This window comes from Sphingomonas sp. Marseille-Q8236 (assembly GCF_965112005.1).
This window is the reverse complement of record NZ_CBCOPO010000003.1, coordinates 113,415-302,563: the sequence shown is the minus strand read 5'-3', so window position 1 is coordinate 302,563 and position 189,149 is coordinate 113,415. Positions and strand designations below refer to the sequence as shown.

Annotated in this window: 177 protein-coding genes, 6 pseudogenes and 1 riboswitch (1 of these 184 only partly in view); of the genes and pseudogenes, 90 read left to right on the top strand and 93 right to left on the bottom strand. The window is 64.2% G+C overall.

Annotation, left to right across the window (positions count from 1 at the left end; genetic code table 11):
- The first annotated feature begins 62 nt into the window (after window positions 1–62).
- Window positions 63–820, top strand: a protein-coding gene (locus ACWPWT_RS20450; protein WP_454278138.1) for an IS5 family transposase whose coding sequence is annotated in 2 segments (ribosomal slippage) — window positions 63–396 and window positions 396–820 — 759 coding nt in all. Because the reading frame shifts where the segments join, the coding sequence is not laid out codon by codon here.
- A gap of 149 nt (window positions 821–969) precedes the next feature.
- Here ACWPWT_RS20450 and ACWPWT_RS20445 read toward each other — a convergent pair.
- The 3 genes from ACWPWT_RS20445 to ACWPWT_RS20435 are packed head-to-tail and all read right to left on the bottom strand — an operon-like array spanning window position 970 to window position 3,850.
- Window positions 970–1,836, bottom strand: a complete 867-nt coding sequence (locus ACWPWT_RS20445; RefSeq protein WP_116462766.1) for a hypothetical protein — start codon at window positions 1,834–1,836, stop codon at window positions 970–972.
- Window positions 1,833–3,260 (bottom strand): relaxase/mobilization nuclease domain-containing protein, encoded by a 1,428-nt coding sequence (locus tag ACWPWT_RS20440; RefSeq protein ID WP_241769347.1) that lies wholly within the window; start codon window positions 3,258–3,260, stop codon window positions 1,833–1,835. The genes ACWPWT_RS20445 and ACWPWT_RS20440 overlap by 4 nt, the downstream gene beginning before the upstream one ends.
- On the bottom strand, window positions 3,257–3,850 hold the full coding sequence (locus tag ACWPWT_RS20435) for a ribbon-helix-helix domain-containing protein (protein ID WP_043061315.1): 594 nt from the start codon (window positions 3,848–3,850) through the stop codon (window positions 3,257–3,259). Before ACWPWT_RS20435 ends, ACWPWT_RS20440 begins: the two co-directional genes overlap by 4 nt.
- Before the next feature lie 341 nt (window positions 3,851–4,191).
- On the opposite strand from ACWPWT_RS20435, the gene ACWPWT_RS20430 reads away from it, so the two are divergent.
- On the top strand, window positions 4,192–4,458 hold the full coding sequence (locus ACWPWT_RS20430) for a hypothetical protein (protein WP_043061316.1): 267 nt from the start codon (window positions 4,192–4,194) through the stop codon (window positions 4,456–4,458).
- 725 nt (window positions 4,459–5,183) lie between these two features.
- Here the strand turns inward: ACWPWT_RS20430 and ACWPWT_RS20425 are convergent.
- The 3 genes from ACWPWT_RS20425 to ACWPWT_RS20415 all read right to left on the bottom strand — a co-directional run bounded on the left by ACWPWT_RS20425 (window position 5,184) and on the right by ACWPWT_RS20415 (window position 9,144).
- Window positions 5,184–5,525, bottom strand: coding sequence for a hypothetical protein (locus ACWPWT_RS20425; RefSeq protein ID WP_043061317.1), 342 nt, complete (start codon window positions 5,523–5,525; stop codon window positions 5,184–5,186).
- Window positions 5,522–6,196: a ParA family protein gene (locus ACWPWT_RS20420; RefSeq protein WP_244885654.1), complete on the bottom strand. Its 675-nt coding sequence runs from the start codon at window positions 6,194–6,196 to the stop codon at window positions 5,522–5,524. The genes ACWPWT_RS20425 and ACWPWT_RS20420 overlap by 4 nt, the downstream gene beginning before the upstream one ends.
- Before the next feature lie 2,555 nt (window positions 6,197–8,751).
- On the bottom strand, window positions 8,752–9,144 hold the full coding sequence (locus tag ACWPWT_RS20415; protein WP_061780325.1) for a DUF3768 domain-containing protein: 393 nt from the start codon (window positions 9,142–9,144) through the stop codon (window positions 8,752–8,754).
- Window positions 9,145–9,409: 265 nt separating this feature from the next.
- Between ACWPWT_RS20415 and ACWPWT_RS20410 the strand changes: the two genes are divergently transcribed.
- Both ACWPWT_RS20410 and ACWPWT_RS20405 read left to right on the top strand, forming a co-directional pair.
- Window positions 9,410–9,736: a hypothetical protein gene (locus ACWPWT_RS20410; RefSeq protein WP_043061319.1), complete on the top strand. Its 327-nt coding sequence runs from the start codon at window positions 9,410–9,412 to the stop codon at window positions 9,734–9,736.
- Between the two features lie 12 nt (window positions 9,737–9,748).
- Window positions 9,749–10,402 carry an SOS response-associated peptidase gene (locus tag ACWPWT_RS20405; RefSeq protein WP_052814254.1) on the top strand — a complete coding sequence of 218 codons (654 nt, stop codon included), beginning with the start codon at window positions 9,749–9,751 and terminating at the stop codon, window positions 10,400–10,402.
- 13 nt (window positions 10,403–10,415) lie between these two features.
- Here the strand turns inward: ACWPWT_RS20405 and ACWPWT_RS20400 are convergent, their stop codons facing one another.
- The 8 genes from ACWPWT_RS20400 to ACWPWT_RS20365 form a co-directional block, all read right to left on the bottom strand.
- Complete coding sequence (locus tag ACWPWT_RS20400; RefSeq protein ID WP_043061320.1) at window positions 10,416–10,607, bottom strand: hypothetical protein; 192 nt, start codon at window positions 10,605–10,607, stop codon at window positions 10,416–10,418.
- 133 nt (window positions 10,608–10,740) lie between these two features.
- Window positions 10,741–10,905, bottom strand: coding sequence for a hypothetical protein (locus ACWPWT_RS20395; RefSeq protein ID WP_165800937.1), 165 nt, complete (start codon window positions 10,903–10,905; stop codon window positions 10,741–10,743).
- A 638-nt stretch (window positions 10,906–11,543) separates the two neighbouring features.
- A complete protein-coding gene (locus ACWPWT_RS20390) occupies window positions 11,544–12,008 on the bottom strand; it encodes a hypothetical protein (RefSeq protein WP_043061321.1) in 465 nt (154 codons plus the stop codon).
- Window positions 12,008–12,940, bottom strand: a complete 933-nt coding sequence (locus tag ACWPWT_RS20385) for a hypothetical protein (protein ID WP_454281079.1) — start codon at window positions 12,938–12,940, stop codon at window positions 12,008–12,010. The genes ACWPWT_RS20390 and ACWPWT_RS20385 overlap by 1 nt, the downstream gene beginning before the upstream one ends.
- A 10-nt stretch (window positions 12,941–12,950) precedes the next feature.
- Window positions 12,951–13,127: a hypothetical protein gene (locus ACWPWT_RS20380; protein WP_156477747.1), complete on the bottom strand. Its 177-nt coding sequence runs from the start codon at window positions 13,125–13,127 to the stop codon at window positions 12,951–12,953.
- 220 nt (window positions 13,128–13,347) lie between these two features.
- Complete coding sequence (locus tag ACWPWT_RS20375; protein ID WP_043061323.1) at window positions 13,348–13,755, bottom strand: single-stranded DNA-binding protein; 408 nt, start codon at window positions 13,753–13,755, stop codon at window positions 13,348–13,350.
- 887 nt (window positions 13,756–14,642) lie between these two features.
- The gene (locus ACWPWT_RS20370) at window positions 14,643–15,140 is read right to left on the bottom strand and encodes a MucR family transcriptional regulator (protein WP_043061324.1); all 498 of its coding nucleotides are present in this window, start codon (window positions 15,138–15,140) and stop codon (window positions 14,643–14,645) included.
- A gap of 237 nt (window positions 15,141–15,377) precedes the next feature.
- Entirely contained in the window at window positions 15,378–16,337 is a 960-nt protein-coding gene (locus ACWPWT_RS20365) for a DUF2493 domain-containing protein (RefSeq protein WP_052814255.1), read from the bottom strand.
- Between the two features lie 618 nt (window positions 16,338–16,955).
- On the opposite strand from ACWPWT_RS20365, the gene ACWPWT_RS20360 reads away from it, so the two are divergent.
- The 7 genes from ACWPWT_RS20360 to ACWPWT_RS20330 all read left to right on the top strand — a co-directional run bounded on the left by ACWPWT_RS20360 (window position 16,956) and on the right by ACWPWT_RS20330 (window position 24,178).
- Window positions 16,956–17,120, top strand: a complete 165-nt coding sequence (locus ACWPWT_RS20360) for a hypothetical protein (RefSeq protein WP_157846251.1) — start codon at window positions 16,956–16,958, stop codon at window positions 17,118–17,120.
- 360 nt (window positions 17,121–17,480) lie between these two features.
- Complete coding sequence (locus ACWPWT_RS20355; protein WP_043061325.1) at window positions 17,481–17,912, top strand: hypothetical protein; 432 nt, start codon at window positions 17,481–17,483, stop codon at window positions 17,910–17,912.
- Between the two features lie 127 nt (window positions 17,913–18,039).
- Window positions 18,040–18,417 carry a hypothetical protein gene (locus ACWPWT_RS20350; RefSeq protein WP_454281078.1) on the top strand — a complete coding sequence of 126 codons (378 nt, stop codon included), beginning with the start codon at window positions 18,040–18,042 and terminating at the stop codon, window positions 18,415–18,417.
- A gap of 157 nt (window positions 18,418–18,574) precedes the next feature.
- The gene (locus ACWPWT_RS20345; RefSeq protein ID WP_037522502.1) at window positions 18,575–19,927 is read left to right on the top strand and encodes a tyrosine-type recombinase/integrase; all 1,353 of its coding nucleotides are present in this window, start codon (window positions 18,575–18,577) and stop codon (window positions 19,925–19,927) included.
- A 110-nt stretch (window positions 19,928–20,037) separates the two neighbouring features.
- Window positions 20,038–21,702, top strand: coding sequence for a hypothetical protein (locus tag ACWPWT_RS20340; protein WP_048939653.1), 1,665 nt, complete (start codon window positions 20,038–20,040; stop codon window positions 21,700–21,702).
- 2 nt (window positions 21,703–21,704) lie between these two features.
- Window positions 21,705–23,813, top strand: a complete 2,109-nt coding sequence (locus tag ACWPWT_RS20335) for a site-specific integrase (protein ID WP_048939652.1) — start codon at window positions 21,705–21,707, stop codon at window positions 23,811–23,813.
- Window positions 23,810–24,178, top strand: coding sequence for a hypothetical protein (locus tag ACWPWT_RS20330; RefSeq protein ID WP_010409068.1), 369 nt, complete (start codon window positions 23,810–23,812; stop codon window positions 24,176–24,178). Before ACWPWT_RS20335 ends, ACWPWT_RS20330 begins: the two co-directional genes overlap by 4 nt.
- Window positions 24,179–24,504: 326 nt before the next feature.
- Here the strand turns inward: ACWPWT_RS20330 and ACWPWT_RS20325 are convergent, their stop codons facing one another.
- Window positions 24,505–24,909 (bottom strand): MerR family transcriptional regulator, encoded by a 405-nt coding sequence (locus ACWPWT_RS20325; RefSeq protein WP_066675305.1) that lies wholly within the window; start codon window positions 24,907–24,909, stop codon window positions 24,505–24,507.
- 64 nt (window positions 24,910–24,973) lie between these two features.
- On the opposite strand from ACWPWT_RS20325, the gene ACWPWT_RS20320 reads away from it, so the two are divergent.
- On the top strand, window positions 24,974–25,630 hold the full coding sequence (locus tag ACWPWT_RS20320; protein ID WP_066675301.1) for a cation transporter: 657 nt from the start codon (window positions 24,974–24,976) through the stop codon (window positions 25,628–25,630).
- Between the two features lie 77 nt (window positions 25,631–25,707).
- On the opposite strand, the gene ACWPWT_RS20315 is transcribed toward ACWPWT_RS20320, so the two are convergent.
- Window positions 25,708–27,546, bottom strand: coding sequence for a TonB-dependent receptor plug domain-containing protein (locus tag ACWPWT_RS20315; RefSeq protein ID WP_231729948.1), 1,839 nt, complete (start codon window positions 27,544–27,546; stop codon window positions 25,708–25,710).
- Between the two features lie 410 nt (window positions 27,547–27,956).
- Here ACWPWT_RS20315 and ACWPWT_RS20310 point away from each other — a divergent pair, with 410 nt between their 5' ends.
- A complete protein-coding gene (locus tag ACWPWT_RS20310) occupies window positions 27,957–28,286 on the top strand; it encodes an SMR family transporter (protein WP_066675293.1) in 330 nt (109 codons plus the stop codon).
- A gap of 275 nt (window positions 28,287–28,561) precedes the next feature.
- On the opposite strand, the gene ACWPWT_RS20305 is transcribed toward ACWPWT_RS20310, so the two are convergent.
- Together ACWPWT_RS20305 and ACWPWT_RS20300 are read right to left on the bottom strand one after the other, a co-directional pair.
- Entirely contained in the window at window positions 28,562–29,158 is a 597-nt protein-coding gene (locus tag ACWPWT_RS20305; protein ID WP_426257268.1) for a hypothetical protein, read from the bottom strand.
- Between the two features lie 50 nt (window positions 29,159–29,208).
- Window positions 29,209–29,853, bottom strand: a complete 645-nt coding sequence (locus ACWPWT_RS20300) for a hypothetical protein (protein ID WP_043061326.1) — start codon at window positions 29,851–29,853, stop codon at window positions 29,209–29,211.
- A gap of 331 nt (window positions 29,854–30,184) precedes the next feature.
- Here ACWPWT_RS20300 and ACWPWT_RS20295 point away from each other — a divergent pair, with 331 nt between their 5' ends.
- The 4 genes from ACWPWT_RS20295 to ACWPWT_RS20280 all read left to right on the top strand — a co-directional run bounded on the left by ACWPWT_RS20295 (window position 30,185) and on the right by ACWPWT_RS20280 (window position 33,753).
- Complete coding sequence (locus tag ACWPWT_RS20295) at window positions 30,185–31,780, top strand: Mu transposase C-terminal domain-containing protein (RefSeq protein WP_454281077.1); 1,596 nt, start codon at window positions 30,185–30,187, stop codon at window positions 31,778–31,780.
- A 2-nt stretch (window positions 31,781–31,782) separates the two neighbouring features.
- Window positions 31,783–32,700 (top strand): TniB family NTP-binding protein, encoded by a 918-nt coding sequence (locus ACWPWT_RS20290; protein ID WP_021245552.1) that lies wholly within the window; start codon window positions 31,783–31,785, stop codon window positions 32,698–32,700.
- The gene (locus ACWPWT_RS20285; RefSeq protein WP_021245551.1) at window positions 32,690–33,076 is read left to right on the top strand and encodes a TniQ family protein; all 387 of its coding nucleotides are present in this window, start codon (window positions 32,690–32,692) and stop codon (window positions 33,074–33,076) included. Before ACWPWT_RS20290 ends, ACWPWT_RS20285 begins: the two co-directional genes overlap by 11 nt.
- An 80-nt stretch (window positions 33,077–33,156) precedes the next feature.
- On the top strand, window positions 33,157–33,753 hold the full coding sequence (locus ACWPWT_RS20280) for a recombinase family protein (protein ID WP_021245550.1): 597 nt from the start codon (window positions 33,157–33,159) through the stop codon (window positions 33,751–33,753).
- Here ACWPWT_RS20280 and ACWPWT_RS20275 read toward each other — a convergent pair.
- From ACWPWT_RS20275 to ACWPWT_RS20225, 11 genes and pseudogenes are all read right to left on the bottom strand, one after another.
- The gene (locus tag ACWPWT_RS20275; protein ID WP_454281076.1) at window positions 33,687–34,382 is read right to left on the bottom strand and encodes a hypothetical protein; all 696 of its coding nucleotides are present in this window, start codon (window positions 34,380–34,382) and stop codon (window positions 33,687–33,689) included. The genes ACWPWT_RS20280 and ACWPWT_RS20275 overlap by 67 nt on opposite strands.
- Before the next feature lie 69 nt (window positions 34,383–34,451).
- On the bottom strand, window positions 34,452–34,892 hold the full coding sequence (locus ACWPWT_RS20270; protein ID WP_043061328.1) for a hypothetical protein: 441 nt from the start codon (window positions 34,890–34,892) through the stop codon (window positions 34,452–34,454).
- Between the two features lie 96 nt (window positions 34,893–34,988).
- Window positions 34,989–35,951 carry a phosphoadenosine phosphosulfate reductase domain-containing protein gene (locus ACWPWT_RS20265; protein ID WP_241769350.1) on the bottom strand — a complete coding sequence of 321 codons (963 nt, stop codon included), beginning with the start codon at window positions 35,949–35,951 and terminating at the stop codon, window positions 34,989–34,991.
- A gap of 2 nt (window positions 35,952–35,953) precedes the next feature.
- Window positions 35,954–36,445 carry a zincin-like metallopeptidase domain-containing protein gene (locus ACWPWT_RS20260; RefSeq protein ID WP_243403482.1) on the bottom strand — a complete coding sequence of 164 codons (492 nt, stop codon included), beginning with the start codon at window positions 36,443–36,445 and terminating at the stop codon, window positions 35,954–35,956.
- A 133-nt stretch (window positions 36,446–36,578) separates the two neighbouring features.
- Entirely contained in the window at window positions 36,579–38,426 is a 1,848-nt protein-coding gene (gene ltrA / locus ACWPWT_RS20255) for a group II intron reverse transcriptase/maturase (protein WP_454281075.1), read from the bottom strand.
- Window positions 38,427–39,042: 616 nt separating this feature from the next.
- Window positions 39,043–39,438: pseudogene (locus tag ACWPWT_RS20250) on the bottom strand (ArdC-like ssDNA-binding domain-containing protein); the annotation flags it as partial.
- Window positions 39,439–39,577: 139 nt separating this feature from the next.
- Window positions 39,578–41,698: a ParB/RepB/Spo0J family partition protein gene (locus ACWPWT_RS20245; protein WP_043061550.1), complete on the bottom strand. Its 2,121-nt coding sequence runs from the start codon at window positions 41,696–41,698 to the stop codon at window positions 39,578–39,580.
- Between the two features lie 412 nt (window positions 41,699–42,110).
- Entirely contained in the window at window positions 42,111–42,593 is a 483-nt protein-coding gene (locus tag ACWPWT_RS20240) for a c-type cytochrome (RefSeq protein ID WP_007406258.1), read from the bottom strand.
- Between the two features lie 14 nt (window positions 42,594–42,607).
- Complete coding sequence (locus ACWPWT_RS20235; protein ID WP_007406293.1) at window positions 42,608–43,843, bottom strand: molybdopterin-dependent oxidoreductase; 1,236 nt, start codon at window positions 43,841–43,843, stop codon at window positions 42,608–42,610.
- 89 nt (window positions 43,844–43,932) lie between these two features.
- Window positions 43,933–45,084: a TDT family transporter gene (locus ACWPWT_RS20230; RefSeq protein WP_007406242.1), complete on the bottom strand. Its 1,152-nt coding sequence runs from the start codon at window positions 45,082–45,084 to the stop codon at window positions 43,933–43,935.
- Window positions 45,081–45,953: a LysR family transcriptional regulator gene (locus ACWPWT_RS20225; RefSeq protein WP_007406272.1), complete on the bottom strand. Its 873-nt coding sequence runs from the start codon at window positions 45,951–45,953 to the stop codon at window positions 45,081–45,083. Before ACWPWT_RS20225 ends, ACWPWT_RS20230 begins: the two co-directional genes overlap by 4 nt.
- Before the next feature lie 146 nt (window positions 45,954–46,099).
- On the opposite strand from ACWPWT_RS20225, the gene ACWPWT_RS20220 reads away from it, so the two are divergent.
- A complete protein-coding gene (locus ACWPWT_RS20220; RefSeq protein ID WP_043061557.1) occupies window positions 46,100–47,167 on the top strand; it encodes a molybdopterin-dependent oxidoreductase in 1,068 nt (355 codons plus the stop codon).
- Complete coding sequence (locus ACWPWT_RS20215) at window positions 47,164–47,676, top strand: MgtC/SapB family protein (RefSeq protein WP_007406274.1); 513 nt, start codon at window positions 47,164–47,166, stop codon at window positions 47,674–47,676. The genes ACWPWT_RS20220 and ACWPWT_RS20215 overlap by 4 nt, the downstream gene beginning before the upstream one ends.
- A gap of 51 nt (window positions 47,677–47,727) precedes the next feature.
- Here the strand turns inward: ACWPWT_RS20215 and ACWPWT_RS20210 are convergent, their stop codons facing one another.
- From ACWPWT_RS20210 to ACWPWT_RS20195, 4 genes are read right to left on the bottom strand one after another with little or no spacing between them, the layout of a single operon-like run.
- Window positions 47,728–48,498, bottom strand: coding sequence for an anti-sigma factor family protein (locus tag ACWPWT_RS20210; protein ID WP_007406229.1), 771 nt, complete (start codon window positions 48,496–48,498; stop codon window positions 47,728–47,730).
- Window positions 48,495–49,004, bottom strand: coding sequence for an RNA polymerase sigma factor (locus ACWPWT_RS20205; RefSeq protein WP_007406239.1), 510 nt, complete (start codon window positions 49,002–49,004; stop codon window positions 48,495–48,497). Before ACWPWT_RS20205 ends, ACWPWT_RS20210 begins: the two co-directional genes overlap by 4 nt.
- A 1-nt stretch (window position 49,005) precedes the next feature.
- Window positions 49,006–50,445 (bottom strand): YncE family protein, encoded by a 1,440-nt coding sequence (locus ACWPWT_RS20200; protein WP_043061556.1) that lies wholly within the window; start codon window positions 50,443–50,445, stop codon window positions 49,006–49,008.
- 1 nt (window position 50,446) lies between these two features.
- Window positions 50,447–50,812: a DUF305 domain-containing protein gene (locus tag ACWPWT_RS20195; protein ID WP_219994278.1), complete on the bottom strand. Its 366-nt coding sequence runs from the start codon at window positions 50,810–50,812 to the stop codon at window positions 50,447–50,449.
- A 163-nt stretch (window positions 50,813–50,975) separates the two neighbouring features.
- Window positions 50,976–51,052: riboswitch (Fluoride riboswitch) on the top strand.
- A gap of 23 nt (window positions 51,053–51,075) precedes the next feature.
- On the opposite strand from ACWPWT_RS20195, the gene ACWPWT_RS20190 reads away from it, so the two are divergent.
- Together ACWPWT_RS20190 and ACWPWT_RS20185 are read left to right on the top strand one after the other, a co-directional pair.
- Entirely contained in the window at window positions 51,076–52,434 is a 1,359-nt protein-coding gene (locus ACWPWT_RS20190) for a voltage-gated chloride channel family protein (RefSeq protein WP_116462976.1), read from the top strand.
- 64 nt (window positions 52,435–52,498) lie between these two features.
- Window positions 52,499–52,843 (top strand): DUF190 domain-containing protein, encoded by a 345-nt coding sequence (locus ACWPWT_RS20185; protein ID WP_246358230.1) that lies wholly within the window; start codon window positions 52,499–52,501, stop codon window positions 52,841–52,843.
- A gap of 356 nt (window positions 52,844–53,199) precedes the next feature.
- Here ACWPWT_RS20185 and ACWPWT_RS20180 read toward each other — a convergent pair whose 3' ends face one another.
- Window positions 53,200–57,417 carry a strawberry notch family protein gene (locus ACWPWT_RS20180; RefSeq protein WP_116462974.1) on the bottom strand — a complete coding sequence of 1,406 codons (4,218 nt, stop codon included), beginning with the start codon at window positions 57,415–57,417 and terminating at the stop codon, window positions 53,200–53,202.
- Window positions 57,418–57,620: 203 nt separating this feature from the next.
- On the opposite strand from ACWPWT_RS20180, the gene ACWPWT_RS20175 reads away from it, so the two are divergent.
- The 5 genes from ACWPWT_RS20175 (at window position 57,621) to ACWPWT_RS20155 (ending at window position 64,820) form a co-directional block, all read left to right on the top strand.
- Window positions 57,621–58,382 carry an ImuA family protein gene (locus ACWPWT_RS20175; protein ID WP_174521628.1) on the top strand — a complete coding sequence of 254 codons (762 nt, stop codon included), beginning with the start codon at window positions 57,621–57,623 and terminating at the stop codon, window positions 58,380–58,382.
- A 214-nt stretch (window positions 58,383–58,596) separates the two neighbouring features.
- The gene (locus ACWPWT_RS20170) at window positions 58,597–60,081 is read left to right on the top strand and encodes a Y-family DNA polymerase (protein WP_082049190.1); all 1,485 of its coding nucleotides are present in this window, start codon (window positions 58,597–58,599) and stop codon (window positions 60,079–60,081) included.
- Window positions 60,078–63,356 (top strand): error-prone DNA polymerase, encoded by a 3,279-nt coding sequence (locus ACWPWT_RS20165; protein ID WP_116462973.1) that lies wholly within the window; start codon window positions 60,078–60,080, stop codon window positions 63,354–63,356. Before ACWPWT_RS20170 ends, ACWPWT_RS20165 begins: the two co-directional genes overlap by 4 nt.
- Window positions 63,357–63,390: 34 nt before the next feature.
- Entirely contained in the window at window positions 63,391–63,648 is a 258-nt protein-coding gene (locus tag ACWPWT_RS20160; protein ID WP_241768967.1) for a hypothetical protein, read from the top strand.
- A 236-nt stretch (window positions 63,649–63,884) separates the two neighbouring features.
- Window positions 63,885–64,820, top strand: a complete 936-nt coding sequence (locus tag ACWPWT_RS20155) for a zinc-dependent alcohol dehydrogenase family protein (RefSeq protein WP_133178099.1) — start codon at window positions 63,885–63,887, stop codon at window positions 64,818–64,820.
- A 121-nt stretch (window positions 64,821–64,941) separates the two neighbouring features.
- On the opposite strand, the gene ACWPWT_RS20150 is transcribed toward ACWPWT_RS20155, so the two are convergent.
- The 14 genes from ACWPWT_RS20150 to ACWPWT_RS20085 all read right to left on the bottom strand — a co-directional run bounded on the left by ACWPWT_RS20150 (window position 64,942) and on the right by ACWPWT_RS20085 (window position 76,256).
- Window positions 64,942–65,862, bottom strand: coding sequence for a DUF7146 domain-containing protein (locus tag ACWPWT_RS20150; RefSeq protein WP_240456351.1), 921 nt, complete (start codon window positions 65,860–65,862; stop codon window positions 64,942–64,944).
- A gap of 138 nt (window positions 65,863–66,000) precedes the next feature.
- Entirely contained in the window at window positions 66,001–66,516 is a 516-nt protein-coding gene (locus tag ACWPWT_RS20145) for a hypothetical protein (RefSeq protein WP_240456352.1), read from the bottom strand.
- A 51-nt stretch (window positions 66,517–66,567) separates the two neighbouring features.
- Window positions 66,568–66,891, bottom strand: a complete 324-nt coding sequence (locus ACWPWT_RS20140) for a single-stranded DNA-binding protein (protein WP_043061535.1) — start codon at window positions 66,889–66,891, stop codon at window positions 66,568–66,570.
- A gap of 49 nt (window positions 66,892–66,940) precedes the next feature.
- Entirely contained in the window at window positions 66,941–67,582 is a 642-nt protein-coding gene (locus tag ACWPWT_RS20135) for a hypothetical protein (RefSeq protein ID WP_240456353.1), read from the bottom strand.
- A gap of 105 nt (window positions 67,583–67,687) precedes the next feature.
- Entirely contained in the window at window positions 67,688–68,935 is a 1,248-nt protein-coding gene (gene repC / locus ACWPWT_RS20130; protein WP_454281074.1) for a plasmid replication protein RepC, read from the bottom strand.
- A 470-nt stretch (window positions 68,936–69,405) separates the two neighbouring features.
- A complete protein-coding gene (locus ACWPWT_RS20125; protein WP_043061531.1) occupies window positions 69,406–70,296 on the bottom strand; it encodes a replication initiator protein A in 891 nt (296 codons plus the stop codon).
- Window positions 70,297–70,626: 330 nt separating this feature from the next.
- Window positions 70,627–71,085: a MarR family winged helix-turn-helix transcriptional regulator gene (locus ACWPWT_RS20120; RefSeq protein ID WP_061781136.1), complete on the bottom strand. Its 459-nt coding sequence runs from the start codon at window positions 71,083–71,085 to the stop codon at window positions 70,627–70,629.
- Window positions 71,055–71,537, bottom strand: a complete 483-nt coding sequence (locus ACWPWT_RS20115) for a hypothetical protein (RefSeq protein WP_082049413.1) — start codon at window positions 71,535–71,537, stop codon at window positions 71,055–71,057. Before ACWPWT_RS20115 ends, ACWPWT_RS20120 begins: the two co-directional genes overlap by 31 nt.
- A gap of 13 nt (window positions 71,538–71,550) precedes the next feature.
- Window positions 71,551–71,898 (bottom strand): hypothetical protein, encoded by a 348-nt coding sequence (locus ACWPWT_RS20110; RefSeq protein WP_043061526.1) that lies wholly within the window; start codon window positions 71,896–71,898, stop codon window positions 71,551–71,553.
- Between the two features lie 27 nt (window positions 71,899–71,925).
- Window positions 71,926–72,219 (bottom strand): RNA polymerase subunit sigma-70, encoded by a 294-nt coding sequence (locus tag ACWPWT_RS20105; protein WP_244885696.1) that lies wholly within the window; start codon window positions 72,217–72,219, stop codon window positions 71,926–71,928.
- Between the two features lie 744 nt (window positions 72,220–72,963).
- Entirely contained in the window at window positions 72,964–73,575 is a 612-nt protein-coding gene (locus tag ACWPWT_RS20100) for a DUF3800 domain-containing protein (RefSeq protein WP_043061525.1), read from the bottom strand.
- Complete coding sequence (locus ACWPWT_RS20095) at window positions 73,576–74,103, bottom strand: helix-turn-helix domain-containing protein (protein WP_043061524.1); 528 nt, start codon at window positions 74,101–74,103, stop codon at window positions 73,576–73,578. It abuts the gene before it with no gap.
- 312 nt (window positions 74,104–74,415) lie between these two features.
- Window positions 74,416–75,477 carry a site-specific integrase gene (locus tag ACWPWT_RS20090; RefSeq protein ID WP_380865807.1) on the bottom strand — a complete coding sequence of 354 codons (1,062 nt, stop codon included), beginning with the start codon at window positions 75,475–75,477 and terminating at the stop codon, window positions 74,416–74,418.
- A complete protein-coding gene (locus ACWPWT_RS20085; protein ID WP_131588980.1) occupies window positions 75,450–76,256 on the bottom strand; it encodes a hypothetical protein in 807 nt (268 codons plus the stop codon). Before ACWPWT_RS20085 ends, ACWPWT_RS20090 begins: the two co-directional genes overlap by 28 nt.
- A 206-nt stretch (window positions 76,257–76,462) precedes the next feature.
- Here ACWPWT_RS20085 and tnpA (ACWPWT_RS20080) point away from each other — a divergent pair, with 206 nt between their 5' ends.
- From tnpA (ACWPWT_RS20080) to ACWPWT_RS20065, 4 genes are read left to right on the top strand one after another with little or no spacing between them, the layout of a single operon-like run.
- The gene (gene tnpA, locus ACWPWT_RS20080) at window positions 76,463–76,819 is read left to right on the top strand and encodes an IS66-like element accessory protein TnpA (RefSeq protein ID WP_454278793.1); all 357 of its coding nucleotides are present in this window, start codon (window positions 76,463–76,465) and stop codon (window positions 76,817–76,819) included.
- Complete coding sequence (tnpB, locus tag ACWPWT_RS20075; RefSeq protein ID WP_304537245.1) at window positions 76,816–77,163, top strand: IS66 family insertion sequence element accessory protein TnpB; 348 nt, start codon at window positions 76,816–76,818, stop codon at window positions 77,161–77,163. The genes tnpA (ACWPWT_RS20080) and tnpB (ACWPWT_RS20075) overlap by 4 nt, the downstream gene beginning before the upstream one ends.
- A gap of 43 nt (window positions 77,164–77,206) precedes the next feature.
- On the top strand, window positions 77,207–78,769 hold the full coding sequence (gene tnpC / locus ACWPWT_RS20070; protein ID WP_454279886.1) for an IS66 family transposase: 1,563 nt from the start codon (window positions 77,207–77,209) through the stop codon (window positions 78,767–78,769).
- Entirely contained in the window at window positions 78,766–79,368 is a 603-nt protein-coding gene (locus tag ACWPWT_RS20065) for a plasmid pRiA4b ORF-3 family protein (protein WP_454278792.1), read from the top strand. The genes tnpC (ACWPWT_RS20070) and ACWPWT_RS20065 overlap by 4 nt, the downstream gene beginning before the upstream one ends.
- A 236-nt stretch (window positions 79,369–79,604) precedes the next feature.
- On the opposite strand, the gene ACWPWT_RS20060 is transcribed toward ACWPWT_RS20065, so the two are convergent.
- The 3 genes from ACWPWT_RS20060 to ACWPWT_RS20050 form a co-directional block, all read right to left on the bottom strand.
- Entirely contained in the window at window positions 79,605–81,596 is a 1,992-nt protein-coding gene (locus tag ACWPWT_RS20060; protein ID WP_131588978.1) for an ATP-binding protein, read from the bottom strand.
- Window positions 81,597–81,836: 240 nt separating this feature from the next.
- Window positions 81,837–82,235, bottom strand: coding sequence for a type II toxin-antitoxin system VapC family toxin (locus ACWPWT_RS20055; RefSeq protein ID WP_043061521.1), 399 nt, complete (start codon window positions 82,233–82,235; stop codon window positions 81,837–81,839).
- Complete coding sequence (locus ACWPWT_RS20050; protein ID WP_043061538.1) at window positions 82,228–82,476, bottom strand: AbrB/MazE/SpoVT family DNA-binding domain-containing protein; 249 nt, start codon at window positions 82,474–82,476, stop codon at window positions 82,228–82,230. The genes ACWPWT_RS20055 and ACWPWT_RS20050 overlap by 8 nt, the downstream gene beginning before the upstream one ends.
- A gap of 250 nt (window positions 82,477–82,726) precedes the next feature.
- Between ACWPWT_RS20050 and ACWPWT_RS20045 the strand changes: the two genes are divergently transcribed.
- The gene (locus tag ACWPWT_RS20045; RefSeq protein ID WP_454281073.1) at window positions 82,727–83,380 is read left to right on the top strand and encodes a recombinase family protein; all 654 of its coding nucleotides are present in this window, start codon (window positions 82,727–82,729) and stop codon (window positions 83,378–83,380) included.
- 369 nt (window positions 83,381–83,749) lie between these two features.
- On the opposite strand, the gene ACWPWT_RS20040 is transcribed toward ACWPWT_RS20045, so the two are convergent.
- Window positions 83,750–87,118, bottom strand: coding sequence for a UvrD-helicase domain-containing protein (locus ACWPWT_RS20040; protein ID WP_454281072.1), 3,369 nt, complete (start codon window positions 87,116–87,118; stop codon window positions 83,750–83,752).
- Entirely contained in the window at window positions 87,118–89,676 is a 2,559-nt protein-coding gene (locus tag ACWPWT_RS20035) for a PD-(D/E)XK nuclease family protein (RefSeq protein ID WP_454281071.1), read from the bottom strand. Before ACWPWT_RS20035 ends, ACWPWT_RS20040 begins: the two co-directional genes overlap by 1 nt.
- A gap of 306 nt (window positions 89,677–89,982) precedes the next feature.
- Between ACWPWT_RS20035 and ACWPWT_RS20030 the strand changes: the two genes are divergently transcribed.
- The 5 genes from ACWPWT_RS20030 to ACWPWT_RS20010 all read left to right on the top strand — a co-directional run bounded on the left by ACWPWT_RS20030 (window position 89,983) and on the right by ACWPWT_RS20010 (window position 96,775).
- A complete protein-coding gene (locus tag ACWPWT_RS20030) occupies window positions 89,983–90,336 on the top strand; it encodes a type II toxin-antitoxin system RelE/ParE family toxin (RefSeq protein WP_116462969.1) in 354 nt (117 codons plus the stop codon).
- Window positions 90,337–90,347: 11 nt separating this feature from the next.
- Window positions 90,348–90,668: a helix-turn-helix domain-containing protein gene (locus tag ACWPWT_RS20025; RefSeq protein WP_063690326.1), complete on the top strand. Its 321-nt coding sequence runs from the start codon at window positions 90,348–90,350 to the stop codon at window positions 90,666–90,668.
- Window positions 90,669–90,741: 73 nt separating this feature from the next.
- A complete protein-coding gene (locus ACWPWT_RS20020) occupies window positions 90,742–91,935 on the top strand; it encodes a DUF6361 family protein (RefSeq protein WP_116462968.1) in 1,194 nt (397 codons plus the stop codon).
- A gap of 74 nt (window positions 91,936–92,009) precedes the next feature.
- The gene (locus ACWPWT_RS20015) at window positions 92,010–93,773 is read left to right on the top strand and encodes a phospholipase D family protein (protein WP_116462967.1); all 1,764 of its coding nucleotides are present in this window, start codon (window positions 92,010–92,012) and stop codon (window positions 93,771–93,773) included.
- Window positions 93,770–96,775: a DEAD/DEAH box helicase gene (locus ACWPWT_RS20010; RefSeq protein ID WP_298280083.1), complete on the top strand. Its 3,006-nt coding sequence runs from the start codon at window positions 93,770–93,772 to the stop codon at window positions 96,773–96,775. The genes ACWPWT_RS20015 and ACWPWT_RS20010 overlap by 4 nt, the downstream gene beginning before the upstream one ends.
- Window positions 96,776–97,145: 370 nt before the next feature.
- Here the strand turns inward: ACWPWT_RS20010 and ACWPWT_RS20005 are convergent, their stop codons facing one another.
- Window positions 97,146–98,261 carry an IS110 family RNA-guided transposase gene (locus ACWPWT_RS20005; protein WP_285139443.1) on the bottom strand — a complete coding sequence of 372 codons (1,116 nt, stop codon included), beginning with the start codon at window positions 98,259–98,261 and terminating at the stop codon, window positions 97,146–97,148.
- Between the two features lie 413 nt (window positions 98,262–98,674).
- Here ACWPWT_RS20005 and ACWPWT_RS20000 point away from each other — a divergent pair, with 413 nt between their 5' ends.
- A complete protein-coding gene (locus tag ACWPWT_RS20000; protein ID WP_298279766.1) occupies window positions 98,675–100,042 on the top strand; it encodes a S41 family peptidase in 1,368 nt (455 codons plus the stop codon).
- Between the two features lie 115 nt (window positions 100,043–100,157).
- On the opposite strand, the gene ACWPWT_RS19995 is transcribed toward ACWPWT_RS20000, so the two are convergent.
- Both ACWPWT_RS19995 and ACWPWT_RS19990 read right to left on the bottom strand, forming a co-directional pair.
- Window positions 100,158–100,931, bottom strand: a complete 774-nt coding sequence (locus ACWPWT_RS19995; RefSeq protein ID WP_273691606.1) for an SDR family NAD(P)-dependent oxidoreductase — start codon at window positions 100,929–100,931, stop codon at window positions 100,158–100,160.
- An 11-nt stretch (window positions 100,932–100,942) separates the two neighbouring features.
- Entirely contained in the window at window positions 100,943–101,812 is an 870-nt protein-coding gene (locus ACWPWT_RS19990; protein ID WP_273691604.1) for an NmrA family NAD(P)-binding protein, read from the bottom strand.
- Window positions 101,813–101,913: 101 nt separating this feature from the next.
- Between ACWPWT_RS19990 and ACWPWT_RS19985 the strand changes: the two genes are divergently transcribed.
- The 3 genes from ACWPWT_RS19985 to ACWPWT_RS19975 all read left to right on the top strand — a co-directional run bounded on the left by ACWPWT_RS19985 (window position 101,914) and on the right by ACWPWT_RS19975 (window position 103,718).
- Window positions 101,914–102,855, top strand: a complete 942-nt coding sequence (locus ACWPWT_RS19985) for a LysR family transcriptional regulator (RefSeq protein ID WP_298279774.1) — start codon at window positions 101,914–101,916, stop codon at window positions 102,853–102,855.
- Window positions 102,852–103,250: a VOC family protein gene (locus ACWPWT_RS19980; protein ID WP_273691602.1), complete on the top strand. Its 399-nt coding sequence runs from the start codon at window positions 102,852–102,854 to the stop codon at window positions 103,248–103,250. The genes ACWPWT_RS19985 and ACWPWT_RS19980 overlap by 4 nt, the downstream gene beginning before the upstream one ends.
- Before the next feature lie 126 nt (window positions 103,251–103,376).
- On the top strand, window positions 103,377–103,718 hold the full coding sequence (locus tag ACWPWT_RS19975) for a hypothetical protein (RefSeq protein ID WP_273691600.1): 342 nt from the start codon (window positions 103,377–103,379) through the stop codon (window positions 103,716–103,718).
- 720 nt (window positions 103,719–104,438) lie between these two features.
- Here the strand turns inward: ACWPWT_RS19975 and ACWPWT_RS19970 are convergent.
- Both ACWPWT_RS19970 and ACWPWT_RS19965 read right to left on the bottom strand, forming a co-directional pair.
- Entirely contained in the window at window positions 104,439–104,657 is a 219-nt protein-coding gene (locus ACWPWT_RS19970) for a hypothetical protein (RefSeq protein WP_116732697.1), read from the bottom strand.
- A gap of 256 nt (window positions 104,658–104,913) precedes the next feature.
- On the bottom strand, window positions 104,914–105,582 hold the full coding sequence (locus ACWPWT_RS19965; RefSeq protein WP_066693440.1) for a TetR/AcrR family transcriptional regulator: 669 nt from the start codon (window positions 105,580–105,582) through the stop codon (window positions 104,914–104,916).
- 67 nt (window positions 105,583–105,649) lie between these two features.
- On the opposite strand from ACWPWT_RS19965, the gene ACWPWT_RS19960 reads away from it, so the two are divergent.
- The 6 genes and pseudogenes from ACWPWT_RS19960 to ACWPWT_RS19935 all read left to right on the top strand — a co-directional run.
- A complete protein-coding gene (locus tag ACWPWT_RS19960) occupies window positions 105,650–106,738 on the top strand; it encodes a catalase family protein (RefSeq protein ID WP_298279778.1) in 1,089 nt (362 codons plus the stop codon).
- 22 nt (window positions 106,739–106,760) lie between these two features.
- The gene (locus ACWPWT_RS19955; RefSeq protein WP_114688831.1) at window positions 106,761–107,456 is read left to right on the top strand and encodes a hypothetical protein; all 696 of its coding nucleotides are present in this window, start codon (window positions 106,761–106,763) and stop codon (window positions 107,454–107,456) included.
- A complete protein-coding gene (locus ACWPWT_RS19950) occupies window positions 107,456–108,829 on the top strand; it encodes a Dyp-type peroxidase (protein WP_273691596.1) in 1,374 nt (457 codons plus the stop codon). Before ACWPWT_RS19955 ends, ACWPWT_RS19950 begins: the two co-directional genes overlap by 1 nt.
- Before the next feature lies 1 nt (window position 108,830).
- Entirely contained in the window at window positions 108,831–109,280 is a 450-nt protein-coding gene (locus ACWPWT_RS19945; protein ID WP_069319930.1) for an acyl-CoA thioesterase, read from the top strand.
- Window positions 109,277–110,440, top strand: a complete 1,164-nt coding sequence (locus ACWPWT_RS19940) for a patatin-like phospholipase family protein (RefSeq protein ID WP_454281070.1) — start codon at window positions 109,277–109,279, stop codon at window positions 110,438–110,440. The genes ACWPWT_RS19945 and ACWPWT_RS19940 overlap by 4 nt, the downstream gene beginning before the upstream one ends.
- Window positions 110,441–110,661: 221 nt before the next feature.
- Window positions 110,662–111,587 (top strand): annotated as a pseudogene (locus ACWPWT_RS19935) (IS3 family transposase); the annotation flags it as partial.
- Window positions 111,588–111,612: 25 nt separating this feature from the next.
- On the opposite strand, the gene tnpC (ACWPWT_RS19930) reads toward ACWPWT_RS19935, so the two are convergent.
- The 3 genes from tnpC (ACWPWT_RS19930) to tnpA (ACWPWT_RS19920) form a co-directional block, all read right to left on the bottom strand.
- Window positions 111,613–113,046, bottom strand: a complete 1,434-nt coding sequence (gene tnpC, locus ACWPWT_RS19930) for an IS66 family transposase (RefSeq protein ID WP_137788476.1) — start codon at window positions 113,044–113,046, stop codon at window positions 111,613–111,615.
- 111 nt (window positions 113,047–113,157) lie between these two features.
- The gene (gene tnpB / locus ACWPWT_RS19925; protein WP_137788475.1) at window positions 113,158–113,505 is read right to left on the bottom strand and encodes an IS66 family insertion sequence element accessory protein TnpB; all 348 of its coding nucleotides are present in this window, start codon (window positions 113,503–113,505) and stop codon (window positions 113,158–113,160) included.
- Window positions 113,502–113,879, bottom strand: a complete 378-nt coding sequence (gene tnpA / locus ACWPWT_RS19920; protein WP_171007704.1) for an IS66-like element accessory protein TnpA — start codon at window positions 113,877–113,879, stop codon at window positions 113,502–113,504. The genes tnpB (ACWPWT_RS19925) and tnpA (ACWPWT_RS19920) overlap by 4 nt, the downstream gene beginning before the upstream one ends.
- 87 nt (window positions 113,880–113,966) lie before the next feature.
- Here tnpA (ACWPWT_RS19920) and ACWPWT_RS19915 point away from each other — a divergent pair.
- The 12 genes and pseudogenes from ACWPWT_RS19915 to ACWPWT_RS19860 all read left to right on the top strand — a co-directional run.
- Window positions 113,967–114,218: pseudogene (locus tag ACWPWT_RS19915) on the top strand (integrase core domain-containing protein); the annotation flags it as partial.
- Between the two features lie 35 nt (window positions 114,219–114,253).
- Window positions 114,254–114,421, top strand: a pseudogene (locus ACWPWT_RS19910) (IS481 family transposase); the annotation flags it as partial.
- 179 nt (window positions 114,422–114,600) lie between these two features.
- A complete protein-coding gene (locus ACWPWT_RS19905; protein WP_419790021.1) occupies window positions 114,601–114,687 on the top strand; it encodes a FitA-like ribbon-helix-helix domain-containing protein in 87 nt (28 codons plus the stop codon).
- 173 nt (window positions 114,688–114,860) lie between these two features.
- Window positions 114,861–115,265: a PIN domain-containing protein gene (locus ACWPWT_RS19900; RefSeq protein WP_454281069.1), complete on the top strand. Its 405-nt coding sequence runs from the start codon at window positions 114,861–114,863 to the stop codon at window positions 115,263–115,265.
- Between the two features lie 334 nt (window positions 115,266–115,599).
- Window positions 115,600–117,324, top strand: a complete 1,725-nt coding sequence (gene poxB / locus ACWPWT_RS19895) for a ubiquinone-dependent pyruvate dehydrogenase (RefSeq protein ID WP_039248848.1) — start codon at window positions 115,600–115,602, stop codon at window positions 117,322–117,324.
- Window positions 117,325–117,335: 11 nt separating this feature from the next.
- Window positions 117,336–118,079 (top strand): (Fe-S)-binding protein, encoded by a 744-nt coding sequence (locus tag ACWPWT_RS19890; RefSeq protein ID WP_039248845.1) that lies wholly within the window; start codon window positions 117,336–117,338, stop codon window positions 118,077–118,079.
- Entirely contained in the window at window positions 118,007–119,659 is a 1,653-nt protein-coding gene (locus ACWPWT_RS19885) for a lactate utilization protein B (RefSeq protein ID WP_454281068.1), read from the top strand. The genes ACWPWT_RS19890 and ACWPWT_RS19885 overlap by 73 nt, the downstream gene beginning before the upstream one ends.
- On the top strand, window positions 119,656–120,243 hold the full coding sequence (locus ACWPWT_RS19880) for a LutC/YkgG family protein (RefSeq protein WP_039248839.1): 588 nt from the start codon (window positions 119,656–119,658) through the stop codon (window positions 120,241–120,243). The genes ACWPWT_RS19885 and ACWPWT_RS19880 overlap by 4 nt, the downstream gene beginning before the upstream one ends.
- Before the next feature lie 53 nt (window positions 120,244–120,296).
- Window positions 120,297–120,863 (top strand): FUSC family protein, encoded by a 567-nt coding sequence (locus tag ACWPWT_RS19875; protein WP_241889932.1) that lies wholly within the window; start codon window positions 120,297–120,299, stop codon window positions 120,861–120,863.
- A gap of 79 nt (window positions 120,864–120,942) precedes the next feature.
- Window positions 120,943–122,266, top strand: a pseudogene (locus ACWPWT_RS19870) (Na+/H+ antiporter); the annotation flags it as partial.
- Between the two features lie 6 nt (window positions 122,267–122,272).
- Window positions 122,273–122,563, top strand: a complete 291-nt coding sequence (locus ACWPWT_RS19865) for an ABC transporter permease (protein ID WP_285139028.1) — start codon at window positions 122,273–122,275, stop codon at window positions 122,561–122,563.
- Between the two features lie 325 nt (window positions 122,564–122,888).
- A complete protein-coding gene (locus ACWPWT_RS19860; protein WP_241889933.1) occupies window positions 122,889–123,587 on the top strand; it encodes a protein-L-isoaspartate(D-aspartate) O-methyltransferase in 699 nt (232 codons plus the stop codon).
- Here the strand turns inward: ACWPWT_RS19860 and ACWPWT_RS19855 are convergent.
- Window positions 123,548–124,900 (bottom strand): sensor histidine kinase, encoded by a 1,353-nt coding sequence (locus tag ACWPWT_RS19855; RefSeq protein ID WP_454281067.1) that lies wholly within the window; start codon window positions 124,898–124,900, stop codon window positions 123,548–123,550. The genes ACWPWT_RS19860 and ACWPWT_RS19855 overlap by 40 nt on opposite strands.
- Window positions 124,901–124,949: 49 nt before the next feature.
- Entirely contained in the window at window positions 124,950–125,624 is a 675-nt protein-coding gene (locus tag ACWPWT_RS19850) for a winged helix-turn-helix domain-containing protein (RefSeq protein WP_285139018.1), read from the bottom strand.
- 124 nt (window positions 125,625–125,748) lie between these two features.
- Here ACWPWT_RS19850 and ACWPWT_RS19845 point away from each other — a divergent pair, with 124 nt between their 5' ends.
- From ACWPWT_RS19845 to ACWPWT_RS19785, 13 genes are all read left to right on the top strand, one after another.
- Window positions 125,749–126,063: a PepSY domain-containing protein gene (locus ACWPWT_RS19845; protein ID WP_285139017.1), complete on the top strand. Its 315-nt coding sequence runs from the start codon at window positions 125,749–125,751 to the stop codon at window positions 126,061–126,063.
- 98 nt (window positions 126,064–126,161) lie between these two features.
- Window positions 126,162–127,469, top strand: coding sequence for a TolC family protein (locus ACWPWT_RS19840; protein WP_285139016.1), 1,308 nt, complete (start codon window positions 126,162–126,164; stop codon window positions 127,467–127,469).
- Window positions 127,466–128,509: an efflux RND transporter periplasmic adaptor subunit gene (locus ACWPWT_RS19835; protein ID WP_315463123.1), complete on the top strand. Its 1,044-nt coding sequence runs from the start codon at window positions 127,466–127,468 to the stop codon at window positions 128,507–128,509. The genes ACWPWT_RS19840 and ACWPWT_RS19835 overlap by 4 nt, the downstream gene beginning before the upstream one ends.
- On the top strand, window positions 128,509–131,583 hold the full coding sequence (locus ACWPWT_RS19830) for an efflux RND transporter permease subunit (protein ID WP_315463122.1): 3,075 nt from the start codon (window positions 128,509–128,511) through the stop codon (window positions 131,581–131,583). The genes ACWPWT_RS19835 and ACWPWT_RS19830 overlap by 1 nt, the downstream gene beginning before the upstream one ends.
- A complete protein-coding gene (locus ACWPWT_RS19825) occupies window positions 131,580–132,587 on the top strand; it encodes a YncE family protein (RefSeq protein WP_285139014.1) in 1,008 nt (335 codons plus the stop codon). The genes ACWPWT_RS19830 and ACWPWT_RS19825 overlap by 4 nt, the downstream gene beginning before the upstream one ends.
- 140 nt (window positions 132,588–132,727) lie before the next feature.
- Window positions 132,728–133,270, top strand: a complete 543-nt coding sequence (locus tag ACWPWT_RS19820) for a phosphatase PAP2 family protein (RefSeq protein ID WP_285139013.1) — start codon at window positions 132,728–132,730, stop codon at window positions 133,268–133,270.
- Between the two features lie 22 nt (window positions 133,271–133,292).
- Complete coding sequence (locus ACWPWT_RS19815; RefSeq protein ID WP_315463119.1) at window positions 133,293–134,024, top strand: DedA family protein; 732 nt, start codon at window positions 133,293–133,295, stop codon at window positions 134,022–134,024.
- Between the two features lie 115 nt (window positions 134,025–134,139).
- Window positions 134,140–135,117: an efflux RND transporter periplasmic adaptor subunit gene (locus tag ACWPWT_RS19810; protein ID WP_285139011.1), complete on the top strand. Its 978-nt coding sequence runs from the start codon at window positions 134,140–134,142 to the stop codon at window positions 135,115–135,117.
- Window positions 135,117–138,239 carry an efflux RND transporter permease subunit gene (locus tag ACWPWT_RS19805; protein ID WP_315463118.1) on the top strand — a complete coding sequence of 1,041 codons (3,123 nt, stop codon included), beginning with the start codon at window positions 135,117–135,119 and terminating at the stop codon, window positions 138,237–138,239. The genes ACWPWT_RS19810 and ACWPWT_RS19805 overlap by 1 nt, the downstream gene beginning before the upstream one ends.
- Window positions 138,236–139,612, top strand: coding sequence for an efflux transporter outer membrane subunit (locus ACWPWT_RS19800; protein ID WP_285139009.1), 1,377 nt, complete (start codon window positions 138,236–138,238; stop codon window positions 139,610–139,612). The genes ACWPWT_RS19805 and ACWPWT_RS19800 overlap by 4 nt, the downstream gene beginning before the upstream one ends.
- A gap of 7 nt (window positions 139,613–139,619) precedes the next feature.
- A complete protein-coding gene (locus ACWPWT_RS19795) occupies window positions 139,620–140,297 on the top strand; it encodes a response regulator transcription factor (protein ID WP_241889972.1) in 678 nt (225 codons plus the stop codon).
- A 2-nt stretch (window positions 140,298–140,299) separates the two neighbouring features.
- Window positions 140,300–141,631, top strand: coding sequence for a sensor histidine kinase (locus ACWPWT_RS19790; protein ID WP_285139024.1), 1,332 nt, complete (start codon window positions 140,300–140,302; stop codon window positions 141,629–141,631).
- Between the two features lie 223 nt (window positions 141,632–141,854).
- Entirely contained in the window at window positions 141,855–142,700 is an 846-nt protein-coding gene (locus ACWPWT_RS19785; RefSeq protein WP_454281066.1) for a transposase, read from the top strand.
- Here the strand turns inward: ACWPWT_RS19785 and ACWPWT_RS19780 are convergent.
- Window positions 142,690–143,456 (bottom strand): IS5 family transposase gene (locus ACWPWT_RS19780; RefSeq protein WP_454281065.1). Its coding sequence is split into 2 segments (ribosomal slippage): window positions 142,690–143,144 and window positions 143,144–143,456, totalling 768 coding nucleotides; the frame shifts between segments, so codons are not numbered across the junction. The genes ACWPWT_RS19785 and ACWPWT_RS19780 overlap by 11 nt on opposite strands.
- A 20-nt stretch (window positions 143,457–143,476) precedes the next feature.
- On the bottom strand, window positions 143,477–144,304 hold the full coding sequence (locus tag ACWPWT_RS19775; RefSeq protein WP_409786845.1) for an alpha/beta fold hydrolase: 828 nt from the start codon (window positions 144,302–144,304) through the stop codon (window positions 143,477–143,479).
- 44 nt (window positions 144,305–144,348) lie between these two features.
- Here ACWPWT_RS19775 and ACWPWT_RS19770 point away from each other — a divergent pair, with 44 nt between their 5' ends.
- Complete coding sequence (locus ACWPWT_RS19770) at window positions 144,349–144,930, top strand: transposase (protein WP_454281064.1); 582 nt, start codon at window positions 144,349–144,351, stop codon at window positions 144,928–144,930.
- Window positions 144,931–144,953: 23 nt separating this feature from the next.
- Here ACWPWT_RS19770 and ACWPWT_RS19765 read toward each other — a convergent pair whose 3' ends face one another.
- The 8 genes and pseudogenes from ACWPWT_RS19765 to ACWPWT_RS19730 form a co-directional block, all read right to left on the bottom strand.
- Entirely contained in the window at window positions 144,954–145,598 is a 645-nt protein-coding gene (locus tag ACWPWT_RS19765) for a recombinase family protein (RefSeq protein WP_454281083.1), read from the bottom strand.
- Window positions 145,599–145,762: 164 nt separating this feature from the next.
- Entirely contained in the window at window positions 145,763–146,461 is a 699-nt protein-coding gene (locus tag ACWPWT_RS19760) for an AMP-binding enzyme (RefSeq protein WP_454281063.1), read from the bottom strand.
- 11 nt (window positions 146,462–146,472) lie between these two features.
- On the bottom strand, window positions 146,473–147,432 hold the full coding sequence (locus ACWPWT_RS19755; RefSeq protein ID WP_174195149.1) for an IS481 family transposase: 960 nt from the start codon (window positions 147,430–147,432) through the stop codon (window positions 146,473–146,475).
- Between the two features lie 55 nt (window positions 147,433–147,487).
- A pseudogene (locus ACWPWT_RS19750) lies at window positions 147,488–147,640 on the bottom strand (glutathione S-transferase N-terminal domain-containing protein); the annotation flags it as partial.
- Between the two features lie 105 nt (window positions 147,641–147,745).
- Entirely contained in the window at window positions 147,746–149,458 is a 1,713-nt protein-coding gene (locus ACWPWT_RS19745; RefSeq protein ID WP_454281062.1) for an acyl-CoA dehydrogenase, read from the bottom strand.
- A 30-nt stretch (window positions 149,459–149,488) separates the two neighbouring features.
- Window positions 149,489–151,051, bottom strand: a complete 1,563-nt coding sequence (locus ACWPWT_RS19740; RefSeq protein ID WP_454281061.1) for a long-chain-fatty-acid--CoA ligase — start codon at window positions 151,049–151,051, stop codon at window positions 149,489–149,491.
- A 39-nt stretch (window positions 151,052–151,090) separates the two neighbouring features.
- A complete protein-coding gene (locus ACWPWT_RS19735; RefSeq protein WP_454281060.1) occupies window positions 151,091–153,391 on the bottom strand; it encodes a membrane-bound PQQ-dependent dehydrogenase, glucose/quinate/shikimate family in 2,301 nt (766 codons plus the stop codon).
- Window positions 153,392–153,460: 69 nt separating this feature from the next.
- A complete protein-coding gene (locus ACWPWT_RS19730; protein WP_454281059.1) occupies window positions 153,461–154,075 on the bottom strand; it encodes a TetR/AcrR family transcriptional regulator in 615 nt (204 codons plus the stop codon).
- A gap of 71 nt (window positions 154,076–154,146) precedes the next feature.
- On the opposite strand from ACWPWT_RS19730, the gene ACWPWT_RS19725 reads away from it, so the two are divergent.
- The 11 genes from ACWPWT_RS19725 (at window position 154,147) to arsH (ending at window position 163,349) form a co-directional block, all read left to right on the top strand.
- Window positions 154,147–154,563 (top strand): acyl-CoA thioesterase, encoded by a 417-nt coding sequence (locus ACWPWT_RS19725; protein ID WP_184116749.1) that lies wholly within the window; start codon window positions 154,147–154,149, stop codon window positions 154,561–154,563.
- 29 nt (window positions 154,564–154,592) lie between these two features.
- On the top strand, window positions 154,593–156,059 hold the full coding sequence (locus ACWPWT_RS19720; RefSeq protein ID WP_454281058.1) for a TolC family protein: 1,467 nt from the start codon (window positions 154,593–154,595) through the stop codon (window positions 156,057–156,059).
- Window positions 156,056–157,060: an efflux RND transporter periplasmic adaptor subunit gene (locus tag ACWPWT_RS19715; RefSeq protein ID WP_241889952.1), complete on the top strand. Its 1,005-nt coding sequence runs from the start codon at window positions 156,056–156,058 to the stop codon at window positions 157,058–157,060. The genes ACWPWT_RS19720 and ACWPWT_RS19715 overlap by 4 nt, the downstream gene beginning before the upstream one ends.
- Window positions 157,057–158,190: an ABC transporter permease gene (locus tag ACWPWT_RS19710; protein WP_277880587.1), complete on the top strand. Its 1,134-nt coding sequence runs from the start codon at window positions 157,057–157,059 to the stop codon at window positions 158,188–158,190. Before ACWPWT_RS19715 ends, ACWPWT_RS19710 begins: the two co-directional genes overlap by 4 nt.
- The gene (locus ACWPWT_RS19705; protein WP_241889954.1) at window positions 158,187–159,314 is read left to right on the top strand and encodes an ABC transporter permease; all 1,128 of its coding nucleotides are present in this window, start codon (window positions 158,187–158,189) and stop codon (window positions 159,312–159,314) included. The genes ACWPWT_RS19710 and ACWPWT_RS19705 overlap by 4 nt, the downstream gene beginning before the upstream one ends.
- Window positions 159,315–159,484: 170 nt before the next feature.
- Window positions 159,485–160,060: a recombinase family protein gene (locus tag ACWPWT_RS19700; protein WP_114688966.1), complete on the top strand. Its 576-nt coding sequence runs from the start codon at window positions 159,485–159,487 to the stop codon at window positions 160,058–160,060.
- 60 nt (window positions 160,061–160,120) lie between these two features.
- Window positions 160,121–160,453 carry an ArsR/SmtB family transcription factor gene (locus ACWPWT_RS19695; protein ID WP_114688967.1) on the top strand — a complete coding sequence of 111 codons (333 nt, stop codon included), beginning with the start codon at window positions 160,121–160,123 and terminating at the stop codon, window positions 160,451–160,453.
- An 11-nt stretch (window positions 160,454–160,464) separates the two neighbouring features.
- Window positions 160,465–160,893 (top strand): arsenate reductase (glutaredoxin), encoded by a 429-nt coding sequence (arsC, locus tag ACWPWT_RS19690; RefSeq protein ID WP_114688968.1) that lies wholly within the window; start codon window positions 160,465–160,467, stop codon window positions 160,891–160,893.
- Window positions 160,893–162,179, top strand: coding sequence for an arsenic transporter (locus tag ACWPWT_RS19685; protein WP_114688969.1), 1,287 nt, complete (start codon window positions 160,893–160,895; stop codon window positions 162,177–162,179). Before arsC ends, ACWPWT_RS19685 begins: the two co-directional genes overlap by 1 nt.
- Window positions 162,180–162,213: 34 nt before the next feature.
- Window positions 162,214–162,609 (top strand): arsenic resistance N-acetyltransferase ArsN2, encoded by a 396-nt coding sequence (arsN2, locus tag ACWPWT_RS19680; RefSeq protein ID WP_454281082.1) that lies wholly within the window; start codon window positions 162,214–162,216, stop codon window positions 162,607–162,609.
- Window positions 162,609–163,349, top strand: a complete 741-nt coding sequence (arsH, locus tag ACWPWT_RS19675) for an arsenical resistance protein ArsH (protein WP_114688970.1) — start codon at window positions 162,609–162,611, stop codon at window positions 163,347–163,349. The genes arsN2 and arsH overlap by 1 nt, the downstream gene beginning before the upstream one ends.
- A gap of 3 nt (window positions 163,350–163,352) precedes the next feature.
- Here the strand turns inward: arsH and ACWPWT_RS19670 are convergent, their stop codons facing one another.
- Window positions 163,353–163,760, bottom strand: a complete 408-nt coding sequence (locus ACWPWT_RS19670) for a MerR family DNA-binding protein (protein ID WP_114688971.1) — start codon at window positions 163,758–163,760, stop codon at window positions 163,353–163,355.
- A 63-nt stretch (window positions 163,761–163,823) separates the two neighbouring features.
- Here ACWPWT_RS19670 and ACWPWT_RS19665 point away from each other — a divergent pair, with 63 nt between their 5' ends.
- Entirely contained in the window at window positions 163,824–164,591 is a 768-nt protein-coding gene (locus ACWPWT_RS19665) for a MauE/DoxX family redox-associated membrane protein (protein ID WP_114688972.1), read from the top strand.
- A 57-nt stretch (window positions 164,592–164,648) separates the two neighbouring features.
- Here the strand turns inward: ACWPWT_RS19665 and ACWPWT_RS19660 are convergent, their stop codons facing one another.
- The 5 genes from ACWPWT_RS19660 to ACWPWT_RS19640 all read right to left on the bottom strand — a co-directional run bounded on the left by ACWPWT_RS19660 (window position 164,649) and on the right by ACWPWT_RS19640 (window position 172,065).
- On the bottom strand, window positions 164,649–164,975 hold the full coding sequence (locus ACWPWT_RS19660) for a copper-binding protein (RefSeq protein ID WP_114688973.1): 327 nt from the start codon (window positions 164,973–164,975) through the stop codon (window positions 164,649–164,651).
- Window positions 164,972–168,112: an efflux RND transporter permease subunit gene (locus ACWPWT_RS19655; RefSeq protein ID WP_454281057.1), complete on the bottom strand. Its 3,141-nt coding sequence runs from the start codon at window positions 168,110–168,112 to the stop codon at window positions 164,972–164,974. The genes ACWPWT_RS19660 and ACWPWT_RS19655 overlap by 4 nt, the downstream gene beginning before the upstream one ends.
- Window positions 168,109–169,578 (bottom strand): efflux RND transporter periplasmic adaptor subunit, encoded by a 1,470-nt coding sequence (locus tag ACWPWT_RS19650; protein ID WP_114688975.1) that lies wholly within the window; start codon window positions 169,576–169,578, stop codon window positions 168,109–168,111. The genes ACWPWT_RS19655 and ACWPWT_RS19650 overlap by 4 nt, the downstream gene beginning before the upstream one ends.
- The gene (locus ACWPWT_RS19645; RefSeq protein WP_454281081.1) at window positions 169,575–170,789 is read right to left on the bottom strand and encodes a TolC family protein; all 1,215 of its coding nucleotides are present in this window, start codon (window positions 170,787–170,789) and stop codon (window positions 169,575–169,577) included. Before ACWPWT_RS19645 ends, ACWPWT_RS19650 begins: the two co-directional genes overlap by 4 nt.
- 835 nt (window positions 170,790–171,624) lie before the next feature.
- Window positions 171,625–172,065, bottom strand: a complete 441-nt coding sequence (locus ACWPWT_RS19640) for a DUF411 domain-containing protein (RefSeq protein WP_114688978.1) — start codon at window positions 172,063–172,065, stop codon at window positions 171,625–171,627.
- Between the two features lie 274 nt (window positions 172,066–172,339).
- On the opposite strand from ACWPWT_RS19640, the gene ACWPWT_RS19635 reads away from it, so the two are divergent.
- Entirely contained in the window at window positions 172,340–172,714 is a 375-nt protein-coding gene (locus ACWPWT_RS19635) for a DUF305 domain-containing protein (protein ID WP_454281056.1), read from the top strand.
- Window positions 172,715–172,816: 102 nt separating this feature from the next.
- Here ACWPWT_RS19635 and ACWPWT_RS19630 read toward each other — a convergent pair whose 3' ends face one another.
- The 10 genes from ACWPWT_RS19630 to ACWPWT_RS19585 form a co-directional block, all read right to left on the bottom strand.
- Entirely contained in the window at window positions 172,817–174,202 is a 1,386-nt protein-coding gene (locus tag ACWPWT_RS19630) for a calcium-binding protein (protein WP_454281055.1), read from the bottom strand.
- Between the two features lie 440 nt (window positions 174,203–174,642).
- Window positions 174,643–175,233 (bottom strand): DUF305 domain-containing protein, encoded by a 591-nt coding sequence (locus tag ACWPWT_RS19625; protein ID WP_220149845.1) that lies wholly within the window; start codon window positions 175,231–175,233, stop codon window positions 174,643–174,645.
- Window positions 175,233–175,964 (bottom strand): PepSY domain-containing protein, encoded by a 732-nt coding sequence (locus ACWPWT_RS19620; RefSeq protein WP_454281080.1) that lies wholly within the window; start codon window positions 175,962–175,964, stop codon window positions 175,233–175,235. Before ACWPWT_RS19620 ends, ACWPWT_RS19625 begins: the two co-directional genes overlap by 1 nt.
- Window positions 175,965–176,010: 46 nt before the next feature.
- Complete coding sequence (locus ACWPWT_RS19615; protein WP_239017979.1) at window positions 176,011–176,577, bottom strand: c-type cytochrome; 567 nt, start codon at window positions 176,575–176,577, stop codon at window positions 176,011–176,013.
- 86 nt (window positions 176,578–176,663) lie between these two features.
- The gene (locus ACWPWT_RS19610) at window positions 176,664–177,920 is read right to left on the bottom strand and encodes a copper resistance protein B (protein WP_114688983.1); all 1,257 of its coding nucleotides are present in this window, start codon (window positions 177,918–177,920) and stop codon (window positions 176,664–176,666) included.
- Window positions 177,917–179,980, bottom strand: coding sequence for a copper resistance system multicopper oxidase (locus ACWPWT_RS19605; protein ID WP_114688984.1), 2,064 nt, complete (start codon window positions 179,978–179,980; stop codon window positions 177,917–177,919). Before ACWPWT_RS19605 ends, ACWPWT_RS19610 begins: the two co-directional genes overlap by 4 nt.
- 141 nt (window positions 179,981–180,121) lie before the next feature.
- Entirely contained in the window at window positions 180,122–180,445 is a 324-nt protein-coding gene (locus ACWPWT_RS19600) for a sulfite exporter TauE/SafE family protein (RefSeq protein ID WP_147276298.1), read from the bottom strand.
- A gap of 75 nt (window positions 180,446–180,520) precedes the next feature.
- The gene (locus ACWPWT_RS19595) at window positions 180,521–181,108 is read right to left on the bottom strand and encodes an RNA polymerase sigma factor (protein WP_454281054.1); all 588 of its coding nucleotides are present in this window, start codon (window positions 181,106–181,108) and stop codon (window positions 180,521–180,523) included.
- 14 nt (window positions 181,109–181,122) lie between these two features.
- A complete protein-coding gene (locus ACWPWT_RS19590) occupies window positions 181,123–181,563 on the bottom strand; it encodes a periplasmic heavy metal sensor (protein WP_454281053.1) in 441 nt (146 codons plus the stop codon).
- Window positions 181,560–181,829, bottom strand: coding sequence for a hypothetical protein (locus tag ACWPWT_RS19585; protein ID WP_114689003.1), 270 nt, complete (start codon window positions 181,827–181,829; stop codon window positions 181,560–181,562). The genes ACWPWT_RS19590 and ACWPWT_RS19585 overlap by 4 nt, the downstream gene beginning before the upstream one ends.
- Before the next feature lie 126 nt (window positions 181,830–181,955).
- Here ACWPWT_RS19585 and copC point away from each other — a divergent pair, with 126 nt between their 5' ends.
- Genes copC through ACWPWT_RS19570 form a run of 3 tightly spaced genes read left to right on the top strand, consistent with a single transcriptional unit; the run spans window position 181,956 to window position 183,577 of the window.
- Window positions 181,956–182,324, top strand: coding sequence for a copper homeostasis periplasmic binding protein CopC (gene copC / locus ACWPWT_RS19580; RefSeq protein ID WP_454281052.1), 369 nt, complete (start codon window positions 181,956–181,958; stop codon window positions 182,322–182,324).
- 4 nt (window positions 182,325–182,328) lie between these two features.
- Entirely contained in the window at window positions 182,329–183,255 is a 927-nt protein-coding gene (gene copD / locus ACWPWT_RS19575; protein WP_454281051.1) for a copper homeostasis membrane protein CopD, read from the top strand.
- 52 nt (window positions 183,256–183,307) lie between these two features.
- Window positions 183,308–183,577 (top strand): flagellar biosynthetic protein FliQ, encoded by a 270-nt coding sequence (locus tag ACWPWT_RS19570; protein ID WP_114688990.1) that lies wholly within the window; start codon window positions 183,308–183,310, stop codon window positions 183,575–183,577.
- 469 nt (window positions 183,578–184,046) lie between these two features.
- Here the strand turns inward: ACWPWT_RS19570 and ACWPWT_RS19565 are convergent, their stop codons facing one another.
- Window positions 184,047–184,169 (bottom strand): hypothetical protein, encoded by a 123-nt coding sequence (locus ACWPWT_RS19565; RefSeq protein WP_454281050.1) that lies wholly within the window; start codon window positions 184,167–184,169, stop codon window positions 184,047–184,049.
- Between the two features lie 51 nt (window positions 184,170–184,220).
- On the opposite strand from ACWPWT_RS19565, the gene istA reads away from it, so the two are divergent.
- Entirely contained in the window at window positions 184,221–185,732 is a 1,512-nt protein-coding gene (gene istA / locus ACWPWT_RS19560) for an IS21 family transposase (RefSeq protein WP_078462179.1), read from the top strand.
- Window positions 185,719–186,447: an IS21-like element helper ATPase IstB gene (gene istB / locus ACWPWT_RS19555; RefSeq protein WP_062127353.1), complete on the top strand. Its 729-nt coding sequence runs from the start codon at window positions 185,719–185,721 to the stop codon at window positions 186,445–186,447. Before istA ends, istB begins: the two co-directional genes overlap by 14 nt.
- A gap of 259 nt (window positions 186,448–186,706) precedes the next feature.
- On the opposite strand, the gene cyoD is transcribed toward istB, so the two are convergent.
- The 3 genes in view from cyoD to cyoB are tightly spaced (each overlapping or abutting the next) and all read right to left on the bottom strand, a layout consistent with a single transcriptional unit that may run on beyond the window.
- Complete coding sequence (gene cyoD, locus ACWPWT_RS19550; RefSeq protein ID WP_454281049.1) at window positions 186,707–187,087, bottom strand: cytochrome o ubiquinol oxidase subunit IV; 381 nt, start codon at window positions 187,085–187,087, stop codon at window positions 186,707–186,709.
- Window positions 187,084–187,737, bottom strand: a complete 654-nt coding sequence (locus tag ACWPWT_RS19545) for a cytochrome (ubi)quinol oxidase subunit III (protein ID WP_454281048.1) — start codon at window positions 187,735–187,737, stop codon at window positions 187,084–187,086. The genes cyoD and ACWPWT_RS19545 overlap by 4 nt, the downstream gene beginning before the upstream one ends.
- Window positions 187,734–189,149 carry the 3' portion of a cytochrome o ubiquinol oxidase subunit I gene (cyoB, locus tag ACWPWT_RS19540; protein WP_454281047.1) on the bottom strand. The gene runs 591 nt beyond the window's last position, so the window shows 1,416 of its 2,007 coding nt (coding positions 592–2,007); its start codon lies beyond the right edge, outside the window; the stop codon is at window positions 187,734–187,736. Before cyoB ends, ACWPWT_RS19545 begins: the two co-directional genes overlap by 4 nt.

The window sequence follows — 189,149 nt, the reverse complement described above, 5'->3', positions numbered from 1 at the left end:
TAGGGTCAGGACCCATTGATGTGAGCGTCGCGATCTGATTCAGGCTCCGCAAGGAGACCGAGATGAGTGACCTGTTTTGGCTGACGGACGAGCAGATGGAGCGGCTGCGGCCCTTCTTTCCCAAGAGCCATGGCAAGCCGAGGGTGGACGACCGGCGGGTGCTGAGCGGCATCGTATTCGTCAATCGCAACGGGCTTCGCTGGCGAGATGCGCCTAGCGAGTATGGCCCCCACAAGACGCTGTACAATCGGTGGAAGCGTTGGGGCGAGGCCGGCGTGTTCACGCGAATGATGGAAGGTCTGGCTGCAGCTGGCGCCGAGCCGCAGACGGTCATGATCGACGCAACCTATCTGAAGGCGCACCGCACGGCATCAAGCCTGCGGGTAAAAAAGGGGATCTTGGCCGCCTGATCGGCCGCACCAAAGGCGGTATGAATACCAAGCTACATGCCGTCGCCGATGCAAACGGGCGCCCCTTAAGCTTTTTCATGACCGCGGGCCAGGTCAGCGACTACACCGGCGCGGCAGCGCTGCTGGATGACATGCCGAAGGCGCAGTGGCTGCTCGGCGACCGCGGCTACGACGCCGACTGGTTCAGGGACGCCCTCCAGGCCAAAGGCATCCAGCCCTGCATCCCGGGCCGGCGATCACGCAACGAGCCGGTCAAATACGACAAGCGCCGCTACCGGCGCCGCAGCCGCATCGAGATCATGTTCGGCCGCCTCAAAGACTGGCGTCGGGTCGCTACCCGCTACGATCGCTGCCCCACTGCCTTCTTTGCCGCCGTCACCCTCGCTGCCACCGTCATCTTCTGGCTGTGATCAACGAGTCCTGACCCTAGCGCGGGTTCTTAAACGAATGCCCCGCTTGGGGAGTACCCCGTTTCAGTTCCGCTTCTTCATGTGACGCGCTCATTGACATGTGGCGCACGGCTTCAGCGTCTCTTCCTCAGATTGTACGTGATTCAAAGCTATCGATCACGGAGTATTTCTTCCCTCGCGCCGACGTTCTTCGGATCAGATGCCAACTCAGGTCTGTCGCCGACACTCAGGCGATCTGAAATCGTCTGATGCAACGCAGCCAATCCGCTTGCTAGGCTCTGCTCAGGCAGCGCAACACCCTCCCGCCTTGCCGCCGCCATGATGTCCATCGCACCAGCGAGCTCCGGCTCAGCGTAGAGCATTGCGCCCTCCCCCGCTTGCCACACCTCGACCAGCGCCTCGGACCGCGCGCGCTGCGCCTCGGCCGATCGGTCCGCCGCTATTGTCGAGCGCGGCAATGGCGGCATCACAGCACCTCGACGCTCCAGTTCGTCGCGGGTGATCGCAGCCAACTTGTATCGCAGACGGCGGCCTGCGCGATCGTCTGTCGGTGACGGGCGGTACTGGCTAATCAGAAGAGCGGTCAGCGCCGCAGTATCGACCGTCCGCGCCTTCTCCCGCCAATCCACGATGGCGCGGCGGGTTGAAGTGCGGTCTGCGGGTTGGCTGATGACGAAGAGCTCGAGCAGCGGATCGTCGAGGACATCGGCCGGCAATGGAGCGGCGTTGCCAGCGGCCGCGGCATGCGCCCAGCCCGCGACCTGCGCAACACGGGCGAACCCCTCCCCCATCTCGCCCCGGGTCTCGGAGACTTCGGACGCGAGATGCTCGAGATTAGGCTGGAGGTCCGTCGCGATGGCCTGCGCAGCATCGATGGTCTCGAGCCTTGCAAGGATGTCGGCCTGATTTGCTTCGAGGCGCTTGCTGCGTTCGCCGATCTCTTCGACCTGGTCCTGCATCAGTGTCAGCGCGTCAAGAATGGCGGCTAGGGCGGCAGTCTGACTGACATCGCTCATCGCGTCGGCCCTCCCCTACCAGGGCTTCGATCCCGCTCCCGCTCGCGGGCCATCCGCGCGCGTTCTCGCTCCTGAACCTGACGCATTACCTCGTCGATATCGGTCGGTGCGGTTGCCGGATCGTGGCGGGTGATTGGTGTCCGAGTTTCCTCCTTCTGCCGCTCGGGGTCGACGGGTTCGGGCGAGCGGACCGCATCCGTCTGATCGCGAAGACGACGTGCCTCGATCCGGTCCCTCATCGCGCTGGACCGGGCGATCGCGGCGGCGATCGGGTCCGCTGGCGCATCGCTTGCCTCCGCTTCGAGTCCACCAAGTCGGGTGTCCAACGCCCGCAGCACGCGGAGCGTATGGGCGGCCTGGATGGAGTTCGGTTCGGGGTCGGGCAGAACCTCGACGAACCGTTGCAGGCTTTTCGCGACCGTCTGGTTGACGACCGACGGGGTGGCACTGAGCTCGGCGATCGACTGCAGATAGGCGTCCCTGACGACGGCCTGTTGCTCGGTAAGGATAGCCCGAACCGGATCGGCTGTGGTCGCGTTCGCGAAGCGTTGTGCGCGCGCGAGGCGGTTCGTGTCGAGCCGCGGTACCTGGCCGTTTGCTCGCACTTTCCTGGCAGCGATCGGCTCATGCTTGGGGTCTACCCCCCTCGCCTTCGCCGGCGTCGCATTCGCCTCTATGCCGCGGTCGCGCAGCTTCTGGGCGAAGCGCTGGCGGTAGCGGAAGAGGTCGTCACGGGTGGGGTGAAAACGTCGACCATCATGGTCGCGCCGTGCGAAGGTCAGGTGAACGTGCGGATGATCCCGGTCAATGTGGAGCGACGCGACCCAGGACCGGTTCGCGAATTCCTCCCGCGCGAAATCCAGCGCGGCCGCCTTGAGGCGTTCGGGATCGGTACCCGATGGCATCGAAAGGATCATCGATAGCGACGTCGCGCCCTTGCGGCGGGCATCGTCGCCCATCTCCCATTCCTGCCAATCCTGCGCGAGCTCCTGCATGGCGCGTCCGTCACGGAGCACCTCCTCGTCGCTCGTATACAGCGCCAATTGCTTGTCGGTGCCGTGACCAAGGCGACTGATGTAGGCGAAATTGGCGAGCACGTGCCCGCTGCCATGCTGACGTCCCGTGATGCGAACGAGGACCTCGGGGACCCGGCGTGCGGTTCGGTCCATCGTCGCGATAGCGCGACGACTGACGGCGCCTTGGGCGCCCGCACCGAATGCCTGCTTCGTCGCATAAGGTTGGCGACCGCCACCCGGTCGGCTCGTGGCCTTCGGGAACATGGAGGCGACCGCGAGCCTCAGCATTGTTCCGCCCTGCTTTGCTGGTGGAGGCGACCCGCCCCCGCTGCCGAGCCTCTGCTTCTTCGCTGGCGCGAAGATCCCCGCCATCGTGTCGAGCGTGCCCGGCGACAGGTTGAGGCTCACGCGCGCGGTGCTCCGAACGCGCCGGTCCAATACGCGACTTCGCCCCCGACATAGGCGGACAGGCTGCGCCGAGTGGCGTGCAGAACGATCTTCAGGTCGGCGCACGTCTCCAGAAAGGGTTCCGCAATCCGCGCGATGTCGAGGCTGCTCTCGGGCTGGTTGGCGGCATTCATGGCATGGACCGCCTGGTTGATGTTGCGGCCGATCAGAAGGATCTGCTTGCGGACTTTTCCGACCTCCTCCTTCATGGCCGGGCATAGCCGGAGCTGCGCGGCCTTGTCCCAGAGCTGCCAGCGCAGGGCGCGTTTGATCCACTCGTTGCGGGACAGGCCGAGCGGCGCGCCAACAATATCGATCGCCTCGATCTCGCGCCGGTTGAGGCGGACCGTCACCCGGACCTGCTCGTCTGAATGACCCTCGTGATCGAGCCTACCTGCCGCCCCCGCGATGGGCAGGTCATCATGTTCCGACGCAAGCACCGTGCGCGTGAGGATCTGCGCGATCCAGGCGCTCCGGGTCTGGCCATGGGCGGCCGCGACGCGGTCGATCTCCGCGATCAGATCGTCCTTGAGCCGAAGACTGATCACCACTTTCAAAGCCCCGTGCAGCGGTGCCATCGAGCCAATGTATTACATTGGTGCCAGATGGCATATCCTGCCATCCCTCATAATTGATCCACCCTCGTACAAAAACCAATTAGATGGAGTGAAATCACTCCAGACGCGGAGTGGGCTGTATTGCCGAGGTTATTGCAAGCACATGGACGCCTGATATGTTCGACAGTCGAACGGCCTTGGCAGTCGTCATTGATGCCGGTCCGGTATCGACACCGTCGATCTGGACAAGATCAATACCCTGATACCTAGTAATCTTGGAGAGGGTCGGCCATGTTTGTGCTGTCCACGAATTGCAGCACAAGAGAGAACGCCACATGCCTCGTGCGAAATCCAACACCGGTGATCTGGCGGCCATCGCGGCGAGACGCGAGGCGCTGCTTGCCGAACTGGCGCGCGTCGACGAGCAGGCGAAGCAAGCGACGGAAGCGGCCCGTGACGCCGGTCGTCCTGTCCTTCTGGCCGCGCTCGAGCGGGTCAAGATCGCTGCCATCGAGAAGTCCGACGCCCGCACGATCGCAGCGGCGCTCGCCTCCCATGGCGGCAAGGCAGTGGCTGAACGACTGGCCGCGCTCTCGGGCTGATCGGTCGGCCGGGGCGAGCGTATTCTGGAGGATCGCATGTCCGACCAACGGCGTGTCAGCGGCAGCCGTTCGCGGATCCGATCGCGCGAAGGGAACAGGGCATCAGAGCGGCGTTCCCGCGACCCCCTCCCCCTCTCCGCTTGCCGGCGACCAGTCCCCGGAGCTCGGATAGCTGTCGTGAACGGTCGCTCGACGGATCGTCGGTAGCACACCCGTCGTAGCGGATGCCGTTCCCGCGATCGCACCAGTCCGTCGCAGCGAGGACGGCACCGGCTCCCGGCAACCAAGGCTCCTCGGCCGCTAGCCTCGCGCCTTTCACCAGCCCCATCGCGGTCGCAACGGGTACGATGGCGGGACATGGGCGATCGTGCGGAGTCGCTGACGTTGCCTAGATCATGACGACCAGGCGATCCGATCGAGGCTATCGGCAGATAGCGAGCTCCGTTGCCGCTGGTCCGCTTCCCAACGGCCGCTGACCCGCGTTTGGCGTGCACGCGCAAGCCCCAACGCGACGCTACCTGACACAGGAACGGTCACCCTGCGGCCGATCAATCACACCGATTCGTCGCTCGGCATGAGGAGCGACGGGGATGGTCCCTGGCGGTCAGCCCCCCTCCCCTTCCGGCCGGTGTATGACGCCGGCTGTGCTGGCGGAGTGCCATCGACGGGGCGGTCGCGATCATGGCCGGGAGACTTACCCCCTCCCCTCCCCGGTCAGCTTGTCGTCACTTCCCGGCTTTTGCCTTCCGCGCCTCTTCGGTCAGGGCCAAGTCAAGGAGAAGCGTCATTGCCTCACCCTTTGAAACGCGGTTGCGCCAGACGAAGTCCTCGAAGCGAGCACGATCCTCGGGACGGCACCGGACGTGCACCGCGTCGGTAAAGGTCGGCTGCCGGACCTTGGGCGCCGGCCGCTGCGCCGGTGCGGGAGCCGGCTTTTCGGAGCGAAAGCCCAGCCCCTCCCCTGCTGATTTGGCTGCGGCCAGCTGTTCAGCGGTGGGGACCGGAATGTCATCATCAGCGGCGAAGCTGGTGATCGATCGACGCGATGCCGCAGGCTTCTCGCTCATGCGCCCAGTCCTTCCTTGAGCAGCGTCACTACGTCGAACGCGAAGGCGTTAGCGTTCGCCTTCGCGCTGTCGAGTGAACCGACATCCGCCGCAGTCATGTCGTCCAGCGTACCGCCCATACTGAACAGGCCGCGGAATGCACCGCGCTCGGCGATAGCGGTCGAGATCATCGGGACGTCTGCATCTTCCAGATTGCCGACGACGGCTTTCAGGTCACGCGGCCACAGCCTCGTCGAAGCAGGCGTCCGCGTCAGAACCGCGGCAAAGGGCAAGGGGCGCTGGCGCGCGGTACCGGCATTGCGAATCGCCTTGAACGCGCGCGCAGCTTCCATGGCGTCGAGTTCGGAGCCCTGGATCGGGACAAGGGCGAGATGCGACATCATCAGTGCGTTGGTCGCCCGCGCGCTGGCCTTCCCTTCCAGGTCGACGATGACATAGTCGGCGCGTTTACGCGCCGCGTCGATCGTACTGATGATCTCGTCCTCATCGATCTCGGGTACCACCTCGATATTGTCAGGCTTCCCGTCCTTCGCCGCCCAGCGTGACAGCGGGAAATTCGGGTCGGCGTCGATCATCACGACGCTCGACCCTTTCGAAGCGAGAACCGTCGCGAGAATGAGCGAGGTAGTGGTCTTCCCCACCCCGCCCTTCGGGGACAGCATCGATATCACCGGCAACAGATGTCTCCTCAGGTTGATCGGCGGATGTGCACATGTGACGCACCAACCACGCCGCGAACGTGTGACCAAAGTTGCACAAGCCCCCATTGGTGACAAGTGCGCGATGGTCGCTTGCGCACTTTATTGACATGTAAGCCGTGTGAACATGGGCACCGCGTGAGCATTGCGGGCGTTGGATGGCTGGCAATGGGTCAGGCACCGGACGCGGCTTGCACTCGCGTCCGACAAGCGACCACAGTGCCGCGTTCCCGACAGCATCGCCCCGTGCGCCAGGGGACCGCCTTCGCTCGGCGATCGGACGGCACGTTCAAGCGCCACGTGTGAGCATGCTCACATTGAGTACATGCTCACGAGGAAACTCGCAGAGGCACTCGCCCTCCCCTGCCCTCACGCCTGCTTAGGACGACCAGCGTCTATTCCACGCAACCGCGTTCAGCCAGCGATGGGAGTTGACCGAGTTTCGCCGACCGAGCAATCAGCGCAACCAAACCGCCGAGGCGTTGTCCGATCGCCTTTCGCGACCGGCGACGTCAGCGATCCCAGTGCAGCCTTGGTGTGGTCGTAAGCTCACCGCGGCGACATGTTCACACCGCACTCATGTACACATGGCTCTGATGTTCACCCTGGTCACACGTTCACATAGCTAGGACGTTCACCTTGGCGACATGCTCACCGCGTGAATATGTTCACCTCGATACCCGTGGAACGGCCTCGCCACATCATTGGCCATCCTGTCACCGCCCGCACCCGAACCTCGCGGCGCTGCCGCGGGGAGGGGGGGCAGGTCGTCGGCGCTCTGCTGGTGAGTGCAGCTACCTGGGACGAATAGGCTCCTGTACTGGCGAGAGGCGCAACCGCGCTTCAGCCGCGACGATCCTCCTTGAACCTGTCGACAATGCGCCCATGTTCACGCTGTGAACGTTTGCGCGCGCCGTTGTGCGTATCACCGCCCCGCGAGAAGACCCTGCGGCAGAGAGCAAGCTGGACCGAATTCCTACCGGCTCGCGGCTACTTGGTCGCGAGGTTTATACGTTCACCGCGCTGACATGTTCACGCCGTGCACACGTCCCAACCTTCAAAATGCTCACACCGTGAACGTTAGCCATGTGCTCACTCGGTGCACATTGTACACTTTGCGCACATGGTCGTCGGAGGCATGGTGCACCGGCTTGCCTCGGTGGCGGCCACGTCGCCGGCCGGAATGGTCGCTGCGCCCAGGCAATAACCAACGGTCGCCCTGACCATCTAGCCGCACACCAGCCAGACATACGACGCCGATCGCAGAATGGCGTCGCCCACCAGCAGCGTTGCGTCGGCCGGAAACGACGGCCGATAGCTTTGGCCGCGCCGGATCCAGAGGCCATCCAAGCTCGGCAGGGTTGACAAGGGGAGGTCGCCCAAATGCGATGCCGCGTCATGCGCGCCGACTTTGCGAGCCAAAGATGCGCCGAAAGAAGCTGACGAACGCTCGGCAGGTGCCGCCGCACAATTTCGACCTCGATGTCGCGCGGCCGCTTTGCCACTACACCTCTGCTCCGTGCAGCCGGCGGCCAGGAAGCCGGCGGCGTGCCCCGCGGGGCACGCCGTCGCTTCGGAACCGGGTGTTGGAAACCAAGAGTGAGCTTGGCGCGAACGCCTTTAGCCGGGCGGCCTGGACATACGCGTCCGCCACCCGGTCAATCGAACCGGCTCTCACTCTTCGGGGTTTCCACGCCCCGGCCCGCGTCTCCGCAGGCGCCTCATCCTTACCGAACGGCTGCACCGCGGCGCAACCCGCCATTGTCCCGCTATTCTGTGGTATCTCTTGAAGAAGCCTTCTCCCTTGGGCCAGCGCCCGCCGCGATCGCCTAGAGACCGACGACAGGGAGAGAAAATCGCGAGGATCCCCCCTCAAGGTCTGACGGCTCACTCCTCCCAGAGCGGCTTGGGATTGCGGCGACGCTTGGCCTTTGATGGCCGGGGGAGGGGGGATGCCGCATCGAGCTCCCGATTGATTGCCGCCAGGTCCGAACGCCACGCCTGGATACGAGCCGATTGGTCATGCATGGAAAGCCTCCGTCTGTTCGAGTGAAGACGAGGTGCCGCTGGACGGTCGGTTGGGGCCGGGGTCCAGGACTGCGCCAGCAGCCGCGCGAGCGGGGCGTGGGGGAGCCGATTGTCTCGGCCCTGGAGCGCCAGCGGAACGGGCCGGGAGAATTGGGGGAACCGCGCATCCTTGACGCCGACCCCGGCCGGCCGTCACACTGGGGAGACGTCGACGACAGCCTCTTCTTTTCTTCCCGTTGGACGCGGCGATCCGCGAGCAAGCGACATGCCCCAACGAGGTAACGAGCCCAAGACGGCCCCGATATGACGCGGCCGTGCAGGTGCAGCTTCGCCGGGTTGACCGAGCGCGGTCACGGCATCGCTGCGTGGGTCACCATGATCGATGGCGACAGCTCCCCTGACCATCGCGATCCTCGGCCTGGCGCCTCTCGCCGGATCGGACGCACTGGGCGCGCTGCCAGCACCGGACCCCGGCGGCAGGACCGCCGGAGCCCGACCGATCAGCGCTCGTCGGCGCGCATGATCGTCAGGACGCGTACCGTCACGGATGGGTCTGAGGGGTCTTCCGAGCCGGCGGACAGGTCGGCGTTGTAATAGTCGATCTTCCACATGCAGGCTGCGCCTTCAAAGTCGAACGTGCCGAGGTCGTGTTCGCCATAAGGGTCGTTCGCGCGCGTGAAGGCGTCATAGCCCCGGATCGCTCGGAGGAGTTCGGCGCGCTTGCGGAAGTTGCGGAAGATGCCAACGTCGCCGATCAGTTCGGCGATCCCGCTGGTCATCATGACCCGGTCGGTGCCGGGCTGGGTGATGTGATCGCGCAGCCGGTCGTTGAGGCGCGCGATCGCGCTGGCGGCATCGGCGGTACTTGCAGGCCGGGGGGTGGCATCGGACATGACGGTCTCCTTGACGCTCGAGCCCCGGTGATCGGGGCCTTTCGACACGCGGCAGGACCGCCGGGGCATAGCCGCCCGGCGCACCCGAAGGGTCGAAACGGCAGTGGAGAAGCCCGCGCCAGCGGGCTTGCGCCGGGCTGCGCCTCGGCGAGGACGTGCGCGCCAGGAAAGTCCCGGATGATCGCCGGAAGAGAGTAGGGGGCCGCCCTGCCAAGCCGCCCCACCATGCTGGACGAAAGCGGAGCCGACCCGCTATCCTTCATCGATGGAGACCGGCGCCGACATCATCGCCCTGTGGCCCCGCTGGCTGGAAAACGTCGGCGAGATGCGTCGGATGAACGCGCTCGTTCGCGTACGCTGCGCGGTCTGCGGGACGATACTGCGCGTCGACCTCGACGACATCGTTGCCCGCCATGGCGTGGGCTATTCGCTGGTCGACAAGCTGGAGCGCTGCCGAATGGTCGGCTGTGCGGGCTCGACCTTCTATCTCGCATCGCGGACCTACGGGCAGGCCTGGACGGCGCTGCTGCGCGATCCGGCGTTGCTCGGGAGCTTCGCGACGTTGCCACCGGTCCGTACCGCGCTCGGTTGACGGCCCACAGCGATGTGCACCAACTACCGCCGCACCAAGGGCTTCGATCAAGTCTGCGAGGAGTTCTACGAGACGCGCATCCCCGTACGCTTTCCCGAGCGTCATCAGGCACCCAATCTGGAGCCGCAGCCCGAGGTTCGTCCCACCAATCGCGCGGTCGTCTTGCGCGCGCAGGAGGACGGGGTTGCGCTGACCTGGATGCGCTGGGGATTGATCCCCTTCTTCCATAAGGGGCCGGTCAGCGGCTGGAAGGCTGCGACGTTCAATGCCCGTGCCGAGGGCGTGAAGACGGCGCCGTCGTTTCGCGATGCCTTCAAGCGACGCCGCTGCCTCATCGCTGCCGAAGGGTGGGTCGAGTGGAAGGGGGAGGGCAAGCCGAAACCCAAATTCTACGTCGCTCCGCGGGACGGCGCACCGATCTGCTTCGCCGGCCTGTGGGATCGGGCGAGGACGCAGGACGCGGGCGAGATCGAGAGCTTCACGATGGTGACGCAGCCGCCGGGCGCGCTGAGTGATCTCCATGACCGCGCGCCGGTTGTGTTGCGGCAGGAGGATTGGGCGCGTTGGCTCGATCTGGAGGCGCCGGTCGATGACCTGCTGACGACCGAGCCCGCCGATCTCTATAGCATCCGGCCGTTTCACGAGGTCACCGGCGGCCTGCTCTGAGGCCGTCAGGTGGTCAGCCGTCGGCCTCGTCGATCAGCTTCTGCACGCGGGCGATGGGGGTATCGTCGATCGGTCGGATCGTCTCGTCGCATCCCGGACAATCGATCGTCCGCGCGAGGCGAAGCGTCTTGAACGCGATGTTGAGTGTCCGACCGCACGCCGGGCATTCGGTTTGCGCGGCGATGTCATCGAGCTCGTGCGCCATCGCGCGACGATAGCCGGGATCAGCGGATCTGGTGAGCCGGTGAACCGCTCCACCGGGCCCGGGCGGGTTCGATGCCCGCCCGGGCCCTTGGTCGAGACGGGGAGGGGAGGGGGGCCTTTCAGCCCCCGGGATGTCAGGCAAAAGGGTCGTATTCGTTGACGATGATGTGCGAGCTGTCGTGATCTTCGGCGGTGATGACGGCGTATTGGGTGCCGATGGCGATGACCATGGTGGCGACCATGAGGCTGCGGGCGAGGCTGAGGGCGGATTTGCGGGCGATCCAGATGTCGTTGAACATGTCCGAGGCTCCTGTGAAGCCGACGGGGTTCATCCCCGCTCGACAGGCGCCCGACAGGACGGGGAGGGGCCGCGATCACTTTTCGCCGGCACGGCAAAAAGCCGTAGCGAAGCGCCCGGACCCTTCACGGGTTGATCGTACAAGGACCCGCACCGGCCCAAGGATTGCGCCTCCAAGAGCGGGGTGAACCTCGTCGGCCGGGAGCGTCGTGGCTGAAGCACTGGGCCGCCCTCGACGTTCACCACGTCGGCGATCCGGTCGCTCCCTTTCCTCGCGCGCCCACTCCGCGTGCCGCGATGGCAAGACCAGTGCTATGCGCCAGCGATCCTATTGCGCTCGACAGGCACAGCGCGCCGGTTGCCTGCGATCGGCCCCGTTGTGCGCCACTGCCTTCGTCAGCTGATCGTCACCCGGATGGGCCGAGACCCGTCAGGGGCTCGGTGGAGCGTCAAGCGGAATAGAGCGGCGGTCCCGGCGACAGCCGGGAGACGTCGACGATGTGTTCTGCTACGGGGACTGGAACAGCAGCGTCATACCTGCGGTGCGTTGCCGGTCGAGGTCGGATACTGATCCTTCGCACCGGGCAAGGGGAGGGGGTACCGCCGGCATGGGTGCCCCACCCGCCTGCAAAGCATCGATCAGTCGAAGCCCTCGCGCGGCGGCTGCGCGCTCGGCGGGACGTAGGTGGCATTCTTGACCGTCTCCTCCTGACGCAAAACCCAGTCGAGCGGACCGGTAGGCCAGAAGCGGGCCGGCGCGATGACGCGGCCATCGAACTCAAGCGGCGTCGCGTAGCGGGTGGCGACAGCGGCGAGCACGTTCAGGATGATGAGCGTCAGCAGCAGCCAGAGCAGGCTGCAGAGTGCTGTCCGGCCCATGCCGGTTGCGCCTCCGAACCAACCCAGGCCGCTCGTCATCGTGACCGCGAGGCCCTGCGCGGCGAGAAGGCCGACAATCCCCGCCGGCACCATCAGCTTGAGACGCAGGATCGCCGACCAGAATAGTCCGGCGATGAGGTGGGGCAGCAGCAACACGCCGATGCCGATGGCGATGAGCCGCGCATCGTCGGGAAGCGCTGCAAGGAAGGCAGGATCGAAACGCATCAGCGCAGCAGCCAGGACAAGCCCTGTGCCACGGCAGCGCGGGCACGTTCGCGCTTGCCGACAGGCGGGGGCGGTGCGGGAGCGGGATCTGCGTCAGGAAGGACGGAGGTCAGCGCCTGCTCTGAATAGTTCAGCACCAGCATGTTTCGGATACGCGCGGCGGGGAGGTAGATGGCGCCGCCAACCGGCTTTGCCTCCTCCACCACCAGTCCGGCAGCGACCGACGCGCCCGCATCGTCGCGCCGCATCATCGAGCCCCAGCTGCGCGGCAAGCTGAGATGACCCTTCTCCTTGGGTTTGCCGCCGATCATGTAGATGAAGCGATTGGGCTCCGACAGGGTCAGCGCCTTGATCTCGCCGTCGTCCGACAGACGGATATCGGCGATCCCTCCCGCGTAGCCGAGGCCGCGACCGTCTTCGACCGCGTCGGTGAGGACATAGGCGAGCTGGAAATAGCCATGGTTCGTCGGATCGATGATGTGCTGGAATGCCCAGCCCTGGGTGTGGCTGTCGAGCCCGTCGAGCACCAGCGCCAATCCCCTGTGCCGGATCATGACGGCGACGAGATAGGACAGAAAGATGAGGATGAAGGCAAACTCGATCAGGCCGAGCGGCTCGCCCGGGCCGAGGTCGCGGGCATTGGGACCTGAGGTCGGGCGGATCATCAAACCGGCGACGACGCGATAAGGCGAGACCAGCCCAGGTCGTTCGGGCCCGCTGAGAATTGCGACGATCCCGTCGCATACGATCGCACCGAACAGATGCGCCGCGAGGCTGATGCCACCCGCCAGCGCGAGGCTGTTGAGCGCGGTAAGCGGTTGATCGGGCCGTCGTACGCCGTGGCGTCGGCCCAGATTGTCCCAGAAGATAAGCCCGGTGATGCCCGGGAGCAGCCACAGCAGTGCGGTAAGAAGGGAAAAGGTGAGGCTCAATGCGAGACGTTCAGCGTCGCGTGGTCTCGTTATTGGTTACCGCCTGGGGCGCGTCGACTGCGGTGCCTTCGCGACGGGTGCGTTCGGTCTGCGCCTGCGACAGGCGCCGAGCGAGCTGGAAATAGCCACCCGCGGCGGCGGCTGCGCGACCGATCGCGCGCTGCTGCCTGACGTTCGTGACGAGCATTGCATCATCTCCCGGCCGAGGGGTCTTGGCCGCTTGTGGTCAACATAACGCTCGAAACGGTAAAAAGGTAGAGTGCGGGATCACGTCATCGGCGCGAGCACGGTCCTTCGACCTGCCACTTGGGCATCGTGTCTCAACCGACAAAGGTTAGGAAGGGATGCCTGGCGCGAGGCAGCACGAAAGAGCCCGGGAGCCGAAGCTCCCGGGCCGCCCGCCCCGATCAGAAGGGGATGTCGTCGTCCTCATTGTCCTGCGCGGCGCCCTGCTGCTGCTGGCGGGACTTGCCGTAGGAGAGGAAGGTGACCTCGTCGGCGATAATTTCGACGCCGAACCGCTCGATGTCCTGTTGGTCGGTCCAGCGGGTGTAGTGGATCCGACCGCGCACCATCACCTTCTGGCCCTTCTCGACATATTCGGCGACGGTCTTGGCGACACCGTTGAAGCAGGTGATCCGGTGCCATTCGGTATCCTCGAGTCGGCGGCCGTTTTCCTTGAGGACCTTGCCCTCACTGTCGCGCTTCGGCCGCGAGGTCGCGAGGCTGAAGCTGGTGATCTTGGTGCCGCCCTGGGTGGTGCGGGTCTCGGGGGCGGCGCCGACGTTGCCGGCGAGGATGACGAGGTTCTGCATGTCGAGGTTCCTTTGTCCTGCTCGAGGGTTCGTTCCCTCGGCTGAACACCGTCAAAGACGGCCAGGCCGGTGGCTCCACCGGAGCGCGCAGACGCGAAGGGAAACCCCATGGCGAGGAGTGGTGCGGGCAGCCGCGAAGCGGCAACTCGGTCCGAAGCCATGCGGGTTGGAGCCGATGGACGGCCGGCTTAGGTCGTTCAGTGAGGAGAGGGGATGGACCCTCTTCAGGCAGTCGAGCGGAACCACGATATTCGTGAAACCGCATCCGGCCTGCGACCTCGCTGCCACCCCCGCCCCGGATTCGGGCGGCACCTTCGATCGTCGTTCCCCCACTGACCTGCGCTGCAATCGCATCGAGGGCTGGAGCGATCGAACGGTTGCGGGCCGAACCGGAGCAGCACCATCATCCTTCATACCAATGCATGTCGAGGCACGTTGCCGACAGGGGACGTCAGGGGCGAGCAGGGGGGCGCGGCTGCGACACCGACCCTCCCAACGCCACAGGCATACGCGCCTTGGCCGAACCGCGCCCGAAGTCGAGAATGTTCCCTATACAACGACGCTCCGCGCAGCCTGGGGCGATCGAGCAACGAACGCGGACGTCTGATACCTCCTCTCGACAGGGGGTGGGAAGCCTGGTGCCGACCCCACGCGACGCCGGCTTCTCCGACGTCGGCGGCAGCCCGGTCTCTCCTATGAGCCCCGCCGATCAGTTGCGAGCAGACCTCAATACCCGGACCCGGGTTCGCCGAGCGGTCGGGCAGGCGACCTCCGCTCGACGATCCCCTGATCCGATGAACGGCTCGATCGCGCGGCCGAACCGGTCGGCGCGTGTCGAGGGGCGACAACCAACCGGCCGATGGCGCGCTCGCGCCCGCCGTCCGCAATCAGGCCGGCGTGACGGCGCCCTTCGCGCGGCGGGGCTTGCGCGCCGGCACGGCCGACGCCGCGGTCGTCTCGGCCGGTGTCTTGGGCTTGCGACCGAGGCCGATCTTCTTCGCCATGGCACGCCGCGCCTCGCTGTAGGCGGGCGCGACCATCGGATAGTCGGGCTTCAGCTTGTAGCGTGCGCGATACTCATCCGGGGTCAGGCCGTGCGTGGAGAGGTGCCGGCGCAAGGTCCGATAGGGCTTTCCGTCGATCATCGAGATGATGCGATCGGGTGAGGCCAGGGATTTGCGCACGGTGACGGCAGGAGCGTGATCGACCGCAGTGACTTCGACGGCGTCCTCTGAGGCTTCGCCGCTGACCAATTGCGTGATCGACGCGTAAATCGCTGTCAGAAAGGCGGGCACGGCCTCCGGATCGGCGCGCGTGTTCGGGTTCGATAGCCAGGCTGCGGTCACTTCGGTGGCGAGTTCGATCGTGTTCACAGTCTCGGTCATCCTGTCCCTTTCCGTCGTCCACCACAGGGTGGATGCGACGATCACGCAGCGCGCTCGGAAGAGATAATAGCATTGGTGCAGCGACGTGCCACTGATAACCGCTGATAACCGCTGTTGCGTGCGATGCGATGTCGATCGCGGAAAAGCGAAACGCCAAGGCTGCCGGACACCGCCAGGAAATGGGGACCAGCCCCCTCATAGCGAGGACCGCCGGCGCACCGGCGGTCCCGTCGTCGATCAGGCGCGACTGACCTCGCGCTTCTGATCGAGCGCGGCCGGGGGCGTCCCGAGCGGTCCCCGGCGGTCGACGACGCGGACGCCCGCTTTCTTGGCATCGATGACGAGGCGCTCGGTCACGCCATTGCCCTGAAAGGCGATGAGATAGCGCGGGCGGAGCGACAGCATCTGCTCGTTGCGACGAAAACCGGCGCGATCGCCGAGCTTGCGGTCGAGACCGAATCGAACCTGCTGGACGCCGTGCTGCTCGGCCCAGGACGCCGCGATGCGCTCGATCCCCTTCATGTCGCCGCCATGGACGAGGTACATGTCCCCGACCCGCTCGCGGACGGCGTTGAGCGTGCGCAGGAGATTGTCGCCGAACGTCTTCATGTCCCCGTCGCAGGTGAACGTCAGCCGGCCGCCGGCGAAGACGACGGGGGTTCCGACCGCGGTGTTGGCATCGCGGACGCGCTCACGCCGCGCGCGCAAGAACGCCTGACCATCGACGATTGCCGAGGTAACCCCCAGTGAGATGCGATTGCCGGTGGCGGGCACCCAGGATCGACCGGTCTCGCGCATGTAATGCGCCGCGGCAGTGTCGCGCATCTGCTCGTAGCAGCCGGCCGCCTCCTCGATCTTCTTCGCGAGCTCGACCTTCTCCTCAAGGTTCGTGCTGTTGATCTCGGAGCCGTCCTGCTCGGCGATCAGCAGTCTGATCTCGTCGGTAAGACGATCGATGGTGGCGTGCTTCTTCGCGGCCGCGCGGTGGAACAGGTTCACCAGGCCCCAGCCCAATTCCTCGATGTCGCGCTCCAGGGACGTGTTGAAGAGGGTCGCGAAGAGGTCGCTCCAGATCGCTGTCGTGGTCTGATCGAGGGCCTCGCTCGGGGGCGGTGCCATCCCGGGCAGTTCGTCGGAGCGCGGCTCGAGGTGGCCCAGTTCGAGAGCGGCGAGCGCCGCGGCGAGGGAAGTAGTCATGGCGACAGCCTTTCATTGCAGAGGCCGGCGGCCTTTTCCGCCGGATGCGCACCTCCTGGGACGCCGCAGCAGAGCCCGACGCACCGCCGCTTCGCGGCGGGGAACCCGCGAAAGTCGGGGTGGCGCGGGCAGCCGCGGTACGCGGCAACACGGCCCGGCTTTCGCGGGTTGCGGGGGGATCGCGGGGGCCTATGTGCCGCATCCCTCCGGCGAAAAGGGCGCACGCGGAAGGTCCGCGAAAGGATGCTCGTCACGATCCCCTTCGACGTCATCGCCACGACTGGCCAGCGATGCCGCGCCATGTCGCGTCCGGTAGGAGCATCTCCCCGGCATCGTCGCGACCTAGCGAGGTGACTGGCCGCCTGGGCCCTCTTGCTCCTGCTGCGTCAGCGAGAGTGGCTGCGGATAGAACTACACATCACTGCGGGGTCCGCCCCGCCAGATCCTCGGTCGGCGTGCTCCCGACCCGACAGCGAGTGGCGACGGTGGGAGATCCCTTCGACCGTAAGGGCGAGCCGCGACAAAAGAGCAGACGCATGCCGGCGCGCGCGGCACAGCCCCGCTAGTGCGCCGACGATCAGCCCTGTTGCCCGCGCCGTTCGTGCTTACGCGGACCTCGTGATCTCTCCCAAATCGGGCCGCTACGCGACCGCGCGCAACCCCGATCCGGGCGGCACCAAGGGCGGTCCGTTCGAACGCTGGGACGCGGAGGCGAATGAGCGAAAAGACTTGGGCGCGTCGATCGAGCCGTCACTGCAAGTCGGCTCGCAGGTACGGCGGTGAACCACGGGGCCGATGGCGGGCACAAGGCTTACCTGAACGTCGCAGGGGCGCAACGATGCTGCCTCACTGCGGATCGTGCGATAGATGCACGGCGACCGACGTCCCGAGGCTGGAGTAGCGGCTGCTGGCATTACCGGACGATCTCCCTTAGCCTGATGTAACTTGTGGAGACGCAGGTCGGGGCGTGGAAACCTCGTGAGTGAGGGTCTGCTGACCATGCAGGGCGGCGCGTGAGCGTCGACCTCGCCGTGCGTCTGCCTGCCAGGCACGCGATATTTCCCCGACCCTGTATTTGGGCCGAATTGGCGCGCTTCACGGACACGCCGATCTCGCGCTCAACGCTGGGACGCGGAGAGTGTGTTGGACGACACCAACGGTCACGAGGCCGGACAGGACGATACAGCGCTGCGGCGCGCCAGGGTGCAGCACCTGCTTCAAGAAGCACAGTCGCTTCTGCTCGAAGCCGGAGCGAGATCCGCAAGCGTCTATCTTGAGCGCGCGATGGCGTGCATCGATGTCGACGTAGCGGATGACCCCACGCAGATCGCCGTTGCCGCAGCGATCATGCCGGGTGAATCCGCGCTGCGCCGTGCGATGGGCGGTGCCTTGACGATTGTCGGCACCCTATTGGCACGCAACGATATCGTCGCACTCGACGAATTCGGCCGGTTGCTCGCGCTGTTCGGCGATGTGTCAGCGGTAGAGGACCCGGCAATGGGGTCCATCATCGATGGCTGGAGCGCGACGATCCGCCATGCCGCAGGCGAGGTCGAGCGCCCGATGAATGCGTAACGGTCAGCGCAGGGCGCGGCGCAAGCGACCTGGCTGATGGGAGTGCTCACCCTTGGCCGACGGCATAAGTGAGACACGATGCGTCCCCGATCGCCCCAGTTGCTCTCCTAGGGACAGGACAACCGCCTTGAGGCGAGCGCTCGCGGAGCGCGTCGGCGGCACGATTGAAGTCCTCAAGCCAATTGCCGATCGGGACACGCTCGTCGACGGGGAGGGCGGCCTGCGCTTCTTGAAAGGCGATGAGGTCCGTCGGTGCTTCGCCAATGATCCGGTCGATCTCGTCGGGCGGCAGCAAGCCGCGCTCACGAATGAACTCGGTGATGCTGCCGGGGCGCGGCGTTGCTCCACGACGACCGAGCACGGGACGCCGCCAGAGCCCGTCGACATTGCGCAGCCGGGGCTTCGCCCGCGCTTCCATGAGAACGATGATCCGCAGTTCCGGGATGGCGAGTTCCATCACCTCGTCGGCCTTGATGCTGCCGCAGAAGAATTATGTCGCCATTGAGACGATCCATTCCCTTTGACGGGATAAGGATATTGTCCCATTATCGATCGGGTCGGGGCAATAAAATGGAAACGCCCAGTGTCATGTCGAGGGTTCAGTGCATCTTTTCCCGTTCGATCCTTGGCTCGGCGTCGAGCCTATACTTCTTGATGGGACGATGATCCGGCCTGCGCTTGATGACTCCATAAAGCAGGACGCAATCAAATACTTACCCGAAACAAATCTCCCTTCTCTCCTTCATTCCGACGGAAGCCCCGTTGTAGAAGTCAATTCGTTCATCACGTTCCTGCGATCCGATGGCGTGTCCCTTGCCAGCGCAGGCCACTATGCTCGAGATCTTCAGGTCTTTGCCCGTTACCTGCGGGATGCGCGTTCAAAGTCGTTACTCGACGCATCGAGTGCCGACGTAGGGAAATATCGCAGCCTTCGGCTCGAAGGGCCGGGCGAGCTCCGACTATCGGGATCGTCTTGGAAGCGCACCTCTGCGGCGCTAACGCGGTTCTATCAATGGGCCGCCAGCGAGGACGCAGGACTGATATCAGTTGCGCCGAAAACCAGATTCCGCCGTGATGGCGCGGTTGCCGAAGATACGATCCGCATGATCCCGCTCGAGGATTACGTTCTGTTCCGAGACCAAGGCCTGCTCGGTGGGGGTTACGCGAACGGCATCACTCACCGGCGGAATCCGATGCGCGATGCCGCGTTCGCCGAGCTGCTTGTGACGACAGGGGTTAGGCTCGAAGAAGGCGCAAGCCTTCTGATCGGTGAGCTTCCGACGACGAACGCCCGCGTCTTTCACGGCTGTCGCAGCACCATGATCGACCTGCCCGCCAGAATCACCAAAGGGCGCAAACCTCGATCAGTGCCGTTCCCGAGGCGGGTAGCCAGTAACTTCATCGACGCTTATATTCGCGAGGAGCGGAGCCAGTTGGTCGATCGCTGGCGACGCGCGGGTGGGGTCCGGACCATGCGGCAGCCGCTCATCGGCACGCTTGCAGGCGGGCAACGCGTTTTGATCAAGGGCGAGCGGCGCCCTCGATCACTGGCGACTCTGCGCATCGACGAACGACGCAACCTCCTATTGCTGCCCGGATCGGGCGCACCATTGGAAAGTGCGCAGCCGGCAGCATTGTGGCTGGCGCAGGACGGCCAAGCCCTCACCCCCGCGGCATGGCAGTCGATATTCCGGCGTACCAGCAAGAAGTTGTCGGAGGACATGGGCTGGGACCTACACGTATCGCCCCATACCCTCCGGCATACCTTTGCCGTCTACTGGCTTACACACCTCGTCAAAGCGGAAGTGATGAGGCTCGACGATCGATCTGTCCCGGATCGAACCGAGGAAATCTACATGAAGGTTGTCAGCGACCCCTTGCGCCGGGTCCAGCGATGGCTGGGTCACGCCAGCGTCCTGACCACTGAAAAATATCTCACCTACCTCGATGAAGCCTTCGAAATCGTAGATCAGGCGGCCGAGGCGCTGGACTCTCGTCTGATGGGCTTCTTCTAGCAGTGGGTCGCCCTCGCCTCTCGTTCCGCGATTTACCTCCGCAGCAGGATGAGGAGCCGCGAGCCGACGCGATCGTAGCCTATCATCATCGTGACGGTGTCGGGCGCGAAATGACCTGGTTGCTGCACGAGGTGGGGAACGAAGGCCTGGGTCGCGATCTTGCCTTGTACCTTGGGCCGATGATGAACGAGCTGTTCGCCGGCCTGGCCGTCCCGAGTGTCGAACAGTATCGACAGAGCTGGATCCCGCTCGGGAAACATCTGTCCTCCAGCGGGCGCCTCAACGGGGGGCTTCGCGTGATCACGGCCGCTGACATCGATGCCTGCGACGTTCGGGGTCAATACTCCCGGTTCCGTTGCCTTGTTCACGGCCTTCGCGCGATAGACGAACGAAACCCTGATCTGCTTCGTCCGGATCTGAAGGCGCGGATCAACTTCACGAGCCGGCACAACGGAACGGCATTACGGCCCCGCGAACCGTTGACACCGTTCGTCGCTCGCGTCCTGAAAGACGCCGCTGATCGCAGCGTGGTAGCTACACGCGAAAGGATCTTGTCGGGCCGCGAGCAGATCGAAGCTTTGCGAAACAAGCCGGAGAGGAGCCGCTTTGAGAATGTGTTCCTGAGGGTCGCCGACGGCACGCGCCCCGCTCGAAGCGAGTTCGACATGTTCAAATATCGCAAGGTTGCCATCGCCGCGGCCAGCGATCTTCTCGTTCTGACCCTGCCTGATGCGATCTGCTTCATCATCGCCATCGCGCTCCGGGTCGAAATGCCGATAGAATGCCTGCGGACCCTGCGGCGCGACTGCCTGAAGAACCCCGCGAGAGGGTACGTCTCCATTGAATACACAAAGGGACGAGGCGGCCCCCGCGCGAAGATCAAGCGCGAACGCGTGCGTGATGGTGGAATTAATACGCCCGGCGGACTCGTTCGCCTTGCCCTCGAACTATCCCGACCCGCCGCCGAGCGAATGGCCGATCGAGGGGACCCGAATGCGGATTACCTGTGGGTGGGCTTCGTTGCAGCCGGACTGCCGAGCTGGCGTCGGTTCAGCCTTTCTACCCACAACTTCTATGCCGCGATCAGGAGCCTTGGGCTCGTCGACGAAGCGGGCAAGCCGATAACCAAGATCGTTCCCGCCCGGCTAAGGAAGACGGTGAAGCGGGACAATTACTTGCGCCACACAGGCCACCTTCGGCGCTTCGCGAGCGATCACTCGAAGCCAGTTGCCGCTCGGCATTATGCCGCGGTGGACGGGCTTCGAGAAGAGCATGCACGCTCGGTAGCGGTCGCTGAAGGTCAACTGTTCGACATGGCGATGATGCCGTTGGTCCTGCCACCGAAGGAGGAAGTCAGCGCGCTCGCATCCGGCCTCTCGATCGGAAACCAAAAGCTCGACGCAGGCGCGGTCGCGTCGTTGGTCTCAGGCGATGCCGATACGTTCCTTGGCATGTGTTCCGGCTTTTGGTCGAGCCCTCTTGGGCGGAACGACAACGGCTCCTGCGCCACCGCGTTCACCGGCTGCCTCCATTGCTCGAATGCAGTGTTCACCGCACGAAAACTGCCTGCATTGCTGACCTATCTGACATGGCTAGCTGAACGGCGCGCCGTCATGACGGAAGCGGAGTGGCACGAGCGCTACAGCGCCGACCATAATCGAATTATGGTACAGATACTCCCCGTGTTCGACGCTGGCGATATCGAACAGGCTCGGTCCACGGCGGAAAATGCCGCTGTGGCGCCAGCGCTGCCGCCACATCTTCAGCGGGGCTGAACATGCGTCGGGTTCTGGAACGTGCCGAAGCATCTTGGCGGATTGACCGTTCGGCATTGGTGATTCCGCCCCAGATGGTCGTGAGTGGCCGTGAGCAGCAGAATATCTCTCTGGTCGGGGACGATAAGTGGCTGCTCGAATGTGCCATCGCGCGGCCGACAAAGGCCCATGAAGCCTGTATCTGCTTCGGTCGGATCGCCGATGCTGATGAGCGGGAGCTCATACGAGAATACCTGTTCCTGTCTTTAAACTACGACTCCCGAGACAATGTGCGCGGCCGCCTCGGCGTCCTGAAACCTGGTTCGCTGATGCAGGTCGGCAATATAATCCGGCATTTTCTACAAGAAGTGCGGGAAGCCGGACTTCGACTCCACGAGATCGATCAGCCTTGGCTGGATCAGTGGCTGTCCGCGAAGCGGCACCTCGCACCGGCAACTCTTGTCTACAAGATCCTCTGCGTACGGCGACTTGCGCTCTATACGCCCTCCCTGTCGTTCCGGGGAATCGAGATAGCTCCTTGGGGTAACCGTTCAGCGACTAGGATCGCGGGATACCGGGGTGGCCGAGAAAATGTCACACCGCGAATACCGGAAGCCATTAGCGCGCCGGCGTTGCGGTGGGCCATGTTCTACGTCCATCATGGGATCGACGATCTTATCGCCCGACATCGTATAGCTGGCATCAACATCGCCGCGCGTCGGCAGAGAGTGTCACCGAAACTAAGCGACCAGCGCCTGCGCGCTTATTTGGATGCGCTTGAAGCATCGGGCTCTGGAGTACCGGCGACCCAAGATGGTCGACCCGCGTGGCCAGAAATCTGCAAGGCCAGCGGCCTCGGCGTGGCAGTGCTGAAGGCACGCTCAGCTATGCTCGAGAAGGCAATCTCGCAACTCGGAACCGAGCGCCCAGGCGCAAGCAGTGGTTGGGCCAGCATGCCAGGAACAAACATTGCGTGGCGGTCGCATCTTCCCAGCTTCAGCAGCCGTTATACCTTCATACCGGCGATAGCCGCGTGCTATCTCGTAATCGGCCTATTATCAGGAATGCGCGGCGAGGAAGCGGCCGCGCTCAAGCGTGGTTGCCTCAGACTCATGCGCGACGAACATGGGAAGGTTAAGGGCTACGAACTCGTCGGAAGAATCTTCAAAACCCGTAAAAACGTCGACGGCGCTGAACATCGCTGGACCGTGATAGAGCCTGTTGCCAGGGCCGTATTGGCAGCAATACGGTTGCAGGACTATCTACACAACAGCGCCGATCGAACGGAAGCGCCGCGAGATGATGAGCCCCTGTTCAAACCGGCCTTGATTCGGGGGGTGGGCAATGTCCAGCTTACGGCGCATCAATCGACCGTATACCTGAATTACTTTGCCAAAGAGTGTCGCCGGCTCGCCGAAGAAATGGCAGCGGCGGCGCCCGCCGAAGCCGACCGCATACTGGCACTTTATCATATCCCGGACGAGGGTGATGAACCCTGGCGGTGGCGCACGCGTCAGCTCCGCCGCACCCTTGCATGGTACATCGCCAGTCAGCCCTTCGGCGTGATCGCGGGCATGATACAATATGGGCACGCGAGCGCCATGATGTTCGAAGGCTATGCGGGCACTTCCCAATCCGGCTTCCGTTCGGAGATCGAAGAGGAACGTCGCCTCGCTCAGCTCAGCGATATCGTCGAGATGTACGAGGACTGGAAGGCAGGGATCAATCCAGGCGGCCCCATGCGATCGAAACTCGTCGCCGAATTTACAAGCATCAGAAACAAGATCGGAGATCTGCCCGGCACGGTCGTTGATGATCGGCGCCGCGCAAAAATGCTCTCGAACACCGCCGTCACGCTTCATCCGGGTTATATCAACGACTGCTTCTTCTATGCCGACCACGCCCTCTGCTTGAAGGTGAAAGGAGCTGAGGCGCAGCCGGCATTTACGAGGTGCCAGCCTGCTCGTTGTCCGAACAGCGTGGTGGCGAGGCGGCATGTGCTGGCTCTGCAATCATGCATCGCAGATGCCGAGACCATGAAAAATGGCAAGAACATCAGCCCGATCCAGAAACACGCCATTGAGGCACAGATCGATATTTACAGGCAGTTGCTGGAACAGGTCGAACGATGACGACGAAAGCGAACCCTCCCCGGAAATCGCAAGCCACCGTCGCGCTGCTTGACGCCTATAACCGCTTGCGCGACGGCAAAGGCACCGCGACGAATGGCAAGCTGAGCATAACCAATGTTGCGCGCGAGGCGGGGGTCAGTCGAGCGACGGCCTATCGATGCTCCAAACTTCTCGCTTTGTTCGATGAAGCTCCGAAGCCGCCGAAGGCTAAACCACAAAGCACGAGCGGCAAGGCCGAGCTGCGAAACGTGATCAACCAGTTGCTCAATCGTATCATCATGCTGGAGGCTGCGTTGGAAGCCAAAGACGCGGAACTCCGGCAATTGCGCTCAATGCTGCCAAAACCACGGCCGGCCGACTCATGATGCGAGCAAGTCCTGAGGACATTACAATCGACGCCACGTTGCACGCTCAATTCGCTCTACGCTACATGGCGACGCGAGACCGCCACGGGCGGGCTACGCATTGAAGGCAGGTTCAGTGTAAAACCCTCCCCGCTTGCGCAGCACTGATCCTCCCCTGCACAACGCTTGATGGATTTTGGTTGGGCCCATCACTCGACGAAGAATTCCCTCAATCAACGGCCCGCCTGCGACCAGCAGCTTGAATGGGTATCTCGCATGTAAATGACCGCGATTGGCCGTAAGGAGAACGGCAGGTATGGACCGCGGAAGGCAAACAACTGCCATTCTTAGGCTGGCGATGCAGGCCCCAATGCTTCGATAATACGGCAATCCGCAACGATGCCGCCATCGCAGGAATCAATTACCGCCTTCAGCTCTTTGCGAAGCGCCGCAAGGTCCGAGAGCTTGCGGTCAACTTCAAGTAGGTGCTCTTTGGCGATCCGGTCGATACCGGCGCAATCGCAGCTGCGGTCGCCCGAGATGCTTAACAGCGCACGGACCTGATCGAGCGAAAACCCGAGGTCGCGGGCCCGGCGGATGAAGGACAGTCGGCCAAGTTCCGCCTGCCCATAGTCCCGGTAGTTGCTCGTTGTCCGCGCCGGCTTAGGCAGCAGGCCGATTTTCTCATAATAGCGGATCGTCTCGATCTTCGTGGCCGTAGCCTTGCCCATATCGCCGATCGTGAATGCCATACCCTTGACCCTGTAGTTGCTACAGGCCCTATATAGCCTGTCATCACCGAAACAGGAGATGCATATGGCCGGCGGATGCTGCGGCGGATCACAGGACAATACCGAAAAGCTGAACGATGCGGCATGGCGGCGCGTGTTATGGATCGCGCTTGTGATCAACGCGGTCATGTTTGGCGTGGAGATTGTCGCCGGTGTCACTGCCGGGTCTGCATCGCTCAAGGCCGATGCGCTCGACTTCCTGGGCGACGCTGCCAACTACGCGATCAGCCTCGGCGTCGCGGGCATGGCGCTGGCGTGGCGAGCGCGGGCGGCTATGGCCAAGGGCGTATCGATTCTGTTGTTCGGGATTTGGGTGCTGGGCAACACGATCTGGATGGCGACGCAGGGCATAGTTCCAGCTGCTGAGACCATGGGGATCGTGGGCGTGATCGCAATGGTCGCGAACCTTGCCTGCGCCGCGATGCTCTGGCGTCACCGCGCGGGTGACGCCAACCGGCGCTCGGTCTGGATCTGCTCGCGCAACGATGCGATCGGCAATATCGCCGTGGTCGCCGCAGCGCTGGGCGTGTTCGGCACCGGCACGGGCTGGCCGGACATCGCTGTCGCAGCAATCATGGCCGCGCTCGCGCTGTCCGGCGGATGGCAGATCATCCACCAGGCGCGCGGTGAACTGAGGAGCAGGCCTATTCTCCGCCGAAGCGAATCCGCACCCCTCCGTTGAGGACAAACCCGTCGGTCGGTGCCCAGGCATCGACCGTCCATGCCCCCGCCGGTGCGCGACGCGGCAGGAGCAGCCGGTCATATTTCGTCTGCCGCACATTGAGCAGGTTTTCGGCATTGAGGAACAGGCTGACCTTGCCCAATATCACTTCGCCCATAGCGCCGAGCTGGACATAGGACCTGCTTTGCGTCCGGTAGGGATTGTCGTCCGGTATAGTATGCCTCGATCCCGAAACGGCCACGCCCTTCCTTCTCCCACATTCCGACAAGGCCCGCGCTGTCTCGGGGCGTCAGTGGTACGATCCGCCGACCAGAGCCATCGAGATCGGGTTCATTCGCGGCGACATGCACGTAGCTGCCGGTCAGAGACAGAGCCTGCCAGCGATAACGTAGCAGCACTTCGGCGCCGCGCGTCCGCGTGACGCCATCGGCATTGATGAGCGTGACATGATCCGCGTCCACCGTCTGCAACTGTTGGGCATGGTCAATGCTCGAGGCAAACAGGTTGAAGTTCGCTTCGAACGGTCCGCTGGCGTAGCCGAAGTCGATCGACCCGCTGTTGGCAAACTCCGCTTTGAGCTTTCCATAAGGCAGAAGGCGCGCAAGGCCATTGGCCTCTGTCTCCTCGACAAACGGTGTCGGCGCGTAGAAGCCGCGTCCCAGCGACGCACGGATCGTCCAGGGCCCAGGGCGATAGAGCGCGGAAAGGCGCGGGCTGACATGTGAGCCATAGTCGCTATGCGCATCCCAGCGCAGGCTCCCCGCCAGGGTCAGCCGGTCGGCCAGTTCCTGCTCACCCTGCACGAAAAGCGCGGGCACGGTATAACTGTAATCGAAGGCTGAGAACGCTTTGGACCGATAGTCGTCCAACTGGATCGCAGCGCCTGCCAGCCATGTCGTCTCGCCTGCCTTGCCGCCGAGCGAGGCCTCAGCGAATGCCGTGCGGTGGCGGTCATTCTCCACTGTCTTGCCGAAGACATGGCGATGCGATTGGGTAACGCCGGACGCGCGCAAACGCAGCGTGCCGATGCCTTCCAGCGGTGTTTCGGCCGTGAGGCCGAGGTCGTAGCGCCGGCTGTGCAGCGTCTGCGCGAACGGCGATCCGTCCGGCGCATTGGCTTCCGGCATCGTTCCGCCGTCGCGCTGCTCCGCCATCGCGCCGAAAGTGACCAAGGCTTTGGTCCCATCGGCAGTGTTGACAAACAGACGGGGCCGGACTGTGAAGCGCTCATAGCCGGGCATGTCGGCCCAGCCGTCATCGTTCAGATCCTGTCGGCTTTGACGGTCATAGCCAGCGGTGACCGAGGCACTGAACACGCTGCTGAGCGGCGCGGCGACATACCCCGTCACATCCTGTCCGTCACGACTGGTAGCATTGAGCAGGAGTTCGCCTTGCGACTCGCTGGCCGGACGACGCGACACCAAATTGATGACGCCGCCCAGTGCTGAGGGACCGTAGAGCGCCGATGCCGCGCCCTTGATGATCTCCACCTGGCCAAGATCGGTGGGCGGGATTTGCAGCAGACCAATGGAGGGTGTCTGCCCACCATAGAGGGGCAATCCGTCGGCCAGGATCTGCGTGTAGCGGCCCTTGAGGCCTTGGATGCGGACATTGGCCGCGCCTAGCGCGGGCGATGTGGTCTGAACCCGCACGCCCGGCGTCTCGCTGACGAGCATGGCGATGTTGCCGGGGCGCATGAGGAGCTTTTCTTCAATCTCCTCGCGATTGATGACATCGACACGGATCGGTTCGTCCTGAACCCTGCGCCCCGTCCGTGTCGCCTGGACCACAATCTCGGTCTCAGCCTCCTCTGTGTGGTCGGCCTGGACCTGTGCTTGCGCATAGGCTGTACCGGCCATCATGGTTGCAATAACCAGCGCGCTGCTCCCGACACAGACCCTGCCGGCACGAACCATCAAACTCACATTGCCCCCGTTCCTGCCCGACATCTGACGCCGGGTACGGAAGGCTCCATAAGACCTGTAGCGACTACAGGGTCAAGAACGGTTTTCAGGATCTGCTATTGGCCGTTGAAACGTCCGGGACGGTGCGCATTGCGTCGGGAGCGCGCGTAGGCCCGGACATTCTCCTGACGGTAACACCGGCAGCCTTGTGTAAGCCGCGCAGCCGATGATGACCTTCAGAAGGCAGCGTGACAGGCCAAGCAGGAACAGTTATCAGGGGGCGCCGCGAATAGAGTAGCAGGGTGGTGTCTCCTGCGCCCGCATATCGTGGGTTCTTCCCTGCCGCGGCGTAAACCTGACCATGTCGGGAAGACGCCTTGTTATGACAGGGCCGTGCTTTCCGATGGAAAAACGGAGCGCACATGAATTACGTCCTACTCGCGGTGGCGATTGTGTCTGAAGTGATCGGCACAACTTTCATGAAGCAGAGCGAAGGTTTCACCAAACTAGCGCCCAGCCTTCTCACTGCCCTCTCGTACATCGTGGCTTTCTACTGCCTGTCGCTGACATTGAAGACCATTCCCACCGGGATAGCTTACGCAATTTGGTCGGGCTGCGGCATCGTATTGATCGCAGCCGTTGCCTGGATCATTCAGGGGCAAAAGCTGGACTTACCGGCAATGGCGGGAATGGGTTTGATCGTGACTGGTGTCATCGTGATGAACGTGTTCTCGCAGACTGCTGCTCACTGATCGGTCGGGGTCGGCAGCTTCCGGGGATTGCGGTGCATCGGCTGAGCGACCGGAATGGGCGCGTAACAGACATTTCCCAATCTGTCGGCGCAACGATCAAGGCCGCATCAGCAAGTCCCGACGGGCAATGGCAAGTCAGTTTCTTCCGCTCAGCAAAGTCATTCCGGATGCCGCCGCGACGAGTCGCACCGCCTTCGGCGGTTGCGCTCGGGACAGTTGCAAAGTGCAGTAGCGCTTTGCAACTGTCCCGAGCGCTTCAATGGCCTCGGATCGTCTCAAACGGCGGATAATTTTGTAGCCCATAAATAAAGGGTTGCGGTGAGACGAGACACCATCTGCAAACATAACAGGATGCAGCTCGACTTCGGTGGCAATGGCAAACCGGCGGCAGCGATCCGTCGCTCGCATGCCGAACGATCCCATCCCCATTCGCGCAGTGGATAGCGATAGGCATAGCGCGGATCCTCGCACTCCACGGCGTGTGCGTAGCGCTGCGTGTCCCGCGGCGACGCGTCGTATCCGATCATCTTGATCACGCGTTCGCCAGCGTCCCAACATCGCCGTGCAGGCTCCCAGTCCGCAGTCCAAGCATCCTGGGCGCTTGCCTTCCACTTCTGTGAACAGGATCCCCGATTGAAGACCACCGACGGGAGCGTTGCGTTGGTCAGCATGTTCTCGGCGATCGTTGCATAGGGCGGCCAATGCTTGAAGTTGCGCGGCTGATAGCGAACGATCTCCGATGCGATGCCACGCTCGGCCATCCAGGCACGAAAGAGCGGAATGAAGGCATAGGTGCCGCGCTTCTCCGAGCCCGGATCGGCGAACAGGACCATGTCGATCGGCTCCTCTCGCCCGGCGAGTTCGATGATCATCGCGGTCGAGTCGACACCGGCACCCCATGCCACGACGACAGGTGGCCGGGTCATGGGAACTTTGCTCCAGCTGCCGTGAAGGTGACGTCGTTCGCCTCGAGCGCCGCGTCGACCTGATGATCGGCGGTCTGGAAGTCGTATTCGGCTTCGAGCCGGCGATAAAGCCAGCGCGCAAGGTCACGAAGCGCCTCCGTGACATCGTCCTCAGCAGTCGGGGTCCCATCTTGTCCGTTCGGGCCGTCACGTTCGACGCTGATCGTCATCGAATATTCGTGACAGTAGCGACCCGTCTGCCGGATGGTGCCTTGCAACTGATACAGGTTGCGGCGCTGGATGGCGGCGAGCGCGTCGACGATGCGGTGAAGTTCAGGGTCGACAGGCGCATAGGAGCGAATGGCGGCGCTCGACCCGCGCGCGTACCGATACTCGCCTTCGAAACTCGCGCCGTCGCCCTGACTGGCGAAGCCGGAAAAAAGGATGCGCGGCGCCGCCCGGGTTCCTCCTCCGTAGAGCCGGACCGGGCGGGTCGCGATCTCGACGCCGACGATGGCGCACACGTTCTCGAAGTCTTCGAAGACGCTCTCATGCCAATCGTCGGGAACCAGGTGATGGCGCGCCCAGGCACGCGCGGTGTCGCGGGCTGGCGGCTCAAGTTCCGCCGGTCGGAAGACCCGGGTGATGACCAGTTCAGGCATATCGTTCTCCTGACGCCGGATGCGACCGGCGATTGCATCGGCAAGAGGGTCAGGCGGCAGCCTCCAACGATGGCGGAAGCGCCCCGATCGACAGCGTGAGACGGCGCGCAAACGCGGGGGCTGTCAGTTTTCGAAGCCAATGTCAGCGAAAGCCGAATGAACGCTTGCTAAGCGGGGCCGGCGTTTGTCACACTCGGCGTCGCTGGTGATCGGAGTCGATGTCAGCAGCTTGCACTTCCCTCGAAGTGGAGGTCGGCAGTTGGCGGAAGCAGCTTCGGACCTGAGCCTCGTTCCCGGGCCGTCATGGCAGGAGGCAGAGCGACGTGCGGCGGTGCTTCGGCCACTGGCGGCGCTGCCGGCCTGTCCCCGCGAGCAGGCCCGCGCAGCCGCAGTCGTCTTGGGCGTGTCCGAGCGTCAGGTTTACCGCTTGCTCCGAAAATGCCGCGAGGGCGGCGGTACGGTAACCACGCTGGTCAGCAGCGGATCGGATGGCGGGCGCGGCAAGAGGCGGATCGAGGAGCGCCGCGAGGCCCTGATCCGCGATGCCGTAGCCGAACTGTACCTGACGCCGCAGCGGCTGTCGGCCGAGAAGATCGTGGTCGAGGTTCGCCGGCGCGCCCGCGACCAGCATGTGCGCCCGCCATCGGCGAGTACCGTCCGGCGCAGGATCGCGGCTTTGTCGCAGGAAGAGCGGCGTAGACGCGGTGACGTGGCTGTTCCGGAAGCGGTGCTGGGATCGACCGTGACCGCCCAGGCGCCGCTCGACGTGGTGCAGATAGACCATACGCCAGTGGACCTCATCCTGGTCGATCCGATCGAGCGCCGCCCGATCGGCCGCCCCTGGGTGACGGTCGCAATCGACGTGTTCAGCCGCTGCATCGCCGGCCTCCTCGTGACGCTGGAAGCACCGTCCGCTACCAGCGTCGGGCTGTGCCTGGCGCATGTCGCGTCGGACAAGCGGTCGTGGCTGACAGCTATCGGGGTCGATGCGGACTGGCCGGTGATGGGACGCCCCCGGCAGATCGGCGTGGACAATGCCGCCGAGTTCCACTCCGAAGCTCTGGAACGCGGCTGCGCCCAGCACGACATCACGATCGACTGGCGACCATTCGGGCGACCGCAGGTCGGTGGTGTCGTGGAACGGGTGATCGGCACGCTGATGGAGTTGGTGCATGGCCTGCCCGGCACGACCTTCTCCAACGTCATGCAGCGTGGACGCTACGACAGCGACAAGGCCGCGTGCCTGACGCTCGCCGAGCTGGAACGATGGTTGGCCGTCGCAATCGCCAAGCTCTACCATCTGCGTCCCCATGCCGGGTTGGACGGCGAAGCCCCATTACAACGCTATCAGGAAGGCGTGCGCGCCCTTGCCACCGAAGGACTGGCACCGCCGTCGCCGCGTGATCCGCGCGCGTTCCTGATCGACTTTCTGCCTGTGGTCCGGCGGACCTTGCGGCGCGACGGGGTAGTGATCGACCACATCCACTATTTTTCGGATGCGCTGAAGCCCTGGATTGAACGGGACGGACCACCCCGGCGCATACTCATCCGCCGCGATCCCCGCGACCTCAGCCGCATCTATGTCCACGACCCCGACGACGGTGGCTATCTCGAAGTCGGCTACCGTGAACTTTCCCGGCCACCCGTCTCGCTATGGGAACACCGTCTCGCCCGATCCCGCCTGCGTCGCCAACGGCAAAGTGAGATAGACGAAGGCATACTGTTCGCCGGGATCGAGGAGATGCGTGAGATCGAGGTCCAAGCGCGAACCGCGACGCGCACGACCCGGCGCAATCAGGCCCGCCGGCTTGGGCTGCGTGTCATCACCGATCCCGCCCCACGGTTGAGCGAACCTGCTTCGCCTTGGCCTGTGCGAGCGGTCGATGGCACGGCATCATCCGAGCCTTTCGATGTAGAGGAGTGGTGAGCATGATGGGCGAGCCGGATCATCTCTCGCCCGCTGCCCGCCCTATCGCCGACCTGCCATCGTCGGAGCGCCTGGCGCATATGCACGGCCAATGGTGGATCGCTCATCCCCACGCGGAAGCGGCCCTGGCGCGGCTCGACGACGCCTTCCGATTTGGGCCAGGCCGCGTCCGGCCGCCCAACCTGCTGATCGTGGGGCCGACTAATAACGGCAAGAGCATGATCGCCGAGAAGTTTCGGCGCCTGCATCCGCCGTCACCAAGTTCGTGCGGCCAGCGCGAAGTCGTGCCGGTCGTGGTGATGCAGATGCCGACCGAACCAAGCGTCCGACGCTTCTACGGTGCGATCCTGACGGCGCTCAACGCGCCAGTGTCGTTCAACCTCCCCGGCGAACGTCTCGAACGCTATGCACTCGACCTTCTGCGCGCGGTCGAGGTGCGGGTGCTGATCGTGGACGAGCTGCACAACCTGCTCGCCGGCACGCACCGTCGCCGCGCCGAATTCCTGAACATGCTCCGCTTTCTCGGCAACACGCTCCGCATCCCGATCGTCGGCCTGGGCACCAAACAGGCTCAGATCGCGGTGCGCAGCGATGACCAGCTTGAGAACCGCTTCGAGCCGATCCCGCTACCGGCATGGCAGGACGACGGTGTGTTCGCGCGCCTCCTCGCCAGTTTCGAGCGCGCGTTGCCTTTGCGCGAACGATCGGCGTTGGCGGACGCTCCTGAAATACGCAGTATGGTGCTGCGCCGATCGACCGGCCTGATCGGCGAGGTCGCGGCCTTGCTCACTGCCGCGACGGTTCATGCGCTGCTGCATGGACGCGAACGGATCGACCGCGTGATGCTTGAAGGGTGCGACTTTCGTGGGCCGGACGAACGGCGCGCCCTGTTCGAAGCGTCCTTCCCCCGTGTTCGATGAAGTCGAGCTGATGGGCGACCTACCGCGCCCGCGCTGGCCGCTGCATCCGCAACCGCGTCCGTTGGAGAGGCTGGACACTTACGTCCGCAGACTGGCCGACACCTACGGCATGGGTGTAGCGACCTTCTGTCGATATGGCCTTGGCTGCAATGTCGGCGATCTTGACCGCTGCGCGGACGATCCGCCCCAAGCCTTGCTGGAACGCCTGTCGAGCGGCACCGGTCAGTCGATCCGCCGGCTCCGCAACATGACCGACGCCCGTTGCCATGCTCGAACCAAGGTGGCGGCGCGCTGGGTAATCCGCTGCGATCCAGAAATCGTCCACAAAATGCGGTTCAGATTTTCTGGACACGGCGGGTTTGTGGACAGTATTTAGAGACGGTCGGCGCCCGATTTTGCGAGCGCCGGCCCGCTTGTCCACAAACCGAGCGGATTAGGGACAGGGGTTACACCACGATGCCGGACGTGCTGGGCTATGCCCGCGTCTCCACCAGCGACCAGGACCTGGAGGTGCAGCGTCGCCGGTTGCGCGACGAAGCGGGCGCGATCCGCGTGTTCGACGATGTGATCTCGGGCAAGAGCTTCGATCGGCCCGGCCTAAACGAGCTGATTGGCTTCTGCCGACCCGGCGATATCATCTGCGTCGTCCGGCTCGATCGCCTCGGCCGATCGCTCAAGGAGCTGCTGGAAACCGTCGACATGTTCAAGGCGCGCGGGCTCGCATTCCGTTCGCTGGAGGAACGGCTCGATACATCCTCGGCTGCAGGCGAGCTGGTGTTCCATGTGTTCGGTGCCATCGCGCATTTCGAGCGCCGGCTGATCGTCGAGCGCACCCGCGACGGCATCGCCGCGGCGCGCGCGCGGGGAAAAGTGCCTGGACGCCCTACGCTCGACGCCGACAAGCTGGCGTCGGCGCTCAAGCTGATCGAGGCCGGCGTGCGTCCGGCGCAGGCGGCGAAGCAGCTTGGGCTTGGCCGATCCACTCTCTACCGCGAACTCGCTGCACTCAAAACCGAGGCACCCACCACGCCCGCACTCAACGCCGCAGAATGAGCCGTAACGTCGTGGCTGTCATCGTCTCTGACATATAGCTGACATCGACTTTGAAAACCGACAGGGGCGTCGAGCAATTCGGCGATGGGTGCGCGAAAAACCCTGCTCGACGGCTCGCCGCCACGGCAGCGATGGAAGGTGATCTCGCTGTCGGGCAGGAAGCTGCGCGGAACGACGCGGATGCCGATGTCGGGATGACGCAACTCGGTGACACCGTCGTCGTCATCGTCGCCGTCGATCGTCTGGACCCGGGCCTCGCCGGCGCCGAGCCCGATTTCGGCAGCAAGCTGTGCCACGGCGCGACGCGCTTGCGCATGGAAGGCGCGTTTGGCGGCGGGATCCCCGCCCACATGGTGTCCCGCGATCTCGAGAAGCGCTGGCGACGCCTCGATCGACGCCCGATCGATGACGCATCGCAGGCGTAGCGCTTCATCAGGACCCGCCATCGGCCGGATCACGCTGGCCAGGTTGCGGCTGAGAAGCAGGATTGCGGCGTCCTGCGCGATCGGCTTGCCGGCGCGGCGACAGTCGTCAGCGGCGGTGATGAGGGCGTGCAGCGCTGCGGGGAAGGTTTCCAGGCCCGAAGGATGAAGGGCTTGATGATGACGATAGGTCGTGTCGTAGAACATGGTTCAGCCTCCTGAGCGCGGATGCGCTCGCAAAGGCCGAAGGCGTCCTCTCCTCTTGTGCCGGCGGGTTCAACGCAGCCGGATGGGCGGCACGACGAAGTTCGCACCCTCGAAATACGCCAGCGCGGCCTCGAACGTGGCGAGGCGCTGAAGATGGTCTTCACCGATGACGACATAATCGTCCTCGTCGCATGGAAAGCGTGTTGGCTCGCCGCTCCCGGTGAAGACGAGGCGCTCAGCACCCCATTGTCCGGGGCAGGCGCCTGACCACCGGACGAAGGGCAGCGTCTCCCGAACGCAGAATGCCTCGAGCGCCTCGAACGCGCCGCGGGCGACTTCATGGGCCTTGAGGGTGAGGGACTTGCCGTCGACGAGCTCGGCGAGATGGAAGGGCGCGCCGTCCCAATCGGTCGAAAGGCCCTCGTGCCGAACGATGGACTCGAGTTCGGGCAGGGTGCTGCGATCGAGGACACCGCCGATCGTGATGGAGGCAGAAACGCGGTCAGTCATGGGACATCCTTTCTTGTGGGAGAGATGGGCGTCATGCCGTCCGGCCTGGGAAAGGGGGCGGTCGACCGGCGCAGAGTTCGATACGAGGCATTCATGCTATGGTGGGCCGGCCGGGTCGCCGAAGGCACCGGCGGGCAACCGCCAGGGATTCATCACGATCGGAAGGCGCCAGTGCTCGTCCTCGGCCTGGGAAAGCTCGTCGGGATGAACGAGCGCGGCAGAATAGGGGGAGCCACGATCCGCACGTGTTTCGACGTCAGCCGCGCGGTGGATGGTCTTGCCGCTGGCCGCCTCGCGCACCTTCACGCGCTGGAACGCGCGAGGGAAGACGTGACGCACGGTCGCCCATTGATCGGGCGAGCCGAAGATGCACGTTCGACACGACAGACGTCCCCAGCCAAGCGTGTACGCAGGGTGCGGACGGATCGACGAATCCGCAATTGCCTCCCAGACCCGTGCCTCGGTCCAGCCGTGGACGGGGCGCCAATGATCGACTGTGCGTCGCCTGCTCGACGTGCGATGCGGTTCAAAAGCCAGGTAATGCGCGCGGCAGGGGCTTTCGGCGGCGCGCTCGCCCGTCACGACCAGCGTGGCTCCATCGAGGAACCGGTCCTGGTTCCGGATGGCGGCCGCCAGGACATCGATCTTCAGCGATGGGCTGCACCAGCGAACACGAAGGTCAGCGCTGGTCTGCGGGAACAGACCGCGCGTGCCGATCGGGCCATTGCCCCCGGCGCGGCCGATACCGTCCGGGGTCTCGAACACGACCGGTGCGGTGGGTGCGCCCGACCGCTCGAGTTCGCGTGCAAAGCCACCCTCACGCCACGAGAAATAGACGCGAAGCCCAAGATGCTCGGCGATCGCGCGGACATATCCGGCGGTGCAGGGCCAATCCATAAAGCTCGCGCCGCCACCATCGACGTCATGATGATGGAGCTCGATCGCGTCCGCCGGCACGCCGAGGTGAAGGAGATGGAGAAGGGCGGCAAGGCTGTCCTTGCCACCGCTGAACGCCACGACAATGCGCCGGTAGGCGCGGAGGTCCGGACTGTCGGGCACGATCACGCCGCTTCACGATAAGGCTCGTCGGCATGGTCGAGGCGTCCGAGCCCGGTTGCACGTAGCAGAAATCCTGCTGCGGCTTCGGCCTTCGCCGCCGCGGTCATGATCGCCCGGGGCTCGCGTCGCAGCACGCGCAGCCATGCATCGACATAGCTGGCGTGATCGTCGAGGTGGGCGGTCGGAAGCTCGAGATCGGCGCCCAGCAGCGCCGATGTCATCTCGGCGCACAGTTCCTCAAAGGCGTAGGCGTCGTCGCCGAACTTCTTGCCGAAGGCACGGTCGAGGCGACTGGGATGACCGGTCCAGTGCCCGGCTTCATGGGCCAAGGTCGATGCCCAATAAGCCCGGGTGGAGAATTGCTCGGGCGGCGGCATGGTGATGCTGTCGGCCGTCGGATCGTAGAATGCGCGGTCGCCGCGGATGTGAACCGTGGCTGGCAGGCGTTCGACGAAGGTCTGGGCGCGGGATGGCAAGGCATCGGCCGGCGGCACGATAGAAAGCGGCGTGGGGTGAAACCGCTCGGGAAGGCGTAGGGTAGGCCGGGTGGCGTCTCGTAGAGAACGTCCCTCGGCCCCCCTCCGAACCGGACTTGCACCTTTCAGCGCATCCGGCTCTCCACCTACGTCAGAGTTGCAGTTGTCGCCTATCAGGCAGCCTGCCGGCGTGGAGGTCCACATGGCAGGGCCTGCACAGCACGATGCGCTTTCGCGACCGTGCCGAGATCATTTTCCGACCCAAGGGCGCGACCTTCATATCGGCCATTTTGCGGACGTGATGCACCTCGCAAGCCTTGTCCTCGGCACCGCACAGCTCGCACCGATTGGCGTTGAGACGTTCGACAAACTCGGTACGGTTGAGGCCCCACATTGCTATGGCAGGGACGATATCAACCGTCCCATAACGGATTTCTCCGACCCTCAACTCCATCGGCTTCCACAATTTGACCGTCTTGGTCGCTCCCTTGACGTCGTAGCTGACCTGATAATCGGTTCCACACCGGAGCCGGTTAAAGACCTGCATCACCGAACACTTATGCTTGTTGGCGAGCGTCCGCCCCAAACTGCCTCGCCACATATGGCTCAGCTTATTGAGCTTCTTCTTCACATCCCATGCTAGTGCGTAGTAATTAGCAAATCCTCGTAGCTCCGCATTATAGGCCATGACAATTTCTACGTCACTGCAATGAAGGAGCCGGGGGCGGTGCTGGCTGACAAAAGCCGACCAGTTGCCATACTCCTTCGTGGCGCAAAACTGCGCGACCTTATCCCAAGGTACACTCAATTGCATGATATCAGAAGGCATACGCGGCCTGAATACACGGCCATCCCTCACAACCTTCCCGGTTCGACGCTGGGTATGTGTATGAACGTCGTAGCCGAGAAACCTCACCCCGTCCGACGCTTTCGCTATCCGACTTTTCTCCTCCGAAGCTTCGAGATGCAGGTTTTCGGACAGGAATGCCCTAACCGTCGCCATGACCTCACGCGCCTCGTCCTTTGAACCGATGACCCCAATTAGAAAATCATCGGCGTAGCGGACGAAACGCAGCCTGCGGAAATTGGAGTCGAACGGATCACGTGCAGGAAGTGACGCTCGCCTCTCCCCGATCTGCTCAATCTCGCGTAGCGCTTGATCGACAGCGGGATCATCGGCCTTGCCTTCAGAGCGCAGCCGACGAACTTTCTTCCAACGGTACTGCATGTTCGCGTTCAACCGCCAGTATTCCGCTGGGACGGACCGTTGATCGCCCTTGTCGAACCGCTGCCTGTAGCCATCCATAAACTCATCAAGTTCATGGAGGTAGACATTGGCCAGCAAAGGCGAGACAATGCCGCCCTGAGGCGTTCCACTGAATGTCTCACGCACCTGCCAGTCTTCGAGATAGCCGGCTTTCAGCATACCACGAACGAGACCGATGAATTTTTCATCATCGATCCGCTTTGCGAGCAGCTTGAGCAGTACCTCATGGTCGATGTTGTCGAAGAACCCGACTACATCGACCTCGACCAGCCACTTGATGCCGGTCCAGACGCCGCGAACGGCGTCCAGTGCGGTGTGACAGGAGCGCCCCGGTCTGAATCCATGACTATGTTCGGAGAACACAGGCTCATAAATTCGTTCAAGGATGCTTCTGACCACCTCCTGCACCAGGCGGTCGTTGACCGTTGGGATACCAAGAGGACGCAATTTGCCGTTGGCCTTGGGAATATAGACCCGGCGCACGGGTAACGGGCGGTAGGTTCCGCTGAACACCTGCGACATCAACCGGTGAAGTCTCTCAGGCGAAAAGCCGTCGAAAGTCTCACCGTCGACGCCGGGCGTCAACGAACCCTGATTACGGGCGATCCGTTCATATGCTTGCTCCCAAAGGAGGTCGCACTTCATGAGGTTGAACAGCCCGTTGACCCGCTTCCCCGCGATAGACAACTTTGGCAACTGCTCCATCCGCTTCAGGACGGTATGTGACAGCATCAGCTAGTCCCTTCCTTCGTTGGTGGAGCGACGTAAGCTGCCGGACTTCCCCCGGCCGGTTGGGCTTTCGGACGAGTCACCTCGACCCTTATACCGCCGGTCGTGCGCGCCCGAAGGTGCGCCTGTCCCGGGAGTTACCCCGGGCGTTTGAGTACTACTCCGGCTCCGTGGCCATACAGGGCGAGTGAAGGCTCGCCTGCTACAGGCCATCCTGTGATGACGTGTGTAAGAAGTTCCGACTTGGTTAGGCCCCCATTTCATCCCTTTGTCCCCATAAAGGGCTGCGCCGAGTAGGCTGGATGCATCGGTCCTCGACGGAAAGACCAACGCCTTTGAGCACTCGGAACCACGCCTCAACCATTGCTGCGTGGCTGGCACCAGATATACCGCTCGGGATTTGGGTTCAGGCAGTGTAGCTTTGACCATACAAGTCTTGCCTTGACCGTCCGCCGCTACAATGGTTTCGCGACTTCTGGCCTTTTCCAGCCATGCTGTGTTTCCCTGCCCCTTTCGAGGATCAAGCCCTTGCGGGCCAGAGTAAGACTGGTAGGCATAGGACATTTCCAGCTATCCTAATCTCACTTGAGATACTCCATTACTCACGCTTTCACAGCGCACCTTCGATCTGATCGGCGTTGAAGACAGCATAGCTGCGAAGGACACGTCGCAACTCGTCCGTCGTGACACCCGTCACGCTCGAGGCCACCGCTTTGCTGTAGGACTTGTAGAAGATCGCGATTTCGGATCGCTCGCCCTGCCGAACCTTACCGCCGAGAGCATCGGCCTGTTTGAAGGTCATCCACGTGCGCGAATGGTATCCGGCACCTTCCGCGACAAGCCACAGCCAGAAGCAATTGATCCCGCGGTAAGGCTCGCCGGTGACCCGGAGAGGACGACCGCCAAGGCCTGGGCGCCAGGGCTTCACCCAAGGTCTCACGCCAGCGTCCAGGCGATCGATGATGGCCGCCGTGATGATCTCGGCGGGGGAGGGGGCATCGGTGGTCTTGGCCACGGGTGGGCTCCTTGGCTTGGAAAAGGGGCGCTCGAGCGTCGGCGGGGGTTCGCATCCGGCACGACGCAGAGGCACGAAAAGGAGGGCGGTACTCCCGAGAGAGCACCGCCCTGAGGCTCCTCGAACATGCTGTCAGGCGTCAGGCGGCCTGGGGATAATCGTCGTCGACCGGTTCCTGTGTCGGCGCGTCACCAAGCGGGTTCGCACCGCTGTCCAGCTCGCTTCCATCCAGATCGTCACCGTCCAGCTCGTCACCGTCCGATCCGACGGCGTCACCGTCGTCAACGAAGGTCGAGCGCGCGGGTACGCGTTCCGGCCGTTCGACGTTGTCGAAGCGCATCGCCTCCGGAAGCCAGACCGTCGCCTTCTCGCGGATCTCCGCCTCGACGATCCCCTGTCCGTTGCAGAGTGCCGCGCAGGTGGCCGCCAATTCGCCCTTCTTGGCATCCTTGTAGCGCCCGCGCAGGATCGGGCCGCCGATCTCCTCCAGCGCGTCGAGCATGACGTCCTTCTTCACCCGGCCGAAGTAATTCTCGGCCGTGGGACGCCACAAGCACGCGACCTGGATATCGAGCAGACGGCCAAGATGATCGTGGAAACCGTTCGCGCGTGCGCCATCGGCAACGTTGAGCGTCGCCTCGAGGGTCTGCGCCACGGCAAACGCCACCCACGCGCCACGAGCATCGTCCGGCAGCGTTCGAAAAGCATCGAACCTCTCCGACATCGTGGTGTGCCCGACCCAGGTCGTGTCGAGATGCTGACGCTGATCCTCGATCGTCTGTGAGGCCATCGATGCTTCGTCACGAAAGGCGAAGATCGGAAATTGCGCGGGATCGGCACGCAGGGTCGAGTGATCGCGCACATAGCTGGTCGTGAAGACGAGGCTCTGGGCCATGAGGAAGATGGTCAGATCGAGCGCGATCATCGGATCGCTCGCGACGTGCGCAACGAGGATCTGGCGACGCTGGGTGGCTAGCTCCTCGATCAGCGTGGCGCTGAGCCGCGGGGACGGGTCCGCCACGGCGTCGTCACCGCTGCCGGTTTCGCCTGGTCCAGCGCCATTGCCGCTCGCAGCGCCACCCGCCCGGGGGTCAGCCAGCGGCTTTTCGCTGAACAGACGCGTGTGAACGCGGGCCTCGCCGTCACCGCCGATATAGACGAAGGTGCCCAAATTCGCTTTCACGCCCGGATCGATCGTCTTGCGGGCGGTGTCGATCTCCGCGATTTCGCGCTCGATCGTCTCAACGCGGTCGTTCGCCGCGTTCGCCTCGGGAGTGCCCTCGGCCAGATCGGTTTCCAGCGCCTCGATCAGCGCATCGTTCTCGAGGCCCAGCGCCTCGATCCGGGCTTGCTCTTCGTCGGTGAGGGGCCGAGCAACCGGGTGGAATTCGTGGAGCTGCCGCTCGACATCATAGGGGACGTGGGTGGCAGCGATCGGGGTCACGAACGCCAGACCCTGCGCGGCTGCGAGTTCCGCCGCGGCTGCCTCGAGCTTCTTGGTCGCCAAGTCCTCGAGGAGGTCGACGTCGGTCCAGTTCTCGTCGTCGGTGTCGAGCGCGAATAGATCGCCGTCGATACGGCCGCCCGCGGCGACATAGGCTTCCCGCCCAACGAAGCGCGCCTTGGCATCGTTTGGCCGCACGGTACCGTTGAGGATCGCGCGGCGAATGTTGTCGGGCTGCTTGCCGTAATAGGAATGCTTCATCTGCTCGAAGACCCGCGCCTGGCGATCGACGTCGGCGGTCACGGCGTACGCCTGCGCCACGCCGAGATCGATTTCGTCCGATCCAAGGGCCTCGAAGATGGCCGGCGCGAGGTCGGCGAGCCGCATGCGCTGCTCGACGAAACGAACGGTGACGGCCTGCTGGATCGCGACCTGTTCGACGGTCATGCCAAGCTGATCGATGAGATGCTTGAACGCGAGACAGTCGTCAGCCGGGTTCATCGGTACGCGCTGCCGGTTTTCCGCCAAGCTGGCGCCGACCGAAGCGGCATCATCAACCGACAGGACGAGCACGGGAACCTCGTGATCAGCCGCAAGTGCGCCGCGCCCGATGAGCAGCTGAATGGCGCGCAGCCGTCGACCGCCGGCCTTGACGGTGAAGGTGCCGGCCTTCTTGAGCGGCGTCACCACCAGATTTTGGAGGAGGCCGTTGGCAGCGATGCTGGCGGCGAGCTCCTCCAGGCCGACCTCCCGGCCACGCTTGCGCACATTGTCGTTCGAGAGCGAAAGGTTTTTGACCTTCACGGACTTGATCATCGGTCGTCTCCATCCGGAGTTGGCGCGCCGTCGACGACGTCGCGCGAGCCTGAACCTCAGGCCCACCAAGCCGAAGGCTCCCTCTCCTCCACTTCGATGGAACAGGACGACCGAGATGACGCACACAGTAGATGCGACGTGACGGCATCCCGCTCGTGCGTTCGAGACCTGCCCGGGAAGGTTCCTGTCAGAAATCAGTCAGCCAGCGGACGGCAACGTGCCCCGAGAACGATCGCGCGTCTTGGATGGGACCGCAGATCGTGGTCGTCGCCGATGCGCTGCCCTTAGCCATTCGCGCGATCCAAGGAGGGGGCGTCACATATAGTGGACCCGAATATACGCTAACGCCACGTCAGCGCGCCGTTTAGCGTCCCAATTGGGATGGTATTTCGGGATTATGGAAGTAGATCGGTTAGCCGGTTCCACCTGAGACATCAGGAGCCACTTTGGGGTCCGGGTCCTGCGCCTTGCCGGTCGCGGGTGCCACCTTCTGGCTCGGCATAGCGGTGAGATAAGCAACGATCGCATCGACGTCCTTCTCGGCCACTGGCGCCTTATACACCTCACGCATCTTGGTGACGGTCGCCTTCCACTGATCCGCCGATAGCGCAGGCTGGGTCAGCGCCATGCTGGCTGAGTGGCACGAGGTGCAATTGGCATTGATGACGTCGGCGTGCGGACCGTCGGGGTAGGTCGCGTCGTCGGCCGGCAGGTCGACGCTGGTCGAGGCAAGCGAGAAGCCGCGCGCTGACACGCTGGCGGCCGGCGCCGGCTCAGACATCTCGGAGATCGGAACGGGCGCCTTGCGGCTGCTCGGCGCGCCGATCGAGACGAGGATGATGCCGGTCAGGCCGATCAGGCCAGCAGCCATCATGCCGGGAGACGGAGTCTTCATGATTTGCTCGCTCCTCAGGCCGCGATGATGGTGGTGGTTTCAATGTTGCCGCGCATGAACCCGCCGGGATTCCAGATCGGCTTCATCGGCTGAGCGACACCGTTGGTGTTCCAGCAGCGCACCATGATGGGGTTAGGCCCGCGTCTCAGCGGCACCCGCCCGTCCCAGCGCCGGAAGCTGTACCTGCCCTCGTCCGCTCCGAGCGTCGTCCTGTACCAGGTGCGGCCACCGTCCGACGACACATCGACCTTGGCGACGCCGCAATCGCCGCCCATTGCGATGCCGCCGACCGGGATCGACGCTTCATAGGCGATCGCCTGACCATCGGGCAGGCTGGTCATCCAGCTACGCGGGATCATGCGATTGATCGGTACGGTCGGGAAGTCCTTGGCACCGGGCGCGACATTCGCGCCGGGTGTCGCGGGGATCTTGTAGGCCTTGGCCATCCAATACTGGTCGTCAGGGCCGGGCAGTACCTCGATCGCGTTCAGCATCTTGACCCAATAGGTCGAGTACCAGCCCGGCACGATCAGCCGGCAGGGAAAGCCGTTGAGGAGCGGCAGTTGCTCGCCGTTCATGCCGAAGGCGATCATGACCTCGCCGTCGCGGGCATGGTCGATGTCGAGTGCCTTCTCGAAGTCAGGAGCGCCCGCCACGACCGGCTGATCGAGAGCGCCGAAGCGCACCTGCACCGCGCCTGCCTTGACCCCGGCGAGGTCGAGCACGTCGCGCAGGCGAACGCCGAGCCACTTGGCGTTGCCCATCGCGCCATTGCCCCATTGCGCGCCGGCGACGCGCGGCTGGAACAGCCCGCGGCTGTTGCCCGAGCACTGGTTCACCGCCGCCATCTCGACCCGTGGAAGGCGCAGCAGCTGAGCGAGGCTGATCGACAGCGGCCGATTGACGTGGCCGAAGACGTTGAGGCGGAAACTTTCGACGTCGATCGAGGTCGGTATGTCGGCCCAGTGCCAGCGGACGAAGAACTGGTCGTTGGGCGTGAACACCGACTTGTCGAAGACCTCCATCGGCGTCTCCAGCAAGGGTGGATGGACGCGCTGGAGGATCATGCTGCCCTTGCCGGGAAAGGCGCTGGTCATCGGCCGCTCGGCATTGCCGCCGGGCAGCTTCAGGTCGACGAGCTGCTGCGCCAGTGCCGGCGCGGCGGCAAGGCCGGCGGTGCCGAGCGCGGCATGGCTGAGGAAGCGGCGACGGCTGGTCTCACTCGCCAGCCCGGCGTCGAAATTGTCCATGACAAGGCTCTCCTGTGGCCAGTCACGCTGGCGGATCGAAGGGGCATTCTGCAAGTGATCGGACCGACTGATCCGATCATCATGGCGGATCAGTTCGGGGTGGCGATGCAGGGCGAGACGAACAGGTTGCCCCGCCATGCACCGGCTAGCGTCTTGGCACCGACCAGCAGCCACATCGCCGCGAGCGCAACCGTCAGCACCGTGCCGACGATACCGAAAAACATAAGGTTCAGCGTCGTGCCGAGGCGGAAGGTGGCGACGGTGTAGACGCCGAGCGGGAAGGTGTAGCCCCACCAGCCGAGGTTGAACGGCACGCCCGCGCGCCAGTAGCGGATGGTGATAAGCGTCGCGAGCGCCAGCCACCACAGGCCGAAACCCCAAAGGCAGAGCCCGGCGACAACGCCGATCCCCTGCGCGACGGTGCCGACGCCGGCTAGCCCGTGCGCGGTGAGGATCGCCGGCGCATCCGCGCCGAGCACCAGCATGCCCAGAGCACCCGTGCCGATCGGCCCCAGCGCCAGCCAGGAAGATGCCGCCATGCTTTCATGCGGCAACTTGTGGAGTGCCATGCGCAGGATGAGGATGGCGAGGATGCCAAACGCGACCGGCACCGAATAGGCCCACAGCACATAGGAGGTCGCGAGCGTCACTATCTGCGCGTGGGGATCGGTTAGATGCGGCGCGAGCAGCCCGCCGCTGGCGCCCGCCACTTCGGCAGCGACGACCGGCAGCAGCCATACGGCGGTCATGCCGTCCAGGCTGTGCTCGTGGCGGGTAAACATCAGGTAGGGGATCAGCACGCCGCAGGCGAGCGACATGGCGACGTCGATCCACCACAGGATATGCGCGACCGGCACGATGCCATTTCCGAACCGCGCGATGCCGAAGGCGAGACAGCCGTTGATGATCGTCGCCAGCCCCATCGGAATGGTCCCGATGAACATCGACACGGTGTTGTGCCCGAAGATGCGCCGCGCCTCGTGCCCGAACATCACCCAGCGCGCGCCATAGAGGCCGGCGAACAGCGCGAAGAGCGCGATATTGAAGAACCACAACACCTCGCCGACAGGTTTAAGCGAAGGCCCGATGCCGGGCACCTGCGGCAGCGCGAGGGCAAGGATGCCCGTGCCCATCGTCGCGGCGAACCAGTTGGGCGTGAACTGGCGGATCATCTCGCGGGGGTGATCGAGCCGGCTGAGCGGCTTGAGGCCGCTGAGAACGGAGTGCGTGTCGGCAGTCATGCGACCTGCTCCTTGATGAGATCCGTCAGCGCGTCGGCCGCGCGGGTGCGATAGCGTTCCTTGTGGCGCAGCGCGTGAAAGGCGCGGTCGGGCAGCCCGAGCGGCAGCTCGACGAGATCGCCAGCCTTGAGCGCGCGCGCGACGACCAATCGCGACAAGACGGCAACGCCGGCACCGGCCTCAACGGCGGTGCGCACCGCCTCGTTGGACGGCAGCGTCATCGCTATCGTCAGCTGGGCCGGATCAAACCCGCGCGTTCGCAGCACGTCCTCGAAAGTCGAGCGCGTACCCGATCCCTGCTCACGGACGATCCAGCGTGTAGTGCGCAGCCAGGCCTCGTCGATGCGTTCGGCTTCCTCGCGGCCGACCAGCACCATTGGGTCATGCCCGACATTCCAGTGGGCAAGCGCCGGTTCGTCCACCTCGCCCTCGACAAAGCCGAGTTCCGCCGCGCCGCTCAACACCTGCGCTGCCGCGCCTTCGGTGTTGTCGATCGCCAGCTCGACCGCGATCTGTGGGTGGCGTTCGTGGAAGGCGGCGAGCTTTGCCGGCAACCAATAGCTCGCGATCGTCTGGCTGGCGACGATCCGCAACGAACCACGCGCGAGCCCGGCATAGTCCGCGAGCATCGTCTCGGCATGCGCTGCCCGCCCCAGCACCGCGCGCGCTTCCTCCAGAAAGCCGCGGCCTGCCTCGGTAAGCTGGATGCCACGCCCGACGCGGTGGAACAGCGGAACGCCGTAGCGCGCTTCGAGGGCCGCAACCGCCCCGGAGGCAGCAGACTGCGTGACGTTCAGCGCCTCCGCTGCCTTGGTGACGTGTTCGCGCTCCGCGACACCGACGAATATTCTGAGCTGCTCCAAAGTCATGCATCATATATCGCGTACTTAGATCGATACGACCAACCGTTTGATATGGTCATTCCAATCTGGATATCGGAATGGTCGGCAGCCTTTCGTCTGCGATGGTCTCGAAGACTTGAAGCGTTACGCGTGCCCGCGACGTTTGATCGTCCATGACCGATATGATCGAGCGCAGTTCTGATCCCTACAATGCCAAGCCGACGCCCGGTGCGTTGATCGAGCGGTTTCTGACGCCGCAGGCGCTGTTCTACGTGCGCAGCCACGGGCCGGTGCCGGATCTGCCCGCCAATCATCGGATCGAGGTGAGCGGGAGGGGCATGGCGAGCCGCTTCTTCTCGGTGCAGGAACTGAAGAGCACGTTTGCCACGCGCACGGTAACGGCGGTTCTCCAGTGCGCCGGCAACCGGCGTACCGATCTCCAGCAGGTCGCCAACACCTCCGGCGATCCGTGGGACGTAGGCGCGATCGGCAATGCGGAGTGGACCGGCGTACGCTTGGCCGATGTGCTCGATGCGGTCGGCGCGCCGGATGCGTCCGAGCTGTTCGTGGCGTTCACCGGCGCGGACGAGGTGGACGTGGAGGGTGAAGAAGCCTTGTTCGGGGTATCGATCGCCATGAGCAAGGCGCGGGAGCCCGACGTACTCCTCGCCTGGGCGATGAATGGCGAGCCGCTGACGCCCGAACATGGCGCCCCGCTCCGCATGGTGGTGCCTGGCTATGCCGGGGTCCGCAGCGCCAAATGGCTGACACGGATCGAGGTGCGTGAAACGCCCTCCGAGGCACCGATCCAGGCGCACGACTACAAGCTCTTCCCCGCCGCTGTGACGAGCGACACCGTCGACTGGAGCCAGGGTCTGACGATCAATGCCATGCCGCTCAACGCCGCGATCTGCTCGCCCGGTGCGGGCGAGAGTTTGGCCGCCGGAGAGGTGCGGATTGAGGGATATGCCATTGCCTATGACCGCCGTATTTCTCGGATCGAAGTGTCGGTGAACGGCGGTCGCGACTGGCAACAGGCGACCTTCGCCGATGATCCGGAGACGCGCTGGGGCTGGCGGCGCTGGATCCTTGACGCCACACTTGCCAAGGGACGCCAGCACCTTGTCGCCCGTGCCTTCGACGAGACCGGGCAGGGACAGCCCGAGCGGCCGGATACGATGTGGAATTTCGCCGGCTATCTGTGCACCGCCTGGCATCACGTTCACGTGCTGGTCGAATGATCGAAGCATCAGCGGCACCGGACGTCGCTTTCTGGATCGATGCGATTGGCCGGCTGGTGGTGGCGACCGCGGCCGGGATGGTGCTCGGCTGGGAACGCTCGCGTGAGAACCGGCAGATCATGGGCCTGCGGACGCTGGGTCTGGTCGGTCTGGCGAGTTGCATCGCCGTTCAGGCGATCGTGCATAGTGGCTTGCCGAACGTGAACGCCGATGCCGCAGGACGGGCGATGCAGGGCATTCTGTCCGGCGTCGGCTTCATCGGTGCCGGTGCGGTGCTGCGGGTCGGCCAGGGTCAGGAAGTGCATGGATTGGCGACCGCCGCGTGCATCTGGGTGACAGCCACGATCGGCGCGGCAGCAGGGTTGGCGGTGTGGCCGCTCATCATCGGCGGGGTGAGCCTTGCAATGCTCGTCCTGTTCGTCGGCGCGCCGCTGGAACGCCGCATCCGCGAGCGAGCCCGTCTGACGCCGGCCGAGACCGACAGGAAGGATGTCGAGCGCAAGCCGTGATCGCGCTGGACCGCCCGGTGCCCGTCGGCGCCGGGAGGCGGCAAGGCGCTATCAGGACACAAGCGCGGCATCTGCCTGACGCCGGACTTCATCGGCGATCGGATGCAGTTCGGCCGCGGGTCGCTCGCCCACCACACTATAGCCGATCCCGTCGACCGCCCATGTGACCCGGCCCATGGTCCCGCTGGACGTGCTGGTCATGCTCGCGGTCTTGTCGATCTGCATGGGCCTCGTCAGCACTGCAAGTTTCGACGCTTGCGGTCCGTCGTAGAGGAGCAGTGCCGCAGGGCCGTGGGGCGTCGCGACCAGTCGCCCCCCGCCATAGCGATAGCCGGCCGTGCTGAGGTCCGGGATCGTGACGCGCTCACCCAATCGAGCGGAGGTCCATCGGATCAGCATGGCGCGCTGGTCGGGGCCGATCTCCGCCGGTCGTATCCGGTCGGCGGCATAGACACGGAAATTATCACTCGCCTCGTTGGCCAGCGCCGCGATGCCCGCGCGGGGTTCGCCGCTCCACCGCGCGCTCGACCAGCCACCGCCAAACCCCAACGCCAGCAGAAGTGACGCGGCGATGGCGAGCTGCCAACGCGGTTGCCGTTGCCGTCCCCTGATCGCTGCCACGCGCATCGTCGCCGGGATCGGTTCATCCGCGACGGGGGCGAACAGGGATGCAAGGGCTCGCGCCTGCTCCGCCTGCTCTCGCACACGGGCATGCACGTCCGGCTGGCCTTCAAGATAGGCGTCGACCAGGCGCTGCCGCTCGGGCGACAGCCTGCCATCGATCCATGCGGCCAGATCGTCCTCGCCGATCGGGCTGGTCATTGCACGCTCCTCAATCGCGGCCGTTCACCCTCCCGGAGGAGGGTCGCCAGACGGTCGCGCCCCCGCGATATGCGCGACATTACCGTGCCCAGCGGCACGCCGACTACGGCAGCGACCTCCGCATAGGGCAGGCCCTCGACCGAGACCAGGAGCAGCACCGTTCGCTGTTCTTCAGGCAACGCATCAAGCGCGCGCAGCAGGTCGCGGTGGTGCAGGCCTGTGTCCTGATCGGCCGGGCGGCCGAGCGCGGCGTCGTCCACGAGGTGGAGCGGAACCGCCGTACCTCGCCGGCTATGCTGCCGCTGATGATCGACCAACAAATTGTGCAGGATCGCATAGACCCACGGGCGGACCTCCGCACCCCGTCGCTGTCGCCAGCGCCCGACCGCGCGCTCCAGGCAATCCTGCACCACGTCATCCGCCATCACCCGGTCGCGCAACCACGACCGGGCATAGCGGCGCAGCCCGGGGATCAGCGGTTCGATCGCGGCGGCAAGCGGGTCCATCTCAGTCGCGCTGCACCTGCACGATGCGCCCCGGCGCGCCGTTCACCACCTCCGCAACCGCCAGAAAGCGCCGGGGTGTCGCGGTCCTGCCCTGAACGATCTGGCGGATCGGACCCGATGCGTTGACGATCGCCGCACCTGCCGGGTTGCTCATGAAGTTCGCAAGCGGCTCTACAGCGCCGCTGCCGTCCGCATTGGCGGTCAGTACGAGCATGTAAGGCTTCTTGGGCTGCAAACCGGTAACGGCACTCTGCACGACCTGAATGATGCCCTGGTCGAAGAGGGTGATGCTGCTTGCCGTACCTTTGCCGCCAATCGGCCCCATGGTCAGATGCAGCGCCTTGCCCGCTGTGCCGAGCGGCTGGAGATTGTCGGTGCCGGGGCCTGTCGGAACTGCGTTCGACACATAGGCGATCGCCTGCGGTGCCTGTCCGACCGGCACGGTAGCGACGACCGTGTTGCCGGCAGTGTCGATCGCGGCCAGCTCATCGGAATTCTCTAGCCCGACATAAACGCGCCGGCCGTCGCCCGATGGCCAAACACCGTGCGGCATCTTGCCGACCGGAATTGTTGCCACCGGCGTGAAGTCGGACGTGCGGAACACCTTGACCACATTCTCTCCGCCGACCGTCACATACGCGAACTGCCCCTTGGCCGTGCGGGCGAAATTGACATGGTTCGTGATAGGCCCGGTATCCAGCACCTTCAGGATCGCGAAGGGTGGCCGAGCATCGAATGCGACCGTCTTGCCGATGTCCTTCAGCGTAAACCACACTTGCTTGCCGTCCGGCGTCGCGGCGATGTTGGGGCAGAAGGGGCTTGGCTGCGCCACCTGTCCGACCTGCGCGTGGGTCGCGACATCGAACACAGCCAATACCGGATTGAACGAAGAGCAGACATAGCCGTACCGGCCATCGGGAGAGAAGATCGTCATGCCCGGACCACCGGGCGTCTTGATGCGCCCCGTCTCCTTGTACGTCGTGGGGTCGAGCACGGCGATATAATCCTCGCCGCGGACCGTGACCCACACCTCCTTGCCGTCCGGCGTGAAGAACGCCTCGTGCGGACTGCGCCCGACATAGGTCGTGTGCTTGACGGTGTTGGTGGCGGTGTCGATCCACGACACGGCGTTCGATCCGATCGACACGACCGCCAAGGTCTTCCCGTCCGGCGAGAAGCCCAGGCCGTGAACCAGCACCTGTCCCTTGTAGAGCGGGGAGAAGTTCATCGGCTGGGGATCGCCGAGTTTGATGACGCCGAGCAGCCGGTTGTCGGCCGGGTCGGTCACCGACACCGTGTTGGAGAATTGTTCAGACGCATAGACGCGGTCGCGGTGGCTGACGGGCATGTCCTTAGCGTTCCACGGCGCCTGCTGGGCCATGGCGAGGCCCGGTGCGGCGCTCATCAGCAAGGCGGCCGAGCGCAGGATGGTCCGGATCATGTCAGTGCTCCATAGGGCTATGGTGGTCGCCGCCCTGCGTCGGGGCTGGCGTCGAAGGCGGTAGCGGCTGGCCGATCGCCAGCTTCATGGCGGCGATCTCCTGCTGCTGATCGATGATGATTTCCTGCGCGATGCGCTTGAGCTGCTCGTTATGGCCGTAGCGCAGCTCCGCCACCGCCATATCGATGGCACCCTGATGATGCGGAAGCATCATCGCCACGAAGTCGCGGTCGACGTCACCGGACGGCTTGACCATCATGCCCGCCATCATCCGGTCCATCGCGACAGACATCATGGTAGCGTAGCCATCGGCGGGGGCGGCCGCGACTGCGCCGGTAAGTAGGGCCGAAGCCGTCAGACCCAGCATCCAATCTCGTCTACGCATAAGCCTCCAGCGCATCGGTCTCGAAAGCGTAGACGATGCTCGTCGGGGTTTATTCCGTGGCCAAAGCCATTTTATCGGTCCTCACCAAAACGATAGTCTCATGCTTCTGCGGTTGGTTGACCGGGTCGCGGTCGGACAGCATATGCGCAGGCACGGCGATGGATTTCCGCCGGGCCATTCGGTCGAACCGCCCTCGCAAGGGCCGATGATTCCTACCAGGCGCCGCAAGGCAGCAAGGAGGAATCGTGCGCGCGACATTTCGCAATCTCTATGACCAGTTCAACATGGCAGCGTTCATTCGCGATCGCCGCACCCATGCCACGTCGGTACTGCGGTGGGCTTTGATCCTGGTCCCGATGGCCGCAGCGGTGGGAACGCTCTGCGCGGCCTTCCTGCGGAGCCTCGACGCCGTAACCCGGCTTCGCTTCGCCTTTCCCTGGCTGCTCTACCTGCTGCCGATCGGCGGGTTCGTGGTCGGACTGCTCTACCATCTGACAGGGCGCTTGGTCGAAGGCGGCAACAACCTCATCGTCGAGCAAATCCACGAACCGGGGGGCGGCGTGCCGCTGCGCATGGCTCCGCTCATCTTCTTCGGCACGGTCGTGACACATCTGTTCGGGGGATCGGCGGGACGTGAAGGCACCGCCGTGCAGTTGGGCGGCAGTCTTGCCAGCGGGTTTGGACGCGCGCTCAGATTGGATGCGGAAGCGACACGCACCCTCCTTATGACCGGGATCGCGGCTGGGTTCGGCGCGGTCTTCGGGACGCCGATTGCGGGCGCGGTCTTTGCACTGGAGGTGCTGGCGATCGGTCGGGTCGAGTATCGCGCGCTGGTGCCATGCCTGGTCGCGGCGCTGGTCGGTGACTGGACCTGTCTTGCCTGGGGCATTCATCACGGCGTCTACCATGTCGATGCGCTGGTGCCGGTCGACGCGCTGCTCGTCGCCAAGGCCGGTGTCGCCGGCATTGCCTTCGGTCTGACCGGGCTGACCTTTGCCGAGGCCAATCACGCGCTGGGCGGATGGTTGAAGCGCGTGATCCCCTATGGCCCACTACGACCCGTTATCGGCGGGCTGGCCGTGATTGCGCTGGTCTGGCTGCTCGGAACCCGCGACTATCTTGGCCTGGGTACGCTCGCCGCGACACCGGACAGCCTGACCATCGCCAGCTTCTTTGGTCCCGATACGCACTCGTGGAGCTGGGCGCTGAAGCTGCTCTTTACCGTCGTGACCCTGAGCGCGGGCTTCAAGGGGGGCGAGGTCACGCCGCTGTTCTTTATCGGCGCGGCGCTCGGCAATGCGCTCGCGCCGATGTTCGGAGTACCGTCGGGGCTATTCGCAGCGATCGGCTTCGTCGCGCTGTTCGCGGGCGCGGCCAACACACCGCTGGCTTGCACGTTCATGGGGATCGAGTTGTTCGGCGCGGCCTATACGGTGCCGATCGCAGTCGCGTGCTTCGTCGCCTACCTCTGCTCAGGCCACAACGGCATCTACCTGTCGCAGCGCGTCGCTGTGCCAAAGGTACCTGCCGCACACCTCACACCCGACGCGACCCTGCGCGATGCCCGCACGCACCGCGCTTCTCGCCGGCGCACGCGCGCCTGATCCTGTTTCCTGTCGAAAGCCCGTCATGCCCAATCGTTTCACCGTCCATCACCGCGAAGTCGGGATGCTGCGCATCTATCTGAAACCGTCCGACAAGATCGGCCCGCGTCGCTTCTGGGGGGCAAAGCCGCTCTATCGCGAGCTGATTCGCACCGCGAAGGCGGACGGCATCATCAACGCCGTCGCGCAAAATACCCATTACGGCTTCAGCAATCACGAACCGATCCGGGAGAACGGCTCGGAAATTGCCGATCCGCATCTGACGATCTGTGTCGAACTGGTCGGCGATCGCGATCAGCTCGACCTCTTCTGTCGCCGGTATGGAGATCTGATCGGCGACAAGGTGATCGTCTACAAACGACTGGAGCATTGGACTATCACGCGCAAAACTGAGCTAACCAGAGCCTGATCGGCGTTCCCGTAAAGGAAGGTTGATCGAGAATGACGGTGTACCCCGTGCAGTTTGATCAGTGCTACTGCGGTAGGCTTTCCCAAATTCTGTTCCCGGTTGCCTTTTCCCGGAATGGCGCCGGACCAACGGGGAAACGGGACGCTTGAGCCTGTCGGAACGCACCTGATTCCCGGTGCCAAATAGCAGTTTTAAGACAACTGTTCGCGCCCCTCGCGATCTCGACACGACAATCCATGCCGGATGGCCAATATGCGCGACAGTCAACCCGGCCGGGTTTTCCGATAGGCGAAGCGCCGTTTCGTGCTCGTTCTATGTTATGCCCCCAATGAGTGACGCCGGGGCCGTGCGGGTGATCAAACGGCGATCCGCTCGATCACGGCACTGGCCGCCCGGACAGGAATGAACAGGCGGGTCTTGTGCTGAATGATCTCGGTGAAACACCCGGCCGCCTTCAACTCCCCGAGGCGCGAATATGGCCAGTCGAGCAGTTCGAGCCGATGCTCACCTGCCACCAGGCTGCGCTTCAGCCTGTAGCTGCCAAGCGTCGCCATCTCGCCGGTGCCCAGCACGTGTTTGGCGGTATCCTCCCCTGAGACAACGATCGCTGCCTCGATCCCGAAAGCGGCGGCAAGTTTCGGGACGACCGGCGCAGGCACCAGACGTCCGAGGAACGACTGGCCATCGTCGGTGGTGATACGCCAGACCTGGACATGGTCGTCCGGAAGGCGGTCCCAAACAGGCAGGAGCAGGCCGGCCACCAGATAGATGGTGCTGGTGCGGGTTTTGCCGCGCAGATCGTCGACCTCGGCTGACCAAAGCGTCGAGAACTCTTCCTCGCTTGCTTCCTCCCACATGGTCTCGAGCAGCAGGTCCTGGCGCATCCGCTCGGTTCGGGTCGGCCGGATGAGTTCGAAGCGGCGGACAATTTCGCCGTCATCATCGGTGAGGGAAAAGGTGGTGCAGCGGATGGCCGCCTTGCCGGACTTCCGATTGACCATCGGCCGCGCATCGTCGCCGAGGCGGCGCAATGCCTGTTCCAGGGAGATAGGCTTGTAGCGTTCCTCTGTTTCGAGGCGCAGGATCTCGGTTTCGGCTCCGCTGACCGGATCGCGCCTGATCACCGTTCGATCGAGAATGGTAATTCGCTCGGCGTTGATGGTCTCGACGCCGACGTCGAGCGTCCCAGCCTCCCGAGCCGCTTCAACCCGGGCTTCGATCAGGCCGAGATATTCGTCGAAGATGGCGTTCTGAAGAGCGACGCGCAGTGCCAAGATGCGATTGAGCCAGCGCTGGATGGGGGGTAGATCCTCCCTCAATCCGCCACCTTCACCTTCGAGTTCGAGCCCGGTCAACTGCTGGAACGTGGCGAAGGTGATCGAGCGAAGCTTGCCCTCGGCGAGCAAGCGAAACCATGTCTCGAGCGCCTCTCGTGCATAGTCGCTCTCGAGGTTATCGCGCGGATCGAAAAGTCCTTGCCCCCCCGTTTGGCGTTGGCCGCGGGTCAGTGCACCAAGGCTGTCGAGCCGTCGCGCGATCGTCGAAATGAACCGGCGTTCGCCTCGACAATCGGTGGACACCGGTCGGAAAAGCGGTGCCGCTGCCTGGTGGGTCCGGTGGGTTCGACCGAGGCCCTGGATCGCCGCATCGGCACGCCAGCCCGGCTCGAGGAGATAATGGATACGCCGGGACTGGTTCTCGGCTGAAAGGCTCGCGTGGTACGAGCGACCGGTGCCGCCTGCATCCGAGAATATCAGAATCTTCTTCGCACCACGCATGAAGGCGTCCGTTTCGGCGAGATTGGTGCGCGCTGAACGGTTCTCAATTCGCTGCCGACCACCGACGTCAACGATGATGCGCCGACTACGGCCGGTGACCTCGGCGACGGCGTCGGGGCCGAAATGACCGATGATATGGTCGAGGGCGGACTCGACGATCGGCAGCGCACCGACCTGCTCGACCAGGGTGTCGCGCATCTCGAGCGCCTCCTGGCTCAACACCGGATGACCCGCTTCGTCGCACATCGGCTCCGACCGGGTCTTGCCGGTGTCATCGACGAAGGTCTTCATCTGACGAACGGGGAAGGCCGCGATTAGATAGTCCATCAGAAACTCGCGGGGTGAGAGTTCGATGTCGAGATTGCCGCGTTCCTGTGAGCCGAGCCCGGCCAGTGCGCGATTGAGCATCGCTTCCGATGTCGAGACAAGTTGGACCACCACACTGTCACCGCGCGCCAGATCGGTGCGCATGGCGGGAATGAGGGCGGGGAGCTTCATGCCGATCAGAAGCTGGCCGAAGAAGCGCTGCTTCGTGGATTCGAAGATCGACAGCGCGGCCGCCTTTGCACCCCCGTTATACGTGTCCTTCGAAAAGCTGTCGGTGACCCGCGTTGCGTCCAGTGCGGCACGAAGATTGGCGTGGATGATCGCCCAGGCATCGGCATAGGCGTCGTATACGGCGATCTGATCGTCGGTGAGCTGATGCTCGAGGATGTCGTACTCCACGCCCGCGAAGCTCAGCGCGCGTGCCGTGTACAGCCCCTGCATCTTGAGGTCGCGCGCGATCAGCTCGAGGGCCGCCATACCGCCGCGCCGCAAGCTTTCAACGAAGGCGCGGCGATCCGCGAAGGCGGTACCTTGACCCCACAGGCCGAGGCGGGTCGCATAGGCAAGATTGTTCACATCGGAGGCACCGGTGGCCGAGACGTAGAGGACTCGCGCGCGTGGAAGGAGGTTCTGCAGCCGCACGCCTGCGATGCCTTGATCCGATCCGTCCTTCGTGCCGAACCGGCCTTCGCCTCCAGCTACACCGGCCATCTCGTGTGCTTCGTCGAAGACGAGCATACCTTCGAAGCTATCACCCGCCCAGTCGAGGATCTGCTGGAGGCGACTGCCCTTATCGCCGCGGCTCGATCGCAGCGTCGCATAGGTGAGAAAGAGGACGCCCTCTCCGGCGCCGATGGCCGTACCGAGCTTCCATTGGTTGAGATGCTGGATGTCGAGTGCGAGTCCTCCCACCGCGGTCCAGTCCCGTCGCGCGTCCTCAAGGAGCGTTTCGGTCTTCGAGATCCAGACGTGCCGGCGATGACCGCGGAGCCAATGATCGAGGATGATAGACGCGACTTGCCGACCCTTTCCCGCCCCGGTTCCATCGGCGAGGAAGAAGCCCGTCCGATACGGGCGACCTTCATCGTCCGGAATCAGGGTCAGGCCTTCCTCGCCGGGATGAAATCGGCCGGGAAGGTCGCGCTGAAAGGCGTCACCAGCGTAGATCAGCGTCTCGAGCTGCGCGTCCGACAGGACCTGGCTTTCGAGAATGGCGACGGGAAGGTTCGGCGCATAATGCGGTTGCGGTGCGGTGATCGACCCCATTGCGATCGATTCCACCAAGGCGGTTGGATGCTGCGCGGCGTCCTCAATCACAATGCGGCTTGGTCGATAGGGAAGGTAGACGCCAGCGGCTTCGCCTACCGGTGCCGGATCGTCGAGCACCGCATAGGAGATGTCCCGCATCACGGCAGAGGGCGTAGGGCGGGCAAGTGGCGTCGCCAGCCGGGGACGAGCCGCAAGAGCACCGAGCAACGACGACGGCCTGGGAACCGGCGATGAAGGCGCCGCGACCCGTGTAGGCGCTGGGAAGGCCACGATATGTCCGAGGGCATCGCTGAGGGTGGAGCAACGGATCAGCTCTGCTTCTCCTGAGCGCCCCTTCTCGAGGACCATGATCTTCACAGCCTGACCCGTACCGTGCTTCGCATAGGCATTGGGGGGCAGCGCAAGATGCAACGTCAGTGCGCAGCCCTCCGTCGCCCTTTTCCAGGCTCGACTTGACGTATCGACCCGTTCGGGGAGAACGGCCGCACACCGTCCGCCAACAGAAAGCCGGGACAATGTCGAGCGGAGATGTCGGAAGGCCGCGAGCGGATCGGCATGGCGCCCCAGGCTCCGCGAAAACGGCGGATTGATCAGGGCCGCAGTGGGCCGGATGACCGGGTCGAGAAAGTCGTGGATCAGCTCGGCGTCATGCGTGGTGACGGTCGTGTCGGGAAAAGCGGCGCACAACATCGCAGCGCGGGTCGCGTCGAGTTCGTTGAGGACAAGGCGTGCGCCGGCCCGGTGAGCGAAGGTTGCCAGAAGCCCGGTACCGGCGGAGGGCTCGAGGACGAGATCGTCGGACCCGATGCGCGCGGCAAGGGCCGCCAGAAAGGCCAGCGGCGCGGGCGTTGAGAATTGCTGGAGCTCGATCTGCTCTTCGCTGCGCACACTATGGGTCGGCAGGTTGGACACCAGCCCGTTGAGCTCCGCGAGGCAGGCCGCAGGCCCTGCGGGCAAGTCCGCGGTCGCGAGGTAAAGGACCTGGGCCAGTTCCAGCACGTCATAGGCGTCGCGCAGTGACCAGCGACCGTCGGCTGAGGACGTGCCGTGCGCCTGTTCCATAAGCCACAGCAACGACTCCCGCTTTACCGGGTCTTTCCTGGCGATGATCACGGCGAGCGCCCTGGCGGCCGTGATCGATGGCGCGGCAAACTCCAGCTCGGAAGCATCGAGGAGGCGGGCTGCGGGTAGGTGGCGCATCGAGGTTACTCCGTTCTTCCGTCCGGTGTTCATCACCGGATCGACACGCCGGAGGCGGCCTCCCCTCTTGTCGGCCTGGCGAGAATCGACCGGCGAGCTCGGGTTTGATCGCACACGACCCGTCCCATGCCGCCGCACGGAATCGTCTTGACGCGAATGCCAACTTTACGGAACATAAAGGGAACACACTGAGTCTAGCTGATATGTCCGCCGCCCTTCATCCTGCCGTCCCCGGCATTGACCATTTGCGCAGGATCGCTTCGCCGGCGACCGACTTCAGGGTCATGCCGTTTGGCATCGCGGCGCTCGACGCACGGCTGGGGGGAGGGGGCTTACGGGCGGGGGCGTTGCACGAAGCTACGCCGCGCAGCCCCTCGCTCGCCGATGATGCGGCCGCAACGCTCTTCCTCGCCGGCATCGCCGCGCGGGAAGCGATCGCCACAGGCGGTCTGGTGTTATGGGTGAGCTGCCGCACTGATCTCTACGCGCCGGCGCTGGAGCAAGCGGGGCTGCCGGCCGCAAGCGTGATCTATGCCCAGCCAAGGGACGATACCGCGCTCCTGGCGGTGGTCGAGGACGCGGTGCGTGACGGCACGCCGTGTGCGATCGTCGCCGAGGCGAGCAAGGTTTCAATGGTCGCGACGCGACGCTTGCAGCTCGTCGCGGGTGATGCCGACATACCCATTCTTCTCCTTCGCCGCGCGCGCCGTCTCGGCCAGGAAGTCTTCAACGAGCCGTCCGCAGCCTGGACGCGCTGGCGCATCGGGTCCGTTTCGTCCCAGCGCCTCGCGGTCGCGGGGGTGGGTCGTCCGCGTTGTTCGCTGGAGTGCAGCCGCCAACGTGGTGGCGAGAGCTTCACCATGATCGTGGAGGGCAGCGATGAGACGGGTCGTCTCGCTGTTCCTGCCGACCTTAGCCATCGATCGGCTGAGGCGGCTGGAACGGTCCGCTCTGCAGCAGCCTGAACGGTCTGTCCTCGAGGTGCCGATCGACGACGATCCGGGGGACTGTTCGGTGCCCCGGGGCGGCGGATGGCGTCCGGGCGCCCGGTGGGCGCGGCAAGGGCTGCCGACGCGGGCTGTTGTTGAGGCACAGATCGCAGCGCTTCCAACGCATGCGCGTCCCCCCGTACGCGAACTCGGTCGCCGGTCGGAGGCGGCCAGCCATCCGTTTAAGGCCATGGTGCAGGCTGCTCCGACATCGCCCCATCCCCTCCCATTGCTGGGGCACGCGCCGCTGGCGTTGGTAGGCAAGGTCGGGCGGCGAGAAGACATCGTCGCCGCGTGCGATGGGGCGCGCGCCCTGGGCGTGTATCCGGGCATGGCGGCGACCCACGCACGCGCGCTCGTATCGGACCTCGACGTCCGCCCGGCTGATCCGGAGGCGGATAGCGCGTTGCTCGATCGCCTGGCCTTGCTCGCCGTACGACGCTGGTCGCCGGTCGCAGCGGCGACGCCGAACGACGGGATCTGGATCGATCTTTCCGGTTGCGCGCATCTGCATGGCGGCGAGGAGCTGTTCTGCCGCCGTCTTCATGCCTTCTGCCGACGGGCGGGCTTCTCCGCACGGATCGCGGTCGCCGATACGGGTGGAGCGGCGCATGCCCTGGCAAGATACGGACGCGGCGAGATCATACGGGCACCCTCGGGCGCGACCGCGGATGCATTAGCGCCGCTGCCGGTTGCCGCCTTGCGGCTTGCGCCCTCCGCGCTCCGTGCGTGTCGACGCTTCGGCTTCGATACGATTGCAGATCTCCTGCCCGTGGCTCGGGGACCACTCGCCAGGCGCCTCGGGCTGCCAGCGATCGTTCGGCTCGATCAGGCGTTGGGTGCCGTAGCGGAGCCGATCACGCCCCGCGAGGATGCCGAGGTTCCTGGCGTTGAATGCCGGTTGCTCGAGCCGATCGGTACCGCTGAGGCGATTGAGCAGGTGATGGGCGATCTGCTGCGGGATCTTGCCCGTGTTCTGCAAGCGCGAGGGCTGGGCGCGCGGTCGCTGCGGTTCGCCGGCCTGCGGGTCGATGGATCCGAACAGATCGTCGGCGTGGGGACTTCGCGACCCACGCGAGAAGTTTCCCACTTGCTTCGCCTGCTGAAGCTCAGGATCGAGCGGATCGATCCGGGCTTGGGTTTCGAGCAGTTTCGGCTCGTAGCGCCGCACACCGAACCGCTTGACGCGGTGGATCTGGGCGCCGTGCTGGTCGACGACCGACAGAAGCGCGATCCAGCGCGCCTCGTCGACGTGATCGCGGGCCGGATCGGTGCCCAGGCCGTCTACCGCGCAGCCCCACGCGAAAGCCACGTGCCCGAGCGCGCCGTGATCCGATCCGACCCCATCGCTCTGCCGGGCGCATGGCCGGCATGGAAGCGGCCCATCCGGCTCTTTGCTCGACCCGAACCCCTCGGCCGGGTCATCGCGCTGATGCCGGACCAACCTCCGCGCCGCTTCGAATGGCGAGGGCGCGTGCATCGGATCGTCGCCGGCGATGGTCCCGAACGGGTGCATGGCGAATGGTGGCGGCGTGACGCCGAGGTCTGGGCGATCCGTGACTATTACCGGGTCGAGGATGAGGAGGGCGGCCGGTTCTGGGTATTCCGGCGCGGCGACGGCTTCGAGGACAACACCGGCGATCTGTCGTGGTGGATGCATGGGGTCTTTGGATGACCCATTACGTCGAGTTGCAGGTCCTCACGCATTTCTCGCTATTGCGCGGTGCATCGTCTGCCGAGGAATTATTCTCTGCCGCAGCATTGCTCGGATATCCCGCGATCGGGGTAAGCGATATCGGGACCGTGGCCGGCGTGGTCCGGGCCTGGGAGGCGCAGAAAGCGACCGGCGTTCGCCTGATTGCGGGCACCCGGGTCGATCTGTCCTGCGGCCGACGCCTCCTGCTCTATCCGACGGATCGACCAGCTTGGTCGCGGATCACGCGGCTCCTGACGGTCGGCAAGAAGCGGGCAGGGAAGGGCGCATGTCTGCTGCACTGGCATGATCTTGCGCCATGGTCCGACGCCGTCATCGCGATCCTGTTACCGCACGAGGCGGACGAGGAGAACCTTGAGGCGCTGGCCGACCTCAAGGCGGTCTTCGGGCAGCGGGGTTATATGGCGCTGTTCCAGCGGCGTCGGCCAGGTGATGCGGTTCGCATCGACGCGCTCGCGCGACAGGCAGGTGGTGCGGGCATACGCGCGGTCGTCACCGGCGACGTCCTTTATCACGCTCCGGAAGCGCGGCTGCTGCAGGATGTCGTCACCGCCGTCCGAGAGAAGTGCTCCGTCGACGAACTGGGCTATCGACGCGAGGTCAACGCCGATCGCGCGCTCAAATCGCCCGACGAAATGGTACGCAGGTTCCAGGATTATCCGGACGCGTTGCAGGCGAGCGTCGACATCGCCCGGATGTGCACCTTCGACCTCGGCGAACTGGCATATCAATATCCGCACGAGCGGGTCATTGAGGGACTGACTGCACAACAGGCGCTCGAGCAACTCGCGACCGAAGCGGTCGAGGGCATGTTCGACGGAAACGTGCCCAAGTCCTATCGCGACCAGATCGCACACGAGCTGCGGCTGATCGGCGAACTCGGCTATGCGCCCTACTTCCTGACGGTCCATTCGATCGTGCGTGAGGCCCGCCGGCGTGGGATCCTGTGCCAAGGGCGCGGCTCGGCTGCCAATTCGTGCGTCTGCTTCGTGCTCGGGGTCACGTCGATCGATCCGATCAAGCATGAACTGCTCTTCGAACGCTTCGTATCGGGCGAACGGCGCGAGCCCCCCGATATCGACATCGATTTTGAGCATGAACGGCGCGAGGAGATCATCCAGTGGATCTACGAAACCTATGGGCGTGACAGGGCAGCGCTGACCGCGGTCGTCACTCGTTACCGGGCGCGCGGCGCGGTACGCGATGTCGGCAAGGCGATGGGCTTGCCCGAGGATCTCACCTCCTCCTTGGCAGGCCTGGTCTGGGGGTGGTCCGCCGAAGGGGTCGGCGAGAAGCAGGTCGACGAGCTCAACCTCGACATCGGTGATCGCCGGCTGCGTCTCACACTCGATCTTGCGCGCAAGCTGATCGGTGTACCGCGTCACATGAGCCAGCATCCAGGCGGTTTCGTCCTGACCCATGATCGTCTCGACGACCTCGTTCCCATCGAACCAGCGGCGATGGAGGACCGCCAGATCATCGAATGGGACAAGGACGATATCGACAGCCTCAAGTTCATGAAGGTCGACGTGCTTGGGCTCGGCATGCTCGGTTGCATGAACCGCGCCTTTGACATGCTCGAGGCGGACAAGGGCCTGCATGTGGAGCTGAAGGATCTGCAGGACGACGATCCGGGCGTCTACGCCATGATCCAGAAGGCCGATACGCTCGGGACATTCCAGATCGAGAGCCGCGCCCAGATGAGCATGCTGCCGCGCATGAAGCCGCGGCGCTTCTACGATCTGGTCATCCAGGTCGCGATCGTAAGGCCCGGGCCGATCCAGGGCGATATGGTCCATCCCTATCTCCGCCGACGGGAGGGTCTTGAGCGCCCCGAGTATCCACGCCCTGAGCTGCGCGCCGTTCTCGAAAAGACGCTTGGCGTTCCACTCTTTCAGGAACAAGCCATGAAGGTTGCGATCGTCGGCGCCGGGTTCACGCCGGCTGAGGCGGACGCGCTGCGCCGTGCGATGGCGACGTTCAAGTTCACCGGCGGTGTCAGCCATTTCAGCGAGAAACTGGTGGAAGGCATGGTTGCCCGAGGGTATCCACGGGACTTCGCGGAGCGTACCTTTCGTCAGCTCGAGGGCTTCGGTTCCTACGGCTTTCCTGAGAGCCATGCCGCGAGCTTTGCCAAGATCTCCTATGCGTCGTCGTGGATGAAGCATCATCATCCGGACGTTTTTTGCGCCAGCTTGATGAACGCGCAGCCGATGGGCTTTTACGCGCCGGCTCAGATCGTGCGCGACGCGCGCGAGCACGGCGTCGAGGTTCGGCCGCCTTGCGTCAATGCGAGCCGCTGGGACTGTACGCTGGAGCCGACCGGGAGCCGATATCTGGCCGTCCGGCTCGGACTGAGGGTGATCCGCGGTTTGTCCAACGCCGATGGGGCCAAGATCGTCGCAGCTCGGGCAACCGCCTCGTACGACAGCGTGGAGGACGTCTGGCGCCGATCGGGGGCGCAACGCGCCTCGATCGAGAAGCTGGCCGACGGCGACGCCTTCCACGCGTTCGGCGCCGATCGGCGGCAAGGGCTGTGGAAGGTGAGGGGGCTGGGGGAGGCGCCGCTGCCCCTCTTCGCGGCCGCCGATCGTGCGGCTGTTGCCGGCAGCGTCGAGGGTATCGAGCCTGCGGTAGCGCTGCGCCCACTCACCGACGGGCGCGAGGTCATCGAGGACTATCGCAATCTGCAACTGTCGCTTCGCGCACATCCCCTAAGCTTCGTGCGCGACGAGCTGTCCCGACAAGGCGTGCGCTCTTGTGCCGACCTGAGCACCATCCGTGATGGCCGCCACGTCGAGGTGGCGGGCATCATCCTTGTCCGGCAGAAGCCGGGCAGCGCCAAAGGCGTGCTGTTCATCACCATCGAGGATGAAACCGGCATCGCCAACGGGATCCTGTGGCCGGATCGTTTCGAGGCGCAGCATCGCACAGTGATGTCGGCGTCGATGGTCGGGTTGAAAGGGCGCGTGCAGCGCGAAGGCGAGGTGATCCACGTGATCTGCGATCGGATCGTCGAGTACGGGGACCTGCTGATGAAGGTCGGCGACATGTCGTTCCCGCCTCGGACCGGTCGCGGAGACGCCGCGCAGCATCCAGGATCTCCCGATCGCGGAGAACCCGGTCATGACGCCGACCGGTGGAAGCCAGAACCGCGCGACTGCTATTGGCCGCCGCATGCCGACGGCAGGGATCCGGAACAGGTCGTGCGCTTCAAGTCGCACGACTTTCATTGATCCGATGGCGAGCTTGCCACGTCACCAGCGAGTCGTGATCGCGCTCTCCGTCCATATCCTCCGCGCGGGCGTCGCGCGCTGTTCGGAAGGACGCGTCGATGGCATCGAGGTACGGCTCGCGTTGCGATGTCTGCTGCCGCATTGTCCGGAGCCCTGGCCGCTGTCGTTATACTGGGATGCTGCGGCACAGGAGAACGAGATCGGCCGGGCACAGGGCGTAACCGCTGCATTCAATGGCATCGTCCGACAGCTGCGCAAGGCGGGCCGATACGATGAGAACGGCTTTTTGTAAGAGCGGCGTCGGCAGCCGGTGCGGAAGGGGATTTTGGACTCGATAGCTCGATGCAGCATACCAGCATGCGATCCAGCGAACCGGGATCTGGTGATAGGATGATCAAAATCGTCCGATTTCGACCATCCTAACACCGGTCCTCGAACCGCGCACGCTGTCGCTCGCCCGAGCCAGGAGTATGATAGGTGCCGCGAAGGCAACGGTGTGGGCGCCTACACAATACAAGGAAGAAGCTTGTGACGCAGCCACCGCTGCGAATGATCGCGCATCGCTTTGGCATTCCGATGGAGGTGCTCGCGTGCGAACCGCTCGGCAGACCGCCGGTAGCGTACGGCGAGGTTCTCGTGCGCATGACGGCAACGCCGATCAATCCATCCGACCTGATCCCCGTTGCCGGTGCCTATGCTGCGCGAACGTCGCTTCCGTTCGTGCCAGGCTATGAGGGGACGGGAACGATCGAAGAGGTCGGCGACAATGTCGATCCCGGGCTAATCGGTCGGCGCGTGTTACCCTTGGGCAGTGCGGGATGCTGGCAGACGTTGAAGGTCCTGCCGGCCGACTGGTGCATCCTGGTGCCGGACGATGTCGACGATGACGAGGCCGCGACCGCCTATATCAATCCCCTGACCGCCCTACTGATGGTGCGTAGGATGGCCCCGCAGCCAGGAGACGCGGTCGGAATCACCGCCGCCGCGTCGGCAATCGGTCGCATCCTGATCCGCATGATCGCATCGACGAGGGCGCACGCGGTTGCCATCGTGCGCTCGCAGTCGGCGGCCGAAAGCCTCCGCTGCGAACCTGCTGAGGTGGTCTGGAGCGATACGCCAATGCCCAGGCTCAATGGAGCCATGGACGCGGTTGGCGGCCGCGCGGGATGCGATCTGGCGGCCGCGGTCGTGCCGGGCGGCCAGATGCTGCATTATGGTTTGATGTCAGGGAAGCCGCTGGCCGGGACGGGCGCCACCACAGCACAATACTTCAGACTGCGGGATATCGTTCATGCCATATCGAGAGCGCAGCTCGACGAATTGATGTCTGTTGTATTTGACGAGATACGGGTCGGCCGTGCCGCGATCTCGATCGCTGCCCGCTACCCCCTGGCGGAAATCGGTCTTGCGCTCACGCACGATGCCCGTGTCGGACGAAGCGGCAAAATCCTGCTCTGCCCGTGAGAGAGGGACGGGGATGGGGCGGCGAGCGAAGCCGCGCCATCTTCCGACGATGCATCACCCCGCCGTTAATTGCGAGCGACCGCGCAGTGCCGCTCTGCGGCAATCGGTCCCTCGTCCTGCGTCATCGTCGGGCGAATGAGTCTCTAACGCGCTTGGCGCGCCAGGCATCGTTCCAGTCGTTGTGAACATCGGGCACATGTGCCACAAGTTCACGGCGGTGACGGGACAGGTGCTCGCGTGCCTTCTCAAGGAGCCGCGCTGCCGCCGGCCCGCGATCGGCATAGACGATGATCCTGCGCACTTTTTCGGGGATAGCGACGAATGCGAGCCGTTCCACGCCGCCCAGCGCCCAGGTCGGCGTACCGAACCAGTGCATCGCAGACAGTGCGTCCTCAATGCCTTCGGCGAGACCAAGTTCGTCCGTCGCGGGTGCAAGCCTGATGGCGCCGGTACCTAGGAGTCCGAGCGCAACTTTGGGCTTCGGGATTGGCTTGTGAAGGATGTCGACCGGATCGAGGAAGGTCCGCTGCACCGCGATCACGCCCAGGTCACTTTCTACGGCTGCGATCAATGCGGGCATGACCCGCTTGTCGGAGCCAGAGCCAAGCACGGTCTTCGGATTGAACCGTAAGCTTCGCGGATAGGGTCCGGTCAGTCCGCGGGCGCGCAAATACGTCTCGGCCAGCGTTCCGACGACCGGCTTGCTCGCGTGCCACAATCGAACCGCAAGCGCACTCATGTCGCGCCGCGGTTCCTTGGCAGGCATGTCGAGCGGCGCGCGATCATGAAGGCGTTGCCGCTGCAGCGCCTTGAGCACCTCGGCGGTGGTGCACCCGGCGAAGCAGTGGAACAGGATGGCGCTATCGCCAAGCCTGACCGAGAGGCTGGGCGACACATCGTCATGTGCTGGGCATCGGCATTCGCCACGGGTGCCGCGCCATACCCCGCCAAGGCGCTCGACGATCGTCTTTGCGCGGACTTCAGCGTCGAGCGGCAGTCTAGGCATCGGCCGAGCTCCGGCATCGTGCTGGACTGCGATCATTTCCTGACACTCCGGTAACTTCGAACCGCAGGGTCATCGTCGCCCTCGCCTCTGGACGGCGAGCGAAGAGCCAAAGACTGAAAGGAACTGATCTCGTGCGCGCGCGGCGTCGCCGCATGAACGCCCTTGGGCGGCTAGCTAACCGTAACGTCCTGTGAAGAGGTCGCCGAGCGCGCGGCGTCGAAAGGCGTTCCACCACCGACGGCGACGATGTTCTGGCGCATCGTGGATCATGTGGCAGCGCGGACAGAGGGCGGCGAGGTTTCGCCAACGCGGACCGCTGAAACTCGGATCGTGATTGAGATGCGCTGTGGCCAGGTAGACCGGTCTGCGCGTGATGCAGATCGCGTCTAGAGCAACAAAAGCGGGAGGCCGTCGCAACACGCGGCCGCGTCCATCCCGCCAGGAACGCCCGTCTGCGTCCCACCAGACCCCTTTCGCATCCTTGAGCTGAGCAACGTGTCGGCCATGCGGCCGTCCGCAATGTTCGCAACGACCACTTGCACGTTCGAAGCGTACGATCCGGCTGATCTCGGGCCAGTCGATCGGATAAAGCCAGCGATGTTCCGGACGGATCGGCATGCGACGATTCTGAATCATGCGCACCGAGAACGAAAGGAGAAAATGCGGCGAATGATCTGCCGATCCCGGCATACCGAGTTTGAAAGGGCGTGACGACCGCCAGCCGATCGCTTGGCCAGAGCCTCACACCTGTTCGCCGGTACTTTTGGCCAGAACCGAAAAGGTGTCGGCGATGAGCTCTGTTCGGTAGCCTGTATCATTGGTGTCGCCATGCTGCCCCTCGCGCACGCGTCCTGTGATATGGACAAGATCACCGACGCCGGCAACCTCCAGTTGGTTGGTCAGGTTCGAGAAACACACGACGCTATTCCATAGGGTATCCTGCTTCCATTCGTCGCCATCACGTCGGTTGTAATTTGCTGCAACGTTCACGAACGTGACCTTTTCTCGCCTGTTGATCTTGCCGACACGCCCGATGATGCGGAATTCAGCGATATTCTGGGGCATGATGCTCTTCTCCAGTGACTCACTCAATTGAACAGGCGGGGTCGCGCGATCAGTCGCTCTTTGTCAGCGCGCGCGGCTGGAAATGGTATTTCGTGACGTTCTGAGGTGTTGCGTAGGTCTCGTACGCCGCCAGCCAGTCGCGACTGATGGCTCGTTGCGCGGTTGCTAGCGGAAGCCGGTGCTCGCACACGAGCCGCCACAGAACGAAGGCGAGTGCATTCTTGTCATCCGCATTCGCTTGTCCGCGGCGCGGTTGAAGCCAGAGATTGCCGGCATCGAATGGTGCGCCGCCTAGAGAAATCGGAATGAGGTGATCAAGCTCATAGTCGGCCAATCGTCCGTCTGGATATTGCGCCTGCATCATCCGCCGCTTCAGGGGACCGGTGACACCGTAGGAGGGGCGCATCGATCGGGAATATCCCGGTCGACAGATCGTCCTCCCAATGTTCCCTTGCGTGATGCGAGCGTCGATCGAGCCTCTCACATCGGGCGGCGGCAATCGTCCATCGATACCCAGCGGAAGCGGCGGACGCAGGATCGTCGACGCGAGACTCTGGACAGCCTCGCAAAACGGCTCATCGCATCGGGCGTTTCCCGAAAACGGCGCGCCAATCGCATGGCTCAAACCGCCGTGCCACCATGCAAGTACGGCAAGCACCCCTGCACCGACGATCAGCGCCAGCCACCTCATCGCCCGCCTTTGGGACCGCAGGTGCAGGTGAAAATCTGAATGGATCCGTGTCGAGACATAGTCCACGTTTACCACAGGACGTTATTGGACGCCAAGTCAGGTTTGTCAGTGTGCTGCCATTCGTTCGGTCCGGAATCCCCACAGGCTCTTTGCAAGATCGAGTTCGTCGCGCTTTGCCTTGCCGATCATTCCCGTGAAATATGCGCCTGGCGTCAGCCGAATTTCCGACCGCGAATGGCGTTCGGCGGTAATCATGATCGCCACCGCTGCGGCATCCGGCCCAAGCTTTTCCAAGGCGTCCACATAGACCCCGATGCGGATCCCGAGATCGTTGCGCAGCCGAGAGGCGGCCCGATGAATATCGGACCACGCGGGTCTGCTGTTGCCGACGTACATCGCGGTGGTCGGGAACATCTCCATCAACTCTGCTGGACGAGTGTTGAAGCGACTGTTCGACGGTGACGCCGAGAGGTCGGCTGGAGGTGGAGCGGAACCGATTGGATCAGAACTACAAGCTTGCTCAGCCCGTACATCTTTGATGGGGTGAGGGCTGGTTTGTATATGTATGAAGGGCTCATTTTTTGACCCTGACCCATCATTATCTTCAGGAAACATACATTCGTCGATGGTCGTGGCAACGAGTTGCTCGACGTGCGGCAAACGGCTGAGTGCAGCCCGATAGAGATCACTGTCACGCACGGAACGCGCCTGCGCTGCAGCTTCAGCCACGCTATCGATGGCTTCCTGGAGGGCAAACCACCGCGGGCCCGTCAACCGCATATCGGCTGCTTGCGCGAGTGCCTGACCAACAATCCGGCTAACGCGGGCAATCTCCTGCCGACCCTCCTTGAAGAGCCGAGATTGTGCCGAATAGGCATCGGCGCGCTCGCGAAGCTCCTCGAAGCGGATGCGAAGCGGCGAGAGGTCGACACCAAAGGCGGTTGAGATTGCACCCGTATGATCACGGCGGCCTGTGCGCCGTCCATGAGCGCTGTCGCGCGCGAGGATCAGTCCGAGCGCTCTGAGCTGCCGGAGACGGGCTTTGATCGCACTGACCGTCTTGCCGGCGTCCTCAGCGAGCGTGAGGTTGCTTGGCCAGGCGATCGGCGTGCGCCCTTCCTTCCAATCATCGGCATGGGTGTAGCTGATGAGGTGTTCGAGCGTCTGTAGCGCACCGATCCCAACGCCTAGCGCCGCTGCTGAGCGCTTGACGACGGCGAACACCGCTTTCCGGTCGACCGTCGTCGGCGCATCGACAATCCTAGTCTCGAGCGCGCGTGCGATCTGGCGGGAGAAGGCCGTGATCGGTCGGGCTCCCGTTCCCCCCGTAAAGGCATTCTGGGTATAGGTCATCGTTCGTCCCCTCGTTCGAGGGGCCGTCAGCAGGCAAAACAGAGGCGTGGCGCGAAGCGCGCTCCCTTGAACCGAGGCTCGGAAACCGGTACGTGGAAGATCTCTGAGTGACCGGTCAGCGTTTGGCGACGCTGCCACGTTGCGATTTCTGGGTGCCCGGCCTTCGTGCCGGGCATTCGTTTATGTGCTCACGGCCACCCTTTCTGTTCGGTCTCACGCTGGCCGCCGAGCGGCCGCGGAGAACATTAAGGGACGATGCCAGCCCAATCAGGGGTTCGGAAGCGGGCACGACTCGTGCTTTCGCGGACCGAAGCGAGAAAAAGTTCGTGCTTTGACGGACCGACGCGGAGTCCGTTCGTGCTTTGACGGACGTCCATTCGTGTTTTGGAGGACGCTACTTCGTGCTTTGACGGACGAAAGTTCGTGCTTTGAGGGACGCTCGTTCGTGTTCTCGCGGACCGGTCCGCGAATCAGTCGCGAATCGCGTCGCTGGTCGTCTGCTCGGCCGACAGAAGGGCCTTTTTCGGCGTCAACGTGACCAGGGAAGGGGCCGCGACCCTGCGTTTCGGGGCGTCCACTGCAGGAGCATCTGCTTCGTTGAGCAAAACCCGGTAGTCAGGAATCGAGTCCAGGTCCGCGATGCCACGCAGAACGTGGCGAAAATGCTTCAGCGTGTTCTGATAGCCAAGCTGAAGGCGCAAATCGTTCAATCCGATCTGCACGGGACCATCGATACAGGTGGAGCGCGCGACTTCGTAAAGTCGTCGTTCGACTGGACCAAGCTGGAAATAGTCCGGCGAATATTCGAGGACCCGGCGATCGCGCAGGATCGCACGGTATAGCCAGTCACAAAGGCGGACTTTCACGCCCTTGAGACGTGGTTCACCGGTCCGTGTCTTCGTATATTGGAGTTGCGCCTCGGACAGCCACGAGAAGAAGCCCGTCTGGCCTTCGCCACCGGCTTCGATGTTCGTCTTGATCTGCGTACCCTGAAGCCGTCCTAACGCATCAGAGAGGCGTGTATAGGAGCGTGCAGAACCGCTGACCCCCGTCACTCGGAAGAGGTCGTGGGCCGTAAAGTAGAACTCCTGGGCCACGCGCTCGCCTGCATCCATCTTCGAGACAAGCAAGCTCGCGATATACAGTAGGATCTCCTTGTCATAGATTGTGGCAACACCGCTGGGACCAGGGCCGATCTCTATGGAAACACTGTCAGTCTTATAGACTAAGGAGCGCTTCAGCGCAGTCTTCGACAGCGAAAAGAAGGGATAGGCCATGAGTGAGTGCTCACCGCGAACCTCGGTGAGGAGCGGACTGTCGAGGACGAAGAGGTCGCCCTGCGTGGGAGAGGTGCCCGTCATGCCGCCCAATCCCGGGTCCGCAAAAGCACGAAAGCCCGCTCGCGAAGGTCCGCGAAAACACGAAGGGCGGGAGTGCCACCGAGGGAAAACGCTCGGAACAGCGCACTATCGGAGTGAAGTTCGTGTTTTTGCGGACCGACCGCGCGCCCGATGCTGGGAGCCACGCGGAGGGTCGTTTCGACATGGAGTTCGCGCAGATTCATACGAGCCGCTGTAACAGGTTGGCGCCGCAGTTCACAGTCGTTGCTCGGGCAGGTCGCGCGTTCCTGCTACTGCTGCAAGCGCCATAGGGTCTCCTAAGTGGCTCACTAACGCGTCTCTCATCGCCGGCTATCCGGTCGCGCGGGACGATGCGATCTGGAGATCGAGCCACTCCTCTGCGGCATTCCTCAGCCGTGGAAGCATCGACACGTTCGCTCGGCGCCGATCTGCCGGGTCGGGGATGCGCTCTATATAGCCGACCGCTTCAAGCTGCTCGATATGCCTGAGCGCAGTGGTCATTGACGCCCCGCTGAGGGAGCAGAGTTGCGACACCGCGATGTCACGGTGCTCGCCCTGCGCTACATAGAGCTCAAGGATCATATCCCAGCTGGGATCGAGGAAGCGCGCCCCGGAAAAGCAGCGGGTGCGTCGACGGCGCCCGGCCAAAATCGCCTTAGCTTCGCCAAGGCGCAGGTCCGCGATCGTGCCCCCGGCAGCGGCGGCAGATAGCAGGCTTTCCTCGACGGCCTTACGCGGAAGACGGACGATGACGTCGATCAGTTCGTCGCCCGCTGATGCTGAAGCCATGATCGTCGCGATCCATTTTTCAGATAGGGCGCAGCATCACGCGGCAATCGCATCGTTCCCAGCGCAAGCGCGCCAAGCGCGAGATAGGCGTAGATACCGAGACCTGTGTGATAGGCGAAGAGTGGAATGCCGGGCAGTAACGCTCCGCACAGGCTCATAAACAGGCCGCCCAGCGCGAAGCCGGCTGCCCAGATCGGCCAGAAACGGATAGTCGTCACACCTAACCAAAAGAAGCCGCAGGCGACTCCCAGGTCCACAACCAACGTTGGAAAGTGCCCGGGATCCCAAGCGACCTTGGTAGAATAAACGCGCAGACCGGTCGTGAGAGCGAAGCCCGCCAAGTTTATTAAAACACCCAGTCGCTCAGGCCTCCCGCCGCGTACGAGAGCGAACAGAAGAACCACTGCCATTATCGCATTGAACAGTAAGGCGAGTAGAACTTCCACTTTCATACGCGGGTTCGCTTCAGGCAGTGGCCACTTCGACCGGTGATTCGATTTCGGCGTTCATCGGCGGCTTTGGGAGATTTTCTCCCCAGCTCGTCTCGTTCAGGCCGAGATGACGGCCGACCCGCTCCGTGAAGGGGTGAGCCCGCATCGCCATCTGATCCTGACCTTCGACCAGAGCAGCGAGCGCAGCTACCGTCGCTTTGACGGTTCGCTGCGCCATCGCCGGCGAGAGCCGATGAACCTCCGTCGCATCGAGCGTCGTCAAGAGGAACTGGGCGGTGTCGCGCGCCGCCAGGTTGATCGATCGCTCCGCCTTGCGAAGTTCATCCGCCACGATGCGACCAGTATTCTCGAGTGCCTGCATTACGTCTCCTTGGGCGCCGCAGCGCCGCTACCGTACCTTGAGGCCGAGCAGGAACGTCAGCGTCAGCATCACCATACCCGCGACGGTCAGGCCGATTGGAGTGAGGATCGCAATGATCGCACTCCAGATCGCCGCCTGCTTCCAGGTGAGCATGTTCGCTGCCGCCCCTGCGGTCGGCAACGGCGGTGGGAGAGGAAAGACGTGCTCATCGCTAGGTAGGACGATTGCAGGGGGCAAAGCCTCTACCCCTGCATCGTGCTCCGCGACGATCCGGGCGGCGTCGATCCGGCTCGTGGTGCCCAGCAAATTGTTAGCCTTCAACAATTGCTTATCGACAGCGCGGGGACTTGCCCCGGTTAACATCGCGATCTCCTTCGAACTTCGATGCTGGTAAACGAGACGGAGGTAGGAGAGCTGCCGTTCGCTCAATTGGTCGACAGGCGATGGTCGGTCAGAGCGCGCGGGGCTATCCGTGGCGGTTTCGCTGGCATCTGTCTTGTCGTATCCAGCGGGTGATATTTCCATGTGTCGACCCTGCAGGATGGAGCGATTCGCCGCCAGAAGTTCCGTAATCCATGTTGGGACGCGTCGTTCCAGCAGAACAGCCGGCCCGCGGGAAACGAACGGTAGCGAACCGATCCCGCGAAACTGTCATTCAGCAAACAGGCGGACGTAGCGGCGGGCAGATTGGCTCCCTTGAGATCGGGTGGTTGTCACGGTCGCAGTGCGGTACAGGCCGTCGGCTTTGCCTAGCGTCGCCGTACCCGCGGTCAGGCCGATCTGGCAGCAAGGGAGGAGAAGCGGCGCCGCCTTCCAAGTACAAGGCGTTAACGACTACCCGGTACAGGTTGTCGCCGGCTCCCGTACGGGACACGCGTGACCACTGGTACTTGTATCCGGCATGGCGAGCGCGTACATGGAGCGGGCAGGGAGACCTGCAAAGCGACTTATTCCGGCCCCGTGTTGGATGAGCGCTGTGGCTACCCAGGGTCTCAAACCCTGGTTGCCGGCCACCATTCTCCCTGACACGTTTCTGAGCCGCCCTTCGGGGCGGCTCTTTTCGTATCAGAGCAGATCGATCCCGTACTTTTCACGCAAGCCCTGCGCGTTCATCTCACCATCCACGATCCAGCGCCGCGCATAGGCCACGACATCGGCAAGCTGAAGCAGCCGGGAGGCCCCGGAATCAAGGCGGACGACCCGATTGACGCCTCTGAAGCGACCGTCGTCCTTGCGCGCCCGCTCCATCTCGGCATCAAAATCAGGGTGATCGTTATGCTGATTGACGTCGGTGATGACATCGACGTTGCCGACGCTGTCGCGCCCGAGCACTGAACGAAACCGCTTCATGCCGATCTTCACCGTCTCGACGACCGCTTGTGCATAGACGACCGGCGGGGCCCCCTGCCGCCCCTGAAAATGTTGGTTGATCATCACCACCCGATCGAGGTCGGCGCCAGCACGCAGGCGATCGAGCAGTCCTTGAAGATAGCCGTTCGCCATTTTCACGGCATGGACCTCGTTTGCATCCGCCGGCAGCAGGTCGCTGAACGCCTTGTCGAGACGCCCGGCTTCCCGAGCGAGGACGAAAAGCGCGCCGAGCTGAAAGGGGCCGCTGCCGGCGGTCCCGGACTCGTCGATGAAGCACAGCACCTTCTTGTTCAGGCCCTTCGTCACTCAGGCCTCCGCATCCGCCGGAGCCGCCGCTGGTCGGCGGCGCCGCATGCCAGGGCGGGCGACGGCCTGCCGCTTGGCACGCGCTTCTTCGGCTGCCTCACGGAAGTCCGGCTCGATCTCGGCCAGCTTGTCGACCAGTCCCTGAAGATCATATTCGTTCGAGATCTTGCCACGGTGCGACGCACGGCGTTCGATCCGGCGCACGAAGCCCGCCTCCTCCAGTTCCGCGATGTAGCGCTGCACCTGGCGCTCGCTGAGGTTGAGGCGCAGTGCAAGATCGGCCTTCTTCGGAAAGGGCTTACGGCCGGCATCCCACCAGAAATCGGCGAGCTGGATCAAAACGGCAAGCTGGGTCGGGTTGAGCCCGAGACGTCGCTGCGCGCGAAGCAGCAGCGAAGGCAACATGCAGAACCCGAGCGCGATCACCTTTGCGCCCCATTTATTGGCGGCCGCACCCGACTTTCGAGGCGCTTTCGCCGCGGATGCCGCTTCCAGCTGGCCATCTTCGCTTTCGATCTTGTCACTCATCCGATGTCTCCGTAGGCTCGCAGATGAGCGCTTGATAGGCCGAAGACAAGACTGACCGACCGGACACCTCTGCCTGGTCGGGAGGAGACAGATGCATCTCCTCGGACGAGGCAGAGGTGTCCGGTCTGAATAAGGACGCAAGTAACCCGATTAACCCGTAAACCGATTAAGCGAGATAAACAGGTACCAGACAAAGACGTCCGGTCGATTATCTTAAAGCGCAGCGGCGGCCGAGCGACCCGCCCTGACTGGACGGACGCAGAGCGTGCCCTCAAACCGGATCGGATCTCGGATCGCCACGTTGCGCGATCTTCAGAGGAACTTGTCGCCGGCGTGGTCGCGAAACGCTTCGTGATCGCGGACATAGCCGCTGACCGTCTCGATCGACCGGTGGCGGCTGTGGTCCTTCATCTTGAAAAGGTTCGCGCCTTGGCGTCCCGCCTCGGTGAGGAACCCAGCGCGCAGCGAATGGCCTGAGAACAGTTCGGGGTCGTAGCCCGCGGCGGCCGCGCGCGCTTTGACCACCAGTGCGACGCCGCGATCGCTCATCGGCTTTTCGGTCAGGCGCCCTTGTGGGGTCAATTTCCGGAACAGGAAGCCATCCGTGATCGGCGCCGCCGATATCCAGGCTTTATATAAGGCGACTGGTGCGATACGCCGGCGATCGGGAATGACCACGTCGGCGCCCCGTCCAAGCTGGTCGCCCTTGGCATGCGGCACATGGATGCGCAGACCCTCGGCCAGCTCGGTCACCTGCGAAAAACGGATCGCCACCAGCTCGGAGCGGCGGAACGCCCCGCCCATGCCAACTGCGAGCAGTGCCCTGTCGCGCAAGCTGCGGACGCTGTCGCCATCGATTGCGCGCAGCATGTCACGCAGGATATCGCCGTCAGCAGCGCGTTTCTTCGCGACCGGCTGGTCGCGCTTATCGGCACGCACGCCGCGCATCGCGCGCTCCAAGATGTTGGCGTTCACCTGATCGGTCGGCGGCGGGTGCCCCGCCGCGCGGTGGGCGAAGATGATCGCGGCGAGCCGTCGGCCGATGGTCGAGCGCGCGCGGCCCTGATCGGCGAGATCGGTCAGGAAGGCCGCAACGGTGACTGGCGTCGCTGGAAGGGTGACCAGCGCTCGCGCCGCGCACCATTGTTCGAAAATCGCCCAGTCTGACCGGTACGCACGTAGCGTCGCCGACGACGACGCACGCTCCATGTAGCGGGCGATCCGCTCCTGGTCATCGATGCCAAGCCCGGCGAGCGGCAGGTTCGCCTGTGCGACATTCACCAGGCTCTGGCGATCATCTAGCTGCGAGTGATCGTCGGCTATCGGCTCATCGTCGTCTATCGTCATCAGCCGAAGATCCCGCCAGCCCGCCATTCGCCGATGCGGGCAATCGCTTCGTCGGCGTAGGGGCGGGGGAGACCATCGTCCGGATCGCGCCAACCGGGATAAAGCTCGACGCTACCGCCACTTACACGCGCCAAGGCGATCGAGCCGCCGATATCGCTTCCTGCGTCCGCCGCGATCACCGCCTTGATCGCCCGCGCCGGCACATACTCGATGCTGCCGCCGAAACCCCCGTCGATGGCCGCACTGATCTCCGGTTTATGACTTCCCAGAAGATGGAAGCTCCCCGGCTGAGAAAGGTCAATCTCGCGCGGACCATAGAGGCGTCCGGCCTCATCACATCCGAATTTGAAGACCTGCACCGGCGGGTTGCCCGTGCGGTGCGGGGTTTGACCAACCACGAATGCCTCGAAGCGCCGCTCCGTTTCGCCGGCGTAGCGCGCGCCGATACGGCCGATCATGTCGGCAATGTCGCTGATCGTCGGAAATTTCTCGAACGCAGGGCCGTGCATCGCCTTCAGATACGAGGTCGCCAGCTGATACGTCGCGCTCGCTGGTTGAGTGTCACCAGCCCAGGCGAAGGCGATTTCGGAGTGGTAGGTTGGCGTCATGCCGGGACCGCCATCCTCGTGCTCCTGGAAGAACCGCAGCGTGATCGGGAGAATCTTCATCGCGGCGTCGGTCGTCGGGATGCGGCCATGCTCGGTCGGCATGCTGATCCGGCTATCGGCGGCCAGCCAGATGTCGCCCTCGTGGATCCACGGCTCGACCGGAAACTCCGGCGGCTCGCCCTCCCATGCTTCAATCAAGCTTCCTCGATCCATCAGCTCGCGCCGCCGCCAAACTACCACACTCGTCATGGCCGCGACCGTACCCGAAGCGTAAGCGTGGCCTGCGGGCCGCCTTGCCCGTTTTGCCGTGGCTGGGATGTTTGTCGCCTTTGACGAGGGCGATAGCGGTGCGGGAAGTTTTCGGGTCCGAGACTGGTCATACGAGCGCTCGTATGACTGGTCGCGTGGAGGTGGTCGGCCGGGTGTCGGGCCGGCGGAGTTGGTCGGACGAGGAGAAGCTGGAGATCCTGGCCGAGGCGTTCCGGCCTGGCGTCCGAGTTCGCGATGTTCTTGAGCGGCGCGAGATATCGAGCGGGCTGGTGTATACGTGGCGCAAGCAGGCGCGGCTGGGCAAGCTGGGCGGCATAGCGCCCGCGCTGCCAACATTCGCCGAGGTGTGTGTGGCTGAGGTTCCTGCACCACAGCCGGCGACATCCACGCCCGGCCTCATCTGCATCGAATTGGCGGGTGGCGTGCGGGTGAGCGTGGACGGCTCGGTGGACGCCGGCGCGCTGGCGCGGGTGCTGTCGGTGCTGAGGTGAGTCCGACGCCGTTGCCGACGCGAGTGTTCCTGGCCTGCGGCGTGACCGACATGCGCAAGGGCTTCGATGGGCTGGCGGTGCTGGTCCAGCAGGTGCTGCGCGAGGATCCGCATTCCGGCGCGCTGTTCGCGTTCCGGGGCAAACGCGGTCATCTGGTCAAGCTGCTGTGGTTCGATGGCCAGGGGCTGTGCCTGTTCTCGAAGCGGCTGGACCGGGGCCGCTTCGTCTGGCCGGTGACCGCGACCGGCGCGGTGACGCTGACGCCGGCGCAGCTGTCGATGCTGCTGGAGGGCATCGACTGGCGCCGGCCCGAGCGCACGTTCGTGCCGACACTGGCGGGCTGAAAACGGCGGTTTCGCGTGGCTTTTGCTCGCCCGTCGGCATGCGATCTGCTATGCAATTCTGGTGTCGGAAGCGCCCGTTTCCTCAGCTGATGTCATCGCGCGGATCGCCGCGCTGGAGGCTTCGCTCGCCCGGGCCAATGCCGCGCTCGTCGCCCGCGACCTGCTCATCGACACCCTGCGCGGGCAGATTGCCTGGCTGCGGCGGATGCAGTTCGGCGCCTCATCCGAGAAGCTGGGCCGCGAGGTCGAGCAGCTCGAACTGGCACTGGAAGAGCTGGAAACGGAGCGGGATGTTTCCGCAGTTGAGACCGCCGCGCCCGACATGATGCCCCGACCGGCGCCGGTCCGCAGCCTGCCCGGTCACCTGCCGCGTGAAGAGATCATCCACGAGCCCGCGTCCGGCGTCTGCACCTGCCCGGACTGCGGCGGTGCGCTGCGCCGGCTGGGCATGGACGCGCACGAGATGCTCGACATCGTGCCGGTGCGCTGGCGGGTCGTGCGCAACGTCCGTCCCAAATACAGCTGCCGGGCCTGCGAGAAAATCGTCCAGGCACCCGCGCCGATCAGCGCCGTGGCGCGGGGCAAGGCGACCTTCGCGACGCTGGCGCACGTCGTCGTCGCCAAGTTCGACCACCACCTGCCGCTGTACCGCCAGGCCGAGATGATGGCTGCGCAGGGTCTCGACATCGACCGCTCGACGCTCGCGGGCTGGAGTGGGCAAGCCGCAGCGCTGCTCGACCCGGTGGTCAGCCGCATCCGCGATGCGGTGCTCAAGGCCGACAAGATCCACGCCGATGACACGCCGGTGCCGGTGCTCGATCCCGGCCGGGGCAAGACTGCGACCGGGCGACTATGGGTTTACGCAACCGACGACCGGGCGTCGGGCAGCACGGCGCTGCGCGCGACATGGTATCGCTTCACGCCCGACCGCACCGCTGCACACCCGCTGTCGCATCTCGCCGGCTTCCGCGGCTTTCTCCAGGCTGACGCCTATGCCGGGTATGACGGCCTTTACCGGGGCGGCGCGACCGAGGTGGCGTGCTGGGCCCACTTCCGTCGCAAGGTGTTCGACCTGCACGAGCGTGTCCCCACGCCGCTGAGCACCGACATCCTCGAACAAATCGGCGCGCTCTATGCCGTCGAGGCCGAGGTCCGCGGCCAGCCGCCGGATGCACGCCATCATGCCCGGCAGGAACGAAGCAGACCGCTGGTCGACGCCTTGCGCGAGGTGCTCGACGCCGGCTTACGCCGCCTGTCGCCTAAGTCCGACATGGCCAAGGCCATCGCCTATGGCACCAGGCGCTGGCCGGCGCTGTCCCGCTTCCTCGAAGACGGACGGTTGGAGATCGATAACAACATCGCCGAACGCGCGCTGCGCGGCATCGCTGTCGGTCGCCGCAACTGGTTGTTCGCCGGCTCAAAAGCAGGCGGTGAACGAGCTGCCGCGATCTACACCGTCATCCAGACCTGCAAGGCCAACGGCGTCGACCCGCAAGCCTATATCGCCGACGTCATCGCCAAGGTCGCCGACGACTGGCCCGCAAGCCGATGGGATGAGCTCATGCCGTGGAACTGGTCTCGCGAACCTGTCAGATTGGCGGCATGACTGCCGAAACCGTCGCTCGCCTGCATATCGTCCTCAACGACATCGACCCCGCCATCTGGCGCCGGGTCGACATGCCGGTCACCGCCAGCCTCAAGATGCTCCACGACGTCGTCCAGGCTGCGATGGGCTGGGAGAACTATCATCTCTGGCACTTCGAGGCCGGCGACCGACGCTACGGCGTGCTGGACCCGATGTGGCCCGACAGCGGCATGGCGGCCACCAAGAACGTGAAGCTCGCCGCCCTCCTCGACCGGGGCATGAAAGAACTCGTCTACACCTACGACATGGGCGACGACTGGCGGCACACCATCACCGTGGAAACGGTCGGCCCCGGCGAGCCTGACGTCAAATACCCGCGCTTCGTCGCCGGCGAACGGCGCTGTCCACCCGAGGATGTCGGTGGCTTGCCCGGATACGAGATGTTCCTCGACGCCATGGGCGACCCCACTCACGAGGAACACGACCGACTGCGCAACTGGTATGGCGGCCCTTACAACCCTGACGACATCGACGAACGCTTCACCCGGCGCGCCGTCGCCGCCATCGCCATCCGCCGCCATGCTGGCAAGCTCGCCTACCAGAAGAGCCGGCCGCAATAACAAGGCGGCCTACCGGCCACGCTTACCCCGAAGCTGTAGGTTTTCCCGAATCAGTGGACGACGTCGCGCTCTGGAGCGTGCACCTTTAAGGGCAGACTTGAACCTGAAAGAGTGGATGTTCCGCGGCTAACGCGCAGCTGGATCTATGCAGGTTGCGCTAGCAGGTTACCTAGGTCGTATCTGCTGATGCTCGGCGCAATCGAGCACACGACGGCAGGCCAGCCCTCGACCTCCGCTCAATCACCGAAATCATCGTCATCAACCGACCCTGGCTTTGCAGATACTGAGCTCATAGGCATCAGTCTCTTTCGGCTCAGCCCAGCAGCGTGCAGTGTCGACCGGTTCCGCATCCAAGCGTCATTGACTAAGTCCTGCCACTGAATGACCTCTATCTGCCCACTATAAGCGCCGCGCAGAGGCCTAATGCGACCTTGGCCGTTCGCAGTCGTGTCCCAACTCGATAGCTGCTGGGTCAAGTCCCCCACAATGTCAGCAACAACATAACAATAGAAGATGCAATCCTTGGCTATCCTGACGCGTGAGCGTCCGAACGACTCAATTTCTCCGCCCTGCATTTGGGCTAAATACCTTGTGATCTGTTGCTCTATCTGGTCCTTGGCACCGCTATAGTTTCGCCGACCGGGTTTCTTGAATTCGACCACCATAACCCGGCGAAGCGGCTCCGATAGGTCAACCGCATCGGGCTGGTCAGGATCAGTGGAGCTCAGACCGTAAGCCAAGTCCCATAGGAATAGATCTGGCCGATCGGCCGTACCGCCTTCAACCAGTACTTCATCAAGGCGCTTGTCAGAGGAGAACGCGCGCGTGAAGGCGAGCCGCTCATCGACGATCCAGAGCTCGTGCGCCCGGCTCTTCAGCTCAGTCACGTCATCGCCACGAACGTTCATCGGGCAAATGAAGGAGTGAAGGGTCCGTTCCAGGTGATAGTCGTCGGCACTGCCATCGCGACTTCTGATCCTAGTGATGAGCTTTTCGAGTAGCTCCAGAGCAAGCTTGCGGCGCACGACGTGCTGCGCGAGGGCTAGCTGCTCCGAAGCCTGAATTTCGCGAGCTGCATCCGAGACGGTCTGGCCGAAACTGAAGGGGACGGTTCCGGCGTCAAGCGCATCAATGAGCCTTTGCAGCGCATCCTGTCGCTCCTCGTCCCGCCGGATCTGAAACTTAACGAGAAAAGAAGCGAACTCCTCTGGCGTCGCCGCATGAAGCGGCACTCGGCCGAGCTGTGTATCGTCATCGTCAAAACCGTAAGTGGGGTAGCGTTCGACGAAGGACTCGTACCGCTCCCTCCGCGTTTCGAAGTAGCGCCGCACCTGGTCTGGGATCATCTGCGATCGAACGGCATCCATACATTGCCGGCTGATCTGCTTGAGCGTTCGCTCCGTAAGGTTGAAGGCTGTTCGCCCCTCATTGACCCGTAGATCGAGGTACTCGCCCGAAACGCAGCCATGGAAGGCGAGGTCCTGTTCGCCATCACGCTCCAGACGCTCGACGCCAAGCAAGTTGTCAACCTTTCGGCTCTCGACGGTACGTCCATTGGCCAGAAGGTGCAGCTGATGAAGGCCCTCCAAACCCGTGCTCGCCTCAGGCTTGCAAAAGAAGCCGGTGATTTGGAGCTCGCCGAACTCGTCGCTCAAGATCGTTGCCTGCATCGGCTCGCCAACGACGAGGTCAGAAACCGCTTTCGGGTATTCTGTCACCTCACCGTCCACATCGACGAGGATCGTCGGACCACCACCTAGCAAAAAGTCCGCAATGAAGTGCGCGCTGAAGTAGCGCATGAAGGTGTCGGCTCGTTTGGGGAAGGGGTCAGCATACTCTCTCGTACGGAGACCGCGGAACTGCACCCTTGTGCCGTGGTGCCCGGCCGAGTCCGGCTTATCTTCGTACGTCGGCACAACTTGCTCGGCATTATTGAGGACGAACTCGAACGACCGCCGCTTGAACTCTGTGGCGTCGCGATACCCACTTTCGATAGTGATCCCGTCGAAGGCGTCTAACCAGAACAGGCGCCCCACGCCCTTGCCGCCTTTGCTCCGCTTAAAATCTGTATCGATGGTACAGAATGCTCCGTACCGCTCCTGATCGAGCCCGATCCCGTCATCAGCGACCTCAATGGTGATCTTCGCCGGGTCGCTTAGATGCGAAACGGATATGTCGATGCGTCCTTCGGACACGCGATCGTCAAACTCATCCTCGATCGCGAACATGGCATTGCTCACGGCCTCAAATAGCGGCTGCAGGCTCTGCGTAGCGTTCGAGGGCTTGGGTAGCTTTCGGACGCGGTTCTCGATGTTAGGCGTGAGCGCCGGCAATGGTCCTGTCTCCCCAACGGATCGGCCGCTTATATCTCAGGCAGCGATCGCGGCGAGCCTGTCCTTGCGCCATAGCGAACGCGTCTGCTGACCCAGTAGGTTGAGCATACCGTACCCAAAAGCACGAACTTGCGACTACACCGTCCGCGGTCGCACGTTGGTGATGGTAATGCCAACGTCCGCGCTCGCCAGAGGTCCGTCTGTCGTAAACATCTCAGCTTGCAAGTCGATCGCCAAGGCAAGACATGCCCGCTCGCCGAGGGACAGGCCGAGCGCCATCGTCGCTGGCCGAAGGTCGCCTACTATGAGCGCCTGGGCAGGAGTAAGCGGCCGGACATCGAGGTGCAGCCCGCCAAGCGCCTCACGCACGTCGTCAAGTGGCAGTCCTCGGACCCGTAGCTTGGAAATGACCTCCGCGAGGTTGGTTGTTCCAATGATGCTGCGAGTCAGGACATCGACTACCCGATCCGCCCCGGGTTCATCATTCAGAAGGCAGAGCAGGGCGGAGGCGTCGAGTACGACTTTGCTACTCACGCTCCGCCTCACGCCGACGCTCCGCGATCAGCTCGCCAGCCAAACCGACGCCTTCGGGCACATACCTACGCAGGATCGCGCGAGCACGCTCAAGTGCCTTAGGCACGGAACGTACCCGCAGCTCGCCATCGTCCACATCGACGAGAACGGTGTCACCCGTGGTGATCCCGAGCTCACGGCGCATTGCCGCCGGGATCACGAGCTTACCACCGTCCACGATCTTGACCCTCTGTGCTTCCATCTGCACCAAACCCGCTGCTCTTACCCGCCCAACGGCCTTATACCGGAGAGCAAAGTCGGACACCAGCGTGGAGGCAGGGATCGATGCACGGCCGATCACCAATATAGCGTTCATCGATGATGGAGCAGCTACTTAGACCCGGCTCGCTTAGCTAGGCTACGTAGGACCGGTAGTTGCCGATCTGAGCCGACTGCTGCATGACTGGCTCACAAGGGTATATCCAAAAACGCCTCATAGGAGCGACGAACTGATGGTAGATGGCGGTGTGCGAGCGGCGCGGGTGTACCTGCGGGTGAGCACGGACGAGCAGGACCTCACGCGGCAGGAAAGCATCGTCGCCGGTGCTCGAGCGGCCGGCTTCTATATCGCTGCCGTCTACCGGGAGAAGGCGTCCGGCGCTCGACCCGACCGGCCGGAGCTGCTGCGCATGGTGGCGGACCTGCAGCCGGGCGAGGTGGTGATCGCCGAGAAGATCGATCGGATCAGCCGCCTGCCTCTGTCTGAGGCCGAGCTCTTGGTCGCGACTATCCGGTCGAAGGGCGCGCGCCTCGCGGTGCCGGGCATTGTGGACCTCACCGACTTGGTAGCGGACAGCGCCGGCGTCGCGCGGATCGTGCTAGAAGCGGTGCAAGACATGCTGCTGCGCGTCGCGCTCCAGACTGCGCGGGATGACTACGAAACGCGGCGCGAGCGGCAGCGGGAGGGCATCGAGATCGCCAAGCGGGCAGGCCGGTACACCAGCCGCAAGCCCGATCTTGCCCATCACAGGCGGATAGTTGGGCTGCGCGAGGCGGGCATGAGCATCGCGAAGACGGCGGTCCTTGCCGGATGCAGTATCGCCCACGTCAAGAGAGTGACCGCGCTCCACCGTGCAAAGACAGCTGCGGTCGCGCCGACCTCATGAACCGAATGGACCATGTATCCATGGCTCAACCTCCCCTGTTGAAGCCGTAGTCTACAATCCGGAGTACGCGATGTACTTCGACTGCGGTGCTTCGCCCAATTCTGGTCCCATGCTTAGTCGCGGTCCTGCAGGGTGCAAACGCCTTGCTGCGTGATTCGAACGTGAGCAAGAGAGGAAACAATGAGGATGCCGGTGAGAGGATGGTAAAAGTCGTACGCTGAGCACGGTGGCCGTCCCGTTTGGAATTATCGTCAGGACGGAGCCGCAGAACTTCAGGAAGGTGCTTCGCCCTCAACCGTACACCTACAGTTCGCCGGAAGTCAGCTCCGCCGACCTGACTTCGGCAGCTGCAAGCGCGAGCCGGTTTTATCAGGCCGAGACTCGAACGACGGTTCCGCGCGTCACGAACACGATCATACCCTCCGAGATGCCGGTTACATGAAGGTAGCGCTTCACCTGACCGCGATACTGCTCGGTGGCGGCGGGATCCGGATCGACATCACTCTTCCAGTCGATCGCCGCGCGCGGCAGTCCGGACTCATCAAGATGCAACGCATCTACGATCCCGGCGGTGACGACTTCTATGCCGTCGACCTCCTCCGAAGCGAGAACCGGAAGCTCCGGCACGAGGCGGTCACGCATCGCTACGATCTCGGGGAGGGCCAGCGTGCGCACAACAACCCGTGCCACCTCCTGTTCGGAGATGCCGGTAGCCGCGGCCCCGGCCGGCTCAAGCCCGAGTTGCACGATCAGCTCGCGTGCCCGGTCTGCGAGGTGCGCTTCCTCGTCCAAGATTTCACCCGTAAGCACCTCCTCGAACAGCTTGTGGATGATCAGCCCCCGCTCGCGCCCGCCTTGAACCGGTCCCGATGGAGCAGCACCGGCCACCTCTCCGAACACCAGCTCGGGTTCAGCCTGCGAGTGGTCATCTACTCCGCGCCCTTCGTCCCTGCTCGGCGCGCTCCAAGCGATTTTCGCGGTAGCGTCGACGATCGCGGTTGCTTCTTCCGCGAAGCGCTCCCGGGTCTGCTGATTGTCGTCCTCGTGGATGCCGGAAGGCGCTTGGTCGGGATAAGCGTCGAAGTCGAGAACCTCGAGCTCATTAAGCCCGAAGTCGATCAGCCCCGACCAGCTGTTCGAGCCTGCCGCGACGTCGAGCCGTGGAAACACCAGCAGCTCGCGCGCGCGGGTAGCAGCCACATACCACAGGCGCGTGCGTTCGCGGTCCTGCTCGGCCTTCTCAGCACTGTGCACGTCGGCGTGGCCAGAGGGTAGGTTGCCCAGCACCGGCATGAACAGGATGCCGGCGTCGCGATCGATGACGGTGTTGTCGACCGCAATCGTCGCCGTCATGCAGTTGATCGGGACGACGATCGGCCACTCCAGCCCCTTGGAGGCGTGCACCGTGAGAAGCGACACCGATTCCTCCTGCGCGTCGGGCCGACCTTCGGCCGAGCGCGCCTTGCCGGCCCAGGCGTCCGCCATCGCTTGTGCAAACGCTCTCAGGCCGCGAACGCCGTAAGGCCGGGCCAGGCTCAGGAACAGGTCGACGTTGGCGAGTGGACGTTCGGCTTGGCCGCGATGGCGTTGCAGCAGGATCGCGCGTACGTTCAGCGTGTCGATCGCCTCGGCGATCAGCTGATGCGGGGTGGTCGCGTTGATCCGGCGCCTGAGCCCCTGAAGCTTGCCCAGCACGTCCCTCGCGAGGGGATGCGCAATCGCGTCCAGGTCCATGTTGACGTGCAGGTGAGGAAGAGCGCCCGGCCGCTCCGGTGCGCGCGGCTGCGTCCAGACAAGGTCGAGCAGCTCTTCCTCGGTCAGCCCGACCAGAGGTCCCCGGAGCAGCGCACCCAATGCGAGCGTGTCTCGGCCATCGGCGAGCACGCGCGCGATCGCGACCAGATCCTGCACCTCCTGCCGCTGGTAGAAGCCCTTGCCGGCCTGCGTGGCGACCGCGATCCCGCGTTGCTCCAGCGCCTGCTCGTAGCGCCACAGGTCCTTGCCGGTCGGCGCGAGCAGAGCGATGTCGCCGGGTCGGCACGGACGTTGCATTCCGGCCCGACGGTCGGCGATCTCATGGCTGCCGATCAGGCGCGCGACCAGCTCCGCGACCGCCTCTGCCTCACAGTCACGCTTCCGGTCGGCCGACGCCTTCCCGTCCTCGCCCGCGCACGCGACCGGCAGGGCGGTGACGCACAGCCCGTGGGCGGGATCGGGATGGAAGGGATCGAGCGCCGTGAACCCGGGCTGCCCCTTGTCCTCGCTCATATGCGGTTCGAACCGCTTGTTCACGAAGGACAGGATGCCGGCGCAGGACCGGAAATTTGTCGAGATGCTGAGCAGATTCTGCGCGCCCTGAGCGCGGATCGCGTTGCGTGCCCGGACATAGGCGGCGACATCGGCGCCCCTGAAACGGTAGATCGCCTGTTTGGGATCACCGACGAGAAACAATGCGCCGGGCCTGATCCGGTACGTCTGCCAGTCGGCGGGATCGGCACCGTCCATCGGCTCACCGCACAGGCGCCAGAAGATCTCCAACTGAAGCGGGTCAGTATCCTGGAACTCGTCCACCAGCACATGCGCATAACGCGACGCGAGTGCCTGCCGGACAGGCTCATGATCGCGCAGCAGGTCACGCGCGGCGAAGATCAGATCATCGAAGTCGAGCAAGGCCGCTGCGCGCTTGTAGGCGCGGAACCCGTCCGCCACGGGCGCGACCGCGGCCAACACCTCCGAGAGAACCCGCGCTGCGACCGCCCCCTTGAGGTCGATCCAGGCATCGCGCGCAGCGTTGTGCAGACGCTCGGCCTCGCCGTTCAACTCGCCACCGCGTGCCTTGGGCAGGCCCTTCAGCTTGACCGCAGCCTCCCACTTCCCCTTCTTCTGATACTTGCGCCAGCCGGAGCCGGTGAGGAGCGAAGCGTCGGGCTCGGCGGTGAGTAGCGCCACCAACGACCTGAAGTCCTGGCCTTGCCCGGCCGCCAGAAGCCGTTCGCTCATGCCGGCGAACGCTTCCGCTGCCGCGATGCTCTCTTCTTCCCGCGCGGGAGTGGTGGTGACGAAGTCTTTGTAGGCATCGGCCGCGTCGCGTGCGGCGTCGATCAGAGGCGGGAGGGCTGGAGACGGCGGTCCTGTCAGCACGCGATGTCGACGCAACCTGTCGGCAACCTCTCGCACCAGAGCGAGTCCCCCCACCGGCTCGTGGTACACCAGCTCCGAAATTAGGCTTGGCAGAGCGCCGTCCAGCGTCGCACGCAGCCAGCGATCCAACGTGTCACCGAACGCAAGTTCCGCTTCGACCGGGTCCACGAGGCTCGCGCCCGGATCGATGTTGGCCTCGACGGGGTAGGGTTTGATCAGGCGCTGGCAGAAGCCGTGGATGGTCGAGCAGGTGACCTCATCGAGGTTCTCGCACGCACCGGTCAGCGCTTGGCGCTGTTCGTCCGAGAGCCCGTGAGGGAGCGCCGCACTTAACTCGCGCGGGATGCGGTCGGATAGCAGCTCTTCCACGAAGTCCTGCACGCGCGCGAGCAGTTCGCTGGCGGCGAGTTCGGTGAAGGTCACTGCGGCAATGCTTTTCGGCGCGACGCCGGCGGCGAGCATCAGCGCCACTCGCCCTGCCATCACGGCGGTCTTGCCCGAGCCTGCGCCGGCTTCGACGAGCAGCGATCGGTCGTGAGCGGTAAGCGCGGTCAGCCTTGCCTGGTCATCCGCAAGCACGGGTGCCATCACGTTCATCACTCCGCCTCCCAGACGAGGGTGGCATCGCCGAGAGCTACCGTCGCCGCCTCCTGCTTGCGGCGGCACCAACCCTTGTCCGCCATTGCCGGCAGAGCGAAGGCGAGGTCATCATAGTCGCCGCCCGTATCCGGGCCCGGCAGCGCTCGCCCGGCCATAAGGTTGGCACGTGCCGCGCGCAGATGTCCGGCCAGCGTGGCAAGCGTGCCGTTCGCGTCCTGCAGCGGCCGGGTCACCCCCGCGCGCGGATAGACGAGCGCCGCCTCCACCTCCATGTCATCGCCCAGAAGCGAGCGAACCGCATAGGCGTATAGACAACGCTGGAGTTCGCTTCCGCCGCCCAGCGTTACAGCGTCCTTCGGGCACTTGCCGCCCTTGTAATCGGTGACACGCGCCTTTGTGCCACAGTCTGACAGGTCCAATCGGTCCACGTAGCCGGAGATCCGGAAGCCGGTATCAGCGACTTCCACGACCGTGTCGGCCGCCCAGGGCAGGGCACCATCGGACTTGGCGGTCTGGCCGCCGAACGGCGCTTCGGCAAAGGAGCGTTGGCCGGGCAGGGGCTCGGGTCGGCCCTCGAGTGCAGCGAGCGCGACTTGCCGGGTGTCCGCCAAGGTCCGCTGCCAGACAATACCGGGCGGCACGGCCTGACCCGCCTCCCACATCGCCGCGACGTCCGCACAGGCCGCATCGAGCGCTGACACGCAGGCCTGTTCGTCGGCACTGGCCAGCCCCTGACCGGCCTCGAGCCGCCGCACGGCGTTGTCGAGCAGGTGGTGCAGCAACTCGCCCGACGCTCGGGCATCAAGCACGAGCGCTTCGTCGGCTGTGGCCGGACCGCGGAGGCCGAGCGCATATTTCCAGCTGAAGCCGAGCGGGTTTCGCAGGAGAAGCTTGAGCGAGCTGGCCGACTGAACGCGGTCCAGCGCTGCGGCCAGCGCGGGGTGATCCGGGCGGACCTGTCCGTCGTGTGGCGTCACGTGCGACGAGCGCCAGTTCGTCCAACAGGTTGCAGCGGAGGCGGCCTGCCCCAGTTCTGAAGCATCGCCCGGTCGGGCTCCGAGCCGGTCCGTCTCGCTCATGGCGTGGTCGGGGCGCCGGTTCCGCCGCAGATAGGCAGGCGGCGGAGTTCCCCGAAGCAGCGGACTGGCCCCTACCAGGCGTCCTTCCTCATCACGCCGCGCCCGGCTGAGCACGACCTGGCTGGCGGTGGTGGCCAGGATCGTTTCGAAGTCACGCCGGTCAGCAGCAGAGACGGGCAGGGGATCAAGGTCTGCCAGCGGCACGACGTGGTCGGGCACGAGTCGATCCTCACTGATACGCCGCGGCCACTGAGTTGACGTCAGACCCAGCAGGCGAACGAAAGGCCGTGGTGATGCCGCGAGCGCCTCAGCCGGCATCCAGGCGACCGATGAGCAGGGCTCGCTTTCGTCCTCGAGGCGGAGTTGCGCAATTGTGATATCGATGGCGGCCGGACTGCCGAGACCAAGCGCGCGCCGCCAGATGCGGCGTGCCGGACCGCTAAGCAGCTTCTCGCCCGTGTCCGCCGCAAGCGTCGTACCTTTGGCCAACATCGCGATGATGTCGCGTAACTCAGGCGCATGGTCGACACCGTCGGGCCAGTCTTCCGCTGTAAGCCGGTCGATCAACCTGTCCCAGGCACCGGTCGAGTTGAGCGGCGCCTCACCCGGGAGCAGCCGCGTCCAGCCCGCGGGCAGCTGGGCCACCGGTCCCGCCTCGCTGCCGAGCAGTGACGCCAGCCGGCGGATGCGCGCCTGCGACAACCCGCGCACGAGGACATCGGCGAGGGCGGCCGCTGCCTGGCCCGGCCGGGTCGATACAACGGGAACGCTATGAACAAAGTGGAGGTCGAGATTGGCATCGGCGCGCAGCGCGAGGAAGACATCGTCATAGGCGGCTGGCGCCGCGGACGCGATGGCGATCTCGTGGGGGCGGGCAACACCGCTGGCAATCAGCTCGCGTGCCCAGCGCATCGCCTCGACCGCCTCATGATGACCGGTTGCACAGGTCACCGCTTCAAGGCTCGGACTGGCGGCGTCGGATCTGAGCACCTCGATGGCGGACCCGGCAAGCCAGTCTGGCACCGAACGGGGGCCAGCATGCCAGCGGACCGCTACCGCGTCGGCCAACAGGAACAGCAGTTCGCGCCAGCAGGGCGAGAGTTCGGAGTGACCGACGATGTCGATGCTCCCGAACAGGGCAGGGGCATGAGCGAGGCGCTCGGTTGCACGCGTGACGAGATCGCAGGGCCGCAGCATCGAGTGGGGGAGACGGCCGATGACGGCATCTTCCAGCGCGGCAATGGCGGCGAGGCGCGGGTCCTCGCCCGCACGAGCCGAGAGATCCACACCAGCGCGCCATGCCTTGTGCAGCGTGTCAGCCGCGGCACTGACGAAGCCGGGCAGGGCCTTGATGTTGTCGAGCTCGCCCAGGTCGCTGTCGGTCACCGACGCCTGGATCGCGTCGCGCAACGCCTCCGGATCGATGCCGGTGATGAACCCACCCGCCAGTCGAGCCGCAAGCTGCTCCAATGTCATGACCTGGACGCCGTGCCGCTGGGCACGCGCTGCTTCCAATCTGATCTCACGAGCAGCCAGCCTGCCATGGGAGACGAATGTTTGGCGCTGCACTGACCACCCCACTTTTACGGCTATCGGCGTTTTCGCCGTTCCCGGCAGTCTAGCGGCAGCGGAACATAGCATCAACGCCAACTGCCCCGAGGCGGACTGAAGGCTTCAGAACGGACGAGGTCCGGGGCCCTGAACAAGCGGATTGCCGTCAGCCCGGTTGACATTATACCTAAATGGATATAGGCCTTCTTCCATCGTCAACGGAGATGGAGAATGCGCGAACTGGAGTGGATGGGTAGTAGCAGGGACGACCTGGTCGACATGCCCGAGGATGTCCGAAGCGAGTTTGGACACGGCCTCTACCTAGCCCAGCTTGGAATGAGACACGTCAACGCCAAGCCGTACGGCTCGAGTATCGAGCTAATTGAGCGGTACGACGGCGACACCTATCGCTGCATCTACAACGTCAAGATCGACGACGATATCTACGTTCTCCACGCCTTCCAGAAAAAGTCGACGAGCGGCATCGCCGTTCCGAAGCACCAGAAGGAAACGATCGAAGCTCGACTGAAAGCGGCTCAAAGATTGGCTGCCGAGAAGAGAGCGCTACGCAAACAAGCCTTATAAAGGACCCCGACATGGCAGTCGAGCATGTGACCTCCAGTGGCAACGTCTTCGCGGATCTCGGCCTTTCGGATCCGGAAGGTCGTTTGGTGAAGTCCAAGCTCGCCGCCGCTCTTCAGCGAAGCATGGGCGAACTGGGGCTGACGCAGACCGCTGCCTCTGCTCGCATGGGCATGCCACAGCCCAAGCTTTCCAAGATCCTCCGCGGCCGTTTCGACGGCATCAGCGAAGCTTACATCACCGACGGGCTCCGGAAACTCGGCCACGATGTCGAGATTTGGGTCCGGCCGCGACATGAGGGGATCGGCGCGGTGCGGGTGCTGGAAACAGCCTAACCGCGTCGATCTGTGAGCGGCTCTCCTTGTGGGCGGCTAGAGAGTCTGGGGGTGACGCTTGGCGTCTTTTGGAATGACCTATCTGTCGCCGGACGCGATGCGCGAGGCGCGCAAATTCATGAACTCGGACCAGAAAGGGATTCGGGACGAGATCGGGTTCCTGATCGTCCACCAGCGTTACGCCGATCGGTTCTTTCCCGGCACGTCAGTCCTGCATACCCGCTTGCGCTATGTCCTCTTCGTGCCCTGGCTCTACCGCGATGAGCACCTCAAACCAGCCAAGGGGCAACGCGCACAGGAAAGCGTGAAGCGGCGCGAATATTTGCTTACCGGGCGCCTGATCAACGAGCCGGGCGGTGTGATCGGCAGCCGCAACTATCCCTCTCCGGTCGAGCAGCGTCCCAGCCAGGTCTATTGGGGTGCGCTGCAACGCTGGGGGCTGGTGCGCGAGCAGGAAGGCAGCGGTCCGCTTAGCCGCTATCAGGTCGAGCGGATGGTCGCGGGTAAGCCGGGCGCGCTACTGAAGGACGACGAAGGGACGCCGCTCGGAGGAGGTTCCTGGCCGTTCGTCGTTCCGGAACCGGCCGACGATTGGTACGGGGAGGGCGAGGGTACGCTGAGCTTCGATCTCACTCGTAGCGAGCGGAAGTTCCTCGCCAAACGCCTGCGAAGCCTGACGTCGCCCAGAAATCCCGGGGCGAGATCGATCTTCTCGCTGCTGGTCGGGCACGACGTGTCGTCGAGCCGTACTGCTTGGGGTCCACAAGTCCGGGACCTTGCGGAAACCGAACGGCCAGCGCTTGAGCGGGCCGGCCACGCCGCTGCTCTCGCCGCGATCGGCCGCGGCGTTTACGCCGCCCAAGTGGAGACGCTGTGCGAGGAGCTGGACCGTAGCAAGCGCTCCGATACGCAACGCGCGGCACTGACCGGCATCGTCCAGCGCTGGAAGGCCCAGGCCGCTCGCCTGGACTGGCCAGCTTTTCTCGACGATATGACGGACCGGACCGAGTTGGCTCCCGTCGTCTCTGTTGCGCTTCAGGACACGCTCGCATGGGTACGCGCCGGACACACCGATCCGATGCGGTTGGAGCGCGTGTACCGTGACGCCGAAGAGGCGCGAAAGGGGCGACGAGCGCGGCTCTCACGCAGCCAGTTCGGCGTCGATCAGCGTGCGGACTGGGACAATGATCACCATCCGCTGGGTGCGCCGCTTCATTACCGCTGGGACCGGGTGCAGATGCTGCTGCAGGACCTCGTCGGCGCATGAGAAGGGCGCCGAAGGACTTCCCCGGCCAGGCCTTTCTTGAGCTCCTGCGGCCACCCAAGCTGACCACAACCCGCTTGGCCCTGTTCGCCGCCTACTCCGCCGACCCGATCGTTCTTGGGGGCGCTCTGTTGAATCTCCACGCCCGCGGCCGCGACAATGCGCGCGGCAACAAGTCCGACTTCGCCGGCGCGATCGAGGCCTTGCGCGAACGGGTGCGCTTCATTGTCCAGCGCGGGCGCATCCATCGTGGACCGAGGCTCCCGAAGATCGCGGCCGTGCTCGACCAGTTCGTGGTGGAGATGCCCTATCGGGAAAGCGCGAACAGCTGGCACCCGAAGGCTGCGTTGATCTGCTATCAAGCGGAGGGATTGCCACGGTTCTGGCGGCTTTGGGTCGGCAGCCGCAACCTGACCATGAGCCGTGACCTGGATCTCGGGCTGGTGTTGGACGGCGAAAGCCGCCGCAGGAAGGGGAGCCAGGTCGTCGATGGCATCGATGCGCTGGGTGTAACCCTCGCGCGCGCAGCCAAGCTGCCCGACGTCGATCCGGACGATCTCGCGAAGGAGCTCAGGGCCGTGCGCTGGATCGCGCCGGACGACATCGATGTGTCACGGATCGACCTCTGGACGCGCGGCTCGGAGCCGATCGCTCCGCTCGATGCGACGTCCGGAGACAAGATCGTCGTCCTGAGCCCGTTCCTCTGCGATGCTTTCGCACGATCCCTTGCCGATATGACCAAGGCAAGCGCGGACCGCACTCTGGTGACGACGCTGCCGGCGCTGCGCAAGCTTGGCAATGACGGCCGCGCGGGTCTTTCCGACTTCAAGTTGTTGGCGCTTGGGGCACCGATCCCGGACGGAGACGACGTCGCTGAGGTTGAGCTGATAGGGCGGGAGCCGGCAACGGACGAGGAAGACGAAGGTTCGGGCGGCGCTAGTCATTCGGGGCTGCACGCCAAGCTGTTCGCGGCGATCCAGGGCGAGCGGATCGAGATCGTCGCCGGCAGCGCCAATGCCACCGACCGGGCTTGGTCGGGCCGCAATGCGGAAGTCGCCGCCCGCTTCACCGGCGGCAGCGCCGAGATCGACGGCGTCCTGGCGATCGTCGGGTCAGCGACACCGGTATCCGATGCTCTCCTGCAGACGCTGACGGAAACAGAAGCTGACGCAGCCGAACTTGCTCTCGAAAGGCTGCGCTGGACGCTTGCGGACACGTCACTCAGCCTGGACCGCAACGGCAGGGAGTATCGTCTCACCTCTGGCGAAGTCGTGCCGCTGCCGCCCTCAGCTCAGTTGGAAGCAGGGCTCGCCACGATGGCGCTCCACCGCTGGCAGCCCGGCGTGACGCACATCGAGCTCGGAGAGGTTCCGTTGTCCCTGCAAACGGATCTTGTTCAGTTTCGGCTGACGATCGGGGATCTGCCGCCGGCGTCATGGCTCCTGCGCGTGCCGGTGGTCCCCTCGATCGACGCGGAGCGGGACGCTGCCGCGATCAGCCGCTTTCTGAGCGTCGACGGCCTGCAGGCGTGGCTGCGCGAGATGCTCGAGGGTGGAGCAGGGGCGGGGAGCGAGGACGACTGGGACACGGAGCCGGAAGCGGTTGCGCCCAAGCGGAGCAGCTGGAAGCATGACGGGCTCGCGCTCGAGGATATCCTGACCGCCTGGGCCAAGGACCAGACCAACAAGTCCGGTTCGTTGAAGCGTGTCGATGCCGTGATCGACCGCTATGTGGCTGCGGTCCTGGCTCATGGCGAGCACCTTACGCAGGCGGACAGAGACGATCTGACCGCCCTCCAGCAGACTTGGCGCATCGCGCGCGAGGTCCTGATCGCAAGATGAGCAGCACACCGCGCGCCTTTCAGAACGCGACGGTAGGCGCTGCCGTAGCCGCGCTGACCGGTAATGGCAGTCGCCGCTTTCTGGTGGCCGACGAGGTCGGCCTCGGCAAGACGACAGTCGCTCGGGAGGTCGTCCGGCAGCTGTCGCGTGGCGGTAGGAAGAAGTTTACGGTCTACTACGTCACCAGCAATGCCCGTGTCTCCGACCAGAACGCGGCGCGTCTGGTCGACTTTCTGGATGACAAGCGCGCCAGGCTGCGGGCCCTTTCCAAGGTCGATCGGCTGTCGATGATCCCGCTCGATCAACGGCCGAACGACAAGGAGCCGCCATCGCCGCTCCGGCTCTATTCGCTGTCTCCTCAGACCTCCTTCCCGCCCGAAGGCACACGACCGACACCTGGCGCTGCGGTCGAGCGTGCCTTTTTGAGCCTGCTGCTCGAGCGCGCCGTGCCGGGGATATTGGAGACACTCCCCGAGCGCTTCATCCAACAGCGCGCGACCGTAAGCTGGGAGGGCGCCTGCCGTACTGCGCAGCGGCTGATGGGCGGCATCGATCCGAAGCTTGTCGGCACCTTCCGCACCGCGCTCAAGTCGCGCTTCAATCCGGAGGGTAAACGTCCGGGTCTTCGCGAACGCATCGCGACAGCCGCACAGACAAAGCCCGAGGCGCGGACGCTGACGGTGTTGCGCCGCCTTCTTGCGGAGGCATGTCTCGAGGCGACCCCGCCGGACCTTATCGTCTTCGACGAATTTCAGCGCTTCCGCGAGCTGCTGGCACCTTCGAAAAGCGACCGGCTGGGGCGCGCCCTTCTTGGAATCGGCTCGAAAAAGCCTGCCATGCTGCTTTTGTCGGCCACACCCTATCGCCTGTATGGCGAGTCCTGGGACGGAAAAGACGGTCCTCAGGCTCACGAGGAGCTTTTCGACACGATCGAGTTTCTGACGCGCAGCACCGCCGTGCGGGAGGACGCCGAGCAGCTCTTTGCCAGCTTCGGCGAGATCCTGCGTGCGATCGGTGACGCAGAGGGTGACACCATCGATCCGCTTCTGAAGGAGCGTGCGGAAGCGACGCGCGACCGGATCGACCGCCTGCTGCGCCCCTGCATAGCACGTACCGAGCGCCCGCCCTCTATAGGCCTGGATCACCGCACCCGCCGCGATCCGCTGGCCCTTGCCCCCGGCGATCTTCATACCTTCCGGCACTTCGCCAGCAAGGTGTCCGACCGGAACAAGACCGCGGCCTCTGCCTACTGGCTGTCCGTCCCACTACCGGCGCAGGCGCTCGGGTCCCGTTACAAGATCGCCGACAAGGTCGAGTTCGGCCGCCAACCGGGCGTGCCGGTGCTGCGCTCTGCACGACGCACCGGCGACGGCAAGGACGGCTGGGGCAGCCCGAAGCTCCGAGCCCTTCGCGAGATCGCGCGAGCACCCGATCTCGCGCTCCCTTGGGTTGCCCCTTCCATGCAGTGGTGGCCGCTTGCAGGTCCCTGGGCGCACAGCCCGGCGCAGAAAACGCTTCTGTTCAGCCGTTTTCGCGCCACCCCGCAGAGTGTTGCATCCTTGATCAGCCTCGGTGTCGAGGACGCTTACCTCGACGCCGGACCAACCGCCCGCCGGCGACCCTGGGAAAGCAAGCGGCTGGCTCCGCAGTCCGGCCTGCCCGTGATGTCGTTGTTCCATCCATCGCCGTTTCTGATCCGGGCGACCGATCCTTTGAAGGGCAACCATTCGTCCGCCCGCTACGCGCTGCGCACGGTCATCGGACAATTACGGAAGGCGCTCAGGGATCAGAAGGTCGAGATCCGCAGCAAGCCGAAGAAGGACGCCGAACGGGCACGTCCGCTTTGGAACCTCCTTGCCGCGATCGAGCGAAAGTCCGGCGATTTCGCGGCATCCCAGGCGGCATGGAACGAGACGGCGGGGGCTGAGGCAGTGCTCGGGCGCATCGTCACCGAGCGCAACCACGTCGAGAGTATCGACTGGATCAGCGCCAAGGAGCTGCAACGCTTGGCCGAGATCGCCTTGGCCTCACCGGCGGTCGCTGTCGGCCGCGCACTGCTCCGGCACTTTCCGGCGGCCATCGAGGCAGACCACCTTTCGAAGCTCGTCTCGTTCTGCTGGCACAGGCTGCGCCCCTATCTCGACAACCGGGTGTTCTGGGGCCGGCTGGGCGACGGCAATCCCACCGAGGTGCTGATGGCGGCGGTCCGCGACGGCGGGCTCGAGAGCGTGCTCGACGAGCATTTTTGGCTAGCGCAAGGGCAGACCGACGCCCCGAACCTTCTCGATGAGCTGGCATCGGCGCTGCACGCCTCGCTCGGTTGGTTCACCTTTCGTGGGATCCCGACAACATCGAGCTCAATCCGCCTTCGTTGCCACGCTGCCGTGCCGTTCAGCGGCACCGAAAGCGGGGATGCCGAATCAGCACAACGCGCGTTGAGCGAGCCTGAAGCCGAAGCGCCGCCACGCGCTGAAAGCCTCCGGCGCGCGTTCAACACGCCATTCTGGCCCCATGTGCTCGCGACGACCTCGATCGGTCAGGAAGGGCTCGACTTCCATAGCTGGTGCCGACGCATCGTTCACTGGGATTTGCCATCTAACCCGGTCGACCTTGAACAGCGTGAAGGTCGCATATTGCGCTATGGTGGTCTCCTTGTACGACGTCCGCTCGGCGCGCTGGTGCGGAACGACGCTGTGGCCGCGGCAGGTACCGGTTGCTCGCCCTGGACGGAGGCCGCAGCGTTGGGCGAGCTCCTGTTTCAAGACGGCACCGGGCTGGCACCCTGGTGGACGTTCAAGCATGCCGATATCGATCGCCACGTGCTTGCATTGTCGAGGAGCCGTGACATCGCACGGTTCGACTACCTCCAGCGTCAGCGTTTGCTCTATCGCCTCGCGCTCGGCCAGCCGAACCAGGAGGATCTGGTCAATCATCTGGCGAGAGGCAGCGATGCGAAGATCGCCGAACTGAGCGCATTGGCTCTGGACCTGAGGCCGCGCTGAAGTCGACCGTTGGTCTCAGTCTACGGGGCCGGTGAGAGGATGGTCAAAATCGTACGCTCTCATGACTGCCATCCGAGACGCTGGCCGAGTTTACCTTGTCGCTGGCCGCAAGACCAGCGTTCGCATTGACCTTGGCGGGTGTGCCGCGGACGCCTGATCGACGACGATTGATCATGCTCTCATCCGCGGGTTGGTTACCGCACTACCCGTATCCGTCGCTGGGCCTATCCTCCGTCTAAGTTCGGGCGTCGGACGAACCTGCCCCACCGTACACCGTGGATTGCCCATCACAGTCGGGTGCCCGCGGCACGCCGGCCAAGGCTATGCAGTTGGTGCCCTGGCGCCTCCTCCTGGAATTGTTCTGTGTGGATCAGCCGGCTATCGCTGGCGACACTCGACGGGCGATGTCCCAGGCATAGCCGACCAATTCACGCGCGATCGCGGTGGTCACCTTGGGCTGGGGCTTTCCGGTGGCCGCCAGGCGACGGTAGCGCTGGCACAGGCGAACCTGCGCCTTCCACCCGATCGCTTGGATGTCCTCGGGCAAGTCGATGACCCGTTCACGGTAGCGTCGCTCCTCGCGAGCGGGCAGCCGATACGACCAGCCCGCCTCGATCAACATCGTCCGTGCTTGCGCGTTGCCCGCGCGGGTAATCCGGCCCCGCTTGGTCTTGGCACCGCTGGAGTGCTCGGACGGCACCAGGCCGACATACGCCATCAGTTGCTTGGGATTGTCGAAGCGGGTGAGGTCGCCCACCTCGGCGACCAGCGTTGCGGCACTGACCAGCCTGATACCGCGCAGGACCTGCAGATTGCGGACCAGCGGCGCAAAACACCACGCATCCACCGCTTCAGCCAGCGCCGCCTCCAGGCGCGCGACCCGTGCCTGGACCTCCAGCACCCGCTTCTGCATTTCCTCGAATGCCAGCTGCTGGTGGGGAAACTCAAACCGCTGCTCGGACAACCACCGCCAGTACATTTTCGTCCAAGCCGCCTTGCCGCCAAAACGACGATCATGCCGCAACAGGAAGCTGCGCACCGTCTGCTTGGCCCCGATGGCATCGTCCTGCGCGCTGCGTCGCGCGCGGATGAGATCGCGTACCGCCTCGTGCGCTTCGTCCGGCACCCAGATCGCGGTGAGTTCGCCGGCGCGTAGCAGCCGCGCCAGGGTCATCGCGTCACGCCGGTCCGTCTTAACATGGTCGCCCGGGCGTCGCGGCATCATCGAGGGGGCGATGACGATGCAATTCTGTCCCAGCTTCGACAGCAGCCGATGCAAGCCATACCCACAGGGTCCCGCTTCGTAGCAGACGTTCAACGTCACACCCGGTCCCGTCAGCCGCTTGACCAGCTTCCTGATCGCATCGTCCTCGTTGGCGACCGTGCCGACGAAACGTACCTCGCCTCCGCGTTCCCCATCGGCAACCGCGACCGCGATGGTTTCCTTATGAACGTCCAGACCAACGTATTTCACTGCCTCCGTCATGACTCGTCTCCGCTGCTGACAAATCCATCATCAGCATCTCAGATTCGAGCCTCCGAGGCTCCGGCAGTCATGGGGTCTAAGGGTCCGGCGTTAGCATGTCATTCCGCCCCAAGCCGGACCGATTACGGTGCATAGATCGCATGACGGGTTAGGTGACACCGCCTGATGGAATTACGCGGGGCAGGCGCCGTCACGCATACGCTCGTTTGCGGAGCGTCCCGTTTCTCCATGTCCAGCGGGCAGTTTCGGGAAAGCGTATTCGGGAACAGGTTTCGGGAAAGCCGGTCGGTCACTACGGGGCACGGGCTGTCCAACGCTCCGGCCGTCTCGATGATCGTTCCCAATCGAGAAATGAACCAGCTCTAGTGTCTTGCTATGGCAATACACATTGATTATGGTTTGGTGGAAAGGCGATGGTTGAGACGTTGGCTGGTGGATTGATCCGATATACCTTGGGCGCGGCGCTGCTCGTGGTAGGCACTTCTGCCGCAGCAGCAGGGCCTTGGGTGCCGATGGCAACGGCGGGCAAGGCTGCTGACGGTATCTGGCGCTCACGCGGCTACGGGCACATCCTCGTCGTGAGGAATGGAGTGCGTACGATCTACCATGTCGCCGGTGCGTTCTGTTATCGCGGTCAGGGTAGCCATCCCGACGACGATGCCTACCGCCTGGTGTCCATCAAAGGACAGAGCAGTCTCGTATTTGCCGCCTCACCCGATAAGACCCACTATGCCTTCGATCGCATCGACGCTCTGCCGCGTCGCTGTACCGAGCAACGCAGATGGACGGCCCACGATATCGGGAGGGTTATCGCGGCGACGTTCGCCGACCTCTACCCCGGCTTCGGCCGGCGAGGCAGGACGCCAGCCGCTTTGACCGCCGCCCTTGCGACTACGGACGCTTCAGCTCCCGGCACGGCCTTTTTCAAGCAAACCACTCGGGCGCTCGCCAGCCTAGATGATGCCCATGTCGGTTTGCAGGCCAGGATCGACGGCGTAGATCATGATTTCGAGGGCGGCGAAGCTCGGACCGTCGTGAGCGCCCGAGCCGATCCGGCATTGGGTCCCGATCCCGCGCAGCGGGAACGGGCTTGGTCGAAGTCGTACCGTGAGGGGATCACTAGCCTGCTCGATGGCGGCGGGCGCCAAGTCGCCAACCGCCGCATCCTGTGGGGGACGATCGGGCAGATCGGCTATATCAACATCGTCTCCATGGGCGCGTTCGATAAGGATGCGCCCCCTGATGACACGAAGGCGCTGGATGCCGCGCTGGACGAGGCTCTTGCCGCCTTTCAGGGGCTTCCCGGCATGATCGTGGATGTCACGAATAACCGTGGCGGGTACGACGCGATCAGCCTCCATATCGCCAGTCGGTTCGCGGCAGGGCGACGGCTAGCCTTTTCGAAACGGGCCATCGGGGCGAACGGCCCTTACCAACGGTTTGAGGTCGTGCCGTCTGAGCGTATTCACTTTCTCGGCAAGGTCGCGTTGCTGACCAGCGACGTGACAGTCAGCGCGGGCGAAACCTTCACCCTCGCAATGCGGGCGTTACCGAACGTGGTGCAGATCGGCGGCCGAACCCGAGGTGCGTTGTCCGATCAGCTTACCAAGCCCCTTCCGAACGGTTGGACGCTCACGTTACCCGCGGAGGATTACCGCGATCCCGATGGACGTTCGGCGGAAGGAGTCGGTATTGACCCCGCACGATCCTTATCCCCCTTCAATCCCGACCATCGGACCATGATTCAACAGGTCGTGCAGGGCCTGTTACTTCGCAGCTAAGCGGGTCTTCGGTTTCCCGATCAACGATCCCAATCGGGAATGCCCATCCCGAGTTCCATGATGTATCGAGGCGCGACCCTGCGAGCGTCCTTTGCTGCCGATGCCTGACGCGGAGTCAGGACGGAAGTTCGATCTTGCTGAACGCGGCACATCGGTCGAGAAGCCGACGCGCCAGGGCGGGATCGTGCGCCTCCGGGTTGGCCGCCCGCTCCTCCAGGTGATAAAAATAGCGGCCAGATCGCATCGCCGCGGGATCGTTGGAGACCGCCAGCCAAGCTTGGGTGCGATGTGCCTGGTCCATGTCGTCGGGCGCGCCCGCACCGCCCATCCGCGTCGGTACCCACCCCGGCTCCAGCGCGTTCGAGATCGTATCCGGCCATTGTCGCGCGATGGCGAAGGCCAGCATCGCATCGTACAACTTGCTCTCGGCGTAGGCGGTCGAGCCATTCCAACGGCGCCGCTCCCAAAGCATGTCGTCGATCTCCGTGCGGACATGGTGGTGCATACCTGAGCTGAGATAGATCAACCGTCGCGGCCGATGCATCAGCGCGGTCAGAGCGTAGGGCGCCAGCACATTGGTCGCGAACAGGGCTGGAAGCCCGTCCGCCGTGATGTCGCGGCGCGGTTCGCGGTAGCCGATCGCGACGTTGTGGATCACCGCGTCGAACGATCCAAACGCGTTCACCTGCGCCGCGACCGCCCGCATCCCGGCCAGCGTCGCAACATCCCCTTCCACCATACCGGCCACAGCCGGCAGAGCGGCGCGCGTAGCCGCCGCCCTCGCCGCGTCGCGAGCATGAAGGACGACCTCATGCCCGCCTTCCGCGAGCAATTGCCCGGTCATGAGGCCCAGCCCTTGGGCGGAGCCGGTAATGAAGATGCGCGCCATGATGACCTCCTTCAGCTCCGCGCACAAAGGTCGGAGACGACCTCTGCCATATCGACGGTACCGACCGCCGGTTCGATGCCGGCGCCCTCGCCGGCAAATTCAATCCAGCCTTCGTTGAAGCCGTCGAGCATCGCCATGCGCGCCTGCGGGTGTCGCATTCCCTCGGCGCGGAAGCGTGCTTCCCATGTCGCGCGTGCCACGGGCACCGCCTGCACCGGCCGGCCAAGTGCCTCCGAGAATGCTGCAGCAAGGTCGTCCGGGCTGACCTTGCGGGGACCACGCAACTCGACGACGCGACGCTCCTGCAAATCTCCCCGCAGCAGTTCGGCCGCAACGCGGCCGATGTCGCGCACGCTCACCATGTCGATGGCACGGTCGGTCGGTTGCAGAAAGCTGTCGATCGCGCCTTCCCGCGCAGCGGCCACGTCCCACGCCGCATTCTCGATGAACCAGGCGGGGCGCAGGAAGGCGATCGGGACGCCGGGGTTGACCAAATCCTGCTCCAGCAGCCCGGCGTTGTTGAGCAGGTTGAAGCGGTCGATCTGGGCGCCAATGCTCGACAGGGCGACGACGCGGCCAGGCCGGGCATCGGCCAGCGCGCCAGCATAGGCGGCGACCATTGTGCGCGCAGCGGGGAAGCCCGGCGCAGGATCGTAGTCGGGCGGTACCATCAGGAAGGTGCCCGACGTTCCCGCCAGCGCCGCGGCGAGGCCTGCACGGTCCGTGGCGTCAGCGACGACCGCCACCTCGCACCCATACGCCGCCCAGGCCGCCCCCTTGTCTTCGTGGCGGACGACGGCACGAACTCGCTCACCCGCCTCCAGCAGGGCACGGGCGACTTCACCACCTACCTGACCCGTAATGCCCGTGACTGCGAACATGACCGTCTCCCTTCAATCGTCAGGACGAATTAGGCCATGGCAGACCTGTGCGTTAGACGGGTGTCACTCACAAAGCCTTTGACAGGAGGCAAAGATCACCGATGCGTGACACCAGACTGCTGGCAGACATCGGCACACTCGTCGCCGTCGTTGAGGCGGGTAGCTTTTCGGGCGGCGCCCGGTCGTTAGGGCTGACGCCGTCCGGCGCCAGTCGGGCGGTGGCGCGACTGGAGGGCCGAATCGGCGCCCGGCTGCTCGACCGGACAACGCGCAGCTTGCGCCTGACGGAGGCAGGGCAGCGCCTTCACACGCTGGCGCGGCCCCACCTCGCCGGGCTGGAGGAGGCGGCGACGATTGCGAGCGGTGTGGCGCAGGTCGTGTCCGGCCGCGTCAGGGTCGCGATCAATTCGATCGTGCTGCGACACCTGATCGCGCCGGCCTTGCCAACCCTCGCCGACCGTCATCCGGGCTTGCATGTCGAGTTCGTCGTGGGTGACGCCGGCGACCTGACCCGGAGCGGCATTGATCTTGCGCTGCGCTTCGGGCCCCAGCCGTCGTCGGCAATGGCGTCGCGGCACCTGTTAGATACTCGGGTGCTGACGGTGGCCGCGCCCGGCTATGTCGCACGCCATGGTCGCCCGGAGACGCCCGCAGACTTGGCGGACCATGACTGCCTCCACTTCGTCGATCCGCAGCGGGACCGGCCATTCGAGTGGGAGTTCCGCCGCGACGGCGATACCCGGTCGGTCGCGGTGACGGGGCGCTATACCTTCGTTGATGTGGAAGCGATGGTAGTAGCCGCCTGCGCCAGCGCTGGCATCGCGCAGGTTCTGGCCCTCGGTACGGAGCGATTGGTTGCGGATGGCACGCTGATCGACCTGTTCCCGGACTGGCCGGGCGAGGTGTTTCCGCTCTACGCGGTTCGGCCCTCCCGCCGGCTCGCCCCGGCCGCGATCGAGGCGTTCATAGCCTTCTGCGTCGAGGTGGTTGCAACAACCCCGGTGGATAAGGTTACGGGGCGAGACGAAAGGACCCACACATGAAGGTGGAAGCGTTCGATCACATCGTGCTCAACGTGCGCGATGTGGAGGTTTCGGCGGCTTGGTACGCAAAGGCGCTCGGCATGGGCCGCCGGGATGCCGAGGCCGACAACGGGTCGACCCGGACGAGCATGATGTTCGGCGCCACCAAGATCAACCTGCGCCCCGTCTCCGTCTCCCAGGAGGCGTGGTTCACCGCGCGCACCCCCTCGCCGGGCAGCGCGGACCTGTGCTTCCTGACGGAAACCCCGCCCTGCACCGTGGCCGACCACTTCACGGCAATAGGCGTAGCGATCGAACAGGGCCCTGTGACCGAGAAAGGCGCGCGAGGCGCGATCCGCTCCGTCTACGTCCGCGATCCGGACGGTAACCTGATCGAAGTCTCCTCGTACGAATGAAGCCTTCGCTTTCCCGCTTGACCATCCTAATGGGAAAGCCGCGGCCGTCTCGTTGGTGGTTCCCCAACGGGAAGGCGAGACGTTGTGTCGGGAATATGCTACGACAATCCGTAAAGGAGCCGGTCTATGGGTATGCTGGTCGTTTCGGCAGTTTTTGTCGTGATACTTTCTGCCTTAGCTTACCGCGCGAACATACGCTTTCGTAACGAGCGCCGACTTCCAATGCAGTGGGGGATCACAGGGGCAGTAAACTGGTCCGCGCCCCGATCCGTTGCGCTTGCCTTCATACCGATCTTGGCAATCGGCGTTCTTGGCTTTCAGGTATTCATGGCATTGAATGTTCCTGCCCGAGCCGGGCAGGAGGCACTTGTATTCCCCGTGCTGGTCGGAACCGGTGCCACACTTGTCGCGGTGCAGCTTCTGCACCTTTGGTTGATCGAGAGGACTTTGCGCCACAACGCCGGGTAGGTCTTGCTCGCTCGACAGGTGGCTTTCCCGAAATTCGATCCCATGCGAGACGGGATCGCTATGCGTTGGGGTGTCATTCCGCCCCCAACCGGACCCGGCCACCAGCGGCGCATTTTTCAACAGCCCCGGTCGTGTTCCTCGCTGATCGACCGTGAAATGAAACCTTGTCGTAATCACAACAAACCGCTGGCACGATGATAAGCATCGTTCGATGTGGCGAAGGCGTAAAGGGAAACAGCCACCTGATGCCACGCTGCATCCGATTTTTCTTGTGATTCGCGCTGCCCCTGCTGATCACCGCGTGTAACGACCGGCAATCAGCTAGGGAGGCAGGTGCGCAGGTTGGCTCCATGATTATGTCGGTGCGTCCAGGGACGTCTGCATGTGGATCCGCACCAACTGTGGCAAAGTTGCAGGATTTCGCTGGAGTTACGTGGTGGACGGAGAACAAACACTGGCGCCGCGCGGCGGATCGCGGGCAGCCGGCGCAGGCGTGGGCACATGACACTGCGGGTGCCGGCACCCGGAGGTTGATCATTGCGGGGGAAACCATGGCCCTCCCCGATCCAGAGGCCCAGTTCACTCCCGTTCCCAATATGCCGCCGTCAGCGCCATTCGTGTCTTGCGGGAGCGACATTCGCTCGCGTGTGTTCGCGGCGAGCAACTGGCTTCGAGAGAGGAATGACTTCACCTGCGGCCGGACCTTCGCGAGTGTCGGATTCAGACTGACGACAGCAGGCTTTCGATAGGGCATTGCTCGATTATTTCGCTGGCAGCGAGGATCGAGACATTGCTGCTCTGATCGGACCCGGCCCACACGAAAACGTTCGCATCGTCCATGCCTCGGGCGATTTCGCGGTGCTGCGCGGCGATCTTGCCGCCATAAAGCCAATGCTTCAGTGCGACGGGATCCGGGAACTGCCTGCAGCGATCGGCCATTCGATTGAGGCGCCGTTCGCCGCCACGGCCTACCGCGCAGTGATCGACAGATTCCTCAGTGATTGCTTGGCATCGCGGAACTGAGGGTCTGTCCACTTCGGGAGCGTTCGTAAAAATATGCCTAGGAGATAGCATCATGAGCCTTTTGCGACTGGCACTTACTTTGGCCGCCACCGCGACTTCCTAAGGCAGCCATCTCCGCGGTACCGCCCCCAACCGCATCGGCAACGTTGACTATCCTGCCGGGCGGCATCGATCAATCTTGCGCGAGCGCAGCGAACACATGTCGCATTTGTATAGAGGGAGGGGGATCGCTGCTTTCCTGAAGGGTCAAACCGGACCACAGCGAAAGAAGGATGCGCGCCAGTTGAATGCTCGGTATGACCGGCGTCAGGCCGGTACGTCGTAGCAGATGGGACATTACACCGGCGAAAGCGGACTCGTACGCGATCTTGACCGGTTCGAAGCGAGCACGGAACGCAGCGTTGCGACGTGCGTGAAGGTGAAGTTCGACCACCAGAACCGAATAGCTGGCGTCGACGGACAAGGCATCCAGACTGGCACCGATCGTATCCAGGATGGCTTCCGCCGTTTGATACCGGGTGTCTGCCACCAACATGTCGAACTTTCTTGCGAGGTTCGCCATATGCTCTTCGACCAGCGTGAAGAGAAGATCGTCCTTGCTGGCGAAATACGAATAGAATGCGCCCTGCGAAAAGCCGGCGCGTTCGCAGATGCCTCGAATCGAGGCGGCTGCGACCCCTCCTGCAACGATCAGCCCTATCGCGGCGTCGAGCAGTCGTGTCCGCGTCTCCATCCGCATCTCGGGACGCTTCCTGCGGCGTGGTACCGTCTGCGTCGTCGGTGTCGTCTCATAATCCACCGACACCAGATGCAGCCCGTTGGCGTCAAGAGCAACAGCCACACAGGTATTGCAACTAATATATCGCTTGATATGTTAATGACGCCCGCCTCAATGAAAGCCGTCATCCGTGACCACCCGCCGCCCCATCGCCTATCGCGACGATCTCGAAATCGAGCAGCCCGAGGAAGCTGCGCTGACGCGTGAGATCGTGGCTCGAATGGCGGCGACACAGGCTGCTCACGCAGAGCGGCATCATCATGCGCACCGAGACGCACATGCGAAGAGCCATGCGATCCTGAAAGGGCGGATGACAGTCCATCAGGATCTGCCTGCCGAATTGGCGCAGGGCATCTTCGCCCACCCTGGCGAACATGAGATCGTAGCTCGACTGTCATCGGCGCCGGGTGATATTCACAGCGATGCAGTGCCGGCCCCGCGCGGCTTTGCGGTCAAGGTCATCGGCGTTGGGGGCGAGCGCCTGTCACCCACCCTCGGGGGGGCCAATCAGGATTTCCTGATGGTCAATTTTCCAACGCTCGCCTTTGGTACGATCGCCAAATACAAGGTCATGCTGGGTCTGCTTGAAAAGAACGCGGACGCGCCTGAGGCGGCGCAGCGGCTGATCGCCGCTGCCGCGCGTGGCGTGAAGGACGCTGTGGAGGCGCTAGGCGTCAGCCCTAATGCCACGCTTGACGGACTGGCGCGCGACCATGCGAACATGCTGGGCGAGACATTTTATACGCAGGCGGCAATCCGCTACGGCGATCATGTTGCGAAACTGTCGCTGGCGCCGGTCGGGGGGGTGGCCGAACTGACCGGACGGCAGGTCGAGGCGGGCTTCTCGACCATGCGTGACGCGGTAGTCGACCATTTCCGGCACGCCGGCGCCACCTACGAATTACGCGCGCAGCTATGCGTCGACCCGGATACAATGCCGGTCGAGGACGCGGCGGTCCTGTGGGATCCTGCCCTTTCACCGCATCGCGCGATCGCAACGCTGACCTTCCCTCCCCAGGATGCCTATGCCCCGGCCAGACAGGTGCATGGCGACGACCATCTCGCCTTCAACCCGTGGAACGGGGTCGCGGCGCATCGGCCGCTCGGCGGCATCATGCGAATCCGCAAGGCAGCGTATGAATCGTCCTCCAGCCAGCGGCACAGGCTGAATGCCGTGGCTCGGCGCGAACCACGCTCGCTTGATGAAATTCCGGACTGATCCGAACCAGAAGGAGCCGTTCATGGCCGACAGTAAAGATCCCAGGCTTGATGACGAAACCCGTCTGCAAGAGTTCCGTCGCCTCGCCGCAGAAATCGCCGCCGATGCCCCCACGCTGGCCAGGATCGCGATCGAAGGCTTGATCCGCAACCACAACCCTCTGTTCAAGGGCACCGCCGGGTCGGCGGGCCGGGCCGGCCGGCAATCGGGCAATGTGTCCGAACTGACTGCAATCGCCAAACTCAAGCCTGGCGGCGGCGACCGGCTGCGTCGCATCTTCAACCTGACCGGCGGCAATTTCGACGGCGCCCAGAAAGTTTCGACGCTGCATGACATGCGTTTCGTCTTGTTCGACGACGACACGCGCATCCTGTTCGCTACGGCGTACGACGGTGACTGGGATACCTATATCAACGACTTCGCGACCAAGATCCCTGACCTGATGGATCTCTTGTTCGCCAATGTCGAAGGGTGGCCGGGGATTGCCTCGCCTGACGTGAAGGATTTCATCGCCGATCACCAGATCGACGCGGCCGGTTGGTTCGTCGCCAACCCGCAGGTGACGGTTGTGGACGTGCGGCGGCTGCAGCGGATGGAGACGGCGCTCGATGCCTTCCTCGATACAATGGCCGGCAACACCGCTGTGGACCCCGCGACACGGGACGCGCTGGCCCTGCTGTCCAAGCAGGTGTCGGTGCCGCACGGAGTGGATTACTGATGGGTATCCTCCAGCACCTCAAGGACCGCTTCCGCCCTGACCGCGTGACGCTGCAGCTGGACGACATTCAGGCGTTGATCCTGCGCGCGCGGCCTGAACCGTATGTCGGCATTCACGCAATGCTTCACGTCGACGACGCCGCGGGTGGCCGCGATCTCCTGCGAAGGCTCGCGCCGCATATCCCTGCCGCAGCAGACTGGACCGAAGAGCTGACGGCATGGACCGGTGTGGCGATCAGTCACGCGGGTCTGAAGGCGCTTGGGGTGCCCGAAGGCTCGCTCGCCAGCTTTCCTCTGTCGTTTCGTCAGGGAATGGCGGCGCGCGCCGAGCAGCTGCGTGACGCGGGAGAGAATGCTCCCGAGCAATGGGAGGAGGCGTATCGCGACAATCGCTGCCACATCGCGCTCACCATCTTCGCTTCGGATCAGGCCCGGCTTGACGAAGCCACCGACCGGGCAATGTCCGAATATCATGCATCGAGCGGCGTGACGCTGATCGGAACACATCGTTTCGGAGCCGATGCGGATGCCAAGAACCCGTTCGGCTTTCGTGACTCGGTGTCGCAGCCGACCGTCGCGGGTGCCGGGGTCGATCCACAGCCGGGGCAGGAGCGCGCGATCGCGCCGGGCGAGTTCATCCTGGGCGAGGACAGCGAAACGGGAGCGCCGCTGGAGATACCGCAGCCTGACGCGCTGGGGCGGAACGGTTCCTATGTCGTGCTGCGCAAGTATGACAGTCGACCGGGCGCATTCAACGATTTCGTGCGCGGCCAGGCAAACGATGAGGCGGCGCAGGAGCTGCTGGCCGCCAAGATGTTCGGCCGCTGGCGATCGGGGGCACCGCTGATCCTGTCGCCGACCCGCGACGACGAAGAGCTGGGCGCCGATCCGGCCCGGCGCAACGACTTTGATTTCTCGGGCGACAAGGCGGGAATTGTCTGTCCGCATGGCGCGCACATGCGCCGCCTCAATCCGCGCGGTGAGCGACTGACGATCCTGACCGACGAAAACATCCACCGGATCATCCGCCGCTCTTCCACCTTCGGTCCGAAATGGTCGGCCGACCTGACTGCTGCCGACGATGGCGAGAACGATCGCGGCATCTTCTTCATCTTCATCTCGGCACGTGCGTTCGACACGATCGAGTTTCTGCAGCAGGAATGGATCAATCGCGGTAATTTCATCGACCTGGGGAAGGAGCGTGATCCTGTGGTCGGCCTGCATGAGGAACCCGGACGCTTCACCGTGCCTGCCGAGCCGGTTCGTCGCCGTATAGACGGTGTCACCACGTACAACCGGCTGCGTGGCGGCGAATATATGTTCATGCCTTCGCTCACCGCTTTGCGATGGATCGCGGCAGGATCGTGGAACTGAGATGCCTGACCATGGTCCGGGCCGCTACGTTGAATATCGGCATCCGATCAGGGTCGGTCCGGGAGCGATCGACGATCTCGATCATGTGAACAACGCCATCTATCTCATGTGGATGCAAGAAGCGGTCAACGCCTATTGGCGCAAGACCGCGCCGCCAGAACAGGTAGAGACGCTCGCCTGGATCGCGCACCGTCATGACGTGGTCTATCACAGGCCCGCCGTGCTGCACGATCTGATCGTCGCCGTAGTGCGCGTCATTGGTCATCAAGGATGTCGTGCCCACTTTGAAACTCGCTTCGAGCGAAACGGCGAAGACGTTGCCATAGTTGAGTCTACGCTGGTGTGCATCGATCGCGGGTCCAGGCAACTTGTGCGTATTCGTCCCGATCTTGCTCAGCATTTCTATCTTCGTGACACTGAAGCAACTACGGCTAGTGGAGCCATGCGATGACCAGACAGATCCTCCGCGCCGTTACGATAGCCGCAATGGCGTTTGTCAGTGGATGTACCACGGTGGAGCGCGTGCCGTTCACCGGGGCGCAAAGTGCCGCGGCCGCTATTGCCGGTGCGCCGGAGGTCCGTTTCTGGGCGGATCTGCCGGATGCCGCGCAGCGGATGCGACCCGATGTGCCGGCCGGGCAGCCAGTAACGATGCTGGCCCTTTCGGGTGGTGCTGACGAGGGTGCCTATGGCGCCGGTGTGCTCAACGGCTGGACGCAGAGCGGCACGCGTCCGGAGTTCAGCGTTGTCACCGGGGTCAGCACCGGGGCATTGATCGCTCCCTTTGCCTTTCTGGGCAAGGAAGGCGATGCATCGATCGCCCGGTTTTACACCAGCGTATCCGCAAGGGACATCTTCCATCCCCGCTTCCCACTTGCGATACCGGGATCGACCAGTGTCGCCTCCACCGCACCGCTTGCGAAACTGATCGCACGTGAGGTGACACCGGAACTTGTAGCGCGCATCGCGGAGGAGCAGGCCAAGGGGCGCCGCCTGTTCGTCGCCACCGCCAATCTCGACGCGCAACGCAGCGTGATCTGGGATATGGGGGCAATCGCCGCCAGCATGTTGCCGGACAAGGTCGAGCTGTTCCGGCGGGTATTGCTGGCATCGTCGTCCATTCCTGTGGTGTTTCCCCCGGTGGTGATCGACGCGTCCAGCAACGGGGCGCCCGTACGCGAGCTTCATGCCGATGGCGGGACGACCGCTGGCATCCTCGCAATCCCGCCGCAGCTCGCGGTCAGCGACGCGCCGATCGGGGACGCCGCCCGGCTGCACGTCTACCTGTTGATGAACAGCAGGCTTGGCGGCGATTTTCAGATGGTGACGCCGCGGCTCGTCCCGATCCTGAAGCGCGCCTTCGCGCTCAACCAGCAGGCAGCGCTGCTGACACTGGCGGAAACCAGCTACGTCTACGCGCATCGCCACGGCATCGACTGGAACTTGACGTTCATCGGGAACGACGTCGCACCCAGCGACCGCCTGTTCGAGACGACCTACATGCGACGCCTGTACGCCTATGGCGTCGAGCGGGGACGCACTGGTTCGTGGCGCAAGACGCCGCCCACCCCGGCCGATCTTGCCGTCGCGGATCGTCTCGATCATCAATAGAACAGGATCATCGCGGTCGTGGTTCGTCGATTGCCGCGTATGGCCGGGATGACAGAATTGACGATGATCGGGGGCTGGGCAGGGTTCGAGATGGCACGCGCGACAATAATCGCGGCATCGCTGATGCCAATCGCTGCCGGCGCGGCAGCACAGGACGTTGAGCTGCCCCCTTCTGAGTGGTCCATCGACTATGACAGTCTGGATCGAGGAAGGGACGACGAATGCCAGCGAAGAAGCACAAGCCCGAGGAGATCATCGGCAAGCTGCGTGAGGTTGAGATCATGCTGGGCCAGGGCGGCACGACGGCCGAGGCATGCCGGCGCATCGCAGTCAGCGAGCAGACCTATTACCGATGGCGCAAGGAATATGGTGGTCTGAAGACGGATCAGGCGCGGCGGATGAAGGATCTGGAGAAGGAGAACCTGCGGCTGCGTCGCGCGATCTCGGACCTGACATTGGACAAGCTGATCCTGCAAGAGGCGGCGCGGGGAAACTTCTGAGCCCCGCACGGCGCCGGCGGTGCATCGACCAGGTGCGTGAGGTGTTGGATGTGTCCGAGCGACGGGTGTGCCGCGTCCTCGGGCAGCATCGGTCGACGCAGCGCAAAGTGCCGTGTGGGGCAGATGACGAGGAGGCGCTGACCGACGACATCGTCCCGCTGGCCAGGCAGTACGGGCGCTACGGCTATCGCCGGGTAACCGCACTGCTGCATGCGGCCGGCTGGTCGGTGAACCACAAACGGGTGGAACGGATCTGGCGGCGCGAGGGGCTGAAGGTGCCTCAGCGACAGCCGAAACGTGGTCGGCTGTGGTTGAACGATGGCTCGTGTATTCGGCTGCGGCCGGAATATCCCGGGCACATCTGGGCGTACGACTTTGTCGAGGCACGGACGCATGACGGGCGCAAGTTTCGCATCCTCACGATCATCGACGAGGCCAGCCGCGAGTGCCTGGCGCTAATGGTCGCCCGTCAGCTTCGCCACGAAGATGTGCTGGCGGCCCTGGCCGAGCTGTTCATTGACCGGGGCCCGCCTGCCCATATCAAATCGGACAACGGCAGCGAGTTCATCGCCACCGCAGTCCAGAAATGGCTTGGGCAGATCGGCGTGAACACGCTCTACATCACGCCAGGCTCGCCGTGGGAGAACGTAAGCGTCCGGTGAAGGCGTCGCGTCAGGCGGGACGGTAGTTCCACGGCAGCAGTTCATTGATCTGGCGGGCTGGATGGTCGGCGATGCGGCTGATGGTGTCGGTCAGCCATGCCTCGGGGTCGACGTCGTTGAGCCTGGCGGTTTCCACAAGGCTGTAGATGCCGGCGGCGCGGTGGCCGCCCTGGTCGGAGCCGGCGAACAGCCAGTTCTTGCGACCGACGGCAATACCGCGCAACGAGCGCTCGGCGGCATTGTTGTCGATCTCAAGGCGGCCATCGTCCGCATAGCGGGTAAGCGCCGTCCAGCGGGCGAGCGCATAGCGGATGGCGACCGCGAGGTCGGAGCGTCGGGACAGCTTCGGTCCGGTCGCGTCGAGCCACTGACGGAACGCATCGAGCAGCGGTCCAGCTCTGGTCTGGCGTACGTGTCGTCGCTCGTCCGGGGGCCGACCGCGCACGTCCTGTTCGACCGCATAGAGGCTGGCGATATGGTCCAGCGCCTCGCGGGCCGTGGCGGAGCCGGTTGCGGCATGGACGTCGAAGAACTTGCGCCTGACATGCGCCCAACAGGCTACCTCTGCGATGCGCTCGCCATAGAGCCTGTCGAACCCGGCATAGCCATCGGCGTGCAGATCGCCCTGGAATGTTCGCAAGTGCGCGACGGGGCGTTCGCCCTTGCGGTCGGGCGCGTAGCGAAACAGCACGGCAGGCGGGGCCTCGCCGCCAGCCCCGCGCTCGTCGCGCACATAGGTCCACAGCCGGCCCGTCCTGGTGCGACCGGCGCCGGGGGCCAGAACCGGCACGGGCGTGTCGTCGGCGTGGAGGGTTACGCCACCCATGACGTGGCGCTCGAGCGCGTCGACCAGCGGGTCGAGGAGCGCGGCCGAGCGCCCGACCCAGTCGGCGAGGGTGGAGCGGGCAAGGTCGACGCCCTGGCGCGCGTAGATGCCCGACTGGCGATAGAGCGGCAGATGGTCGGCGTATTTGGACACCAGCACATGTGCGAGCAGCCCGGCACCGGGCCGACCCCGCTCGATGGGCATGGACGGCAGCGGCGCCTGCACGATGCGCTCGCATGACCGACAGCTCAGCCGCGGCCGGACGTGGCGCACGACCCGGAATGAGGCGGGCACATAGTCGAGCTGCTCCGTGACGTCCTCACCCATACGCCGCATGGCACCACCGCAGTCGGGGCATACGCACGGTGCGTCATGCACGACCTCGGTGCGGGGCAAATGGTCGGGCAGCGGCTGTCGATACGGCTTGGCGGTCTCCCGTCTCCGGGTGGCCACCGGCATCGCCGCCGTGGCGGCTTCCGCCTCGCGTTCCTCCAACCCTAGTTCCAGCTGGTCAGCCTGATGCGTCAATTTCTCCGACGAACGGCCGAAGGCCATGCGCCGCAGCCGCGCGACCTGCATCCGCAACTGCTCCAGCTCGGCGCCGACAGCAATGAGCATGGCCTTCAGGAGGGCGATATCGTCGGGCAGCGAGGCGGCATCGGGCGACACGCCTGCTTATACCAGAACAGTCGTGCCGATACACGCGAAAGCCGCAGGAAACCGTGCTTTTTACCAGGCCAGGGTCGGCTGCGAGGACCGGATCGGATGCCGCCAGTCCACCCCTTCGAGCAGCATCGACAACTGCGCCGGGGTCAGCACTGCGACGCCGTCCGCGGTCGTCGGCCAGGTGAACCGACCACGCTCCAGACGCTTGGCATGGAGGACGAGGCCCTGACCATCCCACCACAGCAGCTTGACCAGATCGCCGCGCCTGCCCCGGAAGGCGTACACCGCACCCCCGAACGGATCCTGGCGCAGCCGCTGCTGCACCAGCGCCGCCAGTCCGTCGAAACCCTTGCGCATGTCCGTGACCCCGGCCGCCAGATACACCCGGACGCCGCTCGGCGGCCCGATCAAGCGAACCCGGCCAGCACGGCCTTCAGCACCCGCGCGTCGATGGGAGGTGCCAGGCGGATGCGCTGCCCGGCCGGGCCGACCACCTCCACCACACCCGGTCCGAGCGGCTCCGGCTGCGGCGCCATGGGCACGTTCGCCACCTCGACCGGCACGAACGCCGCGCCCGGCAAGGGCAAAGCTTCGCTTGCGACCCCGTCGCGCAGCAGCGTGCGTCGCCAGCGGTACACCAGCGACGTGCACACCCGGTGACGCCGTGCCACGTCCAGCACGCTCGCCCCCGGCATCATCGCCTCCGACACGATCCGCGCCTTGTCATCGTCGCTGAACCGTCGCCGCGGCTCTGCCCCAACCATCTCGATAATTCGCGTCGCCATAATGCCGCACCGGTGCCTGCCACAGTGCCGCACCTGTGGCTTGCGCATCACCTCGTCAGCAAGGCGGGGAACACCGGACGCTTACGGGAGAACGGCTACAACGAGAGCTTCAATGGCTCGCTGCGTGACGAGCTGCTTAACGGAGAGATCTTCTACAGCCTCGCCGAGGCCAGAGTGCTGATCGAGGCGTGGCGGCGCCACTACAACACCATCCGGCCACATAGCAGCCTGGGCTATCGCCCACCCGCACCAGAAGCGGCGACGCCGCCATTGCCGGCCTCGAGTTCCGCTTCGCTCCACCTGCGCCCGGCAATGGCGGCGGAGACGACAATGCACTAACTATCTACCCGGACCACCCGGTGGGGGCTGCTCACCAGCTCCGGACGCACCTCGCCGACTTCATGGCAGCCTACAACTTTGCCCGCCGGCTCAAGACGCTCAGCGGCCTCACCCCCTACGAATACATCGCCAAGATCTGGACGTCAGAGCCAGATCGGTTCATCGTCGACCCGATCCACCAGATGCCGGGACTAAACACCTAGCCCGCCTACAAGCGGTTGCGCTACGGCGACATGATCGTCGTGGTGGACAAACCAGCTTGCCTCAGTGGCGATGCGATCATAGCCCATGACAGAGGTACGCGACACGTCACGTAAGCTCAGTGAAGGGATAGCTTGATTGCATATCTAAAAAATGCTTTCCTTCAAAGCACATCAATGGAGTGCAAGCAGTGGCATCCATCACAATCCGCAACGTCCCCGACGAAGTGCATCGCGCGCTGCGGGTGCGCGAGGCCAAGCATGGCTGAAGTGCCGAGGCCGTAATCCGCGTCATCCTGGAACAGGCCGCCAAACCGGAAGGCCGGATCAAGCTCGGCTCCTTGTTGGTGTCCATCGCCCGCGAGGCGGGTGGGCTGACCTATGCAGAGCATGCCCTCTTCGAGCGCGACAAGACGCTGGCCGAACCCATGAGCTTCGATGAATGATCGTTCTCAACACCAACGTGCTTTCCGAGCTGTGGAAACCCACACCCGAGCCAAAGGTGCTGGCCTGGATCGACGCCCAGCTCGTTGAAAGCCTCCACTTGTCCTCGATCACCGTGGCCGAAGTGCGCTTTGGTATGGCGGCTTTACCGGCCGGCAAGCGACGCACGGTCTACCAAGATCGCCTGGAGCGTGAAGTGCTGCCAGCTTTCAAGGGTCGCGTGTTGCCCTTCGACTTGGACACCTCGCAAACCTATGGCGAGCGCGCGGGCCGCCGGCCAGGCCATCAGCAAGGAAGATGGCTACATCGCCGCCACCGCCGTAGCACATGGCTTTGCCGTGGCCATGCGCGACACCAGCCCTTTGGAGGCGGCGGGTCTGACCGTCCTTGGAAAGCGGCATGATGCCGAAGGAAAGGCCATGGACACCGTTGGTTAGGAGAACCCCGTGATGTGTGTGCGTAACCTCGGCCTCGTTCTGGCCCTTTCCAGAGTCAGCTTGGCCAGCAGATGTTGCGCGAGAACGGCGATAAACTACCGGCGCGCATGATGCGCTGACCTACAGCCATGATGATCACAAGCGTAAGAACAAAAACATAGTCCCTGTGGTACTTGATTTACTGACATTATTCTATTTGGTATCTTGATGCATAAAGTTTTGGCCAAATATATGTAGGATCAAGATCGTAATAATGAATGATATACTCGTGAGGCTACGGCTAAGGACTGATAAACAGCTATGGCAATCACAATCGCTGAAATGCTGGTACGGACGCTGGCGGATGCCGGCATCGAACGGATATGGGGGGTGACCGGCGACAGCCTCAACGCGGTCAACTGGCAGCTCGGCAAGGACGGCCGCATTATCTTCATGCATGTTCGCCACGAAGAGGCAGGCGCGTTTGCGGCAGGCGCCGATGCGGCGGCGACGGGCAAGCTCGCCGTCTGCGCGGGAAGTTGCGGGCCAGGCAATCTCCATCTCATCAATGGTCTGTTCGATTGCCAGCGCAACCATGTGCCGGTGCTTGCCATCGCCAGCCACATCCCATCGAGCGAGATCGGCCTCGGTTATTTCCAAGAGACCCACCCGACCGAGCTGTTCCGCGAGTGCAGCCATTTCTGCGAGATGGTGACCAACCCGAAACAGATGCCCGAACTGCTCCACCGTGCCATGCGGACCGCCATCGGGCGGCGCGGCGTGGCGGTACTGGTGCTGCCGGGGGATGTATCGCTGCTCGAGGTGGATACGGACAGCGTGCCGGCCTTTGCCCTGCCCACGGTCACGGCACCCGAGCCCATGGCCGAGGATGTCGCGCAGGCTGCGGAGATTTTGTCCGGCGCCAAGCGCGTCACCATCCTTGCTGGATCGGGCTGCGCCGGAGCGCATGACGAACTGGTGGCATTGGCCGATCGGCTCGCAGCCCCCATCGTCCATGCCTTTCGTGGCAAGGAGCATGTCGAGTGGGACAACCCCTGCGATGTCGGCATGACCGGACTGATCGGCTTCTCGTCGGGCTATCATGCGCTCAAGGAATGCGACACACTGCTGATGCTGGGCAGTGATTTTCCCTATCGAAATTTCTATCCGACGGGGGCGAAGGTGATCCAGGTGGATCGTGACCCAGGCGCGCTCGGGCGGCGGGTGCCGCTCGATCTGGCGGTGGTCGCCGATGTTGGCCGGTTTGCGGCGGCGCTTGCACCGAAGATCGCGGAAGGCCGCAGTCGCACCTTTCTCGACAAGGCGCGCCAGCATTATGCGAAGACGCGGGCCAGCCTCGACGATCTCGCCCAGCCCCGCAAAGCGGGGCAGCCGCTCCATCCCCAATATGTCGCGGCCACGCTCGACAAGGTGGCGGCGCAAGATGCGATCTTCACCGCCGATGTCGGCACCCCGGTGATCTGGGCGGCGCGCTACCTCACGATGAACGGGAAGCGACGCCTGCTCGGTTCGTTCAACCATGGCTCGATGGCGAACGCCATGCCGCAGGCACTGGGCGCGCAGGGGGCGTTCCCCGGCCGGCAAGTCGTCTCGCTCTCCGGCGACGGCGGGCTGTCCATGCTGATGGGCGAACTGCTGACCGCCGTGCAGCTCAAGCTGCCGATCAAGATCGTCGTCATCAACAATGGGACGCTGGGCTTCGTGGAGATGGAGATGAAAGCGGGCGGCTATCCCGGCACCAATGTTTCACTGGAGAATCCCAACTTCGCCGAGGTCGCAAGGACGATCGGACTGTACGGCGTTCGCGTGGAGGATTCAGCCGCTCTGGAGCCGGCCTTGCGCGCGGCCTTCGCGCATGATGGGCCGGCGCTGGTGGATGTCGTGACGGCACGCCACGAAATCTCGATGCCGCCGACGATCGCAGCGGCGCAGGCAAAGGGCTTCAGCCTCTACATGCTGCGCGCCATCATGTCCGGGCGGGGCGACGAGATCACTGATCTCGCCACCACCAACCTCTTCCATTGAAAGGTGGCGCCATGCGTGTCGCGTTGTTTGTACCCTGTTATGTCGATGCCTTCGAACCCGAGGTCGGAATCGCGACACTGAACCTGCTACGCCGGTTCGGTGTCGATCCCGAATACCCCTTCGACCAGACCTGTTGTGGGCAACCCATGGTCAATTCGGGCTGCCACACCGAGGCGAAGGCGACCGAGGAACTGTTCGTCCGCAACTTCTCAGGCTTCGATTATGTCGTCGTGCCCTCGGGAAGCTGCGCGCATCAAGTCCGGCGCAACATGACGGCCATCGAGCAGACCGAGGAGGTGCGCCACGTCCGCGAGCGAACCTATGAGCTGGTCGAGTTCCTCCACGACGTGCTAAAGGTGGATGGCTTCCCCTGGGCCGAATTTCCGCACAAGGTGAGCTACCACAACAACTGCAACGCACTGCGTGGTCTCTTCCATGGCAGCATGTCCGAACGGCGCGAGCCGGCACACTCCAAGCCGCTTGACCTGCTGCGCATGGTAAAAGGGCTGGAGCTGGTCGAAAAAGCCCGACCCGACGAGTGTTGCGGGTTTGGCGGCACGTTCAGCGTGTTCGAGCCGGCCGTCTCGGTCAAGATGGGGCAGGACAAGGTCCACGACCATGCCAAAGCCGGTGCTGACTATGTCGTCTCGGCCGACAGCTCCTGCATGCTGCATCAAAAGGGTTGCGCAGATCGGCTCGGACTTCCGCTCAAGTTCCGCCATATCGCCCAGGTACTGAACGGAGATGCCGCATGACCGGACCGGATGAACCGCGCCGCGCAGAGGATGGTCTGCCGGCCCTGCTCCATGAGGAATTGCACACGGCCGATGACGGCGCGGCACGCAGCGCCAGTGGCGAGCGGCTGAGCCACGGTGAGGGAACATCCCGGCCGTTGAGCCCGCCCGCAGCCGAGCCCCAACCACGCGGAGCGAAGCTTTACCACCGCAAGCCCGTCGATCACAACGAGGCGGCGATGCGTTTCATCGATGCGCCGCGCCATGCGGAGATGCATGACGAACGCCTCTGGGACCTGCGCCAGAAGCGTGACCGGCAAATGCACGGCCTTGTCGAATGGGAGGAGCTGCGCGAGCTGGCATCGGCCATCAAGCAACACACGCTATCGAACCTTGGCGACTATCTCAAGCAGTTCGAGGCGCAGGCGCGGGCCAACGGCATCCACGTCCACTGGGCGCGGGATGGGGCCGAGCACAACCGCATCGTCCATGGCATCCTTGCCGATCATGGGGCGAAGAATCTCATCAAGTCCAAATCGATGCTGACCGAGGAAACCGGCCTGCGTGATTACATGGCCGGCGTCGGCATCGAGGTGGTGGAGACCGATCTCGGCGAGCGCATCCAGCAGCTCGACGACGAGGCGCCGAGCCACATCGTCGTGCCGGCCGTCCACAAGCTGCGCAGCGATGTGGCGCAAGTGTTCGCCGACAAGCTCGGCACCGATCCCGCCAACGACGACGTCCACTATCTCGCCGAGCAGCAGCGCGAGAAGACGCGCCCCCTGATTCTCGATGCGGATGCCGGCATGACCGGCGCAAACTTCGCGGTGTCCGAGACGGGGACCTTTGTCGTCTGCACCAACGAGGGCAATGCGGACCTGTCGGCCAACGTGCCGCCGCTCCACATCGCCTCGATCGGGATCGAGAAGCTGATCCCGCGCATCGCCGACCTGGGCGTGTTCATCCGCCTGCTTTCACGCTCCGCGCTAGGTTCGCCGATCACCCAATATACCTCGCATTTTCGAGGACCCCGCAACGGCGGTGAGATGCATATCGTGCTGGTCGATAATGGCCGCTCCGCACGGCTCGGCGAGCCGGAATTCTGGCAGAGCCTCAAATGCATCCGTTGCGGTGCCTGTATGAACACTTGTCCGGTCTATCGCCGCTCGGGCGGGCTTTCCTACGGCGCGACCTATTCCGGGCCGATCGGCCTGATCCTCGATCCGACCTTCAACCGGAAGCGCTATTCGACTCTTCCCTTTGCCTCCACTCTCAACGGCTCGTGCACCAATGTCTGTCCGGTGAAAATCAACATCCACGAGCAGATCTTCGCGTGGCGCAAGGCATTGGCGGAAACGCACGATATCGGCCTGGGCAAGCAGGCGCTGATGAAAGCGGCAGGCACACTCCTGTCACATCCCTCTCTCTACCGCACGGCCGTCGCGGCGGCCGACGGTGCGCTCAAGGTGCTGCCCAGCTTCGCGCTCGCCAATCCGCTCAACAGCTGGACCGCGCGCGGACGTGACATGCCGGATGCCCCGAAGGAAACCTTTCATCAATGGCATAAGCGAACCAATGGCGGAAAGGAGGGCCAATCATGAGCGCGCGCGAGAACATTCTGGCGGCGGTGCGGGCGAACCGGCCACTGGGCGATCATCCATTGCCCGAGCTGCCGATTTTTCCTTTCGAGGCGGGTGAGGGACTGGTTGCATCGTTCCTCCGTAACCTCGAAGCGATGGGTGGACACGGTATCGAGGGGCAGAGCATCGATGCCTTCCTGCAGGAGCAGTTCCCGCAGGCCAAGGTGATCGCCTCTGCTGTTCCCGAATATCGCGGCAACCGCGATCTTATGGGTGTTGCAGCCCCGCGTGATCTCGCCGATGTGGACATTACGATTGTGCGGGCCAGCTTCGGTGTGGCGGAGACGGGTTCCGTGCTGCTGCCGGACACGGCACTGGTCACAAACGCTGCCGCTTATCTCGCGCAGCATCTCGTCGTATTACTCGCCCCCGCTGCCATCGTGCCCACGCTTCAGGAGGCCTATCGGCGGCCGGAATTCCACGAGCATCGCTATGCCAGTTTTCATACAGGCCCCTCCGCAACGGCCGACATCGAGGGCGTGCTCATCCACGGCGCACAGGGGGTGCGGTCATTGACCGTGCTCCTGCTCGACGCGGCAGTGTGAGAAAGCACCGGCAGGGATCAGTCCGACGAAATCCCGGTCGTTCAGGGTCAAGCATGCCATCAAGAAAGGATTCCCAGGAAAGCCATTTCGCTTATCTTACGTCGCTACAGCAATCCGCCTTCAGCGTCCTCAAGAGCCTGCCGCTCAAGAGCCGCGTGGCGCAGGGTTTGCTGATGGCTCTGCGCGCTGTCTGTGGCGCGGGACTTGCTTACAGCATCGGCGTTGCCCTGCACACCGAACAGGCCTTTTGGGCCGCCATCACCGCCATCGCGGTCACCCAGCACGACTATGCGGACACGCTGAGCCAGTCGCGCGACCAGTTTATCGGCGCGCTGGCCGGCGCTGTCTGTGGCTTCGCGGCTGCCACGCTCGGCACGGAAAACATCGCGATCTATCTCGCGTCGGTGGCCGTGGTGATCGTCGTGTGCTGGTGCCTGAAAGTCAGTACGGCCGCGCGGCTTGCCGGTATTACGACCACCATCGTATTGCTCGTGCCCGCGCATGGCCCGGTCTGGACCGTCGCGCTGCTCCGTTGCGCCGAGGTCACCCTCAGCATGTTGTGCGCAATACCGGTGTGCGCCCTCTTCTCCTACGTCGAGCGCAGATGGCTGCATGTCTGAAACATGGTTCTTTCCGACCTGTTCATCCTGCCGAGTGCGACTTCGTGCACGCAAGGGCGAGGCCAATAAGGAGCCCATTTTGGAAAGTGTGACGATCGTTCTGATGCTGATGGTGGCCGTCGTCATAAGCGGTATCGTTGCGCGCATGGTGCCTGTCCCATTGCCACGCCCGCTGTTCCAGATTGCGCTGGGTGCGCTGATCGGCCTGATCGCCGACTGGCGGGTCACGCTCGATCCGGAAATCTTCTTCCTGCTGTTCCTGCCGCCGCTATTGTTCCTCGATGGCTGGCGCATCCCGCGGGAAGAACTGTTCAAGGATGGCAGGACGGTCCTGGGACTTGCGCTCGGCCTCGTCGTCTTCACCGTGGTCGGCATGGGCTTCTTCATCCACTGGATGATCCCCTCGATGCCGCTTCCCGTCGCTTTCGCGCTGGCCGCGGTCATCTCGCCGACCGACCCGATCGCCGGTTCGGCGATCGCTCAGCGCGTGCCCATTCCGAAGCGGATGATGCATATGCTGGAAGGGGAAGCGCTCCTGAACGATGCCTCGGGTCTGGTCTGCCTGCGTTTCGCGATTGCCGCCGCGCTCACCGGTGCTTTCTCGCTTCAGAATGCCGCCCTCAACTTCCTTTGGGTCGCGCTTGGCGGGATCGCCGTCGGCACCGGCGTGACCTGGCTTGTCACGCGCGCGAAAAGTTGGGTCGTTCGCCATTATAGCGAGGAAGGCGGGAGCCAGATTCTCATCTCTGTTGATTCCCTTTGGCTCCTACCTTCTCGCGGAGCATCTGCATTGCTCGGGCATCCTCGCCGCGGTCGCGTCGGGCCTTGCGATGGGGCCGTCCGAAACCGCAGGCGAGGTCGGCGCGATCACCGGCATCCGTCGCACTACCATCTGGGACACCATCCAATTCGCCGCCAACGGCATCATCTTTGTCCTTCTGGGCGAGCAATTGCCCGAGCTCCTTTCAGGAGCGGTGGCGATCGTCCAGTCCATCGGGCATCGTGATCCCTGGTGGCTGGCGCTCTACGTCGTTGCGATCAACGTCGGGCTCGCGGTGCTTCGCTTCCTGTGGGTTTGGCTGTCATTCAGCCTCACACTGTTCCGTCAGGGGCATTGGCGGCGAGTGCCCAACTGGCGGATCGTCGCGGCCATGTCCTTCTGCGGAGTACGCGGAGCGACCACGCTCGCCGGCGTCCTGACCTTGCCGCTTGCCATGAGCGATGGATCTGCCTTTCCCTCACGCGAGCTCGCGATCTTCCTTGCCATGGGCGTGATCATCACCTCCCTGATCGTCGCCAGCATCGACTTGCCGCTGCTCCTGCGCGGCCTTTCGCTGCCACCCGAGCCATCTCATCTCGCCCAGGAAAACGCGGTCCGGATCGCAGCGGCCGAGGCGGCGGTCGGGCTGTTGCTGGGCAAGTTGTTTAACAGCGGCGACGATGCATTGAAGATCCTGTTGCCGACATCTGTGCCGCTCGTGTTTCTAGCGGGTTTTGCCTGGCCACTCCAATCAATGCCGGGCTGGCTTTCTGCACTCGCCTGGTTTTCCCCCGCCACCTGCGCCATGCATATCTTCGTTCCAATAAATCAGATGGGTGCAAGCTTGGAGGACGTATTTGGTCCACTGGCCAAGCTTATGGCACTCTTGGCGCTTTATGGAGGGCTGAATATCTGGAGTGGCACCAACAGCGCGCGTTGAATTTTTCAACAGCCACGGTCGTTTTTCTGGCGGTCCGACCGATCATCCACGTGTTCCGACACTTAAGTTGCGGATCGCGACCCGCGCTTACCGAGGATCTATCGGACATTGGGAAATCGTATAGCCACTGCGATCGTGGCGTAATGTCATGGGGGGTAAGCGCGTCCGCATGCCGACATCGCCACCCCATGTCGGCGGTGGTCAGCGTTCCCTTGGAGCCACAAGCAGGGTGCTGAAGAAGGTTTCTCTGGGCCTAGTCTGCCTGATAGCCGCTACGACTTCACTCGGATTTCGCGCACCGGACCGAACAGACGAGCGTGCGCGAATGATTAGCTCGATCAACGCAGCGGCTGCTGACGTTCCGGCACTACGAGATGACCTCTTTTTCCAGGCAGCAGTTGCTGTGGAGGCGACGCTGCCACGCGAGGATTTCGTGCCTCGCGCTGCAAAGCCGCAAGCCTATATCGGGGCGCCCATGGAAATCGGGTGGCAGCAGACGATTTCCGATCCTTACATCATGGCGATCATGACGGCTGCGGTGCAAGTGCAGCGCGGCTCCCGCGTTCTGGAAGTCGGGACGGGCTCCGGCTATCAGGCTGCGATCCTCGCCGAACTGGGTGCAGAGGTATCCACGATCGAAATCGTCCCGCAGCTGGCGCGCCAAGCGGCCAGGGCGTTACGTCGGCGCGGCTATCGGAAGGTCCATGCCCGTGTCGGGGACGGCTTTGCAGGCTGGCCCGAGCGCGCGCCGTTCGACGCGGTGATCGTCACTGCGGGTTCTGCAAGCGTTCCAGCCCCGCTGCTCGATCAGTTGCGGACCGGCGGACGCTTGGTGATGCCGATCGGCCCCTCCACAGCGACCGAGCGGCTTGAGGTCTTCACGAAGCAGGCTGACGGTAGCGTCGTCGCATGTTCTCTAGGCTGGGCAATGTTCGTGCCCCTTACGGGCCGTGGGTATGCTCCCGATCGTCCAGGTATTGGCGATCACGGCAAGCCATGGTGCTTCGGGGCATCGGTTACCTGATCGATCGCAGATGACAGACGGAAAGCGATCCGCACACACAAGCCCTCAGCGCCGCCCGGGATGGTGCACTTCGCCTGATGAATGGCGGCGATGGCTGATACCAGCGCCAAGCCGAGACCCGCACCTTCCGTGCTGCGACTGGCATCCCGTCGGTAAAAGCGTCGAAACACCTTCTCGCGTTCATCGGAGGGGATACCGGGACCGTTGTCGCATATCTCCGCCACGGCTTCGGTGCCGACGGTGCGCAGGCAGGAAACGATGCGCGTTCCACTCGGGGTGTGGACGATCGCGTTCTCGATCAGATTGGTGAATAGCTGCGCGAGAAGATCGGGGTCGCCGATGACGGTGACCCCTGCGCTATGGTCGGCAATGAACGTCTGCCCGGAGTCCTCGACCACGGGCACATAGGCCGCATGGATACGATCGAGCAGTTCGGTCAGGTCGACGGGACCGAAGCGACGTCGCCCGACACCTCCCTCGATCGACCCGATCCGCAGCAGGGCCTCGAACGTCGCGAGCAGTCCGTTGGTCTGCTCCACGGCCGCATCGATACTGTCGGGATCGCCGGCACCTTCCACCTGCATTCGTTCGAGCCGCTGATGGAGCCGGGTGAGTGGCGTGCGCAGATCGTGGGCGATATCCGTCGACACCTGCCGCAAAGCCTCCATCGCAGCGGCCTTCCGCTCGAGCATGCGATTGAGGTTCCGGGTGAGGTCGTCGAACTCCGGACCGAACCCGATCATCGGCAGCCGTTCCGCGCCGTCCCCATCGATGATCCGGTCGATGGCGCGATTGACTGTTGCGAGCCGACGCAGGAAGACGCGCCCCACCAGATACCCGCCGATCAATGCAAAGGCGGCGATGGCGATGCCGCTCCAGATCGTGAAACGTCCGAGGCGGTGCCGCAATTGCTGCACGTCGAAGCTGTCGGTCGCCACGACGAGCAGCAATCCGTCGGGCAGCTGCGTTACTTGCGTTGCGAGACGTTCGACGTGTCGCGAGCCGTCGAAATCCTCGGGCACCGCAACGCTTCCTTGACCGATCCTGGCGGCTTGCAGCGGCAGGTCGCCGGACAGTCGGTGTCCCGCTTTGTCGGTCAGAAGATATCGATAGGGCGGATCAGCGTCGCTCCCCCGGTGCCGCGCGATGGCATCCGTCAGTCCCGAGAGACCCAGCTGGGCATATTCCGCGGACAGGACCGACGATTCCGCCCGCAGCATCCCATCGCTGGCTTCTCGGGCGAAATAACCGACCTGCCGCTCGACGGTGAACAACAGGGCGCCTGCGCCGAGCGCCACGACGACCGCCAGCATCAGCGCGAAGCGAAAGGCCGCGCTTCCGAATGCGGCCGGCATGAACGACCTAACCCGCATCGATCCGATATCCAGCGCCCCGAACCGTATGGATCAGTTCACGTCCGAAACCCCGATCGACCTTGGCGCGCAACCGGCTCATGTGGCTCTCGATAATGTTCGTCTTGGGATCGAAGTGAAATGACCAGACATTCTCGAGGAGCATCGTGCGCGTCACCACCTCGCCCGCGTGCAGCATCATATATTCGAGCAGCTTCAATTCCTGCGCCTGCAATTCCACCCGCTGGCCCGCGCGCGTGACGCTACGGCGGATACGGTCGAGGACGAGGTCGCCGACCGTGATCGTGGCGGCGACGTCCAAAATCGGGGGACGCCGAGCGAGCGCATTGATCCGGGCAAGCAACTCAGTCGCCGCGAACGGCTTCGCCAGATAGTCGTCGGCTCCCGCCTCGAGCCCTTCGACCCGGTCCTCAATGCCGTTCATGGCCGTCAAAAAGAGCGCCGGGGTTCGTATTCCCGCCGCCCGGATGGCCTTAAGCGCCGGCAGGCCGGAAATGCCGGGCACCATCCGGTCGAGGATCAGAACGGCGTAATCGCTGGAAGACGCCAGGAAGATCGCGTCCTGCCCGGTCGTACAGGCGTCAACGACATGACCTGCACTGCTCAGCACGCGCTCTAGATCCTCACGCGTCCTGGAATCGTCTTCAAGCAACAAGAGCTTCATCGACTGAGGATCCGGTTTTGCGCCGGCGACGGCAAGTTGGGCATAATCAATCTTGTCCTCATCTGCGGCGAAGGTTGCCGCTCCTACAAGGGCACGGTGTAACCTGCCTCAAGGAGTGTGTGTCATGAAAGACGTGCGATTGATGCTGGGTCTGCTGTCCGTCGCAGCGTTGAGTGGGACAGCCGCCGCGGCACCAACGAAACTGAAAGGACACCAATACGCCGCTGAGGCGAAAATCTCTCTCGCGACGGCTCGGCAGACCGCGCTCAAGGCGCGTCCCGGCAAGATTACCGACCAGGAATTGGAAAAAGAGAAGGGCGGCAGCGGCCTGCGCTATTCCTTCGACATCACCAGCCACGGCAAGCCTTATGAAGTTGGTATCGATGCGCGAAGCGGCGCGATCCTCGAGAACGTTGCGGAGAGCAAAACCCCGGACTGACCAACATCGAGATGCCGGCGCATTGGCCAGCGTCACCGGTCATGAGGCGCGACAGAAAGATGCTGATCAGGGGGACCAGGAAGGGCGTTCAGCCCGTTATGCTCGCAGCGTTGCTGGCGGGATGCGCGCATTACACCCCACTTCCGCTCACGCGAGATTTACCGCTCGCGCCGTCAATCGGTGCGCTCCAGGGGGCCGCGGAGGATCATGGAGCGCTGTCGGTTGGCGATGTCGTTACGTTGGCGCTGGCGAACAACCCGGACCTTCGCGCGGCACGCTTGAAGCGGGGCATTGCCGAGGGCCAGGCCACACAAGCCTCGATCCTCGCCAATCCGTCCCTGTCGGGCGCTTTCCTGCCTCTGCTTTCGGGGGCGGGCACTGTCCCGGCCTGGAATCTGGGGCTGGCGCAGGACATCAAGAGCCTCGTCACCTATCGTGCGCGACGCCGCGCTGCCACTGCGAGCACCCGGCAGGTCGCGGCCGATCTCGTCTGGCAGGAATGGCAGGTTGCCGGACAGGCGCGCCAGCTTGCCACCGACATCATTATCGGCACGCGCAGCCGCCCGACCTATGTCGCGGCCTACGATCTCCTGTCTGACCGGAACGGCAAGCTCGAGCGCGCGCTGGCGGCGCGAACCGTGACGCTTGTCACCGTCGCCCCGGACCGTGTCGCGCTTCAGGCGGCGCGGACATCGCTCAACACGCTCGACCAGACTTTGCTCTCACAGCGTCACCAGCTGAACGCCCTGCTGGGCCTGACGCCGGACGCGGTCGTGCCGCTCGCAACCGAGCCCGACCTGCCGCGGTTCGACCCTGCCACGATCCGTGCCGGGCTTGCGACACTCCCCGATCGCCGGCCCGATCTGCTCGCGCTACGCCTCGGCTATGACGCCGCGGACGAGCAACTGCGCGTCGCGATCCTATCGCAATTTCCCGACCTGATCCTTGGCGGCTCCGCATCGAGCGACAGTTCGAAGGTCATCAACGGCGGGCCGAACGCGCAGGTCGGTCTGCCCATCTTCGATCACAACCAGGGCAATGTCGCGGTCGCGCGGGCAACGCGGGCACAGCTTCACGCCGATTACGCGGCGCGGCTGGCGGCCGCTACCGGGACGGTCGGCGCGCTGCTGCGGGAATATGAACAGCTTGCGGCGCAACTCGCGATCGCGCGCCGTGATCTGCCTGCCGCTCGTACCGCCGCGGCCCGGGCGCAGGCGGCGTTCGGCGCCTCCAACATCGACGAGCGCGGCTATGTCGACCTCGTCTCCAACCGCTTCGCCAAGGAAGAGGAGATCATGACCCTGGAACTCGCGCTGTTCGATCGGCAGATCGCCATCCAGACGCTGGTAGGCGACGGCCTGCCGACGGCCGACCTGCCGCCAGAGCAAGCGGGCACGGTCCGGTGACTCCAATACCCACGAGGATCTCCGCTGCCCTTCTTCTGCTGCTGGTCGCAGCGTGCAGCGGAACGTCCACCACGCCGGATGCCAGCGATACCCCGACGCCCAGCGTCCTCGTCGGCACCGTCGCACCCCGCCAGGGTGCGCTGCCGGCGATCGTCACCGCTTACGGTTCCGTGGCACCGTCCGAGATCGGCACCCGCACCTTCAGCGAGGCGCAGCCGGGCCAGGTCACGCGGCTGTTCGTCGCGCCCGGCAGCGCCGTGAAGATGGGTCAGCCGCTGGCAACCTTCGTCACTGCGCCAACTTCGCGCAGCACCTACGAACAAGCGGTGAGCGCTCTCGCCGCAGCGCAGAAGGCGCGCGCCACCACGGCGCAGCTTCTAGCGCAGCAGCTCGCAACAACCGATCAGCTGGTGCAGGCCGACAAGGCGGTGTCCGACGCCCGAACAGTGCTGGCCGCGCTTCGGGCAGAGGGCGCCGGGGCGCCGATTCATACCATCACGGCACCGTTTTCTGGCGTCGTCACCGCCGTGGCCGTGGCGCAAGGGGACCGCACCGCTGCCGGCGCCACGATCCTGACGGTCGCGCGGTCAGGCGGAATCGTCGTAACCGTGGGGATCGATCCTTCGCAGCGTGGAGGCGTCACCGTCGGCCAAGGTGCGTCATTGAAGCGCCTGTCCGGGGGCGGCACGCTCGAGGGTCGTGTCGTCCGGGTTGACGGCGCGTTGAACGCCGTGACCAAGATGGTCGACGTCGACCTGTCCTTTCCGGCGGGGGCGTTGCTGCCGGGTGAGCCGATGCAGGTCGACATCCGTACCGGCGAGGTCGGCGGATGGGTCGTGCCGCACGCGGCGGTGGTCACCGCGGGCGGTCGCCCGCGCGTCTTCCAGGTCCGGGACGGCAAGGCCAAGGCGGTTCCGGTCGCCGTCCGGCTTTCGTCTGACGCCGGCGACGTGGTCGACGGCGCCCTCTCACCGCGCCTCCCGCTGATCGTTGCAGGCGCCTATCAGGTCACTGACGGCGACGCGGTCCGGAGCCGGTAATGCTAGAGCGTCTCCTGCGCACCCAGTCGCGCGCGTTCGTCCTCGTCGGCCTGGCGCTGGCGCTCGCGGGGATCGTCGCAGCCTTATCGTTGCCGATTGGCCTCTTCCCGCAGGTGTCGTTTCCGCGGGTCGTGGTCGACCTGGACTCGGGGAGCCGCCCCGCCGACCAGACCGCGCTGACTGTCACCCGCCCGGTCGAGGAGGCAATCCGCGCCATCCCCGGCGTAAACAACGTCCGCTCGGAGACGGCGCGCGGGACGGCGCAGATCTCGATCGACTTCGGTTGGGGGCGCGACATGATCGCGAGCACGCTGCTGGTCGACACCGCGGTCGGCCGCATCCTGCCATCGCTGCCTGCTGGCACGCAGTACAATGTCCGCCGGATGGACCCGACCGTTTTCCCGATCATCTCCTATGCCCTGGTATCCGATACAGCGGATCCGGCCCAACTCCAGGATTTCGCGCGACTTCAGATCACCCCGCTGCTGTCCTCGATCACCGGTCTCGCCAGGGTCGGTGTGCAGGGTGGCGACACCGCGGAGGTCGAGGTACTCGCGGACCCGCAACGGCTCGCAAGCTACGGCCTTGCCATGGCGGACCTTGCGACCGCTATCCGCAATGGCAACGTGTTGAGTGCGGTCGGGCAGGTCCAGGATCGTGGTCGGCTCTCGCTTGTCATTGCCGATCGCAGTGTCGCCAGCGCGGCGCAGGTCGGTGACATCGTCGTCAAGGCGGCCCCGGCAGGGGTCGTTCGGGTGCGGGATGTCGCGACCGTGCAGACCGGTGCCGTGCCCGTCTGGCAGCGGATCGTCGAGGACGGGAAACCCGCGGTACTGTTCAACATCTACGAGCAGCCGGACGGCAACGCGGTCCAGATCGCAAGGCAAGTGCAGGTAAAGCTGGCGGGCGTGAAGCTGCCGGCCGGGGTCAGGCTGGTCAACTGGTACGATCAGAGCGAGTTGGTGACCCAATCGGTCGCGAGCGTGCGTGACGCTGTGCTGATCGGCCTCATGCTCGCCGCGCTGGTGCTCCTCCTGTTCCTGCGCAGCTGGCGCGTGACGCTCGTCGCCATCATCGTCGTACCGGCCACACTGGCGACCACGGTGCTGGTGCTGAGCATCCTCGGCATGAGCTTCAACATCATGACCCTCGGCGGCATCGCGGCCGCGGTCGGGCTGCTGATCGACGACGTCATCGTCATGGTCGAGCATATCGCCCGACGCGCCGGCGAGGTGACGCCGGGCGGAGACATCGCTGGCAACGCTGCGGTCATCCCGGCCGCGCGCGAGTTCATGGCACCGCTGACCGGATCGAGCATCGCGACGTTGATCGTGTTCCTGCCGCTGTCATTCCTGACCGGTGTGACCGGCGCCTTCTCCAAGGCGCTGTCAGTGACGATGGCGGCCGCGCTCGCCATTTCCTGGGCGATGACCGCTTTCGTCGTACCGGTCCTCGTGCGATGGCTGGTGGACTTCCGTACATGGCGAGACCCCGGCGTCGCCGGCGAGGGACGCCTCGCCGTCATTCACGACAAAGGCCTTGATCGCCTGTCAGCCCGACCGTGGCTGCTCCTTGTCATCCTCGTCCCGCTCCTGGCGGTCGGCTATATCGGCTATTCCAAGGTGCCGACAGGCTTCATGCCGAAGGTCGACGAAGGCGGCTTCGTCATGGATTACTACACCGCTCCCGGCACCTCGCTTGACGAAAGCGGGCGTCAGGTCGGTCAGATCGACCAGCTGCTGCGGGCCAATCCGGAGGTGCTGACCTTCTCCCGGCGGCTCGGCACCGGCCTCGGTGGCGATCTCGGCCAGAGCTATCACGGCGACTATTTCGTCCGGCTGAAGCCGAACCACAGCCGCCCGACCGAGGAGGTGGCCGCCAGCGTCGCCGACGAGATCGGGGTCAAGGTGCCAGGCGTCCAGGTCGAGGTCGCACAACTCATCGAGGATCTGATCGGCGATCTGACCGCCGTCCCGCAGCCGATCGAAGTCAAGCTCTACTCGTCCGACCCAACCGTGCTCGATGGCCAAGCGAAGAAGGTCGCTGCCCTGATCGAAAGGATCGATGGCGTCGTCGAGGTGAAGGACGGCGTTCAACTGGCAGGTGACGCGCTCGATGTCCGCGTCGATCCGGTCCGCGCTGGCGTGGAAGGGGTCGTGCCGTCAGACGTTGAGGCACAGCTGTCGACCGCCCTGAGCGGCACTGTCGCCACAACCCTTGCCCGACCCGATAAGGCCATCGACGTGCGCGTCCGGCTTCCGCAGGCGATGACGATCAGCCAGTCCGGGCTTGCGCAACTGCCCATTCGTGCCACCGACGGCCATGTGTTTCCGCTGTTGCGCGTCGCATCCATCGAGGCGGTCGTCGGACAACCGCAGATCGCCCGCGAGAACCTGGAACCGATGGTGGCCGTGACCGGTCGCATTCAGGGACGGGGGATAGGTGCTGCCATCGGCGACGTGACCAAGGCCCTCGACCAGCCAGGCGTACTGGCACCCGGTATCCGCTACGAGCTGGGCGGCCTCTATCAGCAGCAGCAGATCGCCTTCGCAGGCCTCATCAAGGTATTCGGCGCAGCCCTCGTCGCCGAGCTGGTGTTGCTCCTTGTGCTTTACCGGCGGTTCTGGTTGCCCGTCATTATCATCGGCTGCTCGCTGCTGTCGACCACGGCAGTATTCACCGCCCTGTGGCTCGCAGGCGTCGACCTCAACATCACGGCGCTGATGGGCATGACGATGATCATCGGCATCGGCACCGAGATGGCGATCTTCTACGTCTCCGAGTTCGAGGAACTCTGCCACACCATGCCGCCCGTCGTGGCGACGCGCGAAGCGAGCCGCAATCGCCTGCGCCCGATCACGATGACGACGCTTGCGGCGATTTTGACGTTGCTGCCACTGGCGCTCGCGATCGGTCAGGGCTCGGGCATTCAGCAACCACTCGCAATCGCGATCATCGCCGGCCTGTTGCTGCAGTATCCGCTCGTACTCTTGGCAATGCCGATCCTCGTTCGGCTGACCCTACCCCATTCCGACCATGATCCTGCCATTCCAGAACAGGAACCTGCACGATGAAGCGCGTACTGACGACTGCCATCTTGGCGCTGACATCCTTCGCGGCGGGGGCTGCCCCGCCGGTGCCAGCCTACCGCATCGCAGCTACGATCTCCGGTCCGGACGGCGGGGGGTGGGATTATGCCCGCGTCGATCCCGTCGATTACCGCCTCTACATTGCGCGGTCGACCTCGGTCACCGTCATCGACACCAGACGTGAGCGGGCAGTCGGCTCGATCGGCACCATCGCGCACGGTCATGCGGTCGTACCGCTTTCCGGCGGGCGCCTCATGGCGACGAGCGGCGACGATGCCTCGGTCCGCTTTCTCTCAACCTCCGATGGTCGCGAACTGGGCCGTGTCGCGGTCGGCGAAAAACCCGACGCTGCGATCGTCTCCGCTGATGGCAAGACCGGCTTTGTCATGAATGCCAAGGCCGGCTCGGTATCGATCATCGACACGACAGCGATGCGGACGTTGCGCACTGTGCAGCTCAAGCCCGGCCTTGAATATGCCGCGCTGACGCCGAACGGCACGCTGTTCGTCAACGACGAGGACGCAAACGAGATCGAGGTCGTCGACATCCGTCGCGGCACGGCCGCTGCGCCGATCGCCTTGCCAGGGTGCACCGAGCCGTCTGGCCTCGCCTATGACGCGAAAACGGATCGCCTCATCGCCGCGTGTGCCAACGGTAAGGCGGCCATCGTCGCTGGCTCGAACCGCAAACTTTCGCAGCTGGTTGACATAGGTGCAGGCCCAGATGCCGTCATTCTGGATCCGCAGCGTCGCTTGGCGTTCATTCCCTGCGGCAGGGATGGAGTGCTGGACGTGCTGTCTCTCGAAGGCCCCCTCGTGACGCGCGTGGGGCGTATCAAGACTGCCGTTGGTGCCCGGACGGGTGCACTCGATCCAGACAGCGGTGCCATCTACCTGCCGACGGCGTCGTTTGCCCCGCCAGCGCAGCCCGGCACCCGCCCGGTCGCAACGCCCGGCACATTCAGGGTCCTGGTCGTGAAGCCGGCGTGACGGTGAGCCGGGCAAAGGCGGCTATGCGGATTCTTGCCGGGGGCGCTCTGTTCGCATTTGGCGGAGCGCTTCTACTCGTAGTGGCGGCGTTCTTCGCGACAGGCCGGATGACGGGCTTCGACCCGGCCATCCTGCTGTGGATGCGCGAGCGCACCGGCGATCATGGTCCGCTCATCGTCATCGCCCGCGATGTGACCATGATGGGTAACAATTCGACCTTGTGGATCATGACCGCGATCGGGCTTGGATATCTGGCGATCAGGCAACGCTGGCGATTGTGCGCCTATCTTGCGAGCACGACCGCAGGTGGGGCCATTATCATCAGCGTTCTGAAGGCAATTGTAGACCGGCCTAGGCCGATGATTGTCGCGCATCTTGTTGATGTTCGAACGGCCAGCTTCCCGAGCGGGCACGCCATGGACTCCGCTTTCGTCTATGGCTCTTTGGCGATCGTCATGGCGGCGGAGGCTGGTGGCGATCGTCGAGGGACAGTCGCGATCGTCGTTGCCATGGTGCTGATCTTCGCGATCGGGGCTTCACGGATCATCCTTGGCGTACACTGGCCAACGGATGTGGCCGCTGGCTGGGCAGTCGGTCTGGGTTGGACCGCCATCGTGACGCGGGTTTTCGCTTTGACCGATGACATGAATTCCGCACCAAGCCGCTGGCCGTCTATCCGCTAGCTCATGATCGAAGACCCGACGCTTGCCGGTCATTTCAGGCGGCCAACGAGCGTTTGCACGCATTTGCGCAAGAAAACTCACGCGCCGAGGACACCAAAAAATGAATGGGCTCAGCAATTTCATAGCGACGCTAGCGGGCTGGATCGTCGCCGCGATCGCTGCGACCGGATATATCGGCATCATCGGCCTGATGGCTCTCGAAAGCGCCTGCATCCCTCTGCCGTCTGAAATCATCATGCCGTTCAGCGGCTATCTGGTCTCGATCGGTCGCCTCGACCTGTGGCTGGTAGCGATTGCGGGGGCGATCGGCTGCAATCTCGGGTCGGCCCTTGCTTATGAGGCGGGGCGCCGCGGCGGCCGTCCCATGGTCGCCCGTTACGGACGCTGGCTCTTGCTCACATCCGAGGATCTCGACCGATCGGAACGGTTTTTCGACCGCTTCGGCGGTGCGGCTGTTCTGATCGGTCGGATGATGCCAGGCATCCGCTCGTTCATCGCGCTACCTGCGGGGATCGCCCAGATGCCGTTGCTGCGCTTTCACCTTTACACGTTCATAGGATCACTGCCCTGGTGCCTGGGATTGGCCTATGCCGGCCAAGTGCTCGGGAGCCGCTGGAACACGGACCCGCGATTGTCGGCCTTGTTTCACAAGATTGACCTGTTCCTGTTGGGCGTGGCCGTACTGGCGGGAATATGGTTCGTGCGGCGTCGCCTGACGGGGGTGCGAGATTCACGGGCCGCAGAAACCGAATGAGAGTCGGGGATGACCTTCGGTCCCTTCGTTTTCAATCAGAGCGGGGCGCGGCTACATTGGGATTTTGTATAGTCGGCTCCAGTAGCGCCCACTCTTTCGTGACTAAGCCGTCACGATGCGCCAGACCTTCCTTCTGATCCCGATCCTGCTCGCCGGTTGCGGCGAGAAGGCCGCGAAGCCGCCCGCACCGCCTGCCCATGCCGAGACGATCACGCATGAGAGCGAGCTGTTGAAGCTGACCCTTACACCCCAAGCTCAGGAGCGTCTCGGCATCGCACTAGCTAGGGTGGGTGGAGGATCGGCCTCCTCCTCGCGCGAGGTTGCCGGTGAGATCGTGGTGCCGCCGATCAGCCCCAACGGCGTGCCGGTCAACTCGACCACCAATCTCCAGCAGATCGGCAGCCAGCAGGCGGCGGCCGACGCCGAACTGGCCCGCGCTACGGCGCAAGCGAGGCTGGGGAGGATCGCGCTCGACCGGGCCGAGAGCCTGGTGCGCGAGGAGGCCGGCAGCGTGCGGGCACGCGATGAAGCTGCGGCTGCGCTGGCTGCGGCGCAGGCGGCGCTAGGCGCGGCACGTCAGCAGCGCCGTTTGCTTGGGCCGGCGGTCGCCTCGCTCGGTTCGCAAGCGGTACTGTGGGTCCGCGCGTCAGTGTTCGGCAGCGACATGGGGAATGTGCGTCGAGAGGCCGCCGCGACGGTCCGCACGCTCGGCGACGCCGGCGCGCCACGCAGCGCCCGTCCGGTGCAGGCGCCGCCATCGGCCAACACCGTCACGGGCACGGTCGATCTGTATTTCGCCATCGACAATCGCGACCGCGCCTTCCGCGTCGGCCAGCGGGTCGCGGTGGACCTGCCGCTCGCCGGGCAGACCGAGGGATTGTCGGTGCCGTCTGCTGCGATCCTCCGCGATGTCTACGGTGGCGAGTGGGTCTATCAGCGGACCGCGCCCAACACCTTCGTGCGACAGCGCGTCGAGGTAGCATCGGAAAACGACGGACGGGCACTGCTGTCGCGCGGGCTGACGGCCGGCGCGCAAGTCGTCACCGGTGGTGCGGCCGAGCTGTTCGGGACAGAGTTCGGGGCGGCGCACTGATGCTCGGCCGACTCGTCCATCTCGCGCTGGCGCAGCGCGTCCTCGTCCTCGCGCTGGCCGCCTTGCTGGTCGTGCTCGGCATTCGCGCCGGGCGCGACGTGCCGCTCGACGTGTTCCCCGAGTTCGCCCCGCCGATGGTGGAAATCCAGACCGAGGCGCCGGGGCTGTCGACCGAGGAGGTCGAGAGCCTGGTGACGGTGCCGATCGAGACGGCGGTCAACGGCGTGCCCGGCCTGATGACGCTGCGATCCAAGTCGGTGCTGGGCCTGTCGTCGGTACAGATCCTGTTCGAGCGCGGGTCCGACGTAATCCGCGCCCGCCAGATGGTCGGCGAGCGGATCGCGCAGGTGCAGCCGCGGCTGCCGCTCGCGGCGCGTCAGCCGGTGCTGATGCCGCCGCTGTCGTCGACGAGCCGGGCGATGAAGGTCGGGCTGTCGTCGACGAAGCTCGACCAGATGCAATTGTCCGAGCTGGTGCGCTGGACCATCCGCCCGCGGCTGATGGCCGTCCCCCGCGTCGCGAACGTCGCGGTGTGGGGCCAGCGTGACAGGCAGTTGCAGGTGCTGGTCGATCCCGACCGGCTGCGCGCGGCCGGTGTGACGCTGGCGGAGGTGCGCGCGGCCGCCGGCGACGCCGTGCTGGTTGGGGGTGGCGGGTTCGTCGACACGCCCAACCAGCGCCTCGCCGTCCAGCAGACCGGCACGGTGCAGACCGCAGCCGAGCTGGCACAGGCGGTCGTCAGGCAGGCGGGCGAAGCACCGGTCAGGATCGGCGACGTCGCCCGCGTGGTCGACGGTTTCAATGCGCCGATCGGCAACGCCATCATCGACGACGGCCCGGGCATCATGCTGATCGTCGAGAAGCAGCCGACGGCCAACACGCTGGAGCTGACCCGCGCGGTCGAGGCCGCGTTCGCCGAGCTGAAGCCCGGCCTCAAGGACGTGAAGGTCGACACGACCATCTTCCGCCCGGCGACCTTCATCGAACGCTCGATCGATAATCTCACCCGCGCGCTGATGATCGGCTGCGCGCTGGTGGCGGCGGTGCTGTTCCTCTTCACCCGCGACTGGCGGCAGGCGACGATCAGCCTCGTCGCGATCCCGCTGTCGCTGCTCGGGGCGGGTCTGATGCTGCTCTGGTCGGGCGCGACGATCAACGTGATGATTATCGCCGGCCTCGTCATCGCGTTGGGCGAGGTGGTCGACGATGCGATCATCGACGTGGAGAATATCGCGCGCCGTCTCCGACTGAACCGCGAGGCGGCCGATCCGAAGCCGGCGTTCGCGGTGGTGCTCGCCGCCTCGCTGGAGGTACGCTCGGCGGTCGTCTTCGCCTCGCTGATCGTGATGCTGGTGTTCGTGCCGATCTTCTTCCTGGGCGGGGTCGCGGGCACCTTCTTCCAGCCCCTCGCCATCGCCTATGTGCTGGCGATCGGGATGTCGCTGCTGGTCGCGCTGACCGTCACGCCGGCGATGTGCCTTCTCCTGCTCCCGAACGCGCCGCTGAAGGCGGAGCGCGACACCCGCTTCGTCGCGGCGATGAAGCGCCGCTACGTCGGCTTCCTGCCGCGCGTGGTCGCTCAGCCGGCGATGGCGGTCGGGATCGTCGCGGGTGGGCTGCTGCTCGCCGGTGTCGGCTATGCGACGTTCAAGGACCAGTTCCTGCCCGACTTCCGCGAAACCGACTTCCTGATGCACTTCGTCGAGAAGCCGGGGACGTCGATCGAGGCGATGGACCGGATCACGATCCGCGCGTCGAAGGAGCTGCGCAGCATCCCCGGCGTCCGCAACTTCGGCGCGCATATCGGCCGCGCCGAACAGGCCGACGAAGTGGTCGGCCCCAACTTCACCGAACTCTGGATCAGCCTCGACGAGAACGCCGATTACGATGCGTCGGTGAAGCGGATCAAGGAAGTGGTCGAGGGCTACCCCGGCCTCTATCGCGACGTGCTCACCTATCTGCGCGAGCGGATCAAGGAGGTGCTGACGGGTGCCGGTGCGACCATCGTCGTGCGCATCTACGGCCCGGACCAGGCGGAGCTGCGCGCGGCCGGTGCCCGCGTCCGTGAGGCGATCAGTGGGGTTCCGGGCGTGTCCGACCTTAAGCTGGAATCGCAGGTGCTCGTGCCGCAGATCCGCATCCGGCCACGTGCGGGCGAACTGGCGCGGTTCGGCCTCACCGCGGGCGAGGTGCGCCGGCAGGCGCAGGTGCTGGTCGCGCAGGCCAAGGTCGGCGAAATCTACCGCGACCAGCGCGCCTTCGACGTGGCTGTCTGGGGCGAGCCGGCGGTGCGTAACAGCGTCCACGCCTTGCGCGACCTGATGATCCAGGTGCCCGCGGCCGGCAATGCGGTCGCCGGGGCGCCGGTGCGGCTCGGCGATGTCGCCGATATCGAGATCGCACCCGCCCCCAACGAGGTGAAGCGCGAGAACGGCCAGCGCCGGCTTGACGTCACGATGAACGTCGCGGGCGCGGACCTCGGCACGGTCGCGCAGGCGGTCGACGCCGCGGTCGCCAGGGTGCCGTTCGCGACCGGCTATCATCCGCAGGTGCTCGGCGAATATGCCGCACTGAACGAATCGCGCAGCCGCCTCTGGAGCATCGGCGCGTTATGCCTCGTCGGCATCCTGCTGCTCGTCTGGATGGAGTTTCGCTCGCGCCGGATCACCGCGCTGGTCGGTGTCAGCCTGCCCTTCGCGCTGGTCGGCGGGGTGGTCGCCGTGGCCGTCACCGGCGGGGTGCTGTCGCTCGGCTCGCTGGTTGGGTTCGTCACCGTCATCGGCATCGCCGCGCGCAACGGCATCATGCTGCTGTCGCACTATCAGCATCTCGAACGGCACGAGGGCATGACCTTCGGGCGCGAGCTGGTAATGCGCGGTGCGGAAGAGCGACTGGTGCCGATCCTGATGACGGCCGCCTGCGCGGGACTGGCGCTGGTGCCGCTGATCGTGGCGGGCAATGCGCCCGGGCACGAGATCGAGCATCCGATGGCGATCGTGATCCTCGGTGGCCTCATTTCGTCGACCGCGCTCAACCTGCTGCTGCTGCCCGCGCTGTATGCTCGCTATGGCAGGGACCGCACCGTGCCGCCTGCAACCGCAGCCAAGGAGGCACTGGCATGATCCGTCGTCTGGCCCCCGGTGTTGCCCTTTTCGCGTCCGCGTGCATGAGCGTGCCCGCACCTCCGCCGACAATCGCCCCGCCTAGCGCGACGGGCGAGTTCGCCCGGCTTCCCGTCGCGTCAATCGCGCCGGTGCCGGATGACTGGTGGCGGCTCTACGACGATCCGGTCCTCGACGGACTGGTGCGATCGGCGCTCGCCGCCAATGCCGATCTGCGCGTCGCCTACGCCAATTTGGACGGCGCTCGCGCCGCTCTGCGGCAGGCACGGGCGGCGCGGCTGCCGCAGACGACGATCGAGAGCGCGTTGGGGGTCGACAACCCCGCCTCGCAACCGAGCGCGTCGGGCAACGTGCCGACGACGGACTATGATATCGCCGCGACGGCGAGCTGGGATCTCGACCTGTTCGGGCGGCTGCGGTCCGCCGCGACCGCGGCGGGTGCGGATGCCGAGGCGCAAGCCGCGGTCGTCGATGGCTTGCACGTTGCCGTGGTGGCCGACACCGTGCTCGCCTATGTCGACCTGTGCGGATCGACCCGCGCCATCGCGACCGCCCGCGAGGTCGCGGCGGCACAGGACCGGTCGGTCGCGCTCGTGCGCGAACAGTTTCGGGCGGGCGAAGTGTCGCCGCTGGAGGTGTCGCAGGTCGCGACCATCGCGGCTGCCACCCGCGCCGCCATCGCCCCGTTCGAGGCACAGCGTGCCAACGCGCTGTATCGGCTCGCAACGTTGCAGGGGCGCCCCCCGGCGGAAGCGCGGGGCTATCGCTTCGCCTGCACCGCCGCGCCCCGGCTGCGCACCGCTGCGCCGGTCGGCGACGGGACCGCGCTGCTGCTCCGGCGCCCCGACGTTCGCGAGGCGGAGCGACGCCTTGCCGCTGCCGCGGCGCGGATCGGGGTGGCGCGGGCGGACCTCTACCCGCGCGTCAATCTGGGCGGAGCGCTCGGATTGCTGTCGGGCGGGTTCAAGGCCGTCGCATCGCCGCTCGTCAGCTGGGCGTTCCCCAATCAGGCGCCCGCCCGCGCGCGGCTGGAGCAGGCCCGCGCGACCGAGCGCGCGGCGATCGCCGGATGGGACGTGGCCGTCCTCCGTGCTCTGCGCGAGGTGGAGACGGCGCTGGCGGCCTACGATGCCGAGACGCGCCGCAACCGCGATCTGGCGACCGCGTCGCGCGAGGCGCAGGCCTATGCGCGCCGGGCGGGTGCGCGTGTCCGCCTCGGCGATGCGCCCGGCCTGCTTCAGGTCGATGCGCAGCGGGCCACAGCATCGGCGATGCTGCAACAGGTCCAGTCCGATCTGGCGGTGTCGCAGAACGAGGTGGCGCTGTTCCGTGCGCTGGGCGGCGGTTGGCGAACCGACGCCGGCAGGCGATAGTCGGGCAATGCGGATATTGATCGTCGAGGATGATGCCGACACCCGCGCCTTCGTGGCGCAGGGGCTGGGTCAGGCCGGGCACCAGGTCGCGGTCAGCGCGGACGGCCGGGACGGCCTGTTCCAAGCGACCGGGGGCGGGTTCGACGCGATCGTGGTCGACCGGATGCTGCCCGGCCTCGACGGCCTCGCCCTGGTCCGGGCGCTGCGCGCGGCCGGCGACGCGACGCCGGTCCTGATGCTGACCGCGGTCGGCGGGATCGCGGACCGGGTGGAGGGGCTGGAAGGCGGCGCCGACGACTATCTGGTCAAGCCCTTCGCCTTTTCCGAGTTGGCCGCGCGCCTCAATGCGCTGGCGCGCCGGCCGGTACCGCGCGGCGACGATGCCCACCTGCTCCGGGTCGGCGACATTGTGCTCGACCTGCATCGTCGCACGGTGGAACGGGCCGGACGGCGCGTGACCCTGCAACCGCGCGAGTTCGCGCTGCTCGCCGAGCTGATGCGCAACCCGCGCCGGGTGATGACTCGGACCATGCTGCTCGAACGCGTGTGGGACTTCGATTTCGATCCGAAGACCAATATCGTCGAGACGCATCTGAGCCGACTGCGCTCCAAGCTCAACGCCGGGTTTGACGTGGACGCGATCGAGACGGTGCGCGGGGCGGGCTACATGATCCGGGACGCGTGACGATGATCCGCCGCCTGTGGCGCTCTACCTTCGGCATCGTCGTGCTGGTCGCGCTGGCCTTCGCCGCGGCGACGCTCGCGATCGGCGCGGTCGCCTATGAGGTGACGCACGAGGCGCTGGAGGAACAGCTAGACCACCGCGTCGCGGTGGAAACGCGCGCGCTCGTTGCCGAGGCGAGCGAAGCGGGACTGGCGGGGGTCGCCGAGGCGATCCGTCTGCGCGAGGAAACGCGGAACGAAGCGAGTCTCGACTATCTGCTGGTCGACCGCAACGGGCGGACGGTCGCCGCCACCATCGCCCCGCTTGCGCCGCCCGAACCCGGCTACCAGGAGCATTTCGGCTTTCGCCGCGGCGATATCACCGGCGTCGGCCAGGCGCTCGCCACGCCCTTGGCCGGTGGGCTTCTCGTCGTCGTCGCCGATCGTCGCGACCTGGACGCGATCGACAGCACGCTGGCGGCGCTGTTCGCCGGAGCGCTGGGCGCGGTGCTGGCGCTCGGGATCGGCGCGGCGATACTGGTCGGATGGCTGACGCGGCGCCGCCTGTCTCACATCGATGCCACGGCGCAGGCAATCATCGCCGGCGATCTGACGCAGCGGGTGCCGCGCGACGGGTCCGACAGCGAGTTCGATCGCCTTGCCGCGACGCTCAATCGGATGCTCGACCGTATGGCGGCGCTGATGGACAATCTGCGGCAGGTGTCGACCGACGTCGCGCACGATCTACGCACGCCGCTCACCCGCCTGTGCAACCAGCTCGATCGCGCCGCGGCCGGTGACCCAGGCGCGATCGATTCCGCCCGGCGGCAAGCCGACGACTTGCTGGAGATCTTCGCGGCGCTGCTCCGCATAGCTGAGGTCGAGGGGCTGGCTGAACGTCGAGCGTTGGGAACGGTCGATCTGTCGGCGCTGCTGGAGGACATGGCCGAAACCTATCGCCCCGACTTCGAGGCTGCCGGCCATGCCCTGACAGTCGACATCGTGCGCGGGCTGCATATCGAGGGCGACCGCCGCCTGCTCGCACAGGCATTGTCGAACCTGCTGGAGAACACGTTGCGGCACACGCCGGCAGGCACGGCCGCGATGCTCTCCGCCAGGTTGTTGCAGGATGGGATCGAGGTGACACTGGAGGATGACGGTCCGGGTGTTTCTCCCGCCGACGCCGGACGACTGTTTCAGCGGTTCGCTCGTACGGAGGTGTCGCGCACCACCGATGGACACGGCCTTGGCCTGGCGCTGGTTCGCGCCGTGGCTATTGGGCATGGTGGCGATGCTGCCCTTACGCGACCCGAGAGCGGTTTCGGCGTTACATTGAGACTGCCCGTCAAAGTTTGAAGGCGGATCAATGTGAGACCCCTCAGAATGCCAGTTGCGGCAGTTCTTGAGGTGGCGTTCAGCGTCCGCCGGAAATTTTCAACAGCCACGATCGGGCCTGTTGAAAAATGCCGGACATGCCGGGTTGCTCCTTCGTTTCGCCCCTACTGAGAGGAGCGCCGCCATGATGGGACCAGCCTGTTGCGGTGGGCGGGAAGGGGCGTCCCGCCGCACCATAGAAGCCATGTTGCCCGCAGACCACCTGCTGCGTCGCATCGATAGATGTCTCGACACAAGCGAGCTTAAGCAAGCACTGACCGGGCATTACAGCACACGGGGGCGACCATCGATCGACCCCGAACTGCTGATCCGTATGACCTTGATTGCCCGCATCTACGCGATCGCGTCCGAGCGGCGCCTGTGCGAGGAGCTGCGCTACAATCTGGCCTACCGCTGGTTCTGTCGTCTCTCGCCAGCAGATAGGGTTCCGCACCACTCGACGTTCAGCAAGAACCGGCATGGCCGCTTTCGCGACGCCGGCGTGTTCCGGGTCCTGTTCGAGAGCACGGTCCGACACTGCATCAGTGCAGGGCTGGTCGGCGGAAAAGACGCCGCGATTGACGCATCGTTCATAGCCGCTGATGCGAGCTGGCAGCGCAAGACCGTGCCAGGCTACCTGCCGTATGTCGCGAACGCGTCGCGCGCGGTTCGGGAATGGATCAAGGACACAGGCGATGCCGTCTGGGAACTGGCGCGCTCGAACAGCTGCCAAGGCGTCTCTCGAACGGATCCTGCCGCGGCTTGGTCTGCGCGAACGGTGCGTGGCCGGTTCGGCTACGCCCTCAACGCGCTGGTCGACACCCCGAGTGGCGTTGCCCTTGATGTCGAGGCGACGCCGGCTCGCTTTGCGGAGGAGGTCGATGCCGGCCGCGTCATGCTCGCGAGGTCGGCAGATCGGTTCGACTTCCATCCCAAGCGGGTTGCTGCCGATAAGGCCTACGGCAGCGCCGGTTTCCTCGGCTTCGTGCGGGACCACGGCGCAATTCCGCACATCCCGGTGATCGACCGCACGCAGCAAACTAGGCCGTAGACTCATAAACGCGGAGCCACAATCGCATTGAGGCGAGTTGGACCATTGCGAGGAAGTTCTCGGCCAGCTTGTCGTATCGTGTAGCTACCCTGCGGAAGTGCTTAAGTTTGGAGAAGAAGCGCTCGATCAGGTTCCGCTCACGGTAAAGCCATGTGCTGAAGTAAGGTTTCGACCTGCGGTTGGACTTGGGCGGGATATTGGCGAACGCTCCTTTTTCATGGAGAGTTGTTCGAATGCGATCGGCGTCATAAGCCTTGTCCGCCAGCACGATTGTTCCAGCACCGACATGGTCGAGCAGATCACCGGCAGCTTGGACGTCATGGCTTTGTCCAGCGGCAAGGCCCAGTCGGATCGGAAGACCTTGCCCGTCGACGACCGCATGGATTTTGGTCGTGAGGCCGCCTCTGGAGCGACCGAGACAATGATCTCGATCCCCCTTTTTGCTGTCGCAGCCTGTTGGTGCGCCCGGATGGAAGTGCTGTCGATCATCTGGATGTCGCCATCATGCGCGGAGGTGATGGCATCCATCATCCGATCCCAAACGCCCGCTTTTCGCCAGCGCACGAAGCGATTGTAGCAAGTTGTGCGCGGGCCATAGCGTTCCGGCAGGTCGCGCCACGGTGCGCCGGATCGCAGTACCCAGAAGATGCCGTTCAGCACGCGCCGGTCATCGACACGCGGCACGCCTCTAGGCTTGTTGGGGAGCAACGGCGCGATCACGCGCCATTCGAAGTCGGTCAGGTCATATCGGCTCATGCCGTCCCTGAGTCAGATTTTCATGTGGTTTGAAAGTCGTGCTTGTCACGAGCTTCGGCAAGCACCTTGCTGGTGAAATCCCGAACTAATCGTAGCACTTCGTCTGGCATCTCACGGTGCGGCATGTGATGACAATCGGTAAGCAGCACTTCCTGCGCGCCACCGCCTGCCAAGGCCGCAATGCGATCTGGGTGTGCCCGCGATCCATATTCGTCAAGATCGCCATGCAAGGCGAGGATCGGGCAATTTAGCCGGCGCAGGTCATCATCAAGGCACCAATCCGCGAAAGCAGGTGCAAGCCACGTCTCGATCCACGCATCGAGGACCCATAGCGTCTTACTACCATGATATTGGGCGAGGCGTCCTATCTGCTTCTCGTCTCGAAACATCTCCCGCGCCTGTTCGATACCGGCAATCGTCCTATCCTCGACAAATGCTTGGGCGGCGAGAGTGATCACAGCATCAGTTTCGGTCGCAAATGTCGCGCCAGAAGCAATCGCCATTCCACCCCCAACGCTATGTCCGAACAGAATCATGTGATCGACCGCGAACGCCTCCCGAATATGGGCAAGTCCAGCAGATGCTTCGTTCCGGACGAAATCTGGCTCCAACTTTCTCGGATTTGAGTCGGACCTGCCAAAACCAAGCCGATCATATGCAATTACGGGACGGCCGGTGGCCGCAGCCAGCTTGCATGGAAAATCCCGCCATTGGTCTACGGAGCCCAAACTGTCGTGGAATAAGATTATCGGTGGTGCTTCTGGCCTTCCCACTGACCCCCAAAAGCGAGCGAACAGACGGCCATCAGGTGTCTCGATAAACGTATCAGTCGGATCCGAATTATTCATAAACCCCGCTTAGCACGCTCATCCCTCAGGTAAATCGAATAGCCATGCTGCCTCGGCCGCCCCTTGCAATTTTAATGGGTTCACGGCCTAAGGGAAAGCTGCCGCGAACGGCATTCAGCTATGACCGTGACACCGACAGCTTCACCTGTCCGATCGGAAAGACGCTCCGGCACCACACCTTCCATCTGCCCACTGGCGTGCATCGTTATGCCGCCGATGCACAGGACTGCGAAGGCTGCGTGCTTCGGAAGACATGCACGAAGGCGCGTCGTCGTACACTGGTTCGCCTCGACAATGAGGACGCCCGGGATCTTGCCAGAGCCGAGCTGGAAACCGGGCTCTTCAAGCGGTCCATGCGATTGCGGCGCGGGGTCGAGCGGTTCTTCGCCGATGCCAAAGGCAAGCATGGCATGCGGCGGCTTCACCTCCGCGGCATCCGGGGAGCGGAAGAGGAGTTCCTGATCGGCGCGGCAGTGATGAACCTGATGATCCTGGCGCGACCGCAGCGCCTGACCGGCAAGCCCAGACGAGGCAGGTGTATTCCCGCAGCGTTGACCCCGGCTGCCATATCGGCCCGGTCGATCGAGCATGACATGATCGTCTCGCCACCGCGACGATATGGCTGATCGCTGACGGGCTTTGCGCACGGTCACGCGGCGCGCAGTCGTTCTTTGCGGTACGGCACCCCATCGAGCAGCGCCTGGCCCGGCGCCTTGGGCGTGCCGTCACCATTGACGTACATATAGAGTGTCGTCGTCGTCATGCCGAGACGACGAGCGACGTCGGCCGCGACCGCGGTGCGATCCGACATCGCAGCCATCGCCATCGCCAGGGTGGCCTTGTCCATCTTGCGCGGCCGTCCGCCCATCCGTCCCCGCGCCCGTGCCGCGGCAAGTCCCGCCTGCGTCCGCTCTGCAATGAGCTCGCGCTCGAACTCGGCGAACGCTGCGAAGATGCCGAAGGCGAGGCGGCCGTTGGCGGTCGTGGTGTCGATCTGCGCACCGGCGCCCGCCAGCACCTTCAGCCCGATGCCGCGTTCGCGCAGCGCTTCGGCGGTGATGACCAAATGGCGGAGGTCGCGTCCAAGGCGATCGAGCTTCCAAAGGACCAAAGTGTTGCCGGGCTGCAGTGCCTTCAAGCAGGCGGTCAGACCGGGGCGGGCGTCGTGCCGCCCCGACGCAAGGTCTTCATAGATCCGCGAAGGGTCAACGCCGGCAGCAAGCAACGCATCGCGCTGAGGTGCCAGCGTCTGTGAACCGTCAGCCTTGGACACCCTCACATATCCGATGAGCATCGTTACCCCGCCAGAAAAGACATCCGGCACCCTGCAATGTGCCGGTGGTTTCCGCAACGAGTTTTCCGATTGCCGGAACGCGCTGAAGAGGCAAAATCATCGACCGCAAGAAAACCGGTCGTTTTTCTGGCGGCTTGGCCGGGTACGCGGGAAGCAGCCGTGAGTCAGGCGCCGGCAAACAGAGCGGAAGGGTGAGCCGTCTCCTTCAACGCCTTTTTGTCGACCTTGCCGACGCTCGTTCTTGGCAGGACATCACAGAAGTGAATGGCATCCGGTACGGCGTAACGCGAGATGGCTCCCGTTAGCGCCCGAGCGACCACAGCCTCTCGTAACGCTTCCTCCGACACCGTCGGTCCGGCAGCGCGGACGACAAATGCGATCGGTCGTTCGCCCCAGCGAGCGTCGGTGATACCGACGACGGCTGCTTCGGCAACGCCGGGTTCGGCCGTGAGAAGAGCTTCCAGTTCGATTGAAGAAACCCATTCGCCGCCCGTCTTGATGACGTCCTTCAACCGATCGACGATCCGAACCGCGCCGTCGGCATCGATCTCGGCAATGTCGCCGGTATGAAGGCGTCCGCCGTCCCACAGCGCATCGGAAGCGTGCTGCTGCGAGTAGCCTTGGGTGAGCCAGGGTGCCCGGAGGGTCAGTTCGCCGCCACGGGCTTGGTCGATGGCGACCTCGACGAGCGGCAATGGGAAACCAGCGCGACAGCGAACGCCTACGGTATCTTCCGGTTGGCTGCGGGCAAGCGTGACGACAGGTCCGGTTTCGGACATGCCGTATCCGGAAAGCGCGATGATGCCGACTTCTTCCGCTTCCTGGGCCAGAGCCTCAGGCAGAGCTGACCCGCCGATCATCATCGTCCAGGGCCCTAGGTGTTCAGTCCCGGCATCTGGTGGATCGGGTTGACGATGAACCGGTCTGGCTCTGACGTCCAGATCCTGGCGATGTATTCGTAGGGTGTAAGCCCGCTGAGCGTCTTGAGCCGGCGGGCAAAGTTGTAGGCGGCCATGAAGTCGGCGAGGTGTGTGCGCAGCTGGTCATGGCTGTCGTAATGGAAGCGTTTGACGGTCGCGTCCTTGATCGTCCGGTTCATCCGCTCGACCTGGCCGTTGGTCCACGGGTGGTTTGGCTTGGTGAGCCGGTGCTCGATGTTGTTGGCCTCGCAGATCATGTCGAAGCGCATCTGACGCGACCAGGCGGTGTTGCGATTGCGCGGCTGCTCGGCGAACTGGATGCCGTTATCGGTCAGGATCGTGTGGATGCGGTAGGGCACGGCGGTCAGCAGGTGCTCGAGGAACTCCCATGCTGTCCGGCGGTCGGCCTTGTCGACCAACTGCGTGACCGCGAACTTGCTCGTGCGATCGATGCCGACGAACAGGTAGAGCTTGCCTTCGGCGGTCTGCACCTCGGCGATATCGATGTGGAAGAAGCCAATTGGGTAGCGCTTGAAGCGTTGTCGCTTCGGCTTGTCGCCCTCGACGTCTGGCAAGCGGGAGATGCCGTGCCGCTGCAGGCAACGGTGCAGCGCTGACCGGGTCAGGTGCGGTAGCGACGGCTGCAATGCGTAGAGGCAGTCGTCGAGCGGCAGCAGGGCGTGGCGACGGAACGCCACCACCATTGCCTCCTCCGCCTCGGTCAGGGTCGTTGAATGAGGGGCCTTCGGCCCAGTCTTCAGGTCCTCGACCGTTGCCCTCTTACGCCACTTCGCGACCGTCTTCGGATTGATCCCCAGCTCACGGCTCAGCGTCGCGAGCGAAGCTTGCGATCGCTGTATTGCTGCTCGGACGGCGTGCGTGGTCGTGGCGCACCCGTGACGTACCTGTCCCATGCGGCTTCCTTCCATTCCAACGAAAGGATCGCACCATCAAACCGTGGGATCAAACACCTAGCGGATGTATCCGCCGCAATTCGGGCGGAGCAAGCAAGGTCTTTGGATTACGTTCGTAACGTACGATTTCGTATGGTATCTCAAGTTCTTCAAGAGCCCAAAGAATGCGCTGCGATCGGCTGTTTTCGAGATGATGAACTATAATCATTTCCGACACTCTTGATGAGCGGCTGACTTTCAAGGCAGTCGACGTACTTTGAAATTGCTGCACGTGCTGATTTAACCAGAATCAAGCGTTGTGTGCAGGGTGGGATCACGCCAGCAACAAGGCGGGATCAATCGCATAGAGCTGATCGGCTGGTGCACTGGCTGCGGCAGCAAGCCCGATAGCTTCAGGAACTATCTGGTCGAGATAGAATGCCGCGGTCGCTTTTTTGACCTGGCCAAAATCATCATCGGTCGCTGCGCTGTGCTGCTGTTCCATCAACCAGCCGCAGACCGCGACCGATAACATCGTCAGGAACGGATAGCTTGCAGCGAGCCGGTCGTCAGCATTCGCTCCGGTGAGACGGCGTCCGATATCTTCACAGTGATAGATGAGTTCCGTTAGCGGCGCCGCCTTTGCTGTTGTCCGTAAGTCCGTCAATAAGGCTTCGAAGGCCTTGCCATTGGACAGACCGAGCTTCCGTCCGACCAAGTCAGCTGCCTGTATGCCATTCGTACCCTCGTAGATGGGCGTGATTCGAGCATCACGGAACAATTGCGCAGCCCCTGTCTCCTCGACGTAGCCCATGCCTCCATGCACCTGGACCCCAATCGACGCGATTTCATTCCCGAGATCGGTGGCATGCGCCTTGGCGAGCGGCGTGAGGATCTCGAGCCGACCTTGCGCCTCCTCGTCGCCGAGCGCCGCAAGATCGACCTGCACAGCGGCATAGTAGACCAGGGCGCGTGCCGCTTGCGTCTGTGCAGACATCCGCATCAGCATGCGCCGAACGTCAGGATGATCCGCGATGCGCGCCGGCGTGCGATCAGCCGGCCCCGCGCGGGCAGACTGGATCCGTTCCAGCGCGTACGACACAGCCTTGCGCGTTGCCGCCTCACCGATTTGGACGCCTTGCAGACCGACGTTCAGGCGCGCGTTGTTCATCATCGTAAACATGGCGCGCATACCCCCATGTTCCGGGCCGATGAGTTCGCCGATGCAGTCGTCGTGATCGCCGAAGCTCAGGACACAGGTCGGTGATGCGTGCAGCCCGAGCTTATGCTCGATCGAGACAACCTTCACGTCGTTGGGCTCGGCTGGTTTCCCGGCGGCGTCGAGCCGGAACTTGGGCACGAGAAATAGGGAGATGCCACGCGTTCCGGGCGGTGCGTTCGGCGTTCGCGCAAGGACGAGATGGACGATGTTTTCGGCCATGTCATGGTCACCGAACGAGATGTAGATTTTGGTGCCCTTGATCGACCACGTCCCGTCACCGCGAGGAAAAGCCTGCGCGCGAAGCGCGCCGACATCAGATCCTGCCTGGGGCTCAGTGAGGTTCATCGTCCCCGTCCAGGCCCCGGTTGCGAGCTGCGGCAGGTATAGTGCCTGTTGATCGGCCGAACCGTGATGGACCAAGGCTTCAATTGCACCGACCGTCAGCGTCGGACAGAGCGCAAAGCCGGTATTCGCGGTTCCGAGCAGTTCGAGCACGGCGGTCTGCAGCACGAAGGGCAGTCCCTGGCCGCCATGTTCGACGGGAACGCCGATGGTCCCCCATCCGCCCTCCACATAGGCCTGATATGCAGAAGCGTAGCCATCGGGCATCACGACGCCATCGTCAGTCCACCGCGCGCCGACCCTGTCGCCGATCCCGTTAATCGGTCCCCATACGCCCCTGGCGAATTCGCCGGCCCCTTCGAGGACGGCATCGACGACGTCATCGCTGGCATCGGCAAACCGATCGTGTTGAGCAAGGTCGCGGATGTGGGCGATCGTATCAAGGACGAACCGGATCTCAGCGGTCGCAGGTGAAGAAGTCATACTTCGGTTCTTTCTGAAACGATCGTGTGATCAGGCGGATGCTAGCGAGGCGGACGTCATCGCCGTCTCCCGCAGCGCCTTCTTGTCGACCTTGCCGACGCTCGTCCTCGGCAGGACCTCACAGAAGTAGATCGCATCCGGAATGGCGTAGCGCGAAATCGCGCCCGTCTGCGCTCGTTCGGATACCGCGTGCCGCAGCGATCCTTCCGTCACCGCCGGACCAGTGCCGCGGACGATGAAGGCGACCGGCCGCTCGCCCCATCGGGCATCGGGAATTCCGACGACGGCCGCCTCTGCCACACCGGCAGCTTCCATCAGGAGGGACTCCAGTTCCAGCGAGGACACCCATTCGCCGCCGGTCTTGATGACGTCCTTGAGCCGATCGACGATCCGGACCGCGCCGTCCGCGTCGAGCTCAGCGATGTCGCCGGTGTGCAGGCGTCCGCCTTCCCACAACGCATCGGAGGCGTCCTGCAGCGAGTAGCCCTGGGTGAGCCAGGGCGCGCGGATCGTCAATTCGCCGCCACGGCTTTGGTCGACGGCGACCTCGACGAGCGGCAGTGGGAAGCCGGCGCGACAGCGGACGCCGACAGCATCGCCCGGCTTGCTGCGCGCCAGGGTCACGACGGGTCCCGTCTCGGACATGCCATATCCGGAGAGTGCGATGACGCCGACACCCTCCGCCTCCTCCGCCAGCGCTTCGGGAAGCGCCGAGCCGCCGATCATCATCGTCCAGGGGGCCAAATCCAGGGCATTGGCCCGAGCCACATCGATGACCATCCGAAGGATCGTCGGAACGCAATGCGAGTAGGTCACGCGCTCATCGCGCTTCAAGGCTAGGATCGTGGCCGGGTCGTAGCGTCCCGGATACACCTGCTTCATTCCCAGCAACGTTGCGACATACGGCATGCCCCAGGCGTGGACGTGGAACATGGGCGTGATCGGCATGTAGACATCGTTGCGCGTGACGCCCTGTCCGATGGGCTGGTTTGCTACAGTCGCAGCCGCCGCCAGGGTATGCAGGACGAGCTGACGGTGGGAGAAGAATACCTGCTTTGGGTCGCCCGTCGTGCCGGTCGTATGAAACGTCGTCGCAATGGCGTTCTCATCAAAGTCTTCGAAGACGAAATCGGGATCGCCCGCTTCGATCAGAGCTTCAAAGCCGTCCGCCGCGCTGCCGCCAAAGGTAACGGTGCGCTCAATTTGCAGCCCGGGCAAAAGCGCATCGGCGAGGGGCTTGAAATCGTCATGGTAGAACAGCGTAGCAGCGCCACTCTGCCGAAGCGTGAAGCCGATCGCAGCTGGCGCGAGGCGAACGTTGACCGTTTGCAGGATCGCGCCAAGCATGGGGATCGCAAAGTAGCATTCGAGATAACGGTGGCTGTCCCAGTCCATGACTGCGACGGTATCACCGGCCTTGACGCCAAATTGTGAGAGGGCAAATGCAAGGCGGTGGATCCGCTCGATGAACGCAGCATAACCAAACCGCCGTCCGTCGCTGACGATCTCCTGACTCGTTGTCTCTGGTTTGGGAAGCAATCGACGAATGAGGAGGGGATAGCTGTACGCCTCTGCAGCGACAGTCTCGAGCAATCTCGGCTGTGTCATAAACTCTCCTAAGTGGTACGCTTTTTATTTGGATTGGGGGATGCTGAACGCGATGACGTAGTCGCCGACGTCCTTCGAATGAGCAGCTCCGCCCACCGACACCAGTACGTATTGGCGTCCGGTCTTGGGCGAGATGTAGGTCATCGGCGTCGCACTTGAGCCGACCGGCAGTCGGTAGCGCCACACCTCTTTGCCGTCCGAGGTGTCGTAAGCGCGCAGGTAGTAATCCTGCGACCCCGCGAAGAAGAGCAGCCCCCCGGCGGTCACACTGGTGCCGGCATAGGTCGGCATGCCGATTGGCATAGGCAGATGCGACTTGATCCCCAGCGGCCCCAATTCCTCGGCAGTGCCGGCCGGCACCTGCCATGCGATCTTGCGGGTGTTGAGGTCGACCGCGGTGATTGTTCCGAACGGCGGGCGCGAACATGGAACACCGAGCTTCGTCATCCACATCTGGATGTTGACGCCATAAGGCGTGCCGAGCTGCGGCGATGGGCCGTGGCCGGTACCATCCGGATGGTTTTTCTTGGCGAATTCGGTGAATTCCGGACGGGTCATCAGGCGGACCGTCATCGGCACGCGTACGTCGTTCATGAACACCCGGTTGTTGGGGACGTCGACGGACATGCTGCCCCAGTTCAGGCCGCCGAGATTGCTCGGATGCTCGATGGACTGGGTCATGCCCGGAGGCGTGAAATCACCGCTGTAGCGCGACTGGCGGAAGGAGATGCGGCAGGCGAGCTGGTCGAACATGGTCATGCCCCACATGCGACGCTCGTTCAGCGTCTCCGCAATAACCGGCATGTCGACAGAATAGGGCTGGGTCGGCGACATCCGCTCACCCGGCATGCTGCCCGCCGACGACACGGGCTTTTCGACCACGCGGCTCAGCGGCTGCCCGGTCGCCCGGTTCAGCAGAAACAGCTGGCCGCGTTTCGTGGACAACAGAAGTGCCGGGATATTGCCGCGTAGATTGACGAGGGCAGGCTGTGCAGGAAGGTCATAGTCCCACAGGTCGTGATGCACCGTCTGGAACTTCCAGCGCTCGCGGCCGGAGGTCACGTCGAGCGCGACAAGTGTCGAATTGTACCGGTCCGCCCACGGCTTGCGCTGGACGCCGTAATAGTCGGGCGTGGCGTTGCCGAGCGGCACGTAGATCAGGCCGAGCTTGTCGTCATAGGCCGCAGTGGTCCACATGTTCGGCGTACCGCGCGTGTAGGTCTGGCCGGGGGGCGGCTCACGCGTGATTGCCGGATTGCCCAAGTCCCAGGCCCAGACGAGCTTGCCGGTCATCACGTCGAAGCCGCGGATCACGCCCGAGGGTTCGCCGGTCTGCTCGTTGTCGACCACCCAGCCACCGATCACGATGATGTTGCGCGCGACGAGCGGAGCGGAGGTCTGGAAGTAGAAGCCGGGCTTTACCGGCCCCATGCCTTCGGCGAGCGACACGGTGCCGTCATTGCCGAAGCCCGGGCATAGCTTGCCCGTCCTGGCGTCGAGCGCCATCAATCGCGCGTCGATGGTGGTGGCGATGAGACGCTGCTGGCATTCGCCTGACGCTGTCGTCGACTGATAATAGCCGAGCGAACGACACCGCTGCCAGAAGGGCGCCTTGGCGTGAGGATCGAAGCGCCAGCGCGTGGCACCCGTATCGGGATCAAGCGCGAGGATGACGTTGTTGCGGGTGCAGCTGTAGAGGGTATCGCCGATCTGGAGAGGCGTGTTCTGGTCGATGCCAGGGCCCATGTCGCCGGTCCGGATCGTCCAGGCTGGCTTCAGCGTGGCGACATTGTCGCGATTGATCTTGTTGTAGGTGGCGTATCGAAGCCCAGCGGTGCTTGCGCCGTACGACGTCCAGTCCTGCGGTGCATTGTCCCCTGCGCCAGGAGAATAGTCCGCCGCTGCAACCGCGGATACGGTGGGATGCGGCACGAACGCCAACCCAAACATGGCGGCGAACGCGATCGCGCAGGCCGCAGCACCGAGCCGGAAGCCGCGACGGGCGTTGCCTGAGACGATCGATGGGAACAGTCCTAAGCCTAGTCCTACCAGCGCAATCGGTGCGAGGAGACGGGGAAATAGGTCCCAGAAGCGCAGCCCCGCCTCGAATAGTGACCAGATCACCGTGCCGGCCAATGCGAAGACAAGCACCCAGTTCGCCTGGCGGTGGTTCCGCAAGGCCAAGACGGCTGCAAGGGCGAGTGTAGCGCCGAAGATGGCGTAATATGGTGTTCCGCCCAGCGCCGCCAGCCACAGACCACCCGCCGTCAGAGCGGCGCCGATGATCAACAGAACGACTGCGTAGAGTCTCGCGATCTTCGACATTGGGGACTCCGATCCAAGAAATGTTAGTGGGGTAGGGCGCCTCTCTCGGGCAGTTGATTCGCGGTTCGGCTATCCGGTTGTTGATGCAGCGACGCGCGCCGCACGCTGTGCCGCGAGGTTTTCGGCGACCCGCTGCCGCGTGAAGACCGGCGGAAGATCAAGCGCCTGCAAAAGACCGGAGCCGATGAGGGATGCACTCAGGGCCGGCGTGACGATGCTCTCGATAATGATCGGAAGCTCGGCTTCGGTGAAGGCGGACCCATCCCTGCGGTCAGTCGCAATGTCGTGCGATAGACGGGCGAACCGTTCGAACAACGGTTGGAGTAGGGGGCTCTGCACGGCCGACAGCCACCCGATGAGCTTGCCGACCCCCGTCGTTTCGAAGCTGTCGAACACAAGGTCGACGAGATCCGCTTCACTGATCTGTCCCGCCTTCAAGGCCCAAGTGCCTGCTCGAACCTTGGTCAAAAGCTGCTCGATCAGTCCATCGGCGACTGCCGCCTGCAGATTGGCGGCGGTGCCAAAATGGTGGGTGATGCTGCCATGCGTCATCCCCAGCGCCGCGGCGACCGACTGAAGGGTGATCGCGCCAGGTCCATCCGCCACGAGGATCCCGAGCGCCGCAGCGATCGCCTCTTCGCGCAGTTCGTCCGGCTGGCGGCGACGTCGACGGGCAGAAATCATCGCTATTGTCATCGGTGACAATATCTGCGAATGATTGATCGCTGTCAATAAATTCCATGAGGACGGATGAGATGCCCGGAGGCGGCGAGCGTCATTTCAGCGCATTCGAGGTGACCGCCTCGGACATCGACCACATGGGACACGTGAACAACACGGTCTATCTGCGGTGGATTCAGGACGCGGTGACCGCGTTTTGGAAGCAGCACGCACCGGGCGAGGCCGTGCGTTCGATCGCATGGGTCGCGCTCAAACACGAGATCAGCTATCGCAGCCCTGCGTTTCTTGACGAGCGTGTCGATGTCCAGATGCTCATCGACCGGTACGTGGGGGCCAGAGCCTATTTTGACGCTACCATAAGGCGAGGAGAGACGGTGCTCGCCGAGGTGAAAAGCGTCTGGTGCAGCGTCGATGTCTCGTCGCTTCGTCCGGTCCGGCTTGCCCGGGAAATCCGCGCTTCAATCCTTGGCGGCTCGAAGGCGACGGCATGACAAGTCCACTCGCCTGGCACGCGGTCACGATGGCCGCTCTTGTCTGCTCCTCCGGTGCCGCGATTGGCCAAAGCATTAACGATCGACAATCGCAGCCATTGAGCTTCGATGCGGCTCTCGCGCGGATCGACGATGCCTCGCCCGGCCTTTCCGGCGAGGACCATGCCGTCCGTGCAAGCGAACTGATCGCCGGGGCTACCCGTAGCTTGCGCCGTCCGGTCGTCAGCGCTTCGGCCAGCGTCATCGAGTATCAAAAGACGTTGTCCGTCGACCTCACTGGGCCGAAGGATAATGCGGCAAATGCCACAACCGACTTCCTATCGCAGCTGCCCGGCCAGTTTCCGGTCGGCTTGCAGCAGATCGTCGGGCAGGTCACACAGCGCGTCGGCGCCGCGCTGCCGACGATCTTCGGGGCAATCCCGGACACGCTGCAATATCAGACGCGTGATACGGTGTTTCGGCCCGCGGTCACCGCGGCCATGCCCCTTTACACGGGCGGAGCGATCCCGGCGATCCAGGCAGGCGCGGACGCCGCGGTCGATGTGGCGCGCGCCAGGCAGGCCGGTGGGCGCGACGTGTCCCGTGTCAGCCTTGTTCGAGGCTATTTCGGACAGCAGGTCGCTGCACAATTGACGCACTCCACGCGCGAGACGCTCGAGGGGTTCGACCGCCATCTGGCCGATGCGAAGAAGCTCGAGCAGAACGGGGTCATCCCCCATGCCCGCGTCCTCCAGGTCCAGGTCGCCCGCGATGCCGCGGAGCGCGCCTATGTGCGCGCGCAGCTAGAGGAAGCGACGGCCGCCGATGCGCTGGCGCGATTGCTGAATCAGCCGGGGGGCGTGAATGCGCTGACGCCTCTATTCGTCAATTCGGCGCCACTGCCGCCGGTCAGCGTGTTCATCGACGGCATCGATGCGACACCGCGAGCACGCGGCGCCGACGCTGCCCGCGACATCGCCCGTGCGGGCGTGGGCCTCGCGAAATCCCGTTACCGCCCCCAGGCTTTTGCGTTCGGCAGCTACAACGCCAACCGCAATAATGCGCTGCCGACCGAACCCGATTGGGTGGCCGGTATTAGTCTGCGATACACCCTGCTGTCGAATTTCGATCGTAAGAAGTCGCTCGATGCGGCGCGCGAGCAGGAGCGCGCAGCCGCCGATGCCGCAGCGCAGGCTCGCAAGGACGTGGCCAACGAAATCGTCCGTGCCTGGAATCTGGTCGAAACGGCCCGGCGGTCTTTCCTGCTGCTCGACAGCAACCTTGCCGCAGCGCGGGAAAACCTGCGGGTCCAACGGGTTTCATTCTTCGAAGGCGAAGCCCCATCCTCGGCGCTCGTCGATGCCGAGGCGACGCTGGCCTCGACGCAGACCCAACGCATCGCGGCAGCCTACGAATACGACCTCGCACTCGCGGGCTTGCTCGCGACGAGCCACCGGGTTGACGATTTCACCACCTATTTGGCGCGCGCCGATCGACGTTTGGGGAATGAGAAGTGAACGAGGAAACGACCGCTTCACCAAAACGTAGCAGGCGGCCGATCGCGATCACCGCCGGGTTGATCGTCGTGATCGTCGTCGTGTTGGGTCTGTGGCTGGCGAGCCGGCCGGCGCCGGAGCAATTGCAGGGCATGGTCGATGCCGACGAGGTCAATGTTGGAACCAAGGCGCTTGCCCGCGTCGAGCATCTGATCGCGGAAGAGGGGCAGCGCGTTCAACCCGGCACGCTGCTGGCGACGCTGTCGAGCCCCGAGATCACCGGTGGGCAGGCGCAGGCGCAAGGTGCGCTCGATGCAGCACGCGCGGTTGCGTCGGAAACGAACGAGGGCGCGAGGTCGGAAGACATCGCAACCCTGCGCTCGACATGGCAGGCAGCCCAGGCGGCAGCGGATCTGGCGGCGGTCACGAGCCGCCGCACAGCCAATCTTTACGCGCAAGGGGTGGTGGCGGCCCAGCGCCGGGATGAAGCAGCGGCAGCGCGCGATAGCAGCGCCCGCAACGCCGAAGCCGCGCGTCAGCAATATCTGAAGGCGCTGGCAGGAGCGCGTCCGCAGAACAAACAGGCGGCGAACGCCCAAGTGCGTATCGCCGAAGCCGCACTGCGCACCGCGAACGCCTTAGGGCGCGAAACACAATTGTTCTCGCCGATTGCTGGTGAAGTTGCCCGCAAGCTCGTGCAGCCAGGCGAAGTCGTCAGCCCCGTCATCCCCGCCTATCAGGTCATCGACATCGATCACCCCTGGGTCGCGTTGAACCTGCGGGAGGACCGTTATCATGGTCTCGGGATTGGCTCGGTGCTGCACGGTCACATACCCGCGCTGCAGCGCGATGCCGACTTCAAGGTCTATTTGGTTGCGCCGCGCGGCGACTTCGCCACCTGGCGCGCCACGCGCGAAGCATCGGGCTATGACGTGCGAACCTTCGAGATCCGGCTGCATCCGGTCAGCCCGATCGAAAAGCTGCGCCCGGGAATGAGCGTCCTGTTCGACTGGCCACAATGAGCGCCTTTCGCCGGGCTTGGACGCGCGAGGTGCATTATCTACGTCACGATCGCTGGGATCTTGCAGGCATCACATTGCTTCCCGGATTCCTCATCTTCATCGTTGCTGCCCTGTTTTGGCAGGGGCCGCTGCGCCAAGTGCCGCTGGGGATCGTGGATGGTGACGGAAGTACCGCCAGCCGAGCGGTCATCCGCGCGCTCGATGCCTCGCCACTCATTCGGTTCGGAGGCTATTATCCGGGCGAGGTCGAGGCCGTGCGTGCAGTCCGCTCCGGCAAGATCCTGGGGTTTGCGCATATCCCGGCGGGACTCGGCGAAAGCGTGGCCCGGCACAGGGAGCCGGTCGTTCGCATCCTCTACAACGGAAGCTTCCTGACCGCCGGGGGTCAGGTCGCCCGTGCGGCTGAGGAGGCCGTGACCGAAGCGCTCCCGGAGATCGCGGCCAATCAGCTGCCCAATCATGCGGTACCGAGGAGCCGCGTCCGGCGTCTCGCCGTCGAGGCGACACCGCTGGGCAATGCGCCATCGAGCTTCGAATGGTTCCTGGGGCTGCTGATCTTCCCGGCGGTTCTGCATCTGATCGCGGCCTGCGTTTGCGCCATGGCGATCGGCCGCGAACTTAAGGGCAAGTCTTTGTCTGAGTGGGCGAGGGCAAGCGGCGGGGTGGCTCCAGCGATGGCCGGCAAGATGCTGCCTTACGTCCTCGCCATCAGCGGTTGGGGACTCGTCTGGCTCCTCTACCTGACCCTTGCGCGCGGTTGGCGTATCGAGGGAAGTATCGTTTTGATCGCCTCCGGTCAGACGCTGTTCTACGCTGCGACGGCTGCCGTCGCGGCGCTCCTCGTGGCGGTGACGCGCGAGACGGCCACGGCGCTGTCGGCCAGCGCCGTCTATGCCGGATCGGCCCTTGCCTATTCGGGCGCAACGCTGCCGCTGAACGGCGGAAATGCATTCGCCCGCGCTTGGAGCAATGTGCTGCCGCTCACCCATTACATCGCGCTTCAGATGGGGCAGGTCAGTGGTCAGGCGGTCGCTGCAGCCGTCGCGCCGATGGTCTCACTGATGGCCTACGTCGTCATCGCTGGCGGCGGGGCGCTGGCTTTCATCATGGTAAGGGCGCGCCGGGTATGACCTTCGATAGGGCTTTCCTCTCGACGTGGCACACCATTCTCACGTCGAAAACGCTGCTTAGTACGATGCTGCTCGCGGTCGTCCTGTATGCCTTCTACTATCCCGCGCCTTATTCCCATGAGGCGCCACGCAAGCTGCCCGTGGTCGTGGTCGATCAGGATGACAGCGCCCTCAGCCGAACCATAATCCTGGATCTGGACGCCACTCGCGCAATCAGTGTCGCGAGCGTGGTTAGGAACCTCGCCACCGCTCGGGCAGACATGCGTGAGGGCAAAGCCGATGGGGTTATCCTGATTTCCGATGGCCTTGAACGCCAGCTGCGTGCCGGAACGCCTGGGTCGGGTATCGCCGTCTGGGTCAATGCGACCTACCTTCTGCGTGCGAGCACGATCGGCGAGGCGGTGACGGCGGTCATCCAGAATATCGTGAGAACCCGTCTCCTGCCGGGCGGGCAGATCAGTCGCGGCGGTCCGCCCGTCACAGTCGTCAAAGAGCCGCTTTTCAACCGAACGGGCGGCTACAAGGGCTACGTCTTCCCGTCCGTGGCGGTCATCATCATTCAGCAGACTCTGCTGTTCGGTGCCGCAACCTTCATGGGCAATCGGCGACGGACGGGGGCATGGCAAATGGGAGCAGCGGAATTCGCCGGCACCCTTGCGGCCTTTTCGTCGGTCGGCGTTGTGGGATGCTACTTCCTGTTCGGCCTGATCTTCTGGGTGCAAGGGGTTCCGGTGGACGGCAACATCCTCGGCATGATCGTCGTCGTGCCGATCTTCGCCGTAGCAGTCGCTGCGCTGGGGTTGCTGGTAGGAAGTGCATTCGATCGGGGAGAGCGGGCGACCTACATACTGGGGCCAACGTCGGTCCCGTTCTTCTTTCTCACCGGCGCTACCTATCCGCTCGATCAGATGCCGCGCTTCTTGTCGGCCTTTTCCCATCTGATACCGTCGACGTCAGGGGTGCACACTTTCGTTCCTCTTAATCAGATGCGCGCTACGCTTGGAGACGTCACGCTCCCGCTGTTGATGCTGGTGGTGCTGGCAATCGGCTATTCGGCACTCGCGTGTCTTCGGATCGTCACCTTCGCGCTGTGGTCTGCCTCGACGGCAGCGGCGGATGCCTGAAGGAACGTAGGACGATCGCAGAGGATCATCACTGCGTTTTTCAACAGCCACGATCGATTTTGACGCGCCACCATGTGAGAACGTCTAGCAGGGGATGCGGGCGTATCAAAACACATTCTCGATTGCTGGAGCCCATGCTAGGCACGCGAGATGAGTTTTGAGAACCTTCCATGCTGATCGGCTACGCACGGGTCTCGACCCCCGAACAGGATTTGACGCCTCAGCTCGATGCGCTGCGCGAGGCGGGCTGCGAGCGGACCTTCAGCGACAAGGCCAGTGGCGCCAAGGCGAACCGCGTCGGCTTGGCCGATGCGCTGTCGCACGCGCGCGCTGGTGATGTCCTGGTAGTTTGGAAGCTCGATCGTCTCGGCCGCACGATGAAAGGGCTGGTCGACCTGGCCGCTGATTTGGCCGAGCGAGGCATTGGGTTCCGGTCCCTGACCGACGGGATCGACACGGCAGGCACTGCCGGCAAGCTCGTCTTCCACATCATGGCCGCGATGGCGGAGATGGAGCGCGACCTTAATCGCGAACGCACGACGGCCGCCTTGGCCGTGGCGCGGCGTGAGGGGAGGGTAGGCGGCCGAAAAACGGTGATGACGCCCAAGCGGCTGGAGGCGGCTCGCAAACTCTTGGCGTCTGGTATGCCGATGCGTGAGATCGCGCCGGCGATCGGCGTCTCGGTGCCGACCTTGTACCGCCACCTTCCCGCACCGGAACAGGAAGCGATCGTCGCGGAAGGGTAAGGTACGAAATGACGGGCCAATGCGACTAGCCTGTCGCGATATATCCGCTATGCTGGATATATGGAAAGCGAGTCGGCTATCTCCGCTTTGAGCGCGCTCGCGCAAGCGACACGACTCGATGTCTTCCGCCTGTTGGTGCGGCATGAGCCAAGCGGCATGGCAGCCGGCGACATCGCTCGTCAGCTCGACGTGCCGCAGAACACCATGTCGGCGCATCTCGGTATCCTCGCCCGCGCCGGTCTCGTCCAATCCGAACGGCATAGCCGCTCGATCATCTATCGCGCTGACCTGGACGGTCTGCGCGGGCTGATGCTGTTCCTCCTCAAGGATTGCTGCGGCGGCAACGCGGAACTGTGCGCGCCGCTTGTCGCCGAACTCGCCCCCTGCTGCTGAAAGGACGCCCCGTGGCCGTCGATATCGTTATCTATCACAACCCCGAGTGCGGCACGTCCCGCAACGCCCTCGCCATGATCCGCAATGCCGGCATCGAGCCGCATGTTATTGAGTATCTGAAAACGCCTCCCTCGCGCGCGTTGCTGGTCGAGCTGATCGACCGCGCCGGCATTACGCCCCGCGATCTGCTGCGCGAGAAGGGCACGCCCTATGCAGAGCTGAGCCTGAGCGACACGTCGTTGTCCGACGAAGCGTTGGTGGACGCGATGATGGCGCATCCGATCCTCATCAACCGGCCCCTGGTCGTCTCGCCGCTCGGCGTGAAGCTGTGCCGCCCTTCCGAAGCCGTCCTCGATCTGCTGCCGAGCGGCCAGCTTGCCGCGTTCGCCAAGGAAGACGGTGAGCAAGTAGTGGACGCTTCGGGCCAGCGCGTCGCCTGATGCTCCTGGCCGTCCTGATCTTCGTCGCCACGATCGCGCTCGTCATTTGGCAACCCAAGGGCCTCGGCATCGGGTGGAGCGCGATGGGTGGGGCCGTCGTGGCGCTGCTCGCGGGCGTTGTCACCCTGTCCGACGTGCCGGTGGTATGGGGCATCGTCTGGAACGCGACGGCCGCGTTTGTCGCCATCATCGTCATCAGCCTGTTGCTGGATGAAGCCGGGTTCTTCGAATGGGCGGCACTGCATGTCGCGCGCTGGGGCAGGGGGCGTGGTCGCCGACTGTTCGTTATGATCGTCCTGCTGGGCGCGGCGGTGTCCGCACTGTTTGCCAATGACGGCGCGGCGCTGATCCTGACCCCGATCGTCATTGCCATGCTGCGGGCGCTCGGCTTCAAGGACAAGGCGACGCTAGCGTTCGTCATGGCGGCGGGGTTCATCGCCGACACGGCCAGCCTGCCGCTGGTCGTGTCGAACCTCGTCAACATCGTATCGGCCGACTTCTTCGGCATCGGCTTTGGCGACTATGCGTCCGTGATGGTGCCGGTCGATCTGGTGTCGATCGCCGCCACGCTGGGCGCGCTGCTGCTGTTCTTTCGGCGTGATATACCGGGAGCTTACGATGTGGGGGCGCTACGCACGCCCCGCGAAGCGGTCCGTGACGCCGCGACCTTCCGCGCCGGATGGATTGTTCTCGCTCTGCTGCTCGCCGGCTTCTTCCTGCTCGAACCGCTCGGTGTGCCGGTCAGCGCCGTTGCCTCTGCCGGCGCGGTTCTGTTGCTGGTGATCGCCGGACGCGGGCACGTGATCGAGACGCGGAAGGTGCTCCGCGGTGCACCGTGGCAAGTCGTGATCTTCTCGCTCGGCATGTACCTGGTGGTCTATGGCCTGCGGAACGCCGGTCTGACCGATCATCTAGCCGCGCTGCTCGATCGCACGGCGCAAGGCGGTGTTTTGGGTGCGGCCTTGGGAACGGGCGTGATCGCGGCCGTCCTCTCCTCAGTGATGAACAATATGCCGACCGTGCTGGTTGGCGCGCTGTCGATCGATGCGGCCCATGCCACGGGCGCGATCAAGGAGGCGATGATCTACGCCAACGTGATCGGCTGCGACCTCGGTCCCAAGCTCACGCCCATTGGATCGCTCGCGACGCTTCTGTGGCTTCACGTTCTCGGCCAGAAAGGCGTGCGGATCGGATGGGGCTATTACTTCCGGGTCGGTGTCACCCTGACGGTGCCGGTGTTGCTCATCACGCTCGCAGCGCTCGCGATCAGGATCAACATCGCGTGACGGCGCTGCGGTCACACGTCTCGAAGCGAGCGAGCTGGCAGGACTGGCGTCGTTCCTTGAGGATGCAAACCTGCCGAGCGCCGATCTCACGGAGCCTGCTCGTGTCTTCTTCCGGTTCGATGCGGATACCCTGGTCGGCTATGGGGGTTTGGAAGGTGAGGGCGCCGATCGTCTACTTCGCTCCATCGTAGTCCTGGCGGATCGCCGGGGCGCCGGCATCGGCCGCGCACTGATCGCGGCTCTTGAACAGGAAGCGCGTGAGTTGGGCGTACAGCGGCTCCACCTGCTGACAACGACCGCGGCCCCGTTCTTTAGCACGATTGGTTATGCGCCTTCCGATAGGCACGCGGCGCCCCCGGCGATCGCCGCCTCGCGCGAGTTCACCTCGCTCTGCCCCGCTTCGGCGGCCTATCTCGTGAAAGCCCTTTAATGCCGCTTCGCACACTCGCCGATCCCGACATCCTGCCAGCGCTAGATCCAGCCTATATTCGCTCGCGTCCTGCCGAAGGCCTGGGGCCGACCGAGCCGCCCCCGCGCATTCTGCTGCTCTATGGCAGCTTGCGCGAGCGCTCGTTCTCACGCCTTGCAACCGAGGAAGCGGCACGCCTGCTGCGCCTATTCGGCGCTGAGACGCGCATCTTCGACCCTTCTACTCTGCCGCTCCCCGATCAGATCGCGGGGGACGATCATCCGGCCGTCCACGAATTGCGCGAGCTCTCTATGTGGTCGGAGGGCCAGGTCTGGTGCAGCCCGGAACGACACGGCCAAATCACCGGCATCATGAAGGCGCAGATCGATCATCTTCCGCTCGAGATGAAGGGAATGCGCCCGACGCAGGGGCGCACGCTAGCGGTGATGCAGGTGTCGGGCGGATCGCAATCGTTCAACGCGGTCAACACGCTCCGCCTGCTCGGCCGCTGGATGCGGATGTTCACCATCCCCAACCAATCCTCGGTTGCGATGGCCTACAAGGAGTTCGACGAAGCAGGACGCATGAAGCCGTCGAGCTATTACGACCGCATCGTGGACGTGATGGAGGAGCTGGTGCGTTTCACCGTCCTCTTGCGCCCCCACGCAGCGCAGCTCGTCGACCGCTACTCGGAGCGCAAGCAGGCAGGGATCCCCGTGGATCCGCAGACTGATCTCTCCAGCATCGCCATCGCGCGCTGACCCTCAAGAACGATCGAACGCCGTAAGGATCGGACACGGCCCGACTGAGCCGCTTCCGCACTCGCGCGCGAGTTCGCGAAGTGACGCGCGCGCTCGCTCAAGCTCCTCGATCCGGACGTCGAGAGCGGCGATTTGCGCTCGCGCCAGCTCCCGCGCCCGCGCACGATCGTCAGTGGCGTCGAGGGCCAGCAATTCGCTGATCTGCTCCAGCGTGAACCCGGCTGCCTGCGCCGATCGGATGAACCGTAGGCGGCGCACGTCATCAACCCCGTAACGCCGGATACCCCCGGCCAAGCCAGAGCCCCCGCGCCGATCCGGCGTGTCGAGCAAGCCTCGGCGCTGGTAGTAGCGCACGGTCTCAACACCGACGTCCCCCTCACGCGCGAGACCCGCAATTGTCAGCGATGACATGCCTTGACTCCGTACCATAGTACGGAACCTATATAGGCTCCGCGAACAGGACGGAGAAGTGAGATGGCGACCGCGGCGCCCAAGAAAGCGACGATCTACCGGATGGTGATGCCGGCACACACCTGCCCTTATGGCGTAAAGGCAAAGGACCTGCTGCGCCGCCAAGGTTACGAGGTCGAGGATCACTGGCTGCGCACTCGCGAGGAAACCGACGCGTTCAAGGCAGAGCACGGCGTGAAGACCACACCGCAGACCTTCATCGGGGGCGAGCGGGTAGGGGGCTATGACGATCTGCGTCGCTTCTTCGGCAAGGCGGTGCGAGATCCTAAGGCCGTCACCTATCGGCCGGTGATCGCGGTGTTCGCCATGACGGCGCTGATGGCGCTCGCCGCCAGCTATGCCGTGCTCGGCACGCCGTTCACCGTTCGCACCGGCGAGTGGTTCATTGCCTTCTCGATGTGCGTACTCGCCATGCTCAAGCTCCAGAATGTGGAGAGCTTCTCGAGCATGTTCCTCAACTACGACCTGCTCGCCAAGCGCTGGGTGCCTTATTCCTATGTCTACCCCTACGCGGAAGGTGCGGCGGGCGTGCTCATGGCGGCGGGCGTGCTGACCTGGCTCTCGGTCCCGATCGCACTGGTCATCGGAACGATCGGCGCCGTGTCCGTCATCAAGGCGGTGTATGTCGACAAGCGCGAACTCAAGTGCGCCTGCGTCGGCGGGGACAGCAACGTACCTCTCGGCTTTCTTTCACTGACCGAGAACGTGATGATGGTCGCGATGGCGCTGTGGATGGTGGCAGCCCCGGCCGTTCTTTCGATGCCGTACTGAGCTTCCCGACGGCTGCCGCTCAAGGCAGCCGTCGGGAAACCTGCAATCCATCCCGCATCACTGCGGCGTGATCGCTATCACCTCAGCGTTCATGCCCTGTGCCTTTGCTGTGAAGCCGACCCGCTGCCCTGCCCGCAGGTTCTTGAGCAGCGCAGGCGGCGAGGCACGAAAGGTCATCGTCATTGCGGGCCAACCGATTGCGCCGATCGGGCCGTGCTTGATGGTCACGGTGCCACCGCGAGGGTCGAGAGCCGTGATCGTACCGACGCCTTTGCCGACCTTCGCGGCCGAAGCCGGGGGCGATGCTGGAGCGGCCATAGCGTTCGCAGTGAGGGGGGTGAGGAGCAGGACGAGACCGGCCCGAAGCGTAGACGGCATTTTCATGATGCACTCCTTTTAGCGCTGGTGAGACCTCGTTGCCGCAACAGCATGTAGGCGGCAGGCAAGATGAACATGGAGAGGAGGGGAGCAGTCAGCATTCCGCCGATCATTGGCGCCGCAATACGGCTCATGACTTCGGAGCCGGCACCGTGCCCGACGAGGACGGGAAGCAGGCCCGCGATGATGACCGCCACCGTCATCGCCTTGGGACGAACCCGCAACAGCGCCCCCTCCCGAATGGCTTCGACCACCTGTTCCCGAGAAGGCGTCGGCCCGCGCTCGGCGAGGGCGTGCTTCAGATAGATCAGCATCACGACGCCGAACTCTGCGGAAACACCCGCCAGGGCGATAAACCCCACTCCAGTCGCAACTGACTGCGCATAGCCGAGCAGCCAAAGGATCCAGATCCCGCCTGTCAGGGCGAAGGGCAGGGTGCCCATGACGAGCGCCGCTTCGTCGAGCCGTCCGAACGTCATATAGAGCAGCAGGAAGATGATCGCGAGCGTCGCCGGAACGACCAGCATCAGCCGGCTTTCGGCACGTTGGAGATACTCGAACTGCCCCGAATAGGCGATCGATACGCCGGGGCTGAGCCGCACCCCTTTCACCACGGCGCGCTGCAAATCGGCAACGGTGGAGGCCAGGTCACGGCCGCGGACGTCGACGTAGACCCATGTCGATGGTCGACCGTTCTCGGTCTTGAGCATCGGCGGCCCTTCGGCAACCGACACTGTAGCGACGGTGCCGAGCGTGATCTGCTGACCCGTGGCGGTGACGATGGGGAGGGTGCGCAGTCCCTCAAGGCTGTCGCGCAACTCGCGCGGGTAGCGGACGCTGATCGGATAGCGCGCCAGACCCTCGACGGTTTCCCCGATTGTTTCCCCGCCGATCGCACCTGAGACGATCTCCTGCACATCGGCGATGTTGAGGCCGTACCGGGCGGCGCTCGCGCGATCGATATCCACGTCGACATAGCGCCCCCCGGTCAATCGTTCCGCCAAGGCTGAACTGACGCCCGGGACGGTCTTGGCGATCCGCTCGACGTTGGCCGCAATCCGGTCCAGCTCGGCGAGATCGGCGCCCGACACCTTCACGCCGATCGGGCTTTTGATGCCGGTCGCGAGCATGTCGATCCGGTTGCGGATGGGCGGCACCCAGACGTTGGTGAGGCCGGGTACGCGTACCGTCCGGTCCAGCTCCTCTACGAGCTTCGCCGGGGTCATTCCTGCCCGCCATTGGCTACGTGGCTTGAACTGGATGGTCGTCTCGAACATCTCCAACGGCGCCGGGTCTGTCGCGGTCTCGGCGCGTCCGGCCTTTCCGAAGACGGTTGCGACCTCCGGCACCGTTTTGATGAGCCGGTCGGTTCTCTGCAGCAGCTCGGAAGCGCTCGCGGCTGAGAGGCCGGGCAACGCCGATGGCATATAAAGCAGGTCGCCTTCATCCATCGAGGGGATGAACTCGCCCCCGAGACGGGAAAGGGGCCACGCTGTCGTCGCCAGCACTGCGGCGGCAATCGCGATCGTCACCCAAGGGCGCGCCATCACCCGATCCAGGGCGGGGCGGTAAAGGCGGGTCAGGCCCCGATTGATGACGTTGTCTTGCTCGGCGGGAATGCGCCCCCGGATGAGCCAGCCCATCAACACCGGGACGAGCGTGACCGACAGGATGGCGGCCGCCGCCATCGCATAGCTCTTGGTGAAGGCGAGTGGGGCGAACAGCCGTCCCTCCTGTGCCTCTAAGGTGAAGACTGGCACGAACGAGAGCGTGATGATGACCAGGCTGAAGAACAGCGCAGGACCGACTTCCGCAGCCGCTTCGGTGATGACCCGCCACCGCTCCTCGCCGGCGAGCGTTCGGTCGGGGTTCTCATGCTCCCAATGCTCGATCCGCTTATGCGCGTTCTCGATCATGACAATGGCCGCATCCACCATCGCGCCGATCGCGATGGCGATGCCGCCCAGCGACATGATGTTGGCGTTGACCCCCTGAACCCGCATGACGAGCAACGCGGCGAGCACCCCCAGCGGCAAGGTCACGATCGCGACCAGGGCCGATCGCACGTGCCACAGGAACAGCCCGCAAACGAGGGCGACGACAACGAACTCCTCGACGAGCTTGCCGGACAGGTTCTCCACCGCGCGATCGATCAGTTGCGACCGGTCGTAGGTGGTGACGATCTGCACGCCGGGAGGGAGGCTCTGCCTCAACTCCGCGAGCTTCGTCCTGACCGCCTCGATCGTCTCGCGGGCGTTCTTGTCCTGACGCAAGACGACTACGCCTCCTGCGACCTCGCCCTCGCCATCGAGCTCGGCGATCCCGCGGCGCATCTCGGGGCCGACCTGGACCGTGGCGACGTCGCCCAACGTGACGGGCACGCCAGCTCCGGCAACCTTGAGGGGTATCGCGCGAAAATCGTCGGGCGTGCGGAGATAGCCCGATGCGCGGACCATATACTCGGCCCCACCCATCTCGAGCACCGAACCACCAGCTTCCTGGTTGGCGCGTCGTATGGCTTCTACCGTCTGCGCGTGAGTGATGCCGAGCGCGGCAAGCCGGGTCGGATCGAGAAGGACCTGATACTCCTTCACCATGCCCCCGATGCTCGCCACTTCAGCGACGCCGGGGAGCGTCTTCAGTTCGTAGCGCAGAAACCAGTCCTGCAGCGACCGGAGCTGAGACAGATCGTGACGGCCGCTGCGATCCACCAGCGCATATTCGTAGATCCAGCCAACCCCGGTAGCGTCCGGACCAAGCGCGGCTTGTGCCCCTTGTGGCAGCCGGCCTTGGACCTGGCTCAGATATTCGAGCACGCGGGAGCGCGCCCAATACAGGTCGGTGCCCTCGTCGAAGATCACATAGACGTAGCTGTCGCCGAAGAAGGAGTAGCCCCGCACGGTCTTGGTCCCAGGCACGGACAGCATGGTGGTCGTCAGCGGGTAGGTGACTTGGTTCTCGACGATCTGCGGCGCCTGACCCGGCCAGCTCGTCCGGATGATGACCTGTGTGTCCGACAGATCGGGCAAGGCGTCGACGGGCGTTGCCCGCATTGCGACGACACCGGCGATCGCGAGCGCGATGACAGCCAGCACGACAAGGAAGCGGTTGGCAACTGACCAACGGATGATCGCCGCGATCATCGGCTACCCTCCTGCACAATACGGCGAAGCGTCGGCCCTTCCGAGGGCTGATCGAAGCCGAACCGGACGCGGTCTCCCTTCTTGTAGCCGCGCAGCAGGGCGGGATCGGCAACGCGGAAGGTCATCGTCATCGCCGGCCACCCGATCGCCGGCACCGGCTGATGCGACAAAGTGATCGAGCTGGCGTCCATTGCCTCGACCTGACCGACCGTCTCGTAAACTTGACCGGCAGGAGCTGATTGCGGTTTCGGCCGCGCTGTTGCGTCACCGCCAATCGGCCGCGCCTCGAGACCTGCAAGGCTGGCCTCGGAATCGATCAGGAATTGACCCGACGCGACCACCTTCTCGCCTTCGGCGAGCCCGGCGAGGATTTCGGTTTTCCCGCCGCCCTCGGCGCCGGTTCGCACCTCGGCGGGTCGGAACCGCCCGCCGGAGTTGGCGAGCATGACGAGGGTTCTGCGACCTGTGCGGATCACGGCTTCGCTCGGCACCAGCAGCCTGTCGCGTGCTCCCTGGCCCAACCTCACGCTGGCGAACATGCCGGGCCGGAGCCTGCCCCCCTTGTTGGCAAGCTCGATGCGAACAGTGAGCGTTCGGGTTTCGGTCTGCGCCTGGGGGAGAATTGCGGCGATGCGGCCCGCGAAGGTTTCGCCTGGAAAAGCCACAAGCGTGGCGGCCACTGGCGTGCCGACCCGCACGCCGCCCATGGTCGCTTCCGGCACGGCCGCATTGAGCCAAACCGTCCCGAGCCCATTCACCTCGGCGAGAGTCTGCCCCATGGTCAAGGTCATCCCCTCCCGCACATTCAGCGTCTTGATGACCCCGCCGATCGGCGTGCGGATCGTCGTGCGCCCGCCCGACGCGCCGGTCATGCCGAGGAGCGCCATGCGCTGGCGCGCAGCGCGCGCCAGCGCAGCATCGCCCGTGCGACGGACGGCCTCGTATTCGGCACGGGCACCTGCCCACTCGGGGACAAGCAGATCCGCCAGAGGCGCCCCAGCGGGGACCACGTCACCGGGAGCACGCGCATAGACGCGCTGAACGAAGGCGGCGCTGCGCGACTGGATCACCGCCAGGTTGCGCTCATTGAAGTCGATGCTGCCGGTCACGGTTACGGCGTTGGTGAGCGTTCCGCGCTCGACAGGCACGATCCGAGCGCCAAGGCGCTGGACGCTGCCCGGGTCGATGGTCACGCCCGGCCCGACGTTCGCGCTGCCCCCCTCGTCGGCATAGCGGGGGATCAGCTTCATCCCCATCGACGACAGCCCCGGACCATCATGGTGCTCGGCCGGGATCATTGGATCGTACCAGTAGAGGATCTTGCGCTGATCGGTCTGGGTCTGCCCGGATGGCGCGCTGGCTGTATGTTCGAGCCGCGCGATGCCGAAGCCAATGCCGCCTGCCACAAGGGCGAGCGCAGCCGCGGCCGTTGCGAGGCGCGTGCGGCTGATCGTCGTGTCGCTCATCGATCCTCGCTCCCGAAAGCAATAGTGAGGCGGATGGCATCGGACGCGACCTCGGCTTCCCGATCGAGCACCGTCAGCTCGGCGTCCGCGAGCGATGCCTTGGCATCGACGACGTCGGTAAGGCTCGCCCGACCGGCCGAATAGCTGGCGGTCTCCAGCTCGGACCGTTCCCGCGCAAGCGGTAGAAGCACGCGTTGTGCCCGCTGCCACTGGCTATGATGCATCTGATGGTCCGCAAGAGCAGCTTCGAGGTCGGCCGCCAGCGTCCGTCGCGTTTCCTCGCGTTCCGCCTCGGCTTGCGCTCGGGCGGACTGACGCGCAGCGATGCGGGGATCTTGGCGCGAGCGCGCGAACAACGGCAGGCTCATTGTGACCCCGGCCGACATCATGTCCCCGTAGCGTGGGTCGCGGCGCTGATACGCCACTTCAAGGCCCCAGTCCGGACGCTTCTCGGCCCGCGCTGCATCCACGTCGGCTTCAGCCCGGCGGATGCCCGCATCGGCTGAAACGATGTCGGGATGCTGTTCAAGCGCCGCGCGCAGCCGTGCCGGCGCCAGATCGATGGCCGGCACGTCGCCAACCGTTTCCGGAGCCTGTACGCCGGTCCAGCGGGCCAGCATCGCGCGCGCGCGCGCAACCCCAGCCACCAGCTCGTCGCGCCGATCCTCCAAGCCGGCAATGGCTTGGTCGATGCCTAGACTCTGGGCTGGGCGCGCCGTCCCTGATGCCACGGCGGTTCGCGCGACCGCCGGCAGGGCACGGAGCGAATGAATGATGCCGTCGAGTGCGGTCAGCCGTCGCGCGGCATAGGCGAGATCAATCCACGCCTGACCCGCACCCAGCCGGATTTGGCGGACCTTGGTCGCCTGGGCAGCTTGCGCGGTCTCGACGGCTGCTCGCGCCTGCGCCTGTGCGGCGTGGCGCTTCGCGAGGTTGGGAAGGTCCTGCTGGAAGCCGACCCTCTTCATCGTCATGCTATCTCGCGAAAGCGAGAAGGCCGGTGGGCCCGAGACTGGATAATTCTCAACCCCGACCGACACACGCGGGTCTGGGAGGCTCCCGGCGGCACGAGCCTCGGCTTGGGCGGCGGTCACCCCCGCGCGCTCGGCGACCGCTCCGGGAGCATTAGCGGCCGCTTCACGTAAGGCTTGGTCATAGGTAAGTGTCTGTGCCTGCGCGGCGCTCGTCGATAGCGCGGCGGTAGCCAGCATCATGGATGCACGCATCGTTGCTCTTTCAATCGCGAATGGAAGATCCGAGACGGAGCACGGGAGCGCTCCGCCTCAGAACCGGATTGAGGGCGGGCTCAGCCGACCTTCTCATCCTTCATCGACATGCAGGCTTTGGGAGCGTGCTTCATCGTGGGGCATGCACACGCGGTTTCGGGTGCCGCGTCGGCAACCCATTCGCGTCGCTGACCCGGGGTTGAGCGTGGCCCGAACTGGGGTGCTGGGCGCCATTCCCAATGCCCCGTGACCCCCTGCGACGGCGTAGCAGCCGAAGCCGATGCCGACGATACAGCAACAACGGCGGACAAAGCCGCCACGAGTATCTTGTTCATAGCAAATTCCGTTCCGAGCTGAATATGTGACCGGGTTCTCGCCGCCCGGAGGCGGAAAGAGAGCGCTAGGTCGGGTTCGTCAGCTCAGACGGTGGGAGGCTCTGGCTCTGGCGGCACGTCCCGTCCGGTCAAGAACGTGACCGCCGCGGCATGGAGCGCGAGCGGGACAGTGGCAGGTGGCGTAACTAGCGGCAGCCGATCCTGCAACGTCATCGGGATGACACATCCCATCTGAGCGATACAGGCCAGCGTCAGCCCTTTGCAAGGCGCCTCATGCGACGCCTTCGGCATTTCCTGCGCCTCGGGGCAGCCTATGCCCGACGGCATGGTGTGGCTCGCTTCCATCATTGGCGCGAAGGCAGGGCCTCCGGCATACGCGGCCTGTTGGCCGAGAAAGCCAAAAAGCGCTCCTAAGAGGAGAAAGAGGGAGACGCGCCTCATCACAACCTTAGGAGCATCGGCCACGAACTTGGAGGTGTCAACGACTATCCGCCGTGGCGCGCGAAGACGCGCTTACCGCCGGGGCCGAATGCAACGACGTCATAGGGCTGCGCTTTCATGCCCGGCATCTTCATGCCCGGTGACCCCATCGGCATTCCGGCGACCGCAAGGCCGGTGACGCCCTTTGGATGCGTCGCCAGGGCGCGCTTCATGTCGGCGATCGGAACGTGACCCTCGAAGGCCATGCCGCCGATGATGGCCGTGTGGCACGATGCGAGGTCTGCAGGGACGCCCATCTTGCGCTGGAAAACATCGCGACGCGCATCATCGATGATCTGAACCTTCCGGCCGAACTGCTGGCGCACCTGCGCAGCCCACTTCTCGCAGCAACCGCACCCTGGGTCGCGGTGCATGGCAATATCGGCAGCGGATGCCATCGTCGGAGAGAGAACTGTTATGGCCATCAGGCCAGCCTTTTTAAGCATTAATCGACTTCCTCGTTAGCCAATTTACCGGCACAGCAGTTTATCTCAACAGCTCTGGGCACTATCGGACAGGAGAACAAGCCTGTGATTACTCCCAGTTGCTTGCAGATGCTCGCTTCGCCGGTCTGATTGGGCAATGACATTATAATACGCGGCTCCCGGGCGCATCCCTCACTGTTTCCCAATGTTTTTGCTTGGCGCGGGAATAGGAAACCGATCCCAGTTGGGCGGAGTTGTCCCAGCGCTACCAGCGCTACCAGCCGAAAGGACTATCATGAAACTCCCTCGCTTCACATTGGCCGCAACCGCAGCCGCGATCGCGCTGACGGGCGGCGTCGCAATCGCCCAACAGGGCGGCAGCATGCACTCCATGCCCGGCATGGACATGAGCCACATGCAGAACATGACTCCTACCCAGCGTGAGATGATGGGCGTCATGCAAAAAATGAATCAGGGAATGATGCAGGGCATGATGGACCCTGATCCCGGCCGGGCCTGGATGAAGAGCATGGCTGCGCACCACCAGGGCGCCATCGATATGTCCGAGCTGATTCAGCATCATACCAAGGATCCGAAGGTGCTTGCTGAGGCACGAAAGACCGCAGCAGAGAACCGTAAATCCCTCGCCGAACTCAGGGCGAAGATGTAAATCTGCCGTTCCGACCATCGGTAATGGCAAGTGGGGAGCTGGTAGTTGTCCGGCTCCCCACATTCCAAGGAAGCGGAACGGCATCCCGCCCCCTAACAACGTTTAGATGAAGAGCAGATCCGTGCCCGCGTACGTAATCGCAGGATTGTTCACAAACGCGCCCCCTTCGACGCTGCTGAACATGAAATCGTCCTGCGACATATCAGCCGCGTAAACGCCCTCGATCAGGACCGATCCCTTGCCTGTGTCGGTGGACCAGGACACCAGTACACCGTTGCTTTGATCCTGGACGCTTACCTGGTTCGGCAAAATGTCTTCGAACGCAATGTGATCGAACGCTCCCGGGCCGGCATCGAAACCGCCGAAGATCATGTCGTTGCCACTGTCAGGGCGCACAACGAAAGCATCCGCTCCGTCGCCGCCATTCAATCTATCGTTGCCGGTCCCGCCGTCGATCATGTCATGGCCGGCCCCCGCGTAGATCGTGTCGTTACCGGCTTCACCCATCAAGCCATCGGCCATGGCACCGCCATAAAGCTTGACGGCGCCATCGCCGCCCTTGAGCATATCGCCACCATCGCCGCCATCGAGCACGTCTCGCCCTGCGCCGCCCTCCAGGTGATCCTCACCGGCACCGCCGAATAGCTTGTCGTCCCCGGCAAGGCCGAAGAAGACGTCGCGGTCACCCGTGGCTTGGAAGGTGTCGGCCCGCGCGGAGCCGTATTTCACATCGAAGTCGTCAAAGCTGTATGCTGCGCTCGGGTCCGTGGCGCCGGTTGCTGCGGGTGCCGAGACGTCGCCGCCTTCCTCTTTGGCGAAGCTGGTGGCCTGCAACCGGTCCGCACTCGCGTCCGCGGGTTGGAGAAGGTAGCGATCGTCGGTGAACATGAAGTCGTTCTGGGCCAGCTCGCTCTTGGCCACGCCGACCAGCAGCACCGAACTCGCACCCTCATTCCAGCTCACACGGGTTCCGAAGGCGGTTTCCTCGAAGCGCAACTCCTCAGGCGAGATGTCGCGCAGCGCGAGGTGGTCGAACATACCGGGACCAGGCTTGAAGTCATAGATGATGTCGTTGCCGCTATCACGGTCGACAACGAAGGCGTCGGCGCCGCGGCCGCCCATCAGGATGTCGTCACCCTTGCCGCCTTCGATATCCCCATGGCCATCGCCTTCGCTGAGGAGGTCGCGCTCGTCCCCACCTCTGAGCGTGTCGTCCATTGCACCCCCGAGCAGCACATCGCTCCCCGCCCCCCCATCGAGATAGTTCATGCCGTTCCCGCCAAGCAGGAAATCGGCACCACGACCGCCCCAAAAGGCGTCATCGATCACACCGCCGGTGAGCACGTCGCTGCCGCCCCGACCGAAGGATATGTTCATTTTGCCGCTTTGCCCAAGTTCCACGTCGGAACCAGCGTCTCCGATAGTGAGGTGGTAATCATCGATCACCCGATCAACGCGCGAACCACCACGATCCTGCTTCCAAGTCATCGTCTGTCTCCCGTATTGGTGCGCCCACATCTTTCAAAGAAGCGCGATTCACAGAATACCCCGAAGGTCTTACAGTTCCTCCGAGCGCTTCCAGACAGCAGGCATCGCAGACTATACAAATATAAGTTTCAAGCCTTAGCAGAGGTCCTTCGCGGCGGCTGAATACAAGTGGTCACGCCCGCCCGCCTAGTCTTTACGGCGGGTCGTAATCTCTTCCAACTAGCGCGCGAGAAGGTCCCTATCCCTCACGTTCGCGCTCAAAACCTTATACGCGGCCCGAGGGTCCAACCCTCATCGGCCATGCAAAATTCACGGGAAAGGGGAGGGCGCACGCCCATCAACCCTGGCCGCTTGCCAGCGGAGAGCGGCGCCCGTCCTATCCCGGACGGCCGCCGCCCCAGCCTCACGCGACAGCGTTGGTTGCCCCGGAGCGGACCCGTTCAGCGCATCGGCTGAAGGCTATTGATGCCGGTGCTTTCGTCCGTTTCAGGTGGCGGAGGAGCAACGCCCTTGTCGCGATAGGACGGCAGGTCCGGCGCACCGTCAGGCGTTGGTTGCGCCTCGAGTTTGGCGATCATTCGCTTCATCTGCGTGATCTCGCGCACCTGAGCGTCGATGATGCCATCAGCAAGTTTGCGGACCTCGGGGTCCTTGATGTGTGCCCGCTCGCTGGTCAGGATCGCGATCGAATGGTGCGGGATCATCGCCTTCATGTAAGAAACGTCGTCAACCGTTTCCTGGCTGCGGACCAGCCAGAGCGCTGCGGCGAACACCACGACGCTTCCACCCAGGATGAAGGCGTTGGTTCGCTTGTTTCTGTACATCGACCACATGAAGCCGACCATGATGAGCGCCATCGTCGAGCCCATGACGAACGCCATCCAGAACCGCGTTTGGCTAAATTCGATGTGACCGAGCGCATAGACGTTGACGTACATGAGGCCGAACATCACGACCGTGGAGGTCGCGATCATCGCTGCGAACCGGCCATAGCCCATGCCCATGTTCATTTTATCGTCGTTGTGATCCATCACGCATTCCCTTGCTGAAGACGGGTTTGCCCCCCGGCGTTACGACGCGACCGCTTCGGCCAACGCATGTAGAGAAGCACGGCGCCGCCAAGCCAAAGGGCGAGGCCACCGAGCGCGAACCCTAGGAGCCACGGCGTGTTGAAGTCCTCGTGGTTCTTCCAATCCATGATATGGAGGCCCCAGAAGAAGTCGTAGAGCCGCCACGTGCCGGTCCTCACCGCCACAATCCGGCCAGTGTCGGCCGTGACGAAGACACGGGTGGAATCCGGATCCGTGAACGTCACCCGCCAGGCGGGAAGCGGGCCGCGATACTCGGCGCTGGCGCGCTTGATCAGCTCCACCGTCGCCCTCGGTCTGCCTTCGCCGCGCCAAGCTGTCCTTGCGACAGCCTGGACCTGGGCTGCGGTCGGGGCGGGTAACAGTATCCCCGTCCTCGCATCGAATAGCCGCGCCCCTTCAGCCGTCGCCACCTCGGCCACTGGGCGGCCAAGCCACATGCGGTAGGTCACGGAGTTGATCGGCGTTCCACTCGCCGCGATGATCGCTGAGGGCGACGCGAGCACGACGCCGCCAGGCAGGGACGCGACGGCCTTGCGGTCCACCAGGTGATCTCCATGCACACGATCGATGGGCAAGAAGCTCATCAACGCGCCACTCATGAACCATAAGAGGAGCTGCGCACCGACGATGATCGCGAGCCACTTGTGAGTGCGGCTCGCAAGAAGGTGCAGCCGAAGTTTGGTGCTTCTCAGGGTCGGCTCTCCATCCGTGCCGGGCTCATTTCATGCCCGGCATATCCTTCATCATCTCGTCGTGGTCGGCAGGTGCGCTCGCGACCAGCGACTTGTACTGTTCAGGCGTCATCCCCGGGAGCTTGCGCACGAACGCTACCATGTCCCAGATCAGCGGATCAGAATGGGTTTTCCCCCAAGCGGGCATAGCGCTGAGCTTTACCCCGTGCTTGATCGTCCAAAAGGCCTCCGCCGGATCGTGCGTATGCTCGGCTTTGGCCAGCTCGGGCGCGCGCGGGTAAAGACCCTGGCTCATCTCGCTTTGCTCAACGCCTGGACCGAGGTGACAGCCAGAGCACATCTCACCGTAAAGTCCGGCGCCGATCCGGACGCGCTCGGGGGCGTCAAGATCGGGTGGGGGCTTGATGCCACGCGCACGCACAGTGATCGAGCGATCCCGCAGCGTCTCGAGCAGTGCAAAGACCGGTCGCGTGTGCGGCTGATCCGCCGCAACATCATAGACGCCGAGGTAGATGAACACTGCCGCGCCTATGGCTACCAGCGTTGTCAGCACGGCGACAAAGGACAAGCTCGGCAGGTGCCGTCGCAGCATGCCAGACCTCTCCCTTTCCATGCCTTTCCATGCCTTTCCCCTTTTATCGGTTAGCTAGAGGCTAATCTTGCAGCGTAAGAGCGACCTCAGAACCACATGCGGACGCCGGCAACGATGCTTTTGGACGTGGCCTTGTCGCCCTCCGCCCGAGCATAGCGGGCGGTGTCGCCAAACCGACGATCCCACGACACGCCGATATAGGGCGCGAACTCACGTCTGATCTCGTAGCGAAGCCGCAATCCCAATTCGGCATTGCTGAGGCCTGATCCGATACGATTCTCTGGCACATCCTGAGCGGCGAAGTTCAGCTCGGCACGCGGTTGCAGGACCAATCGCTGGGTAACGCGTTGATCGTAATATCCCTCTAGCCGGCCTAGCACGTCGCCCTTGTTGGACAGGAACAGCGCCCCTTCGAGTTCAAAAAACCCGGGTGCCAGCCCCTCCACTCCGACAGTGGCGTAAGTGCGCTTCGGCGATGGTCCTAAATCCTGCCGGACACCTGCCTGTAAGTTGAAATAAGGGCCGATCGCCCGGCTATAGAGCGCTTGTACCTCTGCACTTTCGATGCCCTCGCGAAAGGCACCTTCGCCCTCGGACTTGACGAACAGGCGGTTGATGTCCCCACCGAACCACGCTTCTCCATCCCAACGATAGCCATCGCGGCCGTTGCGGAACTGGTACTCTGCAAGGTTCAACAGCACCTGGTTGAAGTTTTGGCCGCCGTGATGCTGCTGAAGATGATGACGGCCCATCGCCATCGCGTCGGAGCCATACACATTGTCAGCGGCATGGTCCGTCGGGAGCGGGGGAGGCGGTGCATTTCCCGCGGGGAGCGCAGTGCCTGTCTGCTGCATACCCTCCATCGCCATACCCGGCATCCCGGGCATTCCCTGCATCTGGCCGCTGCCCTGGTCAGCCGGCATCGTCATGCCCGGCATCGTGGAATGATCCATGCCTTGCATCGGCTGCTGCGCGCCCTGGGAAGGCGTCTTATCGCTTCCGGGCATCTGCATCCCCGGCATCGATTGCATGTCATGCTGAGAGCCTTGCGGGGCAGCTTGGCCCATGCCGGGCATGGTCGAATGATCCATGCCCGACATGGCTCCGTGATCCATGCCCTTCATACCTGCCATCGGAGCAGCGGTCCGCTTTCCGGGCGCCGTCTTCCGTCTGGTCGCGACCTTAGCCTTGCCCTTCGTCGCGGCCTTTGCCGCCGGTTTCTTCTTGGCCGGCATAGGCATCGTCATGCCCGGCATGTTCATACCTTGCATCGACTGAGCCGCGGCGGGAGCGGCGATGCCAAGCACGGACGTGGCGGCGAGCGCCGAAATCAGCCGATTCATGCGGCCGCTCCTTCAAGCGGCCGAACGGTCACAACACGCATCATGCCCGCGGTCATGTGATAGAGATTGTGGCAGTGGAACGCCCAATCCCCCGGTGCGTCGGCGGTGAGGTCAAAGGTCATCTTGCCTCCGGGCGGCACGTTGACGGTGTGCTTGCGCGGTGCGTGGTCGCCGTGGCCCGTCACCAGCTCGAAGAAGTGGCCGTGGAGATGGATCGGGTGCGGCATCATCGTGTCGTTCACCAACGTGACCCGCACACGCTCGCCGTTGCGAAACGGAATGGGATCGGCCGGATCGCTGAGCTTCTGGCCGTCAAACCCCCACATGTAGCGTTCCATGTTGCCGGTCAGGTGTATCTCCAATTGACGCGTTGGGGCACGCACGTCCGGGTTGGGCTGCAGTGCCATAAGGTCGCGGTAGGTGAGGACACGATGATCCAGGTCTTCCAAACCCTGAGGCGGTTCGCCGCTGCGATCCTTGGGCATGGGAGAGATGGTCTGGACGCCCGGTCCCATCTTGACCCCCGGGGCATTCTTCGGGTCACGCATGTCCATGCTCATGCTGCCGCCTGAGCCATGATCCATGCCAGCCATGCCGCCGGCTTGGCCAGAGCCGCCCTGCATGGCGCCGTGGTCCATGCCGGCCATAGAGGCACCGCCTGCCGCCATCTGGCTGTGATCCATTCCGGCCATGCCGGACATGCCCATCTGCCCGTGATCCATGCCAGCCATGCCGGACATGCCCATCTGACTATGGTCCATGCCGGCCATGCCTGCCGCCGCTGCCCCTACCGCGACAGTTCCGTGATCGGTCGGTGCCTTCCAGCCAGTGAGCTTCCACAAATTGCGCGAGGCATTCTGCACCAAAGTGGGATCCAGCCCGCGCTCCTTGACCGGGCTCTCGTCCGACATGCCGGACATGCCCTGCATGCCCCCCATGCCGCTCATGTCCATGCCCATATCGGTCATGGTCAGCAGCTTGCGCGGGCGAAGCGGTGGAACCGGAGCGACCATCCCTTCGCGCGGAGCGAGCGTCGCCCGGCCCATGCCCGAGCGGTCGATCGCCTCGGAAACAAAGCTGTAGGCCCGGTCCTCGGGGGTCACGATCACGTCAAACGTCTCGGCAACCCCGACCTGAAACTCGTCAACCTTGACCGGGCGCACATTCTGCCCATCCGCCTGCACGACCGTCATCGGCAGGTCGGGAATCCGGACGTTGAAGTTGGTCTGGGCTGCAGCATTGATGATCCGCAAGCGAACGCGCTCGCCCGCCTTGAACAACCCGGTCCAATTGTCATACGGGCCATAGCCGTTAACCAGAAAGGTGTAGGTCGAGCCGGTCACGTCGGCGATGTCGGCGGGGTCCATCCGCATCTTACCCCACTCGATACGATCCTTCAGCTTCATCTCCCGGCCTGCAAGCAGACCGGCAAGCGTCGGGCGCTGATAATTGAAATAAGCGCCGCCCATCTGCTTCAGCTTGCGAAAGATTTCCGCGCCGGTCATCTGGCTGTGGTCGGACAGTACGATCACGTGCTCGCGGTCGAACGCGATCGGATCGGCACCTGCCGGGTCGATCACGATCGGGCCGTAAAGGCCGTCTTGCTCCTGCTCACCCGAGTGACTGTGATACCAATAGGTGCCCGACTGGACGATCGGGAACTCGTAAACGAAGGTCGAGCGCGCCTTAATGCCGGGGAAGCTGATGCCGGGAACCCCGTCCATCGGGAACGGCACGAGCAGCCCGTGCCAGTGAATGGAGCTGTCCTCGTCGAGATTGTTGGTAACGGAAAGGCGAACCTTCTGCCCCTCCTTCAACCGGATGAGAGGGGCCGGCACAGTGCCGTTGACGCCAATGGCGGGCGTCGATTTGCCGTCGACAGGAAGTTTGAAACTGTCGATCGTCAGCGCAATGTCGGTGCCGCTGACGGTCGGGAGAGGTTTTACGATCCCGCCCGACACGGGCTGAGCCCAAGCGGGCATATAGGCGCTTAGCGCCATGCCGCCGCCCACCAGGGCGGCGCCGCGCAGCACTTGGCGACGATCGATATTGCGGCTCATGCAGTCCTCAAGGCTCCCGAAGAGAATGTCTCTCTAGCCTTGATACGCGCCGCAGCGCGCCGCCCCTCATCACTTTCGATCGAGGAGCGGCAGTGCTCGCTACCGTCTCCCTGTCATCGCCTAGCGAAAGGCTCGGGCGGCTTAGTAGCCGTAGCGGCCGGCATAATCCCGGTCGTGGTCATAGCCGTGCTCCCTCCTGAGATCGCGGTGCTCGTCGCGGTGCTCATGGCGTAGGTCACGATGAAGCTGACGATGTTCGCGGCGCGTCAGCCCGTAGGCGTGCGCCTCGGCATGCTCATCCTGGAGGGCATCGTGGTCGTCGTGATGCTCGTCGCGCAGTTGCTGGTGCTGCCCGGCGTGTCGCCAGTCGCGTTGATACCGCCAATCTTGATCGTAGGCCATTGCGGGAACGGCAATGCCAACGGTTAGTCCTAGTCCCAGCGCAGCCTTGCTGAACAAATTCATGACACCTCTCCTCACGGTGAAGAGACTTGGGCCGTCGCTCTTGAACCGCCATTGAAGTCGATCGTAACGGTCTGTTCATGCCGGGGCGGAACGACCGCTCGCGGCAAGCCTGTCCGCCAGGGTACGCCGCGCCCGATAGAGGCGGGTCTCTACCGCCTTTTCGCTGATCCCTAGGACATCTGCCGTCTCGGCCTGGCTAAGTCCTTCGATCGTACGAAGCACCAGCGGTTCCTTCAGGTTCGCCGGCAAGGCGGAAATAGCGCGCGTAACTCGGTCCAGCTCCTGTCGATCGCTGGCAGCATCGTCGATCCCCACCTGATCATCCGCGACCGCCTCGGCCTCTGGGCCGATCGGGGTAGCGAACGTCAGGAAGCGCCGCACGGTCCTCTTGCGCCCCCAATCACGACATTTGTTGATCGCGATCGCCGACAGCCAGGCACGCATCGAACGATCGCCGTCGTAGCGGGATAGAGCGTGATGAGCTGCGACGAACGTCTCCTGCAGCAAATCCAGCGCCTCGTCGGCCTCGCCGACGCATGCGCGCACGACGCGGAAGACCGACTGCCGATGGCGGCGCATGATTTCGGCGTAGGCGGCTTGCCTGCCCGCAATGCTGAGTGTCGCCAGCTCCGCGTCCGATAGCGTGGTCCAGTCGAGGCTCATCGATCCGGCGCGGCTCAGCGCTGATCGTCGGTGAGCGCCTTCACCACGGCCTGGTCGAACTGGGCAGTCTGATTGGGTCTCAGAAGCTGCCGCATCGCGAAAATGTGCGCAAGCGTCGCCTTCTGAAGCTCACCCATGATTGCGTGGCTACGGTCGACCGCCGCAGCAACTCGCGGTCCATTCCCGTGTTCGGTTTCGATCGCTTCGGCAAGCCTGGCGTTGTCCGCCCTCAATTCCAACTCGAATGCGCGCCGTTGAACGGCGAAACGCTGCTCCAAAACCGCCAGGCGCGCTTCCTGATTAGCATCCAGCGCCAGCTTGTGATGCAGCACGTCGTGCAGCTCCGATCCCGGCCGCGCACGCGCCGGGATTAGCGCTCGCCCTACGAACACGCCAATGATTGCCGCGATGAAGCACGCGAGGACCCCAAGCAGGAAGCGGGTGCGCCCGCTCATGGCTCGCCAACGAGCAGCGTAGAAGGGGCAAGGGGCGATACCGGTCCTAGGGGGGATAGCGACGCCGCACTGGCCTCCTTCGCCGGTACGCCGGCGCCGAATATGCCCATCACGAGCGCCGCCGTGATCGCCATTGCGCCAATGCCCATCCCGGCGCGCGCAGCCGGGCGTACGGCGATGCGCGCGAGCACGCGGTCTTCAATCCCATCAAGGCTCGCAGGCGTGGGTGCCTGCGCCAGCCTCATCAATACTGCGTCGAGGTCCATGTCGTTCACTCCACCCCTCTAGCATAGATTACGCAGGCGATGCCCCTATCCCTCAAATCGGACCGTGAGGGGTCCGCGAGCGGCACGCGTAATGAATGACAGGAACCCTCAGTTGAAAGGCCCCACATGCGTCGCGTATCTGTTCTCACTGCTGCTGCCGCTCTCGTCATGGTTGCCGGCACGGCGAATGCGCATCCCAAGCTCGTCTCAGCATCGCCGGCCGCGACCGCGACGGTTGCGAAACCCGCTCGTCTCCAACTTCATTTCAGTGAGAAGCTTGTTCCCGCCTTCTCCAAGGCCGATCTGATCATGGCCGCAATGCCCGGCATGCCGGAGATGAAGATCGCCAGCACCGCAGCGCTTGCCTCGGATGGCAAAACCCTCGTCGTCACGCCGAAGGCGCCACTCCATCCCGGCCGCTACAATGTCGCTTGGCATGTCGTCTCGACCGACACGCACAAGGTCGCTGGGACCTACGCCTTCGCGGTGAAGTAAGACGATGAGTGACTGGTCGCTGATCGGCGTCCGCTTCGCGCTTTATCTGACGCTGGCGGCGCTGTTTGGCCTCTCGGCATTCAGCCTCTACGGCTTGCGTCTGCGCGAGCGCGGCAGCGCGCTCGCGCTTCGCCCATGGCTTGTTGCCAGCGGCGCCCTTGGCCTGCTGTTCTCGGCCGCCTCGGTTGTGATGATGGCCTCGTCGATGGCAGGGACGCCTGTCTGGCCGGTTGACCATGAAGCGGTCACCGCGCTGCTCACGGGGTCTGCCATTGGGGCGGCATGGAAGCTTCGCATGGTCATGCTCGTCCTGGCGACCGTCGCGGCAATGTTCGCGGCCGGCCGCACCGTCTGGCTAAGCGCCGTCGCACTTTGTTCAGCGGTCGCTCTCGCGACGCTCGCATGGACCGGGCATGGCGCGATGGATGAAGCTGCCATGGGCTGGGCTCATCTCATCGCCGACATCCTTCATCTGCTTGCCTCGGGTGTGTGGGTTGGCGCGCTGCTTGGGCTGGTCCTGCTCGTTTCCCGGCCCGCGGCGCGCGTCGACGCGGCGCACCTCGGGCTGACCCATCGAGCACTGCACGGATTCGGCGTGGTCGGAACGATCGTGGTGGGAACGATCGTTCTTACCGGTCTCGTCAACGGATGGATGCTGGTCGGCGTCGGCAATCTCACCATCCTCGCCACAACGCTCTACGGCCAGCTCCTGCTCGCCAAGTTGCTGCTGTTCGCCGCGATGCTGGGGCTCGCCTCCCTCAATCGCTTCCGGCTAACGCCGGCTTTCGAGCGGGCAATCGCCGTTGCCGATCAGAGGCGCGCCCTTGGCGGGCTTCGGGCGAGCCTCGGGATTGAGACTGCCTGTGTTGTCGCGATCCTCGCGCTGGTCGCCTGGCTTGGAACACTCGCTCCTCCTGCATCGGCGATGTGATGCACAGCCGGGGCACCCTCGTGCTTCCCGGCTTGCCAGGCTCCCACGCCTGATGGATCAATCGATCCTCCTCGACGAAACGGGCAGGATGCTGGCCGTGACAGGCCTGATCTGCGTCGTGCTGCTTGTGCCGATGATGATCATAGGGCTGATCATCAGCATCATTCAGGCGGCGACCTCGATCAGCGAACAGACATTGAGCTTCGTCCCCAAGCTGATCGCGTTGGGAGTGTGCCTAGTTGTATTCGGAAGCGCGGCAGTAGAATTGCTGACGAAGTTCACCGGCGAGCTGTTCGCCGTGATCGCGCGAATGGGGCAGTAGACCCCGCAATGCGCGGGCGGTCGGACCACCCGCGCACGCGCGGCCTAGGCTGCCATTCTGTCGCAAGCGTCGGCGCACCTGCGGCACGCCGCAACGCACTCCTCCATCCCATCGAGCCCTTCGCAGCTCGCTGCGCATGCCCGACAGATCTCGGCGCACTCACGGCAAATATGCTGATGGTGAGTGGACTTGCGTGCCATAAAGTCGATCGCGACGGCGCAAATCTGTGCGCAATCGAGCATGATCTTGAGGTGCTCGGGCGCGGCGTGCTGTCCGCCCATCTCGAGGCAGTGGTTCATCGCCATATGGAGACAAGTCACGTGACATTCGTGGCAGGCGTCCATGCACGCCTTCATGTCAGGGTCGATCTGGTGCATCGGTCTTTCTCCGTCTGAGCCCCCGCCCACCCTTATATACGCACCCTGCGCGAAAACCCCTTGTCGCCGGCTTCCTGCAGCGTAGCTCAGCACTACATCGTCCAGCGGCCGAACAGCGTCGCGAGAATGATGCCGCCCGCCAGCATCAACTGTGGATCGGCGTGGAAAAGGGACCCCGTTAGCGGGGTGATCGGCGTCGAAAAGGGACCCCTCATCCTGGTGTTCTAGGCTGTTCGCTTGGCGGTGTGTCAGGCGGCGAGATCGGGATGCTGGTATTGGAGACGGTGTTGAGGATCCGGCGCGAGCACGCGTCGGGCAAGGCCATCAAGGCGATAGCGCGGGACCTGCACCTGTCGCGCAAGGTGGTGCGCAAGGCGATCCGGGCGCCGGAAGCGGACATGGGTTATCGGCGAGAGGTGCAGCCGCTGCCGAAGCTGGGGCCGTTTCAGGCGCGACTGGATGCGTTGCTGGAGGAAGATGAGGCACGGCCGCGGCGCGAGAAGCTGCGCCTCACGCGCATCCACGACCTGCTGCTACGCGAGGGGTTCGATGGCTCGTACGACGCGGTTCGCCGTTATGCGGCGCGCTGGCGGCAGGCGCAGCGTCGCGACGTGATGAATGCGCCGGCGTTCATCCCGCTGCTGTTCCGGCCGGGCGAAGCTTACCAGTTCGACTGGAGCCACGAGGACGTCGAGATCTCGGGCAAGCCGATGCGCGTGAAGGTCGCGCATGTCCGGCTGTGCGCGTCGCGGGCAATGTATGTGCGGGCCTATCCCCGCGAGACACAGGAGATGCTGTTCGACGCGCATGCACGGGCGTTTGCTTTCTTCGGAGGCGTGCCGACGCGCGGCATCTACGACAACATGAAGACGGCGGTGACGAGCGTGTTCACCGGCAAGGAGCGGGTCTTCAACCGTCGCTTCCTGGTCATGGCCAACCATTACATGGTCGAGCCGACCGCCTGCTCGCCGGCGTCGGGCTGGGAGAAAGGTCAGGTCGAGAACCAGGTGCAGACCGCACGCGGTCGCTTCTTCCAGCCGCGCCTGCGATTTACCGGCCTCGAGGAGTTGAACGGCTGGCTGGAGGCGGAGTGTCGGCGCTGGGCAGAGTTGCACCAGCATCCCGAGCAGAAGGAGCTGACGGTCGCCCAGGCATGGGCAGCAGAACGGGCGGTGCTCCAGCCTGTTGTCGCACCCTTCGACGGCTTCCACGAGAGCGAGCATGCGGTAAGCGGCACATGCCTCATCAGCTTCGACCGCAACCGCTATTCCGTTTCTGCCAGGGTGGTGCGACGTGCCGTCCAGGTCCGCGCCTATGCCGACCGCATCGTCGTGCGCTGCGACGGTGAAGTCGTCGCCGACCATCCCCGGTTCTTCGGCCGCGACCGGACCATCTACGACCCGTGGCACTATCTGCCGGTGCTGGTGACCAAGCCGGGTGCCCTGCGCAACGGCGCACCGTTCCAGGGCTGGGAGTTGCCGCCTGCGCTGGCACGACTGCGGCGCAAGCTTGGCACCGGCGACGATGCCGACCGGCGGTTCGTGCGGGTGCTGGCAGCGGTGCTCGACGACGGGCTGGAGGCGGTAGAAGTGGCCGTGCGCGAAGCATTGCTGGCCGGCGTCGCCAGCGACGACGTCATCGTCAACATCCTGGCCCGCCGGCGCGAACCGCCGCGACCGCTGACTATTGTCACGCCAGAAGATCTGGCGCTGCGCCATCCGCCCCGTGCCGACTGCAACCGCTATGACAGCCTGCGAGGTCTCCATGCAGCGGCATGAGATGATGACGGCCATGGCCGAGTTGGGGCTGAAGGGCATGGCTGGCGCCTTCGACGAGGCGGTCACTACCGGTCTCCAGCGCAAGCGCACGACCATGGAGGTCCTGACCGACCTGCTGCGTGCCGAGGCGACGCACCGCCATGCAGCCTCGGTCCGTTACCGGATGTCGGCCGCCAGGTTACCCGCGGTGAAGGACCTCGACGCCTTCGTCTTCGGCGACACTCCCATCAACGAGGGACTGGTGCGCTCGCTGTACAGCGGCTCGTTTCTTCCGGGCCAACGCAACGTCGTGCTGGTCGGTGGAACGGGTACCGGCAAGACGCATCTCGCCACCGCCATCACTGCCAATGTGGTACGAGCCGGCGCCCGCGGACGCTACTTCAACACAGTGGACCTGGTGAACCGGCTCGAGGAGGAAACGCGCCTCGGCAAGGCCGGCACGCTGGCGGCCCAGCTTTCGCGCCTCGATCTCGTGGTGCTCGACGAGCTTGGCTACCTGCCGTTTGCACGCTCGGGCGGTCAACTGCTCTTCCACCTCGTCAGCAAGCTCTACGAGAAGACCTCGGTCATCGTCACCACCAACCTGGCCTTTGGTGAGTGGCCGACCGTCTTTGGCGACCCCAAGATGACCACCGCGCTGCTCGACCGCATTACCCACCATTGCGACATCGTCGAAACCGGCAACGACAGCTGGCGCTTCAAACATCGAAGCTGAAGCCTGGGGCACCGGCAGAGAACGCTTCGTGCTGGTTGCGCCTCCGGTCGGGCTACGCCCGCCCTACGCCGCAACCAGCACGAACAGTGCGCCCGTCATACCCGTTACGCTGCTCGACGAAGGGGGTCCCTTTTGCACGCCGATAGGGGGTCCTTTTTGGACGCCGATTGACAGACATGGTCGGCACGCCCATTTGAGCCGGAAGACGATCCGGCTGTGCGTGCTGGTCCGATCACCATGCCGCATCGACACCCCTCGCTTACATCGATGGCATGGCGGCCGACATCAGGTTGTGATCGAGGTGGCTCATGATCCAGATGGAGCCAATCAGGACGAGACCGATGATCAGCACGCCAAACGCAAGCGCAAGGACGTTGTTGGTGTTGTCAGGTCCAGTCGCGATATGCAGAAAGAAGACGTTATGGATGCCCATCTGCGCCACGGCCAGGGCGATTAGCGCAACCGGGATACCCGGACCGTAGATGAAGCCGCTGTTTACTGCTAGGAACGACGCAGCAGTGAGGATGGCGGCGAGCAGGTATCCGACAAGGTAGGTCTTCACCTCAGCACGGACATCAACCTCGTCGCTGTTATACTTTCCCGGCTCGCGGTCGTCGTCAGAACTAGCCTGGTCGTTCATCCGGCGACCCCCAACAGATATACGGTAGTGAACAAAGCGACCCAGATGATGTCGAGCGCATGCCAGAACAGGCTGAAGCATGCGATGCGGCGAACGATCTCCTGGCGGAAGCCTTTCGCGTATACCTGCGCCATCATCGTCGTGAGCCAGCTCAGGCCGAGCGCGACGTGAATGCCATGACATCCGACCAGTGCGAAGAAGGCGGACAGGAAGGCGCTGCGCTGCGGTCCGTGACCTTCGCCGATCAGCTTGAGAAACTCATAGCCTTCCAGCGCAAGGAATCCGGTGCCGAGTAGCGCCGTTATCGCCATCGCCACCTGAAACCACCGCTGGTTCTGCACGCGGGTCGCGATGCCTGCCATTCCGCATGTGAGACTCGATGTCAGCAGCAGGGCCGTCTCGGCGCCGACTAGCGGCAGTTCCACGATGTCATGCGCGGCGGGGCCGTTCGCGGTGGCCTTCGCCAGTACCGCGTATGCCGCGAAGAAGCCGGTGAACATGATGAAGTCGCTAAGCAGGAAAATCCAGAAGCCATACGCGACGACGATTTTCTCGGGCGCAGGGCCCCGTTCGCTTCGCGGAACGTCGCGGCCCAGCTTGTGGGGATCACCTTTTCCCGCGTGCCGTTGGCGGGCGGCTACAGCGCTCATGCAGGGTTCTCTGCGGGGAGGTTGAGCATCCTGGCCTTGGCCGCGCGGCGCCTGTCATCGAGGTGTTTGGCCCGCTCCGCGCTGACCTCGTATTTGTTCTCGTCGCGCCACGCGAACGCAACGAAGGTCGCCCACGCGCCCAGGAAGCCGACGAGGACCAGCCACCAGATATGCCATACGGCCGCAAAGCCGATGGCGGTGGTGAAGAACGCGGTGACGAAGCCGGTGGGCGAATTGCGCGGCATCGAGAATGCGGCATAGTCTGGTCGCTCGGACAGCTCGCGGCGTTGGTGCGCCTGCAATTTGAGATCCCAATAGGATTCCTCGCCCTCAACATTGGGGAGTGCGGCGAAATTGAACGGCGGGGGCGGTGACGTCGTGATCCATTCCAGGCTGCGGCCATCCCACGGGTCGCCGGTTTCGTCGATCAACATCTCCCGCTGGCGGATCGAGACGTAAAGCTGCATCGCCTGACACACGATTCCGCCGGCGATCAATGTCGCGCCGAACGCGGCCAGGACCAGCCAAGGGTGCCAGCCGGGAACGTCGTAGTGCTGCATGCGCCGCGTCATGCCCATCAGCCCGAGCACATATAGGGGCATGAAGGCGACGTAGAAACCCGTCACCCACAACCAGAAAGCGGCTTTGCCCCAGCCATCGTGCAGGCGGAACCCGAACGCCTTGGGAAACCAATAGTTGTAGCCCGCGAAGGCCCCGAACAGCACGCCGCCGATAATGACATTGTGGAAGTGTGCTACGAGAAACAGCGAATTGTGTAACACGAAGTCGGCGGGTGGAACTGCGAGCAGTACACCCGTCATCCCGCCGATGACGAAGGTGGCGATAAATGCCACGGCCCACATCATCGGGACGTCGAAACGGATCCTGCCACCGTACATCGTGAATAGCCAGTTGAAGACCTTCACGCCCGTTGGTACCGCGATAATCATCGTCGTCACGCCGAAGAAGCCGTTGACGTCCGCGCCGGCCCCCATGGTGAAGAAATGGTGCAGCCACACCATAAAGGACAGAATGCAGATCACCATCGTGGCGATGACCATCGATCGATAGCCGAACAACGGCTTGCCGGAGAAGGTGGACACCACTTCGCTAAATATGCCGAAGGCGGGAAGGATCAGGATGTAGACCTCGGGGTGCCCCCAAGCCCAGATAAGGTTGACGAACATCATCTGGTTGCCGCCAAGCTCGTTGGTGAAGAAGTGGAACCCCAGATAGCGGTCGAGCAACAGCATCGCGAACGTCGCCGTGAGGATGGGAAAGGCCGCGACGATCAGCAGGTTGGACGCCAGCGACGTCCAGCAGAACATCGGCATACGCGTGTAGCCCATGCCTGGCGCACGCATCTTCAGGATCGTGGTGACCAAGTTCACGCCTGAAAGCAGCGTGCCAAC

What these genes read in the sequence shown, in the direction of transcription:
- ACWPWT_RS20445 (WP_116462766.1), bottom strand. Translation starts at nt 1,836, where the DNA reads ATGAGCGATGTCAGTCAGACTGCCGCCCTAGCCGCCATTCTTGACGCG.
- ACWPWT_RS20430 (WP_043061316.1), top strand. Translation starts at nt 4,192, where the DNA reads ATGCCTCGTGCGAAATCCAACACCGGTGATCTGGCGGCCATCGCGGCG.
- ACWPWT_RS20425 (WP_043061317.1), bottom strand. Translation starts at nt 5,525, where the DNA reads ATGAGCGAGAAGCCTGCGGCATCGCGTCGATCGATCACCAGCTTCGCC.
- ACWPWT_RS20415 (WP_061780325.1), bottom strand. Translation starts at nt 9,144, where the DNA reads ATGTCCGATGCCACCCCCCGGCCTGCAAGTACCGCCGATGCCGCCAGC.
- ACWPWT_RS20410 (WP_043061319.1), top strand. Translation starts at nt 9,410, where the DNA reads ATGGAGACCGGCGCCGACATCATCGCCCTGTGGCCCCGCTGGCTGGAA.
- ACWPWT_RS20405 (WP_052814254.1), top strand. Translation starts at nt 9,749, where the DNA reads ATGTGCACCAACTACCGCCGCACCAAGGGCTTCGATCAAGTCTGCGAG.
- ACWPWT_RS20400 (WP_043061320.1), bottom strand. Translation starts at nt 10,607, where the DNA reads ATGGCGCACGAGCTCGATGACATCGCCGCGCAAACCGAATGCCCGGCG.
- ACWPWT_RS20395 (WP_165800937.1), bottom strand. Translation starts at nt 10,905, where the DNA reads ATGTTCAACGACATCTGGATCGCCCGCAAATCCGCCCTCAGCCTCGCC.
- ACWPWT_RS20390 (WP_043061321.1), bottom strand. Translation starts at nt 12,008, where the DNA reads ATGCGTTTCGATCCTGCCTTCCTTGCAGCGCTTCCCGACGATGCGCGG.
- ACWPWT_RS20380 (WP_156477747.1), bottom strand. Translation starts at nt 13,127, where the DNA reads ATGCTCGTCACGAACGTCAGGCAGCAGCGCGCGATCGGTCGCGCAGCC.
- ACWPWT_RS20375 (WP_043061323.1), bottom strand. Translation starts at nt 13,755, where the DNA reads ATGCAGAACCTCGTCATCCTCGCCGGCAACGTCGGCGCCGCCCCCGAG.
- ACWPWT_RS20370 (WP_043061324.1), bottom strand. Translation starts at nt 15,140, where the DNA reads ATGACCGAGACTGTGAACACGATCGAACTCGCCACCGAAGTGACCGCA.
- ACWPWT_RS20365 (WP_052814255.1), bottom strand. Translation starts at nt 16,337, where the DNA reads ATGACTACTTCCCTCGCCGCGGCGCTCGCCGCTCTCGAACTGGGCCAC.
- ACWPWT_RS20345 (WP_037522502.1), top strand. Translation starts at nt 18,575, where the DNA reads ATGATCCGGCCTGCGCTTGATGACTCCATAAAGCAGGACGCAATCAAA.
- ACWPWT_RS20340 (WP_048939653.1), top strand. Translation starts at nt 20,038, where the DNA reads ATGACCTGGTTGCTGCACGAGGTGGGGAACGAAGGCCTGGGTCGCGAT.
- ACWPWT_RS20335 (WP_048939652.1), top strand. Translation starts at nt 21,705, where the DNA reads ATGCGTCGGGTTCTGGAACGTGCCGAAGCATCTTGGCGGATTGACCGT.
- ACWPWT_RS20330 (WP_010409068.1), top strand. Translation starts at nt 23,810, where the DNA reads ATGACGACGAAAGCGAACCCTCCCCGGAAATCGCAAGCCACCGTCGCG.
- ACWPWT_RS20325 (WP_066675305.1), bottom strand. Translation starts at nt 24,909, where the DNA reads ATGGCATTCACGATCGGCGATATGGGCAAGGCTACGGCCACGAAGATC.
- ACWPWT_RS20320 (WP_066675301.1), top strand. Translation starts at nt 24,974, where the DNA reads ATGGCCGGCGGATGCTGCGGCGGATCACAGGACAATACCGAAAAGCTG.
- ACWPWT_RS20315 (WP_231729948.1), bottom strand. Translation starts at nt 27,546, where the DNA reads ATGGTTCGTGCCGGCAGGGTCTGTGTCGGGAGCAGCGCGCTGGTTATT.
- ACWPWT_RS20310 (WP_066675293.1), top strand. Translation starts at nt 27,957, where the DNA reads ATGAATTACGTCCTACTCGCGGTGGCGATTGTGTCTGAAGTGATCGGC.
- ACWPWT_RS20305 (WP_426257268.1), bottom strand. Translation starts at nt 29,158, where the DNA reads ATGATCATCGAACTCGCCGGGCGAGAGGAGCCGATCGACATGGTCCTG.
- ACWPWT_RS20300 (WP_043061326.1), bottom strand. Translation starts at nt 29,853, where the DNA reads ATGCCTGAACTGGTCATCACCCGGGTCTTCCGACCGGCGGAACTTGAG.
- ACWPWT_RS20290 (WP_021245552.1), top strand. Translation starts at nt 31,783, where the DNA reads ATGATGGGCGAGCCGGATCATCTCTCGCCCGCTGCCCGCCCTATCGCC.
- ACWPWT_RS20280 (WP_021245550.1), top strand. Translation starts at nt 33,157, where the DNA reads ATGCCGGACGTGCTGGGCTATGCCCGCGTCTCCACCAGCGACCAGGAC.
- ACWPWT_RS20275 (WP_454281076.1), bottom strand. Translation starts at nt 34,382, where the DNA reads ATGTTCTACGACACGACCTATCGTCATCATCAAGCCCTTCATCCTTCG.
- ACWPWT_RS20270 (WP_043061328.1), bottom strand. Translation starts at nt 34,892, where the DNA reads ATGACTGACCGCGTTTCTGCCTCCATCACGATCGGCGGTGTCCTCGAT.
- ltrA (WP_454281075.1), bottom strand. Translation starts at nt 38,426, where the DNA reads ATGCTGTCACATACCGTCCTGAAGCGGATGGAGCAGTTGCCAAAGTTG.
- ACWPWT_RS20245 (WP_043061550.1), bottom strand. Translation starts at nt 41,698, where the DNA reads ATGATCAAGTCCGTGAAGGTCAAAAACCTTTCGCTCTCGAACGACAAT.
- ACWPWT_RS20240 (WP_007406258.1), bottom strand. Translation starts at nt 42,593, where the DNA reads ATGAAGACTCCGTCTCCCGGCATGATGGCTGCTGGCCTGATCGGCCTG.
- ACWPWT_RS20235 (WP_007406293.1), bottom strand. Translation starts at nt 43,843, where the DNA reads ATGGACAATTTCGACGCCGGGCTGGCGAGTGAGACCAGCCGTCGCCGC.
- ACWPWT_RS20230 (WP_007406242.1), bottom strand. Translation starts at nt 45,084, where the DNA reads ATGACTGCCGACACGCACTCCGTTCTCAGCGGCCTCAAGCCGCTCAGC.
- ACWPWT_RS20225 (WP_007406272.1), bottom strand. Translation starts at nt 45,953, where the DNA reads ATGACTTTGGAGCAGCTCAGAATATTCGTCGGTGTCGCGGAGCGCGAA.
- ACWPWT_RS20220 (WP_043061557.1), top strand. Translation starts at nt 46,100, where the DNA reads ATGACCGATATGATCGAGCGCAGTTCTGATCCCTACAATGCCAAGCCG.
- ACWPWT_RS20215 (WP_007406274.1), top strand. Translation starts at nt 47,164, where the DNA reads ATGATCGAAGCATCAGCGGCACCGGACGTCGCTTTCTGGATCGATGCG.
- ACWPWT_RS20210 (WP_007406229.1), bottom strand. Translation starts at nt 48,498, where the DNA reads ATGACCAGCCCGATCGGCGAGGACGATCTGGCCGCATGGATCGATGGC.
- ACWPWT_RS20205 (WP_007406239.1), bottom strand. Translation starts at nt 49,004, where the DNA reads ATGGACCCGCTTGCCGCCGCGATCGAACCGCTGATCCCCGGGCTGCGC.
- ACWPWT_RS20200 (WP_043061556.1), bottom strand. Translation starts at nt 50,445, where the DNA reads ATGATCCGGACCATCCTGCGCTCGGCCGCCTTGCTGATGAGCGCCGCA.
- ACWPWT_RS20195 (WP_219994278.1), bottom strand. Translation starts at nt 50,812, where the DNA reads ATGCTGGGTCTGACGGCTTCGGCCCTACTTACCGGCGCAGTCGCGGCC.
- ACWPWT_RS20185 (WP_246358230.1), top strand. Translation starts at nt 52,499, where the DNA reads ATGCTGCGCATCTATCTGAAACCGTCCGACAAGATCGGCCCGCGTCGC.
- ACWPWT_RS20180 (WP_116462974.1), bottom strand. Translation starts at nt 57,417, where the DNA reads ATGCGCCACCTACCCGCAGCCCGCCTCCTCGATGCTTCCGAGCTGGAG.
- ACWPWT_RS20175 (WP_174521628.1), top strand. Translation starts at nt 57,621, where the DNA reads ATGTCCGCCGCCCTTCATCCTGCCGTCCCCGGCATTGACCATTTGCGC.
- ACWPWT_RS20170 (WP_082049190.1), top strand. Translation starts at nt 58,597, where the DNA reads ATGGTGCAGGCTGCTCCGACATCGCCCCATCCCCTCCCATTGCTGGGG.
- ACWPWT_RS20165 (WP_116462973.1), top strand. Translation starts at nt 60,078, where the DNA reads ATGACCCATTACGTCGAGTTGCAGGTCCTCACGCATTTCTCGCTATTG.
- ACWPWT_RS20150 (WP_240456351.1), bottom strand. Translation starts at nt 65,862, where the DNA reads ATGATCGCAGTCCAGCACGATGCCGGAGCTCGGCCGATGCCTAGACTG.
- ACWPWT_RS20145 (WP_240456352.1), bottom strand. Translation starts at nt 66,516, where the DNA reads ATGCCGGGATCGGCAGATCATTCGCCGCATTTTCTCCTTTCGTTCTCG.
- ACWPWT_RS20140 (WP_043061535.1), bottom strand. Translation starts at nt 66,891, where the DNA reads ATGCCCCAGAATATCGCTGAATTCCGCATCATCGGGCGTGTCGGCAAG.
- ACWPWT_RS20135 (WP_240456353.1), bottom strand. Translation starts at nt 67,582, where the DNA reads ATGAGGTGGCTGGCGCTGATCGTCGGTGCAGGGGTGCTTGCCGTACTT.
- repC (WP_454281074.1), bottom strand. Translation starts at nt 68,935, where the DNA reads ATGACCTATACCCAGAATGCCTTTACGGGGGGAACGGGAGCCCGACCG.
- ACWPWT_RS20125 (WP_043061531.1), bottom strand. Translation starts at nt 70,296, where the DNA reads ATGACGGGCACCTCTCCCACGCAGGGCGACCTCTTCGTCCTCGACAGT.
- ACWPWT_RS20120 (WP_061781136.1), bottom strand. Translation starts at nt 71,085, where the DNA reads ATGGCTTCAGCATCAGCGGGCGACGAACTGATCGACGTCATCGTCCGT.
- ACWPWT_RS20115 (WP_082049413.1), bottom strand. Translation starts at nt 71,537, where the DNA reads ATGAAAGTGGAAGTTCTACTCGCCTTACTGTTCAATGCGATAATGGCA.
- ACWPWT_RS20110 (WP_043061526.1), bottom strand. Translation starts at nt 71,898, where the DNA reads ATGCAGGCACTCGAGAATACTGGTCGCATCGTGGCGGATGAACTTCGC.
- ACWPWT_RS20095 (WP_043061524.1), bottom strand. Translation starts at nt 74,103, where the DNA reads ATGAGTGACAAGATCGAAAGCGAAGATGGCCAGCTGGAAGCGGCATCC.
- ACWPWT_RS20090 (WP_380865807.1), bottom strand. Translation starts at nt 75,477, where the DNA reads ATGGCGGGCTGGCGGGATCTTCGGCTGATGACGATAGACGACGATGAG.
- ACWPWT_RS20065 (WP_454278792.1), top strand. Translation starts at nt 78,766, where the DNA reads ATGACTGCCGAAACCGTCGCTCGCCTGCATATCGTCCTCAACGACATC.
- ACWPWT_RS20060 (WP_131588978.1), bottom strand. Translation starts at nt 81,596, where the DNA reads ATGTTCGCGATCGAGGATGAGTTTGACGATCGCGTGTCCGAAGGACGC.
- ACWPWT_RS20050 (WP_043061538.1), bottom strand. Translation starts at nt 82,476, where the DNA reads ATGGAAGCACAGAGGGTCAAGATCGTGGACGGTGGTAAGCTCGTGATC.
- ACWPWT_RS20045 (WP_454281073.1), top strand. Translation starts at nt 82,727, where the DNA reads ATGGTAGATGGCGGTGTGCGAGCGGCGCGGGTGTACCTGCGGGTGAGC.
- ACWPWT_RS20040 (WP_454281072.1), bottom strand. Translation starts at nt 87,118, where the DNA reads ATGAACGTGATGGCACCCGTGCTTGCGGATGACCAGGCAAGGCTGACC.
- ACWPWT_RS20035 (WP_454281071.1), bottom strand. Translation starts at nt 89,676, where the DNA reads ATGACATTGGAGCAGCTTGCGGCTCGACTGGCGGGTGGGTTCATCACC.
- ACWPWT_RS20030 (WP_116462969.1), top strand. Translation starts at nt 89,983, where the DNA reads ATGCGCGAACTGGAGTGGATGGGTAGTAGCAGGGACGACCTGGTCGAC.
- ACWPWT_RS20025 (WP_063690326.1), top strand. Translation starts at nt 90,348, where the DNA reads ATGGCAGTCGAGCATGTGACCTCCAGTGGCAACGTCTTCGCGGATCTC.
- ACWPWT_RS20020 (WP_116462968.1), top strand. Translation starts at nt 90,742, where the DNA reads ATGACCTATCTGTCGCCGGACGCGATGCGCGAGGCGCGCAAATTCATG.
- ACWPWT_RS20010 (WP_298280083.1), top strand. Translation starts at nt 93,770, where the DNA reads ATGAGCAGCACACCGCGCGCCTTTCAGAACGCGACGGTAGGCGCTGCC.
- ACWPWT_RS20005 (WP_285139443.1), bottom strand. Translation starts at nt 98,261, where the DNA reads ATGACGGAGGCAGTGAAATACGTTGGTCTGGACGTTCATAAGGAAACC.
- ACWPWT_RS20000 (WP_298279766.1), top strand. Translation starts at nt 98,675, where the DNA reads ATGGTTGAGACGTTGGCTGGTGGATTGATCCGATATACCTTGGGCGCG.
- ACWPWT_RS19995 (WP_273691606.1), bottom strand. Translation starts at nt 100,931, where the DNA reads ATGGCGCGCATCTTCATTACCGGCTCCGCCCAAGGGCTGGGCCTCATG.
- ACWPWT_RS19990 (WP_273691604.1), bottom strand. Translation starts at nt 101,812, where the DNA reads ATGTTCGCAGTCACGGGCATTACGGGTCAGGTAGGTGGTGAAGTCGCC.
- ACWPWT_RS19985 (WP_298279774.1), top strand. Translation starts at nt 101,914, where the DNA reads ATGCGTGACACCAGACTGCTGGCAGACATCGGCACACTCGTCGCCGTC.
- ACWPWT_RS19980 (WP_273691602.1), top strand. Translation starts at nt 102,852, where the DNA reads ATGAAGGTGGAAGCGTTCGATCACATCGTGCTCAACGTGCGCGATGTG.
- ACWPWT_RS19975 (WP_273691600.1), top strand. Translation starts at nt 103,377, where the DNA reads ATGGGTATGCTGGTCGTTTCGGCAGTTTTTGTCGTGATACTTTCTGCC.
- ACWPWT_RS19970 (WP_116732697.1), bottom strand. Translation starts at nt 104,657, where the DNA reads ATGGCCGATCGCTGCAGGCAGTTCCCGGATCCCGTCGCACTGAAGCAT.
- ACWPWT_RS19955 (WP_114688831.1), top strand. Translation starts at nt 106,761, where the DNA reads ATGGCCGACAGTAAAGATCCCAGGCTTGATGACGAAACCCGTCTGCAA.
- ACWPWT_RS19950 (WP_273691596.1), top strand. Translation starts at nt 107,456, where the DNA reads ATGGGTATCCTCCAGCACCTCAAGGACCGCTTCCGCCCTGACCGCGTG.
- ACWPWT_RS19945 (WP_069319930.1), top strand. Translation starts at nt 108,831, where the DNA reads ATGCCTGACCATGGTCCGGGCCGCTACGTTGAATATCGGCATCCGATC.
- ACWPWT_RS19940 (WP_454281070.1), top strand. Translation starts at nt 109,277, where the DNA reads ATGACCAGACAGATCCTCCGCGCCGTTACGATAGCCGCAATGGCGTTT.
- tnpC (WP_137788476.1), bottom strand. Translation starts at nt 113,046, where the DNA reads ATGCTCATTGCTGTCGGCGCCGAGCTGGAGCAGTTGCGGATGCAGGTC.
- tnpA (WP_171007704.1), bottom strand. Translation starts at nt 113,879, where the DNA reads ATGGCGACGCGAATTATCGAGATGGTTGGGGCAGAGCCGCGGCGACGG.
- ACWPWT_RS19900 (WP_454281069.1), top strand. Translation starts at nt 114,861, where the DNA reads ATGATCGTTCTCAACACCAACGTGCTTTCCGAGCTGTGGAAACCCACA.
- poxB (WP_039248848.1), top strand. Translation starts at nt 115,600, where the DNA reads ATGGCAATCACAATCGCTGAAATGCTGGTACGGACGCTGGCGGATGCC.
- ACWPWT_RS19890 (WP_039248845.1), top strand. Translation starts at nt 117,336, where the DNA reads ATGCGTGTCGCGTTGTTTGTACCCTGTTATGTCGATGCCTTCGAACCC.
- ACWPWT_RS19880 (WP_039248839.1), top strand. Translation starts at nt 119,656, where the DNA reads ATGAGCGCGCGCGAGAACATTCTGGCGGCGGTGCGGGCGAACCGGCCA.
- ACWPWT_RS19875 (WP_241889932.1), top strand. Translation starts at nt 120,297, where the DNA reads ATGCCATCAAGAAAGGATTCCCAGGAAAGCCATTTCGCTTATCTTACG.
- ACWPWT_RS19860 (WP_241889933.1), top strand. Translation starts at nt 122,889, where the DNA reads ATGATTAGCTCGATCAACGCAGCGGCTGCTGACGTTCCGGCACTACGA.
- ACWPWT_RS19855 (WP_454281067.1), bottom strand. Translation starts at nt 124,900, where the DNA reads ATGCTGGCGGTCGTCGTGGCGCTCGGCGCAGGCGCCCTGTTGTTCACC.
- ACWPWT_RS19850 (WP_285139018.1), bottom strand. Translation starts at nt 125,624, where the DNA reads ATGAAGCTCTTGTTGCTTGAAGACGATTCCAGGACGCGTGAGGATCTA.
- ACWPWT_RS19845 (WP_285139017.1), top strand. Translation starts at nt 125,749, where the DNA reads ATGAAAGACGTGCGATTGATGCTGGGTCTGCTGTCCGTCGCAGCGTTG.
- ACWPWT_RS19840 (WP_285139016.1), top strand. Translation starts at nt 126,162, where the DNA reads ATGCTCGCAGCGTTGCTGGCGGGATGCGCGCATTACACCCCACTTCCG.
- ACWPWT_RS19830 (WP_315463122.1), top strand. Translation starts at nt 128,509, where the DNA reads ATGCTAGAGCGTCTCCTGCGCACCCAGTCGCGCGCGTTCGTCCTCGTC.
- ACWPWT_RS19825 (WP_285139014.1), top strand. Translation starts at nt 131,580, where the DNA reads ATGAAGCGCGTACTGACGACTGCCATCTTGGCGCTGACATCCTTCGCG.
- ACWPWT_RS19820 (WP_285139013.1), top strand. Translation starts at nt 132,728, where the DNA reads ATGCGCGAGCGCACCGGCGATCATGGTCCGCTCATCGTCATCGCCCGC.
- ACWPWT_RS19810 (WP_285139011.1), top strand. Translation starts at nt 134,140, where the DNA reads ATGCGCCAGACCTTCCTTCTGATCCCGATCCTGCTCGCCGGTTGCGGC.
- ACWPWT_RS19805 (WP_315463118.1), top strand. Translation starts at nt 135,117, where the DNA reads ATGCTCGGCCGACTCGTCCATCTCGCGCTGGCGCAGCGCGTCCTCGTC.
- ACWPWT_RS19800 (WP_285139009.1), top strand. Translation starts at nt 138,236, where the DNA reads ATGATCCGTCGTCTGGCCCCCGGTGTTGCCCTTTTCGCGTCCGCGTGC.
- ACWPWT_RS19795 (WP_241889972.1), top strand. Translation starts at nt 139,620, where the DNA reads ATGCGGATATTGATCGTCGAGGATGATGCCGACACCCGCGCCTTCGTG.
- ACWPWT_RS19790 (WP_285139024.1), top strand. Translation starts at nt 140,300, where the DNA reads ATGATCCGCCGCCTGTGGCGCTCTACCTTCGGCATCGTCGTGCTGGTC.
- ACWPWT_RS19785 (WP_454281066.1), top strand. Translation starts at nt 141,855, where the DNA reads ATGTTGCCCGCAGACCACCTGCTGCGTCGCATCGATAGATGTCTCGAC.
- ACWPWT_RS19775 (WP_409786845.1), bottom strand. Translation starts at nt 144,304, where the DNA reads ATGAATAATTCGGATCCGACTGATACGTTTATCGAGACACCTGATGGC.
- ACWPWT_RS19770 (WP_454281064.1), top strand. Translation starts at nt 144,349, where the DNA reads ATGCTGCCTCGGCCGCCCCTTGCAATTTTAATGGGTTCACGGCCTAAG.
- ACWPWT_RS19765 (WP_454281083.1), bottom strand. Translation starts at nt 145,598, where the DNA reads ATGCTCATCGGATATGTGAGGGTGTCCAAGGCTGACGGTTCACAGACG.
- ACWPWT_RS19760 (WP_454281063.1), bottom strand. Translation starts at nt 146,461, where the DNA reads ATGATGATCGGCGGGTCAGCTCTGCCTGAGGCTCTGGCCCAGGAAGCG.
- ACWPWT_RS19755 (WP_174195149.1), bottom strand. Translation starts at nt 147,432, where the DNA reads ATGGGACAGGTACGTCACGGGTGCGCCACGACCACGCACGCCGTCCGA.
- ACWPWT_RS19745 (WP_454281062.1), bottom strand. Translation starts at nt 149,458, where the DNA reads ATGACTTCTTCACCTGCGACCGCTGAGATCCGGTTCGTCCTTGATACG.
- ACWPWT_RS19735 (WP_454281060.1), bottom strand. Translation starts at nt 153,391, where the DNA reads ATGTCGAAGATCGCGAGACTCTACGCAGTCGTTCTGTTGATCATCGGC.
- ACWPWT_RS19730 (WP_454281059.1), bottom strand. Translation starts at nt 154,075, where the DNA reads ATGATTTCTGCCCGTCGACGTCGCCGCCAGCCGGACGAACTGCGCGAA.
- ACWPWT_RS19725 (WP_184116749.1), top strand. Translation starts at nt 154,147, where the DNA reads ATGCCCGGAGGCGGCGAGCGTCATTTCAGCGCATTCGAGGTGACCGCC.
- ACWPWT_RS19720 (WP_454281058.1), top strand. Translation starts at nt 154,593, where the DNA reads ATGGCCGCTCTTGTCTGCTCCTCCGGTGCCGCGATTGGCCAAAGCATT.
- ACWPWT_RS19710 (WP_277880587.1), top strand. Translation starts at nt 157,057, where the DNA reads ATGAGCGCCTTTCGCCGGGCTTGGACGCGCGAGGTGCATTATCTACGT.
- ACWPWT_RS19705 (WP_241889954.1), top strand. Translation starts at nt 158,187, where the DNA reads ATGACCTTCGATAGGGCTTTCCTCTCGACGTGGCACACCATTCTCACG.
- ACWPWT_RS19700 (WP_114688966.1), top strand. Translation starts at nt 159,485, where the DNA reads ATGCTGATCGGCTACGCACGGGTCTCGACCCCCGAACAGGATTTGACG.
- ACWPWT_RS19695 (WP_114688967.1), top strand. Translation starts at nt 160,121, where the DNA reads ATGGAAAGCGAGTCGGCTATCTCCGCTTTGAGCGCGCTCGCGCAAGCG.
- ACWPWT_RS19685 (WP_114688969.1), top strand. Translation starts at nt 160,893, where the DNA reads ATGCTCCTGGCCGTCCTGATCTTCGTCGCCACGATCGCGCTCGTCATT.
- arsH (WP_114688970.1), top strand. Translation starts at nt 162,609, where the DNA reads ATGCCGCTTCGCACACTCGCCGATCCCGACATCCTGCCAGCGCTAGAT.
- ACWPWT_RS19670 (WP_114688971.1), bottom strand. Translation starts at nt 163,760, where the DNA reads ATGTCATCGCTGACAATTGCGGGTCTCGCGCGTGAGGGGGACGTCGGT.
- ACWPWT_RS19665 (WP_114688972.1), top strand. Translation starts at nt 163,824, where the DNA reads ATGGCGACCGCGGCGCCCAAGAAAGCGACGATCTACCGGATGGTGATG.
- ACWPWT_RS19660 (WP_114688973.1), bottom strand. Translation starts at nt 164,975, where the DNA reads ATGAAAATGCCGTCTACGCTTCGGGCCGGTCTCGTCCTGCTCCTCACC.
- ACWPWT_RS19655 (WP_454281057.1), bottom strand. Translation starts at nt 168,112, where the DNA reads ATGATCGCGGCGATCATCCGTTGGTCAGTTGCCAACCGCTTCCTTGTC.
- ACWPWT_RS19650 (WP_114688975.1), bottom strand. Translation starts at nt 169,578, where the DNA reads ATGAGCGACACGACGATCAGCCGCACGCGCCTCGCAACGGCCGCGGCT.
- ACWPWT_RS19645 (WP_454281081.1), bottom strand. Translation starts at nt 170,789, where the DNA reads ATGCTGGCTACCGCCGCGCTATCGACGAGCGCCGCGCAGGCACAGACA.
- ACWPWT_RS19640 (WP_114688978.1), bottom strand. Translation starts at nt 172,065, where the DNA reads ATGCTTAAAAAGGCTGGCCTGATGGCCATAACAGTTCTCTCTCCGACG.
- ACWPWT_RS19635 (WP_454281056.1), top strand. Translation starts at nt 172,340, where the DNA reads ATGAAACTCCCTCGCTTCACATTGGCCGCAACCGCAGCCGCGATCGCG.
- ACWPWT_RS19630 (WP_454281055.1), bottom strand. Translation starts at nt 174,202, where the DNA reads ATGACTTGGAAGCAGGATCGTGGTGGTTCGCGCGTTGATCGGGTGATC.
- ACWPWT_RS19625 (WP_220149845.1), bottom strand. Translation starts at nt 175,233, where the DNA reads ATGGATCACAACGACGATAAAATGAACATGGGCATGGGCTATGGCCGG.
- ACWPWT_RS19615 (WP_239017979.1), bottom strand. Translation starts at nt 176,577, where the DNA reads ATGCTGCGACGGCACCTGCCGAGCTTGTCCTTTGTCGCCGTGCTGACA.
- ACWPWT_RS19610 (WP_114688983.1), bottom strand. Translation starts at nt 177,920, where the DNA reads ATGAATCGGCTGATTTCGGCGCTCGCCGCCACGTCCGTGCTTGGCATC.
- ACWPWT_RS19605 (WP_114688984.1), bottom strand. Translation starts at nt 179,980, where the DNA reads ATGAGCCGCAATATCGATCGTCGCCAAGTGCTGCGCGGCGCCGCCCTG.
- ACWPWT_RS19600 (WP_147276298.1), bottom strand. Translation starts at nt 180,445, where the DNA reads ATGAATTTGTTCAGCAAGGCTGCGCTGGGACTAGGACTAACCGTTGGC.
- ACWPWT_RS19595 (WP_454281054.1), bottom strand. Translation starts at nt 181,108, where the DNA reads ATGAGCCTCGACTGGACCACGCTATCGGACGCGGAGCTGGCGACACTC.
- ACWPWT_RS19590 (WP_454281053.1), bottom strand. Translation starts at nt 181,563, where the DNA reads ATGAGCGGGCGCACCCGCTTCCTGCTTGGGGTCCTCGCGTGCTTCATC.
- ACWPWT_RS19585 (WP_114689003.1), bottom strand. Translation starts at nt 181,829, where the DNA reads ATGGACCTCGACGCAGTATTGATGAGGCTGGCGCAGGCACCCACGCCT.
- copC (WP_454281052.1), top strand. Translation starts at nt 181,956, where the DNA reads ATGCGTCGCGTATCTGTTCTCACTGCTGCTGCCGCTCTCGTCATGGTT.
- copD (WP_454281051.1), top strand. Translation starts at nt 182,329, where the DNA reads ATGAGTGACTGGTCGCTGATCGGCGTCCGCTTCGCGCTTTATCTGACG.
- ACWPWT_RS19570 (WP_114688990.1), top strand. Translation starts at nt 183,308, where the DNA reads ATGGATCAATCGATCCTCCTCGACGAAACGGGCAGGATGCTGGCCGTG.
- ACWPWT_RS19565 (WP_454281050.1), bottom strand. Translation starts at nt 184,169, where the DNA reads ATGAGGGGTCCCTTTTCGACGCCGATCACCCCGCTAACGGGGTCCCTT.
- istA (WP_078462179.1), top strand. Translation starts at nt 184,221, where the DNA reads ATGCTGGTATTGGAGACGGTGTTGAGGATCCGGCGCGAGCACGCGTCG.
- istB (WP_062127353.1), top strand. Translation starts at nt 185,719, where the DNA reads ATGCAGCGGCATGAGATGATGACGGCCATGGCCGAGTTGGGGCTGAAG.
- cyoD (WP_454281049.1), bottom strand. Translation starts at nt 187,087, where the DNA reads ATGAACGACCAGGCTAGTTCTGACGACGACCGCGAGCCGGGAAAGTAT.
- ACWPWT_RS19545 (WP_454281048.1), bottom strand. Translation starts at nt 187,737, where the DNA reads ATGAGCGCTGTAGCCGCCCGCCAACGGCACGCGGGAAAAGGTGATCCC.